Origin of the sequence: Roseomonas elaeocarpi, from assembly GCF_042433915.1 — a bacterium.
GTDB classification, from domain to species: domain Bacteria; phylum Pseudomonadota; class Alphaproteobacteria; order Acetobacterales; family Acetobacteraceae; genus Roseomonas; species Roseomonas elaeocarpi.
Map to the genome: position 1 here is coordinate 330,511 of NZ_JBHLUN010000005.1, position 223,236 is coordinate 553,746.

The 223,236-nt window shown below is 70.5% G+C and carries 204 protein-coding genes, 4 tRNA genes, 1 other RNA gene and 2 pseudogenes (2 of these 211 cut by a window edge); 124 read left to right on the forward strand and 87 right to left on the reverse strand.

The window, feature by feature from the left end; translation table 11 throughout:
• Positions 1–432 carry the 3' portion of a phosphocholine cytidylyltransferase family protein gene (locus ACFFGY_RS07165; RefSeq protein WP_377043762.1) on the forward strand. It extends 300 nt beyond the left edge of the window, so 432 of the gene's 732 nt are visible here — the last part of the coding sequence; its start codon lies beyond the left edge, outside the window; it ends in the stop codon at positions 430–432.
• 146 nt (positions 433–578) lie between these two features.
• On the opposite strand, the gene ACFFGY_RS07170 is transcribed toward ACFFGY_RS07165, so the two are convergent.
• The 6 genes from ACFFGY_RS07170 to ACFFGY_RS07195 all read right to left on the reverse strand — a co-directional run bounded on the left by ACFFGY_RS07170 (position 579) and on the right by ACFFGY_RS07195 (position 5,820).
• Positions 579–725, reverse strand: coding sequence for a hypothetical protein (locus ACFFGY_RS07170; protein ID WP_377043763.1), 147 nt, complete (start codon positions 723–725; stop codon positions 579–581).
• 218 nt (positions 726–943) lie between these two features.
• On the reverse strand, positions 944–1,723 hold the full coding sequence (locus tag ACFFGY_RS07175; protein ID WP_377043764.1) for an NTP transferase domain-containing protein: 780 nt from the start codon (positions 1,721–1,723) through the stop codon (positions 944–946).
• Positions 1,720–2,880, reverse strand: coding sequence for a GNAT family N-acetyltransferase (locus ACFFGY_RS07180; protein WP_377043765.1), 1,161 nt, complete (start codon positions 2,878–2,880; stop codon positions 1,720–1,722). Before ACFFGY_RS07180 ends, ACFFGY_RS07175 begins: the two co-directional genes overlap by 4 nt.
• A gap of 168 nt (positions 2,881–3,048) precedes the next feature.
• Positions 3,049–4,107, reverse strand: a complete 1,059-nt coding sequence (locus ACFFGY_RS07185; RefSeq protein ID WP_377043766.1) for an LptF/LptG family permease — start codon at positions 4,105–4,107, stop codon at positions 3,049–3,051.
• A gap of 10 nt (positions 4,108–4,117) precedes the next feature.
• On the reverse strand, positions 4,118–5,350 hold the full coding sequence (locus ACFFGY_RS07190) for an LptF/LptG family permease (RefSeq protein ID WP_377043768.1): 1,233 nt from the start codon (positions 5,348–5,350) through the stop codon (positions 4,118–4,120).
• Positions 5,347–5,820 (reverse strand): HIT family protein, encoded by a 474-nt coding sequence (locus tag ACFFGY_RS07195; protein ID WP_377043770.1) that lies wholly within the window; start codon positions 5,818–5,820, stop codon positions 5,347–5,349. Before ACFFGY_RS07195 ends, ACFFGY_RS07190 begins: the two co-directional genes overlap by 4 nt.
• Before the next feature lie 100 nt (positions 5,821–5,920).
• Between ACFFGY_RS07195 and ACFFGY_RS07200 the strand changes: the two genes are divergently transcribed.
• Positions 5,921–6,406 carry a DUF2141 domain-containing protein gene (locus ACFFGY_RS07200; RefSeq protein WP_377043771.1) on the forward strand — a complete coding sequence of 162 codons (486 nt, stop codon included), beginning with the start codon at positions 5,921–5,923 and terminating at the stop codon, positions 6,404–6,406.
• On the opposite strand, the gene ACFFGY_RS07205 is transcribed toward ACFFGY_RS07200, so the two are convergent.
• Positions 6,390–7,355: a metallophosphoesterase family protein gene (locus ACFFGY_RS07205; protein ID WP_377043772.1), complete on the reverse strand. Its 966-nt coding sequence runs from the start codon at positions 7,353–7,355 to the stop codon at positions 6,390–6,392. The two genes, ACFFGY_RS07200 and ACFFGY_RS07205, sit on opposite strands and share 17 nt — an antisense overlap.
• Positions 7,356–7,425: 70 nt before the next feature.
• Here ACFFGY_RS07205 and ACFFGY_RS07210 point away from each other — a divergent pair, with 70 nt between their 5' ends.
• The 3 genes from ACFFGY_RS07210 to ACFFGY_RS07220 are packed head-to-tail and all read left to right on the forward strand — an operon-like array spanning position 7,426 to position 10,513.
• Positions 7,426–8,604 carry a CDP-alcohol phosphatidyltransferase family protein gene (locus ACFFGY_RS07210; protein ID WP_377043773.1) on the forward strand — a complete coding sequence of 393 codons (1,179 nt, stop codon included), beginning with the start codon at positions 7,426–7,428 and terminating at the stop codon, positions 8,602–8,604.
• On the forward strand, positions 8,601–9,578 hold the full coding sequence (locus ACFFGY_RS07215) for a diacylglycerol kinase family protein (RefSeq protein ID WP_377043774.1): 978 nt from the start codon (positions 8,601–8,603) through the stop codon (positions 9,576–9,578). The genes ACFFGY_RS07210 and ACFFGY_RS07215 overlap by 4 nt, the downstream gene beginning before the upstream one ends.
• Positions 9,575–10,513 (forward strand): hypothetical protein, encoded by a 939-nt coding sequence (locus ACFFGY_RS07220; RefSeq protein WP_377043775.1) that lies wholly within the window; start codon positions 9,575–9,577, stop codon positions 10,511–10,513. Before ACFFGY_RS07215 ends, ACFFGY_RS07220 begins: the two co-directional genes overlap by 4 nt.
• Positions 10,514–10,546: 33 nt before the next feature.
• Here ACFFGY_RS07220 and spt read toward each other — a convergent pair whose 3' ends face one another.
• The 4 genes from spt to ACFFGY_RS07240 form a co-directional block, all read right to left on the reverse strand.
• Entirely contained in the window at positions 10,547–11,758 is a 1,212-nt protein-coding gene (gene spt, locus ACFFGY_RS07225; protein WP_377043776.1) for a serine palmitoyltransferase, read from the reverse strand.
• Positions 11,755–12,024: an acyl carrier protein gene (locus ACFFGY_RS07230; RefSeq protein WP_377043778.1), complete on the reverse strand. Its 270-nt coding sequence runs from the start codon at positions 12,022–12,024 to the stop codon at positions 11,755–11,757. The genes spt and ACFFGY_RS07230 overlap by 4 nt, the downstream gene beginning before the upstream one ends.
• A 155-nt stretch (positions 12,025–12,179) precedes the next feature.
• Entirely contained in the window at positions 12,180–13,136 is a 957-nt protein-coding gene (locus ACFFGY_RS07235) for an NAD-dependent epimerase/dehydratase family protein (RefSeq protein ID WP_377043779.1), read from the reverse strand.
• Positions 13,133–14,872: a fatty acyl-AMP ligase gene (locus ACFFGY_RS07240; RefSeq protein ID WP_377043780.1), complete on the reverse strand. Its 1,740-nt coding sequence runs from the start codon at positions 14,870–14,872 to the stop codon at positions 13,133–13,135. The genes ACFFGY_RS07235 and ACFFGY_RS07240 overlap by 4 nt, the downstream gene beginning before the upstream one ends.
• A 240-nt stretch (positions 14,873–15,112) precedes the next feature.
• Here ACFFGY_RS07240 and ACFFGY_RS07245 point away from each other — a divergent pair, with 240 nt between their 5' ends.
• Together ACFFGY_RS07245 and ACFFGY_RS07250 are read left to right on the forward strand one after the other, a co-directional pair.
• Positions 15,113–16,465: a lipopolysaccharide biosynthesis protein gene (locus tag ACFFGY_RS07245; protein WP_377043781.1), complete on the forward strand. Its 1,353-nt coding sequence runs from the start codon at positions 15,113–15,115 to the stop codon at positions 16,463–16,465.
• 303 nt (positions 16,466–16,768) lie between these two features.
• The gene (locus ACFFGY_RS07250) at positions 16,769–17,959 is read left to right on the forward strand and encodes a multidrug effflux MFS transporter (RefSeq protein WP_377043782.1); all 1,191 of its coding nucleotides are present in this window, start codon (positions 16,769–16,771) and stop codon (positions 17,957–17,959) included.
• Here ACFFGY_RS07250 and ACFFGY_RS07255 read toward each other — a convergent pair.
• Entirely contained in the window at positions 17,949–18,599 is a 651-nt protein-coding gene (locus ACFFGY_RS07255; RefSeq protein ID WP_377043783.1) for a DUF938 domain-containing protein, read from the reverse strand. The two genes, ACFFGY_RS07250 and ACFFGY_RS07255, sit on opposite strands and share 11 nt — an antisense overlap.
• 104 nt (positions 18,600–18,703) lie before the next feature.
• Here ACFFGY_RS07255 and ACFFGY_RS07260 point away from each other — a divergent pair, with 104 nt between their 5' ends.
• Positions 18,704–19,411 (forward strand): SDR family oxidoreductase, encoded by a 708-nt coding sequence (locus ACFFGY_RS07260; protein ID WP_377043784.1) that lies wholly within the window; start codon positions 18,704–18,706, stop codon positions 19,409–19,411.
• 52 nt (positions 19,412–19,463) lie between these two features.
• A complete protein-coding gene (locus tag ACFFGY_RS07265) occupies positions 19,464–20,399 on the forward strand; it encodes a 1-phosphofructokinase family hexose kinase (protein ID WP_377043785.1) in 936 nt (311 codons plus the stop codon).
• A 73-nt stretch (positions 20,400–20,472) separates the two neighbouring features.
• On the opposite strand, the gene ACFFGY_RS07270 is transcribed toward ACFFGY_RS07265, so the two are convergent.
• Both ACFFGY_RS07270 and ACFFGY_RS07275 read right to left on the reverse strand, forming a co-directional pair.
• Entirely contained in the window at positions 20,473–23,643 is a 3,171-nt protein-coding gene (locus ACFFGY_RS07270) for an efflux RND transporter permease subunit (RefSeq protein WP_377043787.1), read from the reverse strand.
• A gap of 3 nt (positions 23,644–23,646) precedes the next feature.
• Positions 23,647–24,978 carry an efflux RND transporter periplasmic adaptor subunit gene (locus tag ACFFGY_RS07275; protein ID WP_377043788.1) on the reverse strand — a complete coding sequence of 444 codons (1,332 nt, stop codon included), beginning with the start codon at positions 24,976–24,978 and terminating at the stop codon, positions 23,647–23,649.
• 607 nt (positions 24,979–25,585) lie between these two features.
• On the opposite strand from ACFFGY_RS07275, the gene ACFFGY_RS07280 reads away from it, so the two are divergent.
• Entirely contained in the window at positions 25,586–26,263 is a 678-nt protein-coding gene (locus tag ACFFGY_RS07280) for an IclR family transcriptional regulator (RefSeq protein WP_377043789.1), read from the forward strand.
• Between the two features lie 35 nt (positions 26,264–26,298).
• Here the strand turns inward: ACFFGY_RS07280 and ACFFGY_RS07285 are convergent, their stop codons facing one another.
• The 6 genes from ACFFGY_RS07285 to ACFFGY_RS07310 form a co-directional block, all read right to left on the reverse strand.
• Complete coding sequence (locus ACFFGY_RS07285; protein WP_377043790.1) at positions 26,299–27,690, reverse strand: FAD-binding oxidoreductase; 1,392 nt, start codon at positions 27,688–27,690, stop codon at positions 26,299–26,301.
• 6 nt (positions 27,691–27,696) lie between these two features.
• Complete coding sequence (locus ACFFGY_RS07290; protein WP_377043791.1) at positions 27,697–28,584, reverse strand: dimethylarginine dimethylaminohydrolase family protein; 888 nt, start codon at positions 28,582–28,584, stop codon at positions 27,697–27,699.
• 47 nt (positions 28,585–28,631) lie between these two features.
• Entirely contained in the window at positions 28,632–30,194 is a 1,563-nt protein-coding gene (locus ACFFGY_RS07295; protein WP_377043792.1) for a Na+/H+ antiporter, read from the reverse strand.
• A gap of 108 nt (positions 30,195–30,302) precedes the next feature.
• Positions 30,303–31,730, reverse strand: a complete 1,428-nt coding sequence (locus ACFFGY_RS07300; RefSeq protein WP_377043793.1) for a mannose-1-phosphate guanylyltransferase/mannose-6-phosphate isomerase — start codon at positions 31,728–31,730, stop codon at positions 30,303–30,305.
• 119 nt (positions 31,731–31,849) lie between these two features.
• Complete coding sequence (locus ACFFGY_RS07305) at positions 31,850–33,358, reverse strand: tripartite tricarboxylate transporter permease (RefSeq protein WP_377043795.1); 1,509 nt, start codon at positions 33,356–33,358, stop codon at positions 31,850–31,852.
• Between the two features lie 16 nt (positions 33,359–33,374).
• A complete protein-coding gene (locus tag ACFFGY_RS07310) occupies positions 33,375–33,971 on the reverse strand; it encodes a tripartite tricarboxylate transporter TctB family protein (protein WP_377043796.1) in 597 nt (198 codons plus the stop codon).
• A 712-nt stretch (positions 33,972–34,683) separates the two neighbouring features.
• Between ACFFGY_RS07310 and ACFFGY_RS07315 the strand changes: the two genes are divergently transcribed.
• Complete coding sequence (locus ACFFGY_RS07315) at positions 34,684–35,673, forward strand: ketopantoate reductase family protein (RefSeq protein ID WP_377043798.1); 990 nt, start codon at positions 34,684–34,686, stop codon at positions 35,671–35,673.
• A gap of 103 nt (positions 35,674–35,776) precedes the next feature.
• Here the strand turns inward: ACFFGY_RS07315 and ACFFGY_RS07320 are convergent, their stop codons facing one another.
• On the reverse strand, positions 35,777–35,989 hold the full coding sequence (locus ACFFGY_RS07320; RefSeq protein WP_377043799.1) for a hypothetical protein: 213 nt from the start codon (positions 35,987–35,989) through the stop codon (positions 35,777–35,779).
• Between the two features lie 130 nt (positions 35,990–36,119).
• Between ACFFGY_RS07320 and ACFFGY_RS07325 the strand changes: the two genes are divergently transcribed.
• The gene (locus ACFFGY_RS07325; protein ID WP_377043800.1) at positions 36,120–36,452 is read left to right on the forward strand and encodes a DUF1491 family protein; all 333 of its coding nucleotides are present in this window, start codon (positions 36,120–36,122) and stop codon (positions 36,450–36,452) included.
• A 32-nt stretch (positions 36,453–36,484) separates the two neighbouring features.
• Here the strand turns inward: ACFFGY_RS07325 and ACFFGY_RS07330 are convergent, their stop codons facing one another.
• The 6 genes and pseudogenes from ACFFGY_RS07330 to ACFFGY_RS07355 all read right to left on the reverse strand — a co-directional run.
• Positions 36,485–37,936, reverse strand: a complete 1,452-nt coding sequence (locus ACFFGY_RS07330) for a peptidoglycan -binding protein (RefSeq protein ID WP_377043801.1) — start codon at positions 37,934–37,936, stop codon at positions 36,485–36,487.
• Positions 37,937–37,957: 21 nt separating this feature from the next.
• The gene (locus tag ACFFGY_RS07335) at positions 37,958–39,091 is read right to left on the reverse strand and encodes a flagellar motor protein MotA (RefSeq protein WP_456316152.1); all 1,134 of its coding nucleotides are present in this window, start codon (positions 39,089–39,091) and stop codon (positions 37,958–37,960) included.
• Between the two features lie 71 nt (positions 39,092–39,162).
• Positions 39,163–39,762 carry a hypothetical protein gene (locus ACFFGY_RS07340; RefSeq protein ID WP_377043802.1) on the reverse strand — a complete coding sequence of 200 codons (600 nt, stop codon included), beginning with the start codon at positions 39,760–39,762 and terminating at the stop codon, positions 39,163–39,165.
• A gap of 120 nt (positions 39,763–39,882) precedes the next feature.
• Positions 39,883–40,731: an inositol monophosphatase family protein gene (locus ACFFGY_RS07345; protein ID WP_377043803.1), complete on the reverse strand. Its 849-nt coding sequence runs from the start codon at positions 40,729–40,731 to the stop codon at positions 39,883–39,885.
• A gap of 313 nt (positions 40,732–41,044) precedes the next feature.
• Positions 41,045–41,614: an elongation factor P gene (gene efp, locus ACFFGY_RS07350; protein WP_377043804.1), complete on the reverse strand. Its 570-nt coding sequence runs from the start codon at positions 41,612–41,614 to the stop codon at positions 41,045–41,047.
• A 380-nt stretch (positions 41,615–41,994) separates the two neighbouring features.
• A pseudogene (locus ACFFGY_RS07355) lies at positions 41,995–43,029 on the reverse strand (lysine-2,3-aminomutase-like protein); the annotation flags it as partial.
• A gap of 38 nt (positions 43,030–43,067) precedes the next feature.
• Here ACFFGY_RS07355 and epmA point away from each other — a divergent pair.
• On the forward strand, positions 43,068–44,180 hold the full coding sequence (gene epmA / locus ACFFGY_RS07360) for an EF-P lysine aminoacylase EpmA (protein WP_377043805.1): 1,113 nt from the start codon (positions 43,068–43,070) through the stop codon (positions 44,178–44,180).
• Positions 44,181–44,187: 7 nt separating this feature from the next.
• Here the strand turns inward: epmA and thiE are convergent, their stop codons facing one another.
• Both thiE and ACFFGY_RS07370 read right to left on the reverse strand, forming a co-directional pair.
• Positions 44,188–44,871, reverse strand: a complete 684-nt coding sequence (gene thiE / locus ACFFGY_RS07365) for a thiamine phosphate synthase (RefSeq protein ID WP_377043806.1) — start codon at positions 44,869–44,871, stop codon at positions 44,188–44,190.
• 158 nt (positions 44,872–45,029) lie between these two features.
• On the reverse strand, positions 45,030–45,533 hold the full coding sequence (locus ACFFGY_RS07370) for a hypothetical protein (RefSeq protein ID WP_377043807.1): 504 nt from the start codon (positions 45,531–45,533) through the stop codon (positions 45,030–45,032).
• A gap of 84 nt (positions 45,534–45,617) precedes the next feature.
• On the opposite strand from ACFFGY_RS07370, the gene ACFFGY_RS07375 reads away from it, so the two are divergent.
• The 9 genes from ACFFGY_RS07375 to ACFFGY_RS07415 all read left to right on the forward strand — a co-directional run bounded on the left by ACFFGY_RS07375 (position 45,618) and on the right by ACFFGY_RS07415 (position 51,155).
• Complete coding sequence (locus ACFFGY_RS07375) at positions 45,618–46,097, forward strand: hypothetical protein (RefSeq protein WP_377043808.1); 480 nt, start codon at positions 45,618–45,620, stop codon at positions 46,095–46,097.
• A 3-nt stretch (positions 46,098–46,100) separates the two neighbouring features.
• Complete coding sequence (locus tag ACFFGY_RS07380) at positions 46,101–46,421, forward strand: cell division protein ZapA (RefSeq protein WP_377043809.1); 321 nt, start codon at positions 46,101–46,103, stop codon at positions 46,419–46,421.
• 9 nt (positions 46,422–46,430) lie between these two features.
• A non-coding RNA gene (gene ssrS, locus ACFFGY_RS07385) (6S RNA) lies at positions 46,431–46,585 on the forward strand.
• Complete coding sequence (locus tag ACFFGY_RS07390) at positions 46,572–47,171, forward strand: 5-formyltetrahydrofolate cyclo-ligase (RefSeq protein WP_377043810.1); 600 nt, start codon at positions 46,572–46,574, stop codon at positions 47,169–47,171. Before ssrS ends, ACFFGY_RS07390 begins: the two co-directional genes overlap by 14 nt.
• 13 nt (positions 47,172–47,184) lie before the next feature.
• A complete protein-coding gene (locus ACFFGY_RS07395) occupies positions 47,185–48,006 on the forward strand; it encodes a TIGR00282 family metallophosphoesterase (protein ID WP_377043811.1) in 822 nt (273 codons plus the stop codon).
• Between the two features lie 165 nt (positions 48,007–48,171).
• On the forward strand, positions 48,172–48,921 hold the full coding sequence (locus ACFFGY_RS07400) for a YebC/PmpR family DNA-binding transcriptional regulator (RefSeq protein WP_377043812.1): 750 nt from the start codon (positions 48,172–48,174) through the stop codon (positions 48,919–48,921).
• Positions 48,922–49,006: 85 nt separating this feature from the next.
• Positions 49,007–49,555: a crossover junction endodeoxyribonuclease RuvC gene (gene ruvC / locus ACFFGY_RS07405; RefSeq protein ID WP_377043813.1), complete on the forward strand. Its 549-nt coding sequence runs from the start codon at positions 49,007–49,009 to the stop codon at positions 49,553–49,555.
• Positions 49,556–49,583: 28 nt separating this feature from the next.
• Positions 49,584–50,189, forward strand: a complete 606-nt coding sequence (ruvA, locus tag ACFFGY_RS07410) for a Holliday junction branch migration protein RuvA (RefSeq protein ID WP_377043814.1) — start codon at positions 49,584–49,586, stop codon at positions 50,187–50,189.
• Between the two features lie 69 nt (positions 50,190–50,258).
• Positions 50,259–51,155 carry an alpha/beta hydrolase family esterase gene (locus ACFFGY_RS07415; protein ID WP_377043815.1) on the forward strand — a complete coding sequence of 299 codons (897 nt, stop codon included), beginning with the start codon at positions 50,259–50,261 and terminating at the stop codon, positions 51,153–51,155.
• Between the two features lie 33 nt (positions 51,156–51,188).
• On the opposite strand, the gene ACFFGY_RS07420 is transcribed toward ACFFGY_RS07415, so the two are convergent.
• Positions 51,189–51,839: an NUDIX domain-containing protein gene (locus ACFFGY_RS07420; RefSeq protein WP_377043816.1), complete on the reverse strand. Its 651-nt coding sequence runs from the start codon at positions 51,837–51,839 to the stop codon at positions 51,189–51,191.
• Between the two features lie 117 nt (positions 51,840–51,956).
• On the opposite strand from ACFFGY_RS07420, the gene ruvB reads away from it, so the two are divergent.
• From ruvB to folP, 11 genes are all read left to right on the forward strand, one after another.
• Positions 51,957–53,000, forward strand: coding sequence for a Holliday junction branch migration DNA helicase RuvB (gene ruvB, locus ACFFGY_RS07425; protein ID WP_377044034.1), 1,044 nt, complete (start codon positions 51,957–51,959; stop codon positions 52,998–53,000).
• Positions 52,997–53,416 (forward strand): tol-pal system-associated acyl-CoA thioesterase, encoded by a 420-nt coding sequence (gene ybgC, locus ACFFGY_RS07430; RefSeq protein WP_377043817.1) that lies wholly within the window; start codon positions 52,997–52,999, stop codon positions 53,414–53,416. The genes ruvB and ybgC overlap by 4 nt, the downstream gene beginning before the upstream one ends.
• Positions 53,417–53,457: 41 nt before the next feature.
• Positions 53,458–54,183, forward strand: a complete 726-nt coding sequence (tolQ, locus tag ACFFGY_RS07435) for a protein TolQ (RefSeq protein ID WP_377043818.1) — start codon at positions 53,458–53,460, stop codon at positions 54,181–54,183.
• Between the two features lie 9 nt (positions 54,184–54,192).
• The gene (tolR, locus tag ACFFGY_RS07440; protein ID WP_456316151.1) at positions 54,193–54,720 is read left to right on the forward strand and encodes a protein TolR; all 528 of its coding nucleotides are present in this window, start codon (positions 54,193–54,195) and stop codon (positions 54,718–54,720) included.
• Positions 54,721–54,747: 27 nt separating this feature from the next.
• Positions 54,748–56,049, forward strand: a complete 1,302-nt coding sequence (locus ACFFGY_RS07445) for a hypothetical protein (RefSeq protein WP_377043820.1) — start codon at positions 54,748–54,750, stop codon at positions 56,047–56,049.
• A gap of 221 nt (positions 56,050–56,270) precedes the next feature.
• Positions 56,271–57,617 carry a Tol-Pal system beta propeller repeat protein TolB gene (gene tolB, locus ACFFGY_RS07450; RefSeq protein WP_377043821.1) on the forward strand — a complete coding sequence of 449 codons (1,347 nt, stop codon included), beginning with the start codon at positions 56,271–56,273 and terminating at the stop codon, positions 57,615–57,617.
• A 106-nt stretch (positions 57,618–57,723) separates the two neighbouring features.
• On the forward strand, positions 57,724–58,221 hold the full coding sequence (gene pal, locus ACFFGY_RS07455) for a peptidoglycan-associated lipoprotein Pal (RefSeq protein WP_377043822.1): 498 nt from the start codon (positions 57,724–57,726) through the stop codon (positions 58,219–58,221).
• Positions 58,222–58,228: 7 nt separating this feature from the next.
• Positions 58,229–59,050 carry a YbgF trimerization domain-containing protein gene (locus ACFFGY_RS07460; protein ID WP_377043823.1) on the forward strand — a complete coding sequence of 274 codons (822 nt, stop codon included), beginning with the start codon at positions 58,229–58,231 and terminating at the stop codon, positions 59,048–59,050.
• A gap of 53 nt (positions 59,051–59,103) precedes the next feature.
• Positions 59,104–60,246: a tRNA lysidine(34) synthetase TilS gene (tilS, locus tag ACFFGY_RS07465; protein ID WP_377043825.1), complete on the forward strand. Its 1,143-nt coding sequence runs from the start codon at positions 59,104–59,106 to the stop codon at positions 60,244–60,246.
• A 114-nt stretch (positions 60,247–60,360) separates the two neighbouring features.
• A complete protein-coding gene (gene ftsH / locus ACFFGY_RS07470) occupies positions 60,361–62,289 on the forward strand; it encodes an ATP-dependent zinc metalloprotease FtsH (RefSeq protein WP_377043826.1) in 1,929 nt (642 codons plus the stop codon).
• A 70-nt stretch (positions 62,290–62,359) separates the two neighbouring features.
• Positions 62,360–63,367, forward strand: a complete 1,008-nt coding sequence (folP, locus tag ACFFGY_RS07475) for a dihydropteroate synthase (protein WP_377043827.1) — start codon at positions 62,360–62,362, stop codon at positions 63,365–63,367.
• 197 nt (positions 63,368–63,564) lie between these two features.
• On the opposite strand, the gene ACFFGY_RS07480 is transcribed toward folP, so the two are convergent.
• Positions 63,565–64,728 carry an MFS transporter gene (locus ACFFGY_RS07480; protein ID WP_377043828.1) on the reverse strand — a complete coding sequence of 388 codons (1,164 nt, stop codon included), beginning with the start codon at positions 64,726–64,728 and terminating at the stop codon, positions 63,565–63,567.
• A gap of 318 nt (positions 64,729–65,046) precedes the next feature.
• Between ACFFGY_RS07480 and ACFFGY_RS07485 the strand changes: the two genes are divergently transcribed.
• Complete coding sequence (locus ACFFGY_RS07485) at positions 65,047–65,700, forward strand: PEP-CTERM sorting domain-containing protein (protein WP_377043829.1); 654 nt, start codon at positions 65,047–65,049, stop codon at positions 65,698–65,700.
• Between the two features lie 196 nt (positions 65,701–65,896).
• Here the strand turns inward: ACFFGY_RS07485 and ACFFGY_RS07490 are convergent, their stop codons facing one another.
• The 7 genes from ACFFGY_RS07490 to cyoA form a co-directional block, all read right to left on the reverse strand.
• A complete protein-coding gene (locus ACFFGY_RS07490; RefSeq protein WP_377043830.1) occupies positions 65,897–66,433 on the reverse strand; it encodes a response regulator transcription factor in 537 nt (178 codons plus the stop codon).
• A gap of 12 nt (positions 66,434–66,445) precedes the next feature.
• Positions 66,446–67,753, reverse strand: coding sequence for an ATP-binding protein (locus tag ACFFGY_RS07495; protein ID WP_377043832.1), 1,308 nt, complete (start codon positions 67,751–67,753; stop codon positions 66,446–66,448).
• Positions 67,753–68,478 carry an SURF1 family protein gene (locus ACFFGY_RS07500; RefSeq protein WP_377043833.1) on the reverse strand — a complete coding sequence of 242 codons (726 nt, stop codon included), beginning with the start codon at positions 68,476–68,478 and terminating at the stop codon, positions 67,753–67,755. The genes ACFFGY_RS07495 and ACFFGY_RS07500 overlap by 1 nt, the downstream gene beginning before the upstream one ends.
• Before the next feature lie 5 nt (positions 68,479–68,483).
• The gene (cyoD, locus tag ACFFGY_RS07505) at positions 68,484–68,906 is read right to left on the reverse strand and encodes a cytochrome o ubiquinol oxidase subunit IV (RefSeq protein ID WP_456316153.1); all 423 of its coding nucleotides are present in this window, start codon (positions 68,904–68,906) and stop codon (positions 68,484–68,486) included.
• A 2-nt stretch (positions 68,907–68,908) separates the two neighbouring features.
• Positions 68,909–69,556: a cytochrome o ubiquinol oxidase subunit III gene (gene cyoC / locus ACFFGY_RS07510; RefSeq protein ID WP_377043834.1), complete on the reverse strand. Its 648-nt coding sequence runs from the start codon at positions 69,554–69,556 to the stop codon at positions 68,909–68,911.
• Position 69,557: 1 nt separating this feature from the next.
• Positions 69,558–71,558, reverse strand: a complete 2,001-nt coding sequence (gene cyoB, locus ACFFGY_RS07515; protein WP_377043835.1) for a cytochrome o ubiquinol oxidase subunit I — start codon at positions 71,556–71,558, stop codon at positions 69,558–69,560.
• Between the two features lie 87 nt (positions 71,559–71,645).
• The gene (cyoA, locus tag ACFFGY_RS07520; protein WP_377043836.1) at positions 71,646–72,689 is read right to left on the reverse strand and encodes a ubiquinol oxidase subunit II; all 1,044 of its coding nucleotides are present in this window, start codon (positions 72,687–72,689) and stop codon (positions 71,646–71,648) included.
• A gap of 201 nt (positions 72,690–72,890) precedes the next feature.
• Between cyoA and ACFFGY_RS07525 the strand changes: the two genes are divergently transcribed.
• A complete protein-coding gene (locus ACFFGY_RS07525; RefSeq protein ID WP_377043837.1) occupies positions 72,891–74,219 on the forward strand; it encodes an MFS transporter in 1,329 nt (442 codons plus the stop codon).
• Positions 74,220–74,262: 43 nt separating this feature from the next.
• Here ACFFGY_RS07525 and ACFFGY_RS07530 read toward each other — a convergent pair whose 3' ends face one another.
• The gene (locus tag ACFFGY_RS07530; RefSeq protein WP_377043839.1) at positions 74,263–74,463 is read right to left on the reverse strand and encodes an alpha/beta fold hydrolase; all 201 of its coding nucleotides are present in this window, start codon (positions 74,461–74,463) and stop codon (positions 74,263–74,265) included.
• A 137-nt stretch (positions 74,464–74,600) separates the two neighbouring features.
• Between ACFFGY_RS07530 and ACFFGY_RS07535 the strand changes: the two genes are divergently transcribed.
• Positions 74,601–76,223, forward strand: a complete 1,623-nt coding sequence (locus tag ACFFGY_RS07535; RefSeq protein ID WP_377043840.1) for an ABC-F family ATP-binding cassette domain-containing protein — start codon at positions 74,601–74,603, stop codon at positions 76,221–76,223.
• A 10-nt stretch (positions 76,224–76,233) separates the two neighbouring features.
• Here the strand turns inward: ACFFGY_RS07535 and ACFFGY_RS07540 are convergent, their stop codons facing one another.
• Complete coding sequence (locus tag ACFFGY_RS07540; protein WP_377043841.1) at positions 76,234–77,421, reverse strand: hypothetical protein; 1,188 nt, start codon at positions 77,419–77,421, stop codon at positions 76,234–76,236.
• 10 nt (positions 77,422–77,431) lie between these two features.
• Entirely contained in the window at positions 77,432–78,874 is a 1,443-nt protein-coding gene (locus ACFFGY_RS07545) for an MBOAT family O-acyltransferase (RefSeq protein WP_377043842.1), read from the reverse strand.
• A gap of 369 nt (positions 78,875–79,243) precedes the next feature.
• Between ACFFGY_RS07545 and glmM the strand changes: the two genes are divergently transcribed.
• The 3 genes from glmM to ACFFGY_RS07560 are packed head-to-tail and all read left to right on the forward strand — an operon-like array spanning position 79,244 to position 82,310.
• Positions 79,244–80,686: a phosphoglucosamine mutase gene (gene glmM / locus ACFFGY_RS07550; protein WP_377043843.1), complete on the forward strand. Its 1,443-nt coding sequence runs from the start codon at positions 79,244–79,246 to the stop codon at positions 80,684–80,686.
• Positions 80,683–81,492, forward strand: a complete 810-nt coding sequence (thiD, locus tag ACFFGY_RS07555; RefSeq protein ID WP_377043844.1) for a bifunctional hydroxymethylpyrimidine kinase/phosphomethylpyrimidine kinase — start codon at positions 80,683–80,685, stop codon at positions 81,490–81,492. The genes glmM and thiD overlap by 4 nt, the downstream gene beginning before the upstream one ends.
• A complete protein-coding gene (locus tag ACFFGY_RS07560; protein WP_377043845.1) occupies positions 81,489–82,310 on the forward strand; it encodes a PhzF family phenazine biosynthesis protein in 822 nt (273 codons plus the stop codon). The genes thiD and ACFFGY_RS07560 overlap by 4 nt, the downstream gene beginning before the upstream one ends.
• On the opposite strand, the gene ACFFGY_RS07565 is transcribed toward ACFFGY_RS07560, so the two are convergent.
• A complete protein-coding gene (locus tag ACFFGY_RS07565; protein ID WP_377043847.1) occupies positions 82,262–83,365 on the reverse strand; it encodes an AI-2E family transporter in 1,104 nt (367 codons plus the stop codon). The two genes, ACFFGY_RS07560 and ACFFGY_RS07565, sit on opposite strands and share 49 nt — an antisense overlap.
• Positions 83,366–83,567: 202 nt before the next feature.
• On the opposite strand from ACFFGY_RS07565, the gene ACFFGY_RS07570 reads away from it, so the two are divergent.
• On the forward strand, positions 83,568–84,749 hold the full coding sequence (locus tag ACFFGY_RS07570) for a phosphoserine transaminase (RefSeq protein WP_377043848.1): 1,182 nt from the start codon (positions 83,568–83,570) through the stop codon (positions 84,747–84,749).
• A gap of 134 nt (positions 84,750–84,883) precedes the next feature.
• On the opposite strand, the gene ACFFGY_RS07575 is transcribed toward ACFFGY_RS07570, so the two are convergent.
• The gene (locus ACFFGY_RS07575; protein ID WP_377043849.1) at positions 84,884–85,444 is read right to left on the reverse strand and encodes a hypothetical protein; all 561 of its coding nucleotides are present in this window, start codon (positions 85,442–85,444) and stop codon (positions 84,884–84,886) included.
• 105 nt (positions 85,445–85,549) lie between these two features.
• On the opposite strand from ACFFGY_RS07575, the gene ACFFGY_RS07580 reads away from it, so the two are divergent.
• The 6 genes from ACFFGY_RS07580 (at position 85,550) to ACFFGY_RS07605 (ending at position 92,811) form a co-directional block, all read left to right on the forward strand.
• A complete protein-coding gene (locus tag ACFFGY_RS07580; protein WP_377043850.1) occupies positions 85,550–86,776 on the forward strand; it encodes an ATP phosphoribosyltransferase regulatory subunit in 1,227 nt (408 codons plus the stop codon).
• A 3-nt stretch (positions 86,777–86,779) separates the two neighbouring features.
• The gene (locus ACFFGY_RS07585) at positions 86,780–88,069 is read left to right on the forward strand and encodes an adenylosuccinate synthase (RefSeq protein WP_377043851.1); all 1,290 of its coding nucleotides are present in this window, start codon (positions 86,780–86,782) and stop codon (positions 88,067–88,069) included.
• Positions 88,070–88,236: 167 nt separating this feature from the next.
• The gene (locus ACFFGY_RS07590; RefSeq protein WP_377043852.1) at positions 88,237–88,887 is read left to right on the forward strand and encodes a hypothetical protein; all 651 of its coding nucleotides are present in this window, start codon (positions 88,237–88,239) and stop codon (positions 88,885–88,887) included.
• A gap of 96 nt (positions 88,888–88,983) precedes the next feature.
• On the forward strand, positions 88,984–89,769 hold the full coding sequence (locus ACFFGY_RS07595) for a class II aldolase/adducin family protein (RefSeq protein WP_377043853.1): 786 nt from the start codon (positions 88,984–88,986) through the stop codon (positions 89,767–89,769).
• 150 nt (positions 89,770–89,919) lie between these two features.
• Positions 89,920–91,569: an amidohydrolase gene (locus tag ACFFGY_RS07600; protein ID WP_377043854.1), complete on the forward strand. Its 1,650-nt coding sequence runs from the start codon at positions 89,920–89,922 to the stop codon at positions 91,567–91,569.
• A 144-nt stretch (positions 91,570–91,713) separates the two neighbouring features.
• Positions 91,714–92,811: a DUF1796 family putative cysteine peptidase gene (locus ACFFGY_RS07605; protein WP_377043855.1), complete on the forward strand. Its 1,098-nt coding sequence runs from the start codon at positions 91,714–91,716 to the stop codon at positions 92,809–92,811.
• Positions 92,812–92,859: 48 nt separating this feature from the next.
• Here ACFFGY_RS07605 and ACFFGY_RS07610 read toward each other — a convergent pair whose 3' ends face one another.
• Positions 92,860–93,456: a TetR/AcrR family transcriptional regulator gene (locus tag ACFFGY_RS07610; protein WP_377043856.1), complete on the reverse strand. Its 597-nt coding sequence runs from the start codon at positions 93,454–93,456 to the stop codon at positions 92,860–92,862.
• An 83-nt stretch (positions 93,457–93,539) separates the two neighbouring features.
• On the opposite strand from ACFFGY_RS07610, the gene ACFFGY_RS07615 reads away from it, so the two are divergent.
• Complete coding sequence (locus ACFFGY_RS07615) at positions 93,540–94,820, forward strand: MFS transporter (protein WP_377043857.1); 1,281 nt, start codon at positions 93,540–93,542, stop codon at positions 94,818–94,820.
• A 189-nt stretch (positions 94,821–95,009) separates the two neighbouring features.
• Here ACFFGY_RS07615 and ACFFGY_RS07620 read toward each other — a convergent pair whose 3' ends face one another.
• Complete coding sequence (locus ACFFGY_RS07620; RefSeq protein ID WP_377043858.1) at positions 95,010–96,287, reverse strand: hypothetical protein; 1,278 nt, start codon at positions 96,285–96,287, stop codon at positions 95,010–95,012.
• Between the two features lie 302 nt (positions 96,288–96,589).
• Between ACFFGY_RS07620 and ACFFGY_RS07625 the strand changes: the two genes are divergently transcribed.
• Positions 96,590–98,935, forward strand: a complete 2,346-nt coding sequence (locus tag ACFFGY_RS07625) for a glycosyltransferase (protein WP_377043859.1) — start codon at positions 96,590–96,592, stop codon at positions 98,933–98,935.
• 138 nt (positions 98,936–99,073) lie between these two features.
• Here the strand turns inward: ACFFGY_RS07625 and ACFFGY_RS07630 are convergent, their stop codons facing one another.
• The 4 genes from ACFFGY_RS07630 to secD are packed head-to-tail and all read right to left on the reverse strand — an operon-like array spanning position 99,074 to position 103,958.
• A complete protein-coding gene (locus tag ACFFGY_RS07630) occupies positions 99,074–100,318 on the reverse strand; it encodes an EAL domain-containing protein (protein ID WP_377043860.1) in 1,245 nt (414 codons plus the stop codon).
• A 3-nt stretch (positions 100,319–100,321) separates the two neighbouring features.
• Positions 100,322–101,296: a tripartite tricarboxylate transporter substrate-binding protein gene (locus tag ACFFGY_RS07635; RefSeq protein ID WP_377043861.1), complete on the reverse strand. Its 975-nt coding sequence runs from the start codon at positions 101,294–101,296 to the stop codon at positions 100,322–100,324.
• Positions 101,293–102,366 (reverse strand): protein translocase subunit SecF, encoded by a 1,074-nt coding sequence (secF, locus tag ACFFGY_RS07640; RefSeq protein ID WP_377043862.1) that lies wholly within the window; start codon positions 102,364–102,366, stop codon positions 101,293–101,295. The genes ACFFGY_RS07635 and secF overlap by 4 nt, the downstream gene beginning before the upstream one ends.
• 11 nt (positions 102,367–102,377) lie before the next feature.
• Positions 102,378–103,958 (reverse strand): protein translocase subunit SecD, encoded by a 1,581-nt coding sequence (gene secD / locus ACFFGY_RS07645; protein ID WP_377043863.1) that lies wholly within the window; start codon positions 103,956–103,958, stop codon positions 102,378–102,380.
• A 263-nt stretch (positions 103,959–104,221) separates the two neighbouring features.
• On the opposite strand from secD, the gene ACFFGY_RS07650 reads away from it, so the two are divergent.
• Together ACFFGY_RS07650 and ACFFGY_RS07655 are read left to right on the forward strand one after the other, a co-directional pair.
• On the forward strand, positions 104,222–105,295 hold the full coding sequence (locus ACFFGY_RS07650) for a Gfo/Idh/MocA family protein (RefSeq protein WP_377043864.1): 1,074 nt from the start codon (positions 104,222–104,224) through the stop codon (positions 105,293–105,295).
• A 211-nt stretch (positions 105,296–105,506) separates the two neighbouring features.
• Positions 105,507–106,733, forward strand: a complete 1,227-nt coding sequence (locus ACFFGY_RS07655) for a Bcr/CflA family multidrug efflux MFS transporter (protein WP_377043865.1) — start codon at positions 105,507–105,509, stop codon at positions 106,731–106,733.
• A 187-nt stretch (positions 106,734–106,920) separates the two neighbouring features.
• Here ACFFGY_RS07655 and ACFFGY_RS07660 read toward each other — a convergent pair whose 3' ends face one another.
• Entirely contained in the window at positions 106,921–107,559 is a 639-nt protein-coding gene (locus tag ACFFGY_RS07660; protein WP_377043866.1) for a DUF1345 domain-containing protein, read from the reverse strand.
• A gap of 208 nt (positions 107,560–107,767) precedes the next feature.
• On the reverse strand, positions 107,768–109,384 hold the full coding sequence (gene pdxR, locus ACFFGY_RS07665) for a MocR-like pyridoxine biosynthesis transcription factor PdxR (RefSeq protein WP_377043867.1): 1,617 nt from the start codon (positions 109,382–109,384) through the stop codon (positions 107,768–107,770).
• A 75-nt stretch (positions 109,385–109,459) separates the two neighbouring features.
• Between pdxR and ACFFGY_RS07670 the strand changes: the two genes are divergently transcribed.
• Both ACFFGY_RS07670 and ACFFGY_RS07675 read left to right on the forward strand, forming a co-directional pair.
• Positions 109,460–110,194 (forward strand): pyridoxamine 5'-phosphate oxidase family protein, encoded by a 735-nt coding sequence (locus ACFFGY_RS07670; protein ID WP_377043868.1) that lies wholly within the window; start codon positions 109,460–109,462, stop codon positions 110,192–110,194.
• Between the two features lie 254 nt (positions 110,195–110,448).
• The gene (locus tag ACFFGY_RS07675) at positions 110,449–110,883 is read left to right on the forward strand and encodes a pyridoxamine 5'-phosphate oxidase family protein (protein WP_377043869.1); all 435 of its coding nucleotides are present in this window, start codon (positions 110,449–110,451) and stop codon (positions 110,881–110,883) included.
• Positions 110,884–110,964: 81 nt separating this feature from the next.
• Here the strand turns inward: ACFFGY_RS07675 and lpxB are convergent, their stop codons facing one another.
• The 5 genes from lpxB to hisI all read right to left on the reverse strand — a co-directional run bounded on the left by lpxB (position 110,965) and on the right by hisI (position 116,275).
• Positions 110,965–112,155: a lipid-A-disaccharide synthase gene (gene lpxB, locus ACFFGY_RS07680; protein ID WP_377043871.1), complete on the reverse strand. Its 1,191-nt coding sequence runs from the start codon at positions 112,153–112,155 to the stop codon at positions 110,965–110,967.
• Complete coding sequence (locus ACFFGY_RS07685; protein WP_377043872.1) at positions 112,152–113,153, reverse strand: carbon-nitrogen hydrolase family protein; 1,002 nt, start codon at positions 113,151–113,153, stop codon at positions 112,152–112,154. Before ACFFGY_RS07685 ends, lpxB begins: the two co-directional genes overlap by 4 nt.
• Positions 113,150–113,749, reverse strand: coding sequence for a GNAT family N-acetyltransferase (locus ACFFGY_RS07690; protein ID WP_377043873.1), 600 nt, complete (start codon positions 113,747–113,749; stop codon positions 113,150–113,152). The genes ACFFGY_RS07685 and ACFFGY_RS07690 overlap by 4 nt, the downstream gene beginning before the upstream one ends.
• 211 nt (positions 113,750–113,960) lie before the next feature.
• A complete protein-coding gene (locus tag ACFFGY_RS07695; RefSeq protein WP_377043874.1) occupies positions 113,961–115,571 on the reverse strand; it encodes a tetratricopeptide repeat protein in 1,611 nt (536 codons plus the stop codon).
• Between the two features lie 203 nt (positions 115,572–115,774).
• Positions 115,775–116,275, reverse strand: coding sequence for a phosphoribosyl-AMP cyclohydrolase (gene hisI / locus ACFFGY_RS07700; RefSeq protein ID WP_377043875.1), 501 nt, complete (start codon positions 116,273–116,275; stop codon positions 115,775–115,777).
• Positions 116,276–116,319: 44 nt separating this feature from the next.
• Here hisI and ACFFGY_RS07705 point away from each other — a divergent pair, with 44 nt between their 5' ends.
• On the forward strand, positions 116,320–116,814 hold the full coding sequence (locus ACFFGY_RS07705) for a Fur family transcriptional regulator (protein ID WP_377043876.1): 495 nt from the start codon (positions 116,320–116,322) through the stop codon (positions 116,812–116,814).
• Between the two features lie 23 nt (positions 116,815–116,837).
• Here ACFFGY_RS07705 and ACFFGY_RS07710 read toward each other — a convergent pair whose 3' ends face one another.
• The 5 genes from ACFFGY_RS07710 to ACFFGY_RS07730 form a co-directional block, all read right to left on the reverse strand.
• Positions 116,838–117,773 (reverse strand): retroviral-like aspartic protease family protein, encoded by a 936-nt coding sequence (locus tag ACFFGY_RS07710; protein ID WP_377043877.1) that lies wholly within the window; start codon positions 117,771–117,773, stop codon positions 116,838–116,840.
• Positions 117,774–117,886: 113 nt separating this feature from the next.
• On the reverse strand, positions 117,887–119,278 hold the full coding sequence (locus ACFFGY_RS07715) for a deoxyribodipyrimidine photo-lyase (protein WP_377043878.1): 1,392 nt from the start codon (positions 119,276–119,278) through the stop codon (positions 117,887–117,889).
• Positions 119,279–119,442: 164 nt separating this feature from the next.
• Entirely contained in the window at positions 119,443–120,657 is a 1,215-nt protein-coding gene (metC, locus tag ACFFGY_RS07720; RefSeq protein ID WP_377043879.1) for a cystathionine beta-lyase, read from the reverse strand.
• Positions 120,657–121,523: a sulfurtransferase gene (locus tag ACFFGY_RS07725; protein ID WP_377043880.1), complete on the reverse strand. Its 867-nt coding sequence runs from the start codon at positions 121,521–121,523 to the stop codon at positions 120,657–120,659. Before ACFFGY_RS07725 ends, metC begins: the two co-directional genes overlap by 1 nt.
• Positions 121,524–121,529: 6 nt before the next feature.
• Complete coding sequence (locus tag ACFFGY_RS07730; protein WP_377043881.1) at positions 121,530–122,258, reverse strand: alanyl-tRNA editing protein; 729 nt, start codon at positions 122,256–122,258, stop codon at positions 121,530–121,532.
• 385 nt (positions 122,259–122,643) lie between these two features.
• Here ACFFGY_RS07730 and ACFFGY_RS07735 point away from each other — a divergent pair, with 385 nt between their 5' ends.
• Together ACFFGY_RS07735 and ACFFGY_RS07740 are read left to right on the forward strand one after the other, a co-directional pair.
• The gene (locus tag ACFFGY_RS07735) at positions 122,644–123,576 is read left to right on the forward strand and encodes a DMT family transporter (RefSeq protein ID WP_377043882.1); all 933 of its coding nucleotides are present in this window, start codon (positions 122,644–122,646) and stop codon (positions 123,574–123,576) included.
• 221 nt (positions 123,577–123,797) lie between these two features.
• The gene (locus ACFFGY_RS07740; RefSeq protein ID WP_377043883.1) at positions 123,798–124,010 is read left to right on the forward strand and encodes a hypothetical protein; all 213 of its coding nucleotides are present in this window, start codon (positions 123,798–123,800) and stop codon (positions 124,008–124,010) included.
• A 47-nt stretch (positions 124,011–124,057) separates the two neighbouring features.
• On the opposite strand, the gene ACFFGY_RS07745 is transcribed toward ACFFGY_RS07740, so the two are convergent.
• Positions 124,058–125,320 carry a molybdopterin molybdotransferase MoeA gene (locus tag ACFFGY_RS07745; protein WP_377043884.1) on the reverse strand — a complete coding sequence of 421 codons (1,263 nt, stop codon included), beginning with the start codon at positions 125,318–125,320 and terminating at the stop codon, positions 124,058–124,060.
• A complete protein-coding gene (gene fdhD / locus ACFFGY_RS07750; RefSeq protein WP_377043885.1) occupies positions 125,317–126,138 on the reverse strand; it encodes a formate dehydrogenase accessory sulfurtransferase FdhD in 822 nt (273 codons plus the stop codon). The genes ACFFGY_RS07745 and fdhD overlap by 4 nt, the downstream gene beginning before the upstream one ends.
• A gap of 446 nt (positions 126,139–126,584) precedes the next feature.
• On the opposite strand from fdhD, the gene modD reads away from it, so the two are divergent.
• Positions 126,585–127,439 (forward strand): ModD protein, encoded by an 855-nt coding sequence (gene modD, locus ACFFGY_RS07755; RefSeq protein WP_377043886.1) that lies wholly within the window; start codon positions 126,585–126,587, stop codon positions 127,437–127,439.
• Positions 127,440–127,580: 141 nt separating this feature from the next.
• Here modD and ACFFGY_RS07760 read toward each other — a convergent pair whose 3' ends face one another.
• Positions 127,581–128,018, reverse strand: a complete 438-nt coding sequence (locus ACFFGY_RS07760) for a thioredoxin family protein (RefSeq protein WP_377043887.1) — start codon at positions 128,016–128,018, stop codon at positions 127,581–127,583.
• A 368-nt stretch (positions 128,019–128,386) separates the two neighbouring features.
• Between ACFFGY_RS07760 and ACFFGY_RS07765 the strand changes: the two genes are divergently transcribed.
• Positions 128,387–129,946 (forward strand): ABC transporter substrate-binding protein, encoded by a 1,560-nt coding sequence (locus tag ACFFGY_RS07765; RefSeq protein WP_377043888.1) that lies wholly within the window; start codon positions 128,387–128,389, stop codon positions 129,944–129,946.
• Between the two features lie 136 nt (positions 129,947–130,082).
• On the opposite strand, the gene ACFFGY_RS07770 is transcribed toward ACFFGY_RS07765, so the two are convergent.
• Entirely contained in the window at positions 130,083–131,429 is a 1,347-nt protein-coding gene (locus tag ACFFGY_RS07770; RefSeq protein WP_377043889.1) for an amidase, read from the reverse strand.
• A 323-nt stretch (positions 131,430–131,752) separates the two neighbouring features.
• Here ACFFGY_RS07770 and ACFFGY_RS07775 point away from each other — a divergent pair, with 323 nt between their 5' ends.
• Entirely contained in the window at positions 131,753–132,076 is a 324-nt protein-coding gene (locus ACFFGY_RS07775) for a hypothetical protein (protein WP_377043891.1), read from the forward strand.
• 21 nt (positions 132,077–132,097) lie between these two features.
• Here ACFFGY_RS07775 and ACFFGY_RS07780 read toward each other — a convergent pair whose 3' ends face one another.
• The 3 genes from ACFFGY_RS07780 to ACFFGY_RS07790 all read right to left on the reverse strand — a co-directional run bounded on the left by ACFFGY_RS07780 (position 132,098) and on the right by ACFFGY_RS07790 (position 133,534).
• Positions 132,098–132,574, reverse strand: coding sequence for a DUF4174 domain-containing protein (locus ACFFGY_RS07780; RefSeq protein ID WP_377043892.1), 477 nt, complete (start codon positions 132,572–132,574; stop codon positions 132,098–132,100).
• A 153-nt stretch (positions 132,575–132,727) separates the two neighbouring features.
• The gene (gene parA / locus ACFFGY_RS07785) at positions 132,728–133,354 is read right to left on the reverse strand and encodes a ParA family partition ATPase (protein WP_377043893.1); all 627 of its coding nucleotides are present in this window, start codon (positions 133,352–133,354) and stop codon (positions 132,728–132,730) included.
• 39 nt (positions 133,355–133,393) lie between these two features.
• Positions 133,394–133,534: a hypothetical protein gene (locus tag ACFFGY_RS07790; RefSeq protein WP_377043894.1), complete on the reverse strand. Its 141-nt coding sequence runs from the start codon at positions 133,532–133,534 to the stop codon at positions 133,394–133,396.
• Between the two features lie 81 nt (positions 133,535–133,615).
• Here ACFFGY_RS07790 and ACFFGY_RS07795 point away from each other — a divergent pair, with 81 nt between their 5' ends.
• The 31 genes from ACFFGY_RS07795 (at position 133,616) to ACFFGY_RS07945 (ending at position 164,514) form a co-directional block, all read left to right on the forward strand.
• Positions 133,616–135,106: an NAD(P)H-hydrate dehydratase gene (locus ACFFGY_RS07795; protein WP_377043895.1), complete on the forward strand. Its 1,491-nt coding sequence runs from the start codon at positions 133,616–133,618 to the stop codon at positions 135,104–135,106.
• A 124-nt stretch (positions 135,107–135,230) separates the two neighbouring features.
• Positions 135,231–135,315 (forward strand) — tRNA-Leu (locus tag ACFFGY_RS07800).
• 35 nt (positions 135,316–135,350) lie between these two features.
• A complete protein-coding gene (tig, locus tag ACFFGY_RS07805) occupies positions 135,351–136,703 on the forward strand; it encodes a trigger factor (RefSeq protein ID WP_377043896.1) in 1,353 nt (450 codons plus the stop codon).
• 351 nt (positions 136,704–137,054) lie between these two features.
• Positions 137,055–137,708 carry an ATP-dependent Clp endopeptidase proteolytic subunit ClpP gene (gene clpP / locus ACFFGY_RS07810; RefSeq protein ID WP_377043897.1) on the forward strand — a complete coding sequence of 218 codons (654 nt, stop codon included), beginning with the start codon at positions 137,055–137,057 and terminating at the stop codon, positions 137,706–137,708.
• Positions 137,709–137,837: 129 nt separating this feature from the next.
• On the forward strand, positions 137,838–139,094 hold the full coding sequence (gene clpX, locus ACFFGY_RS07815; protein ID WP_377043898.1) for an ATP-dependent Clp protease ATP-binding subunit ClpX: 1,257 nt from the start codon (positions 137,838–137,840) through the stop codon (positions 139,092–139,094).
• Between the two features lie 126 nt (positions 139,095–139,220).
• Positions 139,221–141,632 (forward strand): endopeptidase La, encoded by a 2,412-nt coding sequence (gene lon / locus ACFFGY_RS07820; protein ID WP_377043899.1) that lies wholly within the window; start codon positions 139,221–139,223, stop codon positions 141,630–141,632.
• A 228-nt stretch (positions 141,633–141,860) separates the two neighbouring features.
• Positions 141,861–142,136, forward strand: a complete 276-nt coding sequence (locus tag ACFFGY_RS07825; protein ID WP_377043900.1) for an HU family DNA-binding protein — start codon at positions 141,861–141,863, stop codon at positions 142,134–142,136.
• 67 nt (positions 142,137–142,203) lie between these two features.
• Positions 142,204–142,278 (forward strand) — tRNA-Val (locus ACFFGY_RS07830).
• A gap of 101 nt (positions 142,279–142,379) precedes the next feature.
• Positions 142,380–142,456: transfer RNA gene (locus ACFFGY_RS07835), tRNA-Asp, on the forward strand.
• A 70-nt stretch (positions 142,457–142,526) separates the two neighbouring features.
• A tRNA-Asp gene (locus tag ACFFGY_RS07840) sits at positions 142,527–142,603 on the forward strand.
• 190 nt (positions 142,604–142,793) lie between these two features.
• Entirely contained in the window at positions 142,794–143,162 is a 369-nt protein-coding gene (locus tag ACFFGY_RS07845; protein ID WP_377043901.1) for an NADH-quinone oxidoreductase subunit A, read from the forward strand.
• Positions 143,163–143,276: 114 nt separating this feature from the next.
• Complete coding sequence (locus tag ACFFGY_RS07850) at positions 143,277–143,828, forward strand: NuoB/complex I 20 kDa subunit family protein (protein WP_377043902.1); 552 nt, start codon at positions 143,277–143,279, stop codon at positions 143,826–143,828.
• A complete protein-coding gene (locus ACFFGY_RS07855; protein ID WP_377043903.1) occupies positions 143,821–144,504 on the forward strand; it encodes an NADH-quinone oxidoreductase subunit C in 684 nt (227 codons plus the stop codon). Before ACFFGY_RS07850 ends, ACFFGY_RS07855 begins: the two co-directional genes overlap by 8 nt.
• The gene (locus ACFFGY_RS07860) at positions 144,501–145,781 is read left to right on the forward strand and encodes an NADH-quinone oxidoreductase subunit D (protein WP_377043904.1); all 1,281 of its coding nucleotides are present in this window, start codon (positions 144,501–144,503) and stop codon (positions 145,779–145,781) included. The genes ACFFGY_RS07855 and ACFFGY_RS07860 overlap by 4 nt, the downstream gene beginning before the upstream one ends.
• A complete protein-coding gene (locus ACFFGY_RS07865; RefSeq protein WP_377043905.1) occupies positions 145,778–146,491 on the forward strand; it encodes a complex I 24 kDa subunit family protein in 714 nt (237 codons plus the stop codon). The genes ACFFGY_RS07860 and ACFFGY_RS07865 overlap by 4 nt, the downstream gene beginning before the upstream one ends.
• A 4-nt stretch (positions 146,492–146,495) precedes the next feature.
• On the forward strand, positions 146,496–147,803 hold the full coding sequence (gene nuoF, locus ACFFGY_RS07870; protein WP_377043906.1) for an NADH-quinone oxidoreductase subunit NuoF: 1,308 nt from the start codon (positions 146,496–146,498) through the stop codon (positions 147,801–147,803).
• A 4-nt stretch (positions 147,804–147,807) separates the two neighbouring features.
• Positions 147,808–149,889 carry an NADH-quinone oxidoreductase subunit NuoG gene (gene nuoG / locus ACFFGY_RS07875; protein ID WP_377043907.1) on the forward strand — a complete coding sequence of 694 codons (2,082 nt, stop codon included), beginning with the start codon at positions 147,808–147,810 and terminating at the stop codon, positions 149,887–149,889.
• Between the two features lie 8 nt (positions 149,890–149,897).
• Positions 149,898–150,908, forward strand: a complete 1,011-nt coding sequence (gene nuoH, locus ACFFGY_RS07880; protein WP_377043908.1) for an NADH-quinone oxidoreductase subunit NuoH — start codon at positions 149,898–149,900, stop codon at positions 150,906–150,908.
• A 55-nt stretch (positions 150,909–150,963) separates the two neighbouring features.
• A complete protein-coding gene (nuoI, locus tag ACFFGY_RS07885; RefSeq protein ID WP_377043909.1) occupies positions 150,964–151,452 on the forward strand; it encodes an NADH-quinone oxidoreductase subunit NuoI in 489 nt (162 codons plus the stop codon).
• A 73-nt stretch (positions 151,453–151,525) separates the two neighbouring features.
• Positions 151,526–152,221 carry an NADH-quinone oxidoreductase subunit J gene (locus tag ACFFGY_RS07890; RefSeq protein ID WP_377043910.1) on the forward strand — a complete coding sequence of 232 codons (696 nt, stop codon included), beginning with the start codon at positions 151,526–151,528 and terminating at the stop codon, positions 152,219–152,221.
• Positions 152,221–152,532, forward strand: coding sequence for an NADH-quinone oxidoreductase subunit NuoK (gene nuoK / locus ACFFGY_RS07895; protein WP_377043911.1), 312 nt, complete (start codon positions 152,221–152,223; stop codon positions 152,530–152,532). The genes ACFFGY_RS07890 and nuoK overlap by 1 nt, the downstream gene beginning before the upstream one ends.
• A 4-nt stretch (positions 152,533–152,536) precedes the next feature.
• Positions 152,537–154,453 carry an NADH-quinone oxidoreductase subunit L gene (nuoL, locus tag ACFFGY_RS07900; RefSeq protein ID WP_377043912.1) on the forward strand — a complete coding sequence of 639 codons (1,917 nt, stop codon included), beginning with the start codon at positions 152,537–152,539 and terminating at the stop codon, positions 154,451–154,453.
• Complete coding sequence (locus ACFFGY_RS07905) at positions 154,450–155,961, forward strand: NADH-quinone oxidoreductase subunit M (protein WP_377043913.1); 1,512 nt, start codon at positions 154,450–154,452, stop codon at positions 155,959–155,961. Before nuoL ends, ACFFGY_RS07905 begins: the two co-directional genes overlap by 4 nt.
• Before the next feature lie 14 nt (positions 155,962–155,975).
• Positions 155,976–157,400 carry an NADH-quinone oxidoreductase subunit NuoN gene (gene nuoN, locus ACFFGY_RS07910; RefSeq protein ID WP_456316154.1) on the forward strand — a complete coding sequence of 475 codons (1,425 nt, stop codon included), beginning with the start codon at positions 155,976–155,978 and terminating at the stop codon, positions 157,398–157,400.
• Positions 157,397–158,152, forward strand: a complete 756-nt coding sequence (locus ACFFGY_RS07915) for a biotin--[acetyl-CoA-carboxylase] ligase (protein ID WP_377043915.1) — start codon at positions 157,397–157,399, stop codon at positions 158,150–158,152. The genes nuoN and ACFFGY_RS07915 overlap by 4 nt, the downstream gene beginning before the upstream one ends.
• Before the next feature lie 19 nt (positions 158,153–158,171).
• Positions 158,172–158,990, forward strand: a complete 819-nt coding sequence (locus tag ACFFGY_RS07920; RefSeq protein WP_377043916.1) for a type III pantothenate kinase — start codon at positions 158,172–158,174, stop codon at positions 158,988–158,990.
• A gap of 23 nt (positions 158,991–159,013) precedes the next feature.
• On the forward strand, positions 159,014–160,660 hold the full coding sequence (locus ACFFGY_RS07925) for a ribonuclease J (RefSeq protein WP_377043917.1): 1,647 nt from the start codon (positions 159,014–159,016) through the stop codon (positions 160,658–160,660).
• 3 nt (positions 160,661–160,663) lie between these two features.
• Positions 160,664–160,927, forward strand: a complete 264-nt coding sequence (locus tag ACFFGY_RS07930) for a DUF1467 family protein (protein ID WP_377043918.1) — start codon at positions 160,664–160,666, stop codon at positions 160,925–160,927.
• 347 nt (positions 160,928–161,274) lie between these two features.
• Positions 161,275–162,582: a proline--tRNA ligase gene (proS, locus tag ACFFGY_RS07935; RefSeq protein WP_377043919.1), complete on the forward strand. Its 1,308-nt coding sequence runs from the start codon at positions 161,275–161,277 to the stop codon at positions 162,580–162,582.
• Positions 162,582–163,835, forward strand: a complete 1,254-nt coding sequence (locus ACFFGY_RS07940) for a lipoprotein-releasing ABC transporter permease subunit (protein WP_377043920.1) — start codon at positions 162,582–162,584, stop codon at positions 163,833–163,835. The genes proS and ACFFGY_RS07940 overlap by 1 nt, the downstream gene beginning before the upstream one ends.
• The gene (locus tag ACFFGY_RS07945) at positions 163,828–164,514 is read left to right on the forward strand and encodes an ABC transporter ATP-binding protein (RefSeq protein WP_377043921.1); all 687 of its coding nucleotides are present in this window, start codon (positions 163,828–163,830) and stop codon (positions 164,512–164,514) included. The genes ACFFGY_RS07940 and ACFFGY_RS07945 overlap by 8 nt, the downstream gene beginning before the upstream one ends.
• 36 nt (positions 164,515–164,550) lie before the next feature.
• Here ACFFGY_RS07945 and ACFFGY_RS07950 read toward each other — a convergent pair whose 3' ends face one another.
• Positions 164,551–165,276: an ATP-binding protein gene (locus ACFFGY_RS07950; protein ID WP_377043922.1), complete on the reverse strand. Its 726-nt coding sequence runs from the start codon at positions 165,274–165,276 to the stop codon at positions 164,551–164,553.
• A 145-nt stretch (positions 165,277–165,421) separates the two neighbouring features.
• On the opposite strand from ACFFGY_RS07950, the gene ACFFGY_RS07955 reads away from it, so the two are divergent.
• The 17 genes from ACFFGY_RS07955 to ACFFGY_RS08035 all read left to right on the forward strand — a co-directional run bounded on the left by ACFFGY_RS07955 (position 165,422) and on the right by ACFFGY_RS08035 (position 185,264).
• Positions 165,422–166,312, forward strand: coding sequence for a DUF6502 family protein (locus tag ACFFGY_RS07955; RefSeq protein WP_377043923.1), 891 nt, complete (start codon positions 165,422–165,424; stop codon positions 166,310–166,312).
• The gene (locus ACFFGY_RS07960; RefSeq protein WP_377043924.1) at positions 166,309–167,646 is read left to right on the forward strand and encodes a DUF5666 domain-containing protein; all 1,338 of its coding nucleotides are present in this window, start codon (positions 166,309–166,311) and stop codon (positions 167,644–167,646) included. Before ACFFGY_RS07955 ends, ACFFGY_RS07960 begins: the two co-directional genes overlap by 4 nt.
• Before the next feature lie 80 nt (positions 167,647–167,726).
• Positions 167,727–171,161, forward strand: a complete 3,435-nt coding sequence (dnaE, locus tag ACFFGY_RS07965) for a DNA polymerase III subunit alpha (protein WP_377043925.1) — start codon at positions 167,727–167,729, stop codon at positions 171,159–171,161.
• A gap of 311 nt (positions 171,162–171,472) precedes the next feature.
• Entirely contained in the window at positions 171,473–172,366 is an 894-nt protein-coding gene (rpsB, locus tag ACFFGY_RS07970; protein ID WP_377043927.1) for a 30S ribosomal protein S2, read from the forward strand.
• Between the two features lie 108 nt (positions 172,367–172,474).
• A complete protein-coding gene (tsf, locus tag ACFFGY_RS07975; protein WP_377043928.1) occupies positions 172,475–173,386 on the forward strand; it encodes a translation elongation factor Ts in 912 nt (303 codons plus the stop codon).
• A 98-nt stretch (positions 173,387–173,484) separates the two neighbouring features.
• A complete protein-coding gene (pyrH, locus tag ACFFGY_RS07980) occupies positions 173,485–174,204 on the forward strand; it encodes a UMP kinase (protein ID WP_377043929.1) in 720 nt (239 codons plus the stop codon).
• 12 nt (positions 174,205–174,216) lie between these two features.
• Positions 174,217–174,789, forward strand: a complete 573-nt coding sequence (gene frr / locus ACFFGY_RS07985; protein WP_377043930.1) for a ribosome recycling factor — start codon at positions 174,217–174,219, stop codon at positions 174,787–174,789.
• Between the two features lie 34 nt (positions 174,790–174,823).
• Entirely contained in the window at positions 174,824–175,570 is a 747-nt protein-coding gene (gene uppS, locus ACFFGY_RS07990) for a polyprenyl diphosphate synthase (RefSeq protein WP_377043931.1), read from the forward strand.
• Positions 175,563–176,423 (forward strand): phosphatidate cytidylyltransferase, encoded by an 861-nt coding sequence (locus ACFFGY_RS07995; RefSeq protein ID WP_377043932.1) that lies wholly within the window; start codon positions 175,563–175,565, stop codon positions 176,421–176,423. The genes uppS and ACFFGY_RS07995 overlap by 8 nt, the downstream gene beginning before the upstream one ends.
• A gap of 10 nt (positions 176,424–176,433) precedes the next feature.
• Entirely contained in the window at positions 176,434–177,600 is a 1,167-nt protein-coding gene (gene dxr, locus ACFFGY_RS08000) for a 1-deoxy-D-xylulose-5-phosphate reductoisomerase (RefSeq protein ID WP_377043933.1), read from the forward strand.
• 24 nt (positions 177,601–177,624) lie between these two features.
• Entirely contained in the window at positions 177,625–178,752 is a 1,128-nt protein-coding gene (gene rseP / locus ACFFGY_RS08005) for an RIP metalloprotease RseP (RefSeq protein WP_377043934.1), read from the forward strand.
• 176 nt (positions 178,753–178,928) lie between these two features.
• On the forward strand, positions 178,929–181,220 hold the full coding sequence (gene bamA, locus ACFFGY_RS08010; RefSeq protein ID WP_377043936.1) for an outer membrane protein assembly factor BamA: 2,292 nt from the start codon (positions 178,929–178,931) through the stop codon (positions 181,218–181,220).
• A gap of 14 nt (positions 181,221–181,234) precedes the next feature.
• Positions 181,235–182,080, forward strand: a complete 846-nt coding sequence (locus ACFFGY_RS08015) for an OmpH family outer membrane protein (protein WP_377043937.1) — start codon at positions 181,235–181,237, stop codon at positions 182,078–182,080.
• A 7-nt stretch (positions 182,081–182,087) separates the two neighbouring features.
• Positions 182,088–183,125, forward strand: coding sequence for a UDP-3-O-(3-hydroxymyristoyl)glucosamine N-acyltransferase (gene lpxD / locus ACFFGY_RS08020; RefSeq protein ID WP_377043938.1), 1,038 nt, complete (start codon positions 182,088–182,090; stop codon positions 183,123–183,125).
• Positions 183,122–183,595: a 3-hydroxyacyl-ACP dehydratase FabZ gene (fabZ, locus tag ACFFGY_RS08025; protein ID WP_377043939.1), complete on the forward strand. Its 474-nt coding sequence runs from the start codon at positions 183,122–183,124 to the stop codon at positions 183,593–183,595. Before lpxD ends, fabZ begins: the two co-directional genes overlap by 4 nt.
• Positions 183,592–184,425: an acyl-ACP--UDP-N-acetylglucosamine O-acyltransferase gene (gene lpxA, locus ACFFGY_RS08030; RefSeq protein WP_377043940.1), complete on the forward strand. Its 834-nt coding sequence runs from the start codon at positions 183,592–183,594 to the stop codon at positions 184,423–184,425. The genes fabZ and lpxA overlap by 4 nt, the downstream gene beginning before the upstream one ends.
• Entirely contained in the window at positions 184,422–185,264 is an 843-nt protein-coding gene (locus tag ACFFGY_RS08035; RefSeq protein ID WP_377043941.1) for an LpxI family protein, read from the forward strand. Before lpxA ends, ACFFGY_RS08035 begins: the two co-directional genes overlap by 4 nt.
• A gap of 102 nt (positions 185,265–185,366) precedes the next feature.
• On the opposite strand, the pseudogene ACFFGY_RS08040 reads toward ACFFGY_RS08035, so the two are convergent.
• Positions 185,367–185,633, reverse strand: a pseudogene (locus tag ACFFGY_RS08040) (HU family DNA-binding protein); the annotation flags it as partial.
• Positions 185,634–186,343: 710 nt separating this feature from the next.
• Between ACFFGY_RS08040 and ACFFGY_RS08045 the strand changes: the two are divergent.
• On the forward strand, positions 186,344–187,120 hold the full coding sequence (locus ACFFGY_RS08045) for an SDR family NAD(P)-dependent oxidoreductase (RefSeq protein ID WP_377043942.1): 777 nt from the start codon (positions 186,344–186,346) through the stop codon (positions 187,118–187,120).
• Positions 187,121–187,149: 29 nt separating this feature from the next.
• A complete protein-coding gene (locus tag ACFFGY_RS08050; protein ID WP_377043943.1) occupies positions 187,150–187,950 on the forward strand; it encodes a creatininase family protein in 801 nt (266 codons plus the stop codon).
• Between the two features lie 25 nt (positions 187,951–187,975).
• Here the strand turns inward: ACFFGY_RS08050 and ACFFGY_RS08055 are convergent, their stop codons facing one another.
• On the reverse strand, positions 187,976–188,626 hold the full coding sequence (locus tag ACFFGY_RS08055; protein ID WP_377043945.1) for a metal-dependent hydrolase: 651 nt from the start codon (positions 188,624–188,626) through the stop codon (positions 187,976–187,978).
• Positions 188,627–188,813: 187 nt separating this feature from the next.
• Between ACFFGY_RS08055 and ACFFGY_RS08060 the strand changes: the two genes are divergently transcribed.
• The gene (locus ACFFGY_RS08060; protein ID WP_377043946.1) at positions 188,814–189,542 is read left to right on the forward strand and encodes an inositol monophosphatase family protein; all 729 of its coding nucleotides are present in this window, start codon (positions 188,814–188,816) and stop codon (positions 189,540–189,542) included.
• Positions 189,539–190,306, forward strand: coding sequence for a 2-keto-4-pentenoate hydratase (locus ACFFGY_RS08065; RefSeq protein WP_377043947.1), 768 nt, complete (start codon positions 189,539–189,541; stop codon positions 190,304–190,306). Before ACFFGY_RS08060 ends, ACFFGY_RS08065 begins: the two co-directional genes overlap by 4 nt.
• 43 nt (positions 190,307–190,349) lie before the next feature.
• On the opposite strand, the gene ACFFGY_RS08070 is transcribed toward ACFFGY_RS08065, so the two are convergent.
• From ACFFGY_RS08070 to ACFFGY_RS08080, 3 genes are read right to left on the reverse strand one after another with little or no spacing between them, the layout of a single operon-like run.
• Positions 190,350–191,021: an acylneuraminate cytidylyltransferase family protein gene (locus ACFFGY_RS08070; protein ID WP_377043948.1), complete on the reverse strand. Its 672-nt coding sequence runs from the start codon at positions 191,019–191,021 to the stop codon at positions 190,350–190,352.
• Positions 191,022–191,040: 19 nt separating this feature from the next.
• On the reverse strand, positions 191,041–191,622 hold the full coding sequence (locus ACFFGY_RS08075) for a D-sedoheptulose-7-phosphate isomerase (RefSeq protein ID WP_377043949.1): 582 nt from the start codon (positions 191,620–191,622) through the stop codon (positions 191,041–191,043).
• Between the two features lie 14 nt (positions 191,623–191,636).
• On the reverse strand, positions 191,637–192,671 hold the full coding sequence (locus ACFFGY_RS08080) for a Gfo/Idh/MocA family protein (RefSeq protein WP_377043950.1): 1,035 nt from the start codon (positions 192,669–192,671) through the stop codon (positions 191,637–191,639).
• 426 nt (positions 192,672–193,097) lie between these two features.
• Between ACFFGY_RS08080 and ACFFGY_RS08085 the strand changes: the two genes are divergently transcribed.
• The 7 genes from ACFFGY_RS08085 to ACFFGY_RS08115 all read left to right on the forward strand — a co-directional run bounded on the left by ACFFGY_RS08085 (position 193,098) and on the right by ACFFGY_RS08115 (position 204,396).
• Complete coding sequence (locus ACFFGY_RS08085) at positions 193,098–194,720, forward strand: hypothetical protein (RefSeq protein WP_377043951.1); 1,623 nt, start codon at positions 193,098–193,100, stop codon at positions 194,718–194,720.
• The gene (locus ACFFGY_RS08090) at positions 194,720–197,926 is read left to right on the forward strand and encodes a glycosyltransferase family 4 protein (RefSeq protein WP_377043952.1); all 3,207 of its coding nucleotides are present in this window, start codon (positions 194,720–194,722) and stop codon (positions 197,924–197,926) included. Before ACFFGY_RS08085 ends, ACFFGY_RS08090 begins: the two co-directional genes overlap by 1 nt.
• Positions 197,923–198,411, forward strand: a complete 489-nt coding sequence (locus ACFFGY_RS08095) for a hypothetical protein (protein WP_377043953.1) — start codon at positions 197,923–197,925, stop codon at positions 198,409–198,411. Before ACFFGY_RS08090 ends, ACFFGY_RS08095 begins: the two co-directional genes overlap by 4 nt.
• Positions 198,408–199,580, forward strand: a complete 1,173-nt coding sequence (locus tag ACFFGY_RS08100) for a motility associated factor glycosyltransferase family protein (RefSeq protein WP_377043954.1) — start codon at positions 198,408–198,410, stop codon at positions 199,578–199,580. Before ACFFGY_RS08095 ends, ACFFGY_RS08100 begins: the two co-directional genes overlap by 4 nt.
• 67 nt (positions 199,581–199,647) lie before the next feature.
• Positions 199,648–200,388 carry an SDR family NAD(P)-dependent oxidoreductase gene (locus ACFFGY_RS08105; RefSeq protein ID WP_377043955.1) on the forward strand — a complete coding sequence of 247 codons (741 nt, stop codon included), beginning with the start codon at positions 199,648–199,650 and terminating at the stop codon, positions 200,386–200,388.
• 262 nt (positions 200,389–200,650) lie between these two features.
• On the forward strand, positions 200,651–202,741 hold the full coding sequence (locus ACFFGY_RS08110) for a hydantoinase/oxoprolinase family protein (RefSeq protein ID WP_377043956.1): 2,091 nt from the start codon (positions 200,651–200,653) through the stop codon (positions 202,739–202,741).
• Positions 202,741–204,396: a hydantoinase B/oxoprolinase family protein gene (locus ACFFGY_RS08115; protein WP_377043957.1), complete on the forward strand. Its 1,656-nt coding sequence runs from the start codon at positions 202,741–202,743 to the stop codon at positions 204,394–204,396. The genes ACFFGY_RS08110 and ACFFGY_RS08115 overlap by 1 nt, the downstream gene beginning before the upstream one ends.
• A gap of 188 nt (positions 204,397–204,584) precedes the next feature.
• Here ACFFGY_RS08115 and ACFFGY_RS08120 read toward each other — a convergent pair whose 3' ends face one another.
• From ACFFGY_RS08120 to ACFFGY_RS08145, 6 genes are all read right to left on the reverse strand, one after another.
• Positions 204,585–205,823 carry a hypothetical protein gene (locus ACFFGY_RS08120; RefSeq protein WP_377043958.1) on the reverse strand — a complete coding sequence of 413 codons (1,239 nt, stop codon included), beginning with the start codon at positions 205,821–205,823 and terminating at the stop codon, positions 204,585–204,587.
• Entirely contained in the window at positions 205,820–207,010 is a 1,191-nt protein-coding gene (locus ACFFGY_RS08125) for an O-antigen ligase family protein (protein WP_377043959.1), read from the reverse strand. The genes ACFFGY_RS08120 and ACFFGY_RS08125 overlap by 4 nt, the downstream gene beginning before the upstream one ends.
• Positions 207,007–208,401 carry an aspartate aminotransferase family protein gene (locus tag ACFFGY_RS08130; protein WP_377043960.1) on the reverse strand — a complete coding sequence of 465 codons (1,395 nt, stop codon included), beginning with the start codon at positions 208,399–208,401 and terminating at the stop codon, positions 207,007–207,009. The genes ACFFGY_RS08125 and ACFFGY_RS08130 overlap by 4 nt, the downstream gene beginning before the upstream one ends.
• 86 nt (positions 208,402–208,487) lie before the next feature.
• Positions 208,488–208,703 (reverse strand): hypothetical protein, encoded by a 216-nt coding sequence (locus ACFFGY_RS08135; RefSeq protein ID WP_377043961.1) that lies wholly within the window; start codon positions 208,701–208,703, stop codon positions 208,488–208,490.
• A gap of 134 nt (positions 208,704–208,837) precedes the next feature.
• A complete protein-coding gene (locus ACFFGY_RS08140; protein WP_377043962.1) occupies positions 208,838–209,626 on the reverse strand; it encodes a class II glutamine amidotransferase in 789 nt (262 codons plus the stop codon).
• A gap of 166 nt (positions 209,627–209,792) precedes the next feature.
• Positions 209,793–210,524, reverse strand: a complete 732-nt coding sequence (locus tag ACFFGY_RS08145) for an orotate phosphoribosyltransferase (RefSeq protein ID WP_377043963.1) — start codon at positions 210,522–210,524, stop codon at positions 209,793–209,795.
• A 51-nt stretch (positions 210,525–210,575) separates the two neighbouring features.
• Between ACFFGY_RS08145 and ACFFGY_RS08150 the strand changes: the two genes are divergently transcribed.
• The gene (locus ACFFGY_RS08150; RefSeq protein ID WP_377043964.1) at positions 210,576–211,583 is read left to right on the forward strand and encodes a mitochondrial fission ELM1 family protein; all 1,008 of its coding nucleotides are present in this window, start codon (positions 210,576–210,578) and stop codon (positions 211,581–211,583) included.
• A gap of 137 nt (positions 211,584–211,720) precedes the next feature.
• On the opposite strand, the gene ACFFGY_RS08155 is transcribed toward ACFFGY_RS08150, so the two are convergent.
• Entirely contained in the window at positions 211,721–213,010 is a 1,290-nt protein-coding gene (locus ACFFGY_RS08155; RefSeq protein WP_377043965.1) for an NAD(P)/FAD-dependent oxidoreductase, read from the reverse strand.
• 360 nt (positions 213,011–213,370) lie between these two features.
• On the opposite strand from ACFFGY_RS08155, the gene ACFFGY_RS08160 reads away from it, so the two are divergent.
• On the forward strand, positions 213,371–213,610 hold the full coding sequence (locus tag ACFFGY_RS08160; RefSeq protein ID WP_377043966.1) for a hypothetical protein: 240 nt from the start codon (positions 213,371–213,373) through the stop codon (positions 213,608–213,610).
• A gap of 83 nt (positions 213,611–213,693) precedes the next feature.
• Positions 213,694–214,329 (forward strand): hypothetical protein, encoded by a 636-nt coding sequence (locus ACFFGY_RS08165; RefSeq protein WP_377043967.1) that lies wholly within the window; start codon positions 213,694–213,696, stop codon positions 214,327–214,329.
• Here the strand turns inward: ACFFGY_RS08165 and cuyB are convergent.
• From cuyB to ACFFGY_RS08180, 3 genes are all read right to left on the reverse strand, one after another.
• On the reverse strand, positions 214,310–215,029 hold the full coding sequence (cuyB, locus tag ACFFGY_RS08170) for a cysteate racemase (RefSeq protein WP_377043968.1): 720 nt from the start codon (positions 215,027–215,029) through the stop codon (positions 214,310–214,312). The genes ACFFGY_RS08165 and cuyB overlap by 20 nt on opposite strands.
• Positions 215,030–215,112: 83 nt before the next feature.
• Positions 215,113–215,670 (reverse strand): YdcF family protein, encoded by a 558-nt coding sequence (locus ACFFGY_RS08175; protein ID WP_377044036.1) that lies wholly within the window; start codon positions 215,668–215,670, stop codon positions 215,113–215,115.
• Positions 215,667–216,062, reverse strand: coding sequence for a hypothetical protein (locus ACFFGY_RS08180; protein WP_377043969.1), 396 nt, complete (start codon positions 216,060–216,062; stop codon positions 215,667–215,669). The genes ACFFGY_RS08175 and ACFFGY_RS08180 overlap by 4 nt, the downstream gene beginning before the upstream one ends.
• Positions 216,063–216,338: 276 nt before the next feature.
• Between ACFFGY_RS08180 and ACFFGY_RS08185 the strand changes: the two genes are divergently transcribed.
• Together ACFFGY_RS08185 and ACFFGY_RS08190 are read left to right on the forward strand one after the other, a co-directional pair.
• The gene (locus ACFFGY_RS08185; RefSeq protein ID WP_377043970.1) at positions 216,339–217,286 is read left to right on the forward strand and encodes a 2-hydroxyacid dehydrogenase; all 948 of its coding nucleotides are present in this window, start codon (positions 216,339–216,341) and stop codon (positions 217,284–217,286) included.
• A 5-nt stretch (positions 217,287–217,291) separates the two neighbouring features.
• A complete protein-coding gene (locus ACFFGY_RS08190) occupies positions 217,292–218,068 on the forward strand; it encodes a class II aldolase/adducin family protein (RefSeq protein ID WP_377043971.1) in 777 nt (258 codons plus the stop codon).
• 413 nt (positions 218,069–218,481) lie between these two features.
• Here the strand turns inward: ACFFGY_RS08190 and ACFFGY_RS08195 are convergent, their stop codons facing one another.
• Positions 218,482–218,772 carry a hypothetical protein gene (locus ACFFGY_RS08195; protein ID WP_377044040.1) on the reverse strand — a complete coding sequence of 97 codons (291 nt, stop codon included), beginning with the start codon at positions 218,770–218,772 and terminating at the stop codon, positions 218,482–218,484.
• Here ACFFGY_RS08195 and ACFFGY_RS08200 point away from each other — a divergent pair.
• Entirely contained in the window at positions 218,675–220,114 is a 1,440-nt protein-coding gene (locus ACFFGY_RS08200; protein ID WP_377044037.1) for an NADH-quinone oxidoreductase subunit M, read from the forward strand. The genes ACFFGY_RS08195 and ACFFGY_RS08200 overlap by 98 nt on opposite strands.
• Before the next feature lie 103 nt (positions 220,115–220,217).
• Positions 220,218–221,498, forward strand: a complete 1,281-nt coding sequence (locus ACFFGY_RS08205) for a Gfo/Idh/MocA family protein (RefSeq protein ID WP_377043972.1) — start codon at positions 220,218–220,220, stop codon at positions 221,496–221,498.
• Between the two features lie 94 nt (positions 221,499–221,592).
• On the opposite strand, the gene ACFFGY_RS08210 is transcribed toward ACFFGY_RS08205, so the two are convergent.
• Together ACFFGY_RS08210 and rpoH are read right to left on the reverse strand one after the other, a co-directional pair.
• Positions 221,593–222,927, reverse strand: a complete 1,335-nt coding sequence (locus tag ACFFGY_RS08210; RefSeq protein WP_377043973.1) for a chloride channel protein — start codon at positions 222,925–222,927, stop codon at positions 221,593–221,595.
• Positions 222,928–223,107: 180 nt separating this feature from the next.
• A protein-coding gene (gene rpoH, locus ACFFGY_RS08215; RefSeq protein ID WP_377043974.1) for an RNA polymerase sigma factor RpoH crosses the window boundary here: on the reverse strand, positions 223,108–223,236 show its 3' end. It continues 756 nt past the right edge of the window; only the last 129 of its 885 coding nucleotides appear in the window; its start codon lies off the right edge, out of view; its stop codon occupies positions 223,108–223,110.

A 223,236-nucleotide genomic window follows, 5' to 3' on the forward strand; every position in this document is an offset into this window, starting at 1 on the left:
GGCAACGGAGTCATCGCCAATGGCGACACGCTGTTCGAGCCTGAGATCGCGCGCCGCGTCCTGAGCGCACCCTCCGCACAGATCCGCATCACCGTGGACCGCAAGCCGGCCTATGATGAGGATGACATGAAGGTGTCGCTGGATGGCGACAGGGTGCTGGCCGTGGGCAAGACCCTAACCCCGGCGCAAACCCAGGCTGAGTCCATTGGGCTGCTGCGCTTCGAGGCGGAAGGCTTCGCTGCCTTCGCCGAGGGTGTGGAAGAGGTTCTTCGCCGCCCCGATGGTTTGCGGCGTTGGTACCTGTCCGTCGTCAGCGAACTCGCCGCGGAAGGGCGGGTGCGGATGACGTCGATCGAGGGGCTGACCTGGAGCGAGGTCGACTTTCCCGCCGATCTGGCCCGGGCAGAAGAAACGGCCGCCAAGTGGCGGTGAGCGGAGTGGCGTGAAAACACGCCACCATCGCACGCGTCAGCAGATGCTGAGCTGAAAAGACCCGGAGCAATTGGCCCGGCGTCTTTCGTTCCGATCGCGAGCGGCCACCCGTCGTGGTAGCCGCAGATCGACCGTCGTTGCTTCGATTAGCGCGAAGTGGCCGGAGCGGCGTTGCCGTCGACGCGGACGCGATTGAAGAACGTCTTGATGCCGCGGATGATCATCTCGGCAATCTGCCGCTGACCTTCGTGGGCGAGAAGCATGGCGTTGCCGGCTTCGTTCAGAGTGTTCATCACCAGATCCCTATCCTGCAGACCCAAGGCCAAGCTTTGGAGGATCGTTTGATCCCGGCTGGCTTTGCTGCAAAGCAAGATGACGCTTCCCGAAGGATGCTTCAACTGAAAACGGGACTGTTTGAAGTCGTGGCTGAGAATACTTCAATACAGGGCTGATAACTTCTAGAAGACTCTGACCAGAGAAAGGAGTTTTATCATCTATAAGACTATGTCGCCTAATGGCGAAGGGTGATCAGTTCCTCGGCCAGATGCAGGTCATCGACCTTGTCCACATCCACTGCCGCCTCGGCCATCGGCATCTCCACGACGGCGAGCCTCGCCGCGGTCCTGCGGCCGATGCCATCCAGCGCCGCTCGCAGGGTCAACAGGCCCAGGCGCTGCTTGATCAGAAGCCAGGGCGAGATCAAACGAAGCATTCGCAGCGGATGCTTCCGTTCCGCCTCAAGACGCTGCCAGTAAACGACCACGGATCGTGAAGCATTGCTACGAAGAAAGAAGAGATTGCAGCCACTCCAGGCGCCGTCGGCGAAGCGCAGGTAGGTACGCTTGGACTGCGGGAAAGCCGCCTTGATGACCTCCGACGAGGCGAGGCCGGCAGAGGCGTCCGCCCAATCCGGTGTCGCATCCAGCATGTGCTCCACCATTGCCACGGTCAGCAGCGCGTGGTCGGCCGTGGTGACCAGCAGAGGGCTTCCAAAGGCGTCAAAGGCAGCGGCCGTGCTCATGGCAGGTGAGGGGGTCGAGGCCATCACCGTGAGCCTGCCCGCTTGCACGAGCTCGGCGAGCGCCGGGAGAGCCGTCACCGCGGCCTGGTCGGCGCCCGATACCACGATGCCCCCGATACGCGGCGTCCTGGCCAGGCAGGTCACCACGCGCTCCAGCATCGGCACGCCAGCCACAGGCGCCAGCGCCTTGTTGGCCACCCCGCGGAACCGCGCCACGGGGTCGTCTTCCCCCAGCCGGCTGCCAGCCAGCACCAGCGCCGTGACCGTCACGCCGGCAAGGCCTTCCCGTAGATCCTGTAGGTCTTGTAGCGATCGGCCCCCATGGCCTCGATCATGCGCCGCATCGGGAGATTGTCTTCCAGGATCCAGGAAAGCTCGACCGTCCGAAAGCCGATGGCCCGCGCCGAGTCGCGCACGGCATTCACCATGGCGAAGGGGATCAGCGCTCCGACAACGCCCTGGGCGGCGGACTTCCGGACGCCCATCAGTGGAACGCGCGCGGTGCGTATGCGCCCCATCTTGAGCCGCCACAGCAGCTTCGCCCAGCCGAACGGGAACAGGCGTCCGTCGAGGTCCCTGACAGCCTCGTTCAGGTTCGGCAGGCAGACTAGGAACGCGACCGCCTGGCCTTGCTGCTCGACGAACCAGATCAGCCGCGCGTCGATCAGAGGGCGGAGCTGCTTGGCCATGTGGTCCAGCTCCTCCGGGGTCAGCGGCGTGAAACCCCAGTTCGCCGACCATGCATCGTTGAAGATGTCGACCAGGCGCTCGACTTCGGCGCGGAAGTTCTTCAGGTCCCCGCAGCGCAGGACGACGCCTTCGGGCAGGCCGCGGCTCAGGATCCGGCGGGCGGCCTGTGGCAACTCGGCGGCGGTGTCCAAGAGATAGGCGTAGACGTCCTTGTCCTTCGCGTAGCCCCGCGCCTCGAGCGCGCCGCCGAGATACGGGGCGTCGTGTGGCATCATCAGCATGGGCGGGGTGTCGTACCCCTCCACGAGCAGGCCCATTTCCTCGTTGATCTGGAGGTTGAACGGTCCGCTCACCCGGCTGCAGCCCCGCTCGGCCAGCCATCGCTCGGCCGTCCGCAGCAGGGCCTCGATCGCCGCCGGATCGTCCTCACAGGCCAGCATGCCGAAATGGCCCGCCCTTCCACCGTCGATGGCGGGAGAAGCCAGCCGGTCGACCTGTGCGCTGATGCGCCCCACGTCGCGGCCGCCTCGCCGCACGATCCAGTAGACCGCCTCGGCATGCAGGAAATACGGATTGCGCCCGGGCGTCAGCGCCGCGCGGCGTTCCGTCAACAGGGGCGGACGCCACTGCGGATCACCGGCATGCAAGGCGAAGGGAAGACGGATGAAGCGATCGAGCGCCCGGTGGCCCTCAACACGCTCCACGACGAGGTCGTCGGTCCGCTGCGGAGTGCTCACTCCGCCGCACCGGGAACAGGCTCACGCAATGCCAGGGCATCGGCATGCATCCCAGCTTGCCCGCGCCCTGTCACCAGAGGCTCCGGAAGCGTCATGCGCCCCAGATCGAAGCTGCATCCGTTATGTCGCCAGCGCCTGTCCATGGGCCGGCATCTAACGTCCTCGGGCTCAACCTTCCAGATGCAACATCAGCACGCAGCCCAGACAGCCAAACAGCACCGGTGCCGTCCAGGCCGCAAGGGCAGGGGAGATCAGCCCTGCTTCCCCGAGCGCACCCGTTGCACCAGCCAGCGCCACGAAGGCCAGACCTGCCAGGATAGCGAAGCCGAGACTCACGCCGCCCCCACCCCGCCGCGGCAGGATCCGCGAAACCGGGAAGGCCAGCAGCACCATGACCAGTGCGCTCAGCAGCGCCGCCGCCCGTTCCTGCAGCTGGCTGCGGTAGAAGCTGGTTCCGCGCCACCCCTCTTCCTGGCCATCAAGGATGCGGCGGAGCTGCGGCAGCGAAACACCGTCGATGGGCTGCGCGATCGCAAGCAGGTTGCGCGGCGTCGGAGCATCGGGCCAGGCCATGCTGCCGCGGAGAGCAGGACCGGCATCCCCAGCGCCGCGTTCCCGCACGTCCTGAAGCTGCCAGCCTTCCGTTCCATGCCGCGCCGCCGCGGCATCGAGCCGCATCAGGGTATGGCCCGAGGCGTCGCGCCGGATGATGGTGACACCTTCCAGCAGCCTGCCTCCGTCGCGGACGCGATCGGCCGAGGCCACGTCCGGCCCTGCGCGGAACCAGACCCGCGTCGCTTCCTCCGCAGGCGCGTTGGGCAAGCTGGCCCACCAGTTCGCGTAGCTCCGCTGCGTAGCGGGAACCAGGAAGTTGGTCATGCCGAACTGCGCCACGGCAACAACGAAGCAGGCGGGAAGCAGGCAGGCCACCATGCGGTGCCCGCTGACGCCCAGCGCCCGCAACGATGCGGCCTCGGAGCCCGAAGCCAGTCGCGAGAAGGTCAGCACGGCCGCGATCAGGGCGGCCAGCGGGATCAGCCGCTCGGCCGAACTCGGCATCCGCAGAAGCGTGTAGCGCAGGATGCCGAGCCCGCCGCCGCCCCGCGCCAGGACATCGGTGGCGTTGTCCAGCAGATCGAGGAGCTGGAGCAGGATCGTCAGTGCCAGCAGGGCGCCGAGCCAGCGGCCCAGGAACTGTCGCGTCAGCAGACGGGTCAGGATGGACATGGGGGGAGAGCTACTCCGCAGCCTTGGCGGCTGGCCGCCGCCATGCCCTCGCGAGGCCGCCGATCACCCGCGCCACCGTTTCCACACGATCCAGCGCCGCGTCGAAGGGCCCTTCCGAGGGATGGCGGTTGGCACGCCGGAAGACCAGCAGCGTGAAGATGGCAAACAACAGGAAGGGGCCCCAGATCGCCGGCCGGGGATCGACCTTGCCGACATCGCCCAGGGACTCTCCGAGCTGCAGGGCGTGCTGGTAAAGCACCAGGATCAGCGCCCCCAGCGCCGCGCCGTGCCAGCGCCGAGCCCGCTTCGCGGCGAGACCCATGGGCACGGCCAGCAGGCCCAGGAGCGGCAGCGAGGCCGCGCGCGCGAGCCTTCCGTGCAGCTCCGAGCGTAGGCGTGACGGGGCGATGCCGGCGCCTGCGGCGGATCCGCCGCGCCACAATTCATCCATCGTCAACTCGCGCTCATCGGCACCCCGCTCCCGGAAGGGCGGCAGGATCAGCGCCACGTCGCGCAGGGTGGTCGCATCGGTGAAGCGGCTCGAACGTGTCCGCCCATCGGGCAGGGTGGTGAGCTGCTCGCCGCCCTCCAGCACCAGGCGCAGCTGCTGGCGGTCCGCGGTCGGCTCCAGATGCCCGTGCTCGGCGGTAGTGACGATCTCGCTGCCGTCACCGCGCCGCTGGAACACGAAGACCTTCTCCAGGGTGCGTCCATCCCCAGAGGCCCGGTCGGCCGTCACCACGGCATCCCGGCCGAGATGCGTGAACACGCCGGCCGGAACGGTGGCGTTCCAGCGCGCGTGGATGAAGGCGTCATACAGGGCCCGGTAGGTGTAGCGCGTGTAGGGCTGCGCGTAGCCGTAGAGCCCGATGCCGCCGATCCCCAGGACGATGCCCAGCACCAGGAAAGGACGCGCCAGCCGGCTGAGCGACAGGCCCGTGCCCCAGATGGCGTCCAGCTCATGCGCCTCACCAAGCTTGGCGACCGCCACGTAGACCGCCGCGAAGAAGGCCGCCGGAATGGCAAGGCCCAGGTAGTGCGGGCCGAGATTGACCACCATGCCCAGCACCAGCTCGATCGGTCCGCCTGTTCGCGCCGCGACGTCGAAGAGCCGTAGGAGGCGTTCCAGCAGCAGCGCCAGCAGCAGAACCGGCAGGGCGGCCAGCAACGGACCTTGCAACTGCGCGAGCAGGTAACGATCGAGCCGGCGTGCCTGGCCGCCGTGGTACCTCTTGGCGCTCACGCTCCCGGCCATGGGGTGGGAGAGCTGGATTGGTCCGCCGATGGCCAGCGGCGGCGCAACTCCGCCACCAAGGCCTCGAGTTCCGCAGCGTCCGGTTCAGCCGCAGGGGCGAGAGCCGGAGGACCTGGCCAGCCGGCGTCCGTGACGCTGAGCCCTCCGAAGCTGCGGCTGCCTTCGTAGCGGGGGATGACGTGGAAGTGCACGTCGGGATCAACCATCATGAGCATCAGGTAATTCATCTTGCTGTAGCCGACGAAGCCCGCGAGCGCAGCTTCCAGTTCCTTGACCACGATCTGAAGCTCGGCGAAGGCCGCAGGGCTGACTTCGCCGAAAGCCTGCACCGGTTCAAGGCAGATCAGAACAAGGGAGCCCAGCGTCGGCTGCTGCGGCCGGCACAACACCGCCCAGGATCGCCGCCTCGCAACCAGCGTTGTAGGATAGCCGAACTTCTGGAGGGTCGCCTCGACCATGTCGCGCTTCTTTCCCTTGCCACGCGGACCAATCCCGGAGGCAGTCGCGCCCGGCCTCGTGCCCGGAGCGCGCGCCGGCCTCGTATCGCACAAGCGGCGTGTGCCGCGTAGTGCCACCCTGGCAGGACTTTTGGTTCTGCTGCTGGGAACATCGCTGCTGCCGGCGCAGGCACAAGAAACGGCACGGCAGATCCCCTGCAACGAGAGCACGCAAGAGCCGAGGATCGAGGTGCACGTCGCCGGCGCCCACAGCGGCAAAGGCGAGATCGCCATCACGATCTACGGTGATCAGGCAGACCGCTTCCTGGCCAAGGGAGGCTCGCTGGCCAGGGCCCGCGTTCCGCTGGATGGCGCCACCGCGCTGGATGTGTGCTTTTCCGTGTCGCAGCCGGGCCTCTACGCCGTGGCCCTGTACCACGACGAGAACGGCGACAAGCACTTCAACCGGACGATGCTCGGCTTGCCGGAAGAAGGCTACGGTTTCTCCAACGACGCCGCGGCACCGATGCGAGCACCCTCGCTGAAGGAAGCCGCCATCCATGTCGGCACCGGCCTCACCAGGGTCGCCGTTATGCTCCGGTACTGAGCAGGGAAGCTCCGGCCGCTACCGGTGCGCCGCGCCTCGCGCCGCGGGATGCACGCGGTATGACCGTGGACCAGCGCGCCACGCAGCCGAAGCCGACCTCAGGCGAAACCCAGCCGCGGGTTTCCGTGCTCAGCTGCCAGCCGCTCCGCAGCGGGCTGATCCGGTGCAGGTTCCAGCGGCTCGCATGCTCGCCTTCGCCGCGGGAGGCCGAGGGCACCCCGAGAACAGGGATGGCGCCGCCCGGGCCCGGCAGGCTATTGCGGATCCACAGGTGGCGGTGCCCGTGCAGCACCAGTTCCGCTCCCACGCGCCGCAGGATCTTCCTCAGGCTCAGAGCGTCCCAGAGCGCGATTCGCAAGCTGCCCGGATCCACGGGCGGGTGATGGATCAGCACGACCCGGAACAGCCCCTGCTCCCGCAGCTCCGCCAGCATCTGTTCCACGCGCGCCAGCTGCGCCCGCCCGAGCCATCCACCGGCCAGCAGGGGCCAGGTCGGCCGGGCGGAGGACAATCCCACCAGCGCCACGCCGCCGCGCCGGCGCAGCGTGGGAAAGCCCTCCCAGGCTCCATCCCCTTTCAGCCAGGGGTGCCACGCCCCGATGCCTTGTTCCTCCGGCACGGCGACCAGCGCATCGTGGTTGCCGGGCACCAGGCAGACCCGTGCCGGGTCGCCGAGCGCCTCCAGCCAACGCGCGGCGGCGCGGAACTCACCTGGCAGGGCGAGGTTGATCAGGTCGCCCGTGACCGCCACCGCATCCGGTTCCGCCGCCGCCACATCCCCCAGCAGAGCCTTCAGCCGATCGCCGTTATGTGCCCTTTCCCTCTTGCGTCGCCAGGACAGGTAGGCGAGCAGCCGCTTGCCCATCAGCTCGCGCGAGCCGGGCACCAGACCAGCGGGCAGGGGCAGATGAGGATCGGAGAAGTGCGCCAGCGTGAAAGGATGATCCATATGGGCTCTCAGGCTGTGACGCGCTGCACCATAGCGGTCCTGCCGCCTGTCCGGCGAGGGAACCCGCGATATGTCTGAGTCTGTTCGCTCCGGAACGCCCGTGGCACGCCTGCTCGGCATGGGACCTGTACCGATCTGGAGCATGACCTCGGCCGAAAGGCTGCGGCGCTCGCTGCAGCGATGCGGCGTCAGCGACGTGGCGCCGTGGAGCGATGGCTCGGCCGAGGGTTCGGTGATCCTGATGCGTGCCGACCACGTCTTCGACCCAGGGTTGGTGGCCGCCCTCGCCAGGGCGCCCGACGCGGCGGAGGGCGGCGTCCTGTTGCTGTCGCCGGAGGGCCGGCCCGTCGCGGCGCACGTCCCGTCCAGCCGTGCGCAGGGCGTGGCCGAGGCACTGCTGGCCGACGCGCCGGCCTACGCCCCTGCCTTCGAGGGCATGCGGGCCGGCGGCCCTGAGCAGATCGGCGACGCGCACAACAAGACCCTGCGCAAGCGCGAGGTGCCCTACCTGATGCCGCTGCGCGCCGACACCGTGCGGGCCGCGGAATGGCGGACCTTTCAGGGCTCCTACAAGGGCGTCACGGACCTCGTGACCAAGTATGCCTGGCCGGTGCCCGCCTCACACGTGACGCGCTGGTGTGCCGCGGTCGGGATCACGCCGAACCAGGTCACCTGGCTCAGCGTGGCGCTGGTGTTCCTGGCGATGTGGCTCTTCTGGCGCGGCGACTTCCTGCTCGGCCTGATCGCCGCTTGGGGGATGACCTTTCTCGACACGGTGGACGGCAAACTGGCCCGCGTCACCCTGCAGTCCAGCAAGTGGGGCAACATCCTGGATCACGGCACGGACCTCGTTCATCCGCCCTTCTGGTACTGGGCCTGGATCGCGGGCCTTGCCCATGTCGGCATGCCCGTGCCGGAACCCTGGTGGGTGCTGGCGGTGGTGCTCGGCGGCTACGTCCTGCAGCGGCTGGAAGAAGGGCTCTTCATCGCGCGCTTCGGGCTGGAGATGCATGTCTGGCGTCGCTTCGACAGCTTCTTCCGCCTCATCACCGCCCGCCGGAACCCGAACCTGCTGATCCTGACGGTGCTGACGCTTCTTGGCCGGCCCGACTGGGGCATCCTGCTGGTGGCGGCCTGGACCCTTGCCTCGCTGCTGGTCCACACGGCGCAGGTTCTCGAGGCCGGCTGGATCACCCTGCGCGGTAGGCGCCTGACGTCCTGGCTGGCGGAACCCGGCGCACGCTGGTGAGTGAAGCTGCCTCCCCGCCCGTGATCGGCGTCATCGGCAACCCCCGCAGCCACGGCAGCCGTGGTCTTCGGGGAGAAGCGCTGCGCCGCGTCGCCGCCCAGGCCGGCGAGCGGGTCCTGCTGCGGGAGCCGGAGGACCGCGCCGCCCTGCGTCAGGCGCTGTCCGGCTTCGCCCGCGCTGGCGTGCGGGTCGTCGCGGTCAGCGGTGGCGACGGAACGCTGCGGGAGGTTCTGACCGCCCTGCCGGCCGCTTGGCAGGGCAAGGCGCCGGACATCGCTCTCCTGCCAGCCGGCAAGACGGACATCGTGGCCGGTGACGTGGGCCACTCCGGACGCGGTGCCCTCGGCCTGCGCCGCTTGGTCAAGGCCCTGGCGGAGGGCGTGGCACTGCGCCGCGTGGAGCGGCCGGTGCTGGAGGTAAACTGGCCAGGTGAGGCGACGCGCCGGCTACGGGGCTTCCTGTTCGGGGCGGCCGCCTTCGCCGAGGGCCATCGCCTCGCCAACGCCAAGCTCCACGGCAACGGCTTCTTCGGCAATGCGGCCGTCGGCCTCACCGTGGCCGCGATGTTCGGTCGCGCCGTGCTGAGCGGCCAGGGCACGCTGGCCCATGGGCAAGAGATCCAGGTCGTGACCGACCGGGTCGCGCGCCCGACCGGCAACCGCTTCCTGGTTCTGATCACGACCCTGGATCGCCTGATGCTCGGGCTCTGGCCCTTCGCCGACAACGGCAAGGGTCCTGTGCGCTGGCTCGACATCCAGGCCCGTCCAAGGCAGCTCGGGCGCGCCCTCTGGGCCGTTTCTCACCGCGGCAGCAACCGCAGCTGGATGCCGGCCGCGGGCTACGAGAGCGGGCTGGCGCGGCAGGTCGACATCCAGCTTCACCACCCCTTTGTGCTGGACGGCGAGGTCTACGTGCCGGGTGAGAAAGGGGTGACGCTGACCGCCGCCGCTCGGCAGGGATTCGTTTCGGTATGAACGACGTGGTGGAACGCACCGTGGCGGCGGAGCTGCGGCAGCCCGTCATGCCCGAAGCGAAAGCCATGGCCGACGCCATCCTGCGCGCCCACGGATCAGCCGTGGGAGCGATCCTCTTCTACGGTTCCTGTTTGCGCAGCGGGGATGCTTCGGGTCTGCTGGATTTCTACGTGCTGCTTCGGAAAACTGGCAGCTGGCGCCCGGATCGCCCACTGCGCGGCATGTTCCTCCGCCTCCTGCCGCCCGATGTTGAGCACTGGAGCACGGAGCACGACGGCCGCACCATCCGCGCCAAGGTCGCCGTCATCAGCTGCCAGCAATTCGCGCAACGTCTCCAGCCAGCCTCGCGCGACACCACGATCTGGGCCCGCTTCGCGCAGCCCGCGGCGCTGCTGCATGCCCGCGACGATGCCGCCGCCGACTGGGTGAGAGCGGCCCTCGCGCAGGCCGTCGCCACGGCGGCCAGCTGGGCGGCGCAGCTCGGCCCCGAACGCGGAACGCCGGAAGCGTACTGGCAGGCCCTCTTTACCGCCACCTACGGGGCCGAGCTGCGCACGGAGCGGCCCGGCCGCGCTCGGGAAGTCCAGGCTGCGGCTGGTTCACGTTACTCTGCCTTGTTCCTGCCAGGGCTGGCCCGTTGCGGCATCGCCGCAGAGGAACTGCCTGACGGAACGGTTCGACCCGTCCTGACAACGGAACAGCGCCGCGCCGCTGCCGCGACATGGCGCCGGTGGCGGCGGCTCGGCAAGTGGCGCAACGTCGCGCGTCTCGTGAAGGCCGCCTTCACCTTCGAGGGCGGCGCCGACTACCTGGCTTGGAAGGTGCAGCGACATTCCGGCATCGCGGTGCCGCTCACGCCATGGCAGAGGCGCCATCCGATCCTGGCGGCGCCCCTGGTGCTGTGGCAGCTGCGCCGGGCCGGCGCCGTCCGCTGAACCGTGGCCGGTGCTGCACCGGCCACGACGGCGTTACTCCGCGGCGGCCGGCAAGCCCAGGGCGCCGAGGCGGTAGCCCACGCACGTGACCACTTCGATCGCGCGCTGGATCTGCTCAGGCGTATGGGCCGCGCTGACGGACATGCGCAGCAGCGCCTCACCCTTCGGCGTCGCCGGGGGAAGCGCCAGGTTCACGTACAGGCCTTCCCGCAGCAGCTCGTTCCAGCAGGCGACCGCCTGGGCTGTGTCCGGCAGCCGCACGGCCACGATCGGCGACGGCGTCGGCCCGAGTGCGAAGCCAGCCGCCGACAAACCCTCGTAGAGGTGACGCCCGTTCCGGTTCAGCGCCGCGCGAAGCTCCGGACGGGTCTCGAGCTGGTGGATCGCTTCGGTCACCGAGGCCGTGATGGCGGGCGGCAGCGAGGCGGTGAACATGTAGGGGCGGCAGGCAACGCGAAGATCCTCGAAGCCTTCCAGGTCCGAGGAGCAGAACCCGCCGATGGCGCCCAGGCTCTTGCTGAAGGTGCCGACCACGAAATCCGCATCCGCCTCGACCCCGACCTCCTCGGCCAGGCCACGGCCGCGACTGCCCAGCACGCCGAGCGAATGGGCCTCATCCACCAGCAACGTCGCGCCCATCTCGCGCTTGACGGCCGCGATTTCCCGCAGCGGCGCCACGTCGCCCAGCATGGAATAAATGCCTTCAACCACGATCAGCTTGTGGCCGGGCTTGTTGTTGAGCAGGCGCAGGCGACGCGCCAGATCCTCAGGGTCGTTGTGCCGGAAGCGCGTGACCTGGGCGCTGCCGAGCCGCGCACCGTCGTAGATGCTGGCATGGCTGTCGGCGTCGAGGATCAGGTGATCATCGCGGTCCACCAGCGTGGACAGGATGCCGAGATTGGCTTGATACCCGGTGGTGAACAGCATCGCGGCGCGCTTGCCGGTGAAGCGGGCGATTTCCGCTTCGAGCTTGCTGTGGCCACCGTAGGTGCCGTTGGCGATCCTCGATCCCGTCGTGCCGGTGCCCGTCTGCAGGCTCGCGTCCACGGCGGCCTGGATGCAGTTCTGGTCGAAGGTCAGGCCGAGGTAGTTGTTTGTTCCGAGCAGGAGCACGGTCCTCCCCTGCAGCACGCCCTCGGTCGGCGAAAGCACGCGCTCGAAGCGCACCGCGAAGGGGTCATGGCCGGCAAGGCGCACGGAATCATAGGCAGCACGCAGCGGCCGGAACTTGTCGAGGATGCTCATGGGGCCGTCGTGCTTGCCGCGGTTTGGCCGCGGATCTCCTCAATGGCGGCGACGAGGTCGCCCACGGTCCGCACCTCAGCGATACGGTCGATCGGAATGACAATCTCGAACCGCTCCTCGAGCACCATGATGAAATCCATCACGGCCAGCGAGTCGAGGCCCAGGTCACCCATGATCTGCGAGTCGGGCGTGACAGCCCGAGGCTCACGGAGGAAGGGTTTGAGGGCCCTCTCGACCTCAAGCAGGATTGTCTCGTGCTCGGTCATAGGGCTTGTCGTCACTCCAGGTAACCCTGCTGCGAGAGCGGGCGCGCAAGGCGGCGCTTGCGACAATTGTGTTTAGATTTCGCGGCGGGTGCCGCCAATAGCTTACCGACGCCGGTGCCAGCACAGGGCTGATTGTGTGTCAGACCGGCCACGGTTCAACCCTCCCCGGGATGCGTCCGAAGCCAGTCTGCCATCTCGCGAAATCCGTCTGACGCCGAAATCCTTGGTTTCCAAAGGCTTGTGGGTGGAAGCGCATGGATGTCGGGGCGCCAGTCACGGTGAAGGATTTCTCGTGCTTTGCCTGTTCCGAAGAAGCCAGCCCTCCGGAACAGACCGTTCCAACCATCCGCCAGCCGCCCCGCCAGCAACATTCCGGTGTCCGGCACGGGCAGTGCGAAGGGAGGATCGCGATCCTGGGCGGCGGCGCAGATGGCCAGGATTTCCCGCCAACCGTAGCCGTCCAGGCGGGCATCGCAGAGTTCGAACCGGCAGCCTGTCGGGGCCTCGGCTCCACAGAAAACGGCAATCGCCTCGGCAGCGTCGGCCGCGTGGATCAGCCCGAGCCGTGGCTCGACGCCGCTGGGAACCGGCGCGAAGCGGCTTCGCGCCAGTTTCAGGAGGGCCGGCGTCGCGGTGTCGCCTGCCCCGTAGATCGCCGGCGGCCGCAGGATGACCCAGGATGAAGGCCCCGCAGCGTCCGTGAAAGCGATCTCGCCCGCATGCTTGCTGGCGGCGTAGGGGGAGACCTCGGGTGCCCTGGCCGCCTGCGAGGACACCAGCAGCAGCCGTGCCTCGGGCGCCATGCGACGGGCCGCATCGGCCACGGCGGCACTGCCGTCGCGGTTTACCCGGTCGAACTCCGCTTGGCTCCTGGCCCGGACCAAGCCGGCGCTATGCACCACGGCGGTGCTGCCGCGCACGAGCCGCTCCAGGGCCGCCCTGTCCCCGAGGTCACCTTGGACAAATTCTGGGGACAGTTCCGCCAGCAGGGGCTGGGATGGCGGGCGCCGCACCAGTAGGCGGACCTGCCAGCCCGCCGCATGCAGCGCCCGGGCCACGTAGCGGCCCAGGAAACCCGTTCCGCCCGTTAAGGCGGCGACCGGCCGGATCAACCGGGAAGCGCCTCGGCGGCGGTCATCTTGAAAGCGCCGGCCTGGTACAGCTGGCGTGACCGGCTGCGGCTGAGCTTGCCCGAGGAGGTATGGGGAAGGCTTCCCGGAGGCACCAGGATGACGCGCCCTTCCAACCCGTGCACCTGCCGGATCGCGCTCGCCGCCTCGTCAAGCAGCTCCTGGCGGGACTGGGCTTCGCTGGTGCGTGCCTCGACCAGGACGATCAGCTCCTCCAATCCGGTGTCCGGGTCGAATTCCACGGTGAAGGCCGCGACCTCGCCAGCCCGGCTGGCCGCGTGCTCCACGGTCCATTCCAGGTCCTGCGGCCAGATATTACGGCCGTTGACGATGATGAGGTCCTTGGCACGCCCCGTGATCACGACCTCGCCGCCGAGGCGGTATCCGAGATCGCCGGTGTCGAGCCAGCCGTCGGCGGAAAGCGCCTGCGCCGTTTCGTCCGGCCGGCCGTCATAGCCCAGCATCAGGGAAGGGCCGCTGGCGAAGAGCCGCCCCACATGCCTGTCCGGCAGGACCTGTCCCGCCTCGTCGCGCGCCTCGATGACGTGGCCAGGCAGGGGCGGGCCGCACAGCACGAAGCTGCGGCTGCGGTGACCCGGTTCTGGGGCGGCGGCGATCCCCTCGTTCTCCAGGCGGTCCAGGTCGACCTCGTCGGTACGCATGCCCTGGTCCAGGGGGGCGAAGGACAGCGCCAGGGTCGCTTCCGCCATGCCGTAGCTCGGCACAAAGGCGGTGGAACGGAAGCCGACGCTGCTGAACGCCTCGCTGAAGGCCCTCAGGTGATGCGGGCGGATCATGTCGCCGCCAAGTCCTGCCCCACGCCAGCAGGACAGGTCGAGCTCCTCGGGCGGAGGGGCGTTGCGGAGGCGCCGCACGCAAAGCTCATAGCCGAAGCTCGGCGCGTAGGAGAGGGTGCCCCGGTTGCGGGAAATCAGCCGGAGCCACTCGAGGGGGCGACGGGCGAACTCCGCCGTGGGCATCCAGTCGAGCGACATCTGGCTGGCCAGCGGCGCCAGGAAGAAGCCGACCAACCCCATGTCGTGATAAAGCGGCAGCCAGGACACGGTCCGGTCACTGCCGCGAACCTGCAGGCCCGAGGCCGTGATGCCGTGGAGGTTGGCCATCAGGGCCTTCTGCGTCACCGCCACGCCCAGCGGAAACCGCGTGCTGCCGGACGAGAACTGGAGGTAGCCGATCTCGTCGGGCGTGGTCGGCTGCAACGGCACCGATCCGCCCGGCTGCTCGGCCAGCTGCGCCGGCGACAGCAGCAGGCGCAGGCCGAGGCTTTCCGCAGCCGGGAACCAAGACAGGAGGTTCGGCGGCACGATCAGCGCAGAAGCGTGTGCCGCCGCCGCCATCCGCGACAGGTGATCGACGTAGGTGTCGCGTCCCCCGAAGGCGAGCGGCAGCGGTAGCGGAGCCGGGATCAGCCCCGCCAGCTGGCAGGCGAGAAACAGGCGGGCGAATTCTCCGTCCGCGGTGGCCACGAGGCCGACGCGGTCACCGCGCCGCAGCCCCGCGCCGAGCAGACGCTGTGCCACCAGGACGGCCTGATCCCGCAGAGCGCCCCAACTGAGCGTTTCAAGCAGATCGCCCCGGCCCGAATACACGTTCAGGCCTGTCTGACCCTTCGCGGCGTAGCTCAGGGCCTCGGGCAAGGTGGAGAAATCGCCCAGGCGCCGCGACAGGCCGCTGTCGCTTGGGGTAGGCTGTGGCATTGGTTCGCTTCACGCGCTCCGCCGACGGAAGCGCAGAAACGCCTCCAGCCGGCCCTGGGCAGAATGGACAAGGTTTCCTGGTGCTCGCAGCTGCGGCATCAGGACTCCGGACGGGGGTTAGCGGGCCGAAGCCACCGGCGTCAACCTTGGCGGCCCGGCGGGGCCCGCATGCGTCATGGGCTGCCGTCCCTGCGGAAGCCGGTCTTGCCGACGGGCGCACAGGCTCTACACCTCGCGCCGATGCCCGATCAGCCCGCACAACCAAGCAACAGCGAGAAGAAAACCAAGCGCCAGTCCTGGTTCGCCGACGCCACCCTGCGCGGCGTTCTTCGCAATGCAGGCCTGTTGCTGGGTGGCAAGGCATCGGGCGCGCTGCTCCATCTGGCCGGGCTGGCGCTGGCCGCCCGCGCACTGGGACCGCAGGCCTTCGGGGTGCTGACCCTGATTAACACTTACGCGCTCACCGCCAGCGGGCTGGCGCGCTTCCAGTCCTGGCAGGCGATCATCCAGTACGGCACCCCCGCCCTGCATGGGGAAGACCGGCAGCGCCTCGTGGACGTTCTGCTCTTCGCGTTGGCTCTGGACCTCGGAACCGGGTTCCTCGGGATGCTGGGGGCGATGGTGCTGCTGCCCTGGCTGGGGGAGAACGTCGGCATCCCCAGAAATCAGCTCGGCGTGGCCCTGGCCTACGCCACCCTGATTCCCACGATGACGATCGCCACGCCCACCGGCGTCCTGCGCCTGCTGGATCGCTTCGACCTCATGGCCTGGCAGAGCATCGTCCTGCCCGGGCTGCGCCTCGTGGGCGTCGCGGCCTGCTGGCTGGCGGGGGCGCCCTTCGTCGCCTACGCGCTGGTCTGGTGGCTGTCCGACCTCGTAGGCGACATCGTGCTGATCTGGATGGCGTGGTGGGAACTGCACCGGCGCGGGCTGCTGGAAGGTGTCAGGCCGCGCCTGCGGGCGGTCACCTCGCCCGGCGAGGGGATCTGGAGCTTCGTCTGGTTCACCAATCTCGGCTCATCCCTCAATGTCGCCTGGGGACCATTGTCGAACCTCGTGGTCGGGGCCGTGCTGGGGCCGGCGGCGGCGGGGCTGTACCGTGTGGCCCAGACCGTCACGGACGCGCTCACCAAGCCCGCGGAACTGCTCAGCCGTGCCTTCTATCCCGAGATCGCACGGCTGCGGCAGAACGCCCGCACGGACGACTTCTGGCGTCTTTCCGCCCGCTCGGCGGGGCTGGCCGGGCTGGGTGCCGCGGCAGCGGCGGCGGTGGTGGCGCTGCTGGCCTCGCCCTTCGTCCGGGCGGCGTTCGGCGGCAGCTATGCCGCGGCGGCCGTGCCGCTCGCCATCATGGCGATCTCGCTGGTTCTCACCGTGCCGGCCTTTCCGCTGGAACCGCTCCTGGTGACGCTCGGCCACGTGCGCACCGCGTTCGTGGTGCGCGCTGCCGTGACGGTCACCTATCTCGGCCTGCTCGGCGCGCTGGCGCACCTGGCGGGACTGACCGGTGCGGCGGTCGCCTACGTCCTGGGCGCCCTTGGCCTGGCGGCCGGCATGCTGCTGGCCCTTCTCCTGCTAAGGCGGCGCGTCTGAGAGGCGCCGGAATCGCCAGGCTCCGCGGTGCCGCTATCGCCCTCTCGACACCCGACGAGGCTGCTTTAGCCCTTCAACGAGCGCCCGCGCCGCCGAGTCGCCAGCATCGGCAGGCTCCATTCCCACGGTAGGACAAGGAAGCGCGGCTGACCCGCCTCGTGTGACACACTCCGGTGGGCGGATCGCTTACGGGACGAGGATGCCGATCCCGCATGGTCAGCCGGGCCGCTTTGAGGCAGTTTCCCGCCGCCCCGCCTTTCTGCCGGCGCCCGACGCGCCCCTCTCCCTTCTCCCTGGATCGCCATGCCCTCCTGGCTTCCCATACTTCTCGGCTTTCTCACCGCGATCGGGCCGATTTCCACCGACATGTACCTGCCGGCCTTCCCGGCGATCGAAGCCAGCTTCGGCACCGAGACCGGCACGGCGCAGATCACCCTCGCCACCTGGTTCGTCGGACTCGCGGTGGGGCAGATCACGCAAGGTACCCTGGCGGACCGCTTCGGCCGACGCGGCCCGTTGCTGGTCGGCACCCTGATCTACACCGCCGGCTCCATCGGTTGTGCCCTGGCGCCCGACCTCGGCACGCTGGCGGCTTTCCGCTGCGTGGCGGCCTTCGGCGGCTCGGCCAGCATGGTGATCCCGCGCGCCATCGTTCGCGACGTGTCCGAGGGCCTGGGCGCGACGCGCCTCATGTCCCGCCTGATGCTGGTATCGGGCGTCGCACCGATCCTGGCGCCCTCGCTCGGTGGGTTGCTCCTGGGCGTGGCGGACTGGCGGGCGATCTTCTGGGTCGCGGCGCTGTACGGCGTGGTGTCCTGCGTCATCGTCTGGTGGAAGCTGCCCGACACGCTGGCGACGCAGAACCGCGTGTCGCTGGGCGTGGTCAGCCTCCTGACACGCTACGCCGACATCCTCCGTGATCCGACCTTTCTCACCCACATGCTGATGGGCGGCTTCATGATGTTCCTGATGTTCGCCTACCTCGGCGGCGCGCCGGGCGTCTTTATCGAGGTCTTCCAGGTCAGCCCACAGATCTTCGGCGCGTTGTTCGGCGTGAACGCGGTCGGCTTCATCGGCATGTCGCAGCTCAATCCCTACCTCGTCGGCCGCTTCGGTGGCGGCAAGGTGATCAGCTGGGGCAGCCGCGTCAGCGCCGTGGCGGTGCTGGTGCTGCTGTTCGTCTCGATCACGGGACCCTTCGGCCTGCTCAGCGTCTTCGTGCCCATCTTCGTGGCGGTCGCCTCGTCCTCGCTGGTGCTGCCCAATTCCGCCGTGGGCGCGCTGGCGCGACAGGCCATGCGCGCCGGCTCCGCTTCCGCCCTGATGGGAACGCTGCAGTTCGCCCTGGCTGCCTCGGCCAGCTTGGTGGTGGGCCTGCTGAGCGATGGAACCGTCCGCCCTCTGGCGATTACCATGCTGATCGGCGTGGTCGGCGCCCTCGTGGCGGACCTGTTCCGCCGCCGTGCGCTGCGCCGACTCGCCGTCACGGGCTGAAGCGGCGAAACACCACCAGGAGGTTGTTCGCCGGCATCTCCTCGACCGTGTCGAGGCGAAGGTCGTAGCCAGACGCCGCTTCGGCCACGGCTTCCAGCTCCCGCAGTCCCCAACGGGGATCGCGCGTCCGCAGGCTCTGGTCGAAAGCCTCGTTGCTGGGCGCCAGAACTTCGCCGCGGCGACGGTAAGGCCCGTACAGCACCAGTGGGCTTCCCTCCGCCAGGAGCCGGGCGGCACCGCGCAACAGGCCCAGCGTTGCCTCCCAAGGCGCGATGTGCACCATATTGAGGCACAGCACCGCATCGGCCGCCCCAACCGGCCATTCCGCCGCCGAGGCATCGAGCGCCAGCGCCGGCAGCAGGTTCGGCCGCACCTCCGTTCTGGCCCAGGCGTCGATGCTGGCCCGTGCCGCCGGGTCCATGTCGCTGGGCTGAAACCGCAGGCCGGGCAGGGCGCGGGCGAAGTGCAGGGCGTGCTCGCCGCTGCCACTGGCCACTTCCAGCAGGGTGCCCGTCGCCGGCAGGACCCGGCGTAGGACCTCCAGGATCGGGTCGCGGTTGCGCAGGGCGGCCGGGGCGTGGCGGCGGGCGTCCTCGCTTGGCGCTTCCGCCGGCAGCCAGGGGGTTGCGTCAGGGCTCATCGCCGCAACATGCGTCACGCCCGCGGTGGACGCCACCACCCGGCGTGAAGCCGGAACGGCGTCGCGGCGCTTACCCCTCAGACCACCAGCGGAGCGCGCGTGAGATGACGCAGGAACAGCCAGTGGCCCTGATCACCGGGGCGGCCCATGGCATCGGGCTCGCCGTGGCAGAGCGGCTTTCGCAGGACGGCTACCGCGTGGTGATTGCCGACCGGCAGTCCCCTCCCTCCGGTGCGCCGGGCCGCAGCGTCGTGGCGGATGTTTCGGACGAAGCGGCGGTGGGCGAACTCGTTGCCGGGATCGAGAAGCGGGAAGGGCGCCTCGACGCGCTGGTCTGCAATGCCGGCTTCATGATCCGCAAACCCATCGCGGAGCTGAGCCTGGCGGAATGGTCGTCGGTTCTGGCCACCAACCTGACCAGCACCTTCCTGCTGGTCCGTGCGGCGGAGCGGATGCTGCGGGCAGTCGGCGGCAGCGTGGTGACAGTGTCCTCGACCCGCGCCCATCAGTCGGAGCCAAACACCGAAAGCTATTCCGCCACCAAGGGCGGCCTCCTGGCCCTGACACATGCTCTGGCCGTCAGCCTCGGCCCGCAGGTCCGGGTGAACTGCGTCAGCCCGGGCTGGATCAACACGCAGGATGAGACACTCCGACCGGAAGATCACGCGCAGCACCCTGTCGGACGGGTCGGACAGCCGGCGGACGCGGCCGCCATGATCGCCTGGCTGATCGGACCGCAGAGCAGCTTCGTCACCGGTGCCGAGTTCGTCATCGACGGCGGCATGACGCGGAAGATGATCTACGCCGAGTAGGACGGCCCGGCCCCTACCGATGCCACCACAGCAAGTGAAGAAAGGCCGGACCTTGGCGCCACGCATCGTGACCCTGACCCTCAATCCCGCGGTCGACCTCGCCTGCGAGGCCGAGGTCATCAGGCCGACGCACAAGATACGCACCACCGGCGAGCGCCATGATCCGGGCGGCGGCGGCATCAACGTGTCGCGCGTGGTGGCGGGCTTCGGGGGCGAAACGGAAGCGATCGTCCTCGCGGGCGGGCCCACAGGGCAGCTGCTGGAAGCCTTGCTGGACGAGGGTGGGATACCGCGCACCTCCATCCCCATCGCCGGCATGACCCGGATCAGCCAGACGGTCCTGGAACGATCCACCGGCCGCGAGTACCGCTTCGTTCCGGAAGGCCCAGGCCTGGCGGAGGCAGAGTGGCGACAGGTCCTGGCCCGGCTGGAAACCGTCGAGGGCGACTGGATCGTAGCGAGCGGCAGCCTGCCGTCAGGCGTGCCGCAGGACTTCTACGCCCAAACGGCCCGGATCGCGCGCCGCCGGGGACAACGCTTCGCCCTCGACACCTCGGGCGCGGCGCTGAAGGCGGCGCTGGACGGTGATGTCACCCTGATCAAGCCGAGCCTGAGCGAGCTGCAGTCCCTCGTGGGACGCGAGCTTCCCGACCCGGCCGACCAAGATCGCGCCCTGCTGCAACTCGTGCGCGACGGCGCGGCGGAGATCATAGCCCTGACCCTGGGCGCCGACGGCGCGGTGCTCGCCACCAACTCCGGCGTGCTGCGCCTTCCGGCCCTGAAGGTGGAGGTGCGCGGCGCCGTTGGGGCCGGCGACAGCTTCCTGGCCGCCATGGTGCTGGCCCTGGCGAACGGGAGGTCGGTCGAGGACGCTTTCGCCTGGGGCATCGCCGCGGGTGCGGCCGCCGTGTCACGCTCCGGCACCGCGCATCCCGAGCGTGCCGACGTCGAAGTTCTGCGTCGGCAGATCGGCACACCGCTGGAATAAGATGATGGCCGGCATGCCCTGATGAAAGAAGAGGGCGGGACTGCCGGAGCCCCGCCCTCTTCCTGCTGCTGCCTCAGGCGGCCGGGGCGGCCGGCGGGCGATCGCTGCCCTTGTGGCCCATCCAGCCTTTCACCTTTTCACGCATGGTCTGGAAGGTGACGTAGAGCATCGGGATCACGAAGATGCCGAAGATCGACGCGGCCAGCATGCCCCAGAACACCGGCGTGCCCACGGACCGGCGCGATGCCGCCGCCGCGCCCGTCGCCGTCACCAACGGCACCAACCCCAGGATAAAGGCGATCGACGTCATCATGATCGCCCGGAAGCGCAGCCGGGATCCTTCGATGGCTGCCTGCCTGATGCTTTCGCCACCTTCCCGCGCCTCCTTCGCGAACTCCACGATCAGGATGCCGTTCTTGGCCGCCAGCGCGATCAGCACCACCAATCCGATCTGCGCGTAGATATCCAGCGACGACCCGGTGAACAGGATGCCCAGGAAGGCGCCCGCCACCGCCACCGTCACCGATAGGAGCACCGGCACCGGAATGGTCCAACTCTCGTAGAGCGCCACCAGGAACAGGAAGGCAAACAGCAGCGCCAGCGCCAGGATGGTGCCGGTCTGCCCGGACGCCAGCCTTTCCTGATAAGCAGTGCCGGTCCACTCGAAACCGTAGCCCGCCGGCAGCACGCGGCGCGACAGTTCCTGCATCGCGTTCAACGCGTCACCGGACGACACGCCGGGCTTCGGGGAGCCGTTGATCGAGATCGCCCGGTAGTTGTTGTAGCGGGTGATCGTCTGCGGCCCGAGCACGGTCCGCACGCTGGCCAGCGCGCGCAGCGGCACCATCTCGCCGGCATTGTTGCGCACGTGGATCCGCCACAGCGCGTCGATGTCGTTGCGGTCCTTGAACTCGCCCTGCAGGTTTACCTGCCACACGCGGCCGAACAGGTTGAAGTCGTTCACGTAGAGGCTGCCGAGCGTCGTTTGCAGCGTGGTGAAGATGCTGCTGATCGGCACGCCCAGCGCCTGCGCCTTGTCACGATCCACGTCGAGGTAAAGGCTGGGGTTGTTAGCGGCGAAGGTGGTGAACACCGCCGTCAGACGCGGATCCTGGTTGGCCGCCGCGATCAGGCCCAGCCCAGCCGAGCCGAGATCGGCCGGGGCGCGGCCCTCGTAGTCCTGCAGGATGTATTCGAAGCCACCACCCGTTCCGAGGCCCTGGATGGGCGGAACGTTGAAGGCGAAGACGTTCGCCGTACGGATACCCGCCGTCTGCCCGTACACGCGGCCGAGTGCCGCCTGCACGCTGTCCATCGCGCCGGTGCGGTCCTCGAAGGGCTTCATGCGCACCACGACGAAGGCGGAGTTGGACTGCGCCCCACCGTCGATCAGCGAGAAGCCGACCACCGAGAGCGTGCCCTGAACGGCCGGGTTCTGCCGCACCACCTGCTCGATCTGCGCCGCGACCTCGCGGGTGCGCGACACGCTGGCGGCCGGCGGCAGCTGCGCCTGCACGAAGAAGGCGCCCTGATCTTCTTGCGGCAGGAAGCCCGTCGGCGTTCGCGCGCTCAGCAGGAAGATGCCCGCGGCAACGCCACCCACGATCAGGATCGACAGGGCGGACACGCGAACCAGCCGTGCCACGATCCCGGCGTAGCGGTCACGCGTCCAGTCGATGCCGCGCAGCACGCGCCCCATGATGCCGCGGCGCCCGCCGCCATGCGCCGCGTCGGGATGCGGCCGCAGCAGCAGCGCGCAAAGGGCAGGCGAGAGCGACAGGGCGTTGAGCGCCGAGATCAGCATGGCGGCCGAGATCGTGACCGCGAACTGCCGGAACAACTCGCCCGACAGGCCGGGGATGAAGGCAATCGGCACGAACACCGAGAGCAGCACCAGCGTGATGGCGATGATCGGCGCGGTGATCTCGCTCATCGCCTTCTTGGTGGCCTCGGCCGGGCTGAGGTGCGGCTCCTCCTCCATCACGCGCTCGACGTTCTCCACCACCACGATGGCGTCGTCGACCACGATGCCGATGGCCAGAACCATGGCCAGCAGCGAGATGGTGTTGGCGGAATAGCCGAGGCCCAGCAGCACCACGAAGGCGCCGATCAGGCTGACCGGCACCGCGATGGTGGGTACGATCGTGGCGCGCCAGCTGCCCAGGAACACGAACACCACCAGCACCACCAGCACGAAGGCTTCGGCCAGCGTGCGCAGCACCTCGTGGATCGTGTCGTTCACGAAATCCGTGCTGTCGTAGAAGACGTTGTCGCGGATACCTTCGGGGAACCGCGTCGAAAGATCCTGCAGGGTGTTCCGGACAGCCTTGGACACGTTCACCGCGTTGGCGCCGGGTGACAGGTAGACCGCGAAGGCCACGGCCGGCTGGCCGTTGTAGCGGTTCTCGGTTTCCATCGTGGCGGCGCCGAGCTCGATGCGCGCGACATCGCGCACGCGGAGCACGGAGCCGTCCGGATTGGCCCGCACGACGATGTTGCCGAATTCCTCCGGCGAGGTCAGGCGCCCCTTGGTTTCCAGCGTCATCTGGAACTGCTGGTCGTCCGGCGCGGGACGTGAGCCGAGCCGGCCGACCGCGGCCTGCACGTTCTGCGCCGTGATGGCCGAAGCCACGTCGGAGGTGGACAGGTTCAGGCTGGTGAGACGGTCGGTGTCGAACCAGATGCGCATGGAGTAATCCTGCGCACCAAAGATGCTCACCTCGCCGACGCCCGGCACGCGCGCCAGCGTGTCGAGCATGTTGATGGTGAAGTAGTTCGACAGGAACAGCGGCGGCTGCTTGGCGCCCTCCGAATACAGCGTGCCGAACAAGAGCACCGAGGAGGACCGCTTGCGCACCGTCACGCCGGAACGCTGCACTTCCTGCGGCAGGCGCGCCAGGGCCGCCTGCACGCGGTTGTTCACGTTCACCGCCGCGATGTCGCCGTTGGTGCCGAGCTGGAAGGACACCGTCAGCGAGTAAGTGCCGTCGTTGTTGCTCTTCGAGCTCATGTAGATCATGCGGTCGACGCCGTTGATCTGAGCCTCGAGAACCTGACCCACCGTGCTTTCCAGCACGGAAGCATTCGCGCCGGGATACTTGGCGCTGACGGAAACCTGCGGAGGAACGATATCCGGGAACTGCGCCACGGGAATGCGCAGCAGCGAGATCGCGCCGGCCAGGGTGATGACGATCGCGATGACGATCGCCAGCCGGGGGCGATCAACGAAGATAGACGACAGCATGTGTTAGCCCCGTCCGCCCTGACCCTGCTGCGACGTCGCCGGCGCGTTGGGCAGGGCAGGGGAGGCCGGCGCCTGACCTGCGGGGACCGGTCCCTGAGCGGGTCCGGGCGTGGTGCCGGGCGTCGGATTCGCCGGCGCGGCGGTGCCGCCGGCGGCGTTTTCGGGCCGGTTGGCGCCTGCCTGCGCCGCGGCCGGCGTGCTGGCCGGCGCCGGGTTCACCTCCTGGCCCGGGCGGACGCGCTGGATGCCCTCGGTGACCACGGTCTGGCCGTTCTCGAGGCCCTTCTCGACCACGACGTTCTCGCCCAGTGGCCTGCCCAGCGTGACGTCGCGCCGCGCGGCCTTCCGGTCGCTGCCCAGCACGAAGACGTAGGAGCCCTGCTGATCCTGCAGCACCGCGGCGCGCGGGATCACGATGGCCTGCACCGGCTGGATGCCTTCGACCAGCACGTTGGCGAACTGCCCGTCGATCAGCTGCCGCCCGCCCACGGTGTCGCCGGCGTTGCCGCGCCGCGGGTTGGGGATCAGCGCCCGCACGAGGAGGGTGTCGGTATTGCGGTCGATCTGGTTGTCCAGAAAGACGATTTTACCGCTCTGGTCATAGAGGCTGCCGTCGCTCAGGCGCAGCCGGACGCGCGTGGCATCCAGGCCGCCGCGGCCGGCGTAGCGTTGGCGCAGCTCCTCCGCCTGGCGGGCACTGATGGGGAAGGCCACCCGCATCGGGTCCTGCGACACGATGGTGGCCAGGGTCCCGGCGGTGGGGCTGACCACGTTGCCGACGGTGATGTTGGTACGCCCGATCCGGCCGTCGATCGGCGCCGCGATATCGGTGTAGCCCAGGTTGATCTGGCTGACCCGCAGCGCGGCCTGCGAGCCGAGCAGGCTGGCGGTGGAGGTGCGCTCCTGCGCCGTGGCGGTGTCCAGGTTGGCGCGCGTGCCGAAGTTGCTTCGTGCCAGCTCCTGCGCACGTCCCAGGGAGACACGCGCATTGGCCAGCTCCGCCTCGGCCGAGGCGACGTTGGCCTGCGACTGCGCGACCTGCGCCTCGAAAGGCGGCTTCTCCAGCCGGTACAGGATGTCGCCGCGCTTCACCTCCTGACCTTCGCGGAACAGCTGTTCCTGCATGAAGCCGGTGACGCGGGCCACGATGTCGACGCGGTCGGTGGCCTCCACACGGCCGATGAACTCGGTGCTTTCGGTGACGGGCTGGGGGGCAACCTGGATCACGCCGACGGCCGGCGGACCCTGCGGCGCCCCCTGCGCGAAGGCCGTCGCGGTCAGAAGCGACCAGCCGAGCGAGAGGCCAAGCGAGCCAGTCGCGGTACGTCCGAGCATAAGCCGACTCTCCCGGGGATTCGTATCCGGCCGCCCACTGGGGCCAGCGATCATAGCGGTGAAGCGACCACGGAACGGTACCAACCTGTGGTTCCCGCAGCGCAAGCGGCCGTGGAGCCTGAATGAAGCATGAGGCCCCCCGACGTCAAGTTTTACATTCATGCGTGATTGTACTGAACGAATCGGCCGTTCGGCAGAGTTGGGATCTCGCTCTGCCGATACCGCATCGCGACGCCACCTTGGCGGATTGAAGTATCTTTTCCCGGTGACGCAAACGTTGACGGGAACCTTGTCCCATTCCGCTGTTACAAAATTCCTGGCTGCACATCTGTGCCCAAAACCGGCCCCATTGGCAGCGAACACAAGCCTTTGATGCTCTCCCGGCTGTTTTCAGCGCAGGATCTGCATAAAACCCTCGCTTGACATAGCATCCAGCGCTCGGAACAGTCGTTCCGTCGAGGTGGGACGCTGTGAGCGGAAGATTCTAGCAGCTATAGCGTTCCTTCCCTGATTATGGTGCGGTCGATGGGCTTGCTTGACGGCGAGGTAGCTGCGTGCGGCCGCTACACTCCCTGCATGCGCGTCATTCCATTGGAGTCGGATTGTGGTGACTGACGGACAGCAGGGCGTTGCCGCTGTTGAAAGAGCCTTAAGCATCCTCTCGGCCTGGCGCTACGGCGAGAACAGTCTGGCTCTTCGTGACATTCACAAGCGGACAGGCTTCTACAAGAGCACCATCCTGCGCCTGCTGGCCTCCCTGGAGCGGCACCATTGCGTGGTCCGTCATGCCGACGGCACCTGGGCGCTCGGCCCCATGGTTGCACATTGGGGCACGATTTACCGCCGTGGACTCGACGTGAATGATCTGGTTTGCCCGGTGCTGAACCAGCTGATCCAGGTGACCGGTGAGGATGTCGAGTACTGGGCCCTCGACGGCAATCGCTGCGTTTTCGTGTGCAGCGCGAGCACCAAGCTGGGTCCCAAGCGCGAGATGCCGGCGCGTGGCGAGCGCCGGTCCCTGGAAGACTGCGCGGCCGGTCCGGTTCTGGCCCGCAGCCTGCGTCAGGGCGACCGTGAAACGCTGGCGCTGCGTGACGGCACCGGAACCTCGATGGCCTCGATCGCGGCGCCGATCTACGGGGCGGGCGATACGCTCTACGGCGCGATCACCGTGATCGGGCCGGAACCCCGCGTCTGGCCGCAGGTGGAGCGCCTCAAGGCCCTGGTGGATGACGCCGCCAAGGGCCTTTCCTCCACCCTGGGCGTCGGTCTGCTGGCCAGCTGATCCCGCGAGGGGGGAGACACCCCCCTCACGACCCCTCAGTTCAGGAAGATCTTCCCCGGGTTCAGGATACCCTTCGGATCCAGCGTCTTCTTGATGCTGCGCATCACCGCCAGTGCCTCGGCCCCGTGCTCGACCTCGAGGAATTCCCGCTTGCCCAGGCCGACGCCGTGCTCGCCCGAGCACGTGCCGCCCGCCGCCAGCCCGCGCGCGACGATCTTGCGGTCGAGCTCCCAGGCACGATCGAGCGCCGTCGGGTCATCCTGTTCCACCACGATCAGGCAGTGGAAGTTGCCATCGCCGACGTGGCCCACGATGGGCGCCACCATGCCGGAGGCCTCGATATCCTCCTTGGCACCCAGCAGCGCCTCCGCCAGGCGCGAAATCGGCACGCAAACGTCGGTCGAGATGCCGCGCGCGTTGGGCCGCAGGGCCACCGAGGCCCAGAAGGCGTCGTGCCGCGCCTTCCACAGCTTGTTGCGCGTTTCCACGTCGGTCGCCCAGGCGAAGCCGCGGCCGCCGTAGCCGCCCGTCACCTCCTGCACCGTTTCCGCCTGTTCTTGGACGCCCGCCTCCGTGCCGTGGAACTCCAGGAACAGGGTCGGCAGGGCCTCCAGGCCTTCCAGCTTCGAGTAGCTGATGCAGGCACCCATCTGCACCTCGTCCAGCAGCTCGATACGGGCCACGGGCACGCCCATCTGCATCACGGCAATCACGCTCTCCACCGCGCCTTCCAGCGTGGCGAACTGGCACACCGCGGCCGAGGTCGCTTCGGGAATGCCGTGGAGGCGCAGGCGGATCTTGGTGATGATGCCCAGCGTGCCTTCCGAGCCGATCATCAGCCGCGTCAGGTCATAGCCATTGGCCGCCTTGCGGGTGCGTGAGCCGGTGTTGATCACCCGTCCGTCCGCCAGCACGACCTCCAGCCCCATGACGTTCTCGCGGACCGTGCCGTAGCGCACTGCATTGGTGCCGGAAGCGCGCGTCGCGCACATGCCGCCCAGGGTACAGTGGCTGCCGGGATCCACCGGGAAGAACAGCCCCTGGTCGCGCAGGTGGTCGTTCAGCTGGTGCCGCGTGACGCCCGGCTCCACCAGGCAATCCATGTCCTCCTGGCTGACCTCCAGGATGTGGTCCATGCGGGTCAGGTCCAGGCTGATCCCGGCGCGGACCGGCGTGGCGTGGCCTTCCAGCGAGGTGCCGGCGCCGAAGGCCGTCACCGGAACCTCGTGACGGTGGCACAGCGCCATGAGGCGCGACACTTCCTCCGTGCTGATCGGAAAGGCCACCGCGTCCGGCAGCACCGGGGTCGAGGTGTCCTCGCCGCGGCTGTGGCCCTCGCGCACCGTGGCGTTGGTGGACAGGCGATCGCCCAGGAACTCGCGCGCGGCGGCGATGACGTGGTCCACGGGGCGTGTTTCGATGTTCATGTCAGCTTATTCCGAATCGCGGGCGAGCGGGCAGGTCAGGCAATGCGGCCCGCCGCCGCCAAGGGTGAAGAGTTCCAGCTCGGGATCAAGCACGCGCAGCCCTTCGGCGCGCAGGGCGGCGTTCAGCGCGGTGCTGCCGCGGGCCGACACCACGGTGTCGTTGCCCATGGCCAGGATGTTGCAGCCCAGCGCCATGGCATCCCGGTAGGACACGGGCAGGCAGCGGATGTTATGGCCCGCCAGCCAGCCGAGAAAGCCGGGATCGAGCACCTCGGTGCAGGCGACCGCCAGGCCGGGCGCCGCCATGCAGAACAGCACATCCAGGTGCAGGAAGTGCTCGTCGAAGAGCTCGACGCGAACCTCCCAGCCTTCCGCGCGCAGCCAGACTGCCAGCTGCTCCGCCCCGGCCTCGTCGGTGCGCCCGCCGCTGGCACCGATCGCCGCGAGGCCCGGGCGCAGGATGTGGATGTCGCCGCCCTCCAGCGTCCCGGCGCTGGACTTCCGCCAGAAGCCCGAACCGTTCGCGGCGTGGAAGTCGATCAGCGGCGCGTACTCGCCCCGGCGCTGCGGCCGCTCCAGCTGGCACAGCACCGGTCCCGCATGGGTCACCGCGACGCTGTCGCGCGTGTAGACCATGTAGGGCAGGTGCGGCTCGGGCCGCAGCCGGTGAACCCGGGCGCCGCCCTGTTCCAGCGCCTGGCACAGCTCGGCGTGCTGCGCGGCGAGGTGATGCGCCGAGGGCTGCTGCCGCGCCTCGCCGAGGGTGCGCCGGACGATGCTGTTGAGCGGCATCCACCGGTAGTGATCCGGCGGACAGACCAGCACGTCCAGGAGGCGTCCCGTCTCGCTGCTGACGCGCCAGCCCGGCGAGGGGAGGGAAGCGTGGTCGGACATGGGGCGGAGACTAGACCCTGCCGCCGCCCCTTGCACCCCCGCCCGCGTCAGCCCGTGGCGCGCAGCAGCGCCAGGAGGCGGATTTCCTCGTGATCCATCTCCGAGGTCAGCGAGGCCAGCAGTTCTTCCGACAGCCCAACGCCCTCGTGCTGCTCCAGCAGGCGCTTCTGCCCGGCCCGAAGCGCTGCCAGCCGCAGCTGGAGCCTGGCCCGCAACTCGGCGCGGGAGCGGCCCTTGGCCACGGCGTCGAAGACGCGCGAAATGTTGCGGAACTCCGGGATGAGGTCGCCGGCCACCGCGCCGTCGATCGGGCTGTCGGCATGGCCTTCGAGCTCGGCCAGCGCCGCCCGGGCGATCAGCCGGCGCGCATCGGCTTCCTCGGCAGTCATGCCCTTACGAAGCGGCTCCTCGACGCCCAGCCAGCGGATCACCCACTCCAGCGTGGTGCCCTGGAGCACCAGCGTCACGAAGATGGCGCAGAAGGTCAGGAACACCAGCAGGTCGCGGTCGGGCGTTTCCAGCGGCAGCGCCAGTGCCGCAGCGAGCGACACCACGCCGCGCATCCCGGCCCAGGACACCACGGCGTAGTGCGAGGCCGGCGTGCGCTGCTCCGCCGGTCGGAGCAGCCGTTCCGGCAGCCAGGATACGGCATAAACCCAGGCGGAGCGCGACAGAACCAGCACCGCCGAGAGCGCCAGGGCCATCAGCCCCAGCTCCACCAGCCCGTGCCCGCTGAGCCGCGCCGTGATGGTGGCGAGCTGCATGCCCACCAGGATGAACACCAGCGTGTTGAGCAGGAACTCCGTGAAATCCCAGACGGCGAGGCTCTGCTGCCGGGCATCCGCGCTGATGACCCGGCGCTGCCCCCGGCTCAGCACGAAGCCGCCGGTCACCACCGCGATGACGCCCGAGGCGTGGAAGCTTTCCGCCAGCAGATAAGCCGCGAAGGCCAGCAGGAAGGACAGCGCGATCTGCAGCGTCGAGTCTTCCAGCCGCGGCATGGCCCACAGGGCCGCGCGGCCGAGCGCGTAGCCGATCAGCAGCCCGCCGAATCCAGTGCCCAGGAACGACAAGCCGGCCTGGGCCACCGAGAATTGCCCCGCCACCAGCGCCCCCACCGCCAACCGGTAGAGCACGAGCGAGGCCGCGTCGTTGATCAGGCTTTCGCCCTCCAGCACAGACACGATGCCGCGCGGCATGCGCAGGCGCTTGAGCACCGCGGCCGCCGCGACCGCGTCGGGGGGTGCCACGATGGCGCCCAAGGCGACGGCGGCGGCCCAGGGCAGGCCCGGCAGCAGCCACTTGGCGACCAGCGCGATGCAGGCCGCCGTGAACAGCACCGCCCCGATCGCCAGCAGCAGGATGGCATCGAGCCGCCGCCGGAACTCCGCCCAGTCGGTGCGCCAGGCACCGGCCTGCAGCAGCGGCGGCAGAAAGAAGGCGAGGGCGAATTCCGGGTCGAGCCGGAAGTCGGGGATCTGCGGCACGAAGGCCACCGCCATGCCACCCAGCACCAGCATCACGGCGTAGGGTGCGTTCAGCTTCTGCGCCAGCAGCGACAGCGTGACGCAGATCACCGCCAGGATCAGCAGGGTTTCCGCCAGGCTCATCGCCTCATCTCCCGAGCCAGGCGACTCCCCTGCGCGCCGCTCCCCTGGCGGTCACGATCGGCCCCCATGCGTCGCGGCGCATGTCGGATCGTCCTCCCGGCACGGTTCTCAGGCGCGGCCGTATGTGTCCTCGAAGCGGACGATGTCGTCCTCACCCAGGTACGAGCCCGACTGCACCTCGATCAGCGTCAGCGGGATGATGCCAGGGTTTTCCAGCCGGTGGATCGCACCCAGCGGCAGGTACACGCTCTCGTTCTCGCGCAGCATCAGCCGCTCGCTGTCGCGCTCCACGGTGGCGGTGCCCTGCACCACCACCCAGTGCTCGGCGCGGTGGTGGTGCTTCTGCAGGCTCAGCTTCTGGCCCGGCCGCACCATAATCTTCTTCACCTGGAACCGCTCGCCCAGGATCAGGCCCTCGTAGTGGCCCCAGGGACGGTACATGCGCCGGTGCTCGGTCGCCTCACGCAGCTTGGCGGATTTCAGCTTCTCCACCAGCTTCTTCACGTCCTGGGCGCATTCCCGGTGCATGGCCAGGACCGCGTCCTCGGTCACCACCACCACCACGTCCTTCAGGCCCACGACGCCGGTCACGATGCCCTCGGATCGCACGTAGCAGCCTTCGCTGTTGAGGACGTGGACAGGACCGTGCGACGCGTTGCGGCGGCCGTCCTGGGGCGACACGGCCCAGAGAGCATCCCAGGACCCCACGTCGGACCAGCCGAGCGAGGCCGGGATCACCAGCGCATGGGGCGTGTGCTCCATCACCGCGTGGTCGATCGAGATCGACGGCGCGCGGCAGAAGGCCTTCGCGTCGAGGCGCACGAAGTCGAGGTCGCGCCGGGCGCCGCTGACCGCCTCGCGCACCGCTTCCATCAGTTCCGGCGACAGCCGCTCCAGCTCGGCCAGCCAGGTGGCGGCGGTGGCCACGAACATGCCGGAGTTCCAGAGGTGGCGGCCCCCCTCGAGGAAGCGCTGCGCCGTGGCGAGGTCGGGCTTCTCGACGAAGCTGGCGACCCGCGCGATGCCGTCGGTGCCGGGCAGGTCCTCGCCCACCTGGATGTAGCCGTAGCCGGTCTCGGGCTGATCGGGCCGCATGCCGAAGGTCACGATCGCCCCGTCCCGCGCCGCGTCGGCAGCACGGTGGACGGCCTCGCGCAGGGCTTCGGTGTCGCTGATCGTGGCGTCGGCCGCCATGATCCACAGCACCGCGCGCGGGTCGCTCTCGGCCGCGAGCAGGGCGGCCGCGGCGATCGCGGGGGCGGAGTTGCGCGCCTCGGGCTCCAGCACGATCCGGGCGCCCTCGATCCCGTCCTCGCGCAGCTGCTCGGCCACCAGGAAGCGGTGCGCCTCGGCCGCCACCAGGATGGGCGGCGCGAAGCGGGAGCCGTGCGCCCGCTCGGCCGTGGCCTGGAGCATGGTCTTCTCGCCCACCAAGGGCCAGAACTGCTTCGGGTACGCCTCCCGCGACAGCGGCCAGAGGCGGGTGCCGGTGCCGCCGCAAAGGATGACGGGGATCAGCGAAGCGACGTCAGTCATCGGGAGGGCGGCCGATCCTTGCAAATCCTGGCCTCACGACTACCGGAGGGCTTAGCAAAAGAAAAGCCGCCAGAGCATGACGCCCTGGCGGCTGTTCCGTGACCGGGATGGGGCGGGGCCTATTCGGCCAGCGCCTCGTCCTTCTTCCGGCGCAGGCTCGGCAGCAGCATCGTGCCCAGCACGATGGCACAGACCACCAGCAGCGAGGCGCTGATCGGCCGGGTGCTGAAGTCGACGAAGACGAAGGCGTCGCCGCGGCTCAGCAGCATGGCGCGACGCAGGTGCTCCTCCATCATCGGGCCCAGCACGAAGCCGATCAGCAGCGGCGCCGCCGACAGGTTCAGCTTGCTGAACGTGTAGCCCAGGATGCCGAAGAACAACGTCTGGTAGATATCGAAGACCGAGTTGTTCAGGGAGTACACGCCGACCGCGCAGAAGATCAGGATCGACGGGTACAGGTAGCGATAGGGCACCTTCAGCAGCTTCACCCACATGCCGATCAACGGCAGGTTGATCACCAGCAGCATCAGGTTGCCGATCCACATCGAGCAGATCAGGCCCCAGAACAGGTCGGGCTGCGCTTCCACCATGCGCGGGCCCGGCTGGATGCCCTGGATGATCAGCGCGCCCACCATCAGCGCCATCACCGCGTTGGACGGGATGCCCAGCGTCAGCAGCGGGATGAAGGAGGTCTGCGCCGCGGCGTTGTTGGCGGATTCCGGACCGGCCACGCCCTCGATGGCACCGTTGCCGAACTCCTTGCCGTGGCCGCTCATCTTCCGCTCCATCATGTAGGAGCCGAAGGCCGCAAGCGCGGCGCCGCCACCGGGCAGGATGCCCAGCACCGAACCCAGCACCGTGCCGCGCAGCACCGCCGGGATGGCGCGGCGGGTTTCCGTGCGCGTCAGCCACATGCTGCCGATCTTGGCGCCCAGCACCGAGCGCGCTTCCGGCCGCTCAAGGTTCAGGATGATCTCGGAGATGCCGAACATGCCCATGGCGATCGAGGTGAAGCCGATGCCGTCGGAAAGCTCCGGAATGCCGAAGGTGAAGCGCTGCTGGCCCGTCTGCACATCGGTGCCCACCAGCCCCAGCGCCACGCCCAGCGCCACCATGGCAATGGATTTGACCACTGAGCCCTGCGCCAACACGGCCGAGATGATCAGGCCCAGCAGCATGAGCGAGAAGTAGTCCGCCGGCCCGAAGCTCAGCGCCACCTTGGTCAGCAGCGGACCGGAGGCCGCCACCAGGATGGTCCCCACCGTGCCGGCGAAGAAGGAGCCCAGCGCCGCAATGGTCAGGGCCGCGCCGGCCCGCCCGTTGCGAGCCATCTTGTAGCCGTCGATCGCCGTGACGACCGAGGACACCTCGCCCGGCAGGTTCAGCAGGATGGCCGTGGTGGAGCCGCCGTACTGGGCGCCGTAGTAGATGCCGGCCAGCATGATGATGGCCGTGGTGGCAGGCTGCCCGAAGGTGATCGGCAGCAGGAGCGAGATCGTCGCCACCGGGCCAATGCCCGGCAGAACGCCGATGGCGGTGCCGATAAAGGCACCGATCAGCGCGAAAAGCAGGTTGTCGAAGCTCAGCGCGACGGCGAAGCCGTGCGCGAGATTGCCGAGCAGATCCATGGAGGTGCGCCGGTCCTTAGGTAATCGTCGGCCAGAGCGGGACTCGGATGTCCAGCTGCCAGATAAACACGACCCAGCTGATGACGCACAGCGCGACGATCATGCCGAGAACCCCGAGGGGCCGGTGAGAGCGGTCCGCCAGCGCGGACAGCCCGATGGTGAGCACCAGCGACACGATGAGGCCGAGCGGCTCCAGCGTCAGCGCGAACACCGCCATGGCGGCGTGCACGAGTGCCAGCGGCCGCCAGCCCGGCGAGATCGCCATGATGCCGAGACCCGCCACGCAGGCGAAGCCGACCTGACGCCAGTTGCCCTCGCCGTAGCCCGCACGCTGCAGCAGCTGCCAGATCACCAAGCCGACCGCCGTTCCCAGCAGCACGGTGGTGAGGTCGAGCCTGGTCCAGCGTTCCAGGGGATCGGGGCCGTTGCGTAGCGAGATCAGCACCACGACGGCGCCGAGAACGAGCAGGAGGCTGAACACGAGCATCGGCATGTAGCCGGGGCCCATGCGCCGCGCGTCGCCCAGCGTGTGGTCGAGGTTGAGCCAAAGGCCCACCAACGCGAACAACACGAGCAGACCGCCCGAGATGGCATCCTTGGCATTGACTTTCATGGCTGCTCCCATCCTGCAAGGAGGAACGGCGCGCGCTCATCGCCCCGGCCAGCGAATCGCACCGCCGCGCATGGCTCCGGGACCGGGTGTGAGCCCGGCCATGGCAAAGCCCGAAATGGCTGAGGCATACTGTTGATGTTCCCCCCTCCCGGCCCGTCTTTCTGTGTCCGCCGCGTCGGACGACGGTGCCGAGCAAGCCCAAGTGACACAGTTTTAAGGTCACGGAAGGCAACCGAGCAAGCCGTACTGTTGCTGTTGAGACATGCCGGGCGATGCTGCAAAGCAACATTCTGACCTGCCGGCTGCGGGAGCATGCAGGACGCCCAGGGCAGGGCATAGTCCGGGCCGATCCGGCAGGGAGCATCCACCCACCGAGTTGCCGCCCCCTGTCACCCTGGCCCCGGGCAGAGGTCACGACGCGCGTGATCGGACAACCTCCGCCATGAACGACGGCGGTGCCCGGGACTTGCGCCATCCCGGCACCGTGGCCGCGGAAGGCGTGCTCCGCTTGAAGCGCGGGGGACTTTCCCACCTTCTCCGGGCGTGTACGCTCGCCGTGGGTACTGGCCGGTTCCGGCGCACCGGGTCATGACGGCCGGCCCGGCAAGGATTGCCGTCAGCCCGGCGAGCGCCGCGTCCCCCGCCCGGCGCCCGGGCGCTGGCCGGGCAGCGCCTGAACCGCTGGTTCAACCGGCAAGAGGAGGTTTCCCGCATGAAGATCTGCGTATTCGGTGCCGGCGCCATCGGCGGCCACCTCGCCGCCCGCCTGGCCAAGGGTGGGGCCGAGGTCAGCGTGGTGGCGCGCGGCGCCTACCTCGACGCCATCCGGACGCGCGGGCTGACGGTGCGGGCGCTGGACGGCGAGCACCACTGCCGCCCCGCGGCCTCCGCCGACCCGGCCGAACTCGGGCCCCAGGACGCGGTGATCGTGACCACCAAAGCGCCGGCGCTGACGCAGGTGGCCGGGGCGATCGGGCCGCTGCTCGGCCCCGAAACCGCGGTGGCCTTCGTGATGAACGGCATTCCCTGGTGGTACTTCGACCGCCACGGCGGCGAGCTGGACGGCCGCCGCCTGCCGGCGCTCGACCCCGACGACGCGGTGCGGCGCGCGATCGGCGTGGAGCGCACGATCGGCGGCGTCGTCCATTCATCCTGCACCGTGGTCGAGCCCGGCGTGGTGGAAGTCACCAACAAGGGCAGCCGCGTCATCCTGGGCGAGCCCGACGGCAGCCTCAGCAACCGTGCCCGAGCCATCGCCAACCTGTTCCGGGGCGGCGGTATCCTGTCCTCGGTGGTGCCCGACATCCGTGCCGAGATCTGGAGCAAGCTGCTCGGCAACATCTCCTACGGCCCGCTCTGCGTCCTGTCGCGCGAAGCCGGCAACAAGACCTTCGACGACCCGGCCACCGTGGCGGCGGCGGAGCGCATGATGCGCGAAGGCTTCGCCATCGCCGAAAGCCTGGGCGTCCATTTCGAGCTGGGCATGGACAAGCGCCTGTCGATGCTGGGCGCCTCCGCGCACAAGCCGTCGATCCTCCAGGACCTCGAACTCGGCCGTCCGATGGAGATCGACGCGCTGATGACGGTGCCGCTTGAACTGGCGCGGCTGCGGGGCGTGGAAACGCCGACGCTGGACCTGCTGGTCGCCCTGACGGCGCGCGCCGCCGCGGCCGCGGGTCTCTACCGCATGCCCGGACGCTGAGGGGGCGCCGGCGCCATCCCGCGACGCGGGCGAGCGCCGGCCGTCGTGCCGCGTCCGGCGGCGCCCGAACCGGCCGGCGCCGTGCCGGCCCGCCGATATGGCGTCAGCCGATCGGCTTGTGCGCCTTGTCCATCAGGCGGCTGAAAAAGGCGCGCGCCTTGCTCGGCGGCTTCGGCGGCGCGGCCACGACCTGCGCGGCGGCCCGCTCCCGTTCCTTGGAGCTCAGCCACTTCTCCAGGCTCATGCCCGCCTTCGCCGCGCGCTTCGCCTCGTAGGCGCGCTGCCCTTCCGTCAAACGTTTCTCCGGCGCTGCCATGTGCTGCGACCTCCCGCGATGCTGCGCCGTCTTTCGCGCAGCGCCGTTGCGGCGGCAAGAGGCGAGAGGGGGCGGGCCCGCAACAGCGCGGGGCCTTGCGCGGCCGACCGGGGCGGTCCACCTCCGCCCCATGGAAGAACGTGTGAAGGCCGGCATCTGGGCCTCGATGGCCCTGCGCCTCGGAAGTGCGGCCGGGCGCCCTGGCATGGTGCTGCGGAAGGGCGATCCCGACAGCGGCGGCATCCTGTGCGTGCTGCACGGGCGGGAAGGGCTGATGGTGCTCTCCCAGGTGCGCGACGCGGAAGGGCGGCAGGCCTGGATGCGCGGCACCGGCACGGGCCCGGTCGACCAGGACACCGCCGACAGCTACGTCGCGCGCCAGGTCAAGCGCGACCCCGACCTGTGGGTTCTGGAATTCGAGGCACCGGACCTGCTGCCACCCTTCGAGGCGCGCATCGTCTGACCAGCCGGGCCTGAGCGCCCCGGGCAGGCGCGTCAGCGATCGGTCAGCCGCAGCTCGATGCGTCGGTTGCGGGCGTAGGCCTCGGGCGTGTCGGCGGGGTCGAGCGGCTGGTTGTCGCCGAAGGCCGCGGCCGCCACCCGGTTGGCCGGCAGCCCCTCGGTGATCAGCAGCTGCGCCACCGCGATGGCGCGGGCCGAGCTCAGCTCCCAGTTCGAGGCGAAGCGGCCGCCACCCCGCAGCGGCGAACGATCCGCATGCCCGTCCACGCGCAGGATCCAGTTCACGTCCGCCGGGATCTTCGCGGACAGGTCGCGCAGCACCCCGGCGATCTGCCGGATCTGCGCCTGCCCGGCCTCCGACAGCTCGGCGCCGCCGACGGGGAACAGCACCTCGGACTGGAACACGAAGCGGTCGCCCACGATGCGCACGTCCGGCCGGTCGCCCAGAACTTCCCGCAGCCGGCCGAAGAAGTCCGAGCGGTAGCGCTGCAGCTCCTCCACCCGGGCGGCGAGCGCGGCGTTGAGCTTCTGGCCCAGCGCGGTGATCTGCGCGTCCTTGTCGCGCCCCGAGGCTTCCTGGATGTCGAGCGCCGCCGCAACCCGGCGCAGCTCGGCGCGCAGGGCTTCCAGCTGTTGCGACAGCAGCGCCGCCTGGGCACGCGCGCTCTCGGCCAGCCGGGTGGATTCGCCGCCCTGCGCCTCGGCCGCGGCGCGCTGCCGCTCCGCATCGTCGCCGCGCGCCATGGCCTCCTTCGCCTGCCGCTCCAGCTGGTCGCGCAGCGCGGTCAGCGCCTGCACCTGCTGGTTGAGGCGCGCGATCTCGGCCCGGGCCTGCTCCGCATCCGCCTGCGCCTTGGTCTGCGCGGCCTGGAGCTGCGCCTGCGTGGCCTGGGCCGCCTGGAGCTGCGTCTGGGTGGCCTGTGCCGCCGCCTGGGCGGCGGCGAGGGCACGGGCGGCATCGGTACGCTGGCGCACCGCTTCGGCCGTCTGCTGCCCCACGGCGTCGTTGCGCGTTTGGGCGTCGCTCAGCCGCTGTTCCAGGGCCGCGATCCGCTCGCCCGTGCCGCGCGCCGCCAGCTCCGCGTCCGACAGCCGTGCCGCCAGCCCGTCGCGCTGCGCCGCCAAGGCCGTCCGCTCACCATCCAGCCGGTCGCGCTCGGCGCCAAGCGCCGTCGCCTCCGCCCGCGCCGCGTCGCGCGCGGCGGTCGCGGTGCGGGCTTCCTCCACGGCCCGGCCCAGGCTGCCGCGCAGCTCGGCACTCTGCCCCTGTTCCAGCGAGAGGAGCTGCGCCAGCTCCGCCACCTGCCGGTTCAGCCGGTCCAGGGCCCGGTCGCGCGAGCTCAGCGTCACCGACAGGAAGCCCTGCGCCAGCACGAAGACCAGCAGCACGAAGATGATGACCATCAGCAGCGTGGACAGCGCGTCCACGTAGCCGGGCCAGGCGTTCAGCCCTTCGGAGGTGCGCCTGCGGGAGCCGCGCGGCATCTCAGCCCTCCACGCGTCGCATCACTGCTGCGGCGCCTCGGCCAGCGCCGCGATGGTGCGCGCCAGCAGCTTGATCTCGGAACGGATTTCCTGCGTCGACTGCGCGCGGCCCTGGCTGCCTTCTTCCAAAACGCGTGCCATGTAGAGCTCGATGTTGCGCAGGTGTGCGCGGGACGCCTCGTCATGGGCCTGCGTGTCCGCCAGCCGCGACAGCACCGGCACCAGAGCCGCCTGGCTTTCCGCCACGCGCTGCATCAGTACCTGGCTGGCGCGCATCTGGTCGGTCAGCACCGTGAGGCGATCCGTCAGCGTCGACAGCCCCTGCGCGGACTGGGCGCTCCGCTCCTCGCCGCGGGCAAGGGTGCGCTGGAGGGCTTCCAGGTTCTCGGCCGTCTGCTCCAGCAGCGCCTGCACGTAGGCCGGCACCGAGCCACCTTCGGCCTCGCCGCCCAGCACGCCGGATGACAGGCGGGTGACGCCGGCCAGCCATTCCTCGAGGTCGTTGAAGAAGCGGTTCTGCGCCTGCCCGGCCGTAAGGTCGAGGAAGCCCAGCACCAGCGCGCCCGCCAGGCCCAGCATGGAGGAGGAGAAGGCCACCGACATGCCGCCGATCGGCTGCGCCAGCCCGGACTTCAGCTGGTTGAACAGCGCGTTCAGGTCGCCCGCGCCGACCGACATGTTGTTGATGACCTCGGCCACGGAGCCGATCGTCAGGATCAGGCCCCAGAAGGTGCCGAGCAGGCCCAGGAAGATCAGCAGCCCGGTCATGTAGCGCGACAGCTCGCGGCTCTCATCCAGGCGGGAGCCGATGCCGTCCAGCACCGTGCGCATCGCGGGTGCCGAGAGCATCAGCTTCTCGCCGCGTCGGCCCGACAGCATCGAGGCCATGGGCGAGAGCAGTCGTGGCGGCGCCTGCGCCGGCTGCCCCGGCCGGGCGGAGCGGAAGCTGTCGAGCCAGTTGGCTTCCCGCCGCAGGGCCAGCACCTGTCGGAAGTTCCAGATGATCCCCAGCGCCATCACGCCCAGGATCACCACGTTCAGCACCACGTTGGCCTGGAAGGCGCCGATCAGCTGCTCGTGCAGCACCGCCACGATCGCCGCCACCACCACCAGGAACAGCACCATCCGCAGGAGGTACTTGTGCTGGCTGCTGATGGGGTTGGCCGCGGCCACCGCGGCGGCGGGTCCCGCCGCGGGCCCCGTGGCGGGGTTGTGCATCGGGCCGGTCATGGGCGCAGGTCCTCGGCGGGCAGGGGCGTCGCGGGCGGCAGCAGGTCGATCAGGATGCGGCCCGCGGGCATCAGGCCGAGCGGCCGCAGGTCGATCCGGGTGTCGGGCAGCCCCGCGGCCACCAGGCGCGCCTTGAGCGCCCTGGCCTGCGCGAGGCTGTCCCGCCGCGCCGTGGCCAGGTCGTTCGCCGGGCCGGCCACCTGCGACAGCACGGTGACGCGGCCCTCCGTGCGCTGCGCCAGGGCACGGGCCAGCTGCACCAGGGCCTGAGCCTGCGGGCGCTCCGGCTCGCTGGTGGAAGCGGCGCCGGTCAGGCGCCAGCCGCCGCCGGGAAGGGCGGCGATGCCGCTTGGCAGGGCGATGTCGCGAAAGTCGGCGGTGGAACCCACCACGCGGGCCTTGCCCGGCTGCGCCGACAGCGTGGCCGGGGCAGGCGGTGCCGCAGCGGGGTCGGGAAGGGCCTGTGCCTCAGCCCCGGCACCAGTGTTCGGAGCACTCGTGGCGGCATCCGGCCGCGCCACGGTCTGGGCGGACAGCGGGGCGACGGACAGGGGCGCGAGCAGCGCCGCCACGGCAACACGGAGGAAAATGCGCATGTCGGCCGGAAGCTAGAGCAGATCGCCGCCCGCGGGAAACGCCGGGCGCAGACTTTCTCACGGCGGGGTGCGGCGGCAACCGTTCGTCCGGTGCCGCCGCGCCGCCCTCAGCCCGCTGCTTCAGCCCCCTTGGGCGGCGCGCGACGCCACGCGGGTGATCCCCTCCACCACCGCTTCCCGCAGCAGAGGATGAAGGTGCGGGTTGCCCGCCACCACGTTGCCCGAGGGCCAGGCATCGCCGCCCTCCGGATCGGTGACGTAGCCGCCCGCTTCCTTGACCATGATGATCCCGGCCGCGCAGTCCCAGGGCTTGAGCCCCAGCTCCCAGTAGCCGTCGTAGCGGCCGGCCGCGAGCCAGGCGAGGTCGAGCGCCGCCGAGCCGAAGCGACGGATGCCCGCCACCTGCGGCATCAGCCGCGCCAGCGTGGTGGAGAATTCCGCCCGCTTCGGCACGTTGGCAAAGGGGATGCCGGTGGCGAACAACGCTTCCTGAAGGTTGCGGCGCCCGGAAACGCGCAGGCGGCGGTCGTTCAGGAAGGTACCCATGCCCTTCTCGGCCCAGAACAGCTCGTCGTTGACGGGGTTGTAGATCACGCCCGCCATCACCTCGGCGCTGTTCTCGCCGGTGCGCTTCTCGATGCCGACGCTGACGCACCACTGCGGGATGCCGTGGAGGAAGTTCGAGGTGCCGTCGAGCGGATCCACCACCCAGCGCCATTCCCAGTCACGGTCGCCGCTCTCGCCGCTTTCCTCCATCAGGAAGGCGAAGCCCGGACGGGCGCGCGACAGCTCGGTGCGCAGCGTTTCCTCGGCGCGCAGGTCGGCCTGCGATACGAAGTCGCCCGGGCCCTTCATGCTGACCTGAAGGTTCTCGACCTCGCCGAAATCGCGCAGCAGTCGCTTGCCGGCCTTCTGCACGGCCTGGATCACCACGTTGAGGGCAGGGGAAAGTCGGGCGCTCGGGCGCATGGGATGGTTCCTCAGGGCACGCCGGCGGCGCGTGGGGCGCGCGGAACCGGAAGCCGTTCACGGGGCCGGGCCATGCTGCGTGGCCGGGCAGGGTTCGGGCAAGTCGCTGCCCGGTGCGGAAGCTCTGGCGGGGATTCGGACCCGCCGCGCGGGGCCGGCGGAACGGGGGCGGGCCGGCGTCCGGTTCTTCGCGGCCATGGGCAGGGCGCAGCCACACCGCACCATTCCTGCGAGAGCCCCGCGCCGCCGTAGCGGCCGGCGCGGGGCCCGTCTCACCCAACCACCCCGCCGGAGCGGAACGGCCGGCGGGGGATCAGCCCTTGGCGCGTTCCATGTAGGAGGCGTCCTCGGTGCGGACCACGATCTTCTCGCCCGTGGAGATGAAGGGCGGCACCATGGTCTTCACGCCGTTGCTCAGCAGCGCCGGCTTGTAGGAGGAGGTCGCCGTCTGGTTCTTCACCACTGGATCGGCCTCGACCACCTCCAGCGTCACGCTGTCGGGCAGGTCCATGCTCACCGGGTCGCCCTCGATCAGGCGGACGTTGACGGTCATGTTCTCGACCAGGAACGGCAGACGCTCGCCCAGGATGTCCTTGGGAACGGTGGTCTGCTCAAAGGTCTCGGGGTCCATCAGGATCAGCCCGTCGCCCTCGGCGTAGGAGAAGGTGTACTCCTTGTCCTCGGTGGTCAGGCGCTCCACGGTGTCCTGGGTGCGCCAGCGCTGGTCCTTCTTGGTGCCGCTCTTCACGTCGCGCATCTCGACCTGGATCACGGCCGCGCCCTTGCCCGGCGTCATGATGTTGATCTTGAGGACCGACCAGCGACGGCCCTCGAATTCGATCACCTGGCCCGGACGCATCTGGTTGGCCTGCTGCTTCGCCATGGCGGCTGCACTCTCGCTTCGGATGTGTTCTGGAAAGATCGGGCCGGGCTTTACCGGCAGGCCGCCGCTTCGGCAACCTCGTCCGAAACAGGGGAGACGTGTGCGGCCCCGAAGTCCGGAACGGTTCCGGCGGCGGGGAGGGGCGCCGCCGCCCTCTCCGGCCCGGCTTCGTCCGGACCAGTACCCTGCGGACCGGGCTCTTGCGGAGGAACACCCTGCGGGCCGGCGTCGTCCGGATCGCCACCCCGTAAGCCGACGCCTTGCGGAAGGGCGCCCTGTGGAACAACGCCGTGCGGAACGGCACCTGCCGGGCGGGCCCCGTCCCGATCACGTTCCTCCTGACCGGCGCCTTCCGCATCCGCATGCCAGTGCGGCGCACCGCCGAGCGGGGCCTCGACCCGCCAGCCCCCCGCCTCGCGCCCCACGAAGCCGGGATCCAGCGGCGCCTTGCCGCGGCCGCCGGGCAGGTCCAGCGCGTAGACCGGCCAGGCCAGCCCCGTGACGCGGCCGCGCAGCGACCGAAGGATCGCGCGGCCCTCGCTGATCGGCACCTCGAAGCGCGCGGTGCCCGGCGCCCGGTCGAGCTGATGGAGGTAGTAGGGCTTCACCCGCGCCGCCAGCATGGCGCGGAACAACGCTTCCAGCGCCTCGGCACTGTCGTTCACGCCGCGCAACAGCACCGATTGCCCGAGCAGCGCCACGCCGCCGCGTGCCAGCCGCCGCAGCGCGGCGCGGGCGGTTTCGGTGAACTCGCGCGCATGATTGGCGTGGACGCAAAGGAACACGGCCTTGTCGCAGTCCAGCGCCTCGACCAGCGCCCGGGTGACCCGGTCGGGATCGGCCACCGGCACGCGGGTATGAAGGCGGATGACCTCGATATGCGGGATCGCTGCCAGCCGCCGCACGATGTCGCCCAGCCGCCGGGGCGACAGCATCAGCGGGTCGCCGCCGGTCAGGATCGCCTCGCGCAGCGTGGCGGTGCGCGCGAAGTAGCCGATCGCCGCGTCCAGCTCCGCCTCGCTCAGCACGCCGCCGTCGGGTCCGACCTGTTCCCGGCGGAAGCAGAACCGGCAGTACACCGGACAGGCCAGCAGCGGCTTCAGCAGCGCCCGGTCCGGGTAGCGGTGCACCACGCCCGGCACCGGCGAATGCGGGTGGTCGGCCGTGGGATCGGCCAGCTCCCCCGCCGTGGTGCGCAACTCATCCGGGTGGGGCAGGTACTGCCGTGCGATCGGATCCTCGGGCTTGCCGGGCTCGATCATCGCCGCGACCGCGGGTGTCACCGAGATGGCGTAGCGCTCGGCCACGGCGCGCAGGGCCGGCAGCTCGGCCGGCTTGGCCAGGCCGGCCGCCACCAGGGCGTCGGGATCGCGCAGCGTGCGGGAACGGGGCAGGGGAGTGGAGCCATCGGGCATGGCGGCCAGCGCATAGCGCCGCTAAGTCCCCTTCCGCAATGGCCGATCCTGCCTCCCCCGCCCGCCCGCCCTCGCCGGACGGCACACCACGCCCGGCCGCGTCCCGGACCGGCCTCCCGCCCTGGCATCCGCGGAGCCTGGCCGACCGGCTGCCGGCGCTGCGGCGCCGCACCGCGCTGATCCGCGACACCCGACAGTTCTTCGAGACGCGCGGCTACACGGAGGTCGAAACGCCTGCCCTGGTGCCGGTCCCGGGCATGGAGGTGCATCTCCAGGGCTTCCGCTCACGCTTCACCCCGCACCTCGCGCCCGGCGAGCCGCGGGACCTGTGGCTGCGGACCTCGCCGGAACTGGCACTCAAGCGTCTCCTGGTCGCGGGCGCCGGCCCGGTCTTCGAATACGCGCGCGTCTGGCGCAACGGCGAGGTGTCCGCCCGCCACGCGCCGGAATTTACCATGCTGGAATGGTATGCGCCCGGCCTCTCGCTCGGCGGCATGATGGACGAAACCGAGGCCCTGCTGCGCGCCGTCCTGCCCGCCAGCGTGGCGCGGCGCGACACCGTCACCGACCTGTCGCTGCCCTTCGAGCGCATCACCGTGGCGGAAGCCTTCCGCCGCTGGTGCAACGGCATCGACATCCTCGGCACGATCCGCCCGGACGGGGAGGGCGATGCCGCCCTCCTTCGCGCCGCCGCCGACGCGGCTGGCCTGGCCGTGTCCGGGAACAATTGGGAAGACCTGTTCTTCGCGCTGATGCTGGATCACGTCGAACCGCGCCTGGGCCGCGATCGGGCGAGCTTCCTGACCCACTGGCCCACGCCCCAGGCAGCCCTGGCGCGCCGCGACCCGGCCGATCCCCGCGCGGCGCTGCGCTTCGAGCTCTTCGTGGCCGGCATCGAGCTTGCCAACGCCTTCGACGAGCTCACCGACCCCGCCGAGCAGCGCACACGCTTCCGGCGCGACGCGGCGGAGCGGGAGCACCTCTACCCCGGCGAAGGCTGGCCGGTGGACGAGGACTTCCTCCAGGCGCTCCAGCACGGCATGCCCGGTGGCTCCGGCATCGCACTCGGCTTCGACCGTCTGGCGATGCTGGCGGCAGGCGTCGAGGACCTGGCGCAGACCCGCTGGCTGGGCGCCTGGCCCTACGGCTGACGGCCCTTCAGGGCTGCGCCGCACCCTCCGCCTGCGCCGCGGCGATGGCGGCGTTCATGCCGCGCACCCCGGCCGCCGGGCCCTCCGGGTGGTTCCACACCGCGCCCACCACCGCCAGGAAGTCCGCACCCGCCCGAACCAGCGGCGCGCAGTTGGCCGCAGTGATGCCGCCGATCGCCACCGCCGGAACCTCCATCACCTCGCCCCACCACTGCAGCAGCTCCACCTCCGCGTGGTGCTCCACCGTCTTGGTGCTGGTGGGAAAGAAGGCGCCGAAGGCCACGTAGTCGGCGCCGAGCTCGCCCGCCTTCATCGCCAGGTGGCGGCTGCCGTGGCAGGTGATGCCCAGGATGCCCTGGCCCAGCAGTTGCCGCGCCGCCTCGTGATCGCCGTCCTCCTGCCCGAGATGCGCGCCGTCGCAGCCGGTCTCCACCGCGAGGTCGGCCCGGTCGTTCAGGAGGAAAGCCACGTCGCGCGACTGCGCCACGGGGCGCAGCGCGTCGCAGGCGCGCCGCACCGCGTCCTCGTCCGCGTCCTTGAGGCGCAGCTGCACGCAGGCGACGTCGCCTGCGTCCAGCGCGCGCGCGAGGTCCTCGGCGAAGCGCGCCGGTTCCAGCGCCGGTGGGGTCACGAGGTAGAGCCGGCAGCCCGGGCCGCTCTCACCGGGTCGGGACTCGTTGCTTCTGGCCATGGTCGCAGCTTCCCTCGGATGTCCCCGGGCAGAACGCGTCGCGCGGGGTGGCGTCTAGAAGCACATCCGCCCGCGGTCAGCACGTCCGGCGGCGCGCAAAAAAACCGATCGCAACGAGGTCCCCCGTTGGCCGAGGCGCGGTTGCAGCCCGGCGCCGTTCAGCCCAACCCGTCGCGGCCATCCCCGCGAAGCAGGTCGGGCCGGGAAAACCCCGTCCCGCTCAGCCATCGTGCCACGAGACCTTGCCCGCCCGGCTTCCGCAGGTCGACCAGCGTCAGATCCAACGCCAGTGGCGGAACCGTCCAAACCCTCGCCCCGACCTCCGCCGCCGCCGCCTGCACCGAGGCGAAGCCAGAGCTGTCCCGCCGCAGCACCAGCTGCCGCCAACCCCCGCGCAGCGCCCCGAGCGCCGCACCCGACAGGTCGGCGCAGTCCAGCACCGCCTCGTGCGGCACGCCCGGGCAGCGCGCCACGGCCGCCCGGACCATGGCCCGGAACACCGCCGGCCCCGGCCAGACCACGCCGCCCGGCACCGACAGCAGCAGCACGCCGGCCGCGCCGCCACCCTCCGCCGCCAACCGCAGAACCGCCGCCATCTCCGCCGCGTCATGCACGATCACGGCCGGCCAGCCATGCCCCGCCGCTTTCACTACCTCCGTCATTATCCTCCTGCGCCCCTCCGTCAGCGTTGACCCGGGCTGCCGCCATGCGTAATGCCCCGGGATATCACGCGTTCGGGGTTGTTGATGGCGGATCGGCTGAGCGAGGCAGCGGCGCGGTTGGAGGCGGCGGTGGAGCGGCTGGCCGGCGCGGCGGCCCGCCCGCGCGCCACCCTGTCGCAGGAAGAGGTTCTGGATCTCGGCCGGCGCCTCGATGCGACGCTGGCCCGCCTGCGCCTGGCGCTGTCGCGCGAGGAGCCGGAAGGTGCTACCGACGAGGCAGTCACCGACGATCCGATGCTGGACGAGGATCTGGACGCCGAGCTGGAGCTCGAAGACGAGGATCTGCCGGCAGAGGACCAGCCGGCCGTCGACGGTGCTGCGGCGCCGGCGGAACCCACCGCAGCCGCCCCGGTGCCGGCGCCGTCCACCGCGCTCCCGGTCGCGGCCGAGCCTGCCGGCAGCGTGCCTCCCGCGGACGCACTCTCCCCGCCGCGCGCGCCCTCGCCCGACGCGCCGGCCCCGCGCCCCGGCAGTCTTCCGAAGCAGAACACACAGGAGGCGTAGCTTTTGGGTCAGGTCACGGTTCGCATCGGCGGCTACAGCCACCCGGTTTCCTGCGAGGATGGTCAGGAAGGGCACCTCGTCGCCCTGGCCGCCGAGGTCGACCGGCGAGTCCACTCCGTGCGCTCCATGGGTGGCTCCTTCGGCGAGTCCCGGCTGCTGCTGCTGGCCTCGCTGCTGCTGGCGGATGAGGTCCACGACCTGCGCGTGGAACTCTCGCAGGCCCGCGCCGGCATCGCGCCCGCCGACAATCCCCAGATGGCGGAACGGCTGACCCGCGTCGCCGAGCGCATCGAGGGCATTGCGGCGCAGCTCGAAGCTCCCTAACTACTCCGGGCGGGGCTGCCTTTCGCGCCAGGTAAATCATCCCCAGGGCCAATAAGCATCCTCCGGGAGCTGGCTCTGTCCGGACCTTGGTTCGGGTATCTGGTGCCCACCTGCATTAGCAGGCCTTGGGAGGACGAAACGCCAGCGGTCATGGTGGCTCCGCACCCGATCCCCTCCGACCCCGAAGACGTCGCCGCGCGCAAGCGCAGCATGCGGAGGTCGCTGCTCGCCCGCCGGGCGACCATCCCGACGGAGGGGGCGGCCGAAGCCGCCTGGGCGCAGCTTCTCGCCTCCGGCCTCGTGCCCGCCGGCGCCGTGGTCTCGGCCTACTGGCCCCTTGGCCATGAGCTCGACCCGCGTCCGGCCATGCTGGGGCTCCTGGCACTCGGCCATACCGTAATCCTGCCGGTGACCGCCGCGCGCGGGCAGCCGCTCACCTTCCGCCAGTGGGATCCCGCGGTGCCGCTGCGCGACGCCACCTTCGGCCTGCGCGAACCGCCACCCGAAGCCCCGGAGCGCCGTCCCGACCTGCTGCTGGTGCCGCTGCTGGGCTTCGACCGCCGTGGCCATCGCCTCGGCTACGGCGCCGGCTACTACGACCGGACGCTGGAATCCCTGCCCGGTGCCACGGCGCTGGGCTTCGCCTTCGCGGAGCAGGAGGTCGCCGAGGTGCCGACCGGCCCCGGCGACCGCCCCCTCCATGCCATCGTGACCGAGCGCGGCCTGATTTCCGTCGCGGCGCCCTCGTGAATCCGGAGTTGCGTTGAGAATCCTGTTCCTGGGGGACGTTGTGGGCCGCGCCGGCCGCGACGCCGTCGTGTCGCACCTGCCGATGCTTCGGCAGGAACTCCGTGCCGACCTCGTGGTGATCAATGCCGAGAATGCCAGCCATGGCTTCGGCCTCGCCCCCGACATGGCGCGTGCCTTCTTCGAGGCCGGTGCCGACGTGCTGACGCTGGGCAACCACGCCTGGGACCGGCGCGAGATCATCCCCTACATGGAAGGCGAGCCGCGGGTGATCCGCCCGGTCAACTTCCCGCCCGGAACGCCCGGCCGGGGTGCTGTGGTGGTGGATGTCCGCGGCGGCCGGCGGGCGCTGGTGGTCAATGTCATGGGCCGCCTGTTCATGGACCCGCTGGACGACCCCTTCCGTGCCACCCAGGCGGAGCTGGCGAAGCACAGCCTCGGTGCCTTCGGCGCGGTGCAGGCGGTGGTGATCGACATCCACGCCGAGGCCACCAGCGAGAAGCTGGCCTTCGGCCACTCCTTTGACGGCCGCGCCTCGCTGATCGTGGGCACCCACACCCATGTCCCCACCGCCGACCACCAGGTCCTGGCGGAGGGCACCGGCTACATGACCGATGCCGGGATGTGCGGCGACTACGACAGCGTCATCGGCATGAGCAAGGGCGTCTCGGCGCTGCGCTTCTGGCGCAAGATGCCGGGCGAACGACTCGCGCCCGCCGAAGGGGAGGCCACGCTCTGCGGCGTGCTGTGCGAGACCGACGACGCGGACGGCAAGGCGCTGCGCATCGCACCCGTACGCCTGGGCGGGCGCCTGTCGCAGCTGCTGCCGGATTTCTGAACCTCCGCACCGCCCGGGGCCCGTGGCGGTGCGTCCTGAGTGGAACGCCCGACCATGCCGGCGCGGCGCGGCGGGCGGCCCATCACCCGCCCCGCTGGCCGTTTGCCGCCGCTGCCGCTATACCGGCCGCCTCAGGACGAACCAGAACGTAGCAGGCACAAGACCATGGCCGGCCATTCGCACGCCAAGAACATCATGCACCGCAAGGCCGGGCAGAGCGCCAAGAAGGCGCAGGCCTTTGGCAAGCTGATCCGCGAGATCACGGTTTCCGCCAAGGCCGGCATGCCCGACCCGGCCCATAACCCGCGCCTGCGCGCGGCGGTGAAGGCCGCGCTGGTGGCCAACATGCCGCGCGACACCGTGGACCGCGCCATCAAGCGCGTCGCCGCCGGCACCGACACCGACAACTACGACGAGGTCCGCTACGAGGGCTACGGCCCCGCCGGCGTGGCGGTGATCGTCGAGGCGCTGACCGACAACCGCAACCGCACCGCCTCCGACCTGCGCTCGGCCTTTTCCAAGCACGGCGGCGCGATGGGCGAGACGGGCTCGGTCTCCTTCCAGTTCGAGCGCGGCGGCGTGATCCTCTACAAGGCCTCGGTCGCCAGCGACGACGCCATGCTGGAAGCGGCGATCGAGGCCGGTGCCTCCGACGTCGAGAGCGACGAGGAGACCCACGAGATCACGACCTCGGTGGAAGAGTTCACCGCCGTGCGCGACGCGCTGGAAGAAAAGTTCGGTGCCGCCGAGAGCGCCAAGCTCGAATGGTGGCCCAACGCGCCGATCGACCTGAACGAGGAGCAGGCGCAGTCCGTGCTCAAGCTCGTGGACATCCTCGACGAGCACGACGACGTGCAGAACGTCTACGCCAACTTCGAGGTCTCCGACGACGTGGCCGCGCGGCTGGGCGCCTGAATGCGCGCCCGGGGCGGCCACCTCGCGCAGCGGTCCGGCCCGTCGCGGGCCTCGGCGCCTCCTTGCCTGAACGGAGCCCGCTGAGATGCGTGTCGGCGGCACCCCCAGCGTCCGCGTCCTGGGCCTCGACCCCGGCCTCCAGCACACCGGCTGGGGGCTGATCGAGAGCAACGGCTCCCACCTGCGCCACCTTGCCGACGGGGTGGTCAGCACCACCGCCGACCTGCCGCTGGGCGAGCGCCTGTCGCAGCTCTTCCGCGCGCTCAACACCATCCTGGAGCTGCACCGCCCCGACGAGGCGGCGGTGGAGCACACCTACGTCAACAAGAACCCCGGCGCCGCGCTGAAGCTCGGCCAGGCGCGCGGCGTGGTGATGCTGGTGCCCTCGATGGCGGGCCTGCTGGTCGGTGAGTACCAGGCCATGGAGGTCAAGCGCGCCGTGGTCGGCACCGGCCATGCCGACAAGGTGCAGGTGACCGACATGGTGAAGCGCCTGCTGCCCGGCGCGGTGATCCGCCGCGCCGATGCCGCCGACGCGCTGGCCGTGGCGATCTGCCATGCCCATCACCGCGCCAGCCGCGTGGCGGTGGCGCGCATGGCGAACCTCGCCGTCAGCCAGCCGGCGCGTTCCTGATGGTGTCCGTCATGGCAGGGCTCGCCCGATGATCGGCAAGCTGCGCGGCACGCTCGACTCGGTGCACGAGGGCGGCTGCATCCTGGACGTGAACGGCGTGGGCTACCTCGTCGCCGCCTCCTCGCGCGCCGTGGCCGCGCTGCCGCAGCCGCCGGCGCAGGGCACGCTGTGGATCGAGACGGTGGTGCGCGAGGACGCCATCACCCTCTACGGCTTCGCTGACAGCGCCGAGCGCGACTGGTACCGGCTGCTGACCGCCATCCAGGGCGTCGGGCCGAAGGTGGCGCTGGCACTGCTCTCGACGCTCAGCCCCGCCGACCTCGCCGCCGCGCTGATGGCGGGCGACCGCGGCGCGCTGGGCCGGGCGCCGGGCGTCGGGCCGAAGCTGGCCGCGCGCCTGGTGTCGGAACTGCGCGACCGCGTGGGCGCCATGCCGACCGGCAGTTTCACGGTCTCCATCCCGCCGCCGGTACCAGCCGGCGCTGCCGAGGAGACCGTGTCGGCGCTGCTCAACCTCGGCTGGAAGCGGGCCGAGGCGGCGGCGGCGGTGAACCGCGTGCGCGACCGGCTGGGCGAGGGGGCGGCGCTGAACGAGTTGATCCGCGAGAGCCTGAAGGAACTGGCCCCGCGCTAACAGGCGGGCCGACCGGACCGCCCTCGTGCCACAGGAGGTTCGCCGTTGCGTGCTCCCCTTCTCCTGGCCGTGGTCCTGGCCGTCGCGGCCGCCTCCGTGCCGGCCGCGGCCAGGGATGATTCCGCTGAACTGGTGGTTGGCGGAACAACCCGCAGCTTTTCCGTTCACCTGCCGGACGGTCGCGCGCCGCGAACCGGCTTTCCGCTGATCCTCGCTTTTCATGGCGGCGGCGGCCAGGGCGCTGGCATGTCCCGCCTGACCGGGCTCAACACGCTCGCCGATGCGCGCGGCTTGATCGTGGCCTATCCGGACGGGATCGACCGGCACTGGAACGACGGCCGGCTTACCATCCGGAACCCCCAGGACGACGTTCTCTTCGTGTCCGCCCTTCTGGACCGGTTGCAGGATGGCTATCCCGTGGATCGCGGCCGGGTCTACGCGACCGGCCTGTCCAACGGCGCCCTGTTCGTCGAACGTCTCGGCTGTGAGCTGTCCGGGCGCATCGCCGGCATCGCGGCGGTCGCTGGCACGCTGCCGGTGGTCACGGCGCGGAAGTGCCGGCCCGATCATCCCGTCGCGGTCATCCAGATCAACGGCACCGACGATCCGATCATGCCCTTCGGCGGTGGCCAGGTGGCAACCCTCGGCGGGGTGGGCGAGGGCGGCCGGGTCACCTCGGTCGGGCAGACCGTTGCGCTCTGGGCCGGGTGGAACGGCTGCGGCGATGCCGGTCCCGTGGAAGCCCTGCCCGCCGCCGGGCCGCCCGATGGAACGCAAGTCCTCCGAACCCGCTACCGAGGCTGCCCCGCGAATGGCGCGGTCACGGTCCTCACGGTGGCCGGTGGCGGTCACGCCTGGCCGGGTGGCCCGCAATACGCGCGTCCGGCGGTGATCGGCCGGGCGAGCCGCCAGCTCGACGCCACGCAGCTCATCGTGGACTCCCTGTTGTCCCTGCCGCCCCGGTAGCGCCGGCCTGTCGGATCATCGGGGGCTAGCGGGTCAGGAACCCGGCGGAGCGGGCGGTTCCCGGAGCAGCCCCTTGATCCGCAGCAGCCCCAGCGCCGCGATGGTCATCGCGTCGCGCAGCACGCCGTCGCGCACCATCCGCTCCACCTCGGCCAGCGGAAAGGCGCGGCAGATCATGTCCTGCTCGCTCCGCTCCCGCTCCTCCGGCCCTTGTGTCAGCTCCGTCGCCAGGAAGACATGCCCCCGCTGCGTCGAGTATCCCGCACCCTGGAACATGTCGCCGGCATACAGCATCCGCCCGGCCAGGAGCCCGGTCTCCTCGCGCAACTCACCGGCAGCGATCACCGCCGGGTCGGTGCCGGGTCGGCTTTCCCACATGCCCATCGGCAGCTCCCACTGCCGGGATCGCACCGGGTAGCGATACTGCTCCACCAGCGTGATCCGCGCGCCGTCCCAGGGCACCACCACCACGAAGTCCGACCGCTCCACCACGCCGTACAGCCCTTCCGAGCCGTCACGCCTGCGGATCGTGTCCTCGCGCACCCGGGTCCAGGGGTTCTCGTAGGCGATGCGGGTCGTCAGCGTGGTGATCTCCGCGGTTGTCCCGTCACCCTGTGGGACCTCCGTCCGTCCGTCATCCGCGGCCTGCCCGCCCTCCGGCTCCTCCGTCGTCCGCTCACCCATCCTGCATCCTCGTCGCGCTGCTGCGGGGCCATCATCGCCGCGGTTGCGCCCGCCGTCGATTTCCCCGGCCATCGGCCCGCGACGCGGCCGTCCGATCCCTGTATGTTCCGCCCCATGATGGACCCACACGCCCGCCTCACCGCCGGCGACCGGCTGGATGAGGACGTCAACGACGCCGCTCTCCGGCCTCAAACGCTGGCGGACTTCACCGGCCAGCCCGCCCTGCGGGAAAACCTCCAGGTCTTCGTGCAGGCCGCGCGCGACCGCGGCGACGCCATGGACCACGTGCTGCTGTTCGGCCCGCCGGGCCTGGGCAAGACCACGCTGGCGCAGATCGTGTCGCGCGAGCTCGGCGTCGGCTTCCGCGCCACCTCCGGCCCGGTGCTCCAGCGCGCTGGCGACCTGGCGGCGATCCTGACCAATCTCCAGCCGCGCGACGTGCTCTTCGTCGACGAGATCCACCGCCTCCAGCCGGCGATCGAGGAAACCCTCTACCCGGCGATGGAGGACTTCCAGCTCGACCTCATCATCGGCGAGGGTCCGGCCGCGCGCACGGTGCGCATCGACCTGCCGCCCTTCACCCTGGTGGGCGCCACCACCCGCGCGGGCCTGCTGGCGACGCCGCTGCGCGACCGCTTCGGCATCCCGCTTCGTCTACAGTTCTACTCGCCCGAGGAGTTGCAGCTGATCGTGTCGCGCGGCGCGAACAAGCTGGGCTTCGTGCTGACCGAGGACGGGGCGCGCGAGATCGCCACCCGGTCGCGCGGCACGCCGCGCATCGCCGGCCGCCTCCTGCGCCGGGTGCGTGACTTCGCGGCGGTGGCCGGCAAGCCCGCCGACCGCAAGCTGTGCGACGACGCGCTGAAGCGGCTGGAGGTCGACAGCCTCGGCCTCGACGCCATGGACCGCCGCTACCTCCGGCGCCTGGCGGAACACCACGGCGGCGGGCCGGTGGGGGTGGAAACCCTGGCAGCCGCGCTGGCCGAGAGCCGCGACACGCTGGAAGAGGTGATTGAGCCTTTCCTGATCCAGGAAGGGCTGATCCTGCGCACCCAGCGCGGCCGCGTCCTGGGCATGCCTGGATGGCGTCACCTCGGCATGACGCCGCCGCGCAACGCCGTGGCCTCGCAAGGCGACCTGTTGCTGGACGAGGGGGCGTGAGCGCCCACCGCTACCCGGTCCGGGTTTATTTCGAGGACACCGACGCGGGCGGGGTGGTGTACCACGCCAACTATCTCAGCTGGGCCGAGAGGGCGCGGACGGAATCCTTGCGCGCCATGGGCTTGCCGCACGCACTTCTTACGGAACGTCACAATATGTTCCTCGTGGTGCGCCGCGTCGAAGTGGAGTATTTGCGCCCGGCCAGACTGGACGAGTCGTTGCTGATCGAGACCCGCGTGGAGCGGGTGGGCGGCGCCTCGCTGGATCTGGTGCAGGACGTCCTGGACGAAGGGGACGGGTTGCGGACGCGGCTCAAGGTGTCGCTGGTCTGCGTGTCGCGCGACGGGCTTCGCGCCGCGCGCATCCCCGAACCCTGGTCCACCGCCCTGCGGAACGTGGTGACGCCTCCGGCCTGAGCGGCGGGGGTGGTAATGGAGGGCTGCCCGTGGGCGAGGGCGTGACGACGACCAACCTGGCCGGAACCGCCGCCGCGGCACATGACCTGTCGCTGTGGAACCTGTTCCTCCAGGCCGACTGGATCGTGAAGCTGGTGATGATCGGCCTGATCCTGGCCAGCATCTGGGTCTGGGCCATCGTGTTCGAGAAGAGCACCTCGGTTCGCCGCGCCAACCGCGCCGCCGACGACTTCGAGGACAAGTTCTGGAGCGGCGGCTCGCTGGAAGAACTCTACCGCGCCCAGGGCGAGCGCCCGGCGCACCCCATGGCCGCCGTGTTCGGCGCCGGCATGCGCGAATGGCAGGCCAGCAACAACGGCTCCGTCGGCGCCGCCACCTCCATGATGGGGGTGAAGGAGCGCGCCGACCGCGCCATGGGCGTGACCGTGGGCCGCGAGATGGAGCGGCTGGAGCGCTGGATGGTGTTTCTGGCTTCGGTCGGCTCGGTCGGGCCCTTCGTGGGCCTGTTCGGCACCGTCTGGGGCATCATGAACTCCTTCTCGGCCATCGCCGGCAACAACAACACCAACCTCGCCGTGGTGGCACCGGGCATCGCCGAGGCGCTGTTCGCCACCGCCATCGGCTTGGTGGCCGCCATCCCGGCGGTGCTCGCCTACAACAAGATCAACACCGACCTGTCGCGCTACGCGGCGCGGCTCGAGGCCTTCGCGGCGGAGTTCGGCACGATCCTGTCGCGCCAGGCCGACGAGATGCCGGCGGGGCGCTGAACCATGGCGATGTCTTCCGGCGTCCCGGGCAAGGGTCGCACCCGCTACCGCCCGATGGCCGAGATCAACGTCACGCCGCTGGTGGACGTGATGCTGGTGCTGCTGATCATCTTCATGGTGGCAGCGCCGCTGATGACCTCCGGCGTGCCGGTGGACCTGCCCAAGACGGCCGCCCAGCCGCTGAACCAGGAAACCGAGCCGCTGACCATCTCGGTCAACCCGGAAGGCAAGATCTTCCTGCAGGAAACCGAGGTTCCTCTGGAGGAGCTCGGCGCCAAGCTGCAGGCCATCATGCAGAACCAGCCGCAGGGCCAGCCGGAGCGCCGCATCTTCGTGCGCGGTGACCGCACCAACAGCTACGGCCGCGTGATGGAGGTGATGGGGGCGGTGATCTCGTCCGGCTTCACGCGCGTGGCCCTGCTGGCCGAGCAGCCGGCCGGCGCGCAGCCGGCACCGAACCGCGGCGCCGCGGCCCAGCCCGCCGCCGGCACCCGCGCCGCGGCGCCGGCCGTGGCCAACCGCGCTCCGGCGCGCTGAGCCAATCGGGACCGGGGGAAGATCCTGATGCGTTGGCCTCGCGGTTTGCGCGAGTGGGGCGCGGCGTCGGCGGCGCTGCACCTGCTGTTCTTCGTGGTGATCCTGATCGGCCTGCCCGCGCCCAAGCTCGAGGAGCCGGTGGAGCAGGGCATCCCGATCGAGGTGATCACGCCCGACGCGCCGCAGCTCGCCCAGGCGCCGACGCCGTCCAACGCGCCCTCCGCCCCGAACGCGGCCTCCAACCCCAGCGTCCCGCTGCCGCCCCCGCCAGAGCCGCCGCGCGACGAGCCCGTGTCCCCGCCACCTCCGCCCCCACCGCCGCCGCCCGCCCCGGCGCTGGCCCCGACCTCGCGCGCGCCCTCCACCGCGACGGAGCCCGCGCCGCCCGTGCCGGAAACCCCGGCTCCGCCGCCACCACCTCCGCCGGCCCCACCTCCGCCCGCGCCGCCGCCGCCCACGCCCACGCCGGCCCCGCCGACCCCGGCCCCTCCGACGCCGCCGCAGCCGACCCCGCCGCCGCCGCGCGCGGACGCGGCCGTGCCGCTGCCGCCACCCCCGGCGCCGGAGCCCCCGAAGCCCGAGCCGCCCAAGCCACAGCCGCCGAAGCCCACGCCACCCCGGCCGGAACCGCCAAAGCCGGAACCGCCCAAGCCTGAGCCGCCGAAGCCGGAGCCGCCCAAGCCGACCCCGACGCCGCCCAAGCCGACGCCGAGCTCGCAGAGCAAGCCCGACCAGGCGCAGCATCAGGAGCCCGCGAAGCCGCAGCCGCCGCCGCAGCAGACGCGCGAAACGACGCAGACCGGTACCGGCCGCGTCACGCCGCCGCCGACGCCGTCGGACAAGCCCGGCACCGGCCGCACCCCGCCCGTGCCCAACGCGACGGAGCGTTCGTCCTCGGTGCTGAACACGCTGGAGCGGCTGCGCGCGCTGCAGGCGCAGAACGCCGCCCCGACCTCGCGGCCCAACCCGGCCGCCGGCGCCCCGTCCGCGGGCGGCGGTGCGCCGACCGGCACGGCCGCGCTGAACTCGGGCGAGAAGACGGCGCTGGCCAACACCATCAGCGAGTGCTGGTCGGTGGATGCCGGGGCGCTGAACATCAGCTCCATCATCGTGGAGCTGCGCGTCGAGGTGGATAACGGCGGCACGGTGCGCAACGTGCGTCCCAACGGCGCCATTCCCAGCGAGCCGCACGCGCGCGCCGTTTACGAGGCCGCGCGCCGCGCCCTGCTGAACCCGCAGTGCAACCCGCTGCCGCTGCCGCCGGCGCGGCTGGAAGCGCTGCGCAACACGGTGTTCCGCTTCAATCCGAAGGATCTCGGGTTGCGCTGAGAACCGGATGGAGCCCGGGCAGTGCGGCCTCGCCTCGCTGCCCCGGGTGCGGGGCAGGGCAGCGGGCAGGAACCGCGGCCGCCCCGCTCCGCGTACGAGGCATCCGCGCGGGCGGGCGCACCGCCCGCGCGCCACGCTTCGTGACAGGAGCAGGGCTTGATTCTGATCCGGGAGCGGGGATTGTCCGCTCCGAACAAGGCCACCAGGGGAAGCTCAACGTCATGGACGCCCGCCTCACACGACGCGCAACGCTGCTGGGGGTTACGGCCGCCGCGGCAACCCTGCCATCCCTGCGCGCCCTCGCGCAGGCGCCCGCAGGCTCCGCACCGCAGAGCACCGTGGACATCACCAAGGCGCGTACCGACCCGATCCCGATCGCGATCCCCAACATGCCGGGCTCGCGCGGTGCCGACATTGCGCAGGTGATCAGCAACGACCTGCGCTCCTCGGGCCTGTTCCGCCCGGTGGACAATGCTGCCTTCATCCAGAGCGCGGCTGCTGCCTCGGCGCAGCCGAACTTCCAGGACTGGCGGGTGATCGGCGCCAACGCGCTGGTGACGGGCGGCGTGTCGGAGCAGGGCGGCTCGCTGCGGGTCGAGTTCCGCTTGTGGGACGTGCTGCCGGGCCAGCAGATCGAGGGCACCGCCTTCACCACGCCGTCGGGCAACTGGCGCCGCGTGGCGCACCAGATCGCCGACGCGATCTACGCGCGTCTCCTGGGCGAGAAGGGCTACTTCGACACCAAGATCGTTTACGTGGCCGAGAGCGGCCCGCGTGACCGCCGCGTGCGTCGCCTGGCGATCATGGACCAGGACGGCGCCAACAATCAGTTCCTGACCGACGGCTCCTTCCAGGTGCTGTCGCCGCGCTTCCACCCGAACGCGAACCAGATCGTGTTCATGTCGTACCAGAACAATCAGCCGCGGGTGTTCCTGTTCAACCTCGGCTCCGGCCGGCAGGAAGTGCTGGGCCAGTTCCCGGGCATGACGCTGTCGCCGCGCTTCTCGCCCGATGGCGGCACCGTGGTGCTGAGCTACGCCAAGGGCGGCGACGCCAATATCTACGCGGTGGACCTCGGCTCCAGGCGCGAGCGCCAGCTCACCTCGGGCGGCGGTCTCGACGTGTCGCCCTGCTATTCGCCGGATGGCTCGCAGATCGTGTTCAACTCCGACCGCGGCGGCGACCAGCAGCTCTATATCATGAGCGCGGGCGGCGGTGGCGCGCGGCGGCTGAGCTTCGGCCGCGGGCGCTACGCCACGCCGGTCTGGTCCCCGCGCGGCGACCTGATCGCCTTTACGCGCATTTCCGGCGGTCAGTTCGGCATCGGCGTGATGGCGCCCGACGGTCGCGGCGAGCGAATCCTCACCGAGGGCTGGGGCATGGAAAGCCCGACCTTCGCGCCGAACGGCCGCGTGCTCGCCTATTACCGCGAAAGCCCGGCGCGCGACTCGCGCGGCGGTGGCTACGGCGCGCGCCTGTCGCAGATCGACATCGCGGGCTTCAACGAGCGGCAGATCGTGACCCCCACCGATGCAACCGATCCGTCCTGGTCTCCTTTGTTGTCCTGATCGGCAGCTGGAACGATGTGCCTGGCTTGACCGGGAACCTTTGGCACCTGTAACGGCCGGGCGCGTGATGGCGTGCCCCCGCACGACACGAGGAAGACGGAACACGATGAAGACGAAGCTCCTGGGCGCGCTCGCGGCCCTGGCCCTGCTGGGCGCCTGCTCCAGCAACGACGATCAGGCCGGCGCGGCCACCGGTGCCGGCGCTTCCGCCGGCGGTGCGGGCATGGGCATGGGCGGCTCGGCGCGTCCGGGCTCGCAGGAGGATCTGGTGGCCAATGTCGGCGACCGCGTCTTCTTCGACACCGACCAGAGCACGGTTCGCGGCGACCAGCGCGAGATCCTGGGCCGTCAGGCTGCCTGGCTGAACCAGTATCCGCAGGTCCAGGCCACGATCGAAGGCCATGCCGACGAGCGCGGCACCCGCGAGTACAACCTGGCGCTGGGTCAGCGTCGCGCCAACTCCGCCCGCGACGCGCTGGTGGCCTCGGGCGTGAACAGCAGCCGCCTGAACGTCATCTCCTACGGCAAGGACCGCCCGGCGGCCCTGGGCTCGGACGAGCAGTCCTGGGCGCAGAACCGTCGCGCCGTGACGGTGGTCCAGTAAGGATCGCATGATGCGTCGCGCGCTGCTCGCCTCCGTTTTCCTGGGCGCGCTCGCCCTGCTGCCCGCCGCCGCGCGGGCGCAGGTCGAGAGCCGGGAAGGCATCACGCTGCAGAACCAGATTCTGCAGCTGCGGCAGGAGATGGAGCAGATGCGCGCGCGTGGCGGCGGGGGCGGTGGCTACGCCGCGCCCGCATTGCCGCCGCCTTCGCGCGGAGGCGGTGGTGGTGGCACCAGCGGCGAGCTGATCGCCCCGCTTCTGGACCGCGTGAATTCGCTCGAGGACGAGGTGCGCCGCCTGCGCGGCCGTGCCGACGAGGCGGAGTTCCGCAACAAGGCCCTGCAGCAGCAGGTCGAGAAGCTCCAGGGCGACATGGATTACCGGCTGACGCAGCTGGAACAGGGTGGCGGCGGTGCCGGCAACGGCGGTGCTGGTGGTGGTGCCCCGGCCGCACGTCCGGCCCCGGCGCCCGCCGCCCCGGCACCGGCCGCGGGCAACCTCGCGGCGCCCGCGGCGGCGGCCCCGGCCCGTCCGGCAGCCCCGGCACCGGCGGCGAACACGCAGGAAGCCAAGCTGCAGCAGGGCGACGACCTGCTGAGCAAGCGCGACTACCAGAACGCCGCGCTGGCCTACGACGATGCCTACCGCCGTAACCGCCAGTCGGCGCGGGCACCGGAAGCCCTGATCGGCCTGGCTTCCGCCTTCAACGGCTTCGGTGCCAAGCGCGAAGCCTGCCAAACGCTGGACCAGCTCAACAGCGAGTTCCCGCGCCTGCCGGCACTGCTGTCGCAGCGCGCCGCGGGCGTACGCCAACGCGCCGGCTGCCGCTGAGCGCCGCGCCGGCCGGGCAGGACCCGGTCAGCGACGCGGAGTTCGAGGCGCTGATGGCGCCGCTGGGGCCTTTCGGCTCCGCACCCCGCCTGGTGGTCGGGGTTTCCGGCGGGGCCGATAGCCTCGCCACCTTTCTTCTCGCGGAACACTGGGTGCGACGGCGCGGCGGCGCGGTGCTCGCCGCCGTGGTGGATCACGGGCTGCGGGCCGGCAGCGACGCGGAGGCCGCGGGCGTGGTCGCCGCGCTGCGGGCACGCGGCTTCACGGCGCGCCTGCTCAGCCTGGGCCTCCTCGGCGGTTCCGCCCTGCAGGCCCGTGCCCGCGCCGCGCGCCACGAGGCGCTGCGCCAGGCGGCCGGCGAGTTCGGCGCGCCCTGGCTGCTGCTGGGTCACCACCAGGGGGATCAGGCCGAAACGCTGCTGTTCCGCCTCCTCCGTGGTTCGGGCGAGAGCGGGCTGGCCGCCATGCCAGGTTTCCGTGGCTCCGACGGCGTGGCGCTTCTGCGGCCCCTGCTGCCTGTCCCGCGGGCGCGGCTGCTGGCCACGGTGCTCGCAGCCGGTCTGCAGCCGGTTTCCGATCCCTCTAACCGGGACCCGCGCTTCGCCCGCACCCGCATGCGCGAGGCGATCGACCGGCATGCGGGTGCGGCGGAGGGTCTTTCGGCCGCGGCCGCGGGCTTCGCGACACGGCGCCTTCGACGGGAGGACGAGGTCGCCGAGCGCCTGGGGGCTGCCGCCAGCTTCCGTGCCGAAGGCTGGGTGCGGCTCGACGCCGCGGCGCTGGGCCGAGATGCTGTGGCGGCACGGGCGCTGGCGGCGCTGGTCAGAAGCCTGGGCGGTGCCCCTTACGCCCCCGCTTCGGAGGCCGTGGCGGTGTTGCTGCAACGTGGCGGCGGCACGCTGGGCGGTGTCTGCTGGCGCGGGGAAGCGCTGTTCCGGGAGCCCGCCGCCTGTGCCCCGCCCGTTCCAGCCGCGGCGGGCGGGTGCTGGGACGGGCGCTGGCGCTTCGCCGCGCGACCCGGCGCCGATCAGGTCGGCGCCCTGGGCGAGGCAGCGTCGCTTGCGCCGCCGGCCTTGCGCCGGACCTGCCCGCGCGACGTGCTGCGCAGCCTTCCGGCCCTCTGGCGCGGCGGCGAGGTCCGGGAATTCCCGCTTCCGGAAGCCGTTTTCGCGCCTCACGATCCGGTCGTGGCATGAGAAGCCTGCGAAGCTGAACGGAATCCGGCAGGTTGAGGTTCCAGAACCGCTTCCGCCTCCCTATCTTGTTGCGTGAGCCGGGAGCACCCGGTCGGCAGGACGGAAACACCCTCTGTGAATAATTTCGGCCGGAACCTCGCGCTCTGGGTCATCGTGGCGCTGCTCCTCGTGGCGCTGTTCAACCTTTTCCAACCCACGGGCACGAGCCAGAGCCGCGGGCAGCAGGTCGCGTATTCCGACTTCCTGAACGAGGTGCAGGCCGGTCATGTCCGTGACGTCCGCATCCAGGGGCGGATCGTGTCGGGCCAGCTGAGCGACGGCCGGAACTTCTCGACCTACACGCCGGAAGACCCGCAGCTCGTCCAGCGCCTGACCGACAAGGGCGTGCGCGTCGAGGCGCGGCCCGAGGACAGCGACGTCAACCCGCTGCTGCACTACCTGCTCAGCTGGTTCCCGATGCTGCTGCTGATCGGCGTCTGGGTGTTCTTCATGCGCCAGATGCAGGGTGGCGGCGGCCGGGCCATGGGCTTCGGCAAGTCCAAGGCGAAGCTGCTGACCGAAAAGCAGGGCCGCGTGACCTTCGAGGACGTGGCTGGCATCGAGGAAGCCAAGGGCGAGCTGGAGGAGATCGTGGAGTTCCTCCGCGACCCGCAGAAGTACCAGCGCCTGGGCGGCAAGATCCCCAAGGGCGTGCTGCTGGTGGGCCCGCCGGGTACGGGTAAGACCCTGCTGGCGCGCTCCGTCGCGGGCGAGGCCAACGTGCCCTTCTTCACCATCTCGGGCTCGGACTTCGTGGAGATGTTCGTGGGCGTCGGCGCCAGCCGCGTGCGCGACATGTTCGAGCAGGGCAAGAAGAACGCCCCCTGCATCATCTTCATCGACGAGATCGACGCGGTGGGCCGTCACCGCGGCGCCGGCCTGGGTGGCGGCAATGACGAGCGCGAGCAGACGCTCAACCAGATGCTGGTCGAGATGGACGGTTTCGAGTCGAACGAAGGCGTCATCCTGATCGCGGCCACCAACCGCCCCGACGTGCTCGATCCCGCGCTGCTGCGCCCCGGCCGCTTCGACCGTCAGGTCGTGGTGCCCAACCCCGACGTGAACGGCCGCGAGAAGATCCTGCGGGTTCACATGCGCAAGGTGCCGCTGGCCTCCGACGTCGATCCGAAGGTGATCGCGCGCGGCACGCCGGGCTTCTCGGGTGCCGACCTCGCGAACCTGGTGAACGAAGGCGCGCTGCTCGCCGCCCGCATGGGCCGCCGCACGGTGGGCATGCTCGAGTTCGAGCAGGCCAAGGACAAGGTCATGATGGGCGCCGAGCGCCGCTCGCTGGTGATGAGCGAGGCCGAGAAGCGCATGACCGCCTATCACGAGGCGGGCCACGCGCTGGTGGCGATGAACGAGGAGGAGTGCGATCCCGTCCACAAGGCGACGATCATTCCCCGCGGCCGTGCCCTGGGTCTGGTGATGTCGCTGCCGGAAGGCGACCGCTACAGCAAGCACAAGAGCAAGCTGAAGGCGGAGCTGGCCATGGCCATGGGCGGCCGTGTCGCCGAGGAGATCATCTTCGGCGCCGACAAGGTCTCCAACGGCGCTTCGGGCGACATCAAGATGGCGACCGACCAGGCGCGCCGCATGGTCACCGAGTGGGGCATGAGCGACAAGCTCGGCATGATCGCCTACGGCTCGAACGACCAGGAGGTGTTCCTCGGTCATTCGGTGACGCAGTCGAAGAACCTGAGCGAGTCCACGGCGCGCGAGATCGACAGCGAAATCCGCTCGATCATCGACGCCGCCTATGCCCGCGCCACCAAGGTGCTGACCGACAACATCGAGCACCTGCACGCCCTGGCGAAGGGTCTGCTCGAGCACGAGACGCTGTCGGGCGACGAGATCCGCACCCTGCTGCGCGGCGAGCCCATCGTCCGCAACCGTCCGGATGAGCCGGTGAACCAGGGTCGCGGCAGTGTGCCGAGCTCTGGCCGTCCGACCTCGCGCCCCAGCCCGGGGCCCTGGCAGAACCCGGCGCCCTCGGGCGCCTGAGGCCGGCGCCGCAGCAACGAGTCGATGAACGGGGGCCTTCGGGTCCCCGTTCTGCGTTCAGGGAAACGATATGAACGAATGGATCGAGCCGCTCGCGCTCGTGCACGGCGGCGCCGCGCGGGACGCGATCGCGGCCGGCAGCGGGTTGCCGCTGCGGGGCGTCGCGCACGCCTTCACCCTGGTGCGCGACCCCGCGAACGTCGTGCTGTCGGTGCGCGACCTTCCGGTCACGCTGCTCGACGCTGCGGCCTCGCTGGGCGAGGTGCTGCCCCCGGTGGCGGGACTGCCGGCGGACCGGGCGGCGGTGATGGGGATCCTCAACGTCACGCCCGACAGCTTCTCGGATGGCGGCCTCCATGCCACGCCGGAGGCGGCGATCGCCGCGGGACGTGCGATGCTGGCCGCCGGCGCGGACCTGCTCGACATCGGGGCGGAAAGCACGCGGCCCGGCGCCGCGCCGGTCACGGTCGAGGAGGAGTGCCGCCGCCTCATCCCCGTGGTGGAAGCCTTGGCGGGGGAGGGCATCGTCTCGGTGGACACGCGCCACGCCCTGACCATGCGCCGCGCGCTGGAGGCCGGCGCCCGGATGATCAACGACGTGGCCGCCCTGCGGGAGCCCGGGGCGCTGGAGGCGGTGGCGGGTTCCGAATGCGCGGTGGTGCTGATGCACATGCCCGGCCTCGACCCCGCCACCATGCAGGAACGAGCGCGCTACGACGACGTGGTGGCGGAGGTCGTGCGCTTCCTGGCCGAGCGGATTGCCGCCTGCGAGGCTGCCGGCATCGCGCGCCACCGCATCCTGGCGGATCCCGGGATCGGCTTCGGCAAGACGATGGAGCACGACCTGGAGCTGCTGCGCCGCCTGCCGGTGTTGCATGCGCTGGGCTGCCGGGTCCTGCTCGGCGCCTCGCGCAAGAAGTTCATCGGCCGCATCACGGGTGAGGCGGTGGCGGCGCGGCGGCTCGGCGGCAGCCTCGCCGTGGCGCTGGCGGGGGATGCGGCGGGGGCCTCGGTGATCCGGGTCCACGATGTGCCGGACACGGTGCAGGCCCTGCGGATGGTGGAGGCGATGCGCTGAACGGGGCGGATCGCCTTACTATCTTACTATCTTACTTCCTTACCGGGCTGCCGGTGCCCAACTCCGTCGGTATGGCAGCACGCCATCGCTGATGATATTCCTATAAGGCGGCGCGCTTCCCGGACGCAAGTATACCGTGGCGGTCGGGCGCGGTGATCCGCACCCGACCGCCACGCACCCGCGGCGCGGCCGACGCCCTATTCCCCCGCCACCGACACCGCGCGGCCGTCGCGCCGCATGGACAGCACCGTCAGCGCCAGGGCCACCAGCGCCAGCGCCGCGCCGAGCCAGGGGATGCGGTCGTAGCCGAGGCCGAGATGGATGACCTCGCCGCCCAGCCAGGCGCCGAGGGCGTTGCCGATGTTGAACACGCCCTGGTTCAGCGTGGAGGCGAGGTTGGGTGCGCCGCTCGCCTGGTCTACCACCCGCGTCTGCAGGGGCGAGATCAGCGCGAAGGCCAGGATCCCCCAGACCACCATGGTCGCCACCGCCGCGACCGGCTGCGCCACCGTCACGGTGAACACCGCCAGCACCGCCACCAGCACCGCGAAGATCCCGGCCACCGAAGGCATCAGCCGCCAGTCCGCCAGACGACCGCCCAGAATATTGCCCACCGTCAGCCCCAGGCCGAACAGCAGCAGCGCCACGGTGATGGCCTGGGCGCCGAGGCCCGCCTCACGCTCCAGCATCGGGGTGATGTAGGTGAAGACGCTGAACAGGCTGGCCGAGGACAGGGCGCTGATCAGCATCGCCAGGACCACCTGCGGACCGGCCAGGGCGCGAAGCTCGGCCAGGAGGCGTGCGGGCTGGGCGCGTAGGCCCGACGGCAGCCAGATGGCCAGCGCGGTCGCGGCCGCGATGCCGATCGCCGACACGGCCCAGAAGGTCGAGCGCCAGCCCAGCGCATGGCCCAGCGCCGTGCCCAGCGGCACGCCCAGGACGTTGGCCAGCGTGAGCCCCGAGAACATCAGCGCCACCGCCGAGGCACGGCGGTGCCGGGGCACCAGATCGGCCGCCACGATCGCGCCGGTGCCGAAGAAGGCGCCGTGGCAGAAGGCGGTGACCACGCGCGCCGCCATCAGCGTCCAGTAGCTCGGCGCCAGGGCGCAGAGGAGGTTGCCCAGGATGAAGATGCCCATCAGCCCGATCAGCGCCGTCTTGCGTGGCAGCCGGCCGGTCAGCACCGCCAGGATCGGGGCGCCCACCGCGACGCTCAGCGCGTAGCCCGTCACGAGCAGCCCGGCCGCGGGAATGTCCACGCCGAGGTCGCGCGCCAGGTCGGGCAGCAGGCCCATGATGACGAACTCGGTGGTGCCGATGCCGAAGGAGGCAACGGCCAAGGCCAGAAGAGGCAGCGACATGGGGCAGGGTTCCCGGCGGCACCACCTTGTTGCGATGCAGCATGGGCATACTGGACGGGTTTGCGCGGCCGCTTCAAGCATGGAAGGGAGCATGTCCGCCACCCGTCTGGCTCGTGCGGGTGCTGGAGCCGCCGGGACAGGCGGTTCGCGGCGGCCGGTTCACCGCCGGCCCATTCGGCTGCAGCATGTCCGACTTACTTACATTGCCGTAACCTGTCCTGGTTGTTCTGATCCCAGGCCCTTGGCCATAAACGATTTTCTCCCGTGGCACGGGAGTTGCGGTGGCTGCTCCGCAACATCTGTCCAGGGGGAGCTTCCATGAAACGTCTTCTCACGGCAGTGCTGGCTGGTCTCCTTGCGGCGGGCGGCGCGTCGCCTGCCTCGGCCAATGTCGTCTTCACCTTCACGCAGACCGGCATGGCAACGCCGGCGGCCGGCACGCCGGAGGCGGAGCCGACGGTGTTCACCACCCTGGCGCTGGAGGTGACCGACGGGGCCTACGCGGCGGGCCTGAACCTGCAACAGAGCAGCACCGGGCTGAGCCCGCCCTTTGCCAGCGTGCCCGGGCTGGTCGGCCTGAGGCTGCACGTCGACGGGATCATCAACCCGATCGACTACGGCTTCGATGAATTCATGGCGCCGGTTTCCCCCCTCAGCGGCGTCGCCAGGGAGATCAGCCTGCTGAGCGATCCGGGCAGCCTCCTGGCGGGCCAGATCCACGTCAACACCTCCGAGCACGAGGTCTGGCTGTTCTTCGACGGTACGGCCGGCGCGAGCGGAACCTTCGCCACCGATTCCGGCGGCGGGTGCTTCTTCGGCCCGCCCTACTGCTCCTTCACCGGCGGCCTGACCAGCACCGCCACCACCGATCCCCGCACCGTCAGCGTTCCGGAGCCCGCCTCGCTCGCGCTGTTCGGCAGCGCGCTCCTGGGGCTCGGCGCGATCCGGCGGCGCCGCAGGCCGCGGGACTGACGCGGGACGGGTGCCATCGGCGAAGCGCTGCCGCCGCCGGCAAGCCTCGCGCGATCCGCCCCTGACCCGTCAGGCGACCGGCCGCTTCTCCGGCCTCGTTCAGCGGCGCCGCAGGTCACGGGATGGACGCGGGGGGGGGGGCGCGCCGGCGAGGCGCTGTCGCCGGCGGCGAGCCTCGCGCTTCTTCTCCGGCCGGTCAGGCAATGGGGCGCTTTTCCAGCTTCCGCGCCAGGGTGCGGCGGTGCATGCCCAGGCGCCGCGCCGTTTCCGAGATGTTGAAGCCGGTTTCCACCAGCATCTCGTTGATGCGCTCCCATTCCAGCATCTTGATGGTGGCGGTCGGGCGGTTGGACACCAGCGCGTCGGGATCGCCGCCGACCTTGTCGAAGGCGGCCTCGATGTCGTCGGTGTTGGAGGGCTTGGCCAGGTAGTGGCAGGCGCCGAGCTTGATGGCCTCCACCGCGGTGGAGATGCTGGCGAAGCCGGTCAGCACCACGATCCGCATCTCGGGGTCGCGGGCATGGAGGGTTTGCACGCAGGGCAGGCCGGAGGCGGTGCGGAGCTTCAGGTCCACCACCGCGTATTCCGGCACCTCGACCTGCAGCATCTCCTCGAGTTCCTCAGGCCCCGCCGCGACGCGGACGCTGTAGCCGCGCCGCTCGAAGGAGCGCTGCAGCGTGCGGGCAAAGGTGGCGTCATCCTCGACGATCACGAGGGAGCGCGGGTGATCCAACGCGGGTCTCCTTCAGTGCGCGGGGGCGAGGGGAACGAAGAGCCGGACCTCGGCGCCTCCCTGTGACAGGTTGGTGGTCTCGACCCGGCCGCCAAGCCTGCGCGCCACGGTGACCACCAGGAACAGGCCGACGCCGTGGCCCTCGCCCTTGCTGGAGCGGTGGAGCTGGCCGAAGTGCCGCAGCATCGCCGGCGCGAAGCCGGGGCCGTGGTCGCGCACCGCCAGCACCAGCATCTCCCCGTCCTGGGTGGCCGCGAGATGGACCAGCTGCGGCGACACGTCGGCCGCGTTCTCCAGGAGGTTCCACACCGCTTGGCGCAAGGCCGGGTCGGCCATCACGGCGCTGTCCTCGATCGCCTCGGCGCTCAGGTCCAGGGTGACCGCGGGGTGCGCGGCGCGCCAGCCTTCCGCCAGTTCCTCCACGAAGGACTGGGCGTCCACGATGCCCATGGCCTCGCTCCGCGGCTCACCGGCCGAATGGAGGATGTCGGTAACGATGGATTTGCAGCGCTGCACCTCGGCCTGCATCTCGCGCAGCTCGCCCAGCAGCTCCGGGTCACCGGCCAAGCGGGGCATCCGCTGCCAGTCGCTCAGGATCACCGACAGGGAGGCGAGGGGGGTGCCGAGCTCATGCGCGGCACCCGAGGCGAAGAGGCCCATGCGCACGATGTTGTCTTCCTCGGCCGCGTGCCGGTTCATGTCGGCGAGGTAGGCGTCGCGCGCCCGCAGGTTGCTGCTGATGCGGGCCATGAACATCACCAGCAGCGTCGCCACCAGCATGAAGCTCAGCCACTGGCCCAGGGCGTGGAGCGTGGCCTCGTCGTGCACCGCGCCCTCGGGGAAGACGAGCCGGCGGTAATGCACGGTCAGCAGGGCGTAGCAGCCCGCCGTCACGGTCGCGAGAACCCAGACCAGCCAGGTCCGCAGCAGGATTGCCCCCAGCACCACCTGCACGAGGTACAGGGCGATAAAGGGGTTGCTGGCACCACCGCTGAAGTAGAGCTGGATCGTCAGCAGGGCGACGTCGAACAGCAGCGCCAGCAGGAACTCGACATTGGTGATGCGGTGGCGGCCGAGCGCCACCTCGCTGACGAGGTTGGTGAGGGCGAGCACACCCACCACCGCCAACAGCTCCCGCGTCGGTAGCGCCACGCCCAGGCCGAAGCGGACCACCATGATGGTGGCGAACTGCCCCACCACGGCCAGCCAGCGCAGCTGGATCAGCTGGCGCATGTTATCGGTGGCGATGGCCTCGGGCGCGGCGCCCGGAAGGGGCGCCGGACGCCAGCGGCGGGTCAGGGCGAGGAGGGGCCTGTCCATCAACCGTGGTCTGGCGCGGGCCGCCTGGCCCACAGCATCCACAATCCGAACAGGCTGAGTGCGGCCAGACAAAACCAGGTAATCGCGTAAATCAGGTGCGTGTTGCGGAACGCTACCACGGTCAGGCCGCCGACGGGATAGCCGCCGGGATTGGGCGTGCCATCCGCGTCGATGAAATAGGGCGCCACGGGCCCGAGCCCGCGCGAGGCCGCGATGGCGGCCACGTCGCGCGAGAACCATCGGTCGTTCGCGGGATCGTTGCTCCGCAGGAAGGCGCCGCCGGGCTCGGAAGGGCGCAGCAGGCCGGTGACCGTGGCGGGGCCGTCCGAAGGGGATTGGGAGCGGGTGGCCGGGTCGCGCCGGTCGGTCGGCACGAAGCCGCGGTTGACCAGAACGGTCCAGCCATCGGCGGTGCGCAGCGGGGCCAGGACCCAGAAACCCGGCCCGGCCTCGGTGACCGCCTGCACCAGCGCTTCCTGCGGCAGGAAGGTGCCGGTGGCGCGGACATGGGCATAGGCGTTGTCGTCGGGGCGGAAGCCCGGCCAGGTGTCGGGGCCGGGGGCCGGTTCGGCCGCCGCGTGGATGCGGCGGTCGACGGTGGCGATCAGGTCCAGCTTCCAGGTACGGCGCTCGACCTGCCAGACGCAGAGCGCCAGGAACAGAACCGTCGCTGCGACCAGCAGCGCGGACAGCAGGCCCCGCTTCGCCGCCGGTCGCATTGCCATGGCCGTCACCCCCCCGCGGGGGGCATCGTCATGGCCGGCATCATGTTCGTGTTCAGGTGGTACATGATCCAGATCGAGCCGCCGAGCACGATGCCCACGATCACCACGGTGAACACGAAGGAGATCAGCGTCCATCCGCCTTCCGACTTGGTGTCGAGATGGAGGAAGTAGCTGATGTGGACGACGATCTGCACCACCGCGCAGGCGAAGATGATCAGTGCCGTCCAGGTCCGGCTGGGCAGGACCTCGCCCATCACCAGCCAGAAGGGGATGACGGTGAGGACGACCGACAGCAGGAAGCCGGTCATGTAGGTGCGGCGCGACCCGTGGCCATGGGTGTCCCCATGGCTGTGCAGGTCATGCCCGTGCCGGTCCGGCCCTTGCTGGCCGTACCCCTGCGGCGGGGTGGACGAGGGGTTGTAGGGCACGCTCAACGGATCACTCCGAACAGGTAGATGAAGGTGAAGACGCCGATCCAGATGATATCCAGGAAGTGCCAGAACATGCTCAGGCACATCAGGCGGCGCTTGTTCTCGGCCCCGATCCCGTAGATCGCGACCTGGACCAGCATCACGAGGATCCACAGCAGGCCGAAGCTGACGTGGAGGCCGTGGGTGCCCACCAGCGTGAAGAAGGCCGACAGGAAGGCGCTGCGCTGCGGCGTGGCGCCTTCGGCGATGAGGCCGGCGAACTCATGCAGCTCCACCGCCACGAAGCCCGCGCCGAACAGGAAGGTGATGACCAGCCAGAGCTGCGTCATCCCCTTCTTGCCTTCCTCCATCGCGATCATGCCCATGCCGAAGGTGATCGAGGAGATCAGCAGCAGGGCGGTGTTGAGTGCCACGAGTGGGAGCTCGAACGCCTCGTGCGGCGTCGGACCCCCGGCGTAGCTGGTGCCCACCACGCCGAACACGGCGAAGAGGGCGGCGAAGATGAGCGCGTCGCTCATCAGGTAGATCCAGAAGCCCAGCTGCGTGGCGCCGTCGCCGTGGGCGTGGTCGTGATCCTCCCCCTCGGCGAGGTGGTAGGCGCGCGGGTCCGGCCCGTCGTGGGCGGGGTTCATGGCCTGTGCCGACATCTCAGGCTCCCGTCGTCACCTGAGCGCTCTCGCGCTCACGTCGAGCCACCTCGTCCACGGGGATGAAGTAGTCGCGGTTGTAGTTGAAGGTATGGCCGATCGCCACGACCAGGATGCCCACGAAGCACAGGGCGGCCAGCCACCACATGAACCAGATCATGCCGAAGCCCATGCCCATCGCCAGGATCGACAGGTAGACGCCGGTGCCGGTGTTGTGGGGCATGTGGATGGGCTTGTAGCCCTCCATCGGCTTCTTATAGCCGCGCGACTTCATGTCGTACCAGGCGTCCAGCTCGTGCACCACGGGCGAGAAGGCGAAGTTGTAGGCCGGCGGGGGCGAGGAGGTCGACCACTCCAGCGTCCGGCCACCGTTCCAGGGGTCGCCCGTCAGGTCGCGGGTGCGGTTGCGGTGCACGACGCCCATCACGATGCTCATGATGTTGCCGAAGATGCCGACCGCGATGATCAGGGCGCCGATTAGGGCCACGATCTCCCAGGGCTGCAGGGAGAAGTCGTCGAAGTGGCGGACGCGGCGGGTCTGGCCCATCAGTCCGGTGACGTACATCGGCGTCCAGGCCACCCAGTAGCCGATCACCCAGCCCCAGAAGGCCACCTTGCCCCAGAACTCATCGAGCTTGAAGCCGAAGGCCTTGGGGAACCAGTAGGTGATGCCGGCGAACATGCCGAACACCACGCCGCCGATGATGACGTTGTGGAAGTGCGCCACCAGGAAGGTGGAGTTGTGCAGCACGAAGTCGGCCGGGGGCACCGCCAGCAGCACGCCGGTCATGCCGCCCACCGTGAAGGTGAGCATGAAGGCCACGACCCACATCATCGGCAGCTGGAAGTCGATCCGGCCCCGGTACATGGTGAAGAGCCAGTTGAAGATCTTCACGCCGGTCGGGATCGAGATCACCATCGTGGCGATGCCGAAGAACGAGTTGACGCTGGCGCCCGAGCCCATGGTGAAGAAGTGGTGCAGCCACACCAGCCAGGACAGGATGGTGATCACCACGGTCGCGTAGACCATGGAGGAATAGCCGAAGAGCGGCTTCTTGCTGAAGGTCGAGGAGATCTCGGAATACACGCCGAAGGCCGGCAGGATCAGCACGTAAACCTCGGGGTGGCCCCAGATCCACACCAGGTTCCAGTACATCATCGGGCTGCCGCCCAGGTCGTTGGTGAAGAAGTTGGTGCCGATGTAGCGGTCCAGGCTCAGCATCGCGAAGGTGGCGGCCAGGATCGGGAAGATCGCCACCACCAGCACGTTGGAGCACAGCGCCGTCCACACGAAGATCGGCATCTTCATCATGGTCATGCCAGGGGCGCGCATCTTGATGATCGTGGCGACCATGTTGATGCCCGACAGCGTTGTTCCGACGCCTGCTATCTGGAGTGACCACAGGTAGTAGTCCACGCCCGTGTCGGGGCTGAACTCCAGGCCCGAAAGCGGCGCGTAGTTCAGCCAGCCAGTGCGCGCGAACTCACCGATGAAGAGCGACATCATCACCAGGATGCCGCCCGCCACCGTCAGCCAGAAGCTGAGGTTGTTCAGGAAGGGGAAGGCCACGTCGCGCGCGCCGATCTGCAGCGGCATGACGAAGTTGATCAGCCCCACCACGAACGGGATCGCCACGAAGAAGATCATGATCGTGCCGTGCGCGGTGAACACCTGGTCGTAGTGGTGTGCCGGCAGGAAGCCTTCGCTGGAGCCGAAGGCGAGTGCCTGCTGCGTCCGCATCATCAGCGCGTCGGCGAAGCCACGCAGCAGCATGACGATGCCGAACACGATGTACATGATCCCGATCTTCTTGTGGTCCACGCTCGTGAACCACTCCTTCCACAGGTATCCCCAAAGCCGGAAATAGGTGAGGGCGCCCAGGAGGGCGAGGCCGCCCAGCGCCACACCGGCGAAGGTGACGAGCAGGATCGGCTCGTGGATTGGGAAGGATTCTAATGTGAGACGGCCGAATACCGTCTTCAGGAGACTATGCTCTGCCATGATCCGATCCGGAGATGGAGCCTCTTCCCGCGCGAAGGGCGCGGGAAGGAGCAGTGAAAGGGTCGTTGGTCGGTCGCCGCACGGCGACTAGTTGTTGGTGGCCGGCTGGTTGGGGCCGTTGGGACCCTGGGGCGAGCCAATGTTCGGGCCGGTACCCTTTTCCTCGGGCTCACGCATCAGGGCGCCGTCGGGACGCGCCCCAGGCATCGGCATGCTGCCGTGCGAGGGCGGGTTGCCGCCGCCGACGTGGCTGCGCGGATCGCCGCCGCCGCGCTGCATGTCGCTCGCCATGGTGGCGTTGGCGCAGGGGCGGCCGGCCTCGACGCAGCGGTTCAGCGCCCGGTCGTACAGCCCGGCTTCGACCGTGCCGAAGTGCATGGCCGGCACCCGCTCGCTCGGCTTGGCGAGCTCGAGGTACTTGGCCGCGGTCAGCGCCTCGCCCGCCTTCACCTGCTGCACCCAGCCGTTGAAGCCGTTCTGGTCCATGCCCACCGTCTTGAAGCGCATGTAGGAGAAGCCCGCGCCGGTGTAGTTGGAGGACTGGCCCCAGCTCTCGCCGGGCTGGTTCAGCACCGCATGGAGTTCCGACTGCATGTTGGGCATGGCGTAGATCATCCCCGCCATGGTCGGCACGTAGAAGGTGTTCATCTGCGTGTTGGAGGTGATCGAGAAGTGCACCGGCACGTCCACCGGCAGCGCCAGCTCGTTGATCGTGGCGATCCCCTGCTCGGGGTAGATGAACAGCCACTTCCAGTCGAGCGCCACCACCTGGACCTCGAGCGGCTTGGTGCCGGCGGCGACCGGACGGCCGGGCGCGATGCGGTCCAGCGGGCGGAAGGGGTCGAGCAGGTGCGTGCTGGACCAGGTCACCGCGCCCAGCGCGATGATGATCAGCAGCGGGCAGGCCCAGACCACCAGCTCCAGCGACATGGAGTGGTCGAAGTCGGGATCGTACTTGGCCCGGGTGTTCGTGGCCCGGTAGCGCCAGGCGAACACGACGGTCAGTATCATCACCGGGATGATGATGATCAGCATCAGCCCGGTGGAAATCAGGATCAGGTCGCGCTGCTGCACCGCGACGTCGCCCGTCGGGTTCATGACCACCATGTTGCACCCGGTGAGCGCGAGCATGAAGGGGAGCGCGCATAGGCGCAAAAGGAGCTTCATCACCACCGTCACGTGTCCACGCATGGCGCGGCCCATAACGGCCCCCTCGCGGGTGCAACATTGGACATTTTGTCCAATCCCCGCGGCATCGCCATTCGGGCAAGAGGCGGCCCATCTATGGAGAGGACCGGGCACGCGGGTCCGGACCGGAATAGGAATGCGTCGATGAGTGATTCAACCGCCGCGAGCTCGACACCGCTGGAGCGGGACGCCCGGCTCGTCAACGCGCGCGAGCACCACGTCTCGCCGGGCGAGATCGCCATCGGGGTGATCGTTGGGCGGACGAGCGAGTTCTTCGACTTCTTCGTGTACGCCATCGCCTCCGTGCTGGTGTTCCCGTCGTTGGTGTTCCCCTACGTCGACGCGCTCACGGGCACGCTGTACTCCTTCGCCGTCTTCCCGGTGGCCTTTATCGCACGCCCCTTCGGTTCGCTCATCTTCATGGCGATCGACCAGAAGCACGGCCGCGGCGTGAAGCTGACCATCGCGCTGTTCCTGCTCGGCGGCTCCACCATGGCGCTGGCCTTCCTGCCCGGCCATGATCAGATCGGCGCCGCCTCGGTCGTGCTGCTGGCTTTGTTCCGAATCGGACAGGGCGTGGCGCTGGGAGGCGTCTGGGACGGGCTGCCCTCGCTGCTGTCGCTCAATGCCCCGCCGGAGAAGCGCGGCTGGTACGCCATGATCCCGCAGCTCGGCGCGCCGCTGGGCCTGCTGGTGGCGGCCGGCCTCTTCGCCTTCTTCCTGGTGACGCTGTCCGACGAGGACTTCGTGGACTGGGGCTGGCGCTATCCCTTCTTCGTGGCCTTCGCGATCAACGCCGTGGCGCTGTTCGCCCGGCTCCGCCTGGTGGCGACGCCGGAGTTCACGCGCCTCTACGAATCGCGTGACCTGCAGCCCGAGCCGGTGGGCGAGACGCTGCGGCACGAAGGTCGCACCGTGGTGCTCGGCGCCTTCGCCCCGCTGGTGAGCTTCGCGATGTTCCACGTCGTGACCGTGTTCCCGCTGTCCTGGGCGGTGCTGTTCAACCATGAGGAGCCGCAGCACTTCCTCCTGATCGAGATGCTCGGCGCCGCGGTGGGCGTCGTGGCCGTGGCGCTGTCCGGGCCGATCGCCAACCGGATCGGCCGCCGCACGCTGCTCGGCTCCTCGGCGGTGCTGATCGGCGTCTTCGCCGCCCTGGCGCCCCGGCTGCTCGGCCAGGGGCAGCACGGCGAGATCATCTACATGACGGTGGGCTTCCTGCTGCTGGGGCTGGCCTTCGGACAGTCCTCGGGCGCCATCAACTCCTCCTTCTCGGCCAAGCGCCGCTACACGGGTGCCGCCATCACCTCGGACCTCGCCTGGCTGATCGGCGCGGCCTTCGCGCCGCTGGCGGCCCTGCTGCTGTCCAGCAACTTCGGGCTGCTGGCGGTGGGGCTCTACCTGCTGTCCGGCGCGGTCTGCACGCTGGTGGCGCTGGGCCTCAACCGCGAATGGGCCAGCAAGACCAACTGAGCACCGGGACTTTCCGGCGCGGTTTTGGAGCGGCGGCGGGGGTTCACCCGCCGCCGTTTTCATTCCGGCTGAGGAAGCCGGTGACGGCGGCCTTGACCCTGTCGGGCCGTTCGAGATGGAGCCGGTGGCTCGCGCCGTCGACTATCCTCAGTTCCCCAGGGTCGCACAGTTGCAGCCCGGCTTCGGCGATGTGCCACTCCCGGACGGCCTCATTCCCGGCTCGGAGGATCAGGGCCGGCGACACGAGGAGGGCCGGCTCCTCGCCGCGTCGCTGCCCGTCGATTCCGGGCGGGACCCCTGCCATCACGAACGGTTGACGCCGGCCCGTCCGGCGTGTTCTCGGGCGCCCTCGGCGCCTTTGCCCCTCCGGTTTGAGTTTCCATGATCCGCCTCGACAACATCAGCAAGCAGAACGGCCAGCAGCTCCTCTTCATCGAGGCTTCCGCCGCGCTCCAGCGGGGCGAGAAGGTGGGCCTCGTGGGGCCGAACGGCGCCGGCAAGTCCACGCTGTTCCGCATGATCACCGGGAGCGAGCTGCCCGACGAGGGGCAGGTGATGGTGGATCGCGGCACGGCGATCGGCTTCTTCAGCCAGGATGTCGGTGAAATGTCAGGCCGATCCGCCGTGGCCGAGGTGATGGAAGGAGCAGGTGCGGTCAGCGAGGTGGCGGCCGAGCTGCGCGAGCTGGAGGCGGCGATGGCCGATCCGGAGCGCATGGACGAGATGGACAGCATCATCGAGCGCTTCGGCGAGGTGCAGGGCCGTTTCGAGGAGATGGGCGGCTACGCGCTGGACAGCCGGGCGCGCGAGATCCTGGCGGGGCTCAGCTTCTCGCAGGAGATGATGGAGGGCGACGTCGGGCAGCTGTCGGGCGGCTGGAAGATGCGCGTGGCGCTGGCGCGCATCCTGCTGATGCGGCCCGACGTGATGCTGCTGGATGAGCCGAGCAACCACCTCGACCTCGAAAGCCTGATCTGGCTGGAGAACTTCCTGCAGAACTACGACGGCGCGCTGCTGATGACCTCGCACGACCGCGAGTTCATGAACCGCATCATCAACAAGGTGGTGGAGATCGACGGCGGGTCGCTGACCTCCTACTCGGGCGACTACGAGTTCTACGAAGCGCAGCGCGCGATGAACGAGCGGCAGCAGCAGGCGCAGTTCGAGCGCCAGCAGGCGATGCTGGCCAAGGAGATCAAGTTCATCGAGCGCTTCAAGGCGCGGGCCTCGCACGCGGCGCAGGTGCAGAGCCGGGTCAAGAAGCTCGACAAGATCGAGCGGGTGGAGCCGCCCAAGCGGCGTCAGTCGGTGAGCTTCGACTTCCCCCCGGCGCCGCGCTCGGGCGACGACGTGGTGAACCTGCGGGGCGTGGCGAAGCGCTACGGCAGCCGCGTGATCTATGACGGGCTGGACCTGCTGGTGCGGCGGCGGGAGCGCTGCTGCGTACTGGGCGTGAACGGCGCGGGCAAGTCCACGCTGCTGAAGCTGGTGACCGGCTCCACGGCGCCGGATTCGGGCACGGTGTCGATGGGTGGCAGCGTGAAAATGGGCTACTTCGCGCAGCACGCGATGGACCTGCTGGATGGCGAGCGCACCGTGTTCCAGGCGCTGGAGGACGAGCACCCGCGCGCCAGCCAGGGATCGCTCCGCGCGCTGGCGGGCTGCTTCGGCTTCTCGGGCGACGAGGTCGAGAAGCGGGTGCGCGTGCTCTCGGGCGGCGAGAAGGCGCGGCTGGTGATGGCGCGGATGCTGTTCGACCCGCCGAACTTCCTGGTGCTCGATGAGCCGACCAACCACCTCGATGTGGCCACCAAGGAGATGCTGATCGCGGCGCTGCAGGACTACGAGGGCACGATGCTGTTCGTGTCGCACGACCGGCACTTCCTGGCGGCGCTGTCGAACCGGGTGCTGGAGCTGACGCCCGAGGGCATTCACCAGTACGACGGGGGATATACCGAGTACGTGGCGCGGACCGGGCAGGAAGCGCCGGGGCTGCACGCCTAGGCGCTGCGCCTTACGGCCCGAACAGGTTTCGGGCCCAGTCGATGGCGGCGCGCATGCCGCCGTCGTGCTGCACCAGCAGCACCGCGTCTGGGTGGAAGTCGTGCAGCACCACCTGGCGCAGCGTCGTGCGCTGTGACGGGGTCATGCGCTCGAAGGCCAGGTTCAGGTGCAGCACCTGTCCGGCATAGGCGCCGACGAAGTCGGACACGCGGGCGCCGAAGGAGTCCGAGATCAGCAGCAGGCGCGGCCCTTCGCCGGACAGGCGTTCGGTCAGCGTCAGCTCGTTGATGGCGGTGGCGACGGGCAGCAGCGCCGGCAGGCAGGGTGCGTTGTAGCAGACGCGCAAGCCACCGCCCGCGTGCAGCGGCACCAGCGCGGCGTGTTTCGGCGTGAGGCCGGGCATGAACTGCGTCAGATCGCTGTCCCGCGGGATCACGGTAGTGGGCAGAGGTTGCAGCAACGGCAGGCCGAGACGCTCCGCCGCCAGCGCGGCCACGCGCTGCCCGGCCTGGCCTTCCCAGTGGAAGTCCTTGGCGGGGTAGGGGTTCTCGCCCTCCCGCTGCATGGCAAACAGCGCGTCCTGCGGCACCATCACCATCTTGGCCAAGTCGGGCGCGCGCTCGTTCAGCGTGGCGGCGACGGCCTGCGCCACCGGCATCCAGCCGGCACATCGGGCGCGCAGCCAGCCCGGCAGCGCGTCGCGGTCCAGCACGGGCGAGGTCGGTATGCCGAGATAGAGCACGCGCGGCGCCACCGTCCGCATGTCGCGCAGCAGCGTGGCCAAGCCGTCCGCAGCCTGGTGCAGCGCCGCGTCGGTCATTCCCACGCCGCAACTCTCGTCGATCAGGCTAAAGGCGTGTCCGGGGACGTGGCTGTTGAGGAAGAAGCGGCCGCCCTGTCCCGCTGTGAGCTGGTCGGAGGTGAACTCGCCGAACAGTCCGTAGCGCAGGCGGCCGTTCCAGCGCAGCAGGAGGTTGCGCAAGCCGAAACGGTCGTTCGCCAGTGCCGTCAATTGGGCCGGCAGCGCTTCGGCTTCGGCTCGGGTGGTCGGCCACGGCGGTGGGGCCGCGAGCACGCGGTTTTCGGAGAGTGCTCCACTCGGCTGCCAACCGAGAGCCGCTGCCAGGGCGGGCAGGCAGAGCGCCGCCAGGAAGCAGGTGATCAGCAGGCAGTCGAGCCCGTTGCCGCGACGGTGCATGCGACGACCCTCAGAAGCGGAAGTAGATGAAGGGATTGTGCGTGCCGCTGGCCAGCGCCGCCGCTGTGACCGTCAGCAGTACCAACCCGGCCACGAAGCGCAGGGCGAGCACCGCCTCGCCCAGGCGGGGCAGGCGGGTGATGCCGGCGGCGGTGGCGTAATTCGTGTCGCGCTTCCAGGCCACCAGCGCCACCGCGACTGCCAGCGCTGTCCAGACCGAGGGTCCGGCGTAGCGCTGCACCGGCATGGCGAGCAGCCCCGGGGTGCCGAAGCCGGTCATGGCGGCCAGCATCTGCCCGGCATGTCCCAGCGTGTCGGCGCGGAAGATCACCCATCCGACCAGCACCACCAGCAGCAGGTAGGCGTGCCGGAGCGCGGCGGGCAGGCGTGCGCCCCAGGCGGACAGCCCGGGCATGTGGCCGGCAGCGCGCTCCAGGATCAGGAAGAGCCCGTGGTAAAGTCCCCAGACCACGAAGGGCCAGGCCGCGCCGTGCCATAATCCGCAGAGCGCGAAGACGATCAGGAGGTTGGCATAGGTGCGCCACGCCCCGGCGCGGTTGCCGCCGAGCGGGATGTACAGGTAGTCCCGGAACCAAGACGACAGCGACATGTGCCAGCGGCGCCAGAAGTCGGTGACGGAGCGCGCCGTGTAGGGCCGGTTGAAGTTCGGCGGCAGGCTGAAGCCGAGCATGTGGCCGAGGCCGATGGCCATCGTGGTGTAGCCGGCGAAGTCGAAGAAGATCTGCACCATGTAGCAGACCGCGCCGAGCCAGGCGACGGCGGCGGTCAGGGCTTCCGGCGGCAGGGCGAAGATCTGGTCGGCCGGAAGCGCCACGGTGTTGGCGATCAGCACCTTCTGCGCCAGCCCGACGACAAAGAGCTCGATGCCCATGCGGAAGCGGGCGGGCTCGATCCTGCGGTCATTGATCTCGTGGGCGATCTGGCGATAGCGCAGGATAGGCCCGGCGATCAGCTGCGGGAACATGGTCTTGTACATCGCGAAGCGCGGCAGGCTCGGCTGGGCGCGCACCTCGCCCCGGCGGATGTCCATCAGGTAGGAAATGCCCTGGAAGGCGAAGAAGGAAATGCCGAGCGGCAGCGGGATCGCCGGCACCTGCGGGGGCGGCCATCCCGCCGCGCGGGCCAGCACGTCGACCTGTTGCATGAAGAAGCCTGCGTACTTGAAGCCTGCCAGCAGCAGGATGTTGGCACTGACGCCGATCGTCAGCAGGGCACGGCCGAGCGGCGGCGAGGCGCGTTCCAGCCGCAGTCCCAGCCACCAGTTCATGACGATGAAGACCAGCAGCAGGCCGATGTAGAAGGGTTCGCCCCAGGCGTAGAATACTAGGCTGCCGGCGATGATGACCCACATGCGCGCCGGTGGCAGTGCCAGGTAGATCAAGAGGAACAGCGGCAGGAAGTAGAACAGGAAGACGATCGAACTGAAGGCCAAGGCGCCGCTCCGCTGCGCCAGCGGCGCACATGGCGCCTGTCGCGCCCCCCGATCCGTGTTTCTAGCCACAACCGATGTGGTGAGCCAGAGGACAACTGCGAGTGGATCAGGCGGAACGGCACCGTGTGCGCAGTTGCGGATGCCGCGAGTGCAACCCTCTTCATGAGGACGGGACGCTGTGGCGGGGCTGCCCCACCTGTGTCGGCGCGGCGGGGAGGGCGCGGGGCGATCCGAGATGGCCAGGGAGGCTCTTGCTGCCTGGGTCCGCCGTGCTCGTTGCCGGCAGCATGGCATTCGCCGCCATGGACCGGGTGGGCGCCACACGGTAGGCTCCACGGCTGTTTTCTTCCCCACGGAGCCCGCGACGCCATGAGCAAACCCGCTTCCGCCGCGCCGGCCGCGCGCAAGCTGTTCGGCACCGACGGGGTGCGGGGCGTGGCCAACCGGGCGCCGATGGACGCCGCCACCGCGCTGCGGCTGGGCCAGGCGGCGGGGCAGTTCTTCAACCGCGGCGGGCACCGGCACCGCGTCGTGGTGGGCAAGGACACGCGGCTGTCGGGCTACATGCTGGAGCCGGCACTGACGGCGGGCTTCGTGGGTGCCGGCATGGACGTGGTGCTGGTGGGGCCGCTGCCGACGCCGGCCATCGCGATGCTCACGCGCTCGCTGCGGGCGGACCTGGGCGTGATGATCTCGGCCTCGCACAACCCCTACGAGGACAACGGCATCAAGCTGTTCGGCCCGGACGGGCTGAAGCTGAGTGACGCGCAGGAAGGCGCGATCGAGGCGCTGATGGCGGGCGACCTGACGGAAGCCCTGGCCGCGCCGGCGCGGCTGGGCCGCGCCAGCCGGCTGGAGGACGCGCCGGGCCGCTACATCGAGGCCGCCAAGAGCGCCTTCCCGAAGGGGCTGACGCTGTCGGGCATGCGCATCGTGGTGGACTGCGCCAACGGCGCCGCCTACCGCGTGGCGCCGACGGTGCTGTGGGAGCTGGGGGCCGAGGTCGTGCCGCTCGGCGTGGCGCCGGACGGGTTCAACATCAACAGCAACTGCGGCTCCACCGCGCCGGCGCGCATGGCGGAACTGGTGCGCGAGCGGCGCGCCGACCTGGGCATCGCGCTGGACGGCGACGCCGACCGGCTGGTGATGTGCGACGAGGGCGGCAACATCGTGGACGGCGACCAGATCCTGGCGCTGATCGGCGAAACCTTCGCGGCGCAGGGACGGCTGCGGGGCGGGTCCGTGGTGGCGACCGTGATGAGCAACCTCGGGCTGGAGCGGCGCCTCGCCTCCAAGGGCATCGGGCTGCAGCGCACCAAGGTCGGCGACCGCTACGTGGGTGAGCGGATGCGCGAGAGCGGCTGCAACGTGGGCGGCGAGCAGTCGGGGCACCTGATCCTGTCGGATCACGGCACCACCGGCGACGGGCTGGTGGCGGCGCTGCAGGTGCTGGCGGCGATCACCGAGGAAGGCCGGCCAGCCAGCGCCGTGTGCCGGCGCTTCGAGCCGCTGCCGCAGAAGCTGGTGAACATCCGCCACGCCGGGGGGGACCCCTTGTCGGACCCGGCCGTGTCGGACGCGATCCGGGCGGCGGAGGCCGAGCTCGGCAGCCGTGGCCGCGTGCTGATCCGCCCGAGCGGCACCGAGCCGCTGATCCGCGTCATGGCGGAGGCCGAGGAGGAAAGCGTGGTGGAGGCGGTGGTGACGCAGCTGGCCGACACGATCCGCGCCGTGGCCGCGGCACCCCGCCGCGAGAGCGCCGCGAAGGCGGAGACCGGTGTCGGGGCCGGCAGCGAGGGCGGCACGCCTTGAAGGGACGGGTGCTGATCGTCGCCGGATCGGATTCCGGCGGCGGGGCAGGGATCCAGGCCGACATCAAGACCGTCACGGCGCTGGGTGGCTATGCCGCGACCGCGATCACCGCGCTGACGGCGCAGGACACGCGCGGCGTCCGCGCCGTCCACGCCGTGCCGCAGGATTTCCTGCGCCTGCAGATGCGGATGAGCTTCGAGGATATCGGCGCCGACGTGGTGAAGACCGGCATGCTGGCCGATGGCGAGACCATCGAATCCGTGGCCGACGTGATGGCGAGCCACGGGCAGGGCGTGCCGCTGGTGCTGGACCCGGTGATGGTGGCCAAGGGTGGCTCGCGGCTGCTGGCGGCCGATGCGGTGGAGGTGCTCAAGCGCCGGCTGCTGCCCTTCGCCGCGCTGATCACGCCCAACCTGCCGGAGGCCGAGGTGCTCTCGGGGCGCGAGATCCGCGACCTCGACGGGATGCGCGCGGCGGCGGAATCGATGCTGACGCTGGGCGTGCCGGCGGTGCTGCTCAAGGGCGGCCACCTGCCGGGCGCGCGGCTGTTCGACCTGCTGGCGACCGAGGACGGGGTGGAGGTCTTCGAAGGGCCGCATCTCGAAACGGTGCACACCCACGGCACCGGCTGCACGCTGGCCAGCGCGATCGCCACCGGTCTGGCGCAGGGGATGGGCTTGCGCGACGCGGTGTTGCGGGCCAGGCGCTACGTGCTGGCGGCGATCCGCCATGCCCCGGGCTACGGCGAGGGACACGGACCGCTGGACCACGGCGTGACCGTCGATCCGGAAAGGATCCCGGCATGACGCTGCGCGCCTTTGTGGTGGACGCCTTCGCCGAACGCCCCTTCGAGGGCAATCCGGCGGCGGTGGTGCCGCTGGAGCGCTGGCTGCCCGACGCCGTGATGGGGCGCATGGCGGCCGAGCACAACCTGAGCGAAACGGCCTTCCTGGTACCCGACGGCGAGAACCAGTGGCACCTGCGCTGGTTCACCCCCACCGTGGAGGTGGAGCTCTGCGGCCACGCCACGCTGGCCACGGCGCATGTGCTGGCCACCGAGTACGGCGTCGCGGGCACGATGCGTTTCTGCACCGCGTCGGGGATGCTGCGGGTGGAACAGGAGGCGGGGCGCTACGTGCTCGACTTTCCGGCGCGGATGCCGGTGCGGGCACAGGCGCCGGCGGGGCTGGCGGAGGCGCTGGGCGCCGAGCCGGCGGAGGTCTGGAAGGGGCGCGACTGGTTCTGCGTCTTCGCCGACGCCACGACGGTGCGGGCGCTGCGGCCGGACCACGCGCGCATCGCGGCGCTGCCCGACGGGGACGGTACGGCGGCGCGGGTGATCGTGACCGCGCCCGGCGACGACGGGGTGCACGACGTGGTGTCGCGCTTCTTCGCCGCCGCCGTCGGCATCCCGGAAGACCCGGTCACCGGCGTGGCGCATACCCAGATCCTGCCCTTCTGGGCCGCGCGGCTGGGCCGGACGGAGCTGGTGTGCCGCCAGGCCAGCCGGCGCGGCGGCACGCTGTGGTGCGCGCTGCGCGGCGACCGGGCGCGCATGGGCGGGACGGCGGCGCTCTACGCGCGCCTGGAGATCGCTTCGCCGCTGAGCGGCCTGGACGGCTGAGCGGCGGCCTTGTCGGCATCGGCGCGGGCCTCGGCCTCGGCGGCGTTGAGGTGCTCGCCGCCTTCCAGGCGTTCCTCGATGTAGGTCATCCTGATCACCGTCATCGCCACGGCGGTGAGCGGGGCGGCCAGCACCACGCCCAGGATGCCGGCCACGGTGCCCATCACGGTCTGCGAGATCAGCAGCAGCGCCGGCGGCAGGTCGGTGGTGCGCTTCTGCACCAGCGGCGTCAGCACGTTGCCTTCCAGCATCTGCACCAAGAAGTAGACGCCCAGCGCCCAGGGCACCAGCGAGGGTTCCTTGCCCAGCGCCATCAGCGCGGCGGGCACGGCGGCCGAGATGGCGCCGATATAGGGCACGAAGCTGGTCACCGCGGCGATGGCGCCCAGCAGCCCCGACAGCGGCACGCCCAGCGCCCAGAGGCCCAGCCAGATCAGCACGCCGTTGAACACCATGGCGCACAGGGCGCCGAGCAGCCAGCCGCGCAGCGAGGCGCCGGCCGCGTCGAGCACGTGCATTCCCCTGGCGCGCAGGTCGGGCGACAGGAAGGCGATCGAGCCGCGGCGGTAGAGCGAGGGTTCCGCCGCCAGGTAGAGCGCGAGCAGCACCATCAGCACCACGTTGCCGATGGCACCCACCGTGCCGAAGATGCCGGAAGCGGCCACGCCGGCGGCACTTTCGCCCACAGAGGACATCAGCTGCTCGGGCTGGAACTTGTTGATCTGCCCCTGGATCCACGGATAGTTCGACAGGGAGTCCTGCAGCGAGCGCAGCGCCTGCGGCACCTGCTGCGCGAAGGCCTGGGCCTGCTCGGTGAGCGGGCCGATCGCGGCCCAGATCCCCAGGCCGAAAACCACCACGATCAGCAGCGCCACGACCAGCACGGCCCAGCCTCCGCTGAGGCCGGTCTTCACCACGATGGGGGCGGCCAGCGCGCGCAGCGCCACGGCCAGGAGGGCGCCTGCAAATGCGATCAGCAGGGCGTTGGGAACCAGCCAGCACAGCAGCACGAAGGCCACCAGCAGCACGGTGATCGAGAGGGTCGAGCGGGTCATCGGGGGCGCAACGGGGCCCGCAGGGCGCGGTTGCAGCGGCGGCGTGGCACGTAAACGTCAGCGTGGCCGCCACGACACGGCGGCAAAATGGGCGGGTGCCGCCTTCGGGCCTTGCGCCGCGGCCACGCCGGGGGCAGTCGCTGGGGCAGCAACCGCGTCCGGACCGCCGCGCCGGACGCCCCGCACGAGGACAAACACGCCGATGACGGCCGCTGCCCCCCATGCCCCGAAGCCCGAGCGCCGGCCGAACAACCCGTGCTTCTCCTCCGGCCCCTGCGCCAAGCGTCCGGGCTGGTCGGTTTCGGCGCTGGAAGGGGCGCTGGTGGGGCGCAGCCACCGTGCGCCGGACGCGCGGGCGCGGCTGCGCGAGGTGATCGACCGCTCCCGCAGCCTGCTGGGAATGCCGGCGGACTGGCGGCTGGGGATCGTGCCCGCGTCCGACACCGGCGCGGTGGAGATGGCGTTGTGGTCGCTGCTGGGGCCGCGCGGCGTGGACGTGCCGGTGTGGGAAAGCTTCTCGGGCGAATGGGCCGGCGACATCGCCCGGCAGCTGCGGCTGCCCGATGCGCGGGTGATCGAGGCGCCTTACGGCCGGCTGCCGGACCTCGGGCAGGTGGACTGGCGGCGCGACGTGGTGTTCGTGTGGAACGGCACGACCTCGGGCGTGCGGGTGCCGGATGGCGGCTGGATCGACCCGGCGCGCGAAGGACTGGCGATCTGCGACGCGACCTCGGCCGCCTTCGCGATGCGGCTGCCCTGGGACCGGCTCGATGTGGTGTGCTGGAGCTGGCAGAAGGTGCTGGGCGGCGAGGCCGGGCACGGGATGCTGGCGCTCTCGCCCCGCGCGGTGGCGCGCCTGGCCGAGTTCCAGACGGACCGGCCGCTGCCCAAGGTGTTCCGCTTTTCCAAGGGCGGGCAGCCGATCGAGGGCATCTTCCTGGGTGATACGATCAACACGCCCTCGATGCTCTGCGTCGAGGACGCGATCGACGGGCTGCGCTGGGCCGAGGGCGTGGGCGGGCTGGACGGGCTGATCGCGCGATCGGAAGCGAACCTCGCCGCCGTGACGCGCTGGGTGGACGGCAAGGACTGGGTGCGCTTCCTGGCCGAGCGGGCGGAGGAGCGGTCCTCGACCTCGATCTGCCTGCGCTTCTGCGCGCCCTGGTTCGAGGCGCTGGACGCCAAGGCGCAGGCCGCGGCCGCGAAGGCGGTGGCGGAGCTGCTGGCCGCGGAAGGCGTCGGGCTGGACCTGGCGTCCTATCGCGACGCGCCGCTGGGCCTGCGGATCTGGGGTGGGGCGACGGTGGAGGTGGCTGATATCGAGGCGCTGCTGCCCTGGATCGACTGGGCCTGGGCCGAGGTGGCGGGGCGCCACGGCGGCTGAGGAACCCCGCGGCAGGTGCCGCCAAACACGGCGCGCGCCTGCCGGGCGGCGTCGGCCTGCAAGGATCGACCAGCCCGCGCCTCAGGCCAAGCGGGAACCCGGCCCGAGGTGCTGCCGGTCCGACCTGTTCCCCCTCAGAACAGCGATCCGCCGTTGCTGCCGGTGCCCGGGTTGCTGGCCAGCAGCGCGGTGCGGGCGGCGGCCTGGTCCACCAGCGGCAGGCGGGGCAGGTTGTCGGCTCGCGCCAGCACGGCCTCGCCGCCGCCGTTGAAGCCCGGGATGTTCAGCGCCGTGGCGGCCGCGCCGCGGTTCGGGCCGGCCTGCAGGGCGCGGTAGAGCGCGGTTTCCACCACGCGCGGGCGCAGCTTCGGATCGATGCCCAGAGCCTCACGCATCTGGCGGCGGGCCATCAGCAGCTGGGGCTGCAGCGTCGAGATGCGGCCCGTCTGCCAGAGCGGATCGCTTTCCGAGGCCTCGGCCAGCTGCTCCACCCGCAGCGCCGCGAAAAGCGCGCGGTCGGTCTGCCCGGTGAGGCGGCCGGTATGACCGAAATCATCCAGCGCATCGAGTGCGCCGGCGCTGATCGGGTCGCCCCAGCCCGCCACGTCGGGACCGCCCTGCCGCACGGTGCAGCCGCCGGCCAGGAGGGGAAGAAGGATCGCCGCCAGCAGCGGCAGGGTCGAGCGTTGCGCCATGATATGCTAGCAACACCGTCGCGGCCTTGCCGTTGCGGCGCATCGCTGCCACACAGCCCCGCCTTTCGCGACCAGCGCGCGAAGGCGCCAGACCTGCGAGCCGAGATGCCTTCCGACGGTTTCAACCCCGCCCTGCTGCCCGCCGGCCTTGCCGACCTCCTGCCGCCCGACGCCGCGCGCGAGGCGGCGCTGGTGGAAGCGATGCTGGCGGTGTTCGGCAGCCATGGCTACGAGCGCGTCAAGCCGCCGCTGATCGAGTTCGAGGAAGGGCTGCTGGCGGGCTCCGGCGCCGCGGTGGCGGAACAGACCTTCCGGCTGATGGACCCGGTGTCGCAGCGGATGATGGGCCTGCGCGCCGACATGACGCCGCAGGTGGCGCGCCTCGCGGCCACGCGGCTGCGCGGCGTGGAACGGCCGCTGCGGCTGAGCTATTCGGGCCAGGTGCTGCGGGTGCGCGGCACGCAGATCGCACCGGAGCGGCAGCTGCCGCAGGCCGGCATCGAGCTGATCGGCGCCGACAGCCCGGTGGCCGATGCCGAGGTCGCGATCGTGGGCGTCGAGGCGCTGGCGCGCGTGGGTGTCGAGGGCGTGGCGCTGGACATCACCTTGCCCGCCATGTCGCCGGCGCTGCTCGATGCCGCAGGCCTCGCGGGCGAGGAGCGGGCGGCGCTGGCCCGCGCGCTGGACCGCAAGGACGAGGCCGCCGTGCGCGCGCTGGCCGAGCGGGCGGGGCCGCCGGCGGTGTTCCTGCCGGGGCTGCTGGCCGCCGCGGGGCCTGCCGACGCGGCGCTGCGGGCGCTGGACGCGGTGGCGCTGCCGCCCGCCGCGCGCGCCATCGCCGACAACGCCGCCGCCGTGATCGCCGCGATCCGCGCGGTCATGCCGGCGCTGCGCATCACGCTCGATCCGGTGGAGTTCCGCGGCCTGCGCTACCACACCGGCGTCGCCTATACCGTGTACGGCCCGGGCCGCACCGGCGAGCTCGCGCGCGGCGGGCGCTACATGTCGGGCGAGGAGCCGGCGACGGGGCTGACGGTGTACCCCGACGCGGTGCTGCGCGCCGCACCCCGCCTGGCCGAGCCCGCGCGCGTGCTGGTGCCGGTGGGCGCTGATCCGGCCGCCGCGGCGGCGCTGCGGGCGCGGGGCTTCGTGACGGTGGCGGCGCTGGGGGCGGGCGACAGCGCGGCCTCGCAGCGCTGCACGCATGTTCTCCGGGATGGCGAGGCCGTCGCCGATCCCGCATCTTCCGGCGCTGCGGCGCCGTTCCAGACCGGCGCCGATGGGGCGCCTTCTTTCACCGGCGCCGGATCGGCGCTTTCCGGAAAGGACTGAGGCATGGCCAACGTCGCCGTGATCGGCGCCCAATGGGGCGACGAGGGCAAGGGCAAGGTTGTTGACTGGCTCGCCAGCCGCGCCGACATCGTGGTGCGCTTCCAGGGCGGCCACAACGCCGGCCACACGCTGGTGGTGGGCAACCAGACCTACAAGCTGAGCCTGCTGCCGTCGGGCGTGGTGCGCGGCAAGCTGGGCATCATCGGCAACGGCGTGGTGCTCGACCCGCAGGCGCTGCTGAGCGAGATCGAGAAGGTCGGCATGCAGGGCCTCGAGGTCGGGCCGCACAACCTGCGCATCGCCGAGAACGTGCCGCTGATCCTGCCGCTGCACCCGGCGCTGGACAAGGCGCGCGAGGCGGCGCGGGGCGAGAACAAGATCGGCACCACCGGGCGCGGCATCGGCCCGGCCTACGAGGACAAGGTGGCGCGCCGCGCCATCCGCCTGTGCGACCTGACCGACGAGGCGGTGCTGTCGTCCAAGCTGGATGAGCTCCTGCTGCACCACAACACGCTGCTGCGCGGGTTGGGCGCCGAGGAGTTCCGCAAGGAGGACCTCCTGCGTGACCTCCTGGCGCTGGCGCCGCGGCTGATGCCCTTCGCCGAGCCGGCCTGGGAGCGCCTGGATGCCGCGCGCGTCGAGAACAAGCGCGTGCTGTTCGAGGGCGCGCAGGCGGTGATGCTGGACGTGGACCACGGGACCTACCCCTTCGTGACCTCGTCCAACACGGTGGCGGGCAATGCGGCGGCGGGTGCCGGCGTCGGGCCGCACGCGATCGGCACGGTGCTGGGCATCGCCAAGGCCTATACCACCCGCGTCGGCTCCGGCCCTTTCCCGACCGAGCTGCATGACGAGATCGGCAAGAAGCTCGGCGAGCGGGGGCACGAGTTCGGCACCGTTACCGGTCGTCCGCGCCGCTGCGGCTGGTTCGACGCCACCATGGTGCGCCAGGCGGTCAAGGTCGGCGGCATCAGCGGGCTGGTGCTGACCAAGCTCGACGTGATGGACGGGCTGCCGGAGGTGAAGGTCTGCACCGGCTACCGCATCGACGGCGAGGTGGTGGGGCGTCTGCCGGCCAATGCCGCGCTGCAGGCGAAGGCTGAGCCGGTCTACGAGACGATGGAAGGCTGGAGCGAGAGCACCCGCGGCGCCCGGTCCTGGGGGCAGCTGCCGGCGACCGCCATCAAGTATGTCCGCCGCATCGAGGAACTGGTGGAAGCGCCGGTGACGATGCTCTCCACCAGTCCGGAGCGCGACGACATCATCCTGGTGAACGACCCCTTCGCGGGCTGAGCCGTCGCGGCGGCCCCTGCCGGCTTCGGGGCAGGGGCTCCGTCCGCCGATGGCCGCGTCAACCAAGCTCTCGGGCTTTTGGGATGGCCAGTTTGAGGTGGAACGTTACATTCACGTCGCCGCGACACCCGCCAGGGAGTTGCGGCGGAATGGGAGAACGAAGTTCCATGATCACCGGGCACAGGCGTTTATTCTTCGCGGCGGCCCTGCTGACCGCCACGGCCGCGCCGGCGCTGGCGGCCGGGCCGCAGGGCAACGACCCCACCTTCTTCCTGGTGAACAACAGCGGCGACACGATCAACGAGGCCTACGTCTCGTCTTCCCGCCAGGACAACTGGGGTGAGGACCGGCTGGGCGAGAACGTGCTGAGCAGCGGCCTGGCGCTGCGGATCGCGCCGCCGCGCGGGCAGTGCAACAACGACATTCGCGTGGTCTACGACGGCGGCCGCTCGGAGGAGCGTCGCAACGTCAACACCTGCAACGGCTTCGAGGTGGTGTTCGGCCCTGGCAACTCCGGCAGCGGGCGGAGCGCCAATGGCGCCGGGACGGGCAGCGGGCAGACCGGCAACCCGTCCTTCAACCTGGTGAACAACACCCGCCAGAAGATCACCGTGGTGCGGGCCTCGCCCAACAGCGCACAGGACTGGGGCGACGACCGGCTGAACAGCCGCGCCGGCATCGAGCCGGGCAAGACTGCCGCGATCCGCCTGCCGGAAGGCCCCTGCGACTACGACGTTCGGGTGGAATACCAGGGCGGACGGGTGGAGGAGCGCCGCAACATCGACCTGTGCAACGCGGTGAACGTCAGCTTCCCCTGAGGGGCGGCGGGTCCGGCAAGCCTCCGGGACGGGCGCGCGGTTGACGCGGCCCCGGCGGCGGGAACAGAGTTCCCGCCGAACCGGAGGCCCCAAGCGATGAACGTTTCCACGCCCGACCTGCAGGATCAGGCCCAGCGCCGCGGCATGTCAGCGGAGGAATGGCGGACGCGCTGCGACCTCGCCGCGCTGTATCGGCTGATCGCGCATCACCGCTGGACCGACCTGATCTACACCCATATCAGCGCGCGGCTGCCGGGGCCCGAGCACCATTTCCTGATCAACCGCTACGGCGTGATGTTCGACGAGATGCGCGCGAGCGACCTCGTGAAGATCGACCTCGACGGCAACGTCGTGGAGGAGGACGGGCAGAGCAAGCCGGTCAATGCCGCGGGCTTCACCATCCATTCCGCCGTGCACATGTCGCGCCCCGACGCGATGTGCGTGATCCACACGCACACCCAGGCCGGCATCGCGGTGTCGGCGCAGAAGCACGGGCTGCTGCCGATCTCGCAGCACGCGCTGAAGTTCTACGGTCACCTCGCCTATCACGGCTACGAGGGCATCGCCCTCGACCTCGATGAGCGGGAGCGGCTGGTGCGCGACCTGGGGCAGCACGACGCGATGATCCTGGTGAACCACGGGCTGCTGGCCTGCGGGCCGAGCATCGCCAAGGCCTTTCACACGATCTACTACCTGGAGCGTGCCTGCCAGGCGCAGGTGGCGGCGCTGGCGGGCGGCTCGGAGCTGATCTTCCCGCCCGAGGAAGTCCGCCTGAAGACGGCGGCGCAGTTCAACCGCGGCGGCAACGAGGCGCATTTCGAGATGCTCTGGGCCTCGATGCTGCGCTCGATCGAGGGCGTCGGCAGCGACTGGCGCGCCTGAGCGCGGGGTCGCAGAAGGGCCCCTTCCAGGCCTGACCGGGCGGTGCGGGAGGGTCGCGTCGCGGCCCAGCCGGGCTGCGGCCGGTCCGGTTGTGCCGACCGCCCCTTGGGCACCGCTGGTCCGGCGCCCTTCCGCTTCCGGGAGCATGAGTTGAGCGAGACGATCTTCACCGGCGGCCGCGTCTTCCGCGGGTTGCGCGACGCGCCGGGCGTTCCGGGTGGCGCCGGGGGTGGGTTCGCCGAGGCGCTGCTGGTGCGCGACGGCCGCGTGGCGGCGGTGGGCACGCGCGACGATGTCACGGGCGCGGCCGGTGCCGGGGCGCGGCGCGTGGCGCTCGACGGGCGCGTCGTGGTGCCGGGGCTGGTCGAGGCGCACATGCACCTGCTGCCCTACGGGCTGGGGCTGAGCCAGGTGAACCTGCGCCCCGACGACGGTGTGCGCACGCTGGAAGAGTTGTTGCGGCGCGTGGCCGCCCAGGCGGCGACCCTGCCGCGCGGCGCCTGGCTGCTGGGGCGGGGCTACGACCACCTCGTGCTCGACGTGGCACGGCACCCCACGGCGGAGGAGTTGCAGCGTGCGGCGCCCGACAACCCGGTCTGGGTGGTGCGGACCTGCGGCCACATGGGCGTGGCGAGCACGGCGGCGCTACGGATCGCGGAACTGGACGCCGCCGTGCCCGACCCCGAGGGCGGCGCGATCGGGCGCGAGGCCGGGCAACTGACCGGGCTGCTGCAGGAACGCGCGCAGGTCCTGGTGCGCGGGCGCATCCCGGTGCCGGACGAGGCGGGGCTGGTGGCGGCGATCGAGGCGGCAGGGCGCGACCTCGCGAGCCGAGGCTTCACCGCGGCCACCGACATGAACGTGGGCGCCACGGCGGGGCTGGTGGAGATCGAGGCCTATCGGCGGGCGCTGCGGGAGGGGCGGCTGCACCAGCGCATGTGGCAGGTGCTGGCGGCCGATCCGGGCGGCATCGCCGACGCCGCCTGGGACGTAGGCCTGCGCCCGGGGCGCGAGGACCCGATGCTGTGCTGGGCGGCGGTGAAGACCTTCGCCGACGGTTCGGCCGGCGGGCTGACCGCTGCCTTCCGCGAGCCCTACCTTCCCGGCGGCACCGGCATCCTGTGCTACGACGACGCGACGCACCGCGAGGTTCTGGCGCACCATCACCGGCGCGGCTGGCAGCTGGCGATCCACGCCATCGGCGACGCGGCAATCGAGCAAGTGCTCAGCGCCATGGAAGCGGCCGACACGCCCGAAGCGCCGGTTGCCGGGCGGCGGCACCGGATCGAGCATTGCGGCTTCGTGGACGCGGATCAGCGGGCGCGCATGAAGGCGCGCGGCATCCTGCCGGTGCCGCAGCCGGTCTTCATCCACGAATTCGGCGAGGTGTACCGCCGCGTGCTGGGGGATGCGCGGGCCGCGGCGTCGTATCCGATGCGCACCTGGCTGCACGAGGGGCACCACCCCTCCGCGTCCTCGGACAGCCCGGTGTCGAGCGTCGATCCCTTCGGGAACCTCGATGCCATGCTGAGCCGGCGCACGGTGGCGGGCACGGTGATCGGGCCGGACGAAACGCTGACCGTCGAGGAAGCGGTGCACTGCCAGACCTGGTGCGGCGCCTGGTCGCAGTTCGCCGAGGAGCGGCGCGGCACGCTGGAGCCGGGGATGCTGGCGGACCTCGCGGTGCTGTCGCGCGACATCTTCCGGCAGCCTGAGGCGGTGCGCCACGCGCGGGCCGAGATCACGCTGCGCGGCGGCGCGGTGGCCTTCGACCGGCACGGGGAACTCGGCGGCGACTGACGGCTCCGGCGCGCGGGTCGCGGTGGGGCCGGGCCGCGGCAGCCCGCCGCACGGCCGCAGAGTTGGCGTGCAGGGCCGGTTCCCCGCCGCCTCCCGACGTGACACATGTTCTGCCTGGAGCCAATGTCACCCGGGGGAGGTTGTTTGGAACTGGTAACGCCGCAGGCCGCTTCGCCCCCGCCGGATCGGGTGCTGCGGGTGGATTTCACCACCGCCCCGCTGGCTTCCGCCGTCGGAACCTGGACGGGCGAGGGGCTGGCGAGCGACGGGCGGGAAGGATCGCTGGTCTACGGCCCCTACTGGCGGCTTCCGGCGGGCCACTACACGCTGCGCTGCTTCGGCACGGCGGCGGGCGGCGAGGCCAGCCTTTCGGTGTGGCACGACTTCGGACGCAGGCGGATCGCGTCGCGGCGCCTGGCCGGTGAGGTGACCGAGCTCGGCTTCACGCTCCCGGAAGAGGTGAGCAACATCGAGTTCGCCGTGCAGGTCGGCAGCGACGCGCGCTACGTGTTCCGGTACTTCGAGCTGCGCGAGGACACCACGGAGGAACTGCCCGCCGGGGGACGGCCCGCCCGCCGCAGCGACTTCCGCCCCCACGCGCCCTTCCGGCACGTTCTGGGCCTGGGGACCCACTGCTATTCCGCGTACTTCCTGAAGCGGATGGGCTGGCGGCGCTTCGCCGGGCCCTTCGACTGGATCTTCTCGACGCCCGACATGGTGGTCCACTGCATCGAGGATGATTTCGCGACCTTCCTGGACCCGCGACAGCTGGAGCCGGTGCCGGTGGAGCAGCGGAGCGACCCGCGCTTCGAGCGCTGCCACCACCGCTTCTACCGGGAGCGCTTCGGGCTCGACTTCATCTTCAACCACCACGACGTCTGGACCGAGGAAGGGCAGGCCTATCTCCGGCGCAGCGTCGAGCGCTTCCGCGTGCTCGCCCGTGGGCGCGAGCCGGTGCTGCTGCTCCAGAGTTGCCGGGAAGGGGACATGTCGGTGGCGCAGTTCCGCAACACCGCCCGCTGCCTCGACCGCTACTTCCCCAACGGCGTGCTGAATGCCGTGGTGGTGGCGGGGCCGGGCGGCGGACTCCTGCCCGAGGTCACCCTGCTGGCGCGCGAGGGCGAGCACATGATGCTGCGCTACCAGCCGGTCGGGGAATGGGAGGCGACAGCCTTCCGTGAGCCGATCGACGAGAAGATCCTGGCCGAGATCCTGCAGATGCACCGGCTGGACCTCGGCTGAGTCAGGGCAGGGGGCGCCCAGTCCCGCCGCGCACGGTGGGACGGCGCCTCAGGCGCGGGCGGGGCCCAGCAGCAGCTCGGCCACCGCGACGAGGTTCGTGGCCGGGCCGCCAGGGCCGAAGATCTGCCCGGTGGCGTAGGCGCCCTCGATCAGCAGCAGCAACCCGTCACCCGTGCGCTCGGGCTCCGCTGCGCCGGCCGCGGCGGCCATGGCGCGCAGCCGCTCGCGCAGGCGCTCCTTGGTTTCGCGCACCAGGGCACGCGCGGGATGGGTGCTGTCGGGGTGTTCCAGCGCGGCGTTGCTCAGGCCGCAGCCGCGGTAGTCCTCCAGCTCGGTGCGCTCGCTCAGGCGGCGGAGAAACCGCAGGATCGCGGCGCGGGGGTCGTCCGGATGGGCCGCCACGGCGGCCTCGAACCGCCCCCAGAAGATCGCGTCGTAGTCCTGGAGGTAGGCGCAGGCGAGCGCCTCCTTGGAAGCGAAGGCCCGGTAGAGGCTGGGCTTGGTGACGCCGGCGGTCTGGACGATCTCCTCCACGCCCACGGCGCGAATGCCTTCGCGGTAGAAGAGTTCGAGCGCCGTGTCGCGGATGCGGTCGGCGGCGCGTCGGGGGCGGTCCTTTTCGGCGGCGTCGTGGCGAGAGGTCATGGCAACGGAAAACACCCGGCTTGACGATGTGACCGATCGGTACGTATGCAGGCGGAAGAAACGTACCGGTCAGGAACATCGATATGGCACTCCGGCGGCCTTTCGGCCAGCGCTACGCTTTCGTCGTGGTGGGCGCGATCTTCGTGAGCCTGCTGGTTTCGGCCGGGATGCGATCCGCGCCGGGCGTCTTGCTGCTGCCGCTGGAGGAAGCCTTCGGCTGGCCGCGGGAAACCGTGTCGCTCTCGGCCGCGATCGGCATCGCGCTCTACGGGCTGGTGGGTCCCTTCGCCGCCGCGGCGATGGAGCGCTTCGGCTTGCGCCGGGTGCTGGTGGGCGCGCTGATCCTGATGGCCGCCTCGACCGGTTTGAGCAGCTTCATGAGCCAGCCCTGGCACCTGATCGCCACCTGGGGCGTGCTGTCGGGCATGGCCTGCGGCGCGGTGGCGATGGTTCTGGCGGCCACCGTGGTGAACCGCTGGTTCGTGACGAATCGCGGCCTCGTTTCCGGCCTGCTGACCGCCAGCACGGCCACGGGGACGCTGATCTTCCTGCCCGGCCTCGCGAGCCTGGCCGACAGCGGCGGCTGGCGGCCGGTGGTGCTGGTGGTGGCCGCCGCCGCGGCGCTGCTGGTGCCGGTGGTCTGGCTGCTGGTGCCCGAAAGCCCGGCCGCCATCGGACAGCGGCCCTTCGGCGCCGCGCTGGGGGCCGCGGTGGCGCCGCCGCCGCGCCGCACGGGTCTGCTCGCCACCACCTTCGGGGCCCTGCGCCGGGCGGCGGGGACGCGGGCCTTCTGGCTACTGTTTGCGACCTTCTTCATCTGCGGGGCGACCACCAACGGCCTCGTGGGCACGCACATGATCGCGCTGTGCGGCGACCACGGCATGGCCGAGGTCCAGGCCGCGAGCCTGATGGCGATGATGGGGCTGTTCGACCTCGTGGGCACCACGGGCTCGGGATGGCTGACCGACCGGGTGGACCCGCGCCGGCTGCTGTTCGTGTATTACGGGCTGCGCGGGCTGTCGCTGATCTACCTGCCCTACGCGGATTTCAGCTTCTACGGGCTGTCGCTCTTCGCGGTGTTCTACGGCCTCGACTGGATTGCCACGGTGCCGCCGACGCTGCGCCTGGCCAACGAGAGCTTCGGCGACCGCGACGCGCCGATCGTGTTCGGCTGGATCGCCGCGGGGCACCAGCTGGGGGCGGCAACGGCGGCCTTCACGGCGGGGGCGATGCGCGGCGCCCAGGGAACCTACGCCGATGCCTTCATGCTGGCGGGCGCCACGGGGCTGGTGGCGGCGGTGCTGGCGCTGTGCATCCGGCGCCGCGCGGTGGGCGACGCGCCGGGGCTGCCGCAGCCAGCCTGAGCCGGGTTTCCGGCCGTGGCCGCTCTGGCGGCCCGGCCCTTATCGCTTGGAGCTTCGTTCGAGCCGTTCCGGCCGAGCGAGGCCAGCCCCGGCGCGTTGCTCCGGGGCCGCCATGGCATGGCAAGGCGTGGCTGGATGCGGCTGGCGGGGTGCTCCGGAGCGTGGAGCTTCCGGCATCCCGAAAACCCGTCAGCCGGCGTAGGCGAAGCGCACCTCGGCGATGGCCAGCGAGAGTTCGCGCGTGTCGTCGCCGTGGCCTTCGCGCGCCGGGCTGCCATGGGTCAGGCTGTCGAGGCGCAGGACGTCGAAGGCCACAGGCACTTCCGGCGCCACCACGATCTCGCGCCCGCCTTCCCCGTCGCGCAGCCGCGCCGGGGTGTCGCGGGCGTCGAGGCTGATCAGCAGCCGCGGCCGGCCACCGCCGTAGACGTGGCGCAGGCGCAGCGTGATCTCGCGCACGGGGCGCCAGGGTTCGGGGTTCTCGATCAGGCCGGTGGGACCCATCCAGCGGAAGTCCTCTTCCGGCGGGTGCCAGCCTTGGGTGAACTCGGGGCCGCCGGCGCGGATCAGCCGCTCCGACAGGGTTTCGGCCGGCGGCGGCACGGCGCCCGCGATCAGTGCCCGCACGGCTTCCAGCCGGTTGTCCGGTGCCCCCAGGCGCGCTTCCGCCGGCGGCTGCACGGCGATCAGGCCCATGACGTGTTCCACGAAGGCCTCGAAGCGCGCGTCACGCTCCGCAAGGCCCCGGTCGAGGTCCAGCCGCAGCCGGGCGTCGCGCAGGGCGCCGGCGTGTTCCGCGGCGCGCAGGCGGGTGCTCAGCACCGCGATGGATTCGGCGGCGGCACCCGGGGTGTCGGGCCGCAAGCCCCAGCGCGCCACCGGCCCTTCCACCCCTTCGGCGAAGATCTCGACGTGCAGCCCGGATTCGCTGATCTCCTCGGCGCGCAGCGTGATGGAGAAGCGGATCGACGATGCGCCGTCCGGGCGGGGGCGCGGCGGCTCGGCCGCCACTGGACGGGCGGGGCCGCCGTTCACGCGGGCAAAGAGCAGCGGCGCGAAGAGCCCGTTCTCGCGGTTCACCAGCCGGCCGCGCAGAACGCCGTGCTGGGCTTCCAGCTCCTCCACCACGGGGTGGCCGGGGCCGAGCAGCGCCCAGGGGCTGCGCCCGTCCTGCAGCGGCAGCGGCGGCGCGAGGTCGCCGGGCGCGTCCGCCAGCGCGAAGCGCAGCGGCTGCGGCGTCGGGGTGCAGGGCAGGCGGGCGATGGCGATGTCCAGCACGTCCTCCGCCGCGACCGCCCCGGTGCGTTCGGCCCGACCCGCCTCGGCGCCGTTGCACCAGGCGATCAGGGGCGACGGCAGGGTGCCCGCCTGAGCACAGCGAAGCCGGACCGTGCCGGGCACGAGACCGGCATGCTCGAAAGCAGGCGGGGATGACAGGGCGTTGTCGCCGATGAACATGTCGCTCACCCGCATAATCCATAAGGGGTAGGGGTTAACGCTGCAATTACACACAACGGAACGCGTACGTGACCGAACCTCCGGTCAGGGGCCGGCAGCCGGCTGCTGGCGGCCTGGATTGAACGGTTCCGATCGGTATCGGCCAGGATTTCTCGCGCAACCGGAGGTGTCGTCATCCTCCGGTTGCACTAGACCGTGGCGTGAGCGGTCCGCAACATCGCGGCCATGCTTCTCCGCCCTTCCGCACCGGGGCGGCTTCCCCGATGCCGCGTCCCGACCGGGGTTCGGGCTTCTTCAGGAGTGTGCCCGCCTTGTCCGAACTGCACATGTTCAGCCCCATGCCGCCCGACCGGAACGGCGTGGCCGACTACGCGGCCGCGCTGCTGCCCATGCTGAACCGCTGGTACGAGGTTTCGGTGCATGACGGGCGGCAGGCAGGCGCCGAGCCGCCGGACGGCGCGCGGCTGCTGCACCAGCTGGGCAACAGCGCCGGTCACGTCTTCGTGCTTCGGGCGATGCGGCGCCATCCGGGCGTCGCGGTGCTGCACGACCTGACCCTGGCGGTGCCATCGCGACTCGCGGAGACGAGCGAGAGCCCGTCGCTGCGAGCAGCCTTGCAGGAGCGTTCCCCGGGCCTCGCGGCGACGCTGGGGCGGGAATGGCTGGAGCATGGCGGGCAGGCCGGGGCGGCGGCGGCGGTGTTCGACCTCGTGGCCCACGCGCTGCGCGGGTCGCGCGCGGTGGTGGTGCATTCCCGCCATGCCCAGCGCCGCCTGCGCGAGTTCGACCCGGCGCTGGCGGCGCGCTCGGCGGTGATCCCGCACCTGGCGGTCAAGGCGCCCTCGGACCGCGCGGCGGCGCGCGCGGCGCTCGGGCTGCCGTCCGGGCGGACGGTGCTGCTGACCGCGGGCTTTCCGTCACGGGCGAAGCGGCTGGAATGGGTGGCCGAGGCGATGGCCGAGGTGGCGCGGCGGCGCGGCGACGTGCTGTGGGTCCATGCGGGCGAGGGGGATGCCAGCGCGATCGCGCCGGAGCTCGCGGCCGCGGGGCGGCTGCGGGTGACCGGCTACCTCTCGGAAGCGGACCTGGCGGCCTGGATCGCCGCGGCGGACGCGATGGTGAACCTGCGGGCGCCGTCGGTGGGCGAAAGCTCCGGCGTATTGGCGCGCGCCCTGGCCGCGGGGCGCTGCGTGCTGGTGTCCGACGTGGCGGCCTATGCCGAGCTGCCGCGCGACGCGGTGCTGCACCTGCCGGCGCTGGCGCCGCAGCGGGGGCTGGCGGAAGCGATCCTGGCGATCGCGCGGGACCGCGCCCTGGCGGAAGCGGTGGGCGAGCGCGCGCGACGCTACGCCCGCGCCGTGCTGTCGCCCGAGGCTGTGGGGCGCGCTTATCGCGCGGTGATCGAGGACTTCCGCGCCGCGCCGCCGCTGCGCCGGGTGTCGCCGGCGGAACTGGCGGCGGACCGGGACCTGGCCGAAGCGTCGATGCCGCTGGCGTCGCCCGGCCTTTCGTCCGGCGCCCCGCCGCGCGTGCTGGTGGTGTCGCCGATGGTGCCCTGGCCGCCGCGGGCGGGCAACGCGGCGCGGCTGCGCGCGCTGGGGCTGGAACTGGCGGCCCGGGGCCAGCCGCTGGAACTCTGCTGTCCCCTGCCGCCCCAGGGAGCGTCGCCGGGTGCCGATCCCCGGCAGATGGCGGTGCTGGAGCGGGAATGGGCGGCGGTCCACCCGATGCCGTGGCAGCCGCGCCCGGTGCCCTCGCTAGCGGACCGCTGGGCGCTGGACGACTGGTGCCCGCCAAAGACCGTGGAGGCCGTGGCGGCGCTGCACCGCGCGCGCCGCTACGACGCGGTGGTGGCGTCCTATACCTGGATGTCGGCGGTGCTGGAGGCGGTGCCCGGGGCGCTGCGCCTTCTCGACACGCACGACCTGGTGGGTGGGCGCGCGGCGGCGGCCACGGCGGCCGGGCTGCTGCCGTCCTGGTACTGGACCGGCGAGGCCGAGGAAGCCGAGGGGCTCGGCCGGGCCGACCTCGTGATCGGAATCCAGCCGGAAGAAAGCCGCGTGCTGCGCCGGCGCGGCGGCCGGCCGGTGCTGACGGTGGGCCACGCCATGCCGGCGCGACTGCTGGAGCGTGCCTTGCCGGCGGGCGCCTGGCCCTTCGGGATGCTCGCGAGCGGCAATGTCTGGAACATCCAGGCGGCCGCCGCGCTGGATCGGGCGCTGGCGGAGAGTCCCGAGGTTGCCTGGCTGCTGGCCGGTGAGGCACGGCTGCCGGGGCCGTTCCGCTCGGCCGGAACGCGGCTCGGCCCGGTGGGAGAGCCGGAAGAGTTCTACGACCTCGTCGCCTGCGCGGTGAACCCGATGGAGGGCGGCACGGGCCTCAAGATCAAGACGGTGGAAGCGATCGGCTACGGCCGCCCGGTGATCGGGACGCGCCATGCCTTCGCCGGCCTCCGGCCGGAGCACCCGGCGCACCGTGCCGCCGATGCCGCCGAGGTGGCGGGCTGGATGCGGGAGATGACCCTGTCCGACACGCTAGCTCCAGAACTGCTCGATGCCTCGCGCGTGCTGGCCCTGCGCTGGCGGGCGGAGGTGGATGAGGGGCTCGACGCGCTGGTGGCCGCTCTGCGCGGCAACGCGGTGGCGGCCGCCGCCTGAGACGGGCGCCACCGCGTCGCGGCACGGCCCTGGCGGAGAGAGCCCTGGGGGGAGAGCCCTGGGGGAGAGTACGTGTCGGGTTGGCGCGGGTCCTCCGCCCGCGCCTGAACGGGATGACGGCCTGACGCTTCGTGCGACCTAGCGCGCCTGCGGGTGGGCCAGGGCGGGCGGTGTCCAGCCGTGCCGCCATTCCGGCAGCACCGCGGCCGGCATCGGGCGGGCCACGGCATAGCCCTGCGCGAGGTCGACGCTCAGCGCCGCCGCGGCGCGCCATTCCGCCTGGGTGGAGATGCCCTCCGCCACCACGCGCATCCCATGCCTGCGGGCCAGTGCGACGACGCGCTGCGCCGAGCGCCGCGCGCGGGCGCTCGCGGGCAGGGCGGTGGTGAAGGAGCGGTCGAGCTTCACGCCGCTGAAGGGCAGGTGGAGCAGCGCCTCGCGCTCGTCGTCACGGCACAGGTCGTCGATCAGCACCGCGAACCCGGCTTGGCGCAGGCGAAGCAGCGCACGGCGAAGCGGGGCCGGGTCGTGCACCGGGGTGGTTTCCGTCAGCTCCAGCGCCAGGTGGTGCGGGCGCAACCCGTTGTCGCGCAGGATCTGCCGCAGCCAGCCCACCGTGCCGGCCTCCTCCAGCACGGCCAGCGGCAGGTTGACCGACACGTAGCGCAGCGGCCGGCCCCGGCGCAGGAAGCCCGCCAGCTCCGCCGCCGCCCGGCGTGCCACGGCCATCGACAGCGCGAGGCCGAGGCCTGCCTGCTCCACCAGCGGCACGAAGGTGTCGGGGGCCAGCAGCTTCGGCGGCTGCGTCCAGCGGGCCAGCGCCTCGGCCGCCACCGCCGCGCCGTCGCGCAGGCGCACCATGGGTTGGTAGCGCACCGAAACGCGGTCCTGCTCCAGCCCGCGGCGCAGCGTGCCAGCATCTCCCGCCTCGGCGGCCGGGCGGATCTGCGAGCGCAGCGCCGCCAACACGGCGCGGGGGTCCAGCGCCTCGGCATGTTCGCGGTGCAGCAGCATGGCGCGGGTGGGGCCGAAGGGATCGGCCAGCATGGCTTCCAGCCCCTCGGTGTCCTCGGCCAGCCCGTGTTCCAGGATCAGCAGGCGCGGTGGCTGGTCGGCCGCCAGCACCGCGGCGAGCGCTTCGCGCGCCGAGCCCACGGGGCGGGCCGGGGCCTCGGTGCCGGTGGCGCGCACCGCCCCCTGCGCCGCCCGGATCACCGCCGGATCGCGGGCGAGCACCAGGATCGGGCGCGGCTCGGCTGGCTGGGCAGGGGGTGGCGCGGCCGCCACCGCAGGGCTGCCGTCACGGGGCTGCGACGGCGCGGCGCCGGGCTTCCCGTCGGAAGGTCGCGGGTGCGGGTCTGCGGGCGGCGGCCGTTTGGGCATACGCTAGGGTGAGATCCTGGAGGAGCGGGCCGGCCCGCCGGTCATCGGCGTGCCACCCGCGATCTGGGGTGCGGGGGTGGCGAGGCCCAGCTCCGCCGTCCAGGCGGCCTCGTCGCGCAGTTGCGGCAGCATGCCGCCGTCGCGGCTCTGCGCCACGTATTCCGGATCGGCCACGACGTCGCGCAGCGCCGCGGTGATGAGGGAGGCGAAGCCCGCGGTGGCACCGGGCGGCAGCACGAAGCCGCGCCGCGCCGCGGCGGTGAGCGGGATGCCGAGCTCGGTCAGCGTCGGGGTTTCCGGCAGCAGGTCGGAGCGCGCGGCCGTGGCCAGGGCCAGCGCGGCGACGCGGTTGTCGCGGATGGCGCCGATCGCGTCGGGCAGGCGCACCAGCGCGGCGGCGGTGTTTCCCGACTGCGCCGCCAACCGGGCCGCGGTGCCGGATGGGAAGTGGACGGCGGCCGCCGCGGTGGCGTGCAGCAGTGCCTCGGCCGCCAGCGCCGCGGTGGAGCCCGGGGGCGGCAGGGCCAGCACCGCGCCGGACTCGCGCAGCGCGGCGAGTTCGGTGCCAGGTGCTGCCACCAGCACCAGCGGCTCCTCCGTCACGGCGGCGAGGAAACGGAAGCCGGCGAGGGCGCGGGGACGGTCGGAGGCGGCGATGCGGGCCAGGATATCAGGAGCGAGAACGGTGCCGATCGCGCCCGGCGCCCTGGCCAGGTCACCCAGCATCGCCACCGGGCCGCCTTCGGGCCGCGCCACGACCTCCACGCTGTTGTGCGGCAGGTGCCGCTCCAGGAAGGGGGCGAAGGCACGGGCCCAGAGATCGGCCGGGCTGCCTTCCGGCGCGCCGGTGTGCAGCCGCACCGCGCCGCCGGCCCAGGCAGGACCCGGGTGCAGCGCCGGCGCGGCCAGTGACAACAGGGCGGCCCACCGCAGCAGCCTGCGGCGGTCCGGAACCAGTGGCGTGAGGGGACGCCTCACCGCCTCGCCGGCGTCGCGGCATCGCCGCGCGGAGATGCGGCGGCATTGCCGCGCGGGGATGTTCCGGCATCGCCGCGCGAAGATGCTGCGGCGTTGCCGCGCGGCGCGGTGCTGGGGGCACCGCGGCCAGGGGCGGCGGGCGCCCCGCTGCGGCGCAAACGGTGCTCGCCCAGGAACAGCAGCAGCGGCGCCGCGATAAAGATCGAGGAGGAGGTCGCCACCACGATGCCGAACAGCACCGTCCAGGCAAAGCCCGACAGCGCCTCGCCGCCGAACAGTGCCAGCGGCAGCGCCGAGAGCAGCAGCGTCGCCGAGGTGCCGACGGTGCGGTTCAGCGTCTGGTTGATGCTCAGGTCGATGACCTCGCGTAGCGGCTTGGTCTTGAACTTGCGCAGGTTCTCGCGGACGCGGTCGTAGACCACGACCTTGTCGTTCACGCCGAAGCCGATGATCGTCAGGATCGCGGCCACGGTGGTGAGGTTGAACTCGATCTGCGTCACCACGAGGAAGCCCACCGCCTTGGTGGTGTCGAGGATCAGCGTGGTCACCGCGCCGACGGCGAACTGCCACTCGAAGCGGAACCAGATGTAGATCAACATCGCCAGCAGCGAGAAGCCGAGCGCGTACATGCCGTCGCGGAACAGCTCACCCGACACGCGGTTGCCCACGGCGTCGGTGCGCAGGATGCGGGTGCCGGGCGCGAGCTCATCCAACGCGGTGCGAACGCGGTTCACGGCGACCTGGGTGGAGGCTTCCTCGCCCTGGGTCGGCAGGCGCAGCAGCACCGAATCCGGGGCGCCGAATTCCTGCACGCCGGCCTCGCCGATGCCGAGGCTGTCGAGCTTGGTGCGGATGGCGCCGAGGTTGGCGGGACCTGGGGTGCGCAGCTCCATCAGGATGCCGCCCTTGAAGTCGATGCCTTTCTCCAGCCCCGGGTGAAAGGCCAGGATCACCGAGGCGAGCGAAAGGATCGCCGACACGAGGACGCCGAGGAAGCGGCCCCGCATGAACTGGATGTTCGTGTTGTCGGGGATGACGCGGAACAGGGGGCGGGACAGGATGCGGAACATGGGATCGCCCTTCAGACCGGCAGCACGCGCGGGCGGCGCCGGCGGAACCAGACCGAGATCATCCAGCGCACCAGCGTCGTTGCCGTGAACAGGTGCACGACGGTGCCCAGCGCCACGGTCACGGCGAAGCCCTTCACGGGGCCGGAGCCGAAGACGTAGAGGCAGGCAATGGCGATCAGGTTGGTGATGTTGCTGTCGAGGATGGTGCCGTAGGCCTTGGAGAAGCCGGCCTCCAGCGCCGCGACCGGGTTGCGCCCGGCCTGCTGTTCCTCGCGGATGCGCTCGTTGATCAGGATGTTGGCGTCCACCGCGGTGCCCAGCGTCAGCACGATGCCGGCGATGCCGGGCAGGGTGAGCGTCGCGCCCAGCAGCGTCAGCGCGGCGCCCGTCAGCACGAGGTTGATCAGCAGCGCCAGGTTGGCGAACCAGCCGAACAGACCGTAGGCGGTGCCCATGTAGAGCAGCACCAGCACCGTGCCGGTGCCCAGCGCGATCAGGCCCGCGCGGATGGCGTCGGCGCCGAGCTCGGGACCGACGGTGCGTTCTTCCACGACGGTCAGCGGCGCGGGCAGGGCGCCGGCGCGCAGCAGCACCGCGAGGTCGCTGGCGGACTGGGCGTTGAAGGAGCCGCTGATCTGTCCGCGCCCGCCGGTGATCGGCTCGCGGATGACGGGCGCCGTCAGCACCTTGTCGTCCAGCACGATGGCGAAGGGGTGGCCCACATTGGCGCGGGTGATGTCAGCGAAGCGGCGGGTGCCGGCGCTGTCGAAGGTGAAGCTCACCACCCACTCGCCGGTCTGTCCGTCGCGCGAGGCGCGGGCGTCAGACAGGTTGGCGCCGTCCACCGCGACCTGCCGGCGCACGGCATAGCGCTGCCCGTCGCGCTCGCCCACCAGGAACATGTCGCCCGGCGGCGGGTTGGCGGCGCCGAGACTCGCGTTCTCATCGAGCAGGTGGAAGGTCATCTTGGCCGTTTGGCCGAGCAGCTGCTTGATGCGGTTGGGGTCGTCCACGCCCGGCAGCTGCACCAGTACTCGGTCGGCGCCCTGGCGGGCCACGATGGATTCCGCGACGCCCGTCTCGTCCACGCGGCGGCGCACGATCTCGACCGACTGTTCCACCGCGCCGGAGGCGCGCGACTGGAGGCCGGCCTCGGTCACGGTCACCGTCACGACGCCGTTGTTCGCGGCCACGTCGATGTCGGGGGTGGTGGCGCCGCTGGCCGCGGTCACCGGGTTCGACAGCTCGCGCAGCTGGGTTGCCGCGGCCTCGGCCTGGGCTGGGTCGGCCAGGCGGATGTTCACGCGGCGGGCGGGTTCGTCGGTGGCGATGCCGGAAAAGGCGATGCCGTTCTGCCGGAGGCGCGAGCGCGCGCCGTCGGCCAGGGCTTCGAGCCGGTCATGCGCGACGCGGTTCAGGTCCACCTCGAGCAGGAGGTAGGAGCCGCCGCGCAGGTCGAGGCCGAGCGAGATCTGCCGCGAGGCCCAGGCCGGCAGCACGTTTCGAGGCAGGATGTTGGGCAGGCAGACGAGGATGCCAAGCAGGATGACACCGAGGATCGCGGCCACCTTCCACCGCGCGAAGTAAAGCATAGAGCTGACCGACCGCCCCTGGTTGAGGGGGCGGAACATGCGGCCCAGGCCCGCGCGATGCAAGCGCGCGTGAAGCCCTGTCCGGTGGTGGCGGCCCGATGGCGGTTGCGCGACCGCGCGCGGTGCTCGCGCGCGGCTCAGCACGGGGCTCGCACGCGGCCGCGCAAGGGGCCTGCGCTTTCCCCTCGGCCCGGTTCTGCTTTAAGCCCCGGGGCGCCAGTCCGCGGCGCGACGGGCGGGCTTTCGGGGACGGAGGGTTCGGGATGCGGCTACGCCTGGGTGTGTTGGGGACGGGGCATTTCGGGCGTTTCCACGTCCTGAAGGCGAAATCCGGCGCGCGCACGGAGCTGGTGGGCGTCCACGATCACAATCCCACCCGCGCCGCGCAGGTGGCTGCCGAGGTGGGCGTGCCGGCGATGTCGGCCGAGGCGGTGATCGCGGCCTCCGACGCGGTGATCGTGGCCTGCCCCACGGCCGGGCACCACGGGCTGGCGCTGCAGGCGCTGCGCGCGGGGCGCCACGTCCTGGTGGAAAAGCCGATCACCGCCACGCTGCAGGAAGCGGATGAGCTGATCGCGGCGGCCGCCACGGCCGGGCGGGTGCTGCAGGTGGGGCAGCTGGAGCGCTTCTCGGCCGGCATGGCGGCGCTGCGCTCGGAAGGCGGGATCGCGGCGCGGATCGGGCGGCCGCTCTACCTCGAGGCGGTGCGCATCGCGCCCTTCCGCCCGCGCTCGCTCGACGTGCCGGTGGTGCTGGACCTGATGATCCACGACCTCGACCTGGCGCTGGCGATCTTCGGCGCGCCACTGGACAGCGTGGACGCGGTGGGCGCCAACGTCGCCTCCGACCGCACCGACATCGCCAACGCCCGGCTGCGCTTCGCGAACGGTGCCGTGGCGACGCTGACCGCCAGCCGGGTCAGCCTGAAGATGGAGCGCCGCCTGCGCCTGTTCGGGACGGAAGGCTACCTGCAGATGGATTTCCTGGCGCGCACGATGCACGTCGTCCGGGAGGACGCGGGAGATGTCATCCGGAAGGACGCGGGAGATGTCGTCCGGAAGGACGCGGGGGCCGTTATCCGCGAGGAGGCTCAGGGCGGCGGCGCGGTTGGGGCGATGGGCGGGATGCAGCCGCTGGACCAGCTTCCGGGCTTCGGCGCGGCGGTGAGTTCCTGGACCGATCGCGACAGCCTGGAAGCGGAGCACGCGTCCTTCGCCGCGGCCTGCCTCGACGGGGCGCCGGTGGAAGCGGACGGAGCTGCCGGCCGGGCGGCGCTCGACGCGGCGCTCCGGGTGGAGGCGGCGATCCTGGCGACGCGACAGGCCGCCGGGATCTGACAGCGCCGCGGCCGCAGCGCTTCCGAGGCAGGGGCTGGCTGGCGGCCGTGCACGACCGCCGCCTGTCCGCTCCCGCGCGGTGCTGAACGGCGGCGGCCTCGCCGTGCACCCTCCACCAGCCGGGATCCTCACTGATCGGGTGCGCAAGGGATGGCTGCCCTCGCGCAATGCGGATTGTGCGTTGCAGAACGGCGCGCGAGGTTACGGTCCCATGACATCCGCCACCGAGCCCAAGGCTCTTCCGATCCAGCAGCCCGCGCCGGGCGTGAAGCTCGTGGTCGTGCTGAGCGCGCTGATGGCGCTCGGCTCCGTCGCGACCGACATGTACCTTCCGGCCATGCCGGCGCTGGCCACGATCTTCGGCGTGCCGGCGGCGCGCGTGCAGCTCACGCTGTCCTCCTTCCTGGTGGGCTTTTCCACCGGGCAGCTGGCCTGGGGGCCGCTGGGCGACCGCTATGGCCGGAAGTCGATGGTGGCGGTGGGCATCCTCTTCTACCTGGCGGGTTCGGCCGGCTGCGCCCTGTCGGACACGGCGGCGGAGATGATGGTCTGGCGCTTCGTTCAGGCGGTGGGGGCCTGTGCGGGGCCGGTGCTGGCGCGTGCCATGGTGCGCGACCTGTACGGGCGCGACCGGGCCGCGAGCATGCTGTCGGTGCTGCTGCTGGTGATGGGCATCGCGCCGCTGGTGGCGCCGCTGCTGGGCGGGCAGGTGCTGGTATCGTGGAGCTGGCGGGGGATCTTCTGGATCCAGGCGCTCTTTGGGGTGCTGGCGCTGGGCGGCGTGGCGACGCTGCGCGAAACGCTGCTGCCGGAATACCGGATTTCGCTGCGGCTGGGCGGCATGCTGTTCAGCTACCTGCAGCTGGTGCTGGACCGGCGCTTCCTGGGCTACGGGCTGTCGGGCGGGTTCTTCTACGCCGGCGTGCTGGCCTACGTCGCGGGAACCCCCTTCGCCTATATCGACTACTACGGCGTGCCGGCGCAGCTCTACGGGCTGCTGTTCGGCATGAACATCGCCGGCATGATGACGGCCAACATGGTCAACAGCCGCCTCGTGCTGCGGCTGGGCACGGACCGGCTGTTCCGGATCGGCACGGGAATCTCGGCCGCGGCCGGCGTGGTGCTGATGATCGACGGCTACACCGGCTTCGGCGGGCTCTGGGGCCTGGTGGTGCCGATCTTCTTCTACGTGGCGATGCTGGGTCTGGTGGTGGCCAATTCCATCGCCGGCGCGCTGTCGGCCTTTCCGCACAAGGCCGGCACGGCCTCGGCGCTGGTGGGCGCGGTGCAGTTCGCGCTGGCGGCGCTGTCGAGCGCGGCGATCGGCTGGGTCAGCGACGGCACGCCATGGGCCATGGCGCTGATCGTGGGGGCGTCCGGCGTGCTGGCGCTGCTGGCCAACGTGGCGCTGGTGCGCGGGACGCCGCCCCAGGCTTAGGTGCGGCGTGCGGGCGCTGGAAATACGGATTGGGCAAGGCGGTGCGTCGGAGCGATCCCTGAACCTGAAGCTCCGGTCGGTGGATGCGGTGTGCTGCGCCTCTCCCTTCGGGCTCAGTCTTCGTGGCTGAGGTGAAGCAGCGAGATTGCAGTGTAAAAACTTGAACTATTTTGGTTTCTTCCCGCTGCTAACTCGCCAGGCCGGCCGCGATGTTCACGGTGCCGGCCACCACGGCGGTGTTGAACACGAAGGACACCAGCCCGTGCGCCAGAACCAGCCGGCGCATCGCGGCGGAGTTGGTGGTAACGTCGGAGACCTGCGCCGTCATGCCCACGGTGAAGCTCAGGTAGAAGAACTCCAGCAGGTCGGGCTCGCCCTTGTTGCCCGGGAAATCGAGGCCGCCGCGCAGCAGGTGCTCGTGTCGGTAATGGTTGGCGAAGATCACGTGGGTGAAGCACCAGCTGAGCAGCACGGTCGCCATGGCCAGCGCCGCCGCCCAGGGCGAGGTGCCTTTTGAACCGGCGAGGTCCAGCGCCACCGCCACCAGCGACACCAGCACCGCGCCCAGCGTCACCAGCAGAACCGTCCAGCGGCCCTCGTCCAGGGCCTCGGCACGGGCGCGGGCGCGCTGGGGCTCCCAGCTGAGCATGCTGCGGCCGAGCACCGCGAGGTAGGCCAGCACCCCCACGTCCCAGCCGGCCAGCAGCGCGGTGGAGGTGCGCCAGGCGGCAAGGCGCGTCAGCAGCAACCACGTCACGGCACCCGCGGTCAGGGCCGTGGGTAGCCAGGGGCGATGGCGCGAGATGAAGGGCGACAGGAAGGACATGGTGGAGGCGAGTCTCTGTGGAAGGCACGAGGCTCGTGCGTGGCGGCGCCGGTGGCAACGGGCGCCGCAAACAAGGCAGGGCGGCACGCGCGGCCAAGTAGCTTAGGTGTCGCCGCCGGGAGGGTGTGGTTGGCTGCCCGGCCCCGCGTCGCCTGGGCGTGGGGTTTTCCTGGAGGCGGAACCCGGCGCTGCGGAGGTGCCGGGCTTCTCACCCGCCATCGGGCGGTCCGCCGGCGCCCGGCACGAAGCGCCGGACACTGGCGGCGAGTTGTTCCGCCGCGTTGCGCAGCACCGGGACCGGCTGGCCCGAGAAGCCCAGCACGAAGCCGTCCTGTGCGCCCGGGGTGAGGCGGGATTCCGACAGCAGCCGCGCCTCCATCCCCGCCGCCGCGAGGATCGCCGCCCCGGCTCCCGGTGGCCAGTCGGGCGGGAGCATCGCCAGCAGGTGCAGCCCCTGATCGGGCACCACCACACGCAGCCGCCCGCCCGAGCCCGCGTCCAGGAGGGCCGCCAGCAGGTCGCGCGCCGCGCGGTAGCGGTTGCGCATCCGGCGCAGGTGCGCGGAGAAGGCGCCGGAGCGCATCAGCTCCGCCAGCGCCTCGCCCAGCAGGGTGGAAGGGAAGCGGTCCGCCACGGCGCGCGCCGCCATCACCGGATGGAGCAGCGCCGGCGGCAGCACGGCGTAGCCGACGCGCAGGCCCGGAAACAGCGTCTTGGAGAAGGTGCCGAGATAGATCACCCGCTCCGCCCCGCCGAGGCCCGCCAGGGCGGTGAGCGGCGGGCCGGCGTAGCGGAACTCGCTGTCGTAGTCGTCCTCGACCACCCAGGCATCGTGCTCGCGCGCCCAGTCGAGCAGCGCCGCGCGGCGCGCCATCGTCATGGTCACGCCGGTCGGGAACTGATGCGACGGCGTGACGTAGGCGAGCCGGGCCTTCGGCGCGCTGGCCAGCCCGGCTTCGACCACCAATCCCGCGCCGTCCACCGGCACCGGCACCAGCGAGGCTCCGACGGCGCGCAGGACCCGCCAGGCGGTGGGGTAGCCCGGGTCCTCGATCCAGGCGGTATCGCCGGGGCGGAGCAGGGTTTCGGCCACCAGCCGCAGGCCCTGCTGGGTGCCGCTGGTGAGCATCACCTGCGCGGCGTCGCAGCGGATGCCGCGCGTGACGGCCAGGTGCTCCGCCACGGCCGCTCGCAGCGACTCGCTGCCGCGCGGGTCGCCGTAGCCGAAATGCATCGGGTCGGCGCGGAGGAGCTGCGCTCGCAACAGTCGCCCGAACTGGGCCAGGATGAGCGGGTCGGGACTGGTGTGGCCGAGGGCGAAAGGGCCAGGGTTGGCCGGTCCGGGTGGTTCCGGGGTGGCGGCGCGGCCGACAATCAGATCGGTCGCGGCGTGCGGGCCGGCGGGAGCAGCCCGGCCGGGCACGGCGCGCGGCTGGGGCGGCGCGGTGCGATTCCCAGTACAAGCCGTGGCGGCACGAGCCGTAGCGGCGGGTTCCGGGGGCTGCGGCAGCAGCGCGGCGACGAAAGTTCCGGCGCCCGTGCGCGCCTCGGCCAGCCCGTCGCTCAGCAGGTGTTCGTAGGCCAGCACCACGGCGTTGCGCCGCAGGCCGAGCTGCGCCGCCAGCGCCCGCGAGGAGGGCAGCCGCAGCCCGGCGGCGAGGCGGCCCCGGAGGATCGCGTCGCGCAGCGCGGCGTGGACGCGGGCCGACTGCGTGCCCCCGGCGCCGAGCGGTAGCGGCAGGTCCAGGACCTCCGCCGGACGGCGGACCCTGGGGCGTGCGGACCGCCGCGAGGCGCCCGGCGGCGCGCGCAAAGTGGTTGCCATGGACAGTTCCGGATTGGACCTCGCAGCGACCAGTTCTGTTGGCCGAGGATGCGGGCGTCAATCGGAAAGGCCATCATGTCCAGCATTCCCGAGGCGCCGAGCTACCCGGTGGATCGCACCAACCGCGTGAAGCGCCTCCATCAGCGCGGCTTCTACGACCACGAGACGGTGCACCGGCTGCTGGACGCGGCAGCGCTGTGCCACGTGTCCTACGTGGTGGACGGCCAGCCGTACTGCACGCCGACGCTGTTCTGGCGGGAAGGCTCCACGCTCTACTGGCACGGTTCTTCGGCCAGCCGGATGCTGCGCAACCTGTCGACCGGCGAGCCCGCCTGCCTCGCGGTGACGCATCTCGACAGCCTCGTGCTGGCGCGCTGCGGCTTCAACCATTCGGCCGACTACCGTTCCGTGATGTGCTTTGGGCAGGCGAAGCTGGTCAGCGACCCGGCGGAAAAGGAGCGCGCGCTGGTGATGATGGTGGACCGCTTCTTTCCCGGTCGTACCGCGACGCTGCGCGCGACCACTGTGCAGGAAACCAAGGCCACCGCGGTGATCGCGATGTCCATCGAGCGCGCCTCGGCCAAGATCCGCGCAAAGGGCGTGGCCGATGACGAGGAGGACTACGCGCTGCCAATCTATGCCGAGCGGCTGCCGGTCCAAACGGTGATCGGGGCGCCGGAGCCGTGTGAGCGCCTTCCGCCCGACGTCGCGCGCACCGCGGATCTGGCGGAGTACCAGAAAGGGCGGCTGTTGGAGGACGCGCTGGGGGAGGCTTACCGGCGCGCCTACGCGGACGCGGCGGAAGGCTGACGGGAGGGGAGCTCCCCCGTCGTCCCGCGGCGGCGGAAACGGTCCGGGCCGGGACGCGGGCGGGCTCTGGGCTGTCGACGGACAGCCGCGGGGCGACCGGGCGCTGACCCTGCGCAGCACCCGGTCGAGGCGGCGGAAATGATCGTGCCGCGGGTGCAGTCCCGGTGCCTCCGGCGGAGTTAACCCGCAGGCCGGGCCGGGCGGACCGCTGTCACCCGGCGCCGCATACCCCCCAACCCAGAGGAGCGCAGCCGATGGCGCAGATGACCCTTTCCGACATTTCCGAGCGGATGGCCGAGATCGACTACGCGATGCTGTCCACCAAGGCCGAGAACGGCCACATCGCCAGCCGCCCGATGAGCAACAACGGCGACGTGGAATACCATGGCGACAGCTACTTCTTCGCGCTGGGCGACACGCATTCGGTGGGCGAGATCGAGCGCGACCCCAAGGTCGGGCTGAGCTTCCACGGCTCCAAAGGGCTGCTGGGGCAGACGGCGATCTTTATCGCGGTGGAAGGCGTGGCCGAGCTGGTGCGCGACAAGGCGGCCTTCCAGGCGCACTGGAACAAGGACCTCGACCGCTGGTTCGAGCAGGGGATCGACACGCCGAACCTGGTGATGATCAAGGTCCACGCCGAGCGCATCCACTACTGGGCCGGCCAGGACGAGGGCGAGGTTCCGGTCTGAGGCATCGGCCCCGCCGCGCCGCGCGAGCCGTTGCGGGAAGACCGGGAGCCCTGGAGCCGCCGGGCTGGCCGGCCGGGCGGCTCAGGCCGTGCCGCCCTCCGTCGCCGCCGGCGGGAGGCGGCGCAGCACGGCCTGGGCGGCCGCCTCGCTCGGCAGGCCGGCCTCGGGCCGCAGCAGGCCGAGCACGCGGCGGAAGCCGTCGCGCTGCGCCGCGGCGGCGGACGGGTCCTGCAGGAGGCGGGTGAGTTCGGCCGCGAGGAGTTCCGGGGTGCAGCGTTCCTGCAGGTATTCCGGGATCACCGCATCGTCGGCCAGCAGGTTCACGATGCTGGCGAAGCGGACCTTGATCAGCCGCCGCACGATGGCGGCCGTGACGGGGTTCACGCGGTAGCCCACCGCCATCGGCACGCCGGCCACCGCGACCTCCAGCGAGGAGGTGCCGGACTTGATCAGCCCCACGGCCGCGGCGGCAAAGGCGTCGTGCTTGTCGGCCACGTCGCGAATGAGGATCGGCGCCGGGTGCCAGGTCGCGGCGACGGCGCGCACCGTGCTTTCCACCGGCCCGGCCAGCGGCACCACGGGGCGCAGGCGCGGCACGGCGGCGGCGGTGCGGCGCAGCGCCTCGCCGAAGATCGGCAGCAGGCGCTGCACCTCGGTGCGGCGGGAGCCGGGCATCACCAGCACCACCGTCTCGTTGGGGGCGATCCCGTGGCGCGCGCGGAAGCGGGCAGCGTCGCCGGTGTCGGCGCCGCCTTCCAGCACGGGATGGCCCACGAAGGTGACGGGGATGCCGGCGCGCTCGAAGAACGGCGCCTCGAAGGGCAGCAGCGCCAGGATCTCGTCCACTTCCTCGCGGATCTGGCGGACGCGCCAGGGCTTCCAGGCCCAGACCTGCGGCGCGACGTAGTGGACCACGGGGATGCCGAGGTGGCGGATGCGCCGGGCCACGCGCAGCGTGAAGCTCGGCGCGTCGATCGACACCACCACGGCGGGGCGGCGGGCAGTGATGTCGGCCAGTGTTTCGTCCAGCCGGCGGCTGAGGCGGCGCAGGTTGGGCAGGACCTCCAGGAGGCCCATCAGCGCCAGCTCCGCCATCGGGAACAGGGAGCGGAAGCCCGCCTCGGCCATGCGCTCGCCGCCCACGCCGGCGAAGCGGAGATCGGGGCGGTGTTCTCGCAGCCGGGCCAGCAGGCGCGCCCCCAGCACGTCGCCCGACGCCTCGCCGGTGAGGAGGTAGATCAGCGGCGCTTCCGCCTCGGGCGCCCGGCTCATGCGAAGGGCGCTGGCCGGGCGATGGGGAAGGGCGCCTCCGGCCAGTCGCGGTGATTCAGCACGCCGCCCTCGCGCCGCACGCGATCGAGGCGCGTGGGGTCGAGCGTGGCCAGCACCCAGCCGGGCTCGTCCAGCGCGCCGCGGGCGAGGGTGCCGTCCTCGGGGAAGCCGCGGTCCACCGGGCCGAACACCGCGGCGAAGCCACGGTTCACGTCCAGCGCGGCGGACCAGGGCGCGGTGCCCACGGTGGGCGTGACGGCCACGAAGCACTGGTTCTCCAGCGCCCGGGCGGCGGCGGAGAAGCGGACGCGGTTGAAGCCGTGCATCGTGTCGGTGCAGGAGGGCGCCAGGATCAGCCAGGCGCCGGCCTCGACCTGGGCGCGGACATGGGTCGGGAACTCCACGTCGTAGCAGACCGAAAGGCCGATTCGGCCCCAGGGCGTGTCGAACACCGCCGGCGCCGCGCCGGGCGAGACCATCCAGCGCTCGTTCTCGAAGCGCGTCATCACCCGCTTGTCCTGGAAGGCCATCCGGCCTGCCGGGTCGATGAGGGGGGCGCGGTTGCGGACCCGCCCGTCCCCGCCGCGCACGGGCAGCGTGCCGGGCTGGAGCCACAGCCCGTGGCGCCGGGCGGCGTCGCGGAAGATCTGCAGCAGCGGTTCGGCCACCTCGGTCATGGCGGCGAGTTCGCGCGCCTCGTCCACCGGGGTGCCCGTGGGGGTGCCAGTGGGGGTGCCGGTCGACGCACCAGCCGAGCCATCGGTCGGGGTGTCGTTTCCGGCATCGGGCGTGGCGCCGGGCCCGGGACCCGCCAGCGCGGCGCCGAGTTCCACCGCCGCGTATTCCGGCAGCACCGCGAGGTCGGCGCGGCCTTCGATCTGCCGCAGCCAGCCGTCGAGCTTGCCGGCGAAGGCATCGAGGGAGTCCGGCCGCTCCACCGGGTATTGCAGCAGCGCCAGCCGGAGCGGGGAGGATGGCGGAACAGGGCAGGCGGTCACGGCAGCCGCTTCACCCAGGCGCGCAGCGTGTGCTGGCTTTCCTTCTCCTGGCCCACTTCGCGCCAGCTCATGCGGGCGACGATGTCCGGTCGCTCCGTGTAGCCGCGGCGGGTCCAGTAGCCGTCGAGGGGCTGGTAATCGGCCGGGCGGCGGGGATCATCGGCTTCCCGCTCCACCGACACGAAGGCGCAGTGCCGCAGCCCGTGGCGCAGCGCGTGCGCTTCGCGCGCCCGGAAGAAGGACAGGCCGACGCCCTGCCCCCGATAGCGCGGCAGCAGCACCGACTCACCGAAGTAGCAGTAGAGCTGCGGGTCCTCGCCGCCCGCCGTAAAGGCGTCGCGCACGCTGGCGAAGCTGTCTTCCATCGGCTGCGAGGTGGCGGCGCCCACCGGAACCCCGCCATCGAAGAACAGCGTGACGGCGGAGCGTGGCTTGGCGGCATAGGCGAGGAGCGAGGATTCCTCGTGCGCCAGGCTGCCCTCGTAAAGGTAGGGCCAGGTGCGGAAGACCTCCATCCGCAGCCGTGCCACGGCGTCGATCCAGGGAAGCAGGGCTTCGCCCTCGAAGGTCCGGGTGGTGGGAAGCGCGTGCGACATCGCCGACTGCATAAAGCGGATCGCGCCGGGTGGGGAGGGCGCTGGAGGATGCCGCGCTTCCTCTGGCCGTCGCGGCGGGGCGACCGGTGCGCGGAACGGCGCCGTTGCGCCGGTGGCGGGGATGCGGGTGTCGTGGGTCGGCTGGGCGCCCCGGCTGGGCGCCCTGGCTGGGCGCCTTGGCGCGGCGTCCTTGTTCGGTGCTCTGGGCCGTTCAGCGCCCCGGGTCGCGGGGGGCAGGTGCGGCGGTGGGGATGCCGCGGCCGAGCAGCGTGTCCAGCGAGCTGCCCAGCCGCCCTGCCAGCTTGGTCAGGGTGCCGCTGCTTTCCAGCAGCGCGAGCTCGCGCGCCGCTTCCTCGTTCGCGGGTTCCAGCCGCAGCACCGCGCGAAAGGAGCGGATCGCCGCCGCGGCGTGGCCCAGGGCGCGCTGGAGCCGCGCCAGCTGAAGGGCCAGCGACACGTCGCCCGGGGCGGCCTCGTAGGCCTGGCGGGCGCTCACCAGGGCCTCGTCGAGGCGCCCGGCATTGGCGAGGAGGTGGCTGAGCGCGGCATGGAGGCCGGGCAGCCGGCGGTCGAGCCGCAGCGCGTCGCGCAACTGCGCCTCGGCCGCGTCCAACTCCCCCTGGGCGGACAGGAGGTATCCGGCCTGCATGGCCAGTGGGGCATAGCCGGGCACCCGTTCCCGCCCTTCCAGCGCCACCGCCAGGGATTCCGCCGGCTCGTTCACCAGCGCGGTGGACAGCGCGTGCCAGAGCGTGCCGTCCGCAGGTGCCAGCAACAGGGCCGCGCGGAAGAAGGGCGCGGCCTCGGCGGGGAAGCCGTGGGCGATCAGCGCGTGCCCGACCTTGCGCAGCGCCTCGAGGTCGCCCGACAGGACGCCGCCGTACAGGGGCCAGGCGCGCGACGCGATGCCGGTGCCGCCGCGGCCGAGGAGCTCCACGATCATGTCGGGCGCCAGTTCCCGCTCGTCGGCGTGGCGCAGCGTTTCGGGGCAGCCCAGGGCGATGGCCGCGGGCCAGAGGCGCTGGGCGTGGCGCTCGCGGCCGCGCACCATCGCCTCGCGCGCCACGACGCGGTGCCAGACGGGCGTGCGGCGGCTGCGTCGCAGTACCCGGCGCAGCCCGGCCGGATCGTCGGCCAGGACGTTCTCCAGGGTTTCTTCCAGTGCCCAGGAACTGCGGATCAGGTGGATCGCCCAGTGTTCCACGAAGGGGGTGTGGACCCAGCGGAGGTGACGGTCGCCCGGATCCGGCGAGCCGGCCGCCACGATGGCCCGGGCCTGGGCGCTGTCCTGCGGGAAGTACGGGTCGGCGATCATGAAGGGGACGCGCGGCAGTTCCTCGTGGCTGATGCGCAGGCCGCGATGGATCTTCGGGCGGAACAGCCCGGAATAGCGCAGGTCCTCGGGCATCACCGCCGGGTCGATCGAGAACTGCGGCGCCACGGCCAGCGCGTAATCCACCCCGAGGCGGCGGGCGTGGCGCAGCGCCGCGTGGCCGCCCATGCTGTAGCCGTAGGCCACGGTGGTGGCCTCCACCAGCGGGCGGATGAACGGGGCCGCCGCCTCGATCGAGGCGGCCGGGTACCAGTGCGTGTCGTAGCCCACCACGCCGATCAGGTCGTAGCCGAGGCGCCGCGCGGCGCTGCTGCCCCAGCACGTCGTGCCGTCGGGGCGGAAGGTCAGGTCGGCGAAGGTCAGCAGCGAGCCGCGGCCACTGCCGGGCTGGTGCACAACGCGGATCACCCCGTCGTCGAACAGGATGCTCGGCGGGAAGGGCTCGTGGAGGGTCTCACCCCAGGGGCACGGGTCGTCGGGGCGGGTCATGGATGGGATTGCCGTTCCGCAGGCCCCGCGGTGCCGGGGCGGCCTGTCCCGCGTCGGGACGGGCCTCGCTGTGTTCTCATGCGCGCGGCATTACTGGACGGCGTTGCGCGTGGCGGCAAGGGCGGCGGGCATCACGCCGGCGCGTGGTCCCCAGGCCCGGGCTGGCACTGGCCATTCAGGGCGCCTGGGCCGGTCCGACGCGGTCAGGAGTCGCGGCGCGGCGCGGGGGCGGCCGGCCGGTCGTGTGCATGGTCGTGCGGCTGCCCATAAAGCTTCGCCGGGTCCTCCAGGACCGGTGCGATCGCCGTCACCGCGCCGTCGCGCAGCGCCCAGGAAAAGCAGGACCGGCGGCCGGTGTGGCAGGCGACGCCGGGCTGGTCCACCAGCGCCAGCACCGCGTCGCCGTCGCAGTCGAGCCGAAGCTCCCGCAGGTGCTGCACCTGGCCCGAAGTCTCGCCCTTGCGCCACAGGGCGTTGCGCGAGCGCGAGAAGTAGGTGACGCGGCCGGTGCGCAGCGTCTCGTCCACGGCCTCGCGGTTCATCCAGGCCAGCATCAGCACCTCGCCGGTGTCGTGCTGCTGCGCCACCGCCGCCACCAGCCCGCGCGCGTCGAAGCGCAGGGCGTCGAGGAAGCGGGCGCGCTCCGCCTCGGAAGGCGGGGTGCTGGCGTTTCGGTCGGTCAGGGCTGTGGGCGCGCCGGTCATGCGTTACCATATAACCGCGCGAGGCTTTGGACGGGAGGGCTTGCATGGCGGAGGCGAGTGAGGCGGTGCTGGAGCGCGCCGAGGCGACCTGCGCGGCGCGCGGGGCGCAGCTGACGCCGCTGCGGCGGCAGGTCCTGTCGCTGGTGCTGGAAGCGGATCAGCCGGTGGGCGCCTACGCACTGCTGGACCGCCTGAAGGCCGAACGGCCCGGCGCCGCGCCGCCCACGGTGTACCGGGCGCTGGACTTCCTGCTGGAGCACGGGCTGATCCACAAGGTCGAGCGGCTGAACGCCTTTGTCGGCTGCGCCGGCGCGCCGCACGGTCACGCGCATTCCCACGCCCACCAGCACGCGCACGGCGCGGCGCACGACCACCCGCACCAGTTCCTGATCTGCGGCCGCTGCGGCGCCACGCAGGAAGTCACCGACGAGGCCGTGACGCGCGCCATCGCGGCCGCGGCTGCCGCGGTGGGGTTCCGGCCGCAGCGTGCCACGGTGGAGGTCGAGGGAACCTGCGCCCGCTGCCTCCTGGCGGCGTGAGAGAGGCGGGGGCTCCGCGAGCTTCAGGATCGTCGGGGCTGGACGGGTTGGCGCTGCACGAACAGGCGCCGCGTCGCGTAGGAAATCCACAAGTGGCGTGAACCGAGATAGTCCTGCCCCAGGATGACCTTGAAGGGCAGGTCTTCGGGAAGCGTGGCGATGCCGAGGGTTACGCCCTCCAACCGGTCCTGCCCGACCTCGAGCGTCACGTTTCGCCAGGCACGCAACTCCATCTCCTCGGTGCCGATGCCCAGCGCCCGACCCGCCGGAGGTCCCGACAGCACGGCCTCGGGCGCGCCGAGTTCCCGCGCCGTGTCCGGCGAGACCAGGCTGCCGGCCGCACCGGTGTCGAGCAGCGCCGGCAGGGTCCGGTTGTTGATCCGCACGTCGAGGCGCAGCCAGCCGTTGCTCAGCACCTGCAAGGGCAGGGTGTCGTAGGAACCGCTCCAGGGTGGATCGCCGGCCACGCAGCGGCGCTGGTCATGGAGCACCACCTGACGGCCTGGGATATCGAGATCCACCTCGTTGATCCGCAGGAAATCGGCCCCCAGCAGCCCGGCCAGCCGACGCTGGCCTTCGCCGGTGGTGTGGCCCGCCACCGGGAGGGTCAGCTGGCGGACCTCCTGGCTGCCGACGCGCAAGCGCGCCAGCAGGACGTTCTGGCCGCGCGTTTCGCCGCCGATGCCGATGCTGCGCGTGCTCCGGAGCTGGTCGGTCTGCAGGCCCAGTGCCTTCGCGCCCTCCGGCAGAAGCGTCGTGGTCGTGGCGCCGGTGTCGAGCAGGAAGGGCGCGCGATGGTCGTTGAGCGACACCGGAACCACCGGCAGCGAGGCGGATTCGTGAACGGGCAGGGTGTTGCCGGTTCCGTAGTCGCAGGGTGCCGCGCAGCCAACCAGCAGCGCCGGCACTGCCAGGATCGCGAGGTGCCGCAATGCGGTGACGGGGCGGTTGCTGGGCAAGGCGATGTTCCCGCGGCAGGGAGGGGGAGTCGGGGCGCCAGGATGCCGCTGAGGCGACCTACCTCCTATCCCGGCGCGGCATTTTCCGCGCCATCCGGCTCCAGGGGCGGCGCTCAGCCCGGCGCTTGGCCCTTTTCCGCCGCTGCCAGCCGCTCGACGTCCCGGACGTAGCCGTCGGCGTCGAACTTACGCAGCGTCGCGGCACCCAGCGACCGGACAGTGCCGTAAACCGGCCGCGTGCCCCAGGGGCGGTCATGCAGGCCGAAGAGCCACGCGACGTTGGTGAAGGAGTTGGCGTCGCGGCCATCCAGGAAGTAGCGGTTGTTCAGCCGCAGCGCCGTGTCCCAGGCCTCTTCCGGGGAGCGCGACCACTCCACGATCTTCTTGCCCCAGTACATGCGCATGTGGTTGTGCATGTAGCCGGTGTCGCGCATCTCCCCCATGGCGGCGTTCCAGTACCGGTCGTGGGTTTCGCCCATCTCCAGCTGCTCCGGCGTGTAGAGGTAGGGGCGCTCATCCGTTCGGTGCGCGTCCAGCGTCTTGCGCGCCCAGTCCGGCACGGCTGCCTCGTAGCGGTCGTAGTCCGGCTGGTAGAAGATGTGGTTGGCCGCGAGCTCGCGCCGCACGATCAGCTCTTCCAGGAAGGCGTCGCGGTCCTCCTCGTCGCCTTGGGGCGAGGCGCGGACCGCGAGGGCGATCGTCACCGGCGAGATCTGGCCGAAATGCAGGTAGGGGCTGAAGTGGGATGCGGCACCGGCCTCCGGCCGGCCGCGCGCCTTGCCGTAGCCCCGGAAGCGATGCGCCAGGTAGTCGCGCAGCCGCGCTTCCGCCGCCGCCATCCCGCCGCGGAAGCGCCGCACCGGGCCGATGCTCTGATCGGCCTTGAGGGAGCGCACCAGCTTCGGCACGTCCTCCAGCCCGAGGTCGCTGTCGGGGTGCGGTTCGCGCGTCTGGTGCTTCACCTCGGCGGCGGGCAGGGGCACCAGGTACTCGTCCCACAGCCGGTGCAGCTTCGGTCGCAGGGTCCGCGCGGCGAATTCGTGCTTGGGCGAGGCGGTTTCCAACGGCACCACCAGGTCGCCCTCCACCCGCAACACGTGGCAGGGCGCTTTGTCGGCGAAGTCGGCCTGGAAGTGGCGGACCGGGCGCAGGTCGTTGCGGTCGCAGACCACCAGCGCGGCCTCGGCCGCGTAGCGCAGCGCGGTTTCCACCGGTGGGGCGCGCCGGGCCACGAAGCCGATCCCGCGCTCCCGCAGCGCCGGGCCGATCTCGGCCATGCCTTCCAGCAGGAAGTTCCAGTGGCGGGCATTCACCTCCGGAAAGCCCTCGGCGATGCCGTAGCAGACCAGCACCGGGAGGTTGAGCCGGTTGGCCTCAGCCACCGCATGCTCCAGCGCCGGGTTGTCGTGCGCCCGCTGCGACAGGCCCATCCAGTAGAGGACGTGCCGGCCAGCGGCGTTTTCCGGCTTGCGGTTGAGGGGCTGGATGCGGGTCGGCTGGATCATCGCCCCCGGATGTGAGGCGGTGTGCCGGTTTGCCCAGGGTGGTGCCGCAGCGGGCTGCGCTGCCGCCGGCCGGTCACGCGGACGCTACCAGGGCGCCGCGAAGCCCGGCTGCCGTTTCTCGCGACGGCGCCGCGCGCCGGAACACCGGGCGCGCGGCGCGGGGTTCAGCGCGGCAGCCGGTCCAGCCCGGCCGCGAGGTCGGCCCGGAGGTCCGCCGGGTCTTCCAGCCCGATATGCAGGCGGAAGGCCGGGCCGCCCAGGCGCTCGCCCGGCACGGTGCGGGTGATGCCGCCGGTGGTGGCCAGCGCCAGGCTCTCGTAGCCGCCCCAGGAGGCGCCGATGCCGAAGTGGTGCAGACCGTCGATCAGCGCGTAAAGGTCGTCCTCGGAATAGTGCGGCTGCAGCACCACCCCGAACAGCGAGCAGGTGCCGGTGAAGTCGCGCTGCCAGAGGGCGTGCTGCGGGTGCGACGGCAGCGCGGGGTGGAGGACGCGCAGCACCTCGGGTCGGGTTTCCAGCCAGCGCGCGATCTCCAGCCCGGCAGCGCCCTGCGCGCGCAGGCGGGTGGCCATGGTGCGCAGGCCCCGCAGAGCCAGCGAGCAGTCATCGGCGCCAGCCACCTGTCCCAGCGCGGTGTAGGCGTTGCGGATCGGCACCCAGTCGGCCTCGTCCACCACGGTCACGCTGCCCAGCAGCACGTCGGCGTGGCCGCCGACATATTTGGTCAGCGCCTGGATCGACACGTCCACCCCGTGCCGGAAGGGCTGGAAGTGGTGGATGCCCCAGGTGTTGTCCATCAGGATACGGGCGCGGGGCCGGTCCGGCGCGGCGGCGGCGTGAACGGCGCGGGCGATGGCCGGGATGTCCTGCAGCTCGAAGGTATGGGAGCCAGGGCTTTCGGTGAGCACGACGCGCGTGTTGGGGCGCAGGAGCTCCGACATGCCGCGCTCGTCCACGATGGGATCGTAGTAGGTCGTCTCGATCCCCCAGCCGCGCAGCAGCCCGTCCGCCAGCCGGCGGCTCGGACCGTAGGCGCTGTCGGGGACGAGGCAGTGATCGCCGGCCTTAAGAAAGGCCATCATCGGCACGGCAATGGCGGCGAGGCCGGAGGAAAGGATCAGCGCCCGCGTGCCGCCCTCGATCTCCGCCACGGCGGCAGCCAGCGCCTGGTGCGTGGGCCCGCCCTGCGTGCCGTAGGTGATCGGTCCATCGGGGCCGGCTGCCCGCATCGCACGGCTCGACGGGAACAGCACGGTGGAGCCGCGATGCGTCGGCGGGTTGACGAAGCCGTGCTGGCGCAGCGGGGCGCGGCCCACCTGCACCATGCGGGTGGCGAAGCCTTCCGCCGGGATCTCTCCGTGCGGTCGATCGTCGGACATCAGCGAACTTTCGGGGTTTCGGGGCGGGACGCCCATTCGGTCCAGGAGCCGTCGTAGACGGCGGCGTCCACCAGCCCGGTCTGATGCAGGCCGAAGGCCAGCACGCAGGCGGTGATGCCGGTGCCGCAGGTGGTGACCACCGGCCGCGTCCCGTCGGCGCCGGCTTCCACGAAGAGCTCTCGCAGCGCCTCGGGCGGCAGGAAGGTGCCGTCCGGGCCGACGAGCTCGGTGGCGGGGAGGCTGGCGGCGCCCGGCATGTGGCCGCCGGGCAGGCCGGGGCGCGGCTCGGGCGCGGTGCCCTCGAAACGGCCGCGGGAGCGGGCGTCGAGGATCAGCGTGTCGCCACCCCCGGTGACGGCGCTCTGGCGCACGATGCGCTTCATGTCGCCGATGCCGGCGAGGCGGTCGGTGCGCAGGTCGGCGGTGAAGCTGGCGGGCTCGGCCAAGGGGGTGACGGGTGCAGGATCGCCGCTTTCCACCGGGCGGCCTTCGCGCTGCCACTTCGGCAGCCCGCCATCGAGCACGGCGGCCTTGTCATGCCCGAAGAGGTGCATCAGCCACCAGCCGCGCGGGGCGCTGAAGATGCCCTTGCCGTCGTAGAACACCACGCGGGTGTCGTTGGTGATGCCCAGGCTGCCCATCAGCTTCGCGAAGCGCGCCGGCGTGGGCACCATGTGGGGCAGGTCGCTGTCCGGGTCGGCGGCCTCGTCCACGTCGAGGAAGCGGGCGCCGGGGATGTGCGCCTTCCGGAACTCCTCGCGGCCCGTCTTGCCCTCGGGCGGCAGGTAGTAGGTGATGTCGAGCACGACGAGGTCGGGCTTGCCGAGCTCCCCCGCGAGCCATTCGGTGGAAACCAGGGAATCCATGGTGGCTCAGTCCTTCAGCACGAGGGTGACGCGGCGGTTCTGCCGGCCCTTGCTTTCGAGCTTGGTGACCTCGACCCCGCCGATCTCGCCGGTGGAGCGCACATGGGTGCCGCCGCAGGGCTGCAGGTCCACCGGCAGGTCCTCCGGCCCGATGCAGACGAGGCGGATCTGCCCGGCGCCGCGCGGCGGCTGCACCGACAGGGTGCGCACCAGGCCCGGATTGGCGTCGAGCTCGGCCTCGGTGATCCAGCGCTCCGACACCTTGTGGTCGGCGGCGATCAGCGCGTTGAGCCGCTCGGTCAGCCATTCCTTGGTGGGGGGCTCGGGCAGGTCAAAGTCGAGGCGCGACTTCTCGGCGCCGATCTGGTTGCCGGTGGCGTAGATGCCCGGCATCACGGCGCAGAGCAGGTGCAGCGCCGTGTGCATCCGCATGTGCCGGTGGCGCCGGTTCCAGTCGAGCGAGGCGATCACCGCGCTGCCGACGGGCGGCAGCTCGGCGCCCTTGGCCGGGACGTGCAGCACATTGCCGTCCGGACCCTTGGTGGCCTCGGTGATGTCGGCATGGGTGAAGCCGGCTTCCGTGCCCCAGCGCAGCGTGCCGCTGTCGCCCGGCTGCCCGCCGGCGCGCGGGTAGAACAGCGTGCGGTCCAGCACGATGCCCTCCGGCGTGGAGGACAGCACGGTGCCCTGGGCGTCGTGGCCGTAGGGGTCGAGACGAAACAGCAGTTCGGTCATGCGTGAGATCGGTCCTGGCTACGGGGCTGCGCGGAACGGGTCATCGCCACGGGAGGCGCCGCGGCGGAACGGGGTCCCGGTGAGCGTGCTTCGGTTGGCGCGGCATCGGCACCCAAACCGGCGAAGCGCTGTGACGTGAACGGCACCGCCCCCGCGGCGTTTCGCCTTCGCCCCAGGGCGGGGCGGCAGCTCGGAATGTCCGGTCGGAAAAGGCCAAGGCACAAATCCCGGTAGCGGAGCCATCCGGCGCAGCGCCGGCGCAACATCCGGGAAATCTGCCGTGGCAGGTCTGGCCTTCATCGGCCGGGAATCCTAGCCTCGGGGTCAGGAAACGTCCACCCGAGGGGCCCGGCGGCTGGCCCCGCCCCGGAAGCAACCGCGCCGCATGAGCGACACTCCCCTGACCCTGCCGGCCGATGCCAGGGGCGATGCCCGCCTGGCGGCGCGCCGCCGCGCGATCCTGCTGGTGCTGGCGGAGGCCTTCGCCTTCGCGCTGGCCGCCGCCGCGGTGAAGGGGCTGGACGGGAGGATCCCGCTGGCCGAGGTCATCGTGTTCCGCAACCTGTTCGCGCTGCCGGCCCTGTTGCCGGCGATGGTGGCGGCGGGGGGCTTCCGGGCGCTGCGGACGCGATCGCCTCTGGCGCACCTGCAGCGCGGCTTCTGGGGGCTGCTCGGCATGGGCGGGTCCTTCTACGGCTACGCCAAGCTGCCGTTGCCGACCGTGAGCGCGCTGAACTTCACCATGCCGCTGTTCCTGACGCTGCTCTCGGTGCCCCTATTGGGTGAGCGCGTGGGGCCGCGGCGGGCGGCGGCCGTGGTGGTGGGCTTCGCCGGCGTGCTGCTGATGCTGCGCCCGGGCTTCGGCAGCGACGCGCCCGACCCGGTGGCCGCGGGCGCGGTGCTGCTGGCGGCGCTGGGCTGGGCCATGGCGATGATCTCGATCCGCCGCATGGGCGAGAACGGCGAGGCCGGGGTGACGATCGTGCTGTGGTTCGCGCTGCTGGCGCTGGTGGTGTCGCTCCTCGCGGCGATCCCCGTTTGGGTCTGGCCGACGGCGGAGCAGTGGGCGCTGCTCTTCGTGGCGGGCGCGGTGTCCGGCGTGGCGCAGCTGCTGATGACGGCGGCTTACCGCGGCGGCGAGTCGGCGCTGCTGGCGCCCTTCGAGTATTCCGGCATCCTCTGGACCACGATCCTGGGCGCGGTGTTCTGGGACAGGCTGCCGGAAGCGCTGGATTTCGCGGGCTTCGCGGTGCTGGTGGGGTCGGGGCTGTATATCTGGCAGCGGGAAGTGAAGGCCAAGGCGGGGGCCGCGAGCTAGCCACTCAATGCCGGCGCTGTCTGCCTGGGTTCCCGGACGGACGCCCCTCCAGCCGTGGACGAGGCTGTCATGCCTGGGCCGGTGATGAACTGAGCGGCCTGCCGGACTGCCGCAACGCCGGACCAAGCGACCAGGCTGACGACCGTGCCATTCCTGTTGCTACCAAGCGGGAACAGCGCAGGTTCTTCCTTCAAAACGTTCTGTTTGATAGTATGGGCGGCATGAAGCCGCGCCGCCTGATCAAAGTCGCTCGCTTGGTGGATGGCGGCATCCAGCCTTTCACCGGGGCGACCACCACCGCGGCCAAACGGACGGAACTGCTGGACCTCTGGGAGCGGCTCAGCCCGTCGGGGCGGCACACGGTGCTGCTGGCAGCGCGGCTGACGGCGCGGGAAGAAGACGTGCTTCCCCCCGGCACCAGCATCCTGGGGTGACCGCCCGTCGGGCGGGTTGAACCTCCGGTTGCCGGAGGGACCCGCGCTCAGCTCCCGGCCAGTAGCGAGGCGAAAGGGTGGAAGCGCACACGCAGGGGTTCGCCCGGCAGCAGCTCCGCCAGCCCGTCCGCCGCCGCCAGGGGCATGAGGCGAGCCGAACTGCCGGGGCCGAGGCAGCGCAGCAGCACGCCGTCGGCACCGTCCTCCAGGAGCTGTGCCGGGCGGAACTCGCGGCGGTCGACGCGCCGGCCCGGCACCTCGTCGAGGCGTGCCTCGCGGCCGCGCGGTGGCGCGGGGGGCAGGCCGGCCAGCGCGCGGATCAGCGGCACGGCGAAGAGCGAGGCGCCCACGAAGCCGGCCAGCGGATTGCCGCCGAAGCCCAGCACCCGCGCCTGCCCCAGGCTGCCGTGCAGCAGCGGCTTGCCGGGCCGCAGCGCCAGCCGCTGCACCGCGACGCTGCCGCCGGCCAGCGCGATGGCGCGGGGCAGGTGGTCGGCCTCGCTGCCCGCCACGGCGCCGGTTGTCACCAGGAGGTCTAGGTCGCCCGCGTCGCGCAGGGTTTGCGCCAGGAGGTCCGGCCGGTCCGGCACGGTGCCGAGATCCTGCAAGGACACGAAGGGCGCCGTGAGCAGCGCGGCCAGCATCGGGCGGTTGCTGTCGTGGATCTGCCCGGGGCGCAGCGCCTCGCCCGGCCGCGCGAGCTCGCTGCCGGTGCTCATCAGCCCGACCCGCACCCGGCGGCGCAGCGGCAAGGTCGCGGCCCCCGCCGCGCCGGCGAGCGCCAGGTGCTGCGGTTCAAGGCGGATCCCGCCCCGCAGCAGCGTGCTGCCGGCACCGGCATCCTCGCCCGCCCCGCGGATGTTGGCGCCGAGGAGCGGGGTCTGGTGGAAGGTGACGGCGTCGCCGTGCCGTTCGCAGCGTTCCTGGTACATCACGGCCGCGCCGCCGGGCGGCACCACGGCGCCGGTGAGGATGCGGATCGTGGTGCCGGGGCGCAGCGCCTCGCCCGGCGCGTCGCCCGCGAAGCGCTGCCCGGCGAGCGGCAGGGTGAAGGGTGCGGCGCGGGCGAGATCAGGCTCGGCCAGGAGGTAGCCGTCCATCGCCGCGTTGGGGAAGGGGGGCAGCGGCGCGGGGGCCGGGAGGTCGCGCAGCAGCGCGCGGCCTGCGGCCAGCATCGGCGATACGGCCTCTTCCCCTGCCACCGCCTCGACGCCCTCGAGGATCAGCGCCAGGGCGGTGCCGGTGTCGAGACCCACCGGCGCGCAGGGGTCTGGCAGGGTGGCGGCCGTGGGCGCCCCATCGTTCCTCATGATGGCGGCAGGTCCATCTCCGTCACCCGGTCAGCCCCGTGGAACACCGTCAGCACGCCGCCGCGCGCCCCGGCCACCAGCGTCATGTCCAGGGCGCGCGCGCGTTCCAGCGCCAGCGAGGTCGGCAGCGAGATCGACACCAGCGCGCGGGCGCCCAGCACCGCGGTCTTTTCCACCATTTCGTAGGAACAGCGGCTGGTCACCAGGACGAAGCCCGCGAGGCGGTCCAGCCCGGCGCGGGCGACGGCACCCACCAGCTTGTCGAGCGCGTTGTGGCGGCCGACATCCTCGCGCACCAGCAGCAGCGCGCCGTCGAGCGCCACCCAGGCGGCGGCGTGCACGGCATTGGTGCGCCGGTTGAGCCGCTGCGCGTCCTCCAGCGCGTCGAGGGCGCGGCGGACCGAGGCGGCATGGAGGACCGGCGGCTCCGTCCCGGGGGCGGCCGCCCAGGGCAGGTCGCCCGCGTCCTCGACGCCGCAGATACCGCAGCCGGTGCGGCCGGTGATGACCCGGCCCGGGCGGCCGCGCTGCCGCGCCAGGTGCCGCCGCAGCGCGGTACCGGTCAGCGTCAGGTCGACGCGGAGATTGCCGTCCTCGTCCGTACCGACCTCGGTGCCGCGCAGGTCGCCGGTGTTCTCCACGATGCCTTCGGTGAGGCTGAAGCCCAGGGCGAAATCCTCGAGGTCGCAAGGCGTGGCCATCATCACCGCGAAGGGAACGCCCGAGTAAACCAGGCTGACTGGCGCTTCCACGGCCACCTCGCGCAACAGGGCGGCCGGTGGCGTGCCCTCGCGGAAGCGGTGAAAGGCGGCGGTCATCGCGATCGGCGCTGGGGCTTCGGGTGTCGGCTCCGCAGTGACTGCCAGAGGGCCGCCGGCTCGGTCCGCCGAGGCGGCGGGCGCGGTGCGGCCGTCCCCGCGCGGTTCAGCGAAAGCGGGCTGCCTGACCGGCGAAGCACCGGGCGCCGCTGCTCCGGGCGCATGGCCGTCCACCTCAAGGGAGTGCTGGCGTCCCTTCTCGTCGGGGAGGCGCGTCGTCATCGTTGCTCCCCTGTGCCGGGTGTCCGCACGGCCATCCGGGGACGGGCGGCAATGTTGCGTCGCGGCGGGAGCGCTTCCAGCCCCCCGGCGCACGCCGCGGCGCGCGGCAGGGATGATGCCGGCCCATGAGCGGAACGCAACCCCAGGTGGCCGGGTGCGCAGGGACGGGCTCTCAGGGGCCGGGCTATAGCTGGGGCAGGAAACGAACCGGGGAGTCACCGGGAATGAGCTACACCATCGCCACCGCCCGTTTGGACGCGATGCTGCGCGAAGACGTGCCCTACGGGGACCTGACCACCGAGGGGTTGGGCATCGCGGATGTGGGTGCGCGGGCCACCTTCGCGGCCGGCGTGGACATGACCGTCTGCTGCACCGAGGAAGCCGAGACGCTGTTCCGCCTCGCCGGCTGCGAGGAGGCGCGCCGCCTCTGCGCCACGGGCGTGCGGCTCGAGGCCGGCAGTCCCATGCTGGTCGCGGAAGGCCCGGCGGGCGCGCTGCACCGCGCGGCCAAGGTGGCGCAGGTGCTGGTGGAGATCGCGTCCGGCGTCGCCAGTGCCGCGGCGCAGCTGCGTGTCCTGGCGCGGCAGGTGCGGCCCGACATCGTGGTCGCCTGCACCCGCAAGCACCTGCCCGGTGCCAAGGATGTGATGCTCAAGGCCGTGGCGGCCGGCGGCTGCGTGCCGCACCGGCTCGGGCTCAGCGACAGCGTGCTGGTTTTCGCGCAGCACCGCTCGCTGCTGGGACGTGAGCCGCCGCACCTCTGGGTGTCGCGCCTGCGCGCGGCGCAGCCCGAGCGCAAGATCGCGGTTGAGGCCGAGGACGTGGACACGGCGGTTCAGTACGCCCATGCCGGGGTGGACGCCCTGCAGTGCGACAAGATGTCGCCCGAGCAGGTGGCGGAAGTGGCGCGCGCCCTTCAGCGGCATCCGAACCGCCCGGTGCTGGCGGCCACGGGCGGCATCCACGAGGGCAACGTCGTGGCCTATGCCCGGGCCGGGGTGGACGTGATCGTGACCTCGGCGCCCTACGCCGCGGCCCCGCGCGACGTGAAGGTCACGATCGAGCGCGAAGGGCGCTGAAGCCGCCCCGGCCGGCTTCGTGGGGGAACGATCCCCGCGTCGTCCGCCCGGTGCTTCCTGGTCACGGCGGCGCCTGGGAGCAGGCTTCGGCTCCGCGTCCGCGCGATCCGCTGACCGGGTTGCCCGCTGCGGGAGGTTCGATCAGGCCCGCGGCAGGAGGTCACCGCCACGCGGCCGATGGATGCGCGGCGGCAGGGGCGACTGCGCGGTGCGCTGCAGCTGGTGCGCGACGATCCTGCCGAAGCTTTCGCCGCCCGGCCAGCCGGTGATGCGGCCCAGGACCCGGTGGCCGGAAAACAGCAGGAAGGCCGGGATGCCGTGCAACCCGAAGCGGGTGGCGATCCAGGGATCCGCCCGGACATCGCCCTGGAGCCAGCGCACCCCGGGCCAGCGGAAGCGTTCCGGCGCTTCGCCGAGCGCACGACGGATGGTGTCGCAGGCGACACAGTTGGTTTCCCAGAGCAGCAGGATGCTCAGCCGCTCGCGCACCTCCTCGGCGAGAACCGTGTCCAGCTCCGTGCTCTCGACGCGTCGCATGGGAAGGCCCCGCACGGAGCCGATGTCGATGACGCTGGCCATGAAGCTTTTCCTCCGCCCCGGTGGGGCGCCGGCCTTCTGCGGCTCCGGTCGCGCACCACGATCTCCGTCCGCAGCTTAGGCAGGCCCCGGCGCCGGTGACGAGCAAAAGCCCGTGCGCCGCCGTTGCCGGGTTCCCGTGGGCGCCGAATCCCCCGGTTCCGGCGCAGCACGATTGCGGATCCCTGCGGCGCCGGAGGCACGCGGCTGGATGCCCGTCACGGGGCGCCCAGCGCGGGGATGCCCGAAAGCGAAGGTCTCAAGCCTGGATGCCGCGGGGAGGATGCTTGTGGCCACCGCGGAGGAGCGGCAGTCTCGCGCCACGATTTTCCCCCGGGTGGAGACGGAACAATATGATGAAGCGCCGGACCTTGTTCCAAGCCGCCGCGGCAACGCTGCTGGCCGCGCCCGCGGTCGCGCAGAACACGCGCGGCAAGACGCTGCGCTTCGTGCCGCAGTCCAACCTCAGTGCCCTTGATCCGATCTGGACCACCGCCACGGTGGTGTCGAACCACGGCTACTACGTGTTCGACACGCTCTACGCGCTGGATGCCAAGGGCGAGGCGCGGCCGCAGATGGCCGAAGGGCACGAGGTGTCCGCTGATGGGCGCCAGTGGCGCATCCGCCTGCGCGACGGGCTGAAGTTCCACGACAACGAGCCGGTGCGGGCGGTGGACTGCATCGCCAGCCTCCAGCGCTGGGGCAGCCGCGATCCCTTCGGGCAGCTGATGCTGCGCGCGGCCGCGGAATGGCGCGCGGCGGACGACCGGACGATCGAGATCCGGATGAACAAGCCCTTCCCGCTGCTGCTGCAGGCGCTGGCCAAGGCGGACGCCTCGGTGCCCTTCATCATGCCGGAGCGGCTGGCGAAGACCGAGGGCACCAAGGCCATCACCGAGATGGTGGGATCGGGGCCGTACCGCTTCGTGAACAGCGAGTTCAACTCCGGCTCGCGCGCCGTGTACGAGAAGTTCGCCGGCTACGTGCCGCGCAGCGAGAAGCCCGAGCGTGCTTCGGGCGGCAAGGTCGCGAATTTCGACCGCATCGAATGGAACATCATCCCCGACCCCGCCACCGCCTCCGCCGCGCTGATGAGCGGCGAGGTGGACTGGTGGGAGCGGCCGCTGCCGGACCTCATGTCGATGCTGGCAAGCGCGCCGGACCTGCGGCTCGAGATCGTGGACCCGATCGGCAAAACGGCGCTGATGCGCATGAACGCTCTTCAGGCACCGTTCAACGACGTGAAGCTCCGCCGCGCCGTGCTGATGTCGGTGCGGCAGGAAGACTACATGCGCGCCTCGCAGGGTGACGACCGCTCCACCTGGAGCGAGTGCCGCAGCCTGTGGCCGCGCAACACGCCTTACTTCGCCGAGCAGGCCGACCTCATGCCGGGCGACTTGGACAAGGCGCGGGCGGCGCTGAAGGAAGCGGGCTATAAGGATGCCCGCGTGGTGGTGATCAACCCCACCGACTACCCGGATATCGGGCAGCTGGGGCAGGTGACGGGCGACACGCTGCGCCGCATCGGCATGAACGTGGACATGGCGGAGTCCGACTGGGGCACGGTGGTGCAGCGGCGCGCCAGCAAGGAGGCGGTGGACAAGGGCGGCTGGAGCATCTTCCACACCACCGGCTCCGCCCAGATCTACAGCAACCCGGCGCTCTCACCGCTGGTGCGCGGGCAGGGGTCGGATGGCGGCTGGTTCGGCTGGTGGAAGAACGACCGGGCCGAGGAGCTGACCGAGGCCTGGCTGAACGCCGCCGACCCGGCGCAGCAGGCGAAGCTGGCGGGCGAGCTCGGGCGCTTGGCGCTCGAGGAGGTGGCCACCGTGCCGCTCGGCCAGTTCACGCAGAAGGCCGCGCTGCGCAAGGACATCGTGGACCTGGTGCAGGGGACCTCGCCCTATCCCTGGGGCGTGCGGCGGGCCTGACCCCGCGCACCCCGGCCCCATGCGGGGGCCGGGAGCGGCGGAGGCGGAACCGCGCCCGGCCGGTGCCAATGGTGCCGGCGAGGGGTGGCTGCGCCCGGGGAGGGCGCGGCGCGACCGGAAGGCCCGGTCGCGACCATCAGGCGCCGAGGATCGCCTCCACGCCGTTTGCCAATGCGAAGAGTTCCGCATCCCCGTCGCGGAATCCCACCAGCTGGAAGCCGAGCGGCAGCCCTTCCGCGCGCAGCAGCGGCAGCGCGAGGGCGGGCGCCCCCAGCATCGAGGACGGCGCCGCGAAGACCGGGTTGCCCGTGGACTGCAGCCCGACCGGTGCCGCCCCGGGCGCGGTGATGCTGACCAGGGCGTCGCACTGGCCGCTCAGCCGCGCATGGGCGGCGCGAGCCTCGTCGCGCCGGCGAAGCAGGGCGGCGTAGTCACGCTGCGTCATCGCGTTCGCCATGGCAGCCCGGCGCCGGGCTGCCTCGCTGACCGCCGCCGCGTCGCGGGCCAGGAAGCTGTTCAGCGGCCAGCGCCATTCCCAGGCGTTGATGCCGGTCACGATCTCCATGGTTCCGGCCAGGGCGTCCTCCAGCGCGCGGAGTTCCGGGCTCGCCTCCGCCGTGATCACCGTCACGCCGGCGTCGCGCAGGCGTCGCAGCGCATCCTCCAGCGCTTCGCGCGCGGCGTCCTCGACCACGCTCCAGCCGGGGCCCTGCAGCAGGGCCAGGCGTCGGGGCGCCACCGGTGACGGCAGGGTCTCGGGCCCCACGAGGCCAGGATAGCCGGGATCGCCGCCGACCCGCCCCGCCACGGCCGCCGCCACCGCCCAGGTATCGGCCAGCGAGGCGGCGATGGGGCCGGTGGTGCTCTGGCTCAGGAAGTCCAGGCTGCCGCCGCGGTTGATGCCGCCGACGCCCGGCTTGAAGCCATGGACGCCGCAGTAGCCCGAAGGACGCAGGATCGAGCCGACCACCTGGGTTCCCAGCGCGGCCGCCACCATGCCCGCCGCCACCGCCGCGGCCGAGCCGCTGCTGCTGCCGCCGGGCGTTCGGCTCGTATCCCAGGGGTTGCGGGTGCCGCGCGGCTCGGTGGAGGCGAACTCCGTGGTCACCGTCTTGCCCAGCACGACGCAGCCGGACTCGCGCAGGCCCTGGACGCTGGCGGCATCGAAGCGCGGCCGGTGCCCGGCAAACAGCGCCGAGCCCATGGCGGTGTCCATGTCGGCGGTGTCGATGATGTCCTTCACGCCCACCGGCATGCCGTCCACCGGCGACAGCGGCCGGTTGTCCCGCCAGCGCGCGGTGGCGGCGTCGGCGGCCCGGCGGGCGGCCCCGGCCTCGATCACCGTGAAGGCGCCGACGGTGGGTTCCAGCCGTGCCACGGCGTCGAGGCATTCCTCCAGGAAGGCGCGCGGCGTGTCGGCGCCGTCGCGGAAGCGCGCGGTGCGGGGGAGGTAGGGACGGGCTTGCGGGGTGGCGTCTGACATGCGGCAGGGACTTTCCGGCTTGGTGGATCCCCGGGCGAGGCGTGTCGTGGTGGCACCAGCCGGGGGATGCTGGCGACGCATGCAGGCAAGAGCCGTGCCGGACGGCTTGTGCCGCGGCGGCGGCGGTGCCAATCGGGGCCTGTCGCGGGACGACGCGCTTTGTCCGGTTGCGAGCGCAGGGCGCGTTTCATGCTGCACCGGCCGGGACTTGCGCGGTAGAACCAGGCGGCGGGCCGCGCCGGTGGCCTTGTTCCGGAGGGGCCTGACAGCCAGCCCGGGAACAGGACCTTCCGCGGAAACATGTTTGCGGGCAGGAGGCTGGCATGACCGAGGATCCCTGGATGCCGACCGTGGCGGGCGCGGAGTCCGTGGTCACGGAGGCCGTCGCGATGTTTGACGACGGCAGCGGCTACGTGGGCCCCGGCACCCATGTCCGCGGCGCCGGACCGCTGACACTGATCCTGACGGTGGAGCCAGGCGGCGCGGGCTCGCTGGCGATCCTGGGCTGGCGGGAAACCGACCGCGGCGCGCTCACCACCGCGCGGCTGTTCCGGGCGGAATGGGAAAGCGGAGAGTTGTGCGACGTGACCGAGTTCATCCCCGGCACCTGGGAAGCCGAGCTCGCCCGGGCCGCGACGCGGAGCTGAGGCCCGGGGGCGAGGAGGGGTTCAGCCGCGCCGCATCTCGTCGCGGCGCATCGGCATCGTGTCGATCAGCGCGAAGAGTTCTTCGGGCTCGGCCGGGCGCTCGGCGCGCCATTTGACGCCGCCATCCTTGCCGATCAGCAGCGCCGCGAAGGGCGAGGGGGCCGGCACCCCGAAGCTGCGGCGGAGTGCGGCCGCGTCGGGCGCCGGAGTGCCAGGTGCCGTAGCCTCGGGGCCGAACAGTGCTTCCACCGGACCGTTTCCGACCACCGCCAGCACCGCCATGTCGCGCTCGCGCAGCGACGGGCGCGCCACGTCCAGAAGTTCGCGCTGCCGCTTCAGCGCGCTGTTCTCGCCGTCTGCGAAGAGCAGCAGCACGCGGCTGCGCCAGCGATAGCCGTCCAGCTCAGCTGCCATGGCGCGCCGCTTCGGGACCAGCAGCAGGGCTGCGGCGAGCACCGAGGCGATCGCCAGCGATAGGCGGCGGGACGGTGGCGGCACGGACGTATGCTCCGGTCATCTCGTCGCGATAACGCCGGGCGGGCAGCCGGGTTCTGGGTTCGCCGGGATGATGCCGGCCAGGCTAGGCGGAGCAGTCCGTGGCGGGACGTCCCGTCGCGCGTCCTTCCGGACTACATCCTGGAAGGAGACGCCTCAGGGCGCGGCTTCGCGCCGGATCGCCTCTGCCAAGGCCGTGGCTTCCGCGGCGGCGGCCGAGCGCGGCGCGTCCTCCACGACGCCCAGGCCGCGCCCGAAGGCCTGGGCAAAGGCGGCACGGTTGCCGAGCGTGGTGTCCAGCAGCGGCAGGTCGCGCCCGTTCAGGGCGGCCGTGATCTCCTCGCGCAGGCGCCCTTGGGCCGGAACGCGGTTGAGCAGCAGGATCACCGGGCGCTTCTCGGCGCGCGTGGCGGCCAGCGTGGCGTCGATCGCCCAAAGGTCGGGCAGCGAGGGCTGCAGCGGGATCAGCACGAGGTCGGCCGCGCGGATCGCCCGCTTGGCATCGGCATCGGCATGCGGCGGGGTGTCCAGGATGGTGAAGCCCGCCGCCCGCTTGCGGCTTTCCACCGCCTGGGGCGCGCGCCAGCCGGAGGGCGCCTCGAAGTCGATCGCGGGCATCGCGGTGGGGCGTGCGGCGTGCCAGTGGGTGAGGCTGCCCTGCGGGTCCGTGTCCAGCAGGGCCACGGCCTCGCCAGCCGCCAGCAGCGCGGTGGCGAGGTTGGCGGCGACCGTGGACTTGCCGGCGCCGCCCTTGCGGCTGGCGATCGCGATCGTGAAGGCCATGTGCCTGCTCCCCCAAGCCCCAGGAGGGCTCCCTGTTTGTCAGGCAACGCCGTGTTGTCGGAATTCGGCCGGCACCTGCCGCCGGGCATTCCCGGCCGTCCCGCGGCTGCAATCGTCACTGGCGCGAGGGGCCTGCCCGAGCCGGAGAAGGAAACCGTCGAGGCCGAGAAGATCGTTCATCCCCAATGCTCTCCTTCCGGTGCCCCGGCGACCCTGGCGGGCGGCGCATCCCGCCCGGCGCCAGGACGTTAGCGTACCGACATGCCCGTTTTCCCGCGACGCGACGACAAAAATCCGCGGCAGGCGACGCGCCCCGCCCCGGCCGAACTGCTGCTGCCCGACGAGAGCCGGCGGCTGGACCAGGCGGCGGCCGAGGCAGGGGTGAGCCTGGAGCGCCTGATGGCTGCGGCCGGCCGGGCGGTGGCACGCGCCGCCATGCGCCGCTGGCGGCCGCGCCCGGTGGTGGTGCTGGCGGGGCCCGGCAACAACGGCGGCGACGGCTGGGTGGCGGCGCGCCTCCTGGAGGAGGCGGGCTGGCCGGTGGCGGTGGCCGCGTTCGGCATGCCGCCGGAAAACAGCGTTGCCGCCGAGGCTGCCGGGCGCTGGCGCGGGGTGAGGGTGCCGTTCTCGCCGGAGGCCGTCGGGCGGGCGGGGCTGGTGATCGATGCGCTATTCGGCGCCGGGCTGTCGCGCGACCTGCCGGCGGAGGCGGAAGCGGTGCTGCGCGCAATTCGGGCGCCGATCCTGGCGGTGGACGTGCCGAGCGGCCTGGACGGTGCCACCGGCCAGGTGCGCGGCTTCGCGCCCGAGGCCGCGGTGACGGTGGCGCTGGAGCGTGCGCGGCCGGGCCACGTCCTCCTTCCGGGACGGGACCTGTGCGGCGCGCTGGAGGTGGTGGAACTCGGCTTTCCACCGGGGTTGATCGAGGCGCTCCGGGTCCGTTGCTGGCGCAACGGGCCGGCACTGTGGCGGCTGCCGGTGCCCGGGGCGGCGATGCACAAGCATTCCCGCGGCCACGTGGTCGTGGCGGCGGGCGCGACCATGCCCGGGGCCGCGCGCCTGGCCGCTGCGGGGGCGCGGCGGGCTGGCGCGGGGCTGGTGACCGTGGCCGCCACGACGCAGGGCGCGGCCTTCCTGCTGCGCGGCGTGGCGGAGGCCGGCGACATCATCGCCGACCCGCCGGCCGAGGCGCTCGTGGGCGGCAAGGGAAAGGTCTGGGTCCTGGGACCGGGGATGGTGCCCGACGACCGGGCGCGGGACCTCCTGGCGAAGGTCATGGAGGCCGGTGACCGACTGGTGGTGGATGCCGGCGGCCTGACACTTTGCGCCGGCGCGCCGGAGCGGCTGCGGGGCGCCAGCATCATCACGCCCCATGGCGGGGAGTTCGGGCGCGTCTTCGGGCCGCTCGGCGACCTCGCCCAGACGGACAAGCCCGAAGCGGCGCGGCAAGCGGCCTCGCTGACGGGCGCCGTGGTGGTGCTCAAGGGCAGCGACACGGTGGTGGCCGCGCCCGACGGGCGGGTGGCGATCAACAGCAACGCGCCGCCCACCCTTGCCACGGCGGGCAGCGGCGACGTGCTGTCGGGGATCTGCGGCGCGATGCTGGGGCAGGGGTTGGAGCCCTTCGAGGCCGCTGCGGCAGCGGTATGGCTTCACGGCGCCGCGGCACCGACGGGGGCCGGCGTCGTGGCGGAGGATGTGGCGGCGGGGATTCCCCGTGCCTTTGCCCAGTGGACAGAGACATACGCCTGACATGTCATAAGGGAAGTGCGGCCGGGAGAGGGATCGTTGCGACGATGTTTTGCCGGCGCCGCTCCCCTGACTTGGAAAGCCCTCATCCTTGGGCTACACGCCCGCGCTTGAGGTTTGCGGCCTCGCGGGCGTGGTGGAATTGGTAGACACGCTGGATTTAGGTTCCAGTGGCGCAAGCCGTGGGGGTTCGAGTCCCTCCGCCCGCACCAGGTCGCTCGGATTTTTGGAACTGGGACCAGACGATATGCAGGTGACCGAGGTCGCGACGGAGGGGCTGAAGCGCTCCTTCGACGTTGTTGTGCAGGCGGCCGAGGTAGAGGCGGCGCGGGATAAGCGGCTCGTTCAGGTCGCGAAGGACCTGCGCATCCCGGGCTTCCGCCCCGGCAAGGTGCCGATGTCGGTGGTCAAGGGCCGCTACGGCGCCGCCGTGACCGGCGAAGTGCTGGAGGAGCGCGTGCAGGACGCCACGCGCCAGCTGCTGAACGACCGTGGGCTCAAGCCCGCGCAGCAGCCCAAGATCGACCTGCAGGACTTCGCCGAGGGCAAGGACCTCGCCTTCCGCGTCGAGATGGAAGTGCTGCCGGAGATCCCGATGCCGGAATTCGGCACCATCGAGGTGGAGCGCCTGAAGGCCGAGCCGACCGACGAGGAGGTCAACAAGGCCCTCGAGGGTCTGGCTGGCCGCGCCGCCAAGCTCGAGGACGTCAACGAGGATCGCGCCGCGACGACGGGTGACACCGTGGTGGTGGACTTCACCGGCCGCGCCCGCCCCAAGGACGAGCCCGAGGGTGAACTCGTGGCCTTCGAGGGCGGTTCGGGCACCGACATGCCGGTGGAGATCGGCGGCACGGGCTTTATCCCGGGCTTCTCCGAGGGCCTGGACGGCATCAAGGTGGGTGAGACCCGCCACGTCGAGGTGACCTTCCCCGCCGAGTACCACGCCCCCGACCTCGCGGGCCGTCCGGCCACCTTCGAGATGACGGCCAAGGCGCTGAAGAAGTCGGTGAAGCCCGAGATGGACGACGAGTTCGCCAAGAACGTCGGCGTCGAGGGCGGCATCGAGGAACTGCGGACGCAGATGAAGGCGATCCTGCAGAACCAGTACGACCAGGTGTCGCGCATGAAGGTGAAGCGCCAGCTGCTCGACGCCCTGGCCGAGCGCGCCGACTTCCCCGTGCCGCAGGGCATGGTGGATGCCGAGTTCGAGGGCATCTGGCAGCGGGTCGAGGCCGACCTGAAGGCCGGCCGCCTCGATGAGGAAGACAAGGGCAAGGACGAGGCGACGCTGCGCGACGAGTACCGCAAGATCGCCGAGCGCCGCATCCGCCTGGGCCTGCTGGTCAGCGAGATCGGCCGCACCAACAACGTCCAGGTCGCCCAGGACGAGCTGGCCCGCGCCGTGCGCGCCGAGGCCGGCCGCTACCCGGGGCAGGAGCGGCAGGTGGTGGAGTACTTCCAGAAGAACCCGCAGGCGATCGAGGGGCTGCGCGCGCCGCTCTTCGAGGAGAAGGTGGTGGACTTCATGCTCGAGCTGGCCAAGGTCAACGAGCGGGTGGTGCCTTCCGAGGAACTGCAGGCCGACGCCGCCTCCGCCTGAGACGGGCTTGCGCGGAGGGGGAGGACTGATGGCCGGCCCCTCCGGGCAGGGGCTTTATTCTGACTGATGAAACGGGTGTCCCTCTGGGGCGCCCGTTTCACCTTTATGACGGGTCGGGTTTTATCCGTCCTCCGCCCCCTTCCATCCGTGGGGAAGGCGGGCCATCTTCCTCATGCCGAGGCGCGTTACGTGCCGGGGCGGACCGGCCTGCCGAGTGGCCCCATCATCACCTTCTTCACCTTCGTGGCGATAGGATGGCGGGGCTGGGGGTCGGGTGGCAGGGGAGCGCAAGGGCTCCTGGCCGCGCCGCCGCCAGCACGGGCTAGAACCCGGTGGCGAAAGGAAGTTCCGATGCGTGACCGCGATCCGGTTGAATTCTACAGCAATGCCCTCGTGCCGATGGTCATCGAGCAGACCGCCCGCGGGGAGCGTTCCTTCGACATCTATTCGCGCCTGCTCAAGGAGCGGATCATCTTCCTCACCGGTCAGGTCTACGACGGCGTTGCCTCGCTGATCTGCGCCCAGCTGCTGTTCCTGGAGAGCGAGAACCCCAACAAGGAGATCTCGTTCTACATCAACTCCCCGGGTGGCGTGGTTTCGGCCGGCCTCGCGATCTACGACACCATGCAGTACATCCGCGCGCCGGTGAGCACCGTGTGCATGGGCATGGCGGCGTCGATGGGCTCGCTGCTGCTGACCGCCGGCGAGAAGGGCAAGCGCTTCTCACTGCCGAATGGCCGCATCATGGTGCACCAGCCCTCGGGCGGCGCCCAGGGCCAGGCGACCGACATCGAGATCCAGGCGCGCGAGATCCTCGACCTGCGCAAGCGGCTGAACCAGATCTACGTGAAGCACACCGGTCAGCCGGTCGAGGCGATCGAGGCCAAGCTGGAGCGCGACACCTACATGTCCGCCGAGGAAGCCCGCGACTTCGGCCTGATCGATCAGGTGGTGGACCAGCGTCCCGTTGCCGCCACGACCGACGGTGCCCCGAAGGCGGGCTGAGAACCCATGGCGCCCCGGCCGGACCGGCCGGGGCGTTGCCGCTTCCCCCGCGCGTGCGGAGGGGGCTAGAGTACCCTTTGCCCTTCGGCTTGGCCCGGAAAGGGCGGGCTGGAAGGGGCAGGAGCAAGCATGAGCAAGTCCGGCGACTCAAAGAACACCCTGTATTGCTCCTTCTGCGGCAAATCGCAGCATGAGGTCCGCAAGCTCATCGCCGGTCCGACCGTGTTCATCTGCGATGAATGCGTCGAGCTGTGCATGGACATCATCCGCGAGGAGCACAAGACGACCCTCGTGAAGTCTCGCGACGGCGTGCCCACGCCCAAGGAGATCTGCAAGGTCCTCGACGACTACGTCATCGGGCAGGAGCACGCCAAGAAGGTGCTCTCGGTGGCGGTGCACAACCATTACAAGCGCCTGGCGGCGGGGGCGAAGACCGGTGAGGTCGAGATCGCCAAGAGCAACATCATGCTGGTGGGCCCGACGGGCTCGGGCAAGACGCTGCTGGCCCAGACGCTCGCGCGCATCCTCGACGTGCCCTTCACCATGGCCGACGCCACCACGCTGACCGAGGCCGGCTACGTCGGTGAGGATGTTGAGAACATCATCCTGAAGCTGCTGCAGGCGGCCGACTACAACGTCGAGCGGGCGCAGCGCGGCATCGTCTACATCGACGAGGTCGACAAGATTTCCCGCAAGTCGGACAACCCCTCGATCACGCGCGACGTGTCGGGCGAGGGTGTCCAGCAGGCGCTGCTGAAGATCATGGAGGGCACGGTCGCCTCCGTGCCGCCGCAGGGTGGCCGGAAGCACCCCCAGCAGGAGTTCCTGCAGGTGGATACCTCCAACATCCTGTTCATCGTGGGCGGCGCGTTCGCCGGCCTCGACAAGATCATCGCGGCCAAGGGCAAGGGTTCGGGCATCGGCTTCGGTGCCGAGGTCCGTGGCCCGGACGAACGCCGCCAGGGCGCCATCCTGCGCGAGGTCGAGCCCGAGGACCTGCTGAAGTTCGGCCTGATCCCGGAGTTCATCGGCCGCCTGCCGGTGATCGCCACGCTGGAGGACCTAGATGAGAAGGCCCTCATCGAGATCCTGACCAAGCCCAAGAACGCCCTGCTGAAGCAGTACCAGCGCCTGTTCGAGATGGAGGCCACCAAGCTGACCTTCACCGAGGATGCGCTGCGCTCGGTGGCCGGGCGGGCGATCCAGCGCAAGACGGGCGCCCGCGGGCTGCGCTCCATCATGGAGGGCATCCTGCTCGGCACCATGTTCGAGCTCCCCGGCCTCGACGAGGTCGAGGAAGTGGTCGTGAACAAAGAGGTCGCGGAAGGTCGCGGCACGCCGCTGTTCATCTATGGCGAGCGGCCTGCGGAACAGACCTCTGCGTGATGCATGGCGCCGCGCCGCCCCTGTTGTGGGGTGTGGCGCGGCGCACCATCTGACCATCACCCCCGTGGCACCGGGACCGTGCTGCTCACAGGCGGTCAATGTGCCGACTGTCACTCGTGAGGTCCCATGACGGAAACTGCCAGCGGCGAACTGCTCCCCGTACTGCCGCTACGGGATATCGTTGTTTTCCCCCACATGATCGTGCCGCTCTTCGTGGGCCGCGAGAAGTCGGTCCGCGCGCTCGAGGCGGTGATGCGGGAGGACAAGCAGATCCTCCTGCTGGCCCAGCGCAACGCGGCGCAGGACGATCCCGAGGCCTCCGACCTGTACGACATCGGCACCGTGTCCACGGTGTTGCAGCTGCTGAAGCTGCCCGACGGCACCGTGAAGGTGCTGGTCGAGGGCGGCCGGCGCGCCAAGGTCGAGAGCTGGAAGGAAACCGGCAGCCACTTCGAGGCCTACGCCTCGCCGGTGGAGGAGCCTGCTCCGGGTGAGGGCAAGGAGCTCGAGGCGCTGGCCCGCTCCGTGGTCACGCAGTTCGAGCAGTACATCAAGCTCAACAAGAAGATCGCGCCCGAGGTGCTGGTCTCGATCAACCAGATCGAGGACCAGGCCAAGCTCGCCGACACGGTGGCCAGCCACCTGAACCTCAAGATTTCCGAGAAGCAGGACCTGCTCGAGACGGTGGGCGTCGCCAACCGGCTGGAGCGCGTCTTCGCGCACATGGAAAGCGAGATCGGCGTCCTGCAGGTGGAGAAGCGCATCCGGAACCGCGTGAAGCGGCAGATGGAGAAGACGCAGCGCGAGTACTACCTGAACGAACAGCTCAAGGCGATCCAGAAGGAGCTGGGCGAGGGCGACGAGGGCAAGGACGAGACCGCCGAGCTCGAGGCCAAGATCAAGGCCACCAAGTTCTCGGCCGAGGCGCGCGAGAAGGCCCTGGGTGAGCTGAAGAAGCTCAAGACCATGTCGCCGATGAGCGCCGAGGCGACGGTGGTGCGCAACTACCTCGACTGGATGCTCTCGATCCCCTGGAAGAAGAAGAGCAAGACCAAGAACGACCTGAAGACGGCCGAGGAAACCCTCGACGCCGATCACTACGGGCTGGAGAAGGTCAAGGAGCGCATCCTCGAGTACCTGGCGGTGCAGTCGCGCTCCCAGAAGATCAAGGGGCCGATCCTGTGCCTCGTGGGTCCTCCGGGCGTCGGCAAGACCTCCCTCGGTAAGTCCATCGCCAAGGCGACGAACCGGAACTTCGTGCGCATGTCGCTGGGCGGCGTGCGGGACGAGGCCGAGGTGCGCGGCCACCGGCGGACCTATATCGGCTCCATGCCGGGCAAGGTCATCCAGGGCATGAAGAAGGCCAAGACCTCGAACCCGCTGTTCCTGCTGGACGAGATCGACAAGCTCGGCGCCGACTGGCGTGGCGACCCGTCCTCGGCCCTGCTGGAGGTGCTGGATCCGGAGCAGAACGCCAGCTTCGCCGACCACTACCTGGAGGTCGACTACGACCTGTCGGACGTGATGTTCATCACGACCGCCAACTCGCTGAAGATGCCCCAGCCGCTGCTGGACCGCATGGAGATCATCCGCATCCCCGGCTACACCGAGGATGAGAAGATCCAGATCGCCAAGCGGCACCTGATCGCCAAGGTCACCGAGGCGAACGGGCTGAAGGCCGGCGAGTGGACGATCACTGACGAGGCGCTGCTCGACCTCGCCCGCTACTACACCCGCGAAGCCGGCGTGCGCTCCTACGAGCGTGAGCTCGGCGGCGTGGCGCGCAAGGCGGTGCGGGAGATCGTGTCCGGCAAGGCGAAGAAGGTCGCGGTCACCCGCAAGAACCTCGAGAAGTACGCGGGCGTCCAGAAGTACCGCTACGGCGAGGCGGAGCTGGAGGATCAGGTGGGTGCCGTCACCGGCCTCGCCTGGACCGAGGTGGGCGGCGAGATCCTGACCATCGAGGCCGTTCTGCTGCCGGGCAAGGGTGCGGTGAAGCACACCGGCAAGCTGGGCGACGTGATGCAGGAAAGCGTCTCCGCGGCGCTGAGCTACGTCCGCAGCCGCTCCATCCAGTTCGGCATCAAGCCGAACATGCTGGAGAAGCGCGACATCCACGTGCACGTGCCGGAGGGCGCGACGCCGAAGGACGGGCCTTCCGCCGGCATCGCCATGGCCACCGCCATGGTGTCGATCATGACCGGCATTCCCGTCCGCAAAGACGTGGCGATGACGGGCGAGATCACGCTGCGTGGGCGGGTGCTGCCGATCGGCGGGTTGAAGGAGAAGCTGCTGGCGGCGATGCGGGCCGGTGTCACCACCGTCTTCATCCCGAAGGACAATGAGAAGGATCTGGCCGAGATCCCCGACTCGGTGAAGAAGTTCCTCAAGATCCTGCCGGTGGCGCACGTCGACGAGGTCATCGCCCAGGCGCTGGTTCACAAGCCCGAGGCGATCGAGTGGGACGAGGCCGCCGAGGCCGCGGCGGCTGCCAAGGCAGTGGCCGGCGCGCCGGTCTCGCCCAGCCTGCCGCACTGAACGGGCAGGGGCGTCGCCTGCGCGGCGCCCCGTCCATCCCCGGTCCGGAGCCCTCGACAGCTTCTCTGTTGGGAGGACTCGTGGGGCCTGTCTTCCCGCAAAATGCCGTCAGCCCGGGTGCCGGGCGGTTCCGCGCGGGCGGAAACCCCTCTAGTGTCGGGAACATTGCTGGACAGCCTCGCTCCTGCTGTCCGGATTTGTTTTCGCGCACCGAAGAGGTACTGACAGGTGAATAAGCAGGATCTCGTTGCCGTCGTTGCCGAGACGGGGGAATTGACCCGCGCCAAGGCGACGGAGGTGGTGGATGCCATCTTCAAGGCGGTCGAGACGTCCCTGAAGGAGAAGCAGGAAGTCCGTCTCGTCGGCTTCGGCAGCTTCTCGATCTCGACGCGCAAGGCCGGCACGGGCCGCAATCCCCGCACCGGCGAGGAAATCAAGATTGAGGCCTCTACCTCGGTGCGCTTCAAGCCCGGCAAGGGGCTGAAGGACGCGCTGAACGGCTGAGGATTTTTCCGGCGGGGATGCTACACTCCGCCCGGCCTGGTTTTGGCGTGACCTCCGGTCACGGCCAGGGCGCTTAGCTCAGCGGTAGAGCGCCTCGTTTACACCGAGGATGCCGGCGGTTCGAATCCGTCAGCGCCCACCATTCTGCCCGAAACACGGTCCACCGCGGGTGTGTGACGAAACAACCATCCGGTGTTCTTGACACCCGCGGCGGCTGCCCGTATCCCCCGCCTCACGTTGCGAGCGGGTGTAGCTCAGTTGGTTAGAGCGCCGGCCTGTCACGCCGGAGGTCGCGGGTTCGAGCCCCGTCACTCGCGCCAGCAACGTCCCGAAGATCCCGGGTTCACAGGGTCCGCCAGTCGGTTCCGCCGATGGTTCGCATCGGATTGAGCGGGTGTAGCTCAGTTGGTTAGAGCGCCGGCCTGTCACGCCGGAGGTCGCGGGTTCGAGCCCCGTCACTCGCGCCACGCGCATCGTTATCCTCCTCTTCCTGCTACTTCGAGGCCCTCCGGGTTGTTACTGCGGCCCGGAAAGAAGACCAATATGGTCATGTATTTAGAAGTTCATTTCGAGGTATGGCGGTCTTCATCCGGTGGGACTATGAGGGTGGTGCACCGCACCCAGATGCCGTGATGGTGCCCTTATTGGGACCTGACGATGACGCAGTCGCTGCTTTCAGAGTATTTCCCGATCCTGGTGTTTCTCGCTATCGCCGCGGTGATCTCCATCGCCATGGTGGGTGGGTCGCTTCTGGTGGCCCGTCAGAAGCCGGATGCGGAGAAGCTCTCGACCTACGAGTGCGGCTTCGAGCCTTTCGATGACACCCGGCACCGCTTCGACGTCCGCTTCTACCTCGTGGCGATCCTGTTCATCATTTTCGACCTCGAAGTGGCCTTCCTGTTCCCCTGGGCGGTTTCGCTCGGTGGGATCGGCTGGGTCGGCTTCCTGTCGATGATGGCCTTCCTTGCGGTCCTGACGGTCGGCTTCATCTACGAATGGCGCAAAGGCGCTCTCGACTGGGAATAACCCCCATATGGGGATGACCGGGTTCATGCCCCGGAGTCGGGTGGTCCACGGCACGGGCCGGGGCCACCCCGTTGCGACTGAATGCTTCGCGCCACCAGCGCGTGGGAGAGTTCGATGAGTGACAATGCCATCGCCTGGAACAAGGAAGCTCTGCCTCCTGGTCCCGCTCAGGACGCCGTGATCCGCGGCATCACGGGCGAGGTGGAAGAAAAAGGCTTCGTCGTCGCCAATATCGACAAAGTGGTGAACTGGGCGCGTACTGGCTCGCTCTGGCCGATGACCTTTGGCCTGGCCTGCTGCGCGGTGCCGATGATCCACGCCTACATGGCGCGCTACGATCTGGACCGATTCGGCGTGATCCCGCGCGGCTCGCCGCGCCAGTCCGACGTGATGATCGTGGCCGGTACGCTGACCAACAAGATGGCCCCGGCGCTGCGCAAGGTTTACGACCAGATGAGCGAGCCCCGCTGGGTGATCTCGATGGGCTCCTGCGCCAACGGTGGCGGCTACTATCACTACTCCTACAGCGTCGTGCGCGGCTGCGACCGGATCGTGCCGGTGGACGTCTACGTGCCGGGCTGCCCGCCCACGGCGGAGGCCCTGGTTTACGGCGTGCTGCAGCTCCAGAAGAAGATCCGCCGGACGGGGACTATCCTGCGTGGCTGAGAACACCGACTCCACTCCCGAGACCCCGCCGCAGTCCGCGGCCGCGGCGTTGGGCGCCGCCATCAGCGCCGCCGCGCCCGCCGGCGCCGTGCTGGATGCCCGCGTCAACCGCGTGGGCGAGCTGGTGCTGACGGTCCGCCGTGAAGCGGTGCTGCCGCTGGCGATGCTGCTGCGCGACGACCCGCGATTCGCCTTCGAGCAATGCATGGACATCTGCGGCGTGGACTGGCCGGACCGGCCGGAGCGTTTCGAGGTGGTGTGGAACCTGTTGAGCCTGCGCCACAACCATCGCGTCCGCCTGGTGACCCGCACCAACGAGGCGGTGCCGGTGCCGAGCGTTTGCGACGTCTGGCCGACCGCCACCTGGTTCGAGCGCGAGGTCTGGGACATGTACGGCGTGGTCTTCGACGGCCAGCCGGATCTGCGCCGGCTGCTGACGGATTACGGCTTCGAAGGTCATCCCCTGCGCAAGGACTTCCCGCTCACCGGTCATCTCGAGGTCCGCTACGACTCCGAGCGCCGCGAGGTGGTCTACGAGCCGGTGAAGCTGACGCAGGAGTTCCGCAACTTCGACTTCCTGTCGCCTTGGGAAGGCATGACCACGCTGCCCGGCGACGAGAAGGTCCATCTGAACCGTCTTTCCGCTGAATCGGAAAGGAAGGAGGTCTCGCCATGAGCCTCGCGACCAACGATCCGGCCGAGACGGCCGCCGTGCAGTCCGGCAACAACGCCGGCCCCGGCGAGCGCCCGGACGTGCCGCACGATCCGAACCAGCGCAACGTGATCGAGGTGGACAACCACACGATCAACTTCGGGCCGCAGCATCCTGCGGCGCACGGCGTGCTGCGCCTGATCCTCGAGATGAAGGGTGAGCAGGTCGAGCGTGCCGACCCGCATATCGGGCTGCTGCACCGCGGCACCGAGAAGTTCATCGAGCACAAGACCTACCTGCAGTCGAACCCGTATTTCGACCGCCTCGACTACGTCAGCCCGATGTGCATGGAGCACGCCTACGTGCTCGCGCAGGAAAAGCTGCTGAGCATCGAGGTGCCGGAGCGTGCCCAGTACATCCGCGTGATGATGGCGGAGGTGACGCGGCTGCTGAACCACCTGCTGAACGTCACCACTTTCGCGCTGGACCTGGGCGCCACGACGCCGCCGCTCTGGGGCTTCGAGCAGCGCGATCGCGGGCTGGAGTTCTACGAGGCGGTGGGCGGCAGCCACTACCACGTCAACTACTTCCGGGCGGGCGGCGTGTCGCGCGACCTGCCGGCGGGCCTGGAAGAGCGTATCGCCGAGTGGGCCGACGGTCTGCCGAAGTTCATCGACGAGCTGGAAACGCTGGTGACGGGCAACCGCATCATCAAGCAGCGCACGGTCGACATCGGCGTCGTGTCGGCGGAGGACGCGATGGCCTGGGGCTTCACCGGTCCCTGCCTACGCGCCTCGGGCTGCGCCTGGGACCTGCGCAAGCAGCAGCCCTACGACGTGTATGACCGGATGGATTTCGACATCCCGGTGGGGCGCAACGGCGACTGCTACGACCGCTACCTCGTGCGGGTGGCCGAGATGCGCGAAAGCATCAAGATCGTGAAGCAGTGCCTGGCGCAGATGAAGCCGGGTCCGGTGAAGACGCCGGACAACAAGATCACTCCGCCGCGGCGCGCCGAGATGAAGCGCTCGATGGAAGCGCTGATCCATCACTTCAAGCTCTATACCGAGGGCTACCACGTGCCGGCGGGCGAGACCTACACCGCCGTCGAGGCGCCCAAGGGCGAGTTCGGCGTGTACCTGGTGGCGGACGGCACCAACCGCCCGTACCGCTGCAAGATCCGCTCGCCCGGCTACGCGCACCTGCAGGCGATGGAGATGATGTCCAAGGGGCACATGCTGGCCGACGCGGTGGCGATCATCGGCAGCATCGATGTCGTGTTCGGGGAGATCGACCGTTGAGCGACCACGCGCACGAGGGTCCGACCCACGCCATCGGCAAGCAGCAGCCGCAGGAGCCGACCTCCTTCAGCTTCGACGCTGAGAGCAACGCCCAGATCGAGACGGTGCTGGCGCGCTACCCGGAGGCCAAGAAGGCCAGCGGCACCATCCCGCTGCTGCACATCGTGCAGAAGCAGATGGGCCGCACCACCGGCAGCGCCTGGGTGCCGCGCGTGGCAATGGACGCGATCGCACATCGCCTCGGCATCGCACCGATCCGCGTGTACGAGGTCGCGACCTTCTACCTGATGTTCAACACCAAGCCGATCGGCCGCTATCACCTGCAGGTTTGCGGCACGACGCCCTGCATGCTGCGCGGCTCCGACGACGTGCTGCGGGCCTGCCAGGTGGCGGGCAAGCTGAAGAGCTACGGCGACACCTCCGAGGACGGGATGTTCACGCTGACCGAGGTCGAGTGCCTCGGCGCCTGCGTCAACGCGCCGATCCTGCAGGTGGATGACGACTACTACGAGGACCTCGACTACGATCGCACGGTGCAGCTGATCGAGGCGCTGCGCCGGGGTGAGCGGCCGCCGATCGGTTCCACCATCGGGCGCCAGACCAGCGCGCCGGAAGGCGGGCCGCAGGTGTTGCTGGAGATCGAGACGGTGTCCCCGGCCCAGAGAACCGTTCCCGCGGTGCCCAAGGGCGCGCCGCCGGTGGTGGAGTGATCCCATGGCGATTTCCGACAAGGATCGCATCTTCCAGAACCTGTACGGCCTGCACCCCTGGAATCTCCAGGCGGCGCGCAGCCGCGGGGCCTGGGACGGCACGGCGGCGATCATCGCCAAGGGCCGGGACTGGATCGTCGAGGAAGTGAAGCAGTCGGGCCTGCGCGGCCGCGGCGGCGCCGGCTTCCCGACAGGCCTCAAGTGGTCTTTCATGCCCAAGCAGAGCGACGGGCGCCCGTCCTACCTGGTGATCAACGCCGACGAGTCCGAGCCCGGGACCTGCAAGGACCGCGACATCATCCGCCACGATCCGCACACGCTGATCGAGGGCGCGCTGCTGGCGGGCGTGGGGATGGGGGCGCGCGCCGCCTACATCTACATCCGCGGCGAGTACGCCAACGAGGCCAAGGTGCTGCAGGCCGCGATCGAGGAGGCCTACGAGGCCGGCCTGATCGGGAACAACGCTTCGGGCTCCGGCTACGATTACGACGTCTACCTCCATCGTGGGGCGGGTGCGTATATCTGCGGCGAGGAAACGGCGCTCATCGAGTCCCTCGAGGGCAAGAAGGGCATGCCGCGCCTCAAGCCGCCGTTCCCGGCGGCCGCGGGTCTGTACGGGTGCCCGACCACGGTGAACAACGTCGAGACCATCTCGGTGGTTCCGACGATCCTGCGCCGCGGTGCGTCCTGGTTCGCGGGCTTCGGCCGGCCGAAGAACTCCGGCACCAAGATATTCTGCATCTCGGGGCACGTGAACAATCCGTGCAACATCGAGTGCGAAATGAGCATGCCGCTGCGCGAGATGATCGAGCGCTACGCGGGCGGTGTCCGCGGCGGCTGGGACAACCTCCTGGCGGTGATCCCGGGCGGCTCGTCCACGCCGCTGCTGCCCAAGCACATCTGCGACGACGTGCTGATGGATTTCGACGCTCTGCGCGAGCACAAGTCGGGCCTGGGCTCGGCGGGCGTGATCGTGATGGACAAGTCCACCGACATCGTCCGGGCCATTGCGCGGCTGTCGAAGTTCTACAAGCACGAGAGCTGCGGCCAGTGCACGCCCTGCCGCGAGGGCATGGGCTGGGTGAACCGGGTGATGTGGCGCATGGTCGAGGGCCGCGCGGAGGTCGAGGAGATCGACGTGCTGGAGCAGGTGACGCGCCAGATCGAGGGTCACACCATCTGCGCGCTGGCCGACGGCGGCGTGTGGCCGGTGCAGGGCTTGATCCGGCACTTCCGCCCGGTGATGGAAGAGCGCATCGCCGAGTACAAGCGGCAGCATTCCCCGGCATCCCTGCCGATGGCGGCGGAGTAATCCGATGAGCGACGTGAAGACCATCAAGGTCACGGTGGACGGCCAGGAGCTCGAGGTTCCGGCCGGCGTCACCGCGCTCCAGGCCTGCGAGATCGCGGGCAAGGAGATCCCGCGCTTCTGCTACCACGAGCGGCTGAGCATCGCCGGCAACTGCCGTATGTGCCTGGTCGAGGTGGAGAAGTCGCCCAAGCCGGTGTCGTCCTGCTCCTTCCCGGTGATGGACGGCATGAAGATCATGACCGACAGCCCGCTGGTTCGTCAGAGCCGGCGCAACGTCATGGAATTCCTGCTGATCAACCACCCGCTCGACTGTCCGATCTGCGACCAGGGCGGCGAGTGCGACCTGCAGGACCAGGCCGTGGCCTACGGCATGGACCACAGCCGCTACCGCGAGGCGAAGCGGGCGGTGAAGGACAAGTATGTCGGCCCGCTGATCAAGACGATCATGAACCGCTGCATCCTGTGCAGCCGCTGCGTCCGCTTCTCGGCGGAAGTGGCGGGCGTGCCGGAGATGGGTGCCACCGGGCGCGGCGAGAGCATGGAAATCGGCACCTATATCGAGAAGGCGCTGACCACCGAGCTGGCCGGCAACCTGATCGACATCTGCCCGGTGGGCGCGCTGACCAGCCGGCCCTACGCCTTCGCCTCGCGCCCGTGGGAGCTGTCGCACGCCGACAGCGTGGACGTGATGGACGCGGTGGGTGCCAATATCCGCGTGGACTTCCGCGGGCCCGACATCCTGCGCGTGCTGCCGCGCATCAACGACGACGTGAACGAGGAATGGCTGGGCGACCGGTCGCGCTTCTCGCACGACGCGGTGAAGCGCAAGCGGCTGGACCGGCCCTGGGTGAAGCGCGACGGGCGCCTGAAGCCGGCGAGCTGGGAAGAAGCCTTCGAGGCCATCGCGGCGCGGCTGCGCGGTGTCTCCGGTGACCGCATCGGTGCGGTGGTGGGCGACACCGTGGATGCCGAGGCGATGCTGGCGCTGCGCGACCTGATGGGCACGCTGGGCTCGCGCAACGTCGACTGCCGGCAGGACGGCGCGGCGCTGGATGCTTCCAGCCGCGCCTTCTACACCTTCAATTCCGGTATCCGCGGGATTGATCGGGCGGACGCGATCGTCATCATCGGCAGCAACCCGCGCGTCGAGGCGCCGGTGCTGAACGCGCGCATTCGCAAGCGCTGGGCGAACAGCAGCGCGCTCTCGGTCGGCTATGTCGGCCCGGCCGGGCTGGACCTGACCTACGCGGCCGAGCACCTCGGCGACGGGGCGGACATCCTTGCGACGCTGGAGCAGGGTGACGGTGCCTTCGCCAAGACCCTGCGGGAAGCCAAGAACCCGCTGGTGATCCTGGGCCGCGGCGCGCTGGCGCGTCCGGACGGCGCCGCGGTGCTGGCGGCGGCTTGGGCTCTGGCCGGACGGCTCGGCGCCCTGCGCGAGGATTGGAACGGCTTTGCCATGCTGCACCAGTTCGGCGGCCAGGTGGGCGCGCTCGACCTCGGCCTGGTGCCGGGCGAGGGGGCCAAGGACCTCGGTGCCATGCTGAACGGCGGCGTGGACGCGCTGTGGCTGCTGGACGCCGACGGCTTCGACCCGGCGCTGATCTCGGATGGAACCTTCGTGGTCTACCAGGGGCACCATGGTGACCGGGCCGCGTCGCGGGCTGACGTGATCCTGCCGGGTGCGACCTACCTCGAGAAGGAGGGCACCTACGTGAACACCGAGGGACGCGTGCAACGCGGCCGCCGCTCGGTGTTCCCGCCGGGTGAGGCGCGGGAGGACTGGCGCATCCTGCGCGCCTTCAGCCAGGTGATCGGCCGGCCGCTGCCCTACGACGATGAGGCGGCGATCCGCGCCGCGCTGGTGTCGGCGAACCCGGTCTTCGGGCAGGTCGGCGTGCTGACGCCGGCTGCGGTGCCGGCCTCCGGCCCGGCCGCGGCCGGCGCCACGGTGGCGGGCGGCGGTTTCGTGCTGCCGATCGCCGACTACTACATCGTGGATGCCATGACGCGCGCGAGCGAGGTGATGGCCGAGTGCAGCCGGGCGCGTCGCGAAGACGTGCCCTCGCAGATGGCGGCGGAGTAAAAACGGGCATGGACGCGTTTCTCGCCACGCCGCTCGGCACGCTGGCCCTCACCGTCGCGCAGGCGCTGGCGCTGCTGGTGCCGCTGCTGATCGGCGTCGCCTACCTGACCTATGCCGAGCGCAAGGTCCTGGCTGCGATGCAGTACCGCCGCGGTCCCAACGTGGTCGGCCCCTTCGGCCTGCTGCAGCCCTTCGCCGACGCCGCGAAGATGATGACCAAGGAGACCATCATCCCGACCGGCGCGTCGCGGGGGCTGTTCATCCTGGCGCCGATGCTGACCTTCGTGCTGGCGATGATCGCCTGGGCGGTGATCCCGGTGAACGAGGGCTGGGCCATCGCCGACATCAACGTGGGCGTGCTCTACCTTTTCGCGATCTCCTCGCTGGGCGTGTACGGCATCATCATCGCGGGCTGGGCGTCGAACTCGAAATACGCCTTCCTGGGCGGGCTGCGTTCGGCCGCGCAGATGGTGTCCTACGAAGTCTCGATGGGGCTGGTGATCGTCACGGTGCTGATGTGCGTCGGCTCCCTGAACCTGAGCGCGATCGTGCGGGCGCAGGAACACCTGTGGTTCGTCATTCCGCTCTTCCCGATGTTCATTATCTTCTTCATCTCGACGCTGGCGGAAACCAACCGCGCCCCCTTCGACCTGCCCGAGGGCGAGAGCGAGCTGGTGGCCGGCTTCTTCGTGGAATACAGCGCCATGTCCTTCGCGCTGTTCTTCCTCGGCGAGTACGCGAACATGATCCTCATGTCCGCGATGACCAGCATCCTGTTCCTGGGGGGCTGGTACCCGCCGCTGCATGTCGAGCCGCTGACGTGGATCCCGGGGCCCATCTGGTTCATCCTGAAGATCTGCTTCTGCCTCTTCGTGTTCCTGTGGGTGCGCGCGACCTTCCCCCGCTACCGCTACGACCAGCTGATGCGGCTGGGCTGGAAGGTGTTCCTGCCCTTCAGCCTCGTGTGGCTGGTGCTGACGGCGGCGGCGCTGAAGGTTTTCGGATGGCTGCCGGCATGAGCCGCGGCGGGTTGGATCGGGGCGGCCGCCGTGCCGCCCGAGGGGTGTAAGAACCATGGCGACGCTCGACAGCCTGGCGCGCAGCTTCCTGCTCGTGGACATTGCACAGGGCATGTGGCTGACCTTGAAGGCTTTCTTCAAGCCGAAGATCACGCTGAACTACCCGTTCGAGCGGCAGCCGCTCTCGGTTCGCTTCAAGGGCGAGCACGGCTTGCGCCGCTACCCGAACGGGGAAGAGCGCTGCATCGCCTGCAAGCTGTGCGAGGCGGTCTGCCCGGCGCTGGCCATCACCATCGAGGCCGAGCCGCGCGCGGACGGGTCGCGCCGTACCACGCGCTACGACATTGACATGACGAAGTGCATCTACTGCGGCCTGTGCGAGGAAGCCTGCCCGGTGGACGCCATTGTCGAGGGACCGAACCTAGAATTCGCGACCGAGACGCGCGAGGAGCTGATCTACGACAAGGACAAGCTCCTCGCGAATGGCGACCGGTGGGAACCGCTGCTCGCCAAGCGTCTCGAACTCGACGCTCCCTACCGCTAATCAGACATGACGGGGGCGCTTCGGTGCCCCCGGTTCACGAGAACGGAAACGGTTCCATGGACGGCACGTCCCAATGATTGCAGGTCTCGCCTTCTACGCCTTCGCGGCGGTGCTGATCGCTTCCGCCGTGATGGTGGTGACCAGCCGCAACCCGGTTCACAGCGTGCTGTTCCTGATCCTGGGCTTCTTCAACGCCGCAGGGCTCTTCCTGCTGGCAGGGTCGGAGTTCCTGGCGATGATCCTGGTGATCGTCTACGTCGGCGCGGTCGCGGTGCTGTTCCTGTTCGTCGTGATGATGCTCGACGTGGATTTCTCGCAGCTGCGCGAAGGGCTGCAGCGGTACGCCCCGATCGGGGCGGTCGTGGGCGCGGTGCTGTTCGGGGAACTGGTCCTGGTGCTGGGCGCCTGGCAGTTCAGCGGCGACGTCACGACGCTGCGGACGAACGTGACGCCGGCCGACCTGTCCAACACCCATGCGCTCGGCCAGGTGATCTATACGGACTACCTGTACCTGTTCCAGGTGGCCGGCATGATCCTGCTGGTGGCCATGATCGGCGCGATCGTGCTGACCCACCGCGAAAGGGCGGTGTCGCGGCGGCAGAACATCGCGATGCAGGTCGCCCGCGCCGGCAAGGTCGAGATGCTGAAGGTTCCGAGTGGCGCCGGCCTGGGCGAACTGGGCATCCTGCGTCCCTTGCCGCCCGAGCCGTTGGAAAAGCCCAAGGCGGTGGAACACGCGGATCATGGTCATGGCGGGGGGCATCACTGATGCTGACGATCGGACTTGGCCACTACCTGACGGTGGGGGCGATCCTGTTCGTGCTGGGTGTCTTCGGCATCTTCATGAACCGCAAGAACATCATCGTCATCCTGATGTCGATCGAGCTGATCCTGCTGTCGGTGAACCTGAACTTCGTGGCCTTCTCCTCGGCGCTGGGTGACCTCACCGGGCAGGTCTTCGCGCTGTTCGTGCTGACCGTCGCCGCCGCCGAGGCCGCGATCGGGCTGGCCATCCTCGTCATCTACTTCCGCAACCGTGGCAGCATCGAGGTGGAAGACGTGTCCACCCTGAAGGGCTAAGCGCATGTTCGTCGGCGCCGTCTTCTTTCCGCTGCTGGGCGCGAGCATCTCGGGCTTCCTGGGTCGCTGGATCGGCGACCGGGCGGCGCAGTGGGCCACCGTGCTCTGCATGGCGCTCGCCGCCGTATGCGGCATCTCGGCCTTCTGGCAGGTCGCGCTGCACACCCAGCCGGCCACGGTGGTGATCACCGAGTTCATCGACGTCGGCACGCTGCGCGTCGAATGGGCGCTCCGCTACGACACGCTCTCGGCCATCATGGTCGGAATGATCACGCTGATCTCGACGCTGATCCACCTCTACAGCGTCGGCTACATGTCGCACGACCCGACGCCGAGCCGGTACTTCGCCTACCTGTCGCTCTTCACCTTCGCCATGCTGATGCTGGTGACCTCCGACAACCTCGTGCAGCTGTTCTTCGGCTGGGAAGGCGTCGGCCTCGCGAGCTACCTGCTGATCGGCTACTACTACGAGCGTGAGAGCGCTAACCGCGCGGCGATGAAGGCCTTCATCGTCAACCGGGTGGGCGACCTGTTCTTCATGCTCGGCATGGCGCTGACCTTCTGGACCTTCGGCGAGCTGGGCTTCAACGAGATCTTCAATTCCCTCGACGAGGCGCAGGCGCAGACCGTGCTGGGGATGCCGGCGCTCGAGGTCATCGGCGTGCTGTTGTTCCTGGGGGCCTGCGGCAAGTCGGCGCAGATCGGCCTGCACACCTGGCTGCCGGACGCGATGGAAGGCCCGACCCCGGTGTCCGCCCTGATCCACGCGGCGACCATGGTGACGGCGGGCGTGTTCCTGATGGCGCGCATGTCGCCGCTCATGGAGCTGGCGCCGATCGCGCTAAACATCGTGACCGTGGTGGGCGCCACCACAGCCTTCTTCGCCGCGACCGTCGGCTGTGTGCAGAACGACATCAAGCGCATCATCGCCTTCTCCACCTGCTCGCAGCTCGGCTACATGTTCGTGGCGGTGGGCGTGGGCGCCTATCAGGCGGCGATCTTCCACCTCTTCACCCATGCCTTCTTCAAGGCGCTGCTGTTCCTGGGCGCGGGCTCGGTCATCCACGCCATGTCGGACGAGCAGGACATCCGCCGCATGGGCGGGATCTGGACCAAGATCCCGGTCACCTACGTGATCTTCTGGATCGGCAACCTGGCGCTGGCGGGCCTGCCCTTCTTCGCGGGCTACTACTCCAAGGACGCCATCATGGAGGCAGCCTTCGCGGCTCATTCCGTGGTGGGCAGCTACGCCTTCGTGCTGACCATGATCGCGGCCTTCCTGACGGCCTTCTACTCCTGGCGCCTGATGATCGTGGCCTTCCACGGCAAGCCGCGGGCCGAGAAGCACGTCATGGACCACGTGCACGAGAGCCCTGCGGTCATGCTGATCCCGCTGATCGTGCTGGCGGTGGGCGCGATCTTCGCCGGCGCCGGCTTCTACGACCTGTTCGTGGGGCACCGCTGGGAAGAGTTCTGGAACGGCGCCATCGTGAACGCCGAGACCAACCACATCATGCACGCGATGCACGAGGTGCCGGAATGGGTTCCGCTGGCACCGACGGTGATGGGCGTTTCCGGGATCGTGCTGGCCTACCTCATGTACATGTTCGTGCCCTCGATCCCGGGCATCCTGGCCAGTCGCTTCCAGCCGATCTATCAGTTCCTCCTGCACAAGTGGTACTTCGACGAGCTCTACGACGTGCTCTTCGTCCGCCCGGCGCGCCGTCTGGCCCGCGGGCTGTGGCAGGTGGGTGATGCCAAGATCATCGACGGCATGCCCAACGGTGCGGCGCGGCTGACGGTCGAGGCGTCACGAGGCGCGATCCGGATCCAGACGGGCAAAGTGGCGAACTACGCCTTCGCCATGATCCTGGGGCTGGTGCTGTTCGTCTCCATCTTCCTGCTGGGTGTCATTCGATGAACGCGGCCGGTTTTCCAATCCTCTCGCTGCTGACCTTCCTGCCGCTCCTCGGCGCGGCGGTGATCATGCTGGTCCGAGGGGACGAGCAAACGCTGGCGTCCAACGCGCGCTGGACCGCGCTGTGGACCAGCCTGATCGTGATGGTGCTGTCGCTGATCCTCTGGTTCCGCTTCGACGTCGGCACCTCCGCCTACCAGTTCGAGGAACGCGCCAGCTGGTTCCCCGAGGTCGGGCTGGACTATCACATGGGCGTGGACGGCATCTCGGTGCTGTTCGTGCTGCTGTCGACGGTGCTGACGCCGATCTGCATCATCTCCTCCTGGGAAGCGGTGCAGAGCCGCGTCCGGGAATACATGGTCGCCTTCCTGCTGCTCGAGACCATGATGGTCGGCATGTTCTGTGCCGTTGACCTTGTGCTCTTCTACGTCTTCTTCGAAGGCGTGCTGATCCCGATGTTCCTGATCATCGGCGTCTGGGGCGGCCCGCGGCGCGTCTACGCCGCCTTCAAGCTGTTCCTTTACACGCTGCTCGGCTCGGTGCTGATGCTGCTGGCGATCCTGGCCCTGTGGTACAGCGCCGGCACCAGCGACCTCGTGGCCGTGATGCAGGTGCAGCTGCCGCGCTTCACCCAGATGTGGATGTTCCTGGCCTTCTTCGCCGCCTTCGCGGTGAAGGTGCCGATGTGGCCGGTGCACACCTGGCTGCCGGACGCCCATGTTGAGGCGCCGACGGCGGGCTCGGTGATCCTGGCCGGCGTGCTGCTGAAGATGGGCGCCTACGGTTTCATCCGCTTCTCGATCCCGCTGTTCCCGGAAGCGGCGCAGTACTTCGCGCCCTGGATCTTCGCGCTGTCGGTGATCGCGGTGATCTACACCAGCCTCGTCGCCCTGGCGCAGGACGACATGAAGAAGCTCATCGCCTACTCCTCGGTGGCGCATATGGGCATCGTCACGCTGGGCCTGTTCACCTTCAACCAGCAGGGCATCTCCGGCGCGCTGCTGCAGATGATCTCGCACGGCGTGGTGTCGGGCGCGCTCTTCCTCTGCGTCGGCGTGCTCTACGACCGCGTTCATTCGCGCGAGATCGCGCGCTACGGCGGGGTGGCGAAGATCATGCCGGGCTACGCGCTGGTGTTCCTGCTGTTCACCATGGGCTCGGTGGCGCTGCCGGGCACGGCCGGCTTCCCGGGTGAGTTCCTGGTGCTGGTGGGGGCCTGGAAGTCGAGCCCCTGGGTGGCGCTGGGCGGCGCGACGGGCATGATCCTGGGTGCGGGCTACATGCTCTGGCTTTACCGCCGCGTGGTCTTCAGCCGCATCACGCGCGACGACCTGCGGGCGTTGCTGGACCTCAGCCCGCGCGAATACGCCATGTTCGCGCCGCTGATCCTGCTGACCATCTGGATGGGCGTTTACCCGTCCTCCTTCCTGCAATTCTTCCAGGCGAGCGTCGGCGCGCTGATCGAGCGCCACGAGGCCGCGCTGGCCCTGCCGCGCCTGGCTGGGATGTGAGTGAGATGAGCGTGATGAACTGGAGCCTCTCGCTCCCCGAGCTGGTGCTGGCGCTCTGCGCGCTGGCGCTGCTGGTTTGCGGCGTGATCCCGAAGCGCGACACCTCCTTCGGCATCACCATGGGGGCCATCGGCTCCCTGGTGGTGACGATGGCGCTGGTGCTGGCCCAGGGCAGGGGCCTCGCCTTCAACGGGCAGTACGTGGCGGACGCCTTCAGCCGCTTCACCAAGATTCTGGTGCTGGCGGGCGGCGTGGCGGCGATGCTGCTGGCTCTCGACTGGAACCGGCGCGAGGGGATCGCCCGCTTCGAGTTCCCGATCCTGGTGGTCACGGCGACGCTGGGCATGCTGGTCATGCTGTCGGCCAACGACCTGCTGTCGCTCTACATGGGGCTCGAGCTGCTGTCGCTCTCGCTCTACGTCGTGGCGTCCTTCGATCGCGACAACGGCCGTTCCTCCGAGGCGGGGCTGAAGTACTTCGTGCTGGGCGCGCTGGCTTCGGGGATGCTGCTCTACGGCGCCAGCCTCGTGTACGGCTTCTCCGGCACCACCAACTTCCACCGCATCGCGGACTCGCTCGGCGCGGATGGCGGCGTGTCCGCCGGGCTGGTGATCGGCCTGATCTTCGTGGTGGCAGCGCTGTCCTTCAAAATCTCGGCCGTGCCCTTCCACATGTGGACGCCCGACGTTTACGAGGGCGCGCCGACGCCGGTGACGGCCTTCTTTGCCTCCGCGCCCAAGGTCGCGGCGGTGGCCCTGCTGACCCGCGTGGTGGTGGGACCCTTCGGCGAACTCGCGACGCAGTGGGGGCAGGTGATCACCGTGATGGCGATCCTGTCGATGCTGCTGGGCTCCTTCGCCGCGGTCGGGCAGCGCAACGTCAAGCGACTGATGGCCTATTCCTCGATCGGCCATGTCGGCTACGCGCTGATGGGCCTGGCGGTGGGCACCGTGACCGGCGTGCGCGGGTTGCTGCTCTACCTCGCCATCTACCTGGTGATGAATGTCGGCGTCTTCGCGGTGCTGGTGGCGATGCGGCGGAACGGCCGCGCGGTGGAGGGGATCAGCGATCTCGCCGGGCTCGGCCGCACCGACCCGATGATGGCGCTGGCCATGACCATCTTCATGTTCTCGATGGCCGGCATCCCGCCGCTCGCCGGCTTCTTCGGTAAGCTCTACGTCTTCCTGGCGGCCGTGCAGTCGGGTGCCTGGCTGCTGGCGGTGGTCGGCGTGCTGACCTCGGTGGTGTCGGCCTACTACTACCTGCGCATCATCAAGGTCATGTACTTCGACGTGCCGGAGGGGGCGATGGACCCGCGGCCGACCGGCCTCACGGTTCTGCTGGCCGCGTCGGGCGTGCTCAACGTCGGCTTCTTCCTGTTCCCGGCGCCGGTGCTGTCGGCGGCGCAGGCCGCCGTCACGGCACTGACCCCCGGGTGAGCGAGGTTCCGGAGGCCGCTGCATCGGGAGGAGGCTGGCGCCTCCTCGTTCACGAGAGCCTTCCGAGCACTTCCGACCTGCTCAAGGATCTGGCCGTCCGGGGAGAACCGGGCGGCCTCGCCGTGGTGGCCCGGCGCCAGACGGCCGGGCGAGGGCAGCACGGTCGGAGCTGGGAGTCGCCGCCCGGCAATCTCTACCTTTCCATCCTGCTGCGCCCACGCGAGTCACCGCGGACCCTGCCGCAATGGGGGCTGCTGCTGGCCGTCGCCCTGGCCGACACGCTGGCGCCCCTGCTGCCGGAACCGGGTGCGTTGCGCCTGAAATGGCCCAACGACCTGCTAATCGACGGCGCGAAGCTGGCCGGCATCCTCGTGGAAGGGGGCACGGACGCGACGGGGAACCCGTGGCTGGTGGTGGGCATCGGCGTGAACCTGGCGGCCGCACCAGAGGTTCCGGGACGCGCGGTCACCTCGATGCAGGCGGCTGGCGCGGAACCGCAGGAGCCTGAGGCGGTGGCCCGGAGCCTGCTGGCCTCGCTCGATCGCTGGGCGACGCGTCGCCACCTGGACGGTTTCGCAGCGGTCCGGGCGGCGTGGCTGGCGCGCGGCCCGTCCCTCGACGCAACCCTCACGGTCCGGGGGCGTAACGGAGAAGTCAGCGGCCGTTTCCAGGGATTGTCCGAGGACGGCGCGCTGCTGCTCGGCACGGGCGGGCGCGTCCACGCCGTCGTGGCCGGTGAGGTCCTGGGGTAGAGTGCGGATGGAGAGCGACATGCTCCTGGCCATCGATGCCGGCAACACCAACGTCGTCTTCGCCGTGCATGACGGCGCGGAGTGGCGCGGCCGCTGGCGCATCGCCACCCGCGACGACCGCACCAGCGACGAGTACGGCGTCTGGCTGATGGCGCTGTTCCAGCACGTCGGCCTGTCGCCGCGCGCGATCAAGCGCTGTTCGATCGGCACGGTGGTGCCGGCGGCGCTCTACAATCTTCGTCGCCTGTCGCGCGAATGGTTCGACTGCGAACCCTTGATCGCCAGGGCCAACGTCGATTGGGGCTTCGAGATCAAGGTGGACCGGCCCAAGGAGGTCGGCGCCGACCGGTTGCTCAACGCGCTCGCGGCGCATCAGCACTACGGCGGCCCGCTGGTGGTGGTGGATTTCGGCACCGCCACGACCTTTGACGTGGTGGACGGGGCAGGGGCCTATCTCGGCGGCGTCATCGCGCCCGGCATCACCCTGTCGATCGAGGCGCTGCACCGCGCCGCCGCACGCTTGCCGCGGATCGGCATCGGCCGTCCGCAGGCGGTGATCGGCCGTGACACGGTACCTGCCATGCAATCCGGTATTTACTGGGGCTATGTCGGCCTGATCGAGGGCATCGTGGCCCGCATCAAGGCAGAATTCGGTGGCGAAATGAAGGTGGTGGCGACCGGGGGCCTGGCGCCGCTGTTTGCCGAGGGCACAACCGTGATCGAGCGAACGGACCCCGACATCACACTTGAAGGTTTGCGGCTGTTGGCGGACCGCAACCCCGCGCCCATCTTTCATCGGACAAGTCTTCCTGACGCCCTCAAGCCCGAACCCGACTGATTTCATTCTAGATAGAGAACAAAATGTCCGATGACTCGCGAGACCTCGCCCTGATCCCGCTCGGCGGGACCGGGGAGATCGGTCTCAACCTGAATGTTTACCGATGCAACGGCGCGCTGCTCGCCGTGGATTGCGGCATCGGTTTCGGCGGCAACGACACGCCCGAGGCCGAGGTCATGGTGCCCGACGCCACCTGGCTGGCGGAGCGTCGCGACCGCCTCCTGGCGCTGGTGATCACCCATGCCCACGAGGATCACCTGGGCGCCGTGGCGCATCTATGGCCGCAGCTCCGCTGCGCCGTCTATGCCACGCCCTTCGCCGCCGCGGTTCTGCGCCGCAAGCTGGGCGAGGCGGGGCTGGTGCAGCAGGTGCCGCTGCACATCATCCCGGCCGGCGGCTCCTTCGAGCTCGGCCCCTATAAGCTGCGCTTCCTCAGCGTGGCGCACTCGGTGCCCGAGGCGCAGGCGCTGGCGATCCGCACGCCCTACGGCACGGTGCTGCACACCGGCGACTGGAAGCTGGACCCCGACCCGGTGGTCGGCCCGCCGACCGACGAGGAAGGCTTCGCGGAGCTCGGCCGCGAGGGCGTACTGGCCATGGTCTGCGACAGCACCAACGCCCTGGTGGAAGGTCGCTCCGGTTCCGAGGCCGAAGTCCTCGACGGGCTGACGCAGCTGCTGGGTGAGCTGCAGGGGCGGGTGGCAGTGACCTGCTTCGCCACCAACGTCGCCCGCCTCGACAGCATCGTGCGCGCGGCCGAGCGCAACGGCCGGCAGGTCGCGCTGTTCGGACGTTCGCTGCGCAACATCGACGTGGCGGCGCGCGAGACCGGCTACTTCAGCGACCTCCCTCCCTTCGTCACCGAGGACGAGGCCGGCTTCCTGCCCGACGACGCGCTGCTGGTGGTCTGCACCGGCAGCCAGGGTGAGGCGCGCTCCGCCATGTCCAAGATCGCAGCGGACACCCACCCGAACATCTCGCTCGGGGAAGGGGACACGGTGATCTACTCGTCGCGCCAGATCCCCGGCAACGAGCGGGCAATCGCCCGGGTGCAGGACCAGCTGCGTCGCGCCGGCTGCCGCGTCATCACCGCCGACGAGCGCCCGGTCCACGTGTCGGGCCACCCGGCGCGCGACGAGCTGCGGCGCCTGTACGAGCTGGTGAAGCCCAAGATTTCCGTGCCGGTGCACGGCGAGTGGCGCCACCTGGAGCAGCATGCCGAGCTGGCACGCGACGCCGGTGCCACGCCCGTGCTGATCGAGGATGGCGACGTCCTGCGCCTGTCCGGCAACAAGCCCGAGGTGGTGGACACCGTTCCGACGGGTCGTCTGGCCATCGACGGCGACCGCCTGCTGCCGCTGGAGGGCGGCGTCCTGGCCGCGCGTCGGCGGATGCTGTTCAACGGCGTGGTGGTGGCCTCGCTGGCGGTCGATGCCGAGGGTCGCGTCCGGGGTGAGCCGCGTGTTTCGGCGCCCGGCCTCTTCGAGCAGCTGGACGAGGCGCCGAACCAGATCGCCTCCGAGCTGGCCCGCGCCGTGAGCGAGCTGCCCGGCAACCTCCGCCGCGACGACGAGCCTCTGCGCGAGGCGGCCCGGTCGGTCCTGCGTCGTGCCCTGGGCCGCCGCCTGCGCAAGCGGCCCATGGTCGACGTCCACCTGCTGCGGGTCTGAGCCATGGGCGCGGTCACCGGGACGGTGGTGTTCTTCCTGGTCTGGTGGACCACCCTGTTCGCGGTGCTGCCGCTGGGTGTCCGGCCGGACGTGGAAGGGCACAACACCACCGGTGGCTGGCGCGGTGCCCCGCTGCGAACCCGCGTCGGGCGGGTCGTTCTGATTAATACCCTGGTCGCCACCGTTGTCTGGGTGGGGATCGAGGCAGTGGTTCGCAGTGATTGGATGTCTTTCCGCCATGGATGGTGGGCGATGGGCGGAAATTAGGCAGAAGGCGGGAAAGTGTCCGGTGGATGCCTAAAGTTCAGCGTTTCGTGAGATAACGAGCCCGTTTCGCCTTTTCTTTGTGCTTTTTGTTGTTGCCGCGAAGGGGTGAGGGGCGGCATCCTGTCTTCAGGAAGAGGGTTGGTCTTCTTCCTGCCGTGTGACTGGCGTTTCCTCCCTAAACTTCGGGCCGTGCCTCCTGGTGCGGCCCTTTCTTTTTGTTGCGCAGGGCTCCGCCGTTGCAGCTTCTTACGCGGTGACGCTTCCCCCCCGGCGCGGAGCCTCCTAGGTTGCGCCGCCAATGCAGCCGGGCGTGTTCCCGGACCCGCCGACCTCCGGAGATCGCCGCCTTGCGCCTGTCACGCGCCTTCCTGCCCACGCTCAAGGAAACGCCCGCCGAGGCGCAGATCGCCTCCCACCGGCTGATGCTGCGCGCCGGCATGATCCGGCAGACCAGCGCCGGCATCTACGCCTGGCTGCCGCTGGGCCTGCGGGTGCTGCGCAACATCGAGCGGATCGTGCGGGAAGAGCAGGACCGTGCCGGGGCGCAGGAAATCCTGATGCCCACCATCCAGCCGGCGGAGCTGTGGCGCGAGAGCGGCCGCTACGACGACTACGGCAAGGAGATGCTGCGCATCCGCGACCGGCATGACCGGGAGATGCTGTTCGGCCCCACCAACGAGGAGATGGTGACGGACCTGTTCAAGTCCTTCGCCAAGTCCTACCGCGACCTGCCGCGCAGCCTCTACCACATCCAGTGGAAGTTCCGGGATGAGGTCCGCCCCCGCTTCGGCGTGATGCGCGGGCGCGAGTTCCTGATGAAGGACGCCTATTCCTTCGACCTGACGCCGGAAGGGGCGCGCCACTCCTACCACCAGATGTTCGTGGCCTATCTCCGCACCTTCGCGCGGATGGGGCTGAAGGCGATCCCGATGCGCGCCGACACCGGCCCGATCGGCGGCGACCTGAGCCACGAGTTCATCATCCTGGCCGAGACGGGCGAGAGCCAGGTCTTCCTCCACCGCGACCTGCTGGACTACGACCCGCTGTCGGAGGCACCCGACTACAACAGCGACCTGTCGCCGCAGGTGGAGTTCTGGACCCGCCGCTACGCCGCGACCGAGGACCTCCATGACGAGGCCGCCTGGAACGCGGTGCCCGAGGCCGAGCGTGTTTCGGCGCGCGGCATCGAGGTCGGGCATATCTTCTACTTCGGCACCAAGTACTCCAAGGCGATGGGGCTGCAGGTCAGCGGCCCGGATGGTGCCATGGTGACGCCGGAGATGGGCTCCTACGGCGTGGGCGTGTCGCGCCTCGTGGCCGCGGCGATCGAGGCCAACCACGACGAGAACGGCATCAAGTGGCCCGACGCCATCGCGCCGTTCAAGCTGGCGATCCTGAACCTCAAGGTGGGCGACGCCGCCTGCGACGCGCTGTGCGAGCAGATCCTGGCCGCTTTCCCCGACGATGCCGTCTACGATGACCGTGGCGAGCGCGCGGGCGTGAAGTTCGCCGATGCCGACCTGCTGGGCTACCCGTGGCAGGTGGTGGTCGGCCCCCGCGGTGCCGCCGCCGGCAAGGTCGAGCTCAAGCGCCGTGCCACCGGCGAGCGTGAGGAGCTGTCGCTCGAGGACGCCCTGCAGAAGCTGCGCGGCTGATGTTCGGAGCCTTCGAGCGCGCCGTCGCCTTCCGCTACCTGCGGGCGCGGAAGGGCGAGCGCTTCGTGTCGGTGATCGCGATCTTCTCGCTGGTAGGCATCGCGCTGGGCGTGGCGACGCTGATCATCGTGATGAGCGTGATGAACGGCTTCCGGCAGGAGCTGCTCGGCCGCATCCTGGGCCTCAATGGCCACATGGGCGTGTATTCGGCACAAGGCGGACCGCTGCCGGATTTCGACAGCATTGCCGCCAAGGTCCGCGCGGTGCCGGGCGTGGTGTCCGCCACGCCGATCGTCGAGGGGCAGGTGCTGTTCACCTCCGAGGTCGGCGGCGCCTCGGGCGGCATCGCGCGCGGCATCCGGCCGGAGGACCTGCGGGCGCGCCCGCTGATCGCCGGCAACATCCGCGCCGGCAGCCTGGATCGCTTCGGCGGTGACGACGCGATCGTCATCGGCACGCGGCTGGCGCAGAAGCTGGGCCTGCGCGTGGGCGACCGCATCACGCTGGTCTCGCCGCAGGGGCGCGACACCGTGGTGGGAACCGTGCCGCGGCTGCGCGCCTACGAGATCGTGGCGCTGTTCGAGGCCGGCATGAACGAGTACGACAGCGGCTACGTCTTCATGCCCTTCGCCGCGGCGCAGGTGTACTTCCAGCAGCGCAACATGGCTTCGCAGGTCGAGGTCTTCGTGGACAACCCGGACCACGTCAGCGCGATCGGGCGGGAGATCTACCAGGCCCTCGCTCCGACGCGCGTCCGCATCCTCGACTGGCAGAGCGCGAACTCGTCCTTCTTCAACGCCGTTCAGGTCGAGCGGAACGTCATGTTCCTGATCCTGACGCTGATCATCGTGGTGGCGGCCTTCAACATCGTGTCGTCGCTGATCATGCTGGTGAAGGACAAGGGCCGCGACATCGCGATCCTGCGCACCGTCGGCGCCACGCGCGGCGCGATCATGCGCATCTTCCTGTTGTGCGGCGCCAGCGTTGGGGTCGTCGGCACGCTGCTCGGCTTCGCCATCGGCATGGTGTTCTGCGCCAATATCGAGCGTATCCGCGAAGCCCTGCAGTCGCTGACCGGAACGGAGCTGTTCAGCCCGGAGGTCTACTTCCTGAGCAAGCTGCCGGCCGTGGTGAACCCGCACGAGGTGATGCAGGTGGTGGGCATGGGCCTGCTGCTGTCGCTGCTGGCAACGCTTTATCCCTCCTGGCGCGCCGCGCGCACCGACCCCGTGGTGGCCCTGCGCAATGAGTGATCCCGCGATCCCGCTCCGCCTCGAGAAGGTGGAGCGGCGCTTCCGCACCGAGGCCGGGGAGCTGCCGGTGCTGCGGGGCGTCGACCTTTCGCTGCACGCGGGTGAGATCGTCGCGCTGGTGGCGCCGTCGGGCACCGGCAAGTCCACGCTGCTGCACCTCGCGGGGCTGCTGGAACGGCCGGACGCCGGCGAGGTTTACGTGGACGGGCGCGCCGCCGGCGGTCTCGACGACGCGGCCCGCACCACGCTGCGGCGCGAGGCGATCGGCTTCGTGTACCAGTTCCACCACCTGCTGCCGGAGTTCACGGCCGAGGAGAACGTGGTGCTGCCGCAGATGGCCGCGCGCGTGCCCCGCGCCGCCGCCGTGACGCGTGCGCGGGAGCTGCTGGCGGGCTTCGGTCTGGCCGGGCGGGAAGAACACCGGCCCGGTCGCCTGTCGGGTGGCGAGCAGCAGCGCGTGGCGATCGCCCGCGCCCTGGCCAATGCCCCGCGTCTCCTGCTGGCCGACGAGCCGACCGGCAACCTCGACGTCGCCACCTCGGACCGCGTGTTCGAGCAGCTGCTTGAGGCCGTGCGGGGGCGTGGCCTCGCCGCGCTGATCGCGACGCACAACCCGGAGCTGGCGGCGCGTATGGACCGCACCGTGGTGCTGCGCGACGGGCTACTCGTCGCCGCCTGAGACGCCGGCGGCGCCCGGCCGTGGGATCGCCCCGCCTCAGCAGCGCTCCGCCGCGTGCTGGGCCGGGTATTCCCGGGGCAGCACCAGCCGCGCCACGGTGTGATCCTCGATCCGCTCCAGGCTGACCTTGCCATCGGCCTCGGCGGAGATGGCGCGCATCAGCTGCAGGCCTTCCCCGCTGCCGTCCGCGGCGGAAGGGCCCCAACCGTCGTCCCGCACGGTGAGCGCCAGGCCCTCCGCGCCCTGCGCGACGGAAACCGAGATCCGGCCCAGGAGCCGGACGTGCAGCCCGTGCTTCACCGCGTTGCCCACCATCTCGTAGGCGATCCGCAGGATCATCTCTTCCCATGGCCTGGGCACGGCGGCCTCCACCTTCACGTCGAGCTCGATGATCTGATCGGGGTCCGACAGCAGCTGCACGGCCGAGGTGCAGAGGCTCTTCAGGCGGCTCGGGAACAGGCCGGGCTGCCGCGTCAGGCCGAACAGGGCATCCGACACGTCCATCGACAGCCGCATCCGCTGCTCCACGTCGCGCAGCAGCTGCCGCCCGGGCAGCGAGGCCTGGAGGTCGGGCACGTCCCAGATCTGCAGCACGATCCGCTGGAGGGCGTTGCGCGTGTGGTGGCGCAGCTGCTGCAGCTGGGTTTCCTCGCGGTGCCGGCCGTTGGTTCCCCCCGTCATGTTCGAGGCCCCCATCGTCGGAGCCCTGGTCTCATCCCGCCGCGCGGCAGCAGAGCGGGCAGTGGCGGTCGTGAGTGACATGGAATGAGTGATCCTGCCGTGGAAAGCTGCGCTCAACCTATCGTGGGAAATTTTCCCACGTCAATCGCGAAATGCCGAGATGTGGGAATTTTGCCCACGGAAAGCCCGTGCTAGAACCTGCTGGCAAAAGGAAGAACGGCAGCGGATGGCGCCCGGAGATCGAGACGCGGGGGAACCCGGGGCACAAGACGGCGCGGCCCTGTTGCGGGCGCTGCGCCGGCTGCTGCGGCCGCTCGTGCGCTTCCTGGTGCGAAGCGGGATCACCTTTCCGGTCCTGGCCGATCTCCTGCGCGTCCTGTACGTCGAGGTCGTGACCGAGGACCTCCTGTCCGATCCCCGCTCCCGCACCGACAGCCGGGTGAGCCTGCTCACGGGGGTGCACCGCAAGGAGATCCGCCGCCTGCGCACTGCCGGCGAGGACAGCGAGGAAGCGCCGCCCCTGGTAACGGTGAGCAGCCAGATCATCGGACGCTGGCTCGGCCTGCCGGCCTATGCCACGCCCGCCGGCGGGCCGGCCCCGCTGCCGCGCACGGCTGCGCCGGACGGAGGCGCCAGCTTCGAGGCGCTGGTCGCTTCCGTCACCACGGACCTGCGCCCGCGCACGGTGCTGGACGACTGGCTCCAGCAGGGCATCGTCACGATCGACGCGGAGGATCGCGTGCGGCTGAACGTCGGTGCCTTCCTGCCGCGACCCGGGCGCAGCGAGCAGCTCTTCTACTTCGCCCGCAACCTCCATGATCACCTGGCGGCGGCGGCGGCCAACCTGACGCCCTCCGAAGGGGCGCAGGCCGGCAGGGCGGCGCCCTTTCTGGACCGCAGCGTCCACTACGACCGGCTGAGCCCGGATCTGGCAGCGCGGCTGGAGGCGGCCGGGCGCGAAGGGGCGCAGCGGCTGCTGCTGGAGATCAACCGCCTGGCCCTCACGGCGCTGGAGGCGGAGGGCGAGGTTCCGGCCGGCAGCGACCTGCCGACCCGTCGCGTCAACCTCGGCATCTACCTTTATGCCGAGGACGAGCCGCGGAAGCCCGGGGCATGAGGGTCCGTCCCTGGCTCGGCACGCTGCTGATCCTGGCGCAGTGCGCGGCGCCGGCCGGTCCGGTGCCGCAAACGGCCAGCGCGCCGTCGGGCTTCTGCCGCATCGGCCCGGATGACGGACCGCCGGTCAGCCTGGCGGCCGGCGGCGACGACCGCGGCATCGGCGGAACCGGTCGCATGGCCGCCGCGGGCGAGGATCGCGGGATCGGCGGCACCGGCATCATCGGCGTGGTCACCGGCTTTGCCAGCATCTGCGTCAGCGGCGTCGAGGTCGGCTACGCGCCCGACGTGCCAGTGCGGATCGAGGGCGTGGCAGCAACGCCCGCGGCACTGCGCGCCGGGCAGGTCGTGGTGGTGGAGGCCGAGGGCGGCACCGACCTGCGGGCTAGGCACGTCGCGGTGCGGCACGAGGTATCCGGGCCGGTGGAAAGCCTCGGCCCCGGCGGCGTGCTGAGCGTGGCCGGGCAGGACGTAGTGGCCGGGGAGGGCACGCGCGGGATCTCGCCGCAGCCCGGCGACTGGGTGGAGGTCAGCGGCCTCCGCCGGGCTGATGGCACGGTCGTCGCCACGCGCATCGACCTCGGGACGCCGGGCGTGGTTCGGGTGCACGGCGAGTTGCGGCGCGGCGACGACGGCAGCCTTCGCATCGGGCGCCTGCCTTTGCGCGAGGCCGGTGCCCTGGATCTCGAAGCCGACCGCTACGCCACGGTGAGCGGCACGTTGCGCGGCGGCGTGCTGCTGGCGCAGTCGATCCAGCCGGATCCCGTGCTGCGCGACCCGGCCGCGGCCTTCGCGCCGGATGTCGGGCGCGTGCTGCTGGAATCCTTCGTGGCCGTGTCGGGTGGCGCGCTTCTGCTGGGCTCCTCCGTTTCGACCGGGTTCGACCGCACCTTGCACCCCATGCCCGGGCGGAGCGTGGTGGAACTTCGGCGCGACGCCGGTGGTGGGCTGGTCGCGCGCTCCCTGCGCCCGGTGCCGGAAGCGCCGGCCGCGGCCTCATCGCAGATGCCGGCGCTCCCCTCGGCAGTGCGGGAGCCGGGTCGTCCCGGCACCGGCGGGGCGCCGAACGCCGGCGATGGCAGGAATGGAGGTGCCCGCTGGGAGCCCGCGCCGGTTCCGGGCCGCTGGTCTGGCGGAAACCTCAACGGCCCCACGGGAAGTGGCGGCGCGGCGGGGCGGAGCCTGGATCGCGGCGGCTATGGGCGGGACCGCCCGTCGGCACTGCGGCCGCAGGGTGCGCTGCGGCCGGACGGGCAGGGGGGCGATGGCGGGGTGCCCGGCTTCGGCGGGGGCGGCTTCGAGGCGGGAGGTCCGGGATCGGCACGCGGGCGCTGAGGCGCGGCACCGTGGCCCGCGCGGAGCAGCCGGGCGCGGAATCGGTCCCCTTGCCGCGCGGGCCATGGTAGACGGGCGTCATGCCCGGCGACTTTGTCCACCTTCACGTCCACTCCGCCTACTCGCTCGCCGAAGGGGCCATCAAGGCCGACAAGCTGCCCTCACTCGCCCGCAAGCACGGGATGCCGGCGGTGGCGCTGACCGACACGGCCAACATGTTCGGAGCGCTGGAATTCGCGCAGTACGCCACCAAGGAAGGCGTGCAGCCGATCATGGGTTGCCAGCTCTGGCTCGCCCGCCGTGCCACCGAGGAACGGCCGGACCCGATGCGTTGCCAGCCCGACGCGCTGGTGGCGCTGGCGATGGACAAGGAAGGGCTGGCCAATGTCCAGCGCCTGAGCTCGCTGAGCTGGCTGGGCGAGGATATCTCCGGGCGTCCCTGCATCGACCTCGACCAGCTGCGCGAGTCGAGCCGCGGCGTCATTCTGCTGAGCGGCGGCACGGGTGGACCGGTCGCGCGGCTGCTGCTGGAAGGGCGCCGGGACCAGGCGGAGCAGCTGCTGCGCGCGCTGAAGGAATGCTTCGACGACCGGCTGGTGATGGAGCTGACGCGCCACGGCACCGACCGTGACCGCGCCGCCGAGCCGGGGCTGATCGCGCTGGCGGACCAGCTGAGCCTGCCGCTCGCCGCCGCCAACGACGTGCATTTCGGTGAGGCGCGGATGTACGAGGCGCACGACGCGCTGCTCTGCATCGCCCATGGCCGCACCCTGGCCGAGCCCGACCGTCCGCGCTGCACGCCCGAGCACTGGTTCAAGCCGGCCGAGGCGATGCGCGAGCTGTTCCGCGACCTGCCCGAGGCCTGCGACAACACCCTGGCGATCGCCCGCCGCTGCGCCGTGATGGCGGAAACCCGCAAGCCCGAACTGCCGATCTGCCCCAAGGTGCAGCCGGGCATGACCGAGGCCGAAACGGTGCGCGACATGGCGCAGCGTGGGCTGGAAGCGCGGCTCGACGCGCAGAATACGACCGAGCGCGAGCCCTATCGCGAGCGCCTGGCCTTCGAGCTCGACATCATCGAGAAGATGGGCTTCGCGGGCTACTTCCTGATCGTGGCCGACTTTATCCAGTGGGCCAAGGCGCATGACATTCCCGTGGGGCCAGGACGCGGCTCGGGCGCGGGATCGGTGGCGGCCTGGGCGCTGACGATCACCGACCTCGACCCGATGCAGTTCGGCCTGCTGTTCGAGCGCTTCCTGAACCCCGAGCGCGTGTCGATGCCCGACTTCGACATCGACTTCTGCCAGGACCGGCGCGACGAGGTGATCAACTACGTCCGCGAGGAATACGGCGCGGACCGGGTGGGCCAGATCATCACCTTCGGCCGCCTCCAAGCCAAGGCGGTGGTGCGCGACGTCGGCCGCGTGATGGGCATGCCCTACGGTCAGGTGAACCGTGTGGCCGAGCTGATCCCCTTCAACCCGACCAAGCCGGTGACGCTGCGCCAAGCGATCGATGGCGAGCCGCGTCTGCAGGAGATGCAGGGCTCGGACGAGACAATCGCGCGGCTGCTGGAAACCTCGCTCGAGCTGGAAGGGCTGTTCCGCAACGCTTCCACCCACGCCGCCGGCGTGGTGATCGGGCGCAAGCCGCTGATCGACATCGTGCCGCTCTACCGCGACCCACGGGCGCCGGACCTCGTGACGCAGTATTCCATGAAGTACGTGGAAAGCGCGTCGCTGGTGAAGTTCGACTTCCTGGGCCTCAAGACGCTGACGGTGCTCCAGCGCGCGGTGCAGATCCTGGCCGGGCAGGGGACCGAGGTGGATCTCGCCAAGATCCCGCTGAACGACGCGAAGACCTACGAGATGCTGGCGCGGGGTGATTCCGCCTCGGTGTTCCAGTTCGAATCCCAGGGCATGCGCGACGTTCTCCGCATGATGCGCCCCGACCGCTTCGAGGACCTGATCGCGGCGGTGTCGCTGTACCGCCCGGGCCCCATGGCCAACATTCCGGCCTATTGCGCGCGCAAGCACGGCGAGGCCTGGGACGCGCCGCACCCCAAGATGCGGGCGCTGGTCGAGGAAACCTACGGCATCCTGGTCTACCAGGAGCAGGTGATGCAGATCTCGCAGGAGCTCGCCGGCTACTCGCTGGGCGGCGCGGACCTGCTGCGTCGCGCCATGGGCAAGAAGAACCGCGCCGAGATGGAGGCGCAGCGCAAGATCTTCGTGGACGGTGCCGTCAAGAACGACGTGCCGGAGGTGAAGGCCGGCGAGATCTTCGACCTGATGGAGAAGTTCGCGGAATACGGCTTCAACAAGTCGCACGCCGCCGCCTACGCGCTGGTCGCCTACCAGACGGCGTACCTGAAGGCGAACTACCCGGAGGAGTTCCTGGCAGCCTCCATGTCGCTCGACCTCGGCAATACCGACAAGCTGGCCGGCCATATGGGCGAGGCCACGCGGCTGAACATCAAGGTGCTGCCGCCCGACGTGAACCGTTCCGAGGCGGAGTTCGCGGTGGAGCGGACCGAGGATGATAAGAAGGTCATCCGCTTCGCCCTGGCCGCGGTGAAGCGCGTGGGCCTGGGCGCGATGCGGGACCTCGTGACGGCGCGCAAGCAGGGCGGGCCGTTCCGCTCGCTGGTGGATTTCGCGTCCCGCGTCGATCCAAAGCTGCTGAACAAGATGCAGCTGGAGAACCTGGCGCGCGCCGGTGCCTTCGAGTGCCTCGACAACAACCGCGCCCGGGTGACCTCAGGTGCCGAGGCGATCCTGCGACGCGCTCAGTCCTCGGCTGAGGAGCGGGTGAGCGACCAGATCGGCCTGTTCGGCGGTGGTGCCTCGGTCGAGGCGCCGCTGCGCCTGCCGGAGCGGCCGGACTGGCCGACGCTGGAGAAGCTGTCGGAGGAGGCGGAGGCGATCGGCTTCCACCTCTCGGCCCATCCGCTCGACAGCTACAAGACCGTGCTGGCCAAGCTGCGGGTGACGCCGATCGCGCGGATGAACGACGCGGCCAAGAGCGGGACGGGGCGGATCAAGCTCGCCGGCACCGTGGTCGGCACCAAGGAGCGCACCACCAAGACCGGCAGCCGCATGGCCTGGGTGCGGATCTCGGACGCTTCGGGCAGCACCGAGGTCACCTGCTTCTCGGAAGTGCTCAGCAAATCGCGCGAGATCCTGAAGGAAGGCATGGCTGTGGTGTTCTCGGTCGACGTCCGGATGGACGGCGACGCCGTGCGCCTGACCGCCGGGGATTGCGAGTCCCTGGACCAGGCGGCTTCAGCCGTCGCCAGCGGGCTGCGCATCCTGGTTCAGGAGGAAGGGGCGATCCAGGAGATCGCGCGCCTCCTGCAAGGCGAGGGGCGGGGCAAGAGCAAGGTCGTCATGGTGCCCTGCATCGACGAGCAGCGCAGCGTCGAGATCACCCTGCCCGGAAGCTGGAACGTGTCGCCGCGCTTCGCCCAGAAGCTGCGGGCGACGCCGGGCGTGGCGGACGTCCAGGCGGCTTGACGGCGCGGGGGGGGGGGCGCCTCGACTGAGGGCTTGCCGGCCGGCATGGCCCGGCCGGGTGGCGCGGTCCACCCGAGCCCTGTTCCGCCCGCCTAGTGAGGTGTCCGGTCAGGCGGATGCGGGCTTTGCCCTTGCACCGACGACACGATCATGCCATCTGCCGCCCGTTGCCGGCGGATGCGCCGCCGGCGGCAAATCCGCACGCGGCGCGCCCTTCCGAGATACGCGGCAAGGGTCCGGTCCTTCAGCAATGGGGGCTTGGCGCCGCGGAGGTGCAACCGGATCCCATCGGAAGAAAAGGAACGCCCACCATGGCGATGCCTGAAGTTACCCTGCGCGGCCTGCTCGAGGCCGGTGTTCACTTCGGCCACCACACGCGCCGCTGGAACCCCCGCATGGCGCCCTACATCTTCGGCGTCCGCAACCAGGTCCACATCCTCGACCTGCAGCAGACCGTGCCGATGATGGACCGCGCCCTGAAGGCCGTTCGCGACGTGGTCGCGGCCGGTGGTCGCGTGCTGTTCGTGGGCACCAAGAAGTCGGCGGCCGAGTACGTGGCCGAGGCCGCAACCCGCTGCGGCCAGTACTACGTGAACCACCGCTGGCTCGGCGGCATGCTCACGAACTGGAAGACGATCACGGGCTCGATCAAGCGCCTGAAGCAGATGGACGTCCAGCTGGCCGGTGACACCGGCGGCCTGACCAAGAAGGAAGTCCTGATGCTGACGCGCGAGAAGGAGAAGCTCGAGCGCGCCCTGGGCGGCATCAAGGAGATGGGCGGCCTGCCCGACATCATCTTCGTGATCGACACCATCAAGGAGAAGCTGGCGATCGAGGAGGCCAACAAGCTCGGCATCCCGGTCGTGGCCGTGTGCGACAGCAACGCCGACCCGCAGGGCGTGACCTACCCGATCCCGGGCAACGACGACGCCATCCGCGCCATCAACCTGTACTGCGACATGGTCGCCGGTGCGGTGTTCGACGGCATCAGCGCCGAGCTGCAGGCCTCGGGCATGGACCTGGGCGCCGCCGAGGAGATGCCGGACGAGGTGATGCCCGACGAGGTTTCGCCGGAGCTGCTGGGTGAGGCCGGCTCCGCCGATGCCGGCCCGGCGCTGGACGGTGCGCAGAGCAGCCCGGCCTCGGGCCTGGACGACGCGACCCTCGAGGGTGAAGTCCAGAACAAGGATGCGGTTGGCGCCTGAGCCTGCCACACCGTTGAACTGAGTGGGAGGCGCGTCGCCCTGGCGGCGCGCCTTCCGATCATTGCGCGGGGTCACGCCCCGCGCCGCGAGAACACGGGAGATCAACCCATGGCCGAGATCACGGCTCTGCTGGTGCGCGACCTGCGCGAGAAGACCGGCGCCGGCATGATGGACTGCAAGAAGGCGCTGGTGGAGAGCGACGGCGACATGGAGGCCGCGATCGACTGGCTCCGCAAGAAGGGCCTGTCCGCCGCCGCCAAGAAGTCCGGCCGCGTGGCCGCCGAGGGCCTGATCGGCGTGGCTTCCGCGCCGCAGAAGGCCGCCATGGTCGAGGTGAACGCCGAGACCGACTTCGTGGCCCGCAACGAGCAGTTCCAGGCTTTCGTCAGCGCCGTTGCCAAGATCGCGCTCGACGCTGGTGAGGACGTGGAGGCCATCAAGGCCGCCAAGTTCCCGGGCGGCGAGGGCACCGTGGCCGACCAGCTGACCAGCATGATCGCCACCATCGGCGAGAACATGGCGATCCGCCGCGCCAAGGTCTTCACCGTGCCGCAGGGCGCGGTCGCGACCTACGTCCACAACGCCGTGAAGCCCGGCCTGGGCAAGATCGGCGTGCTGGTGGCCGTCGAGGGCGCCACCGAGGTTGAGGCGCTCGAGACCCTGGGTCGCCAGGTCGGCATGCACGTCGCCGCAACCCGTCCCGAGGCGCTGGACGTTTCCGCCGTCGACGCCTCAGCGCTGGAGCGCGAGAAGAGCGTGCTGAGCGAGCAGGCGCGCGCTTCCGGCAAGCCCGAGAACATCATCGAGAAGATGGTCGAGGGCCGTATCCGCAAGTACTACGAGGAAGTGGTGCTGCTGGAGCAGGTCTGGGTCCATGACGGCGAGAGCCGCGTGAAGGCCGTGGTGCAGAAGGCTGGCGGCACGCTGACCGGCTTCGCCCGCTTCCAGCTGGGCGAGGGCATCGAGAAGCAGACCGGCGACTTCGCGGCCGAAGTGGCCGCCGCGGCAGGCGTGGGCTAAGCTCCTCTCCGCCTCGTCATCCTTCCGGCCCGGGCACCCTTGCCTGGGCCGGATCGACCTGCCTAGTTTTTATTCCCAAAACGGAAACACGCCGTCCCATGACTTCGCCGACCCACAAGCGCGTCCTGCTCAAAGTGTCCGGTGAAGCCCTGATGGGGATGCGTGACTACGGTCTGGACACCAAGACCCTGAAGGCCATCGCGCAGGACGTGCGCGAGGTCGTAGCGCTGGGCGTCGAGGTTTGCCTGGTGATCGGCGGCGGTAATATCTTCCGCGGCGTGTCCGGTGCGGCCTCCGGCATGGACCGGGTGCAGGCCGACGGCATGGGCATGCTGGCCACTGTGATGAACGCGCTGGCCATGCAGAATGCGCTGGAGCAGGAGGGTGTCCCCACCCGGGTGCAGAGCGCCATCCCGCTCGCCAGCCTGTGCGAGCCCTTTATCCGCCGTCGCGCGATCCGCCACATGGAAAAGGGCCGGGTGGTGATCTTCGCCGCCGGCACCGGCAATCCCTACTTCACCACCGACACCGCGGCCGCCCTGCGCGCGGCCGAGATGGACTGCGACGCCCTGCTGAAGGGCACGCAGGTGGACGGCATCTACTCGGCCGACCCGCGCAAGAACCCGCAGGCCGAGCGCTACGAGACGCTGACCTACCTCGACGTCCTGGCCCGCGACCTGTCGGTGATGGACGCCGCCGCCATCAGCCTGGCGCGCGAGAACAAGCTGCCGATCATCGTCTTCAACATTCACGAGCCGGGCGCCTTCACCGCCGTCATGAAGGGTGAAGGCCGCTTCACCACGGTTATCGAGCACTAAGGACGCATTCCCATGGCTGCCGCCCCGGACTTCCCCAACCTCAAGCAGGACGTGACCCGTCGCATGGACGGCGCGCTGGAAACCCTGCGCAAGGAGTTCACCGGCCTGCGCACCGGCCGTGCCAGCCCGGCGCTGCTGGAGCCGATCCGGGTCGAAGCCTACGGCTCGAACCAGCCGCTGAGCCAGGTGGCCAATATTTCCGTGGCGGGTCCGGGGCTGCTTTCGGTGCAGGTCTGGGACAAGTCCGTGACCAAGGCGGTCGAGGTCGCGATTCGCGATGCCAATCTGGGCCTCAACCCCCAGGCCGAGGGCCAGGTGATCCGCGTGCCGCTGCCGCCGCTGACGCAGGAACGCCGCAACGATCTCGCCAAGCAGGCTGCCCGCTATGCCGAGGCCGCGAAGGTGGCCGTGCGCGGGGTGCGCCGTGACGGCATGGAAACGATCAAGGGCTGGGAAACAAAGTCCGAGATCTCGAAGGACGATGCCAAGCGCTGGTCGGACGACGTGCAGAAGCTGACCGACGAATACGTAAAGAAGGTGGACGTTGTGCTCGCCGAGAAGGAAAAGGACATCAAAGCCGTTTGAGTCGGCTTGACGAGCACAGGGGGATATCCGACGCATGGGCGCGTTGCCGGAACGCCGGCCGGGTGTGGCGTCACCGGTCGTGCCGGTGCATGTCGGCATCATCATGGACGGCAACGGCCGATGGGCGGCCGGGCGCGGACTGCCCCGCGCCATGGGTCATCGGGCCGGCGCCGAGGCGACGCGCCGGGTGATCGAGGCTGCGGCGGAGGCCGGGGTGCGCTGGCTCACCCTCTTCGCCTTTTCCTCCGAGAACTGGCGCCGCCCGGCCTCCGAGGTACTGGAGCTGACGGGCCTGCTGCGGCACTACCTCCGGCACGAGGTGTCGCAGCTGGTCCGTGACGGCGTGCGCCTGCGGGTCGTGGGCGACCGGGAGCGCTTCGGGGTGGAAACGGCCGCCGAGATCGAGCGCGCCGAGCGGCTGACGGCCGATGGCCAGCGTCTGAACCTGAACATCGCCCTGTCCTACGGAGCCCGGGCCGAGATCGCCGCCGCCGCACGCGCCATCGCGCGGGAAGCCGCCGCCGGGCGCCTCGATGCCGCCTCGGTGGATGAGGCGCTGGTGGAGCGTCACCTCGCCACCCGGGACATGCCCGATCCCGACCTGATCATCCGCACCTCCGGGGAGCAGCGCCTGTCCAACTTCCTTCTCTGGCAGAGCGCCTATGCCGAGCTGGTTTTCACCGACGTGCTCTGGCCGGACTTCGATGCCCGCCACTTCACGGCGGCCCTGAGCGAGTTCGCCCGCCGCGAACGCCGTTACGGCGGCGCCTGCGTTGTCTGACGCCGCCGTATCCGCGGCGGAAGCCAAGCGTTGGCGAGACCTGCGCAAGCGCTTCCTGTCCGCCGTGATCTTGGGCCCCCTGGCGCTGCTCTGCGTCTGGCTGGGCTCCGATCCGTTCACCGCTCTGATGGCCGTCTGCGTCGCGGTCCTGACCTGGGAATGGGTGCATCTTTGCGGGCTCCGGGCGCGGGAGCTGCCGGGGCTGGCCGTTCCGCTGGCCGTGCTGCTCGCGGGCGCTGCCGCGGTGGTGGAGCGGCCGCTGATTGCCTGGGCGGTGCTGCTGCTGGGCTTCCTGCTCGCCTGGAGCGTGGCGCAGTGGTCGCGCGGGCGCTCCGGCGTGCCGCGCCAGCCTTCGCTGCGTCTGGCCCTGGGCGTGCTCTACATCGGCATCGGCGGGCTGTGCCTGATCGAGCTGCGCCACGACAACCAGGCCGGCCGCGACAACCTGCTGTTCCTGCTCGCCGCCGTCTGGGCCAGCGACATCGGCGCCTACATGGCCGGCCGCCTCCTTGGCGGGCCGAAGCTCTGGCCGCGGGTCTCGCCCAACAAGACCTGGTCGGGCTCGCTCGGCGGGCTGGTGCTGGCCATGGCGGTGGGCGCGGCACTGACGCTGGTGCTGGCCCCAGGCTCGATGGTGCGCGCCGCGGTCATCGCGGCGGGGCTGGCGGTGGCGACCCAGGCCGGCGACCTGCTGGAAAGCGCCATCAAGCGGCACTTCAAGGTCAAGGACACGTCCAGCCTGATCCCTGGCCATGGCGGGCTGCTGGACCGGCTCGACGGACTGCTGGCGGCGGCCCCGCTGGCGGCACTGATTTCCCTGGCTATCGGCTACGGAGTACCACTTTGGCGGTAGCGGTCACGCGATGACGCGCAGCATCACGATCCTGGGCAGCACCGGCTCCGTCGGCCGCAGCACGGTCGCCCTGCTGGATGCCGCCGCGCCCGGCACCTTCGCGGTGGAAGCGCTGGTGGCGGGCCGCGACGTGACGGGCCTGGCGGCGCAGGCGCGGCGCCTGCGCCCGAGGCTGGCGGTGCTGGCGGACGAGGGTGGCCTGCCGGCGCTGCGCGACGCCCTGGCGGGAACCGGCGTGGAATGCGCGGCGGGCACCCGGGCCGTCGAGGAAGCGGCCGCACGCCCGGCCGACTGGACCATGGCCGCGATCGTCGGTGCCGTGGGCCTGCCCCCGACGCTGGCGGCCCTGCGGCGTGGCGGCACGCTGGCTCTGGCCAACAAGGAAAGCCTGGTCTGTGCGGGCGAGATCTTTCTCGCCGTGGCGGCGCGCTCCGGCGCCACGCTGCTGCCGGTCGATTCCGAGCACAACGCGATCTTCCAGGCGCTCGACACCCGGCAGCCCTCGGTCCCTGAGAAGATCATCCTGACCGCCTCGGGTGGCCCCTTCCGCCATGCCTCGCGGGAGGAGATGGCGGCCGCCACGCCGGAGCAGGCCGTGCGCCACCCGGTCTGGAGCATGGGCGCCAAGATCAGCGTCGACAGCGCCACCATGTTCAACAAGGCGCTGGAGGTCATCGAGGCCGCCCGCCTGTTCCCGGTGCCGCACGAGCGCATCGAGGTCCTGGTGCACCCGCAGTCGGCGGTGCACGGGCTGGTGCAGTACGCCGACGGCTCGCTGATCGCGCAGCTCGGCACGCCCGACATGCGCACGCCGATCGCCCACGCCCTGGCCTGGCCCCGGCGGATGCACGCCGATGTCGGCCGGCTCGACCTCGCGGCGCTGGGGCGGCTGGATTTCTTCCCGCCCGATGCCGATCGTTTCCCCGCGTTACGGCTCGTGCGCGAAGCCTTGCGGGCGGGGCAGGGGGCTACCACCATTTTCAACGCTGCCAACGAGGTCGCCGTGTCGCGGTTCCTGGGCCGCCGCCTGGGTTTTCTCGGGATTGCGCAGGTCGTGGAAGCCACGCTGGAGCGGCTCGGGGCGCCCGCCGTTGCCGACCTGGGCGCGGTGCTCGCCCTGGATGCCGAGGCCCGGCGCGCGGCGGAGGCGGCAGCGGACGCACTCGGGCTCCGTTAGGGGCCCTTCTCGGAGAGTTTCGGTTTGGACCCCTCGCTCGGCACGCTCGTCGGCCCCCTTCGCACGATCATCGCCTTCGTGGTGGTGCTCGGCGTGCTGGTCTTCATCCATGAGGCCGGACACTACTGGGCGGCGCGCTGGCGCGGCGTCCATGTGGAGCGCTTCGCCATCGGCTTCGGCCGTGCCCTGGCCCGCTGGACCGACCGTCGCGGAACGGAATGGCAGATCGGCTGGCTGCCCCTGGGCGGCTACGTGAAGCTGCACGGCCACGAGCAGCCCGCCGATGTTTCGCCCGAGGACCGCGCGCGCTGGCAGGCGGGGCGGACCTTTCACGACAAGCCGGTGGGCGACCGCGCCATCGTGGTGGCGGCTGGTCCGATCGCCAACTTCGTGCTGGCCGCGGTGCTCTTCGCGCTGCTGTTTGCCACCGTCGGACAGCCGGTGATGACCGCCACGGTCGGGCAGGTGGTGGCCGGCAGCGCTGCGGAGCAGGCCGGGCTGCAGCAGGGCGACACCATCCTCTCGGTCGATGGCACGCCCATCACGCGCTTCACCGAGCTCCAGGACCGCGTCGGCCCCAGCGCCGGCAAGCCCCTCGCGCTGCACGTCCAGCGCGGCCTGCAGCTGCTCGACCTGACGGCGACGCCGTCGGCCCGCCCTGGCAGCGAAGGGCAGCAGCCCACGGGCGTCCTGGGCATCGCGGCGGGGGCACCCACCTTCGAGCAGGTCGGCCCGCTGCGCGCCGTCTGGATGGGCGTGACCCGCACCGTGGAGGTTTCGCGCGAAACGCTGGTGGGCGTTTGGCAGATGATCACCCGGCAGCGCGGCACGGACGAGCTCGGCGGACCGCTGCGGATCATGCAGATCTCGGGTCAGGCTGCGGCGCTGGGCCTGCCGAGCTTGATTACCTTTATCGCGGTGCTCTCGGTCAATCTTGGCCTGATCAACCTGTTCCCCATCCCCGTGCTCGACGGTGGCCACCTCGTCTTCTACGCGGTGGAAGCGCTGCGCGGCCGTCCCCTGTCCGCGCGGGCGATGGAATACGGGCTGCGGGCGGGCCTCGCGGTGCTGGCGACGCTTTTTATTTTCTCCACATGGAACGACCTGAGCCATCTTGGCGTTGTTCGTTGGATCGCGGGGCTGGCCGGCTAGGCCTTCCCCGTCTTCCGTGCTGAGACAGGGTTGGCGCGAAGGGGAGGTTCCCGCTAGTTTGCGGCCCGCCCCTGGGGCCCTTCCGCTGGAAGGGCGGCCGGGGGGTATGCCGGCACGGAACCTGACCTTTGCACGCCACTCGCGCTCTGCTCCTCGCTGCCACTTGTCTCGTCCCCGTGCTCGCTGCCCATCAGGCGGAGGCACAGCCTCGCCGGAGTGCTCCCGCCCGTCCCACGGCGGCCCGGCCGCAGGGCGGCATCGTTCAGGGCATCGACGTGTCCGGGAACCAGCGAATCGAGGCGGACACGATTCGCTCCTACATGCTGCTGCAGCCGGGGGACCAGTTCGAAGCTGACCGCCTCGACCGCTCCCTTCGTGCCCTTTATGCCACAGGCCTGTTCCGTGACGTTCAGGTCGGCCGCCAGGGCGACCGGATCACGGTGCGGGTGCAGGAAAACCCGATCGTCAATCGCGTCGCCTTCGAGGGCAACCGCAAGCTGTCGGACGATCAGCTGCGGCCGGTGGTGCAGCTGGTTCCCCGCGCCGTGTTCACGCCGCAGGCCGCCCAGACCGACCGGCAGCACCTGCTGGAAGTCTATGCCCGCCGCGGCCGCTTCGCCGCCACCATCGAGCCGAAGATCATCGAGCTCGACCAGAACCGCGTCGACGTGGTCTTCGAGATCACCGAGAACGACACAGCGCTGGTCAGCCGCATCAACTTCGTGGGCAACGACGCCTTTTCCGACAGCCGTCTGAAGGAGATCGTGGCGACCCGCGAGGCCGCCTGGTACCGGCCCTTCAGCTCCTCCGACACCTACGATCCCGACCGGCTGAACTTCGACCGGGAACTACTGCGTCGCTACTACCTGCGCCAGGGCTACGCCGACGTGCAGATCACCTCGGCGGCGGCGGAGCTGGCGCCGGACCGGTCCGGCTTCTTCATCACCTACACGATCAACGAGGGGAAGCGGTACCGCGTCTCCAAGATCGACGTCGTCTCGCACCTGCGCAACATCACGCCCGAGCAGCTGCGCGGCCAGATCGATCTCCAGCCCGGCGACTGGTACGATGGTGAGCGCGTGGAGAACGCGACCCAGGCGATCCAGGACCGCGGCAACGAGCTCGGCGCGCCCTTCGTGGAAGCGCAGCCGCGCATCCAACGCGACCGCGAGAAGGGCACTGTCGAGATCACCTTCGACGTGAACGAGGGCGAGAAGCTCTACGTCGACCGCATCGACATCACCGGCAACACCCGCACCGAGGACCACGTGATCCGGCGCGAGTTCCGCATCGCCGAGGGTGACGCCTTCAACGCCGCGCAGCTGCGGCGCTCCCGCCAGCGCGTGCGCGACCTCGGCTACTTCAACGACGTCAACGTCACCACCTCGCCGGGTTCCGCCCCGGACCGGGTGAACGTCAACGCCAACGTGTCCGAGAAGGCCACCGGCGAGATCAGCCTGGGCGGCGGCTATTCCACGGATTCGGGCGCTCTGGCGGAGGTCGGCCTGCGCGAGCGTAACCTGCTGGGTACCGGCATCGATGCCAGTATCGACGGCACCATCGCGCAGCGCCGCTCCTCGGTTCAGGCCTCGGTGACGGAGCCGTCCTTCCTGGATCGCAACCTCGCCGTCGGCGCCGACGTGTTCTACGTCACGCGCGACCTGCGCGACTACTCGGGCTACCAGGAACGCCGTTACGGCTTCACGCTGCGCGCCGGCTACGAGTTCAACGAGTTCCTGCGCCAGTCGTGGAACTACACGTTGTCCCAGCGTAACATCTTCGACATCTCCGACGACGTCACCAGCCAGTACATCCTGGAACAGAAGGGCAAGAGCCTGCTGTCCCAGGTCGGCCAGACGCTGACCTACGACCGCCGCAACTCGCGCCTCGACCCGTCGGACGGCTACGTGCTGCGCTTCGGCACCGACCTTGCCGGCCTGGGCGGCGAGGCGAAGTACGTCCGACTGAAGCTCGACGGCTCCTACTACATCCCGTTCGAGAAGCTGCTGGGCGACCCGCACTACGTGCTGGCGCTGTCGGCAGGCGGTGGCTACCTGAAGAACTTCTCCGGGGGCCGCGACCTGATCGTGGACCGCTTCTTCCTCGGCGGCGACAACCTGCGCGGCTTCGAAGTGGCAGGTGCCGGTCCGCGCGACGTGGGCTCGGCGAACAACGAGTCCCTCGGCGGCCGCCTGATCTGGACGCAGTCCACCGAGTTCCGCTTCCCGCTGCCCATCCCCGACGAGCTTGGCATCACCGGCCGCACCTTCGTGGACGTGGGCGCGCTGAGCCAGTCGTCGAGCGGCGCCACCGTGCGCAGCGATGCCTCGCCGCGCGTGGGCGCCGGTGTGGGCATTTCCTGGGCCAGCCCATTCGGCCTGATCAACCTCGACTTCGCCGTGCCCGTGGTGAAGAAGAGCTACGACGAGACGCAGGTGTTCCGCTTCGGCTTCGGCACCCGCTTCTAAGATATCCGGAGTTCATGATGATGAAGGCGCGCAGCGCTCTCGCCGCCCTGGCCGTCCTGCTTCCCGCCGCCGCGACGGTTGCGCCGGCGCAGGCGCAGGATTGGTTCGTGCCCAACCAGGGGCAGCAGCAGCGCCCGGCTCAGCAGGCTCCGCGCCCGGCTCAGCAGGCGCCGCAGCAGCGTCCGCCGCAGGCCGTGCAGCGCGCCGCGCTGCCGCCGGGTCAGCAGCCCCCCGATGCCGTGATCGGCATCGTGGACGTGCCCGAGGTTCAGCGGAACTCCACCGCCTTCAACGCCGTGCGCGAGGAGATCGAGCGCCGTCGCCAGAAGCTGAACGACGACCTTCAGCGCGAGCAGGCGAGCTGGCGCGACCAGCAGCAGCAGCTCCAGCAGGAGCGCGCCGCCCTGACGCCCGAGCTGCAGCGCAACCCGCCCGAGGCGCTTCGCAACAAGGAGCGTGAGCTGCAGGAGAAGATCACCGAGAGCCAGCGCGTCCTGCGCGACCGCTCGCGCGGGATCGAGCAGGCGGCGCAGCAGGCGCTCAACGAGATCGAGCAGGCGCTGGCCGTGGTGGTCCGCCAGGTCGCGTCGTCGCGCAAGGTCAACATCGTGCTGCCGCGGCCGCTGGTGATCTTCAACGAGCCGCCCTTCGACCTGACGGAGGAGATCAGCCAGCAGCTGAACCGTCAGCTCCGCAGCGTGAACCTCGCCCCCGAGGGTGCGGCCCCCAGTGCCGACGTTCCGCCGCCCCCGCCCGCTCCGCCAGGCCAGGGTGGCAACGCTCAGGCGGGCAGCACGCAGGGGCAAGCCGCCCAGCAGCCGGCGCGCCCCGCCGCGCAGGGCCAGCAGCAGCGCCGCTGACGTTCCGGTGACGGACGCGCGCTTCCATCCGGCGGCGGGGGAATTCGACCTCGCCGCCATCGCCGCCTCCGCCGGAGCCGAGCTCGTTTCGGGTGACCCGTCGCGCCGCCTGCGCGGCGTGGCACCCCTGAACACGGCCGATGGCGGCGAACTCGCCTTCGCGGAAGGGCGTCGCAACCTCGAGGCGCTGCGGGCGACGGCGGCCGGTGCCGTGGTGGTCGCGGCGGACCAGGTGGCCGAGGTGCCGGAAGGGGTGGCCGTGCTGCGCGCCCGCTCCCCGCAACTGGCCTTCGCCCGGGCCGCGGCGCTGTTCCATCCGCCCCAGGCTCCCCGGCCCGGCATCCACCCGACAGCGGTGATCGGCGAAGGCTGCCGGATCGGCGAGGGTTGCGAGATCGGTCCCTACGCCGTGATCGGCCGCGACGTGACGCTCGGCGCCCGCTGCATCCTGGGCCCCCACGTCACCGTCGGGGACGGTTGCGTGTTCGGCGACGACTGCCACCTCCAGGCCCATGCCAGCGTCGCTTTCTGCCTGGCAGGCAACGAGGTCGTGTTGCATCCCGGCGCCCGGGTCGGCAACGAGGGCTTCGGCTTCGTACCCGATGAGCAGGGGCGCTTCGTGACCGTGCCGCAGCTCGGCCGCGTCATCCTGGAGGACCGGGTACAGGTCGGCGCCAATTCCTGCGTGGACCGGGGCGCCGCGGGCGACACGGTGCTCGGCGCGGGAACGCGATTGGACAACCTCGTGATGCTCGGACACAACGTGCGGACGGGGCGCGGCTGCATCGTGGTGGCCCAGGCGGGGATCTCAGGCTCCACCGTGCTGGGCGACTACGTGACGGTGGCGGCCCAGGCCGGGCTGACCGGGCACCTGCGGATCGGGACCAAGGCCCGGATCGGTGCACAGTCCGGCGTGATGAACGACGTGCCGGCGGGAACCGACGTGCTCGGCAGCCCGTCTCAGCCGGTGCGCGACGCGATGCGCGGCTACGCCACACTGCGAAAGCTGGCGGCCAGGAAAGACGTGACGGACAGGACAGGATGAGCGGTCAGCAAGAGTCGCAGGGGGAAACCCTCGACGCCTATGATATCGGGCAGATCATGGAGGCGATCCCGCATCGCTATCCCATGCTGCTGGTCGACCGCATCGTGGACGTGGTGCTGGGCGAACGTGCCACGGGCGTGAAGAACGTCACGGTCAACGAGAACTTCTTCCAGGGCCACTTCCCGCGCCACCCGGTGATGCCCGGCGTGCTGATCATCGAGAGCATGGCGCAGACGGCGGCGGTGCTGGTGGTCAAGACACTGGGCCCGTCGGCGCACGGCAAGCTCGTGTACTTCATGACCGTGGAGAACGCGAAGTTCCGCAAGCCCGTGGTGCCGGGCGACCAGCTGCGCATCCACGTGGTCAAGGAGCGTCAGCGCGGCAACGTTTGGAAGTTCGCGGCCGAGGCCAAGGTGGACGGCGTCGTGGTGGCGGAAGCGACCTACGCCGCCATGATTCTGGACAAGTGAGCGTGGCGGAGATCCATCCCACCGCCATCATCGCCGAGGGCGCGCGCCTGGGTGAGGGCGTTCGCATCGGTCCCTGGTGCACCGTGGGCCCCAAGGCGGTGCTGGGCAATGGCGTCGAGCTCGTGTCCCACGCGGTGGTCGACGGGGAAACCACGCTGGGCGACGGCGCCGTGCTGATGCCCTTCGCCTCCGTGGGACTGCCGCCGCAGGACCTCAAGTACAAGGGCGAACCCACCCGCGTGGAGGTCGGTGCACGCACCATCCTGCGCGAACATTCGACCGTGCATCGCGGCAGCGTCGGCGGTCACGGCGTGACGCGCATCGGCGACGACTGCCTGATCATGGCCTGCGCCCATGTGGGCCATGACTGCAACCTGTCGCACCACGTCATCCTGGCCAACAACGTGATGCTGGGCGGTCACGTCGAGATCGGCGACACCACCTTCGTCGGCGGTGGCGCGGCGGTGCACCAGTTCGTCCGGATCGGACGGCAGGCGGTGGTCGGCGGCATGAGCGGCGTCGAGGCCGACGTGATCCCCTACGGCGCCTGCCTGGGTGATCGCGCGAGGCTCACGGGCTTGAACCTGATCGGCCTCAAGCGGCGCGGCTTCAGCCGGGATCGCATCAACGCCCTGCGCGCCGCGGTGCGCACCCTGTTCGCGCGTGACGGCGTTTTCGCGGACCGGCTGTCACGCACCCGCAGCACCTGGGGAGAGGACCCGGCGGTGGCGGAGATCCTGGGCTTCATGGATGCCCGTAGCCGGCGCGGTCTGATGCGGGCCCGGGTCCACGGGCAGCGCGAGGACGACGCCGCGGGCGAGGTGGCTTGAGTCAGGGTTCCGGGCCGCTCGGCCTTTTCGCCGGCGGCGGCGAGCTGCCGCTGCGCGTGGCCGCCGCCGCCCGGCAGGCGGGGCGTGAGGTCCGTGTGGTGCTGCTGCAGGACTTCGCCCTGCCGGCGGATTGGGCTGGCTTTCCCAGCCTGACGCTGCGTCTCGGCGCGCTCGGCTCCGCGATCCCCTGGCTGCGCGAGCAGGGCGTCCGGCAACTGGTTCTGGCCGGCAATGTCCGCCGGCCGTCCTTCCTGGCGCTGCGGCCCGACGCGGCCTCGGCCCGCTACATCGCACGCATCGGCATGCGTGCCTTTTCCGGCGATGACGGGCTGCTGAAGGCGGTGCGGCGTGTCTTGGAGGAGGAGGGCTTCATCCTTCTCGGGGCGCAGGCCCTGCTGCACGACATCCAGGTTCCGCCCGGCCTGCTGACGCGTGCCGCGCCTTCCGAACGCGACCACGACGACATCCGGCGCGGCGTGGCCGTGGTGCGGAGCCTGGGACAGCTGGATGTCGGCCAGGCGGCCGTGGTTCAGCAGGGCTTGGTGCTGGGCGTCGAGGGCGTGGAAGGCACCGACGCGCTGATCCGCCGCTGCGGCGAGCTGCGGCGCGATGGCGGCGGCGGCGTGGTGGTGAAGCTGGTAAAGCCGTCCCAGGATCGCAGCTTGGACATGCCGACAATCGGGCCGGAAACGGTCGAGGCCACGCGGGCCGCCGGGCTGTCGGGCATCGCCTTCGAGGCCGGGGGAACCCTGCTTCTCAACCGGGACGCCACGGTGGCCGCCGCGGACCGGCATGGGATCTTCCTGCTGAGCCTGTCGCCGGACGGGAACGCCCCTTAAGGAAGCGCCGGCAGCGGTTGGTTCCGCTGCCGGGCGGCGGGATCAGCTCGCGGCCGGGGTGGCGCGGGCCGCCTTGCGCTTGGCCTTCTTCATGCCCGTGAAGACCGACTGCTTCAGCGACGGCGCCGCCTTGAAGCGGACCGTGGCGCCCGCCTTCACCGAGACCTTTTCGCCGGTGCGCGGGTTCAGCGCCGTCCGCTTGGGCGTTTCGCGAATCGAGAAGGACCCGAAGTCCGGCAGCGAGAAGCGGCCGTTCTCGATGATCTCCTTCTTGATGGCCGCGATGATGTCGCTGGCCAACCGATTGGCGGCCACGCCCGTCATCTCGCTGGACTCGACGATCACGCCCGTCAGAAACTTCTTGCTCATGCAACCCCTCCTGTAGTGCTCGCTGCATAGCTTACCACATCACGCATGTCGCGTGCTGTCCGCCAATTTCCTGTGTCCAGCAGCAAGCATCGCGAAAGATGAAGTGGCAGCTGCGAAGCCGCTGTTAACGCGGCTGTACATTCGGTTGATTGCCGGCACTTCCAGGGGGTGGAATCACCGGCGTCGTGTTGGGCTCCGGGTTGGGCACCGGTGCGCGGATCCCCGGGTCGACCGAGGCCGGTGGCCGGATGACGCTGGGCGCCTGCGCGGCGCCGTTGCCGGTTCCGGTGCCCCCGGGCGCTGGACTGGTGGAGCCGGAGGCGGGCGGCGCGGGATTCGGCCGGGCATCACGGCTTTCGGGCAGAGCCGGAGTCGCGCCGGAGGCCTGCGCGTGCACAGGCGCCGGAACAGTCGCGCCGATGGCCGCGAGGCAGGCAAGGGCCACCGTGAGGCGGCGCGCTGCTCCTCGCCTGGCAGCGGACATCTCAGGCCGTTCAACAGGAATGGTCATGGCGACGCTCCTCGGCAGCTTCCGGCCGCGCCGGGCGGGGTGATCGCCCGACCGGCCGGTGCTGTCCGGAAAACACCCCTGCGGCACGGCAGTTCCCTCAGGCGGAAGTTTCAGCTTGGCCGCTCCCTTGCATGGGCGGCGCAGCGCGCGGCATCGTGCCGGGCAGCATCCGACACGCGCTATTCGCAGCAGGTTCAACATGTCTCACCCCGGCACCGGCCAGGGACGCAGGATACTGGTCACGGGCGCCGCCAGCGGCATCGGCGCGGCGACCTGCCGTGCCATGGCCGCGCCGGGCACCGCACTGCTGATCCACACGCGCCGCAATGCCGAGGGCGCCGAGGCAGTGCGCCGCGCCGCCGTCGAGGCTGGCGCGGAAGCCTGGGTGGTGCTGGCGGACCTGGCGGAAGACGGTACCGCGGGGACGCTGGCGGAGGCCGCGCGAAGGCATCTGGGCGGGCTGGACGTCGTGGTCAGCAATGCCGGCTTCGCCGACCGCACGCCCTTCGCCGCGCTCGACCACGAGAGCTATGCCCGCTCCGTGGCCACGATCCAGACGGGTTTTCTCCGGCTGGCCCAGGCCTGCCTGCCCCTGATGGCGCAAGCGCGGGACGGGCGAATCGTGGCGGTGAGTTCCTTCGTGGCCCACACGTTCCGGCGGGACATCACGCTGTTCCCCGCGAGCGCCGCGGCCAAGGCCGGCATGGAAGCGCTGGTTCGTGCGCTGGCCGTGGAGGTCGCGCCGCGCGGCCTGACCGTGAATGCCGTGGCGCCCGGCTTCATCCGCAAGGACGCGCGCGCGCACGCCGCCCTCGACGAGGCGCAGCGGGACCGTCAGCTCCGCAGCATTCCACTGGAACGGCTGGGCGAGCCTGCCGAGGTCGCGGCGGCCATCGCCTTTCTGGCCTCACCGGCCGCCGGCTACATCACGGGGCAGGTCCTGCACGTGAACGGCGGCGTCCATATCGGCGGCTGAGCCGCTTGCCACCACAGGAGGCTGGTCCGATGACCGCGAAGCACGTCCTTGCCCAGATGACCTTCCGGGAGTTCGAGCAGCGCCTGCCCGAGAAGCCCGTGATCATCCTGCCGCTCGGCTCGCAGGAGGAGCAGGGGCCCACCGCTCCGATGGGCGACTTCATGCTGACCGAAGCCCTGGCCGCTCGCGTGGCGGAGCGTTGCGGCGCCATCGCGGCCCCGACGATCCCCTTCGGCTACGCCGACCATTTCCGTGCCGTTCCAGGCGGCGTGCAGCTGCGCGCGGGCACCTTCTGCCGGCTCCTGCGCGACGTGGCCGACAACTTCCTCGATCATGGCCTGCGGCACCTGGTGATCCTGAACGGCCACACGGGCAACGCGCCCCTGATCGACCGCGTCGCCCGTGATCTGCGGGCCGAACGGCAGGTGCTGATGCCGTCACTCAACCTGTGGCGGCTGCAGACCGCCGAGCTTTGGGAAAAAGCCTACGGCGTGCCCGCGAAGCAAGGCTTCGCCCATGGCGGCGAACCGGTCAGCTCGGTCTACGCTCACCTGTTTCCCGAGCTGATGCGGCCGGATCTGGCGGAGCGGCCCGAGAACGGCCGGCGCTTCCTGGGCTTCGAGACGGCCGGGACCGGCGCCATCCGCTTCGGAGGCGTCGAGGTGGCCATGCCTCTCAACATCGACGAGGTCACCGGCAACGGCATGACGGGCGGCGACCCCGCCATGTGTTCGGCAGAAGCCGGGGCGCAGGTGACGGAGCACATCGTCTCGCTCTGCGCCGAGTTCATCACCCGCTTCCGGGCCGCCACCGCCTCAAGCGAGGGGTAAGCAGGGCAGGCGGAAAGCTGGCCCCTCAGGAACCTTCCGCGGCGCCGCGCGGGGGAGGGGTTCCGACTCCCCGGCCCGCGGTCCGGATCGGCCGTACCGGTCGCGACCCGGCCGATGTCGCACAGGGTTGGAAGCTGCCGTGGCCGGTGAGCAGCCTGCACAACCCGAGCTCGCGCCAGCCGCTATCGAGCGTCGCCCGGCTGACCAGGGCCGGCCCCCCCATGCCGGAGCCCGCCCAGCAGAGCACCAGCGCCACCACCAGCGGCTCGAACGGGGAGCCGGTGCGGCAGAGCGGCAAGGCGTAGTTCCCCCGCAGCGGCCAGGCGAGGCGCAGCCCCTTGGGCGTCAACAGGTCGGCCGCTAGGTGCGACAGGTAGCCCACTACCAGCGGCGCCACGATGGAGGGCCGCAGGTCGGACTGGCTCAGCAGCACCAGGCAGGCCGCCACCGCCAGCGCGGAATGGGTCAAGCCCCGGTGCCCGAACACGGCGCCGATGAGGTTCGACAGCGGACGGACGCGCCGGCCCGCCCAGGATTTCGGATGGTCGATGTCGGGCAGCAGCGACCCGAGCACGGCGAGGCCGAGGCTGAGCGGTTCCACCGCCGGTAGGCCGAAATGCGGTGCGGCCACCAGCCAGGCCGCGGCGCCGAGCGCGATGTGCGAGCCGGCCATCATCGGCGGGTGGAAAGCCTCGTTCAGGTGCGCGTGAGACTAGGTGTCAAGATTCCGCTCTACAAGGCTGTTTGTTCAGGATTCTTGCCGTGATGAGCAATTTTCGACTCGGATTCGTCGTGAGTCCGGCCAGCACCCATCCGCGCCTCCGGCGCTTCCCGCTCCGCCGCCTCTGGCGCAGGATCGCGGCATGAACGATCTCGACGCTCTCGCGCTGGCCGAATCGGCCGCGAAGACCAGCCGTGACCTCCTGCGCGCCGGGCAGGGCGTGGCGGAATCCGCCATCGGCCGCGACATCAAGCTGCAGCAGGACAAGGCGTCCGAAGCGATGATCATCGCAGCGCTGCGCGAGGGCGCGCCCTTTCCGGTGTTCAGCGAGGAAGCCGGCTGGATCGGCGGGCAGCCCGGGGCTGGGGAACCCTGGTGGGCGCTCGACCCGCTGGACGGGTCCTGGAACTTCTTTCGCGGCGTGCCGCTGTGCTGCGTGTCCGTGGCGCTGTGCCGGGACGATCGCGCGGTGCTGGGCGCCATCTACGACTTCAACCGGGACGAGCTGTTTTCGGGCGGCCCCGGTCTGGGCTTTCGCGTGAACGGCGTCGCGACCCAGCCGCCGGAACGCCCCCGCGCGGTGCTGGCCACCGGGCTGCCGGCCCATGCGGACCATTCGCCGGACGGGCTGGCGCGGGTCTTCGGCCGGGTCGCCTCCTGGACCAAGGTGCGCATGATCGGCAGCGCGGCGCTCTCGCTGGCCTGGGTCGCCGCCGGCCGGTTCGACGGCTACGAGGAAGAAGGTATCAACTGGTACGACGTGGCCGCCGGCTGCGCGCTGGTGGAGGCTGCGGGCGGCGAGATCTCGGTCACCGGCAAGGTCGGTGAGCCGATGCACGTCCGTGCCACGACAGGGAAGGTGAAAGCATGACAGCTCTGGCATCGAAGCTGGCGGAGGCGGTTCGCGCGCGGCAGGTGGTGACGCCCGCCGAAGGCGAGCTGCCCGACAGCCTCGCCGCGGCGGAGGCGGTGCAGGACGCGATGGTCGCGCAGACCATCGGGCGCATCGGCGCCTGGAAGCTCGGCGCGACGGTGAAGTCAGTGCGGGAAGGCTTCGGGCTGCCTCGCGGCTTCTTCGGCGTCCTGCCTGCCGAGCGCGTGCTGCCGTCGGGTGCCGCGCCGAAGGCGGAGGATCTGCCGCAGGCGGGCGTGGAAAGCGAGATCGCCTTCCGCTTCGGTCGCGACCTCGACCCGCGCGGCGCGCCCTGGTCGGCCGAGGATGTGCGGGCCGCGATCGTGTCGGTACATCCCTCCATCGAGGTGCCGCAGACCCGCTTCGCCGGCCTGGGCGTCCACGGTGCCTTCGGGCTGATCGCCGACAACGGCGCGTCCGGCCTGGGCGTGGTCGGGGAGGGCGTGGCGGACTGGACGCCGGAGGAGCTGATGGAACTCGAAGCCTCGGTCGCCTTCGACGGCGTCGTAGCGGCGAGCGGCCCCGGCTCCCTGGTCGAGGGCGGGCCGTTCGGGGCCACCGTCGCCTTCGTGGCCCTGGCCAATGCCCGCGGCTACACGATCGAGGCCGGGCAGTACGTGATGACGGGGTCCTGCACCGGCTGCCTGCAGCCGCCGCGCCCGGGCGAGGTCGTGGCGTCCTTCGGCCGCTTCGGCACGGTGAAGCTGCAGCTGCCAGCTTAAAAGCCGGGAGGGGCGGGAGCATGAAGGCTCCCGCCATCTCGCCTCAGGCGGGCTGCGCCGCCGCGGTGCCGTGCACCGTGTCCCAGAGGGCGTCGGCGATGTCGAAGTCCTCCTGCGTCTTGATGACGTGGCCGGCCATGCGGCCCACCGGCCAGGTGCCGATCCGGCCGGCATAGGTCGCGCACTTTCCGGCGTTGAAGGCTTCCAGGTAGGGCGCGCGGCGCCAGCCGGTGATCGACCAGGTGATCCGCTCCACCGGCAACAGGTCCTGGCTGTTGGTCTTCTCGCGGAAGGTGAAGTTCACCGGCTCCCCACGATACATGCATTCCAGGTTCTCGGGGATGACGCTCATCAGCGCATCCTCCTGCCCTTCCCGCATATGGGCGACGAAGGAGCGGACCTCCTCGGCAGTGAGCAGCGGCGCGATGGAATGCACCTGCGCCACGGCGTCGCACGGGTGCTTTTCCAGGAACTCCGCCACGAACTGCTCCGAGGTCGCGGTGTTGGAGCCCAGGTGCTCCGGCCGCTGGTGGAACTGCACGCCTTCGGCGGCCGCCACCTCGCCGAAAATGGCGCTTTCGGAGTTCACCCAGACCTCGTCGAAAACCCCGGCCGCGAGGCACTTGCGGATCGCGTGCGCGATCAGCGGCGCGCCGCGGATTTCCTTGAGGTTCTTCTGCTTGAGCCGCTGGCTGCCCAGGCGGGCAGGGATCATCGCGATGATGCGCACCGGATCAGCCCACGCTGTACTCGGCGCGGCCCACCACCATGTCGACCACCGTGGTCAGCCAGATGTTATGCACGCCCTCGACCACGTTGTAGGCGCCCGACGGCAGGTGGAAGTTGATGTCGCCCAGTGCCTTCAGCGGGTTGCCTTCCGACTTGCCGGTGAAGGTCACCACGGTGACCTCGTTCTGCCGCGCCCATTCCGCCGCCTTGACCAGGTTCGGCGAGGTGCCGCTGACCGAGATCAGCACCGCCGCGTCGCCCGGATCGGCGTAGCGCTCCATGGCGCGCCAAACCCAGTTCTCGTAACCGTAGTCGTTGCTGAAGGCCGTGATCAGGTTGGGCTCGTTGAAGTCCACCGCGCGGACCTTGCCCTGCTTGGTGAAGTCCACCGCGCCGTGCGAGGCGAAGGAGGCCGAGGCACCGTTGCCCGCCAGCATCATCTTGCGCTTGTTGTCGCGCAGCTTGATGGCGAGGTCACGGAAGGCGATCAGGTTCGGGAAGTGGCGCGGATCGAAGGCGTCGGCCGTGTAGCGCTTGTAGTAGTCGCTGAGCCAGCCGTTCCAATCGGTGTCGGACGCTGCGTCCATCGGAAAACCCTCCATCAATCCGCGTGGCCGAGAAGCGTCTCGCGAAGCTCCTCGGACTCGTGCCGCTCGTTTTCGTAGATGCGATCGATCAGGTCGAGCACCTGCAGCGCCTGCGTGGAGGAACCGTACTGCACCTCGCTGCCGGTCCGCACGGCCTCGAAGAAGGCATCGGTTTCACGCTGCCAGGAGGCGTCGACCTCGAAGTGGATGCGCTCCTCACTGTCGAAGGTCGCGGCCGGTGCCCTGGCGCGGTTGCGCGCGATCGTCAGCACCTCCTCGCCGTAGGTGCCGGAATTCGTCTTCAGGCCGTTCAGGACGAGGTAGCCGCGCTCCAGGAACACCTCGAGGGAGAAGAGGTGGCGCCACTGCGTCATGGTGGAATGGAAGGACACGGAGCAGCCGGTGGTGCTGTCGCGCATCAGCGCGAAGACGTTGTCCTCGATGCCCGGCGTCTTCCAGTAAAGGTTGGACACCAGCGCGTGCACCTCGTCGAAGGCGCGGCCGTTGATGTGCAACAGCAGGTCCAGCATGTGGATGCCCTGGTCGAGCAGGATGCCGCCGCCGGCCAGCTTCTTGTCGGCGCGCCAGCCCGTCAGGTAATCGCCATCCACGCTCTTGCCGTAGCGTCCGCGCATCCACAGCACCCGGCCGAACTCGCCGCCCGCCACCATCTCCTTCATGCGCAGGATGGCGCCGTGATGGCGGTGGTTGAAGCCGTACATGAGCGTCCGGCCGGACGCGCGCTCGACCCCGATGATCTCGCGCATCTCGGTGCCGTTGAAGCAGGGCGGCTTTTCGCAGAAGACGTGCTTGCCGGCCCGCAGCGACGCGATCGTGAGGGGGCGGTTCAGCCAGTTCGGCGTGCAGATGAACACCGCGTCGAGGGTGGGATCGTCGACGATTTCTTCCGCCGAGGAGGCGACGGGATAGGGGCAATCGTCGGCCACCACGGTGTCGAACACCGTCACGATTTCGGCCTGCCCGCCTGCCTCGATGGCGGCGGCGCGGATCTGCCCCATCTTGCCAAAGCCGATGATGCCTACGCGCATTGGTTGCAAGCCTTTCGCTTAGTTCGTGTCGGCACGGCCGTACCCTGCCCGGCGCCCAAAGGTCGGACCGCCGAGAGCATTGCATTGCACAAACCGCAGCGACAAGCATCCTCTAGGGTACACGCTGACGCAAGATTTTCATTATTTTTTCGAGAAACGTCTCATAATTTATCTTAAGTACATGGAATGTCGGCCTTGCCCGTAAAGCCCAGGTGAGGGACTGTGTGGCCGATCCTTCCCTTGCCAGCGAGCTGCATGTCGTCCCATCCCGCTCCAGACACTGCCGGTTCCCGCACGCCCGCGGCAGCCCTCGACGCGCTCCTCGTTCAAGAGGCGAGCATCGATGGCGGCGGCGTGTTGACCCTGCGGCTGCAGGCCGCGGGGCACCTACCGGGGGTTGTTGCCTCGACCGCAGCGGGCGAGCGGATGCCGCTGCAGCTCCTGTCGAAGAACCGGCTCGAGTTGAGGCGTCGGCTCGCCACCCCGGCGGAGGCGGTGGAGCTCCAGGCCGCCGACCCGGGTGCGTCCCCGGGCCTGTCGCGGCGGATCACGCTGTGGGGACGCCTCGACCCGGCGATGGAGCGCTACCCCGGCCCCGTGGTCTCACGTCACCAGGCGACCCAGGACTTCCTGAAGGGCGCTGCCGATAGGGTGGTGTTTCTCGCCGCCACAGGGTTGTCCGGCGCGTCGTGGAACCGCCTGTGCAGCCTGGCCGAAGGGCTTCGCCGCGAAGGCTGCGTGCCGGTGCTGCTGTTCTGCGGCCAGCCGGAGGTGTTCGAGGCGGCGGTGGCGGACATCCTGAAAAGCTTCGATGCCGCCGCGCCGCTGGTGCCGGCGCGGGTGATGCCGGAAGGGGCCGGAACCTGGGATCAGCTACCCTCCGACCCGGGGCTCGAGGCCTCGCTGCAGCGGCTGCTGCCAGCCTTCGGCGGTGGCACGTCCCGCCTCGTAGCGGAAACGCCGCAACTCCTGGCGCGGCTGGGCAAGCCGGGTGCTGCCATGCGTCGCGCCGTGCTCGTGGAGCGTGACGATGTTTCGGCGCCACGCCTGATCTTCGTGCCCCTGCATCGCCAGCGCCTGATCAACCAGATGCGCGAGAAGCTCCGCGGCGTGGTGGCGATCCTGCCCGACGAAGCCTCCCGCGCGGTGCTGCTGCGCCAGTGCCCTGGCGCCGACATTATGACGCTGCCCGCCGGCGGCGGCGTGTCGTCGCTGCTGGCCGCACTCGGGCTCGAGGCACAGGGCACGAAGCCCATGCTGGACCAGGTGCTGCGCCGCGTGTTTCTCCGCAGCCGCCTGGGCCGCGGCGGCGAGGGCGTGCTGCTGGACGGTCTGCCGCCGGACAGCCGCGACACGCTGCTGTCCGACCTCGCGAGCCTGCCGGGGAATGTTCAGGCCTTCCGCCTCGACGGCGGTGCCCAGGGCCTGCCGGTCACCAGGGCCTACGCGCTGGGCGTGGAACGGCTGCTGGTGCTGGCGGAAGGCGAAGGCTTCGATGCGCTCGCCGCTTCGGTGGAGCAGTGGGGCCTGGAGCCCGTGCCCCTGCTGCCGCAGGCAACCCAGTCGGACCGCCAGATGCTGCAAGCGCTGCGCGGCAGCCGTGCCGGCGCCCATGCCGTACTGCTGGACGGCGAGGCCGGTGGCGAGGTTCCGGAGCACGACGTCCTGGTGCTGCAGGCGGGCGACTCGCAGGCCCTGGCGGAACGTGCCGACGTGGTGGAGCTGAGCTGGGCCGGCGATGGGCGGCGTGGTCGCGTGGCGAGCCTTTTCGACGCCAGCTCCGCCGCCTTCTGGAGCCGTCCCGGCGAGAACGGCGGTCCGCAAGACCGCGCCACCCTGCTGGGCTACGACGAGCGTTGCCTGCCGTCCCTGCTGCCGCAACGGCGCCACCGGCTGGACGCGCTGCTGCTCTTCGCGCTCCACCTCGGCTGCGCCTCGCTCGAGCTCCGTGTCGGTCCGGAGGAGCAGGAGCGGCTCGCGCCGCTGCTGGCGGCGCTGGCGCAGCGCGGTCTCGCGGTGTCGTCGCCCGACTGGAGGAGGGCAGCCTGATGCGCGTCGCGATCTTCGTCACCAATGCCCCCGGCAACTACGGTGGCGGCCGCCTGGCGGCCTACGTCCTCGCGCAGTGCCTCGCCCGCGCCGGGGCCGAGGTCGCCTTCTGCACCAACCACGTTCCGGTGTTCCACGAGGACCTGCACGCCTTCGGGCGGCCCGGGAAGGTGGACATCTTCGTCACCAAGAACTTCCAGGACGCGCTGCCCGAGGGCGGTTTCGACGTGGTGGTGCTGATCCCCACGCAGTCGCTGGACCGGATGGTCTACGTGGGCGCGCGCGGCTTCGCCCGTCGCCGCGGCGCCCGGCTGTGCATCTTCAACTTCGAAACGCCGAACTGGTTCAACGCCGCGGTGCCGGTGGCGCGCGACGAGGTCCTGTGGCGCGAGTGGCGCCTGGCCACCGAGGACGTGGCCGACAACGGCGTGCTGGTGCTGAGCAACTCGCGCGAGTCCGAGAAGTACGCCCGGCTCTGGTACGGCGACGACCGTCTGATGTTCGATCACTGGCACCAGCCCATCAACCTCGACGCGCTGAACCGCGCCGCGCCCCAGTACCGGGAAAACCGCATCCTGTGCTTCGTGCGGCCGCGCGACCCGCACAAGGGCGCGCAGGACATCATCGACGTGCTGGGCGAGGAGATGCGCGGCTGGACGCTGTCGCTGATCGTCGGCAGCCCCAAGCTGGACGAGGCGTATCGCGACACGCTGGTTCCGGTGGCCCGCCGCTATGGCATCGAGGTCGAGGTCCGGCCGCTCGCCAGCGACACCGAGAAGTTCGTCGAGCTCAAGCGCGCGCGCGTCCTGCTTTACCCGTCCTGGTTCGAGGGCTACGGCCTGCCGCCGATCGAGGCGCTCTCGGCCGGAACGCCCTGCGTCTGCTACGACCTCGACGTGTTCCGCGAGGTTTGCGGCGACGCGCTGATCACCGCGCCGGTGGGCGACGTGGCCGGGCTGCGCCGCGGCCTGCTGGAGGTCATGCGATCCTCGCCGGAGGACTGGCGGCACCTGCCCGAGGCCGTGGCTTCCGTGGCCTCGGTGGAAGCCTGTGGCCGGGCGGCGCTGGAAAGCCTGCAGCGCTTCCTTGACGCGCCGCTGCCTGCCCGGCGTACGCCGGCGGTCCCGAACAAGCCGCCGCGCCGGCCGGAACGGCGGCTGGTAAATCTCGGCGCCGCCGTGATGCATCCCGGCTGGTTGCTGGAACTGCGCGGCTGGGCCGCGGTGCCGCCGGATAGCAGCGTGCTGCTCTACGTCGACAGGGAACTGCTCGGCACCGCGCAGCGCGGCATGACCCGCACCGACGTGCTGGCGGCACAGCCATGGGTCGAGACGGCGGAGGTCGGCTTCGGGCTCGTGCGCCCGCACGTCGCCATGGGCGACAGCGTCCAGGTCACCGCCGTGGCGCTCGCGGCGGACGGCGCGGTGCTCGACCATGCGACCCGCATCTACGACCTCGCGGAACTCGCCGCCGCCCGGCCCAAGAAGCCGCCGGCCTGGTGGCGCACCGGCGGCATGAAGTACCAGCGGGAAGCGGACAGCGCCCTGGTGTCCGGCTGGGCCGCCGGCGCGCCGGTGCCGATGCTGATCGAAGGCTTTGCCGGACCGCGCCGGGTCTGGCTCCAGGGCGGGCGGGCGCGCCCCGACGTCATCGCCAAGCTCGAGGGCTTTCCGCAGCAGTCCCCGGCCTTTGCCGCGCACCTGACGCGCGAGGAAAGCTGGATGCTGGAAGCGGCCGGTGAGTTCACGCTGGTCGGCTACGGCCCCGGCGGCATCGCGGTGCAGCGGATGCCCGTGAAGTGGGAACGCGCCACCGCCGGCAAGGCCGAGCCGTCCATGCCGGCCGAGGACCCGACGAGCCTTCCCTTCCTGGCCGAGCTCAAGCGCGCCATCCTGGACGAGTACGGCGTGCTGGAGATCGAGGGACACGTCCTGTCGCGCCCGCGCGTCGAGGCGATCCGCGTGCTGCTCGACGGCGAACTGATGGGCGAAACCCTGCCCGACCGTCTCCAGGCCGGGCTGCACAACAAGAACCGCGCCTATGGCGACGCCTACTCCGGCTTCGCGCTGAACGCCCGCGCCCCGAACCTGCCCGGCGCCGAGGCCCGGGTGGAGTTCATCCGCGACGGCGAGGTGGCGCACGCCATGAGCGTGACGCCGGAGCGCGTCCGGCGCGGCAAGGGCAAGTGGAGCGCCGACGCGGCGCTGCTGCCGCCGACGCTGCTGACCGAGGCCGGCAGCGGCGTGACCCTGCTGGTGATCGGTGACAACGGCCCTCTGGCGCCGGTGGCCGGCGCACCGGAGCGCGCCCTGATGGCGGAACTGCGCCGGCGCGGGCCGCTGGTGCTGTTGCTGCACGGCAACCCCCACCACTTCACCGCCGACCTCGCCCGGTGGCAGGCGCTGTCGGATGGCATCCTCCTGCTCAACGACCTTCACCCGGGGCCGGACGCCCTGCTGAACTGCCTCGACCAGCTATCGGCGGAGCCCGGCCTGGGCGCCGTGATGCTGCTGGGTCAGAAGCGTCCGGGCGCCGTGCCGCTGGAGATGCGGGCCACCACGCTCTGGCCCGCGGCCTCCGTCGCCGCCGCGCCGGCGGAGGCAATCGGCTTCGAGCCCGGGCGGGAAGGGCGCTCCCTCGGTCCTGACGCGGCCGGTGTCCTGGCGGCCTTGCGGCTCGATGGCGTTTCGGCGCCCTCGGGCAAGACTCCCTGGATCGCGGTGGACGCGACCCGGGCCGACCCGCACGAGGTCGCGTCCACCGTGTCGGCCCTGTTGGAACCTGCGGGGGAGGCGGGCAGCACGATCCTGTGCGTCGTCGACGCGCCACCGCTCATGTCGCCCGATGCCGTGCGCCTGCAGCTGGGCCTGCCGGCGGAGGTGGCGCTCGCCTGGGTGCCGGAATTCGTGATGCTCGACCGTGCCAGGGTCATCGCCCTGGTGGACCCTTGCAACCGGGGTGATCCTTCGTCCCCGGCGGTGGCCGCACTGGGCATGGGGGTGCCGGTGGTGTCGCTGCAGCGCGGCGGCCCCTGGCCCTGCGTCGCCGCTGCCGAGGTTCCTGCCGGCGGCTTCACGCTCCCGGCGCTGCCCGAGCACCCCTACGCCGTGCTGGACGAGGTCCTGTCCGGACCCGTGCTGCTGCAGCCGGAAGGCGGCGGCGAGGACAGCCACGAAGTGCATCTCGACCCGAAGGTGGCGGCATGAGCGCGCGTCTGCCGGAGGTTCTGGCCCAGGCCGGCGCCGCGCGACGGCTGCTGCTGCGCGAAGGGGTGACCAGCCTCGGCCTGCTGGAAGTTGAGTTCGTCGACAGCCTGCCGGCGCGCCGGATTGGCCCCGGTCCCACCGCGGTGCTGCCGCTGCCGGCCCTCGAGGGCGAGGTGCCGCAGCTGCGTCTCGTGCTGGCGGGCGAGGACCTCGCCGCCTATGGCGGGCTGGAGCTGCGCCTGAACGGGCGGCCGCTGGCGTTGCAGCCGGTCCCGGTGCCGGCTGAGTTCGACGGGCTGCCCGGCGTCCTGGCCCTGGCGGCCGCGCTTCCCGACCCGGCCGGCGGCAGGAACGGCCGGCTGGAGCTGCGTCTCGGCTGGACCCTGCCGCATCCCGACGGCACCTGCCTGTGCGGCCCAGCGCTCCTGGCCGTGGATCGTCCTCCTCAGCCTCTTTCCCAACCCGCTGAGGCTGTCCCGGCATGAAGATCGTCCACGTCAACGCCGCCGATGCCGACCTCGCGGAGAACTGGCTGCGCCAGGCGCCCGGCGTGCCGACGGTGCTGGTGTCCGACCTCGAGGACGCGCCCATCGCGGCCGGCATCGCGCGTCGCCACGGCCTGCGCCACTTCGTGCTGCCCGACGCGCCCGACCGGCCGGAAGCGCTGCGCCTGCGCCCGCTGCTGGGGCATGTCGGCGACGAGGCGGTGATCCTGAGCGAGCCCGCGCGCATGTCCATGGTCTTCCTGGGCGGGCAGGAGCAGCCGGCCTGGAACGACCGCTACCCGGCGGTGCGCGTGCTGCACGCGCTGGGCGTGCGCCGCTTCCACTTCCAGGGCCGTACGCAGGAGCTCCGCATCGAGGTGCCGCTGCTGCTCGACGGTTTCCGCAACCGCCACGCCGGGCAGCGCGCCTTCGTGGTGGGCAATGGGCCCAGCCTGCGCAATATCGACATGACCAAGCTGCGGGGGCAGGTGGCCTTCGGCTCCAACCGCTCCTTCATGGGCTATGCCGACTGGGGGCTGAGCTTCCCCTACTGGGCCATCTCGGACCGGCTGCAGATCGAGATGTATCGCGAGGAGTACGAGGCGGGGATGGACGCGGAGTCCATCAAGTTCATCCCCTTCGAGTACCTGGGCTTCATGCGCATGCCCAACCAGGTGCCGGTGCCGATGCCCGGCGAGATCCCGGCCGGCGACAGCATCCTGCCTTTCCCGCAGTTCGGGGAAACGCCGGCGATGCTGTTCAACAGCTTCACCGTGACCATCGTGCTGATCCAGCTCGCGGTGATGATGGGCTGCAACCCGGTCGTGCTGATCGGCGTGGACCACACCTACCCGATCGCCAAGGTGCGGCGCCGCGGCCAGGACGAGCAGGATCCGAACCCCACGGCGCATATCGCGCCCGAGGACCTGCTCAAGCGCACCCGGCTGGGCTTCGACTTCTGGGAAGGCAACACGGCGCAGGGGCCGACGCACTTCACCAACAACTACACCAGCAACCGCATCTTCGTGCCGCCGCGCACCGCTTGGTCCGAGGTCTGCTACAGCTACTGCTCGCTCTGGGGGGCAGCGAACGGCGTCGAAATCATCAACGCCACGCCGGGCACGCATCTCGACGCCTTCCCCAAAGCGGAGTTCGAACGCTTCGTCTGAACGGCCCGGGCTGCTATCCCGTCGCAGCGGCACCGGCTGAGCGTCGCCGCGACCGGAGGTGATGCCGATGTCCCAGGCCCGTAAGACCATGCTGCTGACGGGTGCCAGCCGCGGCATCGGCCATGCCACGGTGAAGCGCTTCCAGGAGGAAGGCTGGCGCATCCTCACGGTGTCGCGCCAGCCCTTCGACGACGCCTGCGCCTGGCCCGAGGCGCGCGACAGCCACCTCCAGGCCGACCTCAGCGACCCGGTTCAGGTGGGCGAGCTCATCGCTCTGGTGAAGCAGCGCCTGGGCGACGGGCAGTTGCACGCACTGGTCAACAATGCCGGCATCTCGCCGAAGGGACCGGGCGGCGCCCGGTTGGGCGTGATGGCCACCGACTACGCCGCCTGGAACGCCGTGTTCAACGTGAACCTCTTTTCGATCGCGCTGCTGGCGCGTGGGCTGTTCGAGGAGCTGCGCGCGGCCGGCGGCTCGGTCGTCAACGTCACCTCGATCGTGGGTTCGCGCGTGCATCCTTTCGCCGGCACGGCCTATGCCTGCTCCAAGGCAGCGCTGGCGGCGCTGACGCGCGAGATGGCGCACGAGTTCGGGCAGGCCGGCATCCGCGTGAACGCCATCGCGCCGGGTGAGATCAGGACCTCGATCCTGTCGCCCGGCACCGACAGGATCGTGCAGGAGCAGATCCCGATGCGCCGGTTGGGCGAAGCGCGCGAGGTCGCGGAAACCATCCTCTACCTGTGCTCGCCGGCCTCTGCCTACATCAACGGCGCGGAGATCCACATCAACGGCGGCCAGCACGTCTGACGCAGGGCGCGTCGGCGCACGGTGTGAACAACCTGCGGGCAGGGCAGCGCCTTTTTGCCCAGTTCCTCGTCTTTGGTGACCGTATGCGGCCAGTATGCCGCCATCCCTTGCAACGGTCTGGTGTTCTGCGCAGGCTGCGGCGCCGGGCTGCGCCCGGGTCGCTGCATGGAGTACCTGAAATGCGTCCGCCCCGTTTTCCCGTGTCCTGCCGTTCCGCCCTCCTTCGCGATACGGTGCGCCCGGGGATGTCGGGGCTGCCGGCGTGACCGGCACGGTTCGCCTCGCGGCCGATATCGGCGGCACCTTCACCGACCTCGCGGCGGAACGCACCAGCGCCGCCGGCGTCGAGCGTTGGACGGCCAAGGTGCTCACCACCCCGGCCACGCCGGAAACGGGCCTGCTGGAAGGCGTTCGCGTGCTGCTGCGGAAGGCTGGACTGCAACCCTCCGATATCGCGGTGATGGTGCACGGCACGACGCTGGCCACCAACGCCATCATCGAGCGCAAGGGCGCCCGCACGGCGCTGCTGACCACGGAAGGCTTCCGCGACGTTCTCGCGCTCGGCAACGAGAGCCGCTACGACCAGTACGACCTCAACATCGCCCTGCCGGAACCGTTGGTGCCGCGCCGCCTGCGCCTGACGGTGCCCGAGCGCCTCGACAACGAAGGCAAGGTCCTGCGCCCGCTGGACGAGGCCGCAGTCCGGCAGCAGGTCACCGCGATGCGCGAAGCGGGCGTGGAAAGCTTGGCGATCGGCTTCATCCACGGCTTCGTGCAGCCGGTGCATGAGCGTCGCGCGGCCGAGATCGTGCGCGAGATGTGGCCGGAACTGCCGGTCTCGCTGTCGAGCGAGGTCAGTCCGGAGATGCGGGAATGGGAACGCTTCTCCACCACCGCCGCCAACGCCTACGTGCAGCCGCTGATGGCGCGCTACCTCGGCCTGCTGGAGCGCGGGCTGCGCGAGATGGGCATGGACGCGCCGGTCTTCATGATGCTGTCCGGCGGCGGCCTGACCACGCTGGATACTGCCGCGCGCTTCCCGATCCGGCTGGTGGAAAGCGGCCCGGCCGGCGGCGCCATCTTCTCGGCGCACGTCGCACGGCAGCGCGGGCTGGACAAGGTGCTGAGCTTCGACATGGGTGGCACCACGGCCAAGGTCTGCCTGATCGACGACTATGCGCCGCAGGCCAGCCGCACCTTCGAGGTCGCCCGCGTCGGCCGCTTCCGCAAGGGCTCCGGCCTGCCGCTGCGGATCCCCGTGCTGGAAATGGTGGAGATCGGCGCCGGCGGTGGCTCGCTCGCCAGCATCGACGCCCTGGGGCTGATCCAGGTCGGCCCGGAAAGCGCCGGGGCCGATCCGGGGCCGGCCTGCTACGGACGCGGTGGCACGAAGCCGGCCGTGACCGACAGCAACCTCCTGCTCGGCCGCTACGAGCCGACGCTCTTCGCGGGCGGCACGATGCAGCTGCAGCCGGAACGCTCACGCGAGGCGCTGCGGGAACATGTCGGCACCCGCCTGGGGCTGGAGCCTGAGATGGCGGCGCTGGGCGTGATCGAGATGGTGGACGAGAACATGGCCAATGCCGCGCGCGTCCACGCCATCGAATCCGGCAAGGGCTTCGAGGACCGCGCCATGATCGCCTTCGGCGGCGGCGGCCCGGTACACGGCTACCGCGTCGCGGAAAAGATCGGCATCCGCCGCGTGCTGGTGCCCTCGGGCGCCGGCGTCGGCTCCGCCATCGGCTTCCTGCGCGCGCCGGTGGGCTACGAGGTGGTGCGCTCGCTCTACCAGCGCTTCGCCAGCTTCGACCGCCTGGCGGTGAACGCCCTGCTCGAGGACATGGCGCGCGAGGCCGAGGCCATGGTGGCGCCCGGTGCCTTCGGGGCCCCCACCGCGCAGACCCGCACCGCCTACATGCGCTACGTCGGGCAGGGGCACGAGATCGCGGTGCCGCTGCCCCCGCGCGCGCTGGACGAGGCCGATGTCGCCGCCATCCGCGCGGCCTACGACGCGGAATATACCCGCTTCTACGACCGCCCCGTGCCGGGTTCCGACGTGGAGATCCTGACCTTCGCGCTGACCGTGGCGACCCTGACCGAGGCGGCCGAGCCGGTGGCCGAGCCCGAGCCCGCCCCGGCCGGCAGCCCGATCCGCCAGCAGCAGGTGCGCGACACGCTGAGCGGCACGGTCTCCGCCTGGCCGGTCTATGATCGCGAGGCGCTGCCGCCCGGCGCTGCCGTCCAGGGGCCCTGCATCATCGCCGAGACGGAAACCAGCACGCTGGTCGGCCCCGGCTGGACATGCCGCGCCGATGGCCTCGGCTACCTCGAACTGCTGCGGGAGACCGCGTGATGAACGACGCTTCGGTGACCCCCTCCGGCCAGCCGGATGCCCTGGCCACGATCCAGCGCCAGATCCAGTGGAACCGCCTGATCGCGGTGGTGGAGGAACAGGCGCAGACCATGATCCGCACCGCCTTCTCCACCACGGTGCGCGAGGCGGGAGACCTTTCCGCCGGGATCTTCGACCTTCAGGGCCGCATGCTGGCGCAGGCGGTGACCGGCACGCCCGGCCACGTGAACTCCATGATGGAGAGCGTGGGGCACTTCATGCGCAAGTTCCCGGTGGAGAGCATGCAGCCCGGGGACCACTATATCACCAACGATCCCTGGCTCGGCACCGGGCACCTGCATGACCTGACGGTGGTAACGCCGGCCTTCCGCGACGGCCACATCGTCGGCCTGTTCGCCAACACCGCGCACGTGATCGACGTGGGCGGCCGCGGCATGGGGCCGGACGCGCGCTCCGTCTACGAGGAAGGTCTCTACATCCCGATCATCAAGTGCTTTGACCGGGGCGTCGCCAACGAGACCTTCTTCGACATCCTGCGCATGGGCACGCGCACGCCGGCGGAGCTGGAGGGAGACGTTTACTCGCTCTGCGCCTGCAACGACGCCGGCGCGCGCCGCCTGGTCGAGATGATGGACGAGTTCTCGATGGACAGCCTCGACCCGCTGGCCAGCTTCATCTTCAGCAGCAGCCTGCGCGCCACGGTGGCCGAGATCGCCAAGCTGCCCGAGGGCACCTTCCGCGCCACCGTCCGCTCCGACGGCTACGAGGCGCCGGTGGACCTCGTGGCCGCCATGACGATCCGCCCCGACGCGATCGAGGTGGACTTCGCCGGAACCTCGGGCCTGTCGGGACGCGCCATCAACGTTCCGCCCGCCTACTGCCGCGCCTATGCCTGCTTCGGCATCAAGTGCGTCGTGGCACCGGAGATCCCCAACAACTGGGCGAGCCTGCAGCCCTTCCGCATGGTGATTCCCGAGGGCTGCATCCTCAACGCCCCGCGTCCCTACCCGGTGGCGGTGCGCCACATCGTCGGACAGCTGCTGCCCGACCTGATGATGGGCTGCCTGCACCAGGCGGTGCCGGACCGGGTGACGGCGGAAGGCTCCTCGGCGCTGTGGAACCCCCCGCTGCGCGGCGGCTCGGAGGTGAGCGGGCAGGGCGCCACGCTGCCGGATTTCGAGGTGATCACCTTCAACTCTGGCGGCACCGGCGCCCGCCCGCGGCTGGACGGGCTGGACGGCACGGCCTTCCCCTCGGGCGTTCGCACCGTCCCCGTGGAGGCCACCGAGAACGTCGCGCCGGTGATCTTCTGGCGCAAGGAGCTGCGCCCGGACTCCGGCGGTGCCGGCCGTACCCGCGGCGGCATGGGCCAGATCATGGAGATCGGCGCCAAGGGCGAGGCCGAATTCGCCGTGAATGCCATCTTCGACCGCGTCGACAACGCGCCACGCGGGCGCGATGGCGGGCAGGACGGCGCGCCGGGCTGGGTCGGGCTGGACGACGGCACGGTGCTGCGCGCCAAGGGCTACCAGACCGTGCCCGCGGGACGGCACCTGCTGCTCAAGCTGCCGGGCGGCGGCGGCATGGGCGACCCGGCCGAGCGCGATCCGGCGGCGCTGGAGCGTGACATCGCGGACGGGCTGGTGTCGCGCTGACACCCACCCGGTGACATCGCGACGGCCGCGTGACCGTCGCGACCGGCGGTCCGCCGCTCCCGGGAGCGGCAGTGGGCCATGGTCCGGGCCGCGACGCAGATGCCCGGACCCAGGCCGGAGCCGGTGCGGCCAGGCCAGCATCGGAAGCGCCCGTGAGCAGGCCAGGCCTCGGCTGAGCTGCCCCGGCCTCAGCCCAGCCGCAGCGCGTCCTCGAAGCGGATGCGCGGAAAGATTTCGAGCTGTCCCCCGCGCGTGGCGTTGCGCACCCAGCCGCCTTCCGCTTCCGCGAGGCGCCGGGCCAGCAGGAAGGCCGAGCAGATGTCGCGCCAGGAGGGCGGGATCCAGGGGCGGCCGCTGCGATAGCCGGGGATGAAGTGGTTGCCCTCGGCCGTGGCCAGACCGTCCAGCCCGGGCTCTACGCCGTGGAACGAGAAGTCGATGCCGTAGAAGACGAAGCGCCGCACGCCCATCCACCAGGCTACCTGCATCGCCGCGAAGAGCGAGGAGCCGCCGGCCCCCACGACCCGGCCGGGATCGAGCGAGAAGAGCGGTGGCCAGATCGAAAGCTGCCGCAACCAGATCCACTCACCGGGGATTGCGGGCCTGGACTCGGTGGCCAGGAACACGGTTCCCCCGGCCTCCGCCACGATTTCCTCGCCGAAGTCGGCGATCATCTGGCCATCCCCGCTGAAGGTGTAGCGGGGCCGCAGCGATGTGCCGCCATAGGCCAAGTGCAGGCGGTTGAAGCCGAAGCAGAGCTGCCCGCGCAGCGCGTCCAGATCCTCCGGCCGGACCGAGGGGCCGTTGCCGATCAGCCAGGCCGTGGCCCCAGCGTGGCGGTCGCGCAGTGCATCGAGGCGCCCGTCGCGGGCCTCCGGCGCGGCGAGCCAGCCACCCAGCGGGTTGGTCGGCAGGCCCCGACGCCCGTCCGCCGACACGGCGATGCTGTTCGGGCGGATCGGCAGCCGCGTCCGCAGGAGGCCGGGCGACGCCTTGATCATGCCTTCCAGCCGGTGATCGACCCAGAGCTGCGTGGCGATCCCCGGATCGCTCCAGGCCTGCGCCACCGCGCCGTCCCCGGTGGGCTCCAGGCTGACGAGGTCGGCGCGGTCCTCGATCACCTCGCCGGTCGCGACGGCCAGCAGTGGCTCCTTGCCCGCGGCGAGGAGCAGGCGCAGCTCGGAAGGCGCCATCCCCGGCGGCAGCACGGCGGTGCCTTCCACGCGCAGCTGCCCGGGCGCGCCGGGCAGGATCTCCACCCGGGCATTGCTCAGGGGACGCAGCGCCCGCATCTCACCGTGCAATGCCTCGGGCGGCTGATCGGTGAGCAGCCGCAGCCCCATCTGCAACAGCCCGTTGTGGCGGTTGAAGCGGACGGTGAGGCCTTCCACGCGGGCCACGGCGTTCGCCTCGGCAAGCTCGCTCATGCACGTTTCTCCAGCGATGCCACCAGGGCAAAGGCGAGCCCCTGCGTCGCCAGCCACCAGGGCTGCCAGACGCCGAAGGAGAACAGGAAGGTGACGGCGCCCGAGGCGAGCACCCCCAGCGCGGCCGGCCCCGGCGCGCGCAGCGCCAGCGCGGCCACGAGCATCGTGGCCAGCAGCAGTCCCACCCAACCCAGCTCGAGCTGCAGCTGCAGCGGACCGTCATGCGGATGCAGCGGCAGCAGCTCGACATCGTCGCGCGCGAAGAAGGCGCGCGCCTCAGGGCGTGTCTCGCCGATGCGATCAAGGTTCTCGGCGGGCACGCCACCATGGCCGCCGGGGATCACGCGGCTCGCTTCCAGGCCCCAGCCGAGCAGCGGGCGCTCCGCGGCGCGCTGATGCGCGAAATCCCAGATCAGGATGCGGTGCACCGCCGAGATCGGCAGGTGCGCCACGACGGAGGGCCGGCCCAGCATCGCGCCGAGGAAAGGCGCGATGAGGAAGCCGGCGACCAGTCCCGCCGCGATGAGCCGCCGCAGCCGCAGCCGCCGCGCCAGGACCGCCACGGCGGCCCCCAGCAGGGCCGCGATCTTGGCCGTGTCGCCCGGCAGCAGCACCACCGCCAGGACGCAGGCCGCCAGCGCCGCCAGCCGCACCGGGCGGGGAAAGGGCGTCGCGACGAGCAGCGGCAGCAGCAGCGCCGCCACCGAGCCTGCGGGCTTGAGGCCGAACTCGATGTCGGGCCGCGCGGCGGGGAGGCCGCGCACCAGGAGGCGCACGGCGTTGCCCGTCACGGCGTCCAGCAGCGCAAGCCCCAGGCCCAGCAGCAGCCCCCAGAACAAGGCCGTCCCGACGGCGCCGCCGTCCTCCGGCGCCACGGCGCGCGCCGCGGCGACGCTGAGCAGGACGATAGCCAGGAACTGCAGCCCGGTCGCGACGCTGCGCCCCGGCTCGGGCGCCCAGAGCGACGAGGCAAGACCCAGCGCCGCCAGCGCCAGCCAGCCCCACAGCATCCGCCCGTCGGGCCAGGGCCAGCGGCCGGTCGCCCGGCGGGAGGCCAGCACCGACAGCGCCAGGCAGACCAGCGCCAGCGGCGCCATGGCCTTGGATTGCAGCACCGCCGCCGCGGGCGCCAGCAGGGCGGCCGCCGCGACGGGAAAGGCGGCAGACCGCCAGCGCAAGGCGGTCAAACGACGGACAGGCTTTCCCGACGCAACTCGACCGTGAAGGCCTCCAGCGCCGCGCCGAAGCGCTCGAGCATCTCGTCCACTTCGCTCTCGGTGATGATCAGCGGGGGCGAGAAGGCGACGGCGTCGTTGGCCAAGCCGCGCACGATCACGCCGTGCGCCTCGCACAGCTTGGCCAGGCGCGCGCCCAGCTTGCGGGCAGGGTCGAAGTTGCGGTGCGTGGCCTTGTCCTCGACCATCTCGACGGCGGCGATCAGGCCCATGCCGCGGATCTCACCGATCAGCGGGTGGTCGGCGAAGCGGCGGCGCAGCTCGTTCTGCAGGTGCGCGCCCACCTGCCGGGAATGCCCGGCCACGTCCATTTCGTCATAGATCTTGAGCGTTTCCACCGCGACCGCGGCGGAGACCGGGTGGCCGGAATAGGTAAAGCCGTGACCCCAGGTGCCGATCTGGCTGCTGCCCTCGGCCAGCCCCTCGAAGATGCGCTCGTTCACCAGCACGCCCGAGATCGGCAGGAAGGAGGAGCTCAGCGCCTTGGCACAGGTCAGGATGTCGGGCTCCATCCCGAGGCTCTGCGAGCCCCAATAGGCGCCGGTCCGGCCGAAGCCGCAGATCACCTCGTCGGCCACCAGCAGCACGTCGTACTTGCGCAGGACGGCCTGCACCTTCTCGAAGTAGGTGCGCGGCGGCACGACGACGCCGCCCGCGCCCATGATCGGCTCGGCCCACATCGCGGCCACGGTGTCGGGCCCTTCGCGCAGGATCAGCGCCTCGATCTCGTCGGCGAGGCGCGAGGCGAAGGCTTCCTCCGACTCGCCGGGCTCCGCGCCGTGGTAATGGTGCGGGGCGGACACGTGGAAGATGCCGGCGATCGGCAGGTCGAACAGCTTGTGGTTCGCGGGCAGCCCGGTCAGCGAAGCGCTGGCCACCGTCACGCCGTGGTAGGCGCGCAGGCGCGAGATGATCTTCTTCTTCTGCGGCCGGCCGATGGCGTTGTTGTAGTACCAGACCATCTTGACCGCGCTGTCATTCGCCTCGGAGCCCGAGTTGGCGAGAAAGGCGCGCGCCATCGGCACCGGGGCGCGCTGCACCAGCATCTCGCTCAGCTCGATCATCGGCTCGTGCGCCTTGGCGCCGAAGGCGTGGTAGAAGGGCAGCTTGCGCATCTGCCGGTCCGCCGCCTCGCGCAGGCGCTCGTTGCTGAAGCCCAGCGAGGCGCACCAGAGGCCGGCCACCGCCTCGATGTATTCCTTGCCGCTCTCGTCCCAGACCCGCACGCCCTGGCCGCGCTCGATGATCAGCGAGCCGGTTTCGCGATGCGCCTTGTGCTCCGTGTAGGGATGCAGCGCGAAGGCGGCGTCGCGGGCGGCGGGGGAATTGGCGCGAGGGGGCATAGCGTGGCCTTCCAGGATAAAGGCGGCATTCTACGCCCGTCCTGCCCCACGCGCACAGGTGGCGGCGCGGCGATGGCGCCGCTTTCTCAGCCGGGCGAGGCGGCGCTGCCGATTGCCAGTCGCCGGCGCCGCTGACGCTCCTCCGTTGCCGTCGGCGCCGCGCCGCGGCGGGTGTTGCGAAGGTAGGCGGCGATGCGGTCGAATTCCGCCGCCTCGGGCCGGTCCTGGCCCGGGGCGGCGGTGCGATGGCTGGCCATCAGGGCCACGAGGTCCGTCAAGCCGATGGAACGGGTGCATTGCATCGCCGGCACTCCTGTCGCGTTGATGGCAGCAGGCTATGAGAACTTGCGTATCATTCGCAAGTGACAAACTGTGGGGAGCCCGATCGGGCCGACAGGGCTCCAGGAGGGGCGCTCGCCCCGGCGCCCCTGAACCTTCAGGCAGCAGCCAGCATGGGCGCGTCCATCGCCCGCAGCACCGGTGCCCCGTTGCCACGCAGCTCCAGCACGCCGCCGCGCGGAACTTCCTGCCAGGGTGCGCGGTCCTCGTCGATCGGCTCCGACACCAGCACGAGCCCGGCCTGGGTATGGCGAAAATAGAGCGACGGCGGTCGGGCGTCGCAGGCCCAGCGGAAGGCCCAAAGGTTCTCGCCGTCCGACAGCGCGGCCGTGAAGCGCAGCGGCGCCGCGATGCCCCGGTCCGACATGATGCGCCGGACCTGGTGCAGCGTGCGCGTCACCGCCGCCACAGGATCGTGCTCGAGCCCGCTCGCCAGCGCCGCCAGGAACAGCGCCTCGCTGTCGGTGGTGCCGCCGCGTGCGGTGTAGAGCGCGTCCGGGATCAGCGCCTCGACCTGCCGCCGCACCCGCGTCCACTCGCCGATCTGGCCGTTGTGCATGAACATCCAGCGGCCATGGACGTAGGGATGGCAGTTGGCGCGCGTGGTGGCGGTGCCGGTGGCGGCCCGGACATGGGCGAAGAACAGGCGGGAGCGGACCTGCGAGGCGATGGAGCGGAGGTTCTCGTCCGACCAGGCGGGGCGCACCTCCCGGTAAAGGCCCGGCTCCTCGCGCTCACCGTACCAGCCCAGGCCGAAGCCGTCGCCGTTGGTCTCGGTCTTGCACTCCGTGGCGTGCAGCGACTGGTGGATCAACGAGTGGCAGGGCGCCGCCACCAGCGTGTCCATCAGGATGGGTTCGCCACGGTAGGCCAGGAAGCGACACACGGGCCGGACCTCAAGAGGATGTGAGGTTTGAAGCCTAGGAGCCCACCGGAGCCGTGTGAAGCAGGAACTTCAAACCCGGCGGTTAACTTACTGTATCGAGGCGGAAACAGGTAGCTGGACGCTGTGAGCGGACGGCCGGGTCGCGTGACCCGGCCGGACGGCATCCTTAGCCTTCCGTCTTGCTCTTCATCAGGGCCTTGGCTTCCTCGGCGCTCGACACGCCGCCATGGGAGCCGGACCAGCTGACGGGATCCTCCAGGAACTTCCGCACCTCGCGCAGGGCGCTCTCGTCGAAGTAGGGGCGCTCGCGGCAGACCTCCAGCACGTCCCACCAGGTGCAGAGGTGGTGCAGGTTCAGGTTCATCTGCTTCATGGTGTCGAAGGCGCCGGGGAAGACGCCGTAGAAGAACACCACGAAGGTGTGGTCGCAGATCGCGCCGGCATCGCGCAGCGCCTGGGCGAAGCGGATCTTGGAGCCGCCGTCGGTGGTCAGGTCCTCCACCAGCAGGGTCTGCTTGCCCTCGGGCACGTCGCCCTCGATCTGGGCGTTGCGGCCGAAGCCCTTGGGCTTCTTCCGGACATAGGCCATCGGCGCCATCATCCGGTCCGCAATCCAGGCGGCGTAGGGGATGCCGGCGGTCTCGCCGCCCACCACCGCCTCGATGGTCTCGAAGCCGATGTGGCGGCCGATCTTCTCCACCGCCAGCTCGCAGATCTTGTTGCGAGCACGCGGGAAGTAGATGATCCGGCGGCAATCGATGTAGACGGGGCTCTTCCAGCCCGAAGTGAAGGTGTAGGGCTCTTCCGGACGGAAGTTGACCGCCTTGATCTCCAGCAGGATGCGCGCTGTGGTCAGCGCGGCGTCGCGGTCCCAGTCAGAGGCGTGTCGGGCGGTCATGTTGAGTTCTCCAGGTTGCCCGTCCGTTAGCCTCCGCGCGCGGCGGCGTCCATGACCGATACGTGGCCAGCGGGCGCGCAGGTGGAAACACGCCCGGCGCCGATCTGGGTACTGGCCGATCCCCGTGCCGGCACGGCCGCCCAGGCGCTGGGCATCGCCGAGCGCCTGGGCCAGCCCTTCCGCACCGTAACGCTGGAATGGTCGCCGCTGGCGCGCCTGCCCTGGCCATTGCCCACGCTGGCCGGGCTGACGCCGCGGGCGCGGGAGGCCCTGGGGACCGAGGTGCCGGCGCTGGTGCTCTCGGCCGGGCGGCGCTCCGCCCCGGTGGCCCTGTGGCTGCGCCGGCGCGGGGCACGCGTGGTGCATTGCATGCGGCCGGGCTTCGCGGCGGGACAGTTTGATCGCCTCGTGCTCGGGCGGCACGACCTGCCGGCGAAATCCGGCTGGCCGAGCAACGTCGTGCCCGTGCTCGGCGCCACCCACCGGATTTCGCCGGAGCGGCTGCTGCGGGAACGTGCCGCCCACGAGGCGCTCTCGGCCCTGCCGGGGCCGCGGACCGTGCTGCTGCTGGGCGGCCCCGTGCGCGGCGAGGGCATGGTGCCCGCCGAGGCCGCCGCCATCGCCGGGCGCCTGGCCGCCGAGGCCCGCGCCTCTGGCGGCAGCGTCCTGGCGTCCACCAGCCGGCGCACCGGCGATGCCGCCGCCGCAGCCGTAGCGGCCGCCCTCGGAAACACGCCGGGCCGGCTGTTCCGCTGGGGCGAGGCGGGACCCAATCCTTTCGCGGGGTTCCTGGCCTGGGCCGACCGGATCGTGGTGACCGGCGACAGCGTGTCCATGATCTCCGAGGCGCTCGCGACCACGGCGCCGGTCTTCGTCGCCCGGGCCGGCGGTGCGCGCCGTCATGCCCGCCTCCATCGCACTCTGTTCGAGGCGGGGCAGGCGCGGCCCTTCGATGGCGACCTGTCGCCCTTTGATCGGGCGCCGCTGGACGAGAGTGCCCGAGTGGCGGCGCTCCTCGTCCAGGCCGGGCTGGTTCCCACCGGAGCCGCCGCCGGCTGAGGCCGGGGCGCGGTCCCGCTGAAGCATCGTTGACGTGGCCGGTGGATGGTCCTCACGGCTTCACTGCCGGGGCAGCGCGGCGGCCGGTGGACCGTGGCCGGCGCAGCCCTGCCGCCTCGCCCGGGTTCAGCCGCCCGTCAGCTCAGCCGCACACTGGGCTTCGCCAGGCGCTGCAAGCCCTCGGCCGCCCAGATCAGCGGGACGCGCCAAGGACCGTGCACCACGAGCTGATATTGCCGGTACAGCATGTTGTAGCTGAACTGCGCGAAGCGGCCCTCGATGAAGCCGCCCGGCAGCACCCCGAGTCGCCCGAGGCTGCCGAAGGCGTCGTAGCCGCCCAGCGACACCAACGAGCCGCGCTCCTTGTAGCGGAACGGGGTGAGCGGGCTGCCGTTCAGGAATTCGGGAAGCGTTTTCGCCAGGTGCGCTGCCTGCTGATGCGCGACCTGCGCCGTGGCGGGCAGGGGACGCTCGGAGCCCGGCGGCGTCAGCGCGGCGCAGTCGCCCAGCGCGAAGATGTGCTCGTCCGCCGTGGTCTGCAGCCCCGGCGTCACCACCAGCCGGTTGGCGCGGTCGGTCGCCAGCCCGTCGATCCCGGCCAGCACCGCGGGCGCGCGGATGCCCGCCGCCCAAACCTTGAGTGTCGCCTCGACGCGCCGGCCGGAGCGCAGCGTCAGGCCCCCGGCGTCCACCGAGGCAACCGGATCGCCCGTCAGCACCTCGACGCCCAGCCGCCCGAGCGCCGCGCCTGCGGCGGTGGAAACGCGTTCCGGCAGGGCTGGCAGGATCCGCGGTGCCGCCTCGATCAGCGTCAGCCGCAGGCGCGCGCGCAACCCGGGCAACCCGTAGCCGGAGGCGAGGTCGAGCGCGTGGTTGATCTCGCCCGCGAGTTCCGTGCCGGTGGCACCGGCGCCGACGACGGCCAGCGTCAGCTCGGGCTTGTCAGGGGCGGCGAGGATGCGGATGACCTCCTCGCGCAGCGCGACGTTGAAGGCTTCCGCCTGGTCGCGGCTGTCGATGAAGCGGCAGTGCTCCGTCACGCCGGGCGTGCGGAAGTCGTCGGCATGGCTGCCGATCGCCAGCACCAGGATGTCGTAAGGCAGCCGCGTGGTGACCGTGTCCTCACCCCGCTCGTTCTGCAGCGTTCCCAGCGTCACCTGCCGGTGCTCCCGGTCGAGTGCCCGGAGCATGCCTGGCCAGAAGGTGAAGCCGTGCCGCCTGGCATGGGCGAGGTAGGACACCTGTTCCGTGGCAGTATCCAGCGTTCCGGCCGCGACCTCGTGCAGCCTTGGCTTCCAGACGTAGCTGCCGCTGCGATCCACCAAAGTGATGTCGAGCCTCGGGCCGCCGCGCCGGCCGGAAAGCCGGGTGGCGAGGTCGAGCCCCGCGGCGCCACCACCCACGATCACGACGCGCCTGGGTGTCACCGCAACGCTTCCCTTGTTCGTCATGGCGGGCTCGTGACTCCAGGTTCTACCATTCAAGCTTGGAACGCTCTGGTGGATGCACCATTTTCTCGCCAATGCCCGTGGCTGCATAGCTAGAGCCTCGAAGCTGGCGTGCAGACGGGCGCGGGGCAGCCGCGTCGCAGTGTTTGCCTCAACGCCGACCGTGAAGGCGCGACTGGCAACATGGTTGCGCGGCGTGAGCATGGCGGCAGCCGCCGTCGTTGCTGAGGCAGGTTGTGCCGCGCTCGTCTCGACACTTGAAGAGCCATTCAGGTGAGAATATAACTTGGCAAATGGTTGCGAGCGATTCTCATCCGGGTCGCAGCATAGGAGTATCCGATGGGCAACGACTTCAGCCACATCACCCGCAATTGCGAGCGTGCCGTGGTGACGGCCTATCGGGAGCTGCGGATCGGCGGCAGCGACGACCTGTCCTCGTTCCGCGCCTGCACGACGCTGTACCGCATCCATCACCCGGAAGCCTCGGTGAGCGAGGCGCAGCGTCTCGTGGCGGAGTGGGTGGACCATCACCTCGTGCGTGGCGAGAAGGGCCCGACCAGCGGCTGCGAGTGTGACTGACGCGATCTGCGGTGGCTGAGGGTGGCGGCCGGAACGCGCCGCCTCGAAACCGCCGCCTTTGCCGGGCGTAATCTCCGGCAGCCATGATGCGATTTAAATCTCTCGTTTCCTCCACGGCCCTGTCGCTGATCCTCGCCGCGGCAGCGTCGCAGACGGCTTCCGCGCAGTCGGCCTCGGGCAGCAGCCACGTCCTGCAGCGCTCCGGCTCCTGGACCACCTCCTACAACAGCGTCGCTTCGGGCGGCGGCCAGTGCGTGATCGCCCGGCAGCTGCTCGGCCGCGGCTTCCTGGTGCGCGGCGCGCCGGACGGGACCCCTGCCAGGGTGCAGATCTTTCGCGACAGCTGGCGGGTGCCGCCCAATGTCAGCATGAACGTCGCCTTCGACGTCGACGGCCGCACGCAGTGGATCGGCCAGTTCGCCGCACCTCCACCCGACCGCGACCTGTCCGGCCGCAACCGCGAAACGGTGATCGAGGCCGAGTTCCCCAACTCCGAGACGGCGGTGCGCTTCCTGTCCGGCTTCGCGGGCGGGCGGTTGATGACGATCCGCTTCCTGGATGGCAACGAGGGCACCTGGCGCGCGCCGCTCGACGGGTCCAGCCGGGCCGTCACCGCCTACGGCGACTGCCTGCGCGCCTCGGGCGGCACGCAGCCCTTCAGCGCGCCGGCGGCCAGCGCCACCGGCGCGACGCAGCCCTTCAACGCGCCGGCGAACTGAGCTCCGCCGGGCTGCGCCCGGACCAGCGGATCGAGGCCCGGGCCAGGGCATCGATCGTGTCCACCACGGGGAAGGGCAGCGTCGGTCCCGCCGCGATGCCCAGCGGAATCTCGGTGCAGCCCAGCACCACCGCCGCGGCGCCGCGGCGGATCAGCCGGGCCGCGGCCTCGGCCAGCGGCGCGTAGGCCTCGGCCACGCGGTTGCTCTTCACCAGCGCGATCCCCGGCGTCACCAGTTCCGCCATCTCCCCTGCCTCGGGCGTGATCACCGCGTGTCCGAGGGCGCCGAAGCGTTCCTGGTACAATCCCATGGCCAAGGTCGCGGCGGTTCCCATGACGCCTACTGTCGCGCCCTCGAGCGACTGGCGCCGGAGGTCCTCGGCCGCCGAGTCGACGATGTGCAGGATCGGCAGGCTCGTGGCCGCCTGCATCTGGTCGAACCACCCGTGGGCGGTGTTGCAGGGAATGGCGATGGCCCGGCAGCCGGCGGCTTCGAGCCCGCGCAACCCGTGCAGCAGGGCGGGCAGGGGGTCCTCGCCGCCGCGCAGCCGTGCCTCGGTGCGGTCCGGCACCGTGGGATCGGACCAGAGCACGGCGGGGATGTGATCCTGATCCCGCTCAGCCGGTGTCAGCAGCGTCAGCCGCAGCAGGAACTGCGCCCCGGCCAAGGGCCCCATGCCGCCCAGGATCCCCAACATCATCCCTACTCCGCCATGATCCGCTCGCCTCGAAGCACAATGCCGGGCGGCGTGGAAGGGCCAGGCCGTGCGGAGGGGGCTCTCGTTCAGCCGGGACGCGGACCAGCCGCGTCTCCGGGCTCCGCAACCTGGCCGCGGAGGCGGTGCCAGGCGGCGAGAAGGGCGTCGTAGGGCAGGGCGGGCGCTTCCCGCAGACGCCAGCGCCATTCCGGGAAGCCGGCGCCGGTCCGGGGCGAGGGGCCGGCGCGCGCCGCGACGCCGAGCAGCCGCAACACCGTGACGCAGCGAGGGAGGTGATAGCCGGACGACACCGCGTAGATAGGCCCCGCCCAGCGGCGCAGCAGCCGTGCCACCGCGCGCGCCGAGGAGAGGGTGTCCGTGCCGGTCGGCTCTTCCAGGATGGCGTCGCGCCCGACGCCGTGGCCCGCCAGGAGCTCGGCCATGACGCTGGCCTCCGTCGGCCCATGCCGCCCTCGTGCCCCGGTCGGCACGAAGAGCGGGGGTGGCGCGAGTCGCTTTCCGAACTGCGCCGCCGCCTCAACCCGGCGGCGCAGCGTCTGGCTGGGCGATCCGTCCGGCCGCACCGCTGCGCCGAAGATGACGATGGCGGCGCGGGAGCGCGGGCTCGGCCGGCGCCTGGTCAGTGCTCGTGCCCGCCGGCCTTGATCAGCAGGTCCTTCACGCGATCGGCCGAGGACGGGGTGACCTCGACATGCAGCATCGCCTCGCCACCATCGGTGTCCAGCTGGGCGCGGCTGTCCTCGACCTCGCCGGCGCGGACTGCCTGCTCCATCGCCAGCTTGGCGGTTTCGCGATCGGGAAAGCCGAAGCTCAGCCGCAGGCCATCCGGCAGCGGCTCCTGGTTATGGTGGGTCAGCATCTCGCTGGGCGGCGCCGCGCGCGCGCCGGCGGTGTCGTTGGTTCCCACCGGGTCGCTGGCGGGAAAGGTGTCCATGACCGACTTTTCGACATGCTGGTCCGGCGTCTTGACCTTCGGCGCCAGGAGGTTCTGGTCGGTGGTGTCGTCTGCGGGCATTGCCTTGCTCCTCCAACGTTGTCTCGTGACGGGTGCCGGATCGCTCCAACCCTGTCGCTCATAGGAGCAACGACGCTGACGGCCAGAGGTTCAGCCTCGCCGTGCAGTCACGTGCCGGTGGTGGACAGCGCGCGCCCAGGCGTTATGGAATGCGCCGCCCCCTTTCAGAGGCCGCCCGTCCCGGAATCCATGCCGGCGCAGGAAGCGCGCCCGGCGGTGGGCGGGAAGAGCGCGGGCGGCGTGACGGCGTCGGGCCGGTGGTCCGGCGGAGCGGGGGTGGTTCCTTTGATCATACTGGTGAAATCGGGTGGCGAGGAAAGCCTGCCCGGCTGGCGCGAGGACTTCCGCGCCGTGGACCCGCGCCTCGACGTCCGCTGGTGGGACGACCCCACCGTGGCGGCGGAGGATGTCCACTACGTCCTGGTCTGGGACCCGGAGCACGGGCGGCTGAAGAACTACCCCAACCTTCGCGTGATCTTCTCTTCCGCGGCCGGGGTGGACAACATCGTGGGCGACCCCGAATGGCCCGCCCACCTGCCGCTGGTCCGCATGGGCGGCACCGAGACCGCGCGGCGCATGGCCGAGTTCGTGAGCTGGTGCTGCCTGTCCCTCCTGCGCGGCGCGCGCCGGATGGCGCTGGGACAGGAACAGGCGCACTGGGACCACTTCCAGACGTCCAGTACCGCCCCGGAACGTCGGGTCGGCATCATGGGCATGGGCAATCTCGGCGCCGCCACGGCCCGGATGCTGGGCGCCATCGGCTTTCCGGTTTCGGGCTGGTCGCGGTCGCGCAAGGAGGTCCCGGGCGTGCGCTCCTTCGCGGGCGCGGAGGAGATGGATGCCTTCCTGCAGGAAACCGACATCCTGGTGTGCCTGCTTCCTTCCACGCCCGAGACCGTGGGCATCATCAACCGAGACCTGCTCAACCGGATGCCGCGCGGCGCCCAGGTCGTGAATGTCGGGCGCGGCAGCCACCTGGTGATGGACGACCTGCTGGCGGCGCTCGACGACGGGCAGATCGACAGCGCCGTGCTGGACGTCTTCGAGCGCGAGCCTCTGCCGGACAACCATCCGCTGTGGCGCCACCCCAAGATCACGGTCACGCCGCACCTGGCCTCGCTGGCCAGCCGGCGGGAACGCGTGCGCTACGTCGCCGAGGCGATCGCGTCGCACGAAGGCGGCGGCACGTTGCCTAACCTGTTCGACGCCAAGCGAGGCTACTGAGATCCATGGCGCTTCCCACCCCACCCGTCAAACCCGATCCGAACCACCAGTCCACCGAGCGTGAGCTGCGCGAAGACCTGGCCGCGGCCTATCGCCTCATCGCGCTGCACGGCATGACCGACACGGTCTACACCCACCTTTCGGTGCGCGTTCCGGGGCCCGGCGGCAGCCACCTCTTCCTGGTGAACCCTTACGGCCTGCTGTTCGAGGAGATCACGGCCTCCTCGCTCGTGCTGGTGGATGCGGCGGGTGAGCCTGCGCAGCCTACCGCCTGGCCGGTAAACCCGGCCGGCTTCGTGATCCACTCGGCGCTGCACCTGGGCAACCCGCGGGCACAGTGCGTGATGCACACGCACACGCTGGCTGGCATGACCGTGGCGGCGCTGGAGGGCGGCCTGCTGCCGGTCAACCAGATCAGCACCGAGTTCCACGGCCGGGTCGCCACCCACGACTACGAGGGCGTGGCCGACGACGACAACCTCAGCGAGCGCGAGCGGCTGGTGCGCGACATGGGTGACCGGCCCTGCATGATCCTGCGCAACCACGGGCTGCTCACCGCCGGCCGCACCGTCGCCGAGGCCTTTTACTGGATGTACTACCTGGAGCAGGCCTGCCGCATCCAGGTGGCGGCGCTGAGCACCGGCGCCACCCTGTCGCTGCCGCCACCCGAGGTGGTGGAGCGCGCCCGGGCCCAGTCTCCCGACAGCCCGACCCAGGGCTGGCTGCTGTGGCAGGCCATGCGCCGCAAGCTCGACCGTGAACAGCCGGACTATCGGGACTGAAGCGCCTGCCGGGAGGGCAGGGTCGTGCCCGCCCGGCGGCGCATTGCCGAACGGCAGCGTGTTCTTTTCTGCGGAACCTGTCTGCCGGTTAATTCCGCGCCCGGTCACAACGCAAAAAGCGTTTGATCCTCGATCATACCAAACGATTATCCGTGCTGCGTGACAGCCTTTTTCCCATGCCCCAGAACAGCGAAAGTTTCGGGGCCGATGCTTTTCTGGCGATCCGGGCACACAAGGCTCGCGCCCACCTTCCGGAGGAATATGGATGATAATCCATTAATTCCAAATTCGCAATGACAAGGCTATTACTCTATATGCTACATGAATTGATGTATAAGACCTAAGTCTTTGTGGCGGCGGCGAAATCTGGTATCCACCATTTCCGCCCGGTGCTCGACCCGTCCAATTTCCGCTCAGACACTGACGGTTACATGCGCCGCGGAATTGGCGCGGAAGTGTAAAGACTTTTTTGGGTCGGAGCTATTACGATCCAGCACGGCAAGGCTGCATGACTTGCCTTTGCCAGAACCTGCAAGGTTGGGCAGTTGCTTCCGCAACTCGCGAGGTGCCGCCATGGACATAACGGATTTTCCGCTCTTATCGCTGATGACTTTTCTGCCGCTGATCGGTGCGGCAGGTATTTTCTTTCTGCGCGGAGAAGGAGAGCAGCTCCGATCCAAGATCCGGGTGATGGCACTCTCCACGAGCCTCGTGGTCCTGGCCCTGTCCTCGATCCTCTGGTTCGGCTTCGACAAGTCGCTCGGGGGCTACCAGTTCGAGGAACACACCCGCTGGATGCCGCAGATCGGCCTGACCTACCACATGGGCGTGGACGGTATCTCGGTGCTGTTCGTGGTGCTGACGGCCTTCCTGACGCCGGTGTGCATCCTGGCCTCGTGGAACTCCGTCCAGAGCCGCCTGCGCGAGTACATGATCGCCTTCCTGCTGCTGGAGATGATCATGATCGGCGTCTTCGCGGCGCTGGACCTCATGCTGTTCTACGTGTTCTTCGAGGCGGCGCTGATCCCGGCCTTCCTGATCATCGGGATCTGGGGCGGGCAGCGTCGGGTCCAGGCGGCCTTCAAGCTGTTCCTTTACACGCTGGCCGGCGCGGTGCTGATGCTGCTGGCGGTTCTGGCGCTGTGGCTCGAAGCCGGCACCACCGACCTGCCGGCGCTGCAGCAGCTGCAGCTGCCCCATGCGACGCAGATCTGGATGTTCCTGGCCTTCTTCGCCGCCTTCGCCGTGAAGATGCCGATGTGGCCCATCCACACCTGGCAGCCTGACGCCTATGCCGAGGCGCCCACCGCCGGCTCCATCATGCTGGGCGGCGTCATGGTCAACATGGGCTCCTACGGCTTCCTGCGCTTCACCATCCCGCTGCTGCCCGACGCGACGCAGACCTTCACGCCCTACGTGCTCACCCTGGCCGTGATCGCGGTGGTGTATACGAGCCTGATCGCCCTGACCCAGCAGGACATGAAGAAGGTCGTCGCCTATTCCTCGATCGCCCATATGGGCATCGCGACCATCGGCATCTTCTCCAACAACCTCCAGGGCGTGTCGGGCGCGCTGCTGCAGATGCTGGCGCACGGCATCGTTTCGGGCGCCACCTTCCTGTGCATCGGCGTGCTGCAGGACCGGATGAACACCCGCCAGATCGGCGACTTCGGCGGCCTGGCCAAGGTGATGCCGGCCTTCTCCGTGGTGGCCATGATCTTCACCATGGCGACCATGGCCCTTCCGGGCACCGCCTCCTTCCCGGGTGAGTTCCTGGTGATCGTGGGCGCCTGGAAGCTGAGCCCCTGGGTGGCCCTGGGCGCGGCGAGCAGCATGGTGCTCGGTGCCGCCTACATGCTGCGCCTGTACCGCCTGGTGGTGTTCAGCCGCATCACGCGTGACGAGGTGAGGGGCCTGCTGGACCTTTCGGTCCGCGAGCGCCTGATGTTCGTGCCGCTCGTACTGGTGACGATCTGGATGGGCCTGCACCCGGCCTCGTTCCTGCAGTTCTTCCAGGCCAGCATCCCGGGCATCCTGCAGCCCTGAGGCCCTGGTCGGGCCCCCGCCGCCCGTCCATGGGCGGGGGCCCGGCTCTCAACTCCCGCACGGCCGGGACGTTGAAGGGGAGACTCCAGGAGCCTCCCCCCGAATGTCCGACAACAAATTCTCAGCCACGCGCCGCGGGCTGATCCGAGTGTCCGGCCTCTCGGCCGCAGGGCTGGCCCTGGGCGCCGCCGGTGCGCCGAACTACCCCGAGCCTTCCACCATGGATACCGGCACGGTTCAGAACGGCCGTGTCACCTTTCCCAACTGGCGCAGCGAAACGGAGCCGCGCACGCCGCCGCCGCCGGCACCCTGGCCCCCGGCCGAGCGCGTCGGCTACGCCGTGGTTGCCCTGGGCCGCCTCAGCCTTGAGGAAATCCTTCCGGCCTTCGGGGAATGCAAGCGCTCCACGCTGCGCGCCCTGGTGACGGGCGATGCCGCCAAGGGCAGCGCCGTGGCGCGCCAGTACGGCGTTCCCGACACCGCCATCTTCTCCTACGCCGAGTTCGAGAAGCTGCGCGACATGCCCGAGGTCCAGGCGGTCTACATCGTGCTGCCCAACGGCATTCATCGCGAATACACGCTGCGCGCCGCGGCCATGGGCAAGCACGTGCTGTGCGAGAAGCCGATGGCCGACAACCCGGCCGAGGCGCAGGAGATGGTGGACGCCTGCGAGAAGGCCGACGTCCGGCTGATGGTTGCCTATCGCTGCCAGTACGAGCCCTACAACCGCGCCGCCATCGATATCGTCCGTTCCGGCGAGTTGGGCAAGCTGCGCTTCATCCAGGCCACCAACGTCCAGGCCAACGGCCCCGGGCCGCAGTGGCGCTACAGCAAGCGGCTCGCGGGTGGCGGGGCGCTGTACGACATCGGCCTCTACTGCCTGAACGCCGCGCGCTACATCACCGGCGAAGAACCCACCGAGATCAGCGCCCGCGCCTATAGCCCCTCCGGCGACGAGCGCTGGAAGGAGGTCGAGGAAAGCATGAGCTTCGACCTGCGCTTCCCCTCTGGCGTGATGGCGAGCTGCCTTTCCTCCTACGGCGCCTTCAACAACAAGACGCTGGTGCTGCACTTGGAGGGCGGCACCGTGGAGATGCCCGACGCCTTCTCCTACGTGGGGCAGCGCATGACCGTGTCGCGCAAGGCGGGCAACGTCGTGGGCCAGGAAGAACGCAAGATCGAGCACAAGAACCAGTTCGCCACGGAGATCGACCACTTCTCCACCTGCGTCGCCACGAAGCGGCAGCCGCACACGCCGGGCGAGGAGGGGCTGCAGGACATGCGCCTGATGGAAAAGGTCTATCGTGCCGCGGGCGACAACCGCCCGGTCGCGGTGGAAAGCCGCCCCGCCAGCACCCGCGGACCGGACCCGGAGGAGGGCTGAGCGCCCTCTCTCCTACGAACGACGGGTCAGCGGAGCCGGGGAGCAGTACGGGCCTCGGCTGCCAGCCGCCGGAGGCACCCTCCGGCGGCCTTCCTCAGTGGCTGGCCATGGCGCGGGAAAAGCGCATCGCCAGGGCTCCGTAGAAGGGGCGGCGGCAGACCAGCTTGGACACGCCGGTGGCCAGGAAGGCCGTGGCCATCAGCGGGATCAGCAGCGACTGGTTGCTGGTCATTTCCATCACGATCACCGCCGCGGTGATCGGCGCCTGCACGACGCCGGAGAAGTAGGCGACCATGCCCAGCAGCACGACGGCCCCGGCCGGCGCGCTCGGCAGAAGCCCCGAGATCGCCCCACCGAGCGCCGCGCCCACGGACAAGGATGGCGCGAAGATGCCGCCCGGGATGCCGCTGCAATACGACACTACGGTCGCGAGGAACTTCGACACGACGTAGGAGGGCGGCATCTGGTGCTCGCCGGCGACGAGCCCGGCGGCCTGGGCGTAGCCGGTGCCGTAAGTCGCGCCGCCGCTCAAGAGGCCGATCACCGCCACGGCCAGGCCGCACGAGGCCGCGAAGATCACCGGACGTCGTGCCACGAAGCGCCCGAAGGCGCCGGGCAACCCTGCCGAGGCCCGGATCAGCGCCCAGCTGAAGCCCCCGCCCGCCAACCCGCCGACCACTGCGCAGACCAGCACCGCCACCCAGCCCAGCCCGATCGGCAGTTCCACCGAGGTGACGCCGAAGTAGGCGTAGTTGCCGACCAGGGCGAGGCTGACCACGCCACCGATCACCACCGCCGTCAGAACCGTGCCGCTGGTGCGCGACTCGTAGGAATGGCTCAGCTCCTCGATGGCGAAGACGATCCCGGCCAGCGGCGTGTTGAAGGCGGCCGCGACGCCCGCGGCACCACCGGCCAGGATCATGGCCCGCTGCGCCTCGATCCGGGGCAGGCGCAGCCGCTGCCCGATCGCCTGCATGATCGAGGCGCCGACCTGCACCGTCGGGCCCTCGCGGCCGATGGAAGCCCCGCCGCACAGGCCGAGCAGCGTCAGCAGCACCTTGCCCAGCGCGATCCGCGCCGAGAGCACCCGCGAGATCATCGCCGGATCGTCCATGTGCAGCGTGGCGATCACCTGGGGGATTCCACTGCCCTGGGCGCCCGGGAACACGCGGCGCGTCAGCCAGGCTGCGGCACCGAAGCAAAGGGGCGACACGACGAGGGCCGCCCAGGGCCAGCGCCCGGTGATGGAAAGAAACAACCCGCCGGCGTGATCGGCCAGCTTCGCGAACAGGATCGCCACCAACCCGACCAGCACCGCGCCGAGCCAGAGCGCCATCCGCCGCCACCACTGACGCGGTGAGACCAGCGGCATACGCTGCAACCGGCGCATGCGCCTGCGCTTCGGCACCGTTGCGGCAGTGGCCTCCATGACGTGGTTCCCCGGGCTGTCGGCGTTCTTCTTACCGTCACAAACCGACGGGCGCAGCGCCGCGCGTGCAGTTTGCGGCACCGGCCTGCCATGCGCCGGCGCCGGCATCCGGAGCGCAGGCAAAGAAAAAGGGCGGCGGGAAGACCCGTCGCCCTGTTCCGTCCAATCCTTGGAGAAGCCTCACACCACGGCGAGGCGACGCTCCACGATCTGGTTCTTCATCGACTTCTGCAGCTTCTCGAAGGCGCGAACCTCGATCTGCCGCACCCGCTCGCGCGAGATGTTGTACTGCTGCGACAGCTCCTCCAG

Bases quoted from the DNA above. Each gene is read 5' to 3' on its own strand.
- ACFFGY_RS07850 (WP_377043902.1), top strand. From the start codon at position 143,277: ATGAGTGACAATGCCATCGCCTGGAACAAGGAAGCTCTGCCTCCTGGT.
- ACFFGY_RS08150 (WP_377043964.1), top strand. From the start codon at position 210,576: ATGACCGATACGTGGCCAGCGGGCGCGCAGGTGGAAACACGCCCGGCG.
- ACFFGY_RS07775 (WP_377043891.1), top strand. From the start codon at position 131,753: ATGACCGAGGATCCCTGGATGCCGACCGTGGCGGGCGCGGAGTCCGTG.
- ACFFGY_RS07945 (WP_377043921.1), top strand. From the start codon at position 163,828: ATGAGTGATCCCGCGATCCCGCTCCGCCTCGAGAAGGTGGAGCGGCGC.
- ACFFGY_RS08045 (WP_377043942.1), top strand. From the start codon at position 186,344: ATGTCTCACCCCGGCACCGGCCAGGGACGCAGGATACTGGTCACGGGC.
- ACFFGY_RS07955 (WP_377043923.1), top strand. From the start codon at position 165,422: ATGGCGCCCGGAGATCGAGACGCGGGGGAACCCGGGGCACAAGACGGC.
- ACFFGY_RS07210 (WP_377043773.1), top strand. From the start codon at position 7,426: ATGTCTGAGTCTGTTCGCTCCGGAACGCCCGTGGCACGCCTGCTCGGC.
- cyoA (WP_377043836.1), bottom strand. From the start codon at position 72,689: ATGCTCGCGCTCACCGGGTGCAACATGGTGGTCATGAACCCGACGGGC.
- tolR (WP_456316151.1), top strand. From the start codon at position 54,193: ATGTCTTCCGGCGTCCCGGGCAAGGGTCGCACCCGCTACCGCCCGATG.
- ACFFGY_RS07330 (WP_377043801.1), bottom strand. From the start codon at position 37,936: ATGCCGCGCGGCTCCCGCAGGCGCACCTCCGAAGGGCTGAACGCCTGG.
- ACFFGY_RS07250 (WP_377043782.1), top strand. From the start codon at position 16,769: ATGCCCTCCTGGCTTCCCATACTTCTCGGCTTTCTCACCGCGATCGGG.
- ACFFGY_RS07580 (WP_377043850.1), top strand. From the start codon at position 85,550: ATGCCTTCCGACGGTTTCAACCCCGCCCTGCTGCCCGCCGGCCTTGCC.
- ACFFGY_RS07795 (WP_377043895.1), top strand. From the start codon at position 133,616: ATGCCCGTTTTCCCGCGACGCGACGACAAAAATCCGCGGCAGGCGACG.
- ACFFGY_RS08145 (WP_377043963.1), bottom strand. From the start codon at position 210,524: ATGACCGCCCGACACGCCTCTGACTGGGACCGCGACGCCGCGCTGACC.
- ACFFGY_RS07615 (WP_377043857.1), top strand. From the start codon at position 93,540: ATGGCACTCCGGCGGCCTTTCGGCCAGCGCTACGCTTTCGTCGTGGTG.
- ACFFGY_RS08080 (WP_377043950.1), bottom strand. From the start codon at position 192,671: ATGCGCGTAGGCATCATCGGCTTTGGCAAGATGGGGCAGATCCGCGCC.
- nuoG (WP_377043907.1), top strand. From the start codon at position 147,808: ATGAGCGACGTGAAGACCATCAAGGTCACGGTGGACGGCCAGGAGCTC.
- ACFFGY_RS07905 (WP_377043913.1), top strand. From the start codon at position 154,450: ATGAACGCGGCCGGTTTTCCAATCCTCTCGCTGCTGACCTTCCTGCCG.
- ACFFGY_RS08165 (WP_377043967.1), top strand. From the start codon at position 213,694: ATGATGCGATTTAAATCTCTCGTTTCCTCCACGGCCCTGTCGCTGATC.
- ACFFGY_RS07340 (WP_377043802.1), bottom strand. From the start codon at position 39,762: ATGCGCATTTTCCTCCGTGTTGCCGTGGCGGCGCTGCTCGCGCCCCTG.
- ACFFGY_RS08085 (WP_377043951.1), top strand. From the start codon at position 193,098: ATGCCGCTGCAGCTCCTGTCGAAGAACCGGCTCGAGTTGAGGCGTCGG.
- dxr (WP_377043933.1), top strand. From the start codon at position 176,434: ATGACGCGCAGCATCACGATCCTGGGCAGCACCGGCTCCGTCGGCCGC.
- ACFFGY_RS07300 (WP_377043793.1), bottom strand. From the start codon at position 31,730: ATGACTGACGTCGCTTCGCTGATCCCCGTCATCCTTTGCGGCGGCACC.
- ACFFGY_RS07585 (WP_377043851.1), top strand. From the start codon at position 86,780: ATGGCCAACGTCGCCGTGATCGGCGCCCAATGGGGCGACGAGGGCAAG.
- ruvB (WP_377044034.1), top strand. From the start codon at position 51,957: ATGGACCCACACGCCCGCCTCACCGCCGGCGACCGGCTGGATGAGGAC.
- ACFFGY_RS07695 (WP_377043874.1), bottom strand. From the start codon at position 115,571: ATGACCCGCCCCGACGACCCGTGCCCCTGGGGTGAGACCCTCCACGAG.
- ACFFGY_RS07920 (WP_377043916.1), top strand. From the start codon at position 158,172: ATGCTCCTGGCCATCGATGCCGGCAACACCAACGTCGTCTTCGCCGTG.
- pal (WP_377043822.1), top strand. From the start codon at position 57,724: ATGAAGACGAAGCTCCTGGGCGCGCTCGCGGCCCTGGCCCTGCTGGGC.
- nuoF (WP_377043906.1), top strand. From the start codon at position 146,496: ATGGCGATTTCCGACAAGGATCGCATCTTCCAGAACCTGTACGGCCTG.
- nuoK (WP_377043911.1), top strand. From the start codon at position 152,221: ATGCTGACGATCGGACTTGGCCACTACCTGACGGTGGGGGCGATCCTG.
- ACFFGY_RS08100 (WP_377043954.1), top strand. From the start codon at position 198,408: ATGAAGATCGTCCACGTCAACGCCGCCGATGCCGACCTCGCGGAGAAC.
- ACFFGY_RS07480 (WP_377043828.1), bottom strand. From the start codon at position 64,728: ATGTCGCTGCCTCTTCTGGCCTTGGCCGTTGCCTCCTTCGGCATCGGC.
- ACFFGY_RS07960 (WP_377043924.1), top strand. From the start codon at position 166,309: ATGAGGGTCCGTCCCTGGCTCGGCACGCTGCTGATCCTGGCGCAGTGC.
- tig (WP_377043896.1), top strand. From the start codon at position 135,351: ATGCAGGTGACCGAGGTCGCGACGGAGGGGCTGAAGCGCTCCTTCGAC.
- nuoH (WP_377043908.1), top strand. From the start codon at position 149,898: ATGGACGCGTTTCTCGCCACGCCGCTCGGCACGCTGGCCCTCACCGTC.
- ACFFGY_RS07220 (WP_377043775.1), top strand. From the start codon at position 9,575: ATGAACGACGTGGTGGAACGCACCGTGGCGGCGGAGCTGCGGCAGCCC.
- ACFFGY_RS07740 (WP_377043883.1), top strand. From the start codon at position 123,798: ATGAAGCCGCGCCGCCTGATCAAAGTCGCTCGCTTGGTGGATGGCGGC.
- ACFFGY_RS07770 (WP_377043889.1), bottom strand. From the start codon at position 131,429: ATGTCAGACGCCACCCCGCAAGCCCGTCCCTACCTCCCCCGCACCGCG.
- ACFFGY_RS07255 (WP_377043783.1), bottom strand. From the start codon at position 18,599: ATGAGCCCTGACGCAACCCCCTGGCTGCCGGCGGAAGCGCCAAGCGAG.
- tilS (WP_377043825.1), top strand. From the start codon at position 59,104: ATGGCGCCGCTGGGGCCTTTCGGCTCCGCACCCCGCCTGGTGGTCGGG.
- ACFFGY_RS07565 (WP_377043847.1), bottom strand. From the start codon at position 83,365: ATGACCCGCTCGACCCTCTCGATCACCGTGCTGCTGGTGGCCTTCGTG.
- ACFFGY_RS07670 (WP_377043868.1), top strand. From the start codon at position 109,460: ATGTCCAGCATTCCCGAGGCGCCGAGCTACCCGGTGGATCGCACCAAC.
- efp (WP_377043804.1), bottom strand. From the start codon at position 41,614: ATGGCGAAGCAGCAGGCCAACCAGATGCGTCCGGGCCAGGTGATCGAA.
- cyoB (WP_377043835.1), bottom strand. From the start codon at position 71,558: ATGGCAGAGCATAGTCTCCTGAAGACGGTATTCGGCCGTCTCACATTA.
- ACFFGY_RS08135 (WP_377043961.1), bottom strand. From the start codon at position 208,703: ATGCAATGCACCCGTTCCATCGGCTTGACGGACCTCGTGGCCCTGATG.
- ACFFGY_RS07890 (WP_377043910.1), top strand. From the start codon at position 151,526: ATGATTGCAGGTCTCGCCTTCTACGCCTTCGCGGCGGTGCTGATCGCT.
- ACFFGY_RS07525 (WP_377043837.1), top strand. From the start codon at position 72,891: ATGAGTGATTCAACCGCCGCGAGCTCGACACCGCTGGAGCGGGACGCC.
- ACFFGY_RS08050 (WP_377043943.1), top strand. From the start codon at position 187,150: ATGACCGCGAAGCACGTCCTTGCCCAGATGACCTTCCGGGAGTTCGAG.
- ACFFGY_RS07590 (WP_377043852.1), top strand. From the start codon at position 88,237: ATGATCACCGGGCACAGGCGTTTATTCTTCGCGGCGGCCCTGCTGACC.
- ACFFGY_RS07290 (WP_377043791.1), bottom strand. From the start codon at position 28,584: ATGTCCGACCACGCTTCCCTCCCCTCGCCGGGCTGGCGCGTCAGCAGC.
- secF (WP_377043862.1), bottom strand. From the start codon at position 102,366: ATGTTCCGCATCCTGTCCCGCCCCCTGTTCCGCGTCATCCCCGACAAC.
- ACFFGY_RS08105 (WP_377043955.1), top strand. From the start codon at position 199,648: ATGTCCCAGGCCCGTAAGACCATGCTGCTGACGGGTGCCAGCCGCGGC.
- nuoL (WP_377043912.1), top strand. From the start codon at position 152,537: ATGTTCGTCGGCGCCGTCTTCTTTCCGCTGCTGGGCGCGAGCATCTCG.
- ACFFGY_RS07575 (WP_377043849.1), bottom strand. From the start codon at position 85,444: ATGGCGCAACGCTCGACCCTGCCGCTGCTGGCGGCGATCCTTCTTCCC.
- modD (WP_377043886.1), top strand. From the start codon at position 126,585: ATGAGCTACACCATCGCCACCGCCCGTTTGGACGCGATGCTGCGCGAA.
- dnaE (WP_377043925.1), top strand. From the start codon at position 167,727: ATGCCCGGCGACTTTGTCCACCTTCACGTCCACTCCGCCTACTCGCTC.
- lpxB (WP_377043871.1), bottom strand. From the start codon at position 112,155: ATGAGCCGGGCGCCCGAGGCGGAAGCGCCGCTGATCTACCTCCTCACC.
- ACFFGY_RS07445 (WP_377043820.1), top strand. From the start codon at position 54,748: ATGCGTTGGCCTCGCGGTTTGCGCGAGTGGGGCGCGGCGTCGGCGGCG.
- tolB (WP_377043821.1), top strand. From the start codon at position 56,271: ATGGACGCCCGCCTCACACGACGCGCAACGCTGCTGGGGGTTACGGCC.
- glmM (WP_377043843.1), top strand. From the start codon at position 79,244: ATGAGCAAACCCGCTTCCGCCGCGCCGGCCGCGCGCAAGCTGTTCGGC.
- ACFFGY_RS07925 (WP_377043917.1), top strand. From the start codon at position 159,014: ATGTCCGATGACTCGCGAGACCTCGCCCTGATCCCGCTCGGCGGGACC.
- ACFFGY_RS07940 (WP_377043920.1), top strand. From the start codon at position 162,582: ATGTTCGGAGCCTTCGAGCGCGCCGTCGCCTTCCGCTACCTGCGGGCG.
- secD (WP_377043863.1), bottom strand. From the start codon at position 103,958: ATGCTTTACTTCGCGCGGTGGAAGGTGGCCGCGATCCTCGGTGTCATC.
- ACFFGY_RS08200 (WP_377044037.1), top strand. From the start codon at position 218,675: ATGACTTTTCTGCCGCTGATCGGTGCGGCAGGTATTTTCTTTCTGCGC.
- ACFFGY_RS08120 (WP_377043958.1), bottom strand. From the start codon at position 205,823: ATGAGCGAGCTTGCCGAGGCGAACGCCGTGGCCCGCGTGGAAGGCCTC.
- ACFFGY_RS07240 (WP_377043780.1), bottom strand. From the start codon at position 14,872: ATGCCACAGCCTACCCCAAGCGACAGCGGCCTGTCGCGGCGCCTGGGC.
- lon (WP_377043899.1), top strand. From the start codon at position 139,221: ATGACGGAAACTGCCAGCGGCGAACTGCTCCCCGTACTGCCGCTACGG.
- ACFFGY_RS08160 (WP_377043966.1), top strand. From the start codon at position 213,371: ATGGGCAACGACTTCAGCCACATCACCCGCAATTGCGAGCGTGCCGTG.
- ACFFGY_RS07420 (WP_377043816.1), bottom strand. From the start codon at position 51,839: ATGGGTGAGCGGACGACGGAGGAGCCGGAGGGCGGGCAGGCCGCGGAT.
- epmA (WP_377043805.1), top strand. From the start codon at position 43,068: ATGGCCGATCCTGCCTCCCCCGCCCGCCCGCCCTCGCCGGACGGCACA.
- ACFFGY_RS08065 (WP_377043947.1), top strand. From the start codon at position 189,539: ATGACAGCTCTGGCATCGAAGCTGGCGGAGGCGGTTCGCGCGCGGCAG.
- fabZ (WP_377043939.1), top strand. From the start codon at position 183,122: ATGAGCGGTCAGCAAGAGTCGCAGGGGGAAACCCTCGACGCCTATGAT.
- ACFFGY_RS07760 (WP_377043887.1), bottom strand. From the start codon at position 128,018: ATGGCCAGCGTCATCGACATCGGCTCCGTGCGGGGCCTTCCCATGCGA.
- ACFFGY_RS07195 (WP_377043770.1), bottom strand. From the start codon at position 5,820: ATGGTCGAGGCGACCCTCCAGAAGTTCGGCTATCCTACAACGCTGGTT.
- cuyB (WP_377043968.1), bottom strand. From the start codon at position 215,029: ATGATGTTGGGGATCCTGGGCGGCATGGGGCCCTTGGCCGGGGCGCAG.
- ACFFGY_RS07325 (WP_377043800.1), top strand. From the start codon at position 36,120: ATGGAAGAACGTGTGAAGGCCGGCATCTGGGCCTCGATGGCCCTGCGC.
- ACFFGY_RS07495 (WP_377043832.1), bottom strand. From the start codon at position 67,753: ATGGACAGGCCCCTCCTCGCCCTGACCCGCCGCTGGCGTCCGGCGCCC.
- ACFFGY_RS07595 (WP_377043853.1), top strand. From the start codon at position 88,984: ATGAACGTTTCCACGCCCGACCTGCAGGATCAGGCCCAGCGCCGCGGC.
- ACFFGY_RS07170 (WP_377043763.1), bottom strand. From the start codon at position 725: ATGAACACTCTGAACGAAGCCGGCAACGCCATGCTTCTCGCCCACGAA.
- spt (WP_377043776.1), bottom strand. From the start codon at position 11,758: ATGAGCATCCTCGACAAGTTCCGGCCGCTGCGTGCTGCCTATGATTCC.
- ACFFGY_RS07745 (WP_377043884.1), bottom strand. From the start codon at position 125,320: ATGAGGAACGATGGGGCGCCCACGGCCGCCACCCTGCCAGACCCCTGC.
- rpsB (WP_377043927.1), top strand. From the start codon at position 171,473: ATGGCGATGCCTGAAGTTACCCTGCGCGGCCTGCTCGAGGCCGGTGTT.
- ACFFGY_RS07675 (WP_377043869.1), top strand. From the start codon at position 110,449: ATGGCGCAGATGACCCTTTCCGACATTTCCGAGCGGATGGCCGAGATC.
- clpX (WP_377043898.1), top strand. From the start codon at position 137,838: ATGAGCAAGTCCGGCGACTCAAAGAACACCCTGTATTGCTCCTTCTGC.
- ACFFGY_RS07560 (WP_377043845.1), top strand. From the start codon at position 81,489: ATGACGCTGCGCGCCTTTGTGGTGGACGCCTTCGCCGAACGCCCCTTC.
- ACFFGY_RS07370 (WP_377043807.1), bottom strand. From the start codon at position 45,533: ATGACGGAGGTAGTGAAAGCGGCGGGGCATGGCTGGCCGGCCGTGATC.
- ACFFGY_RS07655 (WP_377043865.1), top strand. From the start codon at position 105,507: ATGACATCCGCCACCGAGCCCAAGGCTCTTCCGATCCAGCAGCCCGCG.
- ACFFGY_RS08190 (WP_377043971.1), top strand. From the start codon at position 217,292: ATGGCGCTTCCCACCCCACCCGTCAAACCCGATCCGAACCACCAGTCC.
- ACFFGY_RS07400 (WP_377043812.1), top strand. From the start codon at position 48,172: ATGGCCGGCCATTCGCACGCCAAGAACATCATGCACCGCAAGGCCGGG.
- ACFFGY_RS07205 (WP_377043772.1), bottom strand. From the start codon at position 7,355: ATGGATCATCCTTTCACGCTGGCGCACTTCTCCGATCCTCATCTGCCC.
- folP (WP_377043827.1), top strand. From the start codon at position 62,360: ATGAACGAATGGATCGAGCCGCTCGCGCTCGTGCACGGCGGCGCCGCG.
- ACFFGY_RS07390 (WP_377043810.1), top strand. From the start codon at position 46,572: ATGGTGGCTCCGCACCCGATCCCCTCCGACCCCGAAGACGTCGCCGCG.
- ACFFGY_RS08055 (WP_377043945.1), bottom strand. From the start codon at position 188,626: ATGATGGCCGGCTCGCACATCGCGCTCGGCGCCGCGGCCTGGCTGGTG.
- ACFFGY_RS07930 (WP_377043918.1), top strand. From the start codon at position 160,664: ATGGGCGCGGTCACCGGGACGGTGGTGTTCTTCCTGGTCTGGTGGACC.
- ACFFGY_RS08095 (WP_377043953.1), top strand. From the start codon at position 197,923: ATGAGCGCGCGTCTGCCGGAGGTTCTGGCCCAGGCCGGCGCCGCGCGA.
- thiE (WP_377043806.1), bottom strand. From the start codon at position 44,871: ATGGCCAGAAGCAACGAGTCCCGACCCGGTGAGAGCGGCCCGGGCTGC.
- ACFFGY_RS07345 (WP_377043803.1), bottom strand. From the start codon at position 40,731: ATGCGCCCGAGCGCCCGACTTTCCCCTGCCCTCAACGTGGTGATCCAG.
- ACFFGY_RS08090 (WP_377043952.1), top strand. From the start codon at position 194,720: ATGCGCGTCGCGATCTTCGTCACCAATGCCCCCGGCAACTACGGTGGC.
- ACFFGY_RS08015 (WP_377043937.1), top strand. From the start codon at position 181,235: ATGATGATGAAGGCGCGCAGCGCTCTCGCCGCCCTGGCCGTCCTGCTT.
- ACFFGY_RS08115 (WP_377043957.1), top strand. From the start codon at position 202,741: ATGAACGACGCTTCGGTGACCCCCTCCGGCCAGCCGGATGCCCTGGCC.
- ACFFGY_RS07260 (WP_377043784.1), top strand. From the start codon at position 18,704: ATGACGCAGGAACAGCCAGTGGCCCTGATCACCGGGGCGGCCCATGGC.
- ACFFGY_RS07275 (WP_377043788.1), bottom strand. From the start codon at position 24,978: ATGCTCGGACGTACCGCGACTGGCTCGCTTGGCCTCTCGCTCGGCTGG.
- tsf (WP_377043928.1), top strand. From the start codon at position 172,475: ATGGCCGAGATCACGGCTCTGCTGGTGCGCGACCTGCGCGAGAAGACC.
- fdhD (WP_377043885.1), bottom strand. From the start codon at position 126,138: ATGACCGCCGCCTTTCACCGCTTCCGCGAGGGCACGCCACCGGCCGCC.
- ACFFGY_RS07315 (WP_377043798.1), top strand. From the start codon at position 34,684: ATGAAGATCTGCGTATTCGGTGCCGGCGCCATCGGCGGCCACCTCGCC.
- ACFFGY_RS07230 (WP_377043778.1), bottom strand. From the start codon at position 12,024: ATGACCGAGCACGAGACAATCCTGCTTGAGGTCGAGAGGGCCCTCAAA.
- frr (WP_377043930.1), top strand. From the start codon at position 174,217: ATGGCTGCCGCCCCGGACTTCCCCAACCTCAAGCAGGACGTGACCCGT.
- nuoN (WP_456316154.1), top strand. From the start codon at position 155,976: ATGAACTGGAGCCTCTCGCTCCCCGAGCTGGTGCTGGCGCTCTGCGCG.
- ACFFGY_RS07725 (WP_377043880.1), bottom strand. From the start codon at position 121,523: ATGGATTCCCTGGTTTCCACCGAATGGCTCGCGGGGGAGCTCGGCAAG.
- ACFFGY_RS07860 (WP_377043904.1), top strand. From the start codon at position 144,501: ATGAGCCTCGCGACCAACGATCCGGCCGAGACGGCCGCCGTGCAGTCC.
- metC (WP_377043879.1), bottom strand. From the start codon at position 120,657: ATGTCCGACGATCGACCGCACGGAGAGATCCCGGCGGAAGGCTTCGCC.
- ACFFGY_RS07570 (WP_377043848.1), top strand. From the start codon at position 83,568: ATGACGGCCGCTGCCCCCCATGCCCCGAAGCCCGAGCGCCGGCCGAAC.
- ACFFGY_RS08180 (WP_377043969.1), bottom strand. From the start codon at position 216,062: ATGCCCGCAGACGACACCACCGACCAGAACCTCCTGGCGCCGAAGGTC.
- ACFFGY_RS07660 (WP_377043866.1), bottom strand. From the start codon at position 107,559: ATGTCCTTCCTGTCGCCCTTCATCTCGCGCCATCGCCCCTGGCTACCC.
- hisI (WP_377043875.1), bottom strand. From the start codon at position 116,275: ATGACCGGCGCGCCCACAGCCCTGACCGACCGAAACGCCAGCACCCCG.
- ACFFGY_RS07500 (WP_377043833.1), bottom strand. From the start codon at position 68,478: ATGGCAATGCGACCGGCGGCGAAGCGGGGCCTGCTGTCCGCGCTGCTG.
- cyoC (WP_377043834.1), bottom strand. From the start codon at position 69,556: ATGTCGGCACAGGCCATGAACCCCGCCCACGACGGGCCGGACCCGCGC.
- ruvA (WP_377043814.1), top strand. From the start codon at position 49,584: ATGATCGGCAAGCTGCGCGGCACGCTCGACTCGGTGCACGAGGGCGGC.
- ACFFGY_RS07185 (WP_377043766.1), bottom strand. From the start codon at position 4,107: ATGTCCATCCTGACCCGTCTGCTGACGCGACAGTTCCTGGGCCGCTGG.
- ACFFGY_RS07460 (WP_377043823.1), top strand. From the start codon at position 58,229: ATGATGCGTCGCGCGCTGCTCGCCTCCGTTTTCCTGGGCGCGCTCGCC.
- ACFFGY_RS07285 (WP_377043790.1), bottom strand. From the start codon at position 27,690: ATGAACATCGAAACACGCCCCGTGGACCACGTCATCGCCGCCGCGCGC.
- parA (WP_377043893.1), bottom strand. From the start codon at position 133,354: ATGGCCTTCACGATCGCGATCGCCAGCCGCAAGGGCGGCGCCGGCAAG.
- ACFFGY_RS07540 (WP_377043841.1), bottom strand. From the start codon at position 77,421: ATGCACCGTCGCGGCAACGGGCTCGACTGCCTGCTGATCACCTGCTTC.
- ACFFGY_RS08075 (WP_377043949.1), bottom strand. From the start codon at position 191,622: ATGGACGCAGCGTCCGACACCGATTGGAACGGCTGGCTCAGCGACTAC.
- ACFFGY_RS07790 (WP_377043894.1), bottom strand. From the start codon at position 133,534: ATGAACGATCTTCTCGGCCTCGACGGTTTCCTTCTCCGGCTCGGGCAG.
- ACFFGY_RS07320 (WP_377043799.1), bottom strand. From the start codon at position 35,989: ATGGCAGCGCCGGAGAAACGTTTGACGGAAGGGCAGCGCGCCTACGAG.
- ACFFGY_RS07845 (WP_377043901.1), top strand. From the start codon at position 142,794: ATGACGCAGTCGCTGCTTTCAGAGTATTTCCCGATCCTGGTGTTTCTC.
- pyrH (WP_377043929.1), top strand. From the start codon at position 173,485: ATGACTTCGCCGACCCACAAGCGCGTCCTGCTCAAAGTGTCCGGTGAA.
- ACFFGY_RS07270 (WP_377043787.1), bottom strand. From the start codon at position 23,643: ATGCTGTCGTCTATCTTCGTTGATCGCCCCCGGCTGGCGATCGTCATC.
- ACFFGY_RS08060 (WP_377043946.1), top strand. From the start codon at position 188,814: ATGAACGATCTCGACGCTCTCGCGCTGGCCGAATCGGCCGCGAAGACC.
- ACFFGY_RS07295 (WP_377043792.1), bottom strand. From the start codon at position 30,194: ATGAGCCTGGCGGAAACCCTGCTGATCCTGGCGGTGATCTGCGTCACG.
- ACFFGY_RS07730 (WP_377043881.1), bottom strand. From the start codon at position 122,258: ATGACCGAACTGCTGTTTCGTCTCGACCCCTACGGCCACGACGCCCAG.
- ACFFGY_RS07715 (WP_377043878.1), bottom strand. From the start codon at position 119,278: ATGATCCAGCCGACCCGCATCCAGCCCCTCAACCGCAAGCCGGAAAAC.
- ACFFGY_RS07630 (WP_377043860.1), bottom strand. From the start codon at position 100,318: ATGCCCAAACGGCCGCCGCCCGCAGACCCGCACCCGCGACCTTCCGAC.
- ACFFGY_RS08070 (WP_377043948.1), bottom strand. From the start codon at position 191,021: ATGATCCCTGCCCGCCTGGGCAGCCAGCGGCTCAAGCAGAAGAACCTC.
- ACFFGY_RS07310 (WP_377043796.1), bottom strand. From the start codon at position 33,971: ATGAAAGTCAATGCCAAGGATGCCATCTCGGGCGGTCTGCTCGTGTTG.
- ACFFGY_RS07690 (WP_377043873.1), bottom strand. From the start codon at position 113,749: ATGTCGCACGCGCTTCCCACCACCCGGACCTTCGAGGGCGAAGCCCTG.
- ACFFGY_RS07705 (WP_377043876.1), top strand. From the start codon at position 116,320: ATGGCGGAGGCGAGTGAGGCGGTGCTGGAGCGCGCCGAGGCGACCTGC.
- ACFFGY_RS07305 (WP_377043795.1), bottom strand. From the start codon at position 33,358: ATGGATCTGCTCGGCAATCTCGCGCACGGCTTCGCCGTCGCGCTGAGC.
- nuoI (WP_377043909.1), top strand. From the start codon at position 150,964: ATGGCGACGCTCGACAGCCTGGCGCGCAGCTTCCTGCTCGTGGACATT.
- ACFFGY_RS07950 (WP_377043922.1), bottom strand. From the start codon at position 165,276: ATGTCACTCACGACCGCCACTGCCCGCTCTGCTGCCGCGCGGCGGGAT.
- clpP (WP_377043897.1), top strand. From the start codon at position 137,055: ATGCGTGACCGCGATCCGGTTGAATTCTACAGCAATGCCCTCGTGCCG.
- ACFFGY_RS07650 (WP_377043864.1), top strand. From the start codon at position 104,222: ATGCGGCTACGCCTGGGTGTGTTGGGGACGGGGCATTTCGGGCGTTTC.
- pdxR (WP_377043867.1), bottom strand. From the start codon at position 109,384: ATGGCAACCACTTTGCGCGCGCCGCCGGGCGCCTCGCGGCGGTCCGCA.
- ACFFGY_RS08210 (WP_377043973.1), bottom strand. From the start codon at position 222,927: ATGGAGGCCACTGCCGCAACGGTGCCGAAGCGCAGGCGCATGCGCCGG.
- ACFFGY_RS08205 (WP_377043972.1), top strand. From the start codon at position 220,218: ATGTCCGACAACAAATTCTCAGCCACGCGCCGCGGGCTGATCCGAGTG.
- ruvC (WP_377043813.1), top strand. From the start codon at position 49,007: ATGCGTGTCGGCGGCACCCCCAGCGTCCGCGTCCTGGGCCTCGACCCC.
- ACFFGY_RS08130 (WP_377043960.1), bottom strand. From the start codon at position 208,401: ATGCCCCCTCGCGCCAATTCCCCCGCCGCCCGCGACGCCGCCTTCGCG.
- ACFFGY_RS07375 (WP_377043808.1), top strand. From the start codon at position 45,618: ATGGCGGATCGGCTGAGCGAGGCAGCGGCGCGGTTGGAGGCGGCGGTG.
- uppS (WP_377043931.1), top strand. From the start codon at position 174,824: ATGGGCGCGTTGCCGGAACGCCGGCCGGGTGTGGCGTCACCGGTCGTG.
- ACFFGY_RS07535 (WP_377043840.1), top strand. From the start codon at position 74,601: ATGATCCGCCTCGACAACATCAGCAAGCAGAACGGCCAGCAGCTCCTC.
- ACFFGY_RS07485 (WP_377043829.1), top strand. From the start codon at position 65,047: ATGAAACGTCTTCTCACGGCAGTGCTGGCTGGTCTCCTTGCGGCGGGC.
- ACFFGY_RS07735 (WP_377043882.1), top strand. From the start codon at position 122,644: ATGAGCGACACTCCCCTGACCCTGCCGGCCGATGCCAGGGGCGATGCC.
- ACFFGY_RS07610 (WP_377043856.1), bottom strand. From the start codon at position 93,456: ATGACCTCTCGCCACGACGCCGCCGAAAAGGACCGCCCCCGACGCGCC.
- ACFFGY_RS07245 (WP_377043781.1), top strand. From the start codon at position 15,113: ATGCCCGATCAGCCCGCACAACCAAGCAACAGCGAGAAGAAAACCAAG.